The sequence below is a fragment of the Streptomyces sp. NBC_00390 genome (genome assembly GCF_036057275.1).
Classification (GTDB): Bacteria; Actinomycetota; Actinomycetes; order Streptomycetales; family Streptomycetaceae; genus Streptomyces.
Genome location: NZ_CP107945.1, coordinates 7,722,848 through 7,951,996, shown reverse-complemented (window position 1 = coordinate 7,951,996; position 229,149 = coordinate 7,722,848). Strand labels below are relative to the sequence as shown.

Here is a 229,149-nt window from a genome sequence, read left to right as displayed (position 1 = left end):
GATGGCGGTGACGCTGCAGCGCAGCCTGCTGCCGCGCGGTCTGCCGCAGCAGGACGCCCTGGACGTCGCCTCCCGCTACCGGCCGGCGCTGGCCGGCCTCGGCGGCCTCGGCGGTGTGGGCGGGGACTGGTTCGACATCATCCCGCTGCCGGGCGCCCGGGTGGCGCTCGTGGTCGGCGACGTCGTGGGCCATGGGCTGCATGCCGCGGCCACGATGGGACGGCTGCGCACAGCGGTTCACAACTTCTCCAGTCTGGACCTGCCGCCGGACGAACTGCTCGGGCATCTCGACGAGTTGGTGGCACGGATCGACCAGGACGAGACCGGGGAGGGCGCGGAGGCCGGTGTCACCGGCGCGACCTGTATCTATGTCATCTACGACCCGGTCACCGGGCACTGCAGCATGGCGCGGGCCGGCCATCATCAGCCGGTGATCGTCCGTCCGGACGGCACGGCCGAGTTCGCCGATGTGCCCGGCGCCCCGCCGCTGGGTCTGGGGAGCCTGCCGTTCGAAACTCTGGAGGTGCAGCTGCCCGAGGGCAGCCGACTGGTGCTGTACACGGACGGGCTGGTCGAGGACCGGGACCGTGAGATCGACGAGGGCCTCGAGCTGCTGCGCCGTACGCTGGCCGAGAACGCGCACCGCTCACCCGATCAGACCTGCGAGGCGGTGCTGCGCGCGCTGCTGCCCGAATCTCCGCGCGACGACATCGCTCTGCTGGTGGGCAGTACGCGCATCCTGGACGCGCGACGGGTCGCCGAGTGGGAGGTGCCGTCCGACCCGGCGGCCGTGGCGCGGGTGCGTGCGGCGGTGACCCGCACGCTGGACGAGTGGGGTGTGGGCGAGGAGGCGTTCACCACCGAGCTGATTCTCAGCGAGCTGGTCACCAACGCCATCCGGTACGCCAACGGGCCGATCGGCGTACGGCTCGTCCGTGGACGTGCACTGATCTGCGAGGTCTCGGACCACAGCAGTACCTCGCCCCACCTGCGGCAGGCGGCCATCACGGACGAGGGGGGCCGCGGCCTTTTCCTGGTGGCGCAGTTCGCGGATCGCTGGGGGACGAGGTACACGGCCGACGGCAAGGTGATCTGGACCGAGCAGCCGCTGCCCGCCGAGAGCCGGCCTCGGCCTGCGGACCTCACCGGCGGCTGAGCCGCACACCGCCGGCCCCACCGGTGCCGGAGGGGCAGCGGCTCATCTTCCGGAGCGGAAGCGGCGGTGGAGCTCGTGCACCTCCTCGGCGAGCTCCGGCACGGGCCCCTGCACGTCGAGGCCGGGGACGACCTCCCCGATGGAGAGGGTGCGTACGGGAGCGTCGGGGACGCCCAGCTCCGTGAGCCAGCCTGCGAGTTGCCGCGAGGAGACCGCGTACACGATGCGGCCGAGGCCGACCCAGCCGTGGGCCGCCGCGCACATCGGGCAGTGCTCGCCGGAGGTGAAGACCGTGGCCGCCCGGCGTTCCTGGGCCGTCAGATGCTCGGCGGCCCATCGGGCGAGGGCGAACTCGGGGTGCCGGGTCTGGTCGCCGAGGGAGCGTTCCCTGTTGCGGTCCTCGGCCAGGACGGTTCCGTCGCCCGCGACGAGCACGGACCCGAACGGCTCGTCACCGGCGTCCACGGCTTCGGCCGCCAGTTCCACACAGCGCCGCAGGTGGCGCAGATCGGTCTCGTCGGACATCGGACTCCCAGGTGCGCGGTGTTCGGTTCGTCGTATGCATACAGTGCCGCTTCCCGCCCGGATATTCCCCTCGGGCCGGTGCGACGGGATCCCGGCAGCCGGCGGCGGGGGCGGCGGCGCGCCGGAGGCCACATGGCACACGTACCCCCTGCGACCCGCTACCGGGGAGGCATGCGTCCGCTCGTAGGCTGATCCGCATGCAAAGACATGTCGAGTTCGAACGCCTGCACAACTTTCGGGACTTGGGCGGCTATCGCGCGTCGGACGGCCGTGCCGTCCGGTGGGGCAGGCTCTACAGGTCCGATTCCCTGGCAAAACTTCAGGGCTCCGACTGGGACCGGTTCCTCGGGCTCGGCGTGCGCACCGTGATCGATCTCCGCTATCCGTGGGAGATAGCGGCGAAGGGCCGGGTGCCCGAGAGCGATTCGTTCGACTACGTCAACCTCAGTGTGGAGCACAGGCCTTACGACCAGGCGGAGATACCGCCCGATCTCGACCCTTGGCGCTATCTCGCCGACCGCTACGCCGAAGTCGCCCTCGACGGGGCGAAGGAGCTGCGTCAGGCCCTTGAACTGGTCGCGGCCGACAGCGGACCGCTGGTGTTCCACTGCGCTTCGGGCAAGGACCGGACCGGACTGCTCGCCGCACTGGTACTCGGACTCGCCGGTGTCCCGGACGACGACATCGCCGCCGACTTCGCGCTGACCGAGCTGGCCACCGAGCGGCTGATCGCCGACTGGCGGGAGGCCAACCCCGGCCGGATTCTGACGTGGCCCGGCTACGGCCGGGCGCCCGAGGAGATCATGCGGCTGTTCCTGGCCGATCTGACCATGACGTACGGATCTCTGCACGCATACGCCACCGGACATCTCGGCATCGACGACGAGCTGATCCGCCGGCTGCGGGCACGGCTTCTGGACTGAACCGCCGTCGGCTCATCCGATCGGGATCACCAACTCCGGACGGTCCCACGGCACCGCGGGCGGACGGGCCGGAACCGTGCCCGTCCGCCGCGCGCCCACGCTGGTGTAGAAGCCTTCGGCGGGCGGATGCGCGACGACGCGGACGGTGCCGAGGCCGGCGGCACCCGCGCGGGTGATCATGTGCTCGACCAGGAGACGGCCGATGCCGAGGCCCTGTGCCCCGTCGGCGACGAACATCAGGTCCAGCTCCGGCGGGGAGAGCACCAGTGCGTAGAAACCGAGCAGCCGGCCGTCCTGTCCGGCGGCCAGGAACACCTCGTGGATCTCGATGTAGTCCGGGCCCACCCGGTATCCGGCGACCATCGACTCATAGGGGCCCTCGTAGGCACGTGACGCGCGCACCAGGCGGGTGAGACGCCTGGCGTCCCGGGCGGTGGCACGCCTGATCTGCGGCGTCTCATGGCGCGCGCCCTTGTCCGGCCCTGCCGCGTACGGGGTCATGGAGCGATTATGCCCCTTACCGAATGCGGCCCGTCACCGATCCGGACCAGCGTGCCCACGCCTGCGCGGGTACGACGGCGGTTACGGACATGGGACGTGCGTGGCGCGTGTTGCGGTCTGGCGCGGGCCGCGGTGACGCGATGGAATGTGCGCGCGCGTCCTGCGTGATCGTCACTTCCCCGGTTTCTGGAGGCTCGATGGCGTCACCCCTTTTCTTACCGGCGGCACGGAGGGTGGGCGTCGCCGCGTTCGCCGTCGCGTCCCTGCTGGCTGCGCTGCCCACGCCCGCCGCGCCGGCGGAGCGCCCGTCGCTGAAGATCGTCGACAACCGGACGCAGCCCGCGTTCTCCCGCGCCGATGCCGTTGCGCAGCAGGTGGACGTCGAGACGGAGACGGACAGCGACGGCGACGGCCGCCGCGACACCGTGCGGATGCGGATCCTGCGCCCGAAGGAGACCGACGCCGGGCTGAAGGTCGCCACCGTCATCGAGGCGAGTCCCTACTGGGGCGGCGGGAACGATGTGCCCTTCCACGAGGTCGATCTCGACGCGGACGGCCTGCCGGTGGGCAGGCGGATGTCCGGCGCGAAGCGGCTGCCCGGGGCGATCGGGCCGTCCGTGCCGTTCCCGGGGTACACGGACAACTACTTCCTGCCGCGCGGCTACGCTGTCGCGCAGGTGGACAGTCTCGGCACCGGGGACTCGACGGGCTGTCCGACCTCGGGCGGCCACAACGAGACGCTCGGCGCCAAGGCGGCCGTCGCCTGGCTGGGCGGCCGGGCCCGCGGGTGGGACCTGGACGGCAGGCCCGTGAGCGCGTCCTGGTCCACCGGCAATTCGGCGATGATGGGGATCTCGTACAACGGGACGCTGCCGACCGCGGTCGCCGCGACCGGGGTGAAGGGGCTCAAGGCGATCGTGCCGATCTCCGGGATCTCCTCCTGGTACGACTACTACCGCGCGAACGGCGGGGTAGTGGCGCCGGGCGGCTATCAGGGCGAGGACACCGACATCCTCGCCAAGGGCGTGTACAGCCGGGCCGACCGGGAGATCTGCGGGCCGGTGCTGGACGGCCTGACGGCCGATCAGGACCGGGTGAGCGGCGACTGGAGCCCGTTCTGGGCGGAGCGCAACTATCTGCCCGGTGTGCGCAACATCCGGGCCGGGGTCTTCCTCGTCCACGGTGGCAACGACTGGAACGTCAAGACCCAGCACTTCGGGCAGCTGTGGGACGCACTGAAGAAGCACGACGTACCGCGCAAGCTGTGGCTGCACCAGGCGGGGCACACCAATCCGATGCCACTGCGGATGGAGGAGTGGCTGGCGCAGCTCCACCAGTGGTTCGACTACTGGCTGTACGACCTGGACAACGGCGCCCTGGACGCACCCCCGGTCGATGTGGAGCAGGCGGACTTCACCTGGCGCACGCAGTCCGACTGGCCCGCGCGGGGCACGCGTGACGTGACGCTGTGGCTGGACGAGGACGGGCTGGCACCGCTGCCGGCACGGCCGGCGAAGCAGTCACTGACCGATGCGGGGCGCACCGTCAGGGCGGAGAAGCTGGTGGCCGCTCCCGATGTCGAGCATGCGAACCGGCTCGCGTACACGACCGGTCCGCTGGCGAAGGAGGTGCGGGTGAACGGTGTGCCCATCGTCTCGGTGCGGGCCTCGCTGGAGGGGACGTCCCCGTATGTGACGGCGCTGCTGGTCGACTACGGCAGCGACACCCGTGCGAGTGCCGGCACGATCGCGGACACCTCGCGGCTGATCTGCTACGGCGAGGGGATCCCGGGTGACACCGGCTGCACCTACCGGACGCGGCACCGCACCGAGAGCGCCGACTTCAAGATCGTGTCGCGTGGCTGGCTGGACGCCCGCAACCGTCACTCCCCCGCCCGGCAGGACAAGGTCGTGGAGGGAAGGGAGTACCGGTTGAAGTGGGACATGCAGCCGCAGGACTACGTCTTCAAGAAGGGGCACCGGCTCGGTGTGGTACTGATCTCGACGGACTACGACCACACGCTGCGCTATCCGGCGGGCACGAGGATGAGCGTGCGGACCGGCATCAGCAGCGTGACTTTGCCGGTCATCCGCTGAGCGCGCGGTCGTCGGCGGTCCGTGCCTCGCCGCACGGCCCGCCGACGGCGGTCATCGCACGGGGTACGAGGCCTGGAACGCCAGCCGCGCATCCGCCCCTTCGCCGATGGCGGTGAGCAGTTCGTCGAGTTCGAGGAACTCCTCCCAGGCCGCCCGGCCACCGGCGGCAGCGAGCCGCGCCACGAACAGGTCCTCGAGGTCGGGCACTCGCTTGTTCTTCCACACCTTGTCCGCCAGGCTCACGAGCAGGTCCTCGATGCCGGCGGCGCCGCCGGCCACCTTGTCCGCCCAGCTCGCGTGGGTGGCGGCGAACCGGGCCAGACGCGGACCGATGCCGTGCTCCAGCAGGAGTTCACGGCCCGCCTCCTCATGGAGGCTGCCGGCGCCGGTCAGTTCGCCGGTGTGCAGGACCTTCCCCACATCGTGGGTGGCGGCACCGAAGAGCGCCGCTTCGCGGTCGAACGGCAGGTCGGGATGGCGCCGGGCGAGCCAGTCCGCGAGCTGGTGCGCCACATCGTGCACGGCACGCAGATGCGCCGCTAGACGGGGCGGTGCCGCCAGTCGGCACAGCAACTCGGCCGCCTCGCCCGGCAGGGGGCGCAGGGGCGGATCCGTGGCATCGTGCAGGGCGCGCAGCAGCAGGCCGGTTCCGGTCATGACACCAGGCTATGCATCCTGTCCACCACTCCGGTCGGACGATCGGACAGGGCGCCAGTAACCCAGGGCATTCACCCGGTCCTTGGGCAGCTCCAGCTCCTTGCGGACGTACGAGGCGAGGGTCCGGGTGGTCGTCGTGTCACAGGCGATCCACATGTACGCACCGGCCCGGTCGTCGAGCAGTCCCGGCAGCTGCGACGTCACCGCGTTCACCAGATCGGCGCCGCCGTCACGGCGGGGGATGCGGCGCACTTCGTGGCGCGCGGGGTCCACTCGCAGCGGCAGGTCGGGGTCCGAGTCATGCGTGGTCTCGAACCAGATCGTGGCGGGCACCCGGGGCATGGCGTCGAGCAGAGTGTTGATCGCGGGCAGCGAGGCGGGGTCGCCGACGACGAACAGATGTGAGGGTTCGGGGGCGGGGGCGGTGAAGCCGCTGCCCTGGAGCGTTGCTTCGACGGTGTCGCCGGGCTGCGCCTTGCGGGCCCACTCGCTGGCGCAGCCGTCGTGAAGGGCGAACTCGAGGCTGAACGAACCGGCGGCCGGATCCGCGTCGACCACCGTGTAGGCGCGCTGATGCGGCTTACCGGCGTTGCTGAACCAGATGCGCACCCACATGGTGGGGTGGACACCCGTTTGCGCGAGCATCCCGCCGTCCGTGAAGTGCACCCGCCGGAAGTGATCAGTGACATCCTCCGCGCCGGTCACGGTGAACTCGAAGTCCTTGCCGCGCAGCAGCTTCAGGACGACGCCTTCCCAGCCATGTCCCACCGAGGTCCCCTCCCCTGAGCCCGGGATCACCTCCCGAACACATGCGCTCCAAGTTAGGTCACCCTAACCTAATTCACGTGTTCGTGCGTGAGGTGCGGGGGCCGGCCGCCACCGCCCCGCCCGCGATCAGGCCTGTGTGTCGAGGAAGTCCGCGACCATGGCGGCGAACTCGTCCGGAGCGGCGATGCGGGTACCCAGCTCGTCGGCCTTGGCCCGCTTGGATCCGGCGCCCTCCCCGGCGACCAGGAGCGAGGTGCGCTTGGAGACGCTGGAGGACGACTTGCCGCCGGCCCGCTCGATGAGTTCGTTCATCTGGTTGCGGGACAGCTTCTCCAGCGCTCCGGTCATGGCGCCGGTCACAACGACCGTCATGCCGTCGAGCGGTCCGGTGGTTCGTGACTGCTCGACGCCTTGGCCGGTGCCCTCCTTCCCGTCCTCGCCGTCGGCGGCCGGTCCGGCTACGGGCGGGGTCGCGCCCGGTTCGCTCATGTTGACCCCTGCGGCGGTGAGCCGGTCGATGAGCGGGGCAAGCTCGGCGAGCTCGGCGACGACCGTCCTCGCCTTTTCCGCACCGATGCCGTCGACCTGCTGCAGCGCCTCGACGTCGGCCGCGCGGACGTGTTCCATCGTCGCGAAGTGACGGGCGATGCGACGGGACATGGAGCGGCCCGTGCCGCGTACACCGAGGGCGCAGAACACCCTCGACAGCGGCCGCGTGCGCGCCGTCTCGATGGCCGCCAGCAGATTGTCGGTGCTCGTTGCGCCCATCCGGTCCAGCTCCAGCAGCTGCTCGCGGGTGAGAGTGAACAGATCGGCGATGTCGCCGACCAGGCCGGCGTCTACGAGCTGGACGACGCGGGTCGCGCCGAGCCCTTCGATGTCGAGCTGGTCGCGCCCGGCGGCGTAGGAGACGGACGCCACCAGATGGCAGTTGCGCCCGCGCACGCACCGCCAGCGCTGCTCGGAGGTGTCTATGTCGGAGCCGCACTGCGGGCAGGCGTCGGGGAAGGCGATCGGCTTCTCGTCACCGGTGCGCAGATGTGCGACGGGAGCTTCGATGCGCGGGATGATGTCGCCCGCCTTGTACACCATCACCCGGTCCCCGAGCCGCAGATCGCGGCGGGTGATGTCGGAGGGGTTGTGCAAGGTCGCGTAGGTGACGGTCGACCCGTCGATCTCGACGGGTTCCAGCACGGCGCGGGGCGCGATGATGCCCGTCCGGCCCACGTTCCACTCCACGTCGAGCAGCGTGGTGACCTTTTCCACGGCCGGGAGCTTGTACGCGATGGCCCACCGCGGGGCCCGTGAGCCCGAACCGGCCGCGGCCTGGTCGGCGGCGGCGTCCGCCTTCACCACGATGCCGTCGATTCCGAACGGCAGTTCCGGCCGGGCGGCACCGATCTCGTCGATCCTCGCCTGGATCTCGTCGACCGTCGTCAGGGTGCGGGGCGCGACGGCGGTGCTGTCCGCCGTGTGCACGCCGAGGTCCGCCACGTACCGCATGACCTGGCTGTGCGGCCACTCACCGAGCCGCTGGGCGAGATCCGCCTCCGAGTCGGGCAGCGCCAGCGCGCCGTACCCGAAGAAGGTCATCTGCACCGTGTACGCACGGTCCTTGGCGCGCAGCGTGCCCGCCGCGCCGTTGCGCGGGTTGGCGAAGGGGGCGCCGCCGTGTCCGGTGCGCACGGTGTTCGCAGCCTCGAACTGCTCGTTCGTCATGAGCACTTCGCCGCGCACCTCGAGCGTCACCGGCTCGGTGAGCTCGTCCGGCAGACCGACGACGGTGCCTATGGCATGGGAGACGTCCTCGCCGGCGCTGCCGTCACCACGGGTGACGAGACGGGTCAGCCGCCCCTTCTCATAGCGTGCCGCTATCGCGAGGCCGTCGAGCTTCGGCTCGACGCTCCACACCTCGACCGGCCGGCCGATGCGCCGCTCCACCGATGCGGCCCATGCGGCGAGTTGCTCGGCGGAGAAGACATTGTCGAGCGACAGCATCGGGATCGTGTGCGGCACATCGCCGACCGCGGCACCGCCGGCGACCTTGCCGGTCGGCGAGTCGGCGGAGATCTCATCGGGATGCGCCTGCTCGTACGCCGCGATCCCGCGCACCAGCCGGTCATAGGTGTCGTCGTCGAGGGTGCTCTCGCCCGTCGCGTAGTACGCGGCGGCGGCCTGCGCCGCGGTCTGGACGGCCTCGGCGTAGGCGGTGGCGTCGGTGACGGCAGCCGCGGGAGCAGCAGCGGCGGAAACGGCGGGTGAAGTCGTCATGTCCCCATACTGCCGTCCACCACTGACAATGGCCCTGACCTGCTGTTCTCCTGGGCCCGGCGGATGTGCAGATGGCCGTCGTTCGGGAAGGGCGGACGGGCCGGAAGGGTTGTCTCGTAGCGGAACCCGCACTTCTGGGCGACACGGCAGGAGGCGGTGTTGTCCACCTGGTGCAGAAGTTCGAGGTGGCGCAGGCCGTCGTCGGCGAAGCTCTCGAAGGCCCATGCGGTGAGCGTGTCCAGTGCGCGCGGGGCGACGCCCGTGCCCCGGGCGCCGGCGACGGTCCAGTAGCCGACCTCCGCGCCCGGTGCGCCCGGATCGGGCCGCTTGAGGACGACATTGGCGACCAGCCGGCCCTCCGTGCCGTCCTCGGGCTCCTCGAACCCGGCGAAGGCGAGGTAGGTTCCCGTCAGCCGGCCCTGGTGCCGGATGTCCAGCCAACGCAGCGCGTCGTCCTGGTTGTCCACGGGCGTCCTGGTGAAGCGGCGAAGGTCCGGATCGCGGTAGGCGGCGATGAGGGCGGGCAGGTCCCTCTCGTGCCATGGGCGCAGCAGCAGAGCCGGCGACAAAGTCGTGGCCGGCGCCCGAAGTTGGCTGGTCATAGCTACTCCCCCGTATACCCGCGCGTAACTCCTGTTCCCCCGCAGATTACCCGGAGAGCCTATGGCATATGACAAAGGCACCACCGGATCGAGTGTTGCCAAATGCCTTACGGGCCATCGCTCCCTGTGCAACAGTCGTAACCGGTCCCCCCTGTCGGGACCTTGGCCGTGGCCGCGCCTGTATCGGAGTACGACATGCCGCCCCATGTGTTCGCGGACCTTCCCGCCCAGCCGCCGGAGCACGAGACCGTTGATGCGCTGATCTCCCAGACGCGTCAGTTGCGCGGAGGCATCGACGCCGTACGTCGGGACGCCGCAGTGGCCGAGGACGACCCGCAGGGCAGATGGCAGCGGGCGCTGTGCGACCTGGCGGTCCATCATCTCGAGGATCTCGGCGCACATCTCGGGCAGCTCAAGGAGGGTCTGCCGCAGGAGGGCGCCGACGCCGTCGACAGCGAGCTCGCCGAGTACGAGGCGGACGGCGCGGCGGCCACCGGCTCGCTGCTCAGCCGGGTCGGCAGCGCGGAGTGGAATCTGCTCACCGACGAGGTCAGCTGGTCGGACGAGCTGTACCAGATCCTCGGGCGCGATCCGGCCGGCGGCCCCATGTCCCTGGACGAACTGCCGTCCATGGTGTTCGCGGAGGACCAGTCGCTGCTCACCGCGCTGGTGACCGACTGCCTGGTCGACGGACGACCCATCGACGGCGAGTTCCGGATGGTCCGCGCCGACGGATGCGTGCGCACGGTGCACATGATGGGCGAGCCCGTCCTCGACGCGGACGGTTGCACCGCATCGATGTGGGCGGTCCTGCGGGACGTGAGCGAGTTGCGCCGCAGTCAGCGCGCCGTGCGTGAGACCCGTGACTCGCTGCGCCGCAGGCAGCACATCGAGGAGACCGAGCGCCGGCTCGCGGTCGAGATGCAGGAGGCGGTCCTGCCCCCGTGGCGCGGGTCGCTGCAGTTCCCCCTGGACGGCCCCGCCGCGCTGGACGTCGCCGCGCACTATCTGCCGTCGGCGAGCGGTGCACTGATCGGTGGCAATTGGCACGACGCGCTGCAACTGCCCGGTGGTGACTCACTGTTGAGCGTGGGCGACCTCACCGGACATGGGGTCGCCGCGACCTCGGGAATGGCCACGGTCCTGGGTGCGCTGCGCGGCATGGCCGTGGCGGGCATCCACCCGGGGCAGCTGATGGAGCATCTCAACCAGCTGCTGGACACCTCGTCACAGCCCGCCCTGGGAAGCGCGGTGTGCTGCCGCTACGACCCGGTGGCCCGCACCCTCTCCTGGGCGCAGGCAGGGCACCCCGCCCCGGTGCTGTTCCGCAACGGGACGGGACGCGCGCTCGCCACACCCGGCGGTGTGCTGCTGGGAGCAACCCCCGGCGCGACATACGAGCAGGCGGAACTGGCCCTCCTGCCCGGTGATCTGCTGGTCCTGCACACCGACGGGCTGACGCACAGGGACGTGGCCGGCGAGTGCGACACGGGCCGGCTCACGGCTCTGGCGCCGCGCTTCGCCAAGGCCCGTGACGCGCAGGAGTGCGTGCGTGTGGTCGTCGAGGAGTTCGGTGAGAACGACCGCGAGGTCGACGCCTGTGTGATGGTGGCAAGGATCAGCTCGTAGCGGGCGGGCGAGACTCTGCTACGAGGGCAGTGATGTACGGGAGTTGAGTGACGGGGTCGCCTGTGCGGTAGGGCGCGTGCGGGCGCGAGCGGCTTTGCTCACCTGGTACCGACCCGTCCGGCGGACGGATCCGGAGAACGGTCCGGAGCGTCTAGATCTCGGTGCTCCTCAGCTTCTTCGAGGGGCTGTTGGGCAGTGCGATCTGAATCTCCTCACGCAGATCCTCGATCCTCGCGTATCCGGCGTACTGACCCGTGAGCCGGTACATCTCCCGCAGCCTGTCCCAGGTGCGGTGCGAGGAGGTCTCCCCCATCGACACCAGCGCCAGCCTGGCGTAGCGGTCGGCCTGTTCAGGGTCGTCGGCGATGAAGCAGGCCGAGGCCAGCGAGATGTAGTCAAAGATCTTCGAGCGCTGCCGCCCGCCCTCGCGCAGCTCCAGTGCCCGCTTTGCGTGCCGCTGTGCGGTGCTCGCCGCGCCGGGTTCGTGGTCCGCCAGGGTGCGATAGGCCAGCGCCTGCATGCCGTGCATGTCCGCCTCGTCGAACAGCTGCATCCAACTGGGCGGCGGGACATCACTCCTGTCGGACACGAAGAGCTCCTCCGCCTCGCCGAGGGTACGGCGCATGGCCTGCCCCTGGCCCATGGATGCCTGCGCCCAGGCCTCGATGGTGTGCAGCATCGCCCGGGTGCGCGGGAGGGTCTGTTCCCCGGAACCGGACTTGGCGAGCTTCATCAGGTCCAGCGCGTCGTCCGGACGTCCGAGATGGACCATCTGGCGGGCCGCTCGGGACAGGGCTTCGCCGGCGCGCGGCCGGTCGCCGCCCTCGCGTGCCGCATGCGCGGCGATGACGAAGTACTTCTGGGCGGTGGGTTCGAGGCCGACGTCGTGGGACATCCAGCCGGCGAGAACGGCGAGATTGGCGGCGACGCCCCACAGACGCCGCTGGAGGTGATCGGGGTGGCGGTAGGCGAGCATGCCGCCCACTTCGTTGAGCTGCCCCACGACGGCCTTGCGCTGAAGCCCGCCACCGCGGGAGGCGTCCCAGGCGCGGAACACCTCGACGGAGCGCTCCAGCGCGTCGATCTCCTGCGACCCGATGGGGGCGGCCTCGTAGCGGTCGAACCCAGCGGAGTCGGCGTGCAGGGGGTCGGTGAATCGAGGAGCGTCCCGGGAGATTGCCGGATCTGTCTTGAGCCAGTCGTGCATGGCACTGCTGAGTGCTGAGCCCGCGGCGAGCGCCGCGCCCGCGCCCACCAGGCCGCGTCGGTTGAGCATGAGGTCCATTCCCGTGAATTCGGTGAGGACCGCTGCCGTCCGGTCGGGCGCCCACGGCAGACCGTCAGGGTTGCCTGCTCCCTGCACGTCCCGCCGCTTACCCGTGCGCCCGCTGCGTACGAACCCGAGGTCCTCGATGGTCACGACACGACCGAGTCGCTCGGTGAACAGGGCTGCCAGCACTCTGGGGACGGGATCGCGCGGGGTCTCCCCCATGTCGATCCAACGCCGCACCCGCGAGGTGTCGGTCGCCAGCTGCGGGTGGCCCATGGCCGCCGCCTGCCGGTTCACGAGTCTTGCGAGTTCGCCCTTGGACCAGCCGGCCAGGCCGAACAGGTCGTTCAGGCGGGTGTTGGGTTCTCCGCTCACGTCAAGCCCCCAGGTTCTCGGCTGAGTTGACAGTAGCCCGGTGGCAGTTGCGTTGCGACTATTCGCCACGGTTCGCCAGGGTGCGCCAGATGGTGTGCCACCCGCGGCCGGGTGTCAGGTAGGAACGCGCCACCTCGCCCCGGCAGCCGGTCGCATTCCCCAGGGTGTTTCCGGTTGTCGGGGCGGGGCAGCGCACGCAACTCGTCGGCACACGAAGGGATCTGTCTCTCCCATGTACACAGCATCGTCCTCCGTGTCCGCCCCGCCCCGGCCGCAGCGCACCGCCGTCGCGGCCGGCACCGGACCGTATCTCGACCCCACCCACACCGGCCGTGCACGCAGGCCTGCTGGGACGGTCGCCCAGCCCCTCAGCGGGAGAATCGACTTGTCCGGTCCTCAGGGCGCTCAGCTGCGCAAAGCTGTCGCGTCGGTGCACCGGATCTGCCCGGAGTTCAACCCCGTGCAGGTGCTGCGCCGCAGCGGACGATCCGTTCTGATCGTCGGAACCACGGGGCGTACCACTGCCGTTGCCAAGTGCTTACTCGACCACTCCCCCGTCTGGGTCGAGCACTTCAGGCACGAAATAACGTCTTACCGCGCGTTCGTGCGACACCGCCCTCCGGTGCGGGTGCCTCGCCTGATCGCCGCGGACCCGGAGAACTGCACGCTGGTCATCGAGCGGATGCCGGGCCGTGCGGCGGCGCTGGCCCGGCATCCTGTCGAGGCTCCGTCGCGCGCGGATGTACGGACCGCGCTCGGCGCGATCGCCCGGCTCAACAGCTGGCGGCCGCCGGCCGGCATGTTCGACGCTCCGCTCGACTACGGCTCGCGGATCTCGCGCTACCACGAGCTGGGGCTGTTCACCGATCGCGACCTCGGCGACCTGCAGAAACTGCTGCACGGTCTGACGTACGCGGGCGGCCGGCAGGGCGTCGGTCAGTTCTGCCACGGCGACGCACTGCTCTCCAACATCCTTCTGTCGCCGACCGGCCCGGTGCTGGTCGACTGGGAGCACGCGGGCTGGTATCTGCCCGGCTACGACCTGGCGACGTTGTGGGCGGTGCTCGGTGACGCACCGGCGGCGCGCCGTCAGATCAGCCAACTGGCGCAGCAGGCGGGGACGGCGGCACGGGACGCGTTCCTGGTGAATCTGATGATCGTGCTGACCAGGGAGATCCGTACGTACGAGACGGCCGTGCAGCGCGCGATGCGTGACGCCTCGCCCGCGGGTGCGTCGCAGACGCATCCTGGCGGTGTACCGGCCGGCGAAGAACAACGTCTGCTGCTGCGAAGGCTGCACGACGACTGCGCGATGGCCCGCCGGGCCGTACGCGCGGCGGTCGGCACTCGCTGATCGACCGCCCACCGAGGGGGAAGCGCGCTGCGCGTCCGGTGCCGACACACTGGGCGCGCAGCGCGCTGTGCGTGTGCGGCCCGGGGGCCGCCCGCCCGGGCACATACGCCGCACCGGCACACACGTCCGCGCGTCCGCCCCCGGAACTCCGGCCGAGCTGTTCGGCCGACGGTTCGACAGTCAGAGGGCGATTGTTGCGCCGCGACGCCGGGCGGGGCGACCCGCCCCTAACGGGGGACATTGGTTCATGCCACTGACGCGCCGCAGGCCCGTGCGCCGTCTTCGCGAAACTCCGCGACACGTCCGCTGACGTGCATATTCCTTGCCGCGTTGCATGATTGACGGATCGTCCGGGACCCGATACCCCTGTTCGTTGTCCGTCCCCCGCAAGCCCTTCGCGCACCCCTCGTCACTGGAGGCCGCATTGCCAGGATCAGACCTTGCACCGCGAGCGAGCGCCCGTCGCCGGCTGACAGCCGCGAGCGCGGTGGCGTGCGCCGCACTGTTGCTGCCGCTGGTCTCGGCCGGGCCGTCCGCCACCGCGCCGCGGCCCCCTGCCGGGGCGCTGCAGGACACCTTCGCCGACGCAGCCGCCGAGTACGACGTGCCGCCGGGCCTTCTGCTCGCCGTGTCCTATCTGCAGTCCCGCTGGGACACGCACGGCGGTGCGGCGAGTGTGACCGGCGGCTACGGGCCGATGCATCTGACGGATGCAAGGACCGCTCTGGCCGACGCACCCCATCATTCGCACGGCGCCGAGAACGCCCGCGGCGACGACGCGCGCGCTCCGCGCACGGTGTCCAGGGCCGCCCTGGCCAAGGTGGCCGAAGGCGTCGAACTGCCGCCACGGCTGCGGACCCTGGACCGGGCGGCCGGGCTGTCCGGGATCTCCGCGGCTGAATTGAGAGACAGTCCTGCCGCCAATGTGCGCGGCGGCGCGGCGCTGCTCGCCGCGGCGCAGAAGGAGCTGGGGAGGCCGCTGAGCGACGACCCGGCCGACTGGTACGGGGCGGTGGCACGCTACTCCGGCGCCGACGACACGGCGACCGCCGCGACGTACGCCGACGATGTCTTCGATGTACTGCGCACGGGCGAGTCTCGCACGACGGACAGCGGTCAGCGGATCGTGCTCACCGCCGACCCGGGCATGGCTCCCGACCGCACCCAGCTCGCGCGCCTCGGACTGCGGACCGCCGATACGTCGGGGACCCAGTGCCCTGTCACCGTGGCCTGCGAGTGGATCCCCGCGCCGTACGAGGAGTTCGGCGAGGGTGACTACGGAAATCACGACAAGGCGAACCGCCCCGACTCGCAGTCGGTGGACTACATCGTCATTCATGACACCGAGGCCTCCTGGGAGACCACGCTCAAACTGGTTCAGGACCCGACCTATGTGTCCTGGCAGTACTCCCTGCGCTCCTCGGACGGGCATGTCGCCCAACATGTGCCGCTGAAGGATGTGGCCTGGCACGCCGGGAACTGGTTCGTGAACGCCAAGTCGGTGGGCCTGGAGCACGAGGGTTTCCTGGTGTCGCCGGACGCCTGGTACACGGAGGCGATGTACCGCTCGTCTGCCCGGCTGGTGCGGTATCTCGCCAACCGTTACGGCATCCCGATGGACCGTCAGCACATTCTCGGCCACGACAACGTGCCGGGCACGACGGCGGCGACGATCCGCGGGATGCACACCGATCCGGGGCCGTACTGGGACTGGGCGCACTACTTCCGGCTGCTCGGCAGGCCGTTCACGCCCGCCGTGGGTACGGACGCCCCGGCGGTGACCATCCGCCCCGACTACACACGCCACCAGCCCCTGTACACAGGCTGTGTGACAGCAGGTCAGGCATGTGCGCCGCACGGTTCGGGCGCGGTACGGCTGCACACGGCGCCGAGCGTGAGCGCCCCACTCGTCAAGGACATCGGTCTGCGCCCGGGCGGCGAGGACTCGACGACCGGTGTCAACGACACAGGGGCGCGCGCCTCGACGGGCCAGCAGTTCGCTGTGGCCGGACGGCAGGGCGAGTGGACGGCGATCTGGTACCTGGGCCAGAAGGCCTGGTTCCACAATCCGCCTACGCAGCCGACAGCGGTGGGCGCACGGACGCAGGTGCTCACACCGAAGGAGGGCGTCGCGGAGGTGGCGGTGTACGGGCGGGCCTATCCGGAGGCTTCGGCCTATCCGGCGGGCGTGCCGGTGCAGCCACTCTCGCCGCTGCCGTACAAGCTGCTCGCGGGCCAGCGGTACGTGGTCGGCGGCCTTGTGCCGGGCGAGTACCTGTACGCGACGACTTTCGACACGGCGGGGCACCAGGTGATCCGCGGCAAGGAGATGTACTACGAGGTCCAGTTCGGGCACCGCGTGGCTTTCGTGAAGGCGTCGGACGTGCGCGCGCTGCGCTAGAGGCCACGGGAGCCGCCGGCCATGAGGGCTGGCGGCTCCGTCATTCATTTGTCCGCTTGTGCGACTGATCGGCCGGATGCGTGCACGCTCCGGGCGACGGGTAGGCCTCGCCCGTCCTGACCCGGTCCGCGCCCAGGTGCGCGGATGCACACCGAAAGGCCCAAACGCACATGGCACAGCCCTTCGTACTGCCGGATTTCTATGTTCCGCATCCGGCGCGGCTCAATCCCCATGCCGATGAGGCGCGTCGGCACACCAGACGCTGGGCACGCGGAATGGGAATGCTGGAGGGGTCCGGCATCTGGGAGGAGAGCGACCTCGAGGCGCACGACTACGCCCTGCTGTGCGCGTACACCCACCCCGACTGTGATGCGGAGGCCCTCAGCCTGGTCACCGACTGGTATGTGTGGGTCTTCTTCTTCGACGACCACTTCCTGGAGATCTTCAAACGCACGCAGGACCGTGCGGGCGGCAAGGCCTATCTGGACCGGCTGTCCGCGTTCATGCCGCTGGATCGCTCCCAGGGAACGCCCGAGCCGACCAATCCGGTCGAGGCGGGGCTCGCCGATCTGTGGGCGCGGACCGTGCCGAGCATGTCGTCCGCCTGGCGGGCGAGGTTCGCGGAAGCCACCGAGAACCTCCTGAACGGGTCGATGTGGGAGCTGTCCAACATCAACGAGGGCCGGATCGCCAACCCGGTCGAGTACATCGAGATGCGCCGCAAGGTCGGCGGCGCCCCCTGGTCCGCCGGACTGGTGGAGTACGCGGCGGGGGTCGAGGTGCCGGAGTCGGTCGCCGGCTCCCGGCCGTTGAGGGTCCTGCGCGACGCGTTCTCCGACGGCGTGCATCTGCGCAACGACCTCTTCTCCTACCAGCGTGAGGTCGAGGACGAAGGCGAGCTCAGCAACGGTGTGCTGGTGCTGGAGACGTTCCTCGGCTGTTCGACCCAGGAGGCCGCGGAAGCCGTCAACGACCTGCTGACCTCGCGGGTCCAGCAGTTCGAGAACACGGCGCTCACCGAAGTGCCCGCCCTGTGCGCGGAGAAGGGGCTGAGCCCGGCCGAGTGCGCGGCGATCGCCGCCTACACGAAGGGACTTCAGGACTGGCAGTCGGGCGGCCATGAGTGGCACATGCGTTCCAGCCGCTACATGAACGAGGGCGTGGACCTCAACGGCTCGCCGGCCGCCGGTGTGCTGGGCACGTCGGCGCTCGACATCAGGACGCTCTTCGGCCGTCCGGCCGCCGCCCGGCTGCGCAGCCTCACGCATCTGCCGTGCAAGGTGGGCCCGTCGTGGCTGCCGGACTTCGACCTGCCGTTCGCCCTGTCGCTCAGCCCGCATCTGGAGAACGCCCGCAGACGGTCCATCGCGTGGGCCGGCCGCATGGGTCTGCTCAACGACATCTGGGACGAAGCAAAACTCGCCGGGTTCGACTTCGCGCTCTGCTCGGCCGGGATCGACCCGGACGCCACACCCGAGGAGCTGGAGCTCAGTGCCGAGTGGCTGACCTGGGGGACCTACGCAGACGACTACTACCCGTCGGCTTTCGGCAGGTCACGTGATCTGGCCGGCGCCAAACTCTGCAACGAACGGCTGCGGGCCTGTATGCCCGTCGACGCGCCCGAAACCGGTGCGGCCGTCGCGGTCGCTCCCCTGGAGCGGGGGCTCGCCGATCTGTGGGCACGAACGGCCGGGCCGATGTCCCCCGGCGCCCGCGGGGCCCTGCGCACTGCAGTCGACGTCATGCTGGAGAGCTGGCTGTGGGAGCTGCACAACCAGGCCCAGCACCGCGTTCCCGACCCGGTCGACTACATCGAGATGCGGCGGCACACCTTCGGCTCCGAGCTCACCATGAGCCTTGCCCGGCTGCGGCGGGAGGGGCAGCTCTCACCCGAGATCTACGCCGGCGGCCCCGTGCGCAGCCTGGAGAACGCCGCCATGGACTACGCCTGCCTCGTGAACGACTTCTTCTCGTACCAGAAGGAGATCGAGTTCGAGGGCGAGGTGCACAACGCTGTGCTGGTGGTGCGGACCTTCTTCGACTGCGACCACTCGACGGCCGCCGCGATCGCCGACGATCTGATGCGGTCCCGGCTGCGCCAGTTCCTTCACGTGAAGGAGCACGAACTCCCTCTGGTGCACGAGGACTTCGGGATGGACGAGGAGAGCAGGACGGCCCTGGACGCGTACGTCGGTGAGCTGGAGGACTGGCTCACAGGCATCCTGAACTGGCACCGGAAGGTCCGCCGATACCGCGAGGAGGATCTGCGCTCCGGAGCGGCTGCGCGGCTGCTCGGCGCCCCCACGGGCCTCGGCACATCGGCTGCCCGCCTGGCATCGCTGCTGCCCGCTCAGCGTGCGGCGGTGGTCGTGTAGCCGTCCGCAGTCCGCCGGGCCGCACAACAGAACTGCCCGGGCACCGGCCTGGGCAGTGGTGGCGGGATGCGGTGGCGCCCCCGGGGAATTCAGCCCTGCTGGAACAGTTCCGCGGGCAGCGGCTTGAGCAGCGCGTACAGATCGTCGGTGATCGGGCGGTCCCAGCTGGCGATCGTGACGAGCACATTGTCGCTGCGGTCGAACTGGACGCAGGAGATACGGCTTTCGGAGAGCTTGACGCGGCGCACGATCAACAGGTTGTCGCCCTGCATCACCGGTGTGTCCTCGGTGCCGACCACCTGCACGGACTCGTCGTTCTCGAGCGCGATCAGCAGCTGGGCGACCTCGAAGGGAACCTCTCCGTCCGCCACCTCACGGGCGGGCGAGCCCTCGGGCAGATTGCCGATGATCATCGCCGGGCCACGGCCGCCGAACAGGTCGTAGCGCAGGAAAACACCCTGGCAGCTGCCGTCGGGAGCGGGCAGCAGACCGGCGCCGAGATTGCCGGGCCAGTCGCCCGGGTCCATGGCCAGGACATCGAAGTCCGGACCCGCGGGTGTGGCGGCGCTGCGGCGGCGGAGGAACGACATACGGCCATGGTACGTGCCCGGGCGGAGTCGGCCGAGCCGGGTGAGCGGCTCCGGGACGTTTGAACGCGACGGCGGCGGTCTCCGTATCTGTGGAGGTACCGGCACGAGCGAGAACCGGGCGGGAGGACATGAGCGAGGAGCAGCGTCCGCCGCGAGTATTTCCGTACCGACACGTGAGGAACAGCCCATGAATGACCCCATCAGTCCTGCCCTGCAAGCGCTCCCGGACGGTGAGGCGGAGCTCCGTCTGGTGGTCCGTCTGCAGTGGGAGGACGTCGCCGCGCTGGGACAGGAGGCCGGGCGGCTGGCCGCCCAGATGCAGCGCCCCGTGGGCCTCGACGAGGCCGCCCAGCACCGGTTGCGCAGCCGGTCGGCCGGCCATGCGAAGCCTGCGCCGGAGCGCGGTCAGCAGCTGCCGCCGGCGTCGGCGTCGATGTCCGCGCCCACGACGTCGACGGTGTCGTCGCTCACCGCCCGTAGCCCCGGTGAGCATGCCCGCCAGGCGATAGAGAAGATCAACGGGTCAGTGGGCCTGGGACACCCGCCGAGCCAGACGTCCGCCTGACCCCCGTCGTCCGCCTGACGCCTCCGGTCCGTCCCCGACCCCCACCTTCGCCGATGGGAGAGGACACCGGGACGGACCGCCGGGCGGACCGGCGGGGCGGCGGCCCCTGCCAGGTACGCGCCGCCCACCGGGACAGGGCGACAGGCGAGGGCCGGGCGTGCATCGGTCCGGTATGCGCCCGGCACGGGTGCTCGCCGGACACCGTCCCTGCCGACGGCGATTGTCGACAGGCCGGTGGTCCTGCGCGGGCGAACGGCACTGCCGATGGGCGCTCGTCCCGGGCGTGGCGCCCGACCCGCCGGCGGTTGCGCGTGAGTGAGTGTGCGCGCATTCCGCGCCTGCCGCTGCGCCTGCGGTGCAGACCGTGGACCTCGCCGCCTCCGGGCCGGCATCTGCACGGGATCACAAGATCCACGGCCTGCGCCGCAGGCGGTGCAAAGTCCCCGGACGAGCGGCCGGCGGTGCCGCTCACCGCGCCGACCAGGCGCAAACGCCGTTCGCATCTCCGCCCGGCCGGGCCCCGGTCGTCCCGGTTCTGCCGCGCTGCCGTGGCTGCGAGCCGAGGAGCTCGCGGCCGGTGGCCACGCTCATGCCTTCGGCACGGCCATCGACGTCACGCTCGCGGAGCTGCGCTCAAGGTATTCCTCCGGGCGGTCGGGCATCGATCCCGGCGGACGACGTGCCCGCATCCTGCCCGGCCGACCACGCGGGGCTCGCGGCGCTGACCTGCCTCCGTGCACTGTCCCGGCCCGTCAGCGCCGCGGTCCTGCGGCTGTCCCGTCCCGTGGGAGACGGCCGGGGCGTCAGGTGAGGTCGAACTCCCCGTCGCGTGCGTTCAGGACGAAGGCTCGCCACTCGGCCGGCGTGAAGATCAGCGACGGGTTCTCCGGCCGCCTGCCGTTGCGCATGGCGATGAAACCTTCGACGAAGGCGATCTGAACGTCTCCCATTCCCTGGCTGCTCGACTGCCAGTCGGCACGGCTGAGGTCCAGCTCCGGCTTGTCCCAGCCCGACAACAACTGCGTGGTAGTGGTGGTGGTGCTCTCGGCCACGTCCCTGCTCCTCCCGCATCGTCTCCGGGCCAGCCTAGCGATCGTCCCGGGTCACGGACAGGTCGCGGGCCGGCCCCGGCATGGCGCACCGTCAGATCGCGGGCGACTCGGCGCCGACCAGCCACATGGAGAAGAACTGCGACCCTCCGCCGTACGCGTGGCCGAGCGCTCTGCGGGCCCCTTCGACCTGGTGCTCGCCGGCCTGTCCGCGAACCTGGAGGGCCGCCTCGGCGAAGCGGATCATGCCGGACGCCCCGATCGGGTTGGTGGACAGCACCCCGCCCGAGGGGTTGACGGGCAGATCGCCGTCGAGTTCGGTCACGCCTGATTCGGTGAGCTTCCAGCCCTCGCCCTCCGCGGAGAAGCCCAGGTTCTCCAGCCACATCGGCTCGTACCACGAGAACGGCACGTACATCTCCACCGCGTCGATCTCGCGGCGCGGATCCGTGATGCCCGCCTGGCGGTAGACGTCCGCCGCGCAGTCCTTGCCGGCCTGCGGGGAGACGAAGTCCTTGCCGGCGAACAGGGTGGGCTCGCTGCGCATGGCGCCACCGTGCACCCAGGCGGGCGGGTGCGGTGAACGCGCCGCGCCCGCACGGTCGGTGAGGACCATCGCACAGGCGCCGTCGGAGGAGGGGCAGGTCTCGGAGTAGCGGATCGGGTCCCACAGCATGGGCGAGGCCTGGACCTTCTCCAGCGTGATGCCGTGCTCGTGCAGATGGGCGTACGGGTTCTTCAGCGCGTTGCGCCGGTCCTTGTAGGCGACGAGCGAACCGACGGTGTCGGGCGCCCCGGTGCGCCGCATGTAGGCGCGTATGTGGGGGGCGAAGAATCCGCCCGCGCCCGCCAGCAGCGGCTGCTGGAAGGGGATGGGCAGGGACAGGCCCCACATCGCGTTCGACTCCGACTGCTTCTCGAAGGCGAGGGTGAGGACCGTGCCGTGCACGCGGGAGGCCACCAGGTTGGCGGCCACGAGTGCGGTGGACCCGCCGACCGAGCCCGCGGTGTGGACGCGCAGCATGGGTTTGCCGACCGCGCCGAGTGCGTCGGCGAGATAGAGCTCGGGCATCATCAGCCCCTCGAAGAAGTCGGGGGCCTTGCCGATGACGACCGCGTCGATGTCCGCCCAGGAGAGCTCGGCGTCGTCCAGGGCACGACGGGCGGCCTCGCGGACCAGGCCCGCGATGGACACGTCCCGGCGGGCGGCGACGTGCTTGGTCTGGCCGATGCCGATGACGGCCACGGGCTCTTTACGCATGCGCCTCTCCTTCGAGAACGGCGACGAGGTTCTGCTGCAGACAGGGGCCGGATGTGGCGTGGGCGAGCGCGCGGTCGGACTCGCCGCGGCAGATGCGGGCGGCGGCCTCGCCGATGCGGATGAGGCCGGTGGCCATCACCGGGTTGGCGGCAAGGGCTCCGCCGGACGGGTTGACCCTCACTGTCTCGTCGAGGTTGAGGGCCCTGCGCAGCACGACTTCCTGGGAGCTGAAGGGGGCGTGGAGTTCGGCGGTGTCGACGCGCCGCTCGAAGGCCCCGGCACGCTCGGCGGCGAGGCGGGTGGACGGTGAGTCGGTCAGGTCGCGTACGCCGAGGCTGTGCGGCTCGATCCGGTGATCCATGCCGCGGATCCAGGCGGGACGATCACACAGGTCACGCGCCCTGTCGCCGGCGGCGAGGATGACGGCGGCGGCGCCGTCGCCGATCGGTGGGCAGTCGGCGGTGCGCAGCGGGTGGACGACGTGGTCACCCCGCGGCACCTCCCCCTTCAGCTGAGCGTGCGGATTGGCCGTGGCGTCCGCGCGGCTGCGGGCGGCGGCTTCGGCCAGCGCGGGCTCGTCGGTGGCGCCCGCGTCGATCAGGGCTTGGGCCTGGAGGGCGGCGAGGGAGACGGAGTCGGGCCAGAGCGGGGCGACGTAGTAGGGGTCGAGCTGGCGGGTCAGCACATCGCGCACCTCGCCGGACGACGACTTGCCGTAGGCGTAGACCAGCGCGGTGTCGGCCTCACCGGTCAGCAGTTTCACCCAGGCCTCGTACAGCGCCCATGCGCCGTCCATCTCCACATGGGACTCGGAGATCGGCGGCCAGGCGCCGACACCGTCGAGCGCCATGGTGAAGGAGAACGCCCGCCCGGCGAGGTAGTCGCTGGACCCTGAGCAGGTGAAGCCGATGTCCGCGGTCTGCAGTCCGGTCCGGGTGAGGACCTGGTGCAGGACCGGCATCAGCATCTCGACCTCGGAGAGTTCGTCGCTACGGCGCCTGTGGTCGGTCTGCGCGAAGGCGACGATCGCCACGTCTCGCATCACAGCAGCTCCTTGTAGGTGTCGTAGCCGGCGTCGGGCTCGCCGGTGGGCCGGTAGTGGTCGGGGTGGCGGGCGCCCTCGGTCCACACCGGTTCGACACGCAGGCCCATGCGCACCTGGTCGTACGGGATGCCGCCGATGCGTGCGTGCAGGGCGAGATCGGCGCCGTCGAGGGCGATGTGGGCGTAGACGTACGGAACCTCGATGTCCAGATTCTTCGCCTTGATGTTGACGATGCAGAACGTGGTCACCGTGCCACGAGGGCCGGCCTCGACCTGGTCGGTGGTGGCGACGCCGCAGGTGGGGCAGGCGCCGCGGGGCGGGACGTACACCTTGTGGCAGGACGGACAGCGCTCGCCCACGATCCGGCGCTCGGCGAGTGCCTCGAGGTAGGCGCTCGTGGCGCGGCCGGGTGAGTAGGTGTAGTCGAGCCGGGCCGGGGCGACGATGCCGGTCACCGGGTCGGCGAACGTCCCGCTGTGGGGGCTCGCGGGGGCGGAGGATTCCCCGGCGTACGCCTCGAAGCAGGCGATGTCCGTGATGGCGCCGCTGCGCTCCGCGGCCCAGCGGACGCGGACCCGCATGCCGGTGCGCACCGCCTCGGGGCCGGGTGCGTCCAGGGCATGGAGGAGGGCCGTGTCGGCTCCGTCGAGCCGCACGAGGACCCAGGCGAACGGGGTGGCGAGCGGCTGGCCGCGGCGCGGTTGCGGGTTCCAGGCCCATGTGGTGACGGTGCCGGTCGCGGCGACCTCGACCAGGTCCCGCAGTTCCTCGGCAGTGGCGGGGTCGTACTCGACGGGAGGGACGAGCACATTGCCGTCGCCGGTGCGCACCCCGAGCACGGTCCGCTCGCGCAGGCCGGTGAGGAAGGCGCTCTGCACCGGGCCGAGCGAGCGCGTGAAGGGGAATTCGACGACGAGCGGTGCACGGAGGACTTCGGGCATCGGGCGGACTCTCCTTGTCAGGCGCGCCGGTAGACGGGGGGCCGTTTCTCGGCGAAGGCGAGGGCGCCTTCCTTGGCGTCGGCCGTGTCGAAGACCGGCCAGCCGCGCACGAGTTCGGCGGCGAGACCCTCGGTCTCGGTCATCTCCGCGGCCTCGTACACCGACGCCTTGACGGCCTCGACGGCGAGCGGGCCGCAGGCGTTGATCTGTTCGGCGATCGTGAGCGCCTTGTCCAGGGCGGTGCCGTCGGGGACGACATGGCCGACGAGTCCGATGCGCTGTGCCTCGTCGGCGCTGTAGGGGCGGCCGGTGAGCAGCATCTCGAGGGCGTGGGTGCGCGGGATCTGGCGGGGCAGCCGTACGGTCGAGCCGCCGATCGGGAAGAGTCCGCGCCGCACCTCGAACAGTCCGAAGGTGGCGCTCTGCCCGGCGACACGGATGTCGGTGCCCTGCAGGATCTCGGTTCCGCCGGCGACGCAGTGGCCCTCGACGGCGGCGATCACCGGTTTGCGGGGCCGGTGGTGGCGCAGCATCGCCTTCCAGTGCAGATCGGGGTCCGCCTTCATCCGGTCGCGGTACTGCTGCCCTTCCATGTCCTTGCCCGCGAGGGCTTTCAGGTCCATGCCGGCACAGAAGGAGCTGCCGGCCCCGGTCAGCACGATGGAGCGGACGCTGTCGTCCTCGTCGGCCGCGAGCCAGCCGTCGTGGAGCCCGACGAGCATGGCGATGGAGAGTGCGTTCCTGGCCTCGGGCCTGTTGAGGGTGAGCACCAGCGTCGCGCCTTCGCGCTGCACGGTGAGGTGTTCGGTACCACCATCTCGTCCCATGTGCGGATCTCCCCTGCGTGGACGTGCCCCTCCGGTGACCTAGAACAGGTTGCAGTAGGCGGGGGTCCAGTTCAATAGTTTTCTGACACTCAGTCAGATTTCTTGGCGCGAGACCTTCCCTGTTGTTCACAGCGGCGCTCTAATGACCGCCGAGCCGAAGTTCGCCGGGGGTCAGGAGGAGCGGTGGAGTACAACCTTGCGGACCTGTTCGAATCGGTCGTCGATGTGGTCCCGGAGCGCGAGGCGCTCCTGTACATCGACCATCCCGGCACCGGCGCCGAGCGGCGGCTCACCTACGCGGAACTGGACGCCGCGGCCAACCGCATCGCTCATCACCTCCTCGACGCGGGTCTGCGGCCTGGCGAGCACGTCGGCCTGCATCTGTACAACGGCATCGAGTATCTGCAGACCGTGCTCGGCGCACTCAAGGCCCGCCTCGTGCCGGTGAACGTCAACTACCGTTACGTGGAAGAGGAGCTGGTCCATCTCTACCGGGACGCCGATCTCGCCGCCCTCCTCTTCGACGCCGAGTTCACCGGGCGGGTCGCGGCCGCGCTGCGTCGCACGGACAAGCTGCGCCACCTCGTGCGGGTCGGCACCCCGGCCGAGTCGGCGCCGGACCTGGACACGGTCTCCTTCACCGCCGCCGAGTCCGCTGCCTCGCCGGACCGGGGATTCACGCCGCGCTCCGCCGACGACCAGTTCATCATCTACACCGGCGGCACCACGGGCATGCCCAAGGGTGTGATGTGGCGTCAGGAGGACCTGTTCTTCTCGGGACTGGGCGGCGGCGCACCGACCGGCGAACCCGTCTCCTCCCCCGAGGAACTGGCCCAGCGCGTGGCCGCGGGCGGCGACGGCATCACCTTCTTCCCCACTCCCCCGCTGATGCACGGCACCTCGACACTGACGGCGTTCATCGGTTTCAACTTCGGGCAACGGATCGTCGTCCACCGCAAGTTCGTGCCGCACGAGGTGCTGCGGACGATCGAGAAGGAGAAGGTCACCAGCGTGTCGCTGGTCGGCGACGCGATGCTGCGCCCGCTGATCGACGCACTGAACGGTCCGCTCAAGGGCTGCGACCTCTCGTCGGTGTTCAGCGTCTCGAGCTCGGGAGCGATCATGTCGGAGACGGTGCGCGCGCAGTTCAGCGCCCTGGCTCCGCATGTGATGCTGCTGAACAACTTCGGCTCGTCCGAGTCCGGCTTCAACGGCACCGCGACCGAGGACTCGGGACCGGACAGCGGGTTCCGGCTGCGGGTCAACTCCCGTACGACAGTGGTGGACCCGGTGACGCACGAGCCGGTGAAGCCGGGTGAGCCCGGCCGCATCGCGCAGCGCGGCCATGTCCCGCTCGGCTACTACAACGACCCGGTGAAGACGGCCGAGACCTTCTTCCAGCGCCAGGGTGAGCGGTGGGTGCTGCTCGGCGACATGGCCACCGTGGACGAGGACGGCATCGTCACCGTCCTCGGACGCGGCTCGCAGTGCATCAACACCGGTGGCGAGAAGGTGTACCCGGAGGAGGTCGAGCAGGCGCTCAAGGCCCATCCGGATGTGTACGACGTGCTGGTGGCGGGGGTGCCCGATGCGACATGGGGCAACCATGTGGCGGCCGTCGTGCAGATACGGGAGGGAGCGCCCGCGCCGACGCTGGACGACATCCGGTCCCACTGCCGCAGCCGTCTCGCCGGCTACAAGATCCCGCGGCAGCTGGTGATCGCGGCGGAGATTCAGCGCTCGCCGAGCGGCAAGGCGGACTACCGGTGGGCGCGGTCGGTCGCGGTGGAGGCCGCGGAGATCGCCTGAGGCGCGTACATGCCGGGGCCGGCAGCGCCGCCGCCGGGGTCGCGGGCCGGCCGTTCCGCCGGCCGCCGAAGCCCCGTCCGACGAGCGGCCCGGGAAACGGCACGGCTGTGCGCATCCCCTCCCTCCTCTTCCTACCGCGGAACGGCACGGAAGGAAGAGGAGCGACCCCAGGTGCCGAGGCTCAGTCGTCGTCCGCCGGCAGGACCTGCTCGCCGTTGAACATGCCGAGCCGCTCCCGGTAGAGCTCCAGCGGTACGCCGTTGGGGTCACGGAAGTAGAGGCTGTCCTCCACCCCCCGGTCCGGGCCGATGTACGCGATGCCCGCCTTGTCGAACGACGTGCGTGCCGCGTCGAACTCCCTGGCCTCCACCGACAGCGCGACGTGCTGCACTCCGCCGACCGTCTCCGTGGCGGGCGGATGCTCATGACCGGGGAAGTCGAAGAAGCCGAGCAGATTGCCGTTGCCGATGTCGAAGAAGAAGTGGGTGGAGCCCCGGTAGTCGCGGTTCTCCACGATCTCGACCAGCGGGAAGCCCAAGAACTCCTGGTAGAAGCGGATGGTCTCCTCGACATCACGGCAGATGAAGGCCACGTGGTGGATGCCGCGCGTCGTGGTCCGGGGCCGGTCCTCGTGATCCTGCAGATAGCGCCGCTTCAGCTCCTCCCTGCGGGCGCGGACGGCCTCGAGCTCGGTTCCCTCGGGCTGGGGCATCGCGGTCTCCTTCACGGCGGTTGTTTGCGTGATTCAACTACTATCTCGCATCTTCCCCCGATCACGCCCGCTCACAAGGGCAGGAACCGGGCAACCGTCCGTACGTACCACTGAGGATCGTCCAGCCAGGGGAAGTGACCCCCGCCGGACTGCACGACGCATTCGCCGGCCGGGAACAGCGCAGCCGGCCCACCGGCCCGGTCGGGTCGCGGAGCGCCGTCCAGCTCACCGGCCAGCACCAGCACCGGCGCCTCCAGGGCCCTCAGCGCGGCCCGGGCGGCCGGCGGGTCATAGGCACCGGGGCCGCCGAAGCGGGCGGCTGCCTCGCGGTTGACCTGCTCCAGGTCCGTCGCGGCATGCGCCTCGGCCGCCGCGTCCCAGCTCCCGTAGAAGAACGGCGCGAACGAGTCCTTCGGCTCCTGACCGCTCAGCGCCGCCTCGAAGGCGGTGTACGCGGCCTCGAACCAGGGCTCGCCGCTGCGCAGCCGGGCCGCGGCCAGGCGTTCCTCCGCGGTGGCCTGCATCTCCAGGGCCCAGGCGTTGGGCGTGATCAGGGCGAGCCGCCGTATGCGCTCCGGGTGCCGGGCGGCGTACAGCAGGGCCAGGTTGCCGCCCGCCGAATGGGCCAGCAGGTTGACCTGTTCCAGGCCGATATGTGCGCGCAGCGCCTCGACGTCGCCGACCTGCCGGTCGCACCGGTACGACTCCGGGTCGGCCGGCACCGCCGACGCCCCCGTGCCGCGTAGATCCAGCAGCACCAGCTGTCGGTGCCCGCTGAGCCCACCCAGATCCCCGTAGTAGGCGGAAGCGCGCATCGGACCGCCCGGCAGACAGATCAGCGGCTCCCCCTCCCCCATGAGGTGGTACGCGAGCTCGGTCCCGTCATGCGCTCTGAACGTCCCCATGCGGTGATCTTCACCAGCCGCGCGCCGTCGTGGCAATGGGCTTGCGCCCACAGCGCAGCCGGACGACCGGTCGGCCACGAGCGTTGCACCGAAGCGCGGTCAGTGGTCCCGTCCCGGCCTGCCGCACCCACAGCCGAGCCGGAGCAGGGACTGCACCAGGCCGTCGGTCACGACCCCTCCCGCCCCTCCACCGCGTAGTAGTGGGCGCGCACACGCCGCAGCCACGCTTCGGCGGGCGCCTCGTCGGCCTGCTCGGGCAGGGCGCTGCGCGTCTCGTCGAAGGCCTGTTCGTAGTGCTGCAGCAGCGGCAGCGCGGCCATCGCGTCCGCCGCGACCTGTTCACCGAACCGGTAGTACTCGTCGGGGTCGTCGACGCGGATGCTCAGGTGTCCGGTGGCGTAGAGCTCGTAGCCCTGCCCGCAGAGGCGCTTGAGGTGGCGGGCGTGCTTGGCGGTGCGCTTGCGGGTGTCGGCGCAGAGCGCGCCGTCGCCCCGGTCGTAGAGCCGTTTGAACTGCTGGGTGGCGTATCCGAGATAGGCGTCGCGGACCCGCTTGGCGGACAGCAGCGACGCCCGGAGACCGATCAGCTCGTCACCGAGCGGCGTGCGCACCTCGTACAGCTCATCGGGGAGCCAGACGAGTTCGTTGACGGTGGGGTTGCCGCGCAGGGCAAGCCGGCACCATTTGGCGACCTCGTGGAGGGTGCTGTCCGGCGCGGTCGTGACGTGCGACTCCTTCGGGGGGTGGAGGCCGTGGAGGTCCTCGGTCGGGGCGGCGAACACGCCGAGGCGGTCCACGTCCGATCCTTCGCGGGCAAGGCCGTACGCGGTGGAGCCGACTATGCCGGACAGCAGGATGTTCTTGGAGGTCACAGCTGCCTCTCTCTTGTGTGGTGTATGGCGGGCGGGAGCACCGGCTGCTCGTCCGCCGGCGCGGCGCCGACGCGGCACGGTCCCGCGTCGGCGCCCCTTCAGCTCTGCCGGCGGGCGTCGGACCCTGTGCTCGGCCCCTGCTGCTCCCACGGCCAGGAGGCGTCGCGACCGGCGTCCAGGAGCGGGATCATGCGGAACGCCGCGTCGGTCAGGCCGCCCAGCGCGTGCCGGTTGCCGCCGCCGGAGGCCGTCGCGGCCTCCCGGTAGCCGGCCATGTTCCACATGTACACCGGCACCGTCCCCGGGATGAGGTCGTCGATCTGCGTCTCGCGCATCCCCCCGTATCCGGAGCAGTTCGACGGCAGCCAGCCGGGCCGGGTCTGCTCGTCGGTGACGATGACGACGCGGTCGTGCCCGTCGAAGTGCTTCTTCACCGCCGAGGGGATGTCAGTGCCACCGATCTGCCCGAACGCCTCGACCAGGCGCAGGACGCTCCCGCCGTTCGGGACGCTCATGACGTTCGAGGTCTGGCCGAACTCGACCAGGGTCGGGCGCTCGGCGCGCATCGCAAGGGCTGACCCGAACACGGCGGCCTGCTCCGCAAGTGAGATGTCCGACCGGTTCGGAGTCGAGTAGCCGTATCCCGGGAACATCGACGGCGACCGGTCCACCAGGATCAGCGTCCGGCCGTGCAGCGCGGGCACGTTGGCGAGCGAGTGCCCGATCGCCTGCTCGAGTGCGTGCGCCCAGCGCAGTGACGGCGCTGCCTTGTACGCGGCCCACCAGCGGAACGGGAACATGCGCGAGCGGCGCACCTGGCCGGCATCGGCGAACCGCGACGCGACGGTGGCGGCGACGGCGTCACAGACACCGGCCTGGTCGAAGTTGCGCAGGTTCCGGGCGAGCGCCATCAGCCCCATCGACGGGATGACCGCCTCCCACGCCGCGGCGTCCAGGGGACCCTGCACCCAGCCCGCCAGCGCCTCCCAGGTCATGCCGGCGTCGTCGAGCAGCGTCCGGTCCCACGGGTCCCGGAGCAGCGCGCGCCGGTCGGGCACGGGCATCGACATGAGCTTCGCGCGCCGGCGCAGCATCGCAAGCTGCTCCGGGATGCTCTCGTCGCGTCCGTGGCGGCGGTCCAGGGCGTGCTTGAACAGCGGCCCCTGCCAGGCCCGGTCAGGGCTCGGTGCGGCGTGGACGAGCTCGAGGACGTCGCCGAAGCGGAAGCCCTTGGAGTCGGTGTCGTACTTCAGCAGCGACCGCTCGTCGTAGAGGCGCTGGAGGGCGTCGGCGACACCGCGCTTGACGGGCTTCGGCAGCCGGCGGCCGTGGCGGGACGTCCAGTAGCCGAGCATCTCGCCCGGCTCGTCGGCACGCTGGAGCACGGACGCGATGACGGCGCGGTTCGAGTACGGCAGGGCTCCCTCGGCGGCAGTCTGCCCAGGGGCGGCGGCACGGTCCGCCTCGAGCCGGGCATGGACGAACTCGGCGGCGCCGACGAGCGCCGCGGTGCGCATGTTGCCCTCGCCGCGGAGCCAGCCGAGCAGGCCGGCGGTCCAGGCGGGGTCGTCGGCGGCGAGCTGCCGTACGAGGGCGGTGAACCGGTCGTCGCGCCGGCCGCCGGTCTCGTAGAAGGTGTCCTGCGAGACGAAGTTGGAGACCGCAAGCAGGAAGAGTTCGCTCTTGGCGTCGCGGAGGTGGGCGGTCGCTCCCTCGTGGGTGACGGTCCGCTCCCCGGTCGTGGTCACGGGCGAGCTTGCGGCCGGGCGGGCGCCGCGGGTGTTGAAGCGGGACATGAGAAACCCCTCGCTCGGAGGGGAAGCTCAGCAGTGGGTGCCCGAGATCAAGGTCGGTGGAGGAGACAAGGTGCTCTGACCGCTGAGCTACAGGGGCCGGGACCCCCGGCGGGATTCGAACCCGCGACCACCCCATTGACAGTGGAAGTATCCCCCGCCTGCGCACCGGGCACCCGATGCTGTGCCTCCCGAGATCAATGACGGCTGCGGTGCTTTCATCTCAAAGAAGTAACCGCGGCCTGCGCACCGGGAGGTGCAGATGAACCTGTGGGTCGACCGTAGCCCAGCCCGCACACGTCGCCCACCGAGTTTTCGCCCGCCTCCCTGGACACCGACCGAACGGAAGGCCCAGCACGCCGGTTTCGGGGACGTGTCCGGTGTCAGGGTCGGTAGCGCAGCGGGTGGTGTTCCGGCACTTCGACCAAGGCGATCCGTACTCCGTCCGGGTCTGCGATCCACATCTCGACCAGTCCCCACGGCTCCTCCTGCGGTGGACGCAGCACGTCCACACCTTTGCCGCGCAACTCCTCATGGGCTGCGTGCACATCAGCCACCTGCAGCCACATCCGCAGGGCCGGTGACGGCGGTACGTCCGAGCGGCCGGAGACCTCGAGGAAGCCGCCGCCGAGGAAGTACACCGTGCCGCGCTCGGGTCCGGTGCCGAATTCGCGGGCGATCGCCAGCCCGAGGGCACGGCCGTAGAAGTCGCGCGACCGCTGAGGGTCGGTGGGATGCAGCAGGATCCTGCTGCCCAGTACATGCACCATGCCCGGAGCGTACGGTGACGAGCCCGTGGCCCATGCCTTGACTCCGGGCGGGTGGGCTGGATAACTGGTCCGGAGCAGCACGACCGAATGATCGGTCGCCCGGTTCGGGATGGGAGTTTCCGCGATGACGGACCTGCTGGACGCGGCGGAGCGGCTCGGTCGCGAGGAGCTCGGAGCCCTGCAGCTCGAGCGGCTTCAGCAGACCCTGCACCACGTGTACGAGAACGTCGCCTTCTACCGGGACGCATTCGACAAGGCAGGACTGCGGCCCGAGGACTGCCGCACCCTCGCCGATCTCGCGCGCTTCCCCTTCACCACCAAGGCCGACCTGCGGGACAACTACCCCTTCGGCATGTTCGCCGTCGAACAGTCCCAGGTGCGGCGCATCCATGCCTCCAGCGGCACGACGGGCCGGCCCACCGTGGTCGGCTACACCGAGCGCGACCTGGACACCTGGGCGGATGTGGTGGCCCGCTCGATCCGCGCGGCCGGCGGCCGGCCGGGCCACAAGGTCCATGTGGCGTACGGATACGGACTGTTCACGGGCGGCCTCGGCGCGCACTACGGCGCGGAGCGCCTCGGCTGCACGGTCATCCCCGCATCCGGCGGTATGACGGCACGCCAGGTGCAGCTGATCCAGGACTTCCGGCCCGAGATCATCATGGTCACCCCGTCGTACATGCTGACACTGCTCGACGAGTTCGAGCGGCAGGGCATCGACCCGCGGGCGACCTCTCTCAAGGTCGGCATATTCGGCGCCGAGCCGTGGACGGAGGAGATGCGCCGCGAGATCGAAGAGCGGTTCGCCATCGACGCCGTGGACATCTACGGGCTGTCGGAGGTGATGGGACCGGGCGTCGCCCAGGAGTGCGTGGAGACCAAGGAAGGACTGCACATCTGGGAGGACCACTTCTACCCAGAGGTCGTCGATCCGCTCACCGGCGAGGTGCTGCCGGACGGCGAGAGCGGTGAGCTCGTCTTCACCTCGCTCACCAAGGAGGCCATGCCGGTGATCCGATACCGGACACGGGACCTCACCAGGCTGCTGCCGGGCACGGCACGGCAGTTCCGCCGGATGGAGAAGGTGACCGGGCGCAGCGACGACATGGTGATCCTGCGCGGCGTGAATCTCTTCCCCACCCAGATCGAGGAGATCGTGCTGCGCACGACCCATGTGGCCCCGCACTTCCAGCTGCGCCTGACCCGCGAGGGACGGCTCGACGCGCTCACGGTGCACGCCGAGGCACGCGCGGAGGCGAGTGCCGAGCAGCGCGCGGCAGCCGAGCGGGCGATCGCCGCGGCCGTCAAGCACGGGATCGGGGTGTCCGTCACGGTGGAAGTGGTCGACCCCGAGACACTCGAGCGCTCGGTGGGCAAGATCAAACGGATCGTGGACCTCCGGGAGCTCCGCGAAAACTGACGCCACCACGGATACCGGACGGGATGTTGACACCGGTCCGCCCGAGTGACTGCATGGTCCAACCTGCTCACCACGCAGTCACTTCGGGGAGGCACGTTGCCTACGGCTCGCTGCTTCTGACCTCCGGCGCACGGGAGATGACCGTTCCGGAGCTCACCGACACAGGTTTCGCCTCGGGACCCCCACCCCGACGTGCTTCAGGCAGCAGTCGGCCTGCGCACCAACTGGTGCGCAGGCCGACTGCTGTCCGTTCCAGACGGTCAGCGGTGGGCGCGGATGAGGAGGGTACCGATGTGGCCGGGCTCAGGCGCGTCGAGTACGGACGCTTCCACGTCTCGGAAGCCGGCCTTCTCGAGCATCTGGGTCCAGCGCTCGGGCGTGTAGCTGTAGCGGTAGGTGTACATGGCCTTCCCGGTGAACCCTCCCTTGTACATGCCCTGCGGTCCGTAGGCGCCCGGGATGGCCGGCGGGTGGGAGAACGCCAGGACGCCGCCGGGGTTGAGCCGCTCGATGACAAGGGGGAAGAGCTTGGTGGGGTCGGTGAACCACACGGCACCGAAGATCGAGTAGATGGCGTCGTAGGTCTGCGTTCTGTCGCGCAGGTGCTCGAGCACTTCGGCACAGACGAATGCGGCGCCCTTGGGCCCCCATCGTTCGGCCGTCTTCTTCACCATGACGGGTGAGAGGTCCACCCCCGTGGCCTTGATGCCGCTCTGTGCCAGGTAAGCCACGGCCCGGCCGGTGCCGCAGCCGATCTCCAGGACGGTGCTCGGGTCGTCGAGGAGCTCGGGGCCCGGACCGTGGCCCGCGTACTGGGTCCAGTGGAAGACGGGCTCCATGTCGTCTTTGAAGGCACTGCTGGCGTACGTGTCCCAGAGCTCGGTCTCAGCAGCAATGTCGTGTTGTGCGGGCACAGAACTCCCTTTCGTGGGCGGGAACGGGCAAGGCCCCTGCCCCTCCGAGGGGAGGAGGGCAGGGGCCAGCGTAGAACGGTCAGTGGCTGTCAGGGACCTTGTTGTCGCAGGGCGAGCACTCCGCTCCGTCGTTGGCCCACAGCTCCTCGTCGATCTCGAAGCCGTTCGATCGCAGGAAGTCCGCGGTGCGCAGGCACAGGCCGTCGCTGCGGCGCTGGATGAACGGCGAGTGGTGCTTGTACCGGCCGCCGTTGTAGACGTCGCAGAGGGCGAAGTAGACGGGGGTGTCGAGGATGAGCTGATGGACGCCGATGTCCACGATCTTCCCAACGCCGAGGTGGACCTCGGGGTGCTCCATGGCCGTGATGGTGTACATGACGGCGTTCGCGAGGATGCGCTCGGCCATGTTGCGGACCATGGTGTTGTCGCGGAGCAGGAGCGCGATCTCGCGCTCCCAAATGGTGCCGCCGTCAGCCACGTTGCCGGTGAGACGGCGGATGTGAGGCTGGACGCCGTTGAGGATGACCTGCGGGTCGCGAGTGCGCGTCCCGGCCTCGACGAGGGTGCTCATCTGGCAATTCCTCCTGCACGGTGATGGGTGCGTGGAACTTGCTGTAAGGCCGCCGCGGACACCGTCCTGCCGGGATTCGGCCCGGGGCTGGGGGCTTGCGGACCCGCCCCGCTGGGTCTTCCGGGACACCGACGGGACGGGCGTTCATCGAAGTGCGACCCTTAACCCGGTTCGGTCGCCATGGGTGTGGTGCCGGGGATCGTTGGGGGGTGCAGGTTCTCGTAGTGGTCGCAAAGGGACCTGACGGAACGGGCGAGGCGCTCGGCCTGCCGGTAGGCGGCATCGGGGCCGAAGCCCGTGGTCGTGTGCAGCCGCCGCCACGCCTCGTCGACTCCGATGCGCGCCACGCACGCCGCCGGGTCCATTGCGGGCAGTTGGTTGACCCTGTTTCGGATCTCGGGCACCAGCACGTTCAGGTGGCCGCGGAGGGTGTCGGCCAGCTGGTCCAGGTCCTCCCGCAGCGGAGGTGCCTCACCAAGGGCGAGCACGCGCTGGGCGGTGCCCCTCATCGTGGCGATGTCGACCGGTCTCGGGTCGTGGCCCTCGGCTGCGGCCGAAGTCTGTGGCGCTGTACCTTGCTTCATGTCGACGCTCCTCGTAAGCGTGGGCCGCGCCCCGGGACCGTGTCAGCGGTCGCCGGGGTTACGTGGCGAACCAGAGCACGCGCCCGGTCCGTGTCCGCACAGCAGGCGTCGTAGCGCGGGCCGGCCCGAGTGGGCGCCCCGGCACTGGAGGTGGCGATGGCCACGCGTCGCTGATCGGGCATGGGACCAGCGTCGTGGCAGAGGAAGACGTCAACGCTCACAAAACTGTGAGCGCCGTGAGCGCTACCTACAGGCCGACCCAGGCGGCCATGCGGTTGAGGGTATCGGGCGTACGGCGCGCCATGTGCACGAGCCCGGTGATGGTCTCCCGAGCACCTGGGTGGTACCGGGTCTGCTCAGGGGCGGCCTGCCGAGCCTGCACCAGGGACTTGAGCGCGGCCTCGGTGTGGCCGGTCTCCATCTCGGACCGGGCCCGGTCGATGAGGAAGTGCGCCCGGCGGGAGACGGCGACGGACGTCGGCAGTCTGATGTCGCGGGCCTGGCACAGTGCGTCGTCGTAGAGGTGCATCTCGACCGCAGCAGATACCTGATGCAATGCGACGTTCGCCGGCCCGAAGGACAGCCAGTGCACGTCCGAGGCGTCCCCGATACGGCTGGCGATCTCCCCGGCCTGCTCGATGTGTGAGGTGAGCACGGTCTTCTCACGGGCCCGTGCGGCGATGACGGAAGCTCCGAGGTGGAGTTGTCCGGTGACGGCCTGCGCCTCCCGGGTGTCGTCAGCCTGGCCGACGATGCCGTGTCCAGCAGTGATGAGCCGTTGTCCGATGCGCAGCTCGCCCTCGCGGAAGTAGACCAGAGCCCGCATGTACTGGCGCACGGCGGCGAGGCAGGGGTCCGAGGCGCGCTGGGCGGCCCACTCCATGCGGTCGAGTGCGACCGTGCTCAAGTCGTAGTAGCCCAGCTTGACGCTCACATCGTGCGCTGTGCGGTACGTGGAGGCCAGGGCCTGCCACGCCTCGGTGCTGGGTTCGGCCCAGGCTCCACTGGTGAGTTCGGCGATGACGCCGGGCAGCGCGGTGGCGGCCTTGCGCAGGTGGGTGGCACGCACAAGCTGGCACAAGTCGTCGGCCGCGGTAACCAGGGCGTTGGTCGGCCGTACGACGAGCTCAGGATCCGCGCCAAGGTCGTACAGGTCGAGCGCCTCGCGGATGGGACGCACCAGGGCGGCCAGGCGGTCCTGTTGGAGCTCGGTCACGTAGGGCTGGCCCGTAAGCGCGGTGACGTCTATCCGCAGGGCGTGCGCAACTGCGGCCACGAAGTCCGCCGTCGCGGGGCGGGCGCCGCACTCCACTTGGTTGAGCAGGCTGTACGAGTAGGGGATCCGCGCGGATAGTTGCTTCTGCGTGAGCCTGGCCAGTTTCCGCTGTTCTTTGATGCGGGTACCCGTGTGGTTGTCGTCCAGTCTCGGCATGCTGGTCTCCGCTCCTTGCAGCCACTTGAAACGGTACTCACGCCTATCATGTGAGTGCACACTTCCGCCCCGAATCCTCCTCGGATCGGGGCGGAGTCGTGTGATCGGATAGGGCCCATGATCCGGACTCTGTATCTCTTCGCCTCAGCTGCTCCGCCTGTGTTCGACATCGCGAAGGTGATCGAAGACGCGCAGACCCGCAGCTGGGACGTCTGCCTCGGCCTGACGCCAACTGCGGCCCGCTGGCTCGAGAACAGCCTCGACGGTCTGGCCGCACTCACCGGTCACCCGATCCGATCCGAGTACAAACTGCCTGGCCAGCCAGACGTTTGGCCGCCCGCTGACATCATCCTGGTCGCTCCCGCGACGTTCAACACCATGAATGAGTGGGCGCTCGGGCTCACAAGCAAGTTCGTCGTCGGAGTGATGGCCGAAGGGATCGGCAAGGGGATCCCGACGGTGACGATGCCGTGCGTGAACGCGGCCTACGTGCAGCACCCGCAGTTCGAACGGTCGGTGGAGACCCTGCGGGGCGCGGGGGTCACAGTTCTGTACGGAGAAGGCGGCTTCGTGCCCAACCGGCCAGGACAAGGTCGGCCCGAAGGCTACCCTTGGCACCTGGCCCTCGACGCAGCTGAGGCAGTTGGCCCACGCTGAAAGCAGCGTGCCCCGCTCCGGGGCATCACTCCCGAAGCGGGGCCAGAAGCAACCACCGCAATGCTTGGTGGATGATGAGCCCACTGTACGACCGGGCTCTGACAGTCATGCGGACGCACAAAGTTGCCTGCCTCCTCCTGCCCGAAGGCAGGAGGGGGAAAAGCTGACCGGTGCCCACAGAACCCGGGATGGGGCGCCGTCATGGTCCTCAGGGATACCACGGAGGCGGTCCAGGGCTACTCGGCCGGTAGCTCCGCCAGTGGGCCCGGTGGCGGCGCTGGTTGTTCTTCGACGACGCCCATTTCGACGAGCGTCTCAACGTCGGCCCCCGCCGGGACAGCAGCGCGGGGGTGGGCACCACCGGTCTCGGGGCCGGTGTGGTGCATTGGTTGTCGGTGTGGGTGCATACGGTGCCGACCATGAACCTTGATGATGTTCATTGGCAGATGACGCACTACTGCGGGGTGTCGCCGAGACTGGCGATCCTTCTCGTGGAGCAGGGTCATCTCGAGACCGCGGTGCGGGCGGCGGCTGAGCGTGGAGAGTGGTACTGCGCGCAGGAGGCTGTACGGGCGCTGTGCGCCCGGGGGGAGTTCGAGCGGGCCCGGTCGGTGATCGAGCCGTTCGTCGCGATCGGCTTGATGGCCGCCAAGGTTCTGGCGGCTGAGGTACTGATCGAGTGGGGGCGTATTGATGAGGGTCTGAAGCTGGTAGGCCCGGAAGATCTGGATCGGGTATCGGGCCGGGGCTGCCGGGACTTCGCGGAGCTGCTGGTGAAGGCCGGGCGGGTTGACGAGGCCATCGATGTCCTGACGCCCCATGTTCGCGAGGGCGGGATCGCCGCGTTGCTGGTGGAGATGACCGACGGGCAGGGCCGCGACGACCGCGTACTGGATCTGCTGGAGACTCTTGCGGCCAAGGGCCTGCAGGCTGCGGCCGATCAGGCCTGGAACTGGGATTTGTCGTCCTTGCAGGAACTCCGCGCCACCGTCTTGGAACGTGCCGGCCGCGTTGACGAGGCGATCCGCGTATTCGGCACCCATGTCACCGACCGCCGCGTCCGGAACGAGAACACCCTTACCCGCTACGCCCGCCTGCTCGCCCGCCATGACCGACTCGATGCCCTGCAGGACCTGGCCACCGGCCGCGACACCGACGGGTCGTCGTGATGGATCACCTGGCCGAGCGGCAAGAGCGCATTCTGCGGTGCATCCGCGGGGAGATCGTCGCCACCGGAGAAGGGCCCAGCATTCGCAGGATCGGGCAGTTCGTCGGCCTGTCCTCATCCTCGTCGGTCACCTACCATTTCGGGCGCCTCCAGGGTCGGGGCGTGGCGACGAGCAGCATGGCTACGGTGACGGTGCGGCGCATGGTCCCTCAGGGGCAGAGCAGGCATGGGTTGATTGAATCGATCGGTTGGCCTTGGCCTCGGGTCGCCAGCCGCCGCGAGGCGCGGGCGGCTGGCGGCCGCTGGCTAGCTGCGGCGCTTGAGCGGCTCGCACCCGCTAATGGTGACGACGCCGTCGGCTTCCGTGAGCGTGATGATGATGCGTTCGTCCGCGTTGGCTGACTTCAGCTTGGGGAACTTGCTGTCATCGGTGGGGTCGGTCGTGATCGAGCAGAACTCGAATGCGCCCTTCTGGGCACCGGCCGAGGTGTAGGTGCCGGGCGGGATGTCCTCGCCGACGATGTAGTCGCCGTCGCTGAACTCGCCCTCCTTCGCCGCCTCCTTGGCGCGGTTCTTCTTGCGCTCCTCGAGGTTCTTCTTGTTCTGCTCCTCGAGGTCCGCATACTCCTCTTCGAGGCTCTTCTCCTTGGGTGAGGCCGTCTTCTTGCTCGCGCCGCTGCTGGTCGTCCTGCTGCCGTCGTCGAGGGCGACACCGATGATCCCGAGGAAGAGGACGAAGCCGAAGATGCTGCCGAGGACGATGCCTACGATCGCGCCGGTACTCATGCCCTTCTTCGGGGGCGGGGGCGGCTGGTAAGGCGCAGGGCCACCGGCATAGTTGGAGCCGGGGTACTGCTGCCCCGCGTGGGGCTGCTGGTTGTAGGGCTGGTGCGGGCCCGGGTGCTGGTAGGTCACTGGGTCTTTCCCCTCGGGACTGTGGCGGCGGCGTGGGGGGATGATGCATGTATAAGCGTTCCTGATGGTTTTTATGGGCTGTTTGCCAAGGTCGTCGGATTGGGGCAGGGGGTCACCCCTGTCGCTGCAATCTGGGCAGTGGGGGATGGCGGCAGCCGGGAGCCGGGCTCGGTGGTGAAGTGCGGTGCGCCGGAGGACTCCCACCAGGAGCGGATGGCGTTGACCGTGCACAGCTGGGTCATGCGCTTTCATGCCGGTGTACGTCGTCTCGCGGGGGTCGACCTTGCGGGCGCTTACCCGTCCGCGCTTGCAGCCGGCGGAGCAGTCGCTCCGGTTGACGCCCTTCTCGGACCACAGGAGCTCCTGCATGCGTTCGGTGGACATGCCGTGGAGTCGCCGGTGGGAGAAGTGGGCCTGGGCGGCCATGGAGATGGAGTTGCGTACGGCGTCACGCTGGCGCCAAACGAAGTAGTTCGCCACCTCGACCGAGACGGACAGGGTGAACAGCCGGGCAGCGAACAGAGCTCGGGAGCTGGGCCGGCACTCGTTGAGCACCGCGGTGGCGAGCGCTGCGGATATCGACAGCTGCTTGGCCACCACTCCCCCGAACCACGGCTCAGTGCTGGACGAGCCGAAGTCCGTGACGAGCACGCTGGTCTCGTCGGATTGGATGTATGCGAACACTGCCCCCTGATCTCCTTGCAGAGCGCCTCCGCGACGGAGTTCATGTCGGCCAAGAAGCCCTCGTCGAACGGGCGCTCAGCGCCGGGCAGGTAGCTGTGGAATGCCCGGCCGTCGACGCGGATCACCGCGTAGGTGCGTCGGGGGGCGAGTGCCGAGCAGCGCGCGGCGGCCGAGCGGGCGATCGCCGCGGCCGTCAAGGACGGGATCGGGGTGTCCGTCACGGTGGAAGTGGTCGACCCCGAGACACTCGAGCGCTCGGTGGGCAAGATCAAACGGATCGTGGACCTCCGGGAGCTCCGCGAAAACTGACGCCACCACGGATACCGGACGGGATGTTGACACCGCTCCGCCCGGGTGACTGCATGGTCCAACCTGCTCACCACGCAGTCACTTTGGGGAGGCACGTTGCTCTTGCGCACCCGCCTTGGCCGACTCGCACTCATCGGCATCACTCTGCTGACCGCGACGGCGACCGTGCCGCCCGGCGCGGCCGCCGATCCGCGTGAGCGGCATCCGTCCGGCGGCGGACTGTCCGCCGTCATCCGCTACACGGAGTACGGAATCCCCCACATCGTGGGGAAGGACTACGCGAACCTGGGCTTCGGCACCGGATGGGCCCAGGCGGCCGACCAGGTGTGCGTACTCGCGGACGGCTTCGTCACGGTACGCGGCGAGCGCTCGCGGTTCTTCGGGCCCGACGCCGCGCCGGACGGCTCGCTGTCGTCGGCGGCCAGGAACCTGTCCAGCGATCTGTACTTCCGCGGTGTACGTGACGCCGGTACCGTCGAGAAACTGCTGGCCACGCCCGCGCCCGCCGGCCCCGGCCGGGATGTGAAGGAGCTGATGCGCGGCTGGGCGGCGGGCTACAACGCATGGCTGCGGCAGAACCGGATCACCGACCCGGCATGCCGGGACTCCGACTGGGTGCGGCCGGTGACGACCCTGGACGTCGCCCGCCGAGGCTTCGCCGTCTCGGTGCTCGGCGGCCAGGGACGAGGCATCGACGGCATCACCGCGGCTCAGCCACCCGGCACGGCCGGCGTACCGGCTCCGGTCGCGGGGCGCGATGCAGCCTCGACCGCGACGGCGGCACGGGAACTGTTCGCGGCCCGCAGCGGCGACATGGGGTCCAACGCCGTTGCGTTCAGCGGGGGGACGACGGCGAACGGACGGGGCCTGCTCCTAGGCAACCCTCACTACCCCTGGCACGGCGGCCGCCGCTTCTGGCAGTCGCAGCAGACCATACCCGGGAAGCTGAACGTCTCCGGTTCCTCGCTGCTGGGCACCGCCGTGGTCAACATCGGCTTCAACGACAAGGTGGCGTGGAGCCACACGGTCGCGACCGGAGTCACCCTCAATCTGCACCAGCTGACGCTGGATCCGGCCGATCCGACCGTCTATCTCGTCGACGGCAGGCGGGAGCCGATGACACGCCGCACCGTCACCGTGCCGGTCAAGGACGGCACATCCCTCACCCGCACGCAGTACTGGACCCGATACGGGCCGGTTGTCACCTCCCTCGGCGCGTCGCTACCGCTGCCCTGGTCGGCGACCACCACGTACGCCCTGAACGATCCCAACGCCCTCAACCTGCGTGGCTCCGACACCGCACTCGCCCTCGGCAGGGCACGCTCGACGGCGGGCATCGAGGAGGCGCTGCGGCGCACCCAGGGCCTGCCCTGGGTGAACACGATCGCCGCCGACTCCCGGGGGCACTCGCTGTTCACCCAGTCCCAGGTGCTGCCCCGGATCACGGACGAGCTCGCCCAGCGCTGTTCCACGCCGCTGGGCAAGGTGACGTATCCGGCGTCCGGAGTGGCCGTGCTGGACGGTTCGCGCGGTGACTGCGCGCCCGGCTCCGACCAGGACGCGGTGCAGCCGGGGATCTTCGGACCGTCGCGGATGCCGGTCCTCAGGGACGCGCCGTACGCGGAGAACTCCAACGACAGCGCCTGGCTCGCCAACGCCGACCGGCCGCTGACCGGTTACGAGCGGGTGTTCGGCACCATCGGCACTGCGCGTTCGCTGCGCACCCGCGGCGCGGTCGAGGATGTCGCGGCCATGGCCGGGCGCGGCAGGCTCACGGTGGGCGATCTCCAGCATCAGCAGTTCGCCAACCGGGTCCCTGCGGCGGACCTGGCGGTCGCGGACGTGGTCAAGGGCTGCGCGGCCCTCGCGCCGGAGATGGTCCGGGCGTGCGGTGTGCTGGAGCGGTGGGACCGGACCATGGACACCGGCAGCCGGGGGGCGCTCCTCTTCGACCGGTTCTGGCGGGCGCTGACCGCGTCGGTGCCCGCGGCCCAGCTGTGGAAGGTGCCGTTCTCACCCGCCGATCCGGTGGGCACACCCCACACGCTCAACACGGATTCGCCGGCCTTCGCCAAGGCGCTTGTGGACGCGGTGGCCGCCCTGGACAAGGCCGGTGTCCCGCTGGACGCGCCGCTCGGCGAGCACCAGTTCGTCGTCCGGGGCGGCAAGCGCATCCCCGTGCACGGCGGCACGGAGTCGCTGGGCGTGTGGAACAAGATCGAGCCGGTGTGGAACCCCGCGGGCGGCGGCTACACGGAGGTCGCGCACGGTTCCAGTCATGTCCAGGCGGTGGGGTGGGACGGCAGCCGCTGCCCGGTGGCGCGCACCCTGCTGACGTACTCGCAGTCCTCGAGCACCGCGTCGGAGCACCACCGCGACCAGACCGCGCTCTTCTCGGGCGAGCGCTGGGTGACCTCGCGCTTCTGCGAACGTGACATCCTGCGGTCGCCCGCGCTGGAGGTGGTGCGCGTACGCGAGCGGCGGTGACGGATCGGCCGTGACGGCCCCGGGCTCACCTGCTCCCCGTTCCGGAGCCGGTGGCCCAACGGGCTTGCCGGCTCACAGGCGCACTTGCCGGCTCACGGGCTCAGGGGCCTGCATGCCTCATGGGCTCATGGGCTCATGGCGAGGAAGACGAAGGCGGCGAAGATCGAGAGATGTACGCCGCCCTGGAGCAGTGTGGCCCGGCCGGGCACCACGGTGAGCGCGCCGACGACAACAGTGAGCGCGAGCAGCACCATGTGCGTCGCGCCCAGTCCGAGGACCAGCGGTCCCTCCAGCCAGATGGTGGCCAGCGCGATGGCGGGGATCGTCAGCCCGATGCTCGCCATCGCCGAACCGAGCGCCAGGTTGAGGCTCGTCTGGACGCGCTCGCGCCGGGCCGCGCGCACCGCGGCGAGGGTCTCGGGCAGCAGCACCAGCAGTGCGATGACCACCCCGACGACGGCCTGCGGCAGACCTGCCGACTCCACGCCGGACTCGATGGCGGGCGACACCGCCTTGGCGTCGCCCACCACCGCCACCAGGGCCACGATCAGCAGAGTGAGGCTGAGCAGGGCCGCGGAACGGGGTGGCGGCGGCGCATGGTCGGAGTCGTCACGGATGGTCGCGCCTTCGCGGGTGACGGGCAGGAAGTACTCACGATGCCGGACCGTCTGCACGGCGACGAACAGGCCGTACAGGGCCAGCGAGGCGATGGCCGCGAACGTCAGCTGCGCCGTGGAGAACTCGGGCCCCGGTTTGCTCGTGGTGAACGTCGGCAGCACAAGGCTGAGAGTGGCCAGCGTCGCCACGGTGGCGAGCGCGCCCCCGGAGCCCTCGGCGTGGAAGACGGCCACCCTGGTGTGAAGGGCGGCGACGAGCAGGCACAGCCCGATGATCCCGTTGCATGTGATCATGACGGCGGCGAAGACGGTGTCCCGCGCCAGCGCAGCGGTCTTGGGGCCGCCGTCGGCCATCAGGGTGACGATCAGAGCGACCTCGATGACCGTCACCGCAACCGCCAGCACCAGTGACCCGAACGGCTCCCCCACCCGGTACGCCACCACTTCGGCGTGATGGACTGCTGCGAGGACCGCCCCGGCGAGGCAGAGCGCGACAAGGGCGACCGCCGCCGGCGGCAGACTGCGCCCCCAGCTCAGCACCAGGGCGACGATCGCGAGGAGGGGGACCCAGACCGTCCACCGGGCCAACACGGACAAGCTCTTCACCGCGCTCATGCGTGCCAGGCTGCCAGCGACCGGCCCCGGCCGCGCGACGGACCGCCCGCTCGGCGGCCGGTCCGTCGGGGGTGGCGGGACGTCACACGGCGCGGTCGTGCCCCTCCCAGTACGGCGCGCGCAGGCGCCGCTTGTAGAGCTTCCCGTTCGGGTCGCGCGGCATCGATTCGATGAAGTCCACCGTCCGTGGGCGCTTGTAGCCGGCCAGCTGCCGCTCACAGTGCGCGAGGATCGCCGCGGCGAGCTCGTCGTCCGCCGTATGACCGTCCGCCGGCTCGACAACGGCCTTGACCTCCTCGCCCCAGTCGGTGTGGGGGATGCCGAAGGCGGCGGCGTCGGCGACGGCCGGGTGGGCCAGCAGGGCGGCCTCGATCTCGGCCGGATAGATGTTCACCCCGCCGGAGATGATCATGTCGATCTTGCGGTCGCGCAGGTAGAGATAGCCGTCCTCGTCGAGAAAGCCGAGGTCGCCCACGGTGAAGAAGTCGCCGATGCGGTTGTTCCTGGTCTTGGTGTCGTCCTTGTGGTAGCGGAAGCCTCCGGTCGACATCTTCATGTAGACGGTCCCGACTTCGCCGGCCGGGAGCCGGTTGCCGTCGTCGTCGAAGATCGCGAGTTCGCTGATGGGCCAGGCCCTGCCCACCGTGCCGGGCTTCCTGAGCCAGTCGTCGGCCGTCGCGAAGGCGCCACCGCCCTCACTGGCCGCGTAGTACTCCTCGACGCAGTTCCCCCACCACTCGATCATCGCCCGCTTGACATGGTCGGGGCAGGGGGCCGCACCGTGGATGGCATGCCGCATGGATGAGACGTCGTAGCGCTTCTTCACCTCGTCGGGGAGTGCGAGCAGCCGGTGGAACTGGGTCGGCACCATATGGGTGTGGGTGCACCGGTAGGTGTCGATCAGACGCAGCATCTCCTTGGGCGTCCATTTGTCCATCAGGACCAGCGGATGGCCGATGTGCAGCGCCGCGGCCGCGAACTGGAGCACCGCGGTGTGGTAGAGCGGCGAGCAGACGAGATGGACGTTGTCGTCGAAGGGCTTGATGCCGAAGATGCCGAGGAAACCGCCGAGGTGGGTCTCCTCGGGGAGCTTTCCGGGCAGCGGGCGGCGGATACCGCGCGGGCGGCCCGTGGTGCCCGAGGTGTAGTTCATGACCCAGCCCAGCGTGCGCCCGTCGGGTACGGACCGTGGCCGGCCGTCCAGCAGTTCGGCGTACCGGCGGAAGCCCACGACCGTACCGACGGCGTATCGGTGGCTCTCGGGCATCTTCGCCTCGTCGGCCGCGGCCTGCGCGGCGGCCGCGAACCGCTCGTGCGCGATGAGCACTTTGGCACCGGAGTCGGCGACGATCCAGGCGATCTCGGGACCGACGAGATGGTGGTTGACGGGCACCAGATAGAAGCCGGCCTGGGTGGCGGCGAGGTGCGCGGTGAGCAGTTCGACCCCGTTGGGCAACACGACGGCGAAGGCGTCTCCGCGTTCCAGGCCCGCGGCGCGCAGGCCGTGCACGAGCTGGTTGGCGGCGCCGTGGAGGCGCCCCGCGGGCCAGTGTTCGCCGTCCGGGGTGATCAGGACGGTGCGCTGCGGGTCGGCGGTCGCCTGGGACCAGAAGCCTCCCGGGGACGGCGTCCGGGGGGACCCCAACGGCCGTTCGGTCATGGTGCGCTCCTTCCGGCGATGCGGTTGACACGGTCCACGGCCCGCTCGAAGCCGCGGGTGAGGTCGTCGAAGACCTGCTGGACGCTGCGCTCGGAGTTCATCCGGCCGACGATCTGGCCGACCGGGGTGCCGAGCAGCGGTCCGACCTCGAACCTCTGGATGCGTGAGACGGCTTCGGCGACCAGCAGCCCCTGCAACGGCATGGGCAGCGTCCCGGGGCCCGCCGGATCGTCCCAGGCATCCGTCCACTCGGTGCGCAGCTGCCGGGCCGGTTTTCCGGTGAGGGCACGGGAGCGGACGGTGTCGCCGGACGAGGCGGCGAGCAGTTTGGCGGTGAGGGCACGCGAGCCGAGCGTGGCTTCGGTGGTGGTGAGCCAGAGCGAGCCGAGCCAGACTCCCTGCGCGCCGAGTGCGAGCCCCGCGGCGATCTGTTCGCCGCTGCCGATGCCTCCGGCGGCGAGTACGGGCAAGGGTCCGACGGCGTCCACGACCTCGGGGGTCAGCACCATGGAGGCGATCTCGCCGGTGTGGCCGCCGGCCTCGTACCCCTGGGCAACGACGATGTCGATGCCCGCTTCGGCGTGGCGCTGTGCGTGCCGGGCGCTGCCGGCCAGCGCGGCGACCGGCATGCCGTGGCGGTGGGCGCGTTCGACGACATCGGCGGGTGGGGAGCCGAGGGCGTTGGCGAGCAGGGCGATCGGGTGCTCGAAGGCGACGTCGAGCTGGTTGCGGGCGACCTGTTCCATCCAGCCGGTGATGCGCCAGCCCGATGTCTCGCCTTCGGCGAGTTCAGGGACGCCGTGTTTGGCCAGGGTGTCGCGGACGAACTGCCGGTGCCCTTCGGGGATCATCGCCTCGACATCGGCCTCGGTCACGCCCTCGACCTTCCTGGCGGGCATCACGACATCGAGGCCGTAGGGCTTGTCGCCGATGTGTGCTTCGATCCAGTCCAGGTCGCGTGCGAGGTCGTCGGGGGCGGTGTAGCGGACCGCGCCGAGTACGCCGAGGCCGCCGGCGCGGCTGATGGCCGCGGCCACCGCCGGGAACGGCGTGAAGCCGAAGATGGCGTGCTCGATGCCCAGTCGTCTGCTCAGCTCCGTCTCCATGGGCCGCAGGATGCCGCAGGGTGCCGGACGAGGGAAGAGATTTTCTGATGCAGTGTCAGATTCTTTGGGTCCGCCGGCAGTGCAGGACGGTTGACAGCACATCAGTGCGGTAAGAAAGTTTCACGTGGGCCAGGAGATCCCGAAAGATACTTTCAGGAAAGGGTTGGGGATGACCGAGGACGCAGCGGGCCGAGGGATCAGCCGGCGCCGGATGGGGAGCGGGATGCTGGCACTGGGCGGAGCGTTCGCGCTGGCGCCGATCCCCTTCACGGCGGCGTCGGCAGCGGAAGGACCGTCGGACAGGGGCGCCGGGCCGGGGTCGGGGTCGGGGTCCGGTCACCGCTCGACACTGCGGCGCGGCTCACCCGAGCGGGCCGGGCTGCTGCGCCTCCCGCTGGAGCAACTGGTCACCGACGCCGAGCAGTTCCTCGGCCCGTCCCCCAAGTACCCCTGGTACGCGGGCGCGGTGCTGCTGGCCGGGCGCGGCGACACCGTGGCGCTCCACCGGCCCATCGGCAAAGCGCTGCGCTACTCGTCGTACGACGTCACGACGGACACCGGCGTGGAGCTCCCCGCCGAGGAGCAGATCCCGATGGCCGAGGACACGATCTTCGATCTGGCGTCCGTCTCCAAACTGTTCACCTCGATCCTCGCCGTCCAGCAGATCGAGCGTGGTGCTCTTCAGCTCGAGGCCACGGTCGCCTCCTACGTCCCCGAGTTCGCGGGCGCCGGCAAACAGGACATCACGGTGCGCCAGTTGCTCACCCACACCTCGGGCTTCCGGGCCTGGATCCCGCTGTACAAGGAGCCGACCCAGCAGGGCCGGCTCCGGCTGCTGTGGAACGAGCCCCCGGCGAGCACTCCCGGCACCAGGTATCTCTACTCCGACCTCAACCTGATCTCGCTCCAGCTGGTCCTGGAGAAGATCACCGGGCGCACTCTGGATGTCCTGCTCCACGACGAGATCACTGCTCCACTCGGGATGCACCGCACACGGTTCAACCCGCCGGCCTCCTGGAAGCCGAAGACCGCCGCCACCGAGTACGCCCGGCTCCCCTGGTCCGGTCTGGACCGCGGCCTGGTCTGGGGCGAGGTCCATGACGAGAACGCGTACGCCTTCGGCGGCGTGGCCGGTCACGCCGGAGTCTTCTGCTGCGCCTGGGACCTCGCGGTCCTCGCCCGCACCCTGCTGAACGGGGGAACCTACGGGCACGCCCGGGTTCTGCGCCGCTCGTCGGTGGAGCTGATGTTCACCGACTTCAACACGGCCTTCCCCGGCGACGAGCACGGACTCGGCTTCGAGCTCTACCAGCACTGGTACATGGGCGCGATGGCCACCCCGCACACCGCAGGACACACGGGATTCACCGGCACCAGCCTGGTACTCGACCCGACCACGGACTCGTTCCTGATCGTCCTGGGCAACTCCGTCCATCCCGTCCGCAGTTGGCGCTCGGGCAGCGCACCGCGCGTCGCCGCGGCCAACAACATGGCCCGGGCGGTCGCCGTCCGCCCCGCGCACGGCCGCAGCGCCTGGTTCTCCGGTACGGCCGGATCCACGACGGCCACCCTCGCCCTGCCGCCGCTCGCCCTGTCGTCCGGCCGGGCCCGGCTGACCTGCTCGCTGTGGTGGGACACCGAGCCCGGCGCGGACGGACTGTACCTGGAGGCGTCGGCGGACGATGGCGTGAGCTGGCAGCCGGTGCCGTTCACCACCACCGCCAAGGGTGCCGGGGGCGTGTCCCACCCGGCGGGCTCGGTCACCGGCTGGTCCGGGCGCGTCTGGCACCGCCTGGACGCCGACCTCGCGGCGTGGTGCGGCCAGGAGGTACGGCTGCGCTGGCGGTACGCGACCGACCGGCTCTATGCCGGTCGTGGCGCGTACGTGGACGCGCTGCGGGTCGAGGACGCCGGGCGCACGGTCTTCGACGAGGTGAGGCCCGCGGACGCCGCCCTGATCGAGGCGAACGGCTGGACCGCGTCGCGGGACTGATCGTACGTCAGGGACGGAGCGGTCAGGCCGGCTTGCGGGCCGGCACGAACGCCTGCGGCGTCTTTCTCCGTGAAATCGCCGGTGTCATCGGGCTCGCGCTCCATCCGGGCGCGTACGACCATCCCGGCACCGCGCAGCAGCTCGGCGACCTGTTCCGGCCGGCGCCAGGGCACCGGATATCTGCCGCCCGCGGCGAACCCCCGCGGGCGGCAGGCGTGTTCACCGGCCCAGCGCCGCCATCGCCGCGTTGTGGCCCGGCACACCGCTCACCCCGCCGCCGCGGACGGCACCCGCACCGCACAGCAGCACATTGGCGTGTGTCGTCTCCACACCCCAGCGTCCCGTCGTCTCGCCCGCGTACGGGAAGGACAGGTCCCGGTGGAAGATGTGACCGCCGGGCAGCCGCAGTTCCCTCTCCAGGTCGAGGGGGGTCTTGGCCTCGATGCAGGGGTCGCCGTTCTCGTCCAGGGCCAGGCATTCGGCGATCGGCTCGTCCAGGTGGGCCTCGAGTTCGGCCAGTGTCGCGGCCAGCAGGTCGGCGCGCACTTGGTCGTTGTCGTCGGCGAACAGGCGGGCCGGGGTGTGCAGGCCGAACAGCGTCAGGGTCTGGTAGCCCTGCGCCACGAGCTCGGGTGCGAGGATCGACGGGTCCGTCAGTGAGTGGCAGTAGATCTCGGACGGCGGTGCACTGGGCAGTCGGCCGGACGCCGCCTCCTGGTATGCCGTCGCCAACTGCCCGTATCCCTCGGAGACATGGAAGGTTCCGGAGAAGGCTTCGTGCGGGTCGACGGAGCGGTCACGCAGCCTCGGCAGCCGACGCAGCAGCATGTTCACCTTGAGCTGGGCGCCTTCGGCCGGCTCGGGCGCCTGCTCGGCGAGGAGGGCGGCGAGCGCCTGCGGTGAGGCGTTGACCAGGACATGGCGTGCGGCAACGGTACCCTCGCCGTCGGGCGTGCGGAAGGTGACCTCGGCGCGCTCGCCGTCGGTCTCGATACGGGTCGCCTCGTGCAACAGCCCGATCTCTGCCCCCGCTCCGAGCGCGGCGGCGGCCAGTGCGTCGGTGAACGCGCCCATGCCGCCCACCGGCACGTCCCAGTCGCCCGTGCCACCGCCGATGACGTGGTAAAGGAAACAGCGGTTCTGCAGCAGGCTCGGGTCATGGGCATCGGCGAACGTCCCGATGAGCGCGTCGGTGAGCACCACTCCCCGTACGAGATCGTCGGCGAACCGCTTCTCGATCGCGACGCCGATCGGCTCCTCGAACAGCATCCGCCAGGCCGCCTCGTCGTCGACGACCCCGCGGAGCTGCTCCCGGGTCGGCAGAGGTTCGGTCAGCGTCGGGAAGACCCGTTGGGCGACCGTGTGGGTGATTCCGTAGAACTCCTCCCAGGCCGCGTACTCCCGCTCGCCGCCGGTCAGCCCGGCGAACGACTCGCGGGTGCGGCCGGCGCCCACGAGCAGGCCGCCGTCCCCCTTGGGCGTGTAGGAGGAGACGGTGCGCTTGCGTACCGCGAAGTCGAGTTCCAGGTCGCGCACGATCTTGTCGGGCAGCAGGGAGACCAGATAAGAGAACTGCGACAGGCGGGCGTCGACCCCCGGGAAGGGGCGGGTGGACACGGCCGCTCCGCCGGTGATCGGGCGCCGCTCCAGAACCAGGACGGAGCGCCCTGCGCGGGCGAGATAGGCGGCGGCGACCAGACCGTTGTGGCCACCACCCACGATCACTGCGTCGTACGAGGTGTGTGCGGGCATGGCCGGACCCTAACCGCTGCGCGGCCGCACGTAACCCCCTGCTCAGCTGCCCTGCGTGCGGTTTGCATGCTGGAGCGCCGCGACGCGCCGGTAGAGCTCCACGGCCTCGGTGTGCCGGCCGAGCTGTTCCAGGCAGTGCGCCTCGTCGTTGCGGCTGGACAGCGTGTCGGGGTGGCCACCGCCCAGGACCCGCTCGCGCGCGGCGGCGACACGCACATAGACGTTCAGGGCCTCCACCCAGCGGCCGAGCCGGCCCAGGCCCACGGCCGCCTCCCGGTGGCTGACGAGCGTGTCGGGGTGATCGGGGCCGAGCACCCGCTCGCGCAGCGCGCACACGTCGCGCGACTCGGCCAGTGCTTCCTCCCAGCGGGCCAGCCGGCCGAGGTTCACGCCGAGCCCGTGCCTGGCCCGGAGCGTTTCGGGGTCGGCCGGTCCCTGCACCCGTGTGCGGTCGGCGGCAAGGGTGCGGTAGAGGTCGACGGCTTCCGCGATGCGCCCGAGCCGGCCGAGGCACACGCCGGCCTCGTAGCGGGCGGCGAAGGTGTCGGGGTGGTCCGGACCGAGGACCTGGGTGCGCGCGGCCGTCACCTCCTGGTAGGTGTGCAGTGCCTCGGCCCAGCGTTCCAGCCGGCCGAGTGCGTAGGCGACCTCGTAACGGGTGACCAGGGTGTCGGGATGGTGTGCGCCGAGCACCCGGCTGCGGGCGTCGGCCACGTCCTGGGCGAGCCTGTGGGATTCCTCCAGGCGTCCCAGCCGGCTGAGGTTGTACGCGAGGTTGTGACGACAGCGCAGCGTGTCGGGGTGGTCGGCGCCCATCGTGCCTTCACGCGAGGCGAGCACGGCCACGTAGACGTGGTGGGCCTCGCCGTGCCGCCCCAGCTGGTCCAGTACGTACGCCGTCTCCTGGCGGGCGGCGAGGGTGTCGGGGTGATCGGCGCCCAGGGCACGCTCACGGCCCTCGGCGACATGCCCGAACTCCCGCAGCGCATCGCCCGCGCGGCCGGTACGGCCGAGCGTGAAGGCGACCTCGTAGCGGCTGGCCAGGGTGTCGGGGTGATCGGGGCCGAGGGCGCTCTCCCGGTCCACGGCGACGGCGCGGTGCACCTCGCCCGCCTCCTCCCAGCGGCCCAGCCGGCCAAGACTCAGACCGGCGCTGTGCCGGCTGGCGAGAACGGCGAGCAGTTCGGGCGGCGGCGTGGGGCGCTCAGATGCGGGGCGTGCGGAGATCTGGATGGTCCGGGCCGGTGCCGGCGCGGCATGGTGCGAGGTCCAGGCGCCGGTCAGCGCGGCCGTGTGGTCCGGGAGCGGCGGTGGCAGTGCCGTGGTGCTGCCCGCCTTGAGGCCACCGGTCATACCGCGCGTCCAGGCCGGCAGGCCGGGCCCGGCCGGGTCCGGTGCCACGGGCGGCTGCGGCGGGCGCGCCCCATGGTGACCGGTCTGCGCGGAGGCGGCGGCCGCCCGGATCCGGCGGCGCAGATCGCCTGCGTCGGCCGGGCGCTGCTCGGGGGTCTTGGCGAGCAGGTCGAGCACGACCCGGTCGAAGAAGTCCGGCACCTCACCCCGGCGGTCACGCAACGGCTGCGGCGCGGTGTCGCGGTGGCCGACCAGGATCGCCCAGGTGTCGTCGTCGTCGAAGGGCGGCGCGCCGGTGGCGAGCTCGTACAGCACACAGCCGAGCGAGTACAGGTCGCTGCGGTGGTCGATCTGCCCGCCGCTGATCTGTTCCGGTGACATGTAGTGCGGGGTGCCCATGGCGATGCCGGTGCCGGTGAGCTTGGCGGTGAACCCGATGTCCTCGCCGAGGCGGGCGATGCCGAAGTCGCAGATCTTCACGGCCCCGTCCGTGAGCCGCATGATGTTGGCCGGCTTGAGGTCCCGGTGCACGATGCCCTGCTCATGGGTGTACGCGAGCGCGTCGGCGACCTGGTCGGCGATGTCGACGACATCGGCGACCGGCAGCGGCCGCTGCTTGTTGTCCTCCAGCAGCTGGCTGAGGTTGCGGCCCTCCAGCAGCTCCATCACCAGATAGAGCACACCCTCGTGCTCGCCGAAGTCGTGGACGACGGTCACGCCCCGGTGCTGGAGCGCGGCGGCCACCCGCGCCTCACGGCGGAACCGCTCCCTGAGGACCTTGGTGAAGTGGCGGTCGTGCTGGGAGCCCAGCGGCTTGAGGCACTTGACGGCGACCAGCCGCCCGAGCGATTCGTCGCGGGCCTGCCACACCTCGCCCATCCCACCGCGCCCGATGAGTTCGAGCAGCCGGTACCGGCCTTGGATCAGCCTGGTTTCCGCCATCGCGTGCTGTCGCCCCCGTTGCTCTCCCGCGCCCTCCCCGGCCGGTCCAGTATGGCGGCCTGCCTGCGGAGTTTGTACGGCGAGGGGCGGGCTTCGGGGCCGAGCCGCGCCATCGCCTTCAGAATGTGACCTGGCGGGAGCTGCCAGCGCGCCCGGGCGGGGATGCTGCGCAGCAGCCTGCCGGCAGCCGTCAGCCGGCGGGTGACACGCTCGGGGGCGGGGGCGCTCCTGCCGTAGAGCTCGTGGGCATAGGGAGGCAGTGCGCTGTACGCAAGGGCCGCCACGCGTCCCCACAGCAGTTCCCGCGCGGGGACCAGCAGGGCGCCGACCGGGGGGCGGCGCAGGAAGTCGTCGACGTCGTGCGCCTCGGGACCGGCGGCCAGTTCGTGCCGTACCTCCTCGAAGTAGGCGGCGAGCTGACGGGTGTCCGCGGGCACCGCTCCCGGGTCGAGCCCGACCAGGCGGGCGCTCTCGCGCTGCTCGTCGAGATAGCGGTCCGCCTGTGCGCCGGTCAGCGGAAAGCCGGAGCGGCGTGCGACGTCGAGGTAGGAGCCGACCTCGGCGCAGTGCACCCACAGCAGCAGCTCCGGCTCGTCGACGCCGTACGTCTCGCCGGTGCCGGGGTCGGTGGCAGCCAGGCGGGTGTGGATGCGCCGTACGCGGGCGCCGGCGCGCTCCGCGGCCTCGGTGGTGCCGTAGCTGATGGTGCCGACGAAGTTCGCGGTGCGCAGCAGCCGGCCCCAGGCGTCGTTCCTGAAGTCGCTGTTCTGCATCACGCCGCGTACCGCGCGGGGGTGCAGTGCCTGCAGGTACAGCGCCCGCACCCCGGCGATCCACATCATCGGGTCGCCGTGCATCTGCCAGGTGACGGAGTCGGGTCCGAACAGCCCCGGGTCGGCCGCGTGCGGGTCGGTCCGGCTCATGGTGACCACGCTTTCCACTGGGCACCAGGTGGTGACTTCGACGTGCGGTCATGTCAAGTCTCCCTCACCACCTGCGACCGTGAACAGGTGGGCCCGACCCGACCGCACGTTCTTCATGGCGGCCGAGGTACCCGCATCCACACCGAGTGGTCTCGTCAGGTTGGACGGCGACAGGAGCGGAACCCTCATCGCCGCCAAGTACCTGCACGGCCCTGGCACTTCATCAATGACGCCACGGACAAGCTCCGCTTTCCCACGTAGGAGATCACTACGATGAGAAGCAGGGAGAGCGCAACGTCAGGGAGATCCAGATCGTGTTCAGGCCTGTCCCCATCGTGGGATGAACTCCGACCGCCCCCGCACCGACGTCCACCCCCGAGTCCACACCCAGGTCCGCGCCCGCTCCCGCCGCCCCCGCGGTTCCTCAGGTGCCGCCGCCCGCCCCCATGCCCCCGGGGCAGCCGCCGACGGTCGGCTCCGCGCCACCCCCGCCGGCGGCCAGCCCCCCGCTACCGCCCAGGGGCGGTACCCCCTCCTAGAGCGGCACCCCGGCTCAGGGCGCAGCTGCGAGTGACGGAGCGGTCAGCGTCGCGCCTGGTCAGGGCCGGCCGGCGCGGCGGGCCGGCGGGCGGGCGGGCGGGCTGGAACAGCTCGACGAGGTTGCCCGCCGGGTCGGACAGCAGGATCTGGCGTCCTCCGGGACCGGCGACGACCTCACTACGGAAGGAGACACCGGCGCTGCGCAGCCGAGCGATCTCGGCATCAAGGTCGTCGTAGGTGAGGTGGATGCGATTGCCGCCCGCGACGGCAGCCTCCTTCGGGGTGGCCCGGGCGCCCGAGCTCGCCGGGCCCGACAGCAACAGCCGCAGCCTGCCACGGACCACGTCGGCGAAGGCAGGGACGGCGCTGGAGTGCAGCGTGAAACCGAGGTGGGTGGTGTAGAAGTCGATGGTGGCCTGCACGTCGTCGACCAGGTAGCGGACGCTGACGTATTCGTCGTGAGTGGTCATGGCTCGGACCTCGCAACGGTCTAGGGGGTGTTCAGGACCGGCATCAGATGCTTGATACGGGCGTCTATGTCTGCCGCCGCGTGCTGAAAGGCCGCATAGCCAACCTTGCCGGTGTCACCGGCCGCCCCCGGGTCGGCCATGCTCCAGTGGACCCGCCGCGAGCCGAACTCCGGGCAGACCTCGCGAGCCTTGTCGCACAAGGTGATCACGTGGTCGAAGCGGCGGCCGAGCAGGTCGTCCACGTGCTGGGTACGCCGACCGGAAAGGTCGATGCCGAACGACTCGCGCAGCACCCGGACAGCGTGCGGGTGCACCTGCGGCTTGGGACTGGTGCCGGCACTGGCCGCAGTTACGCGGCCGGCGGTGTGGTGGCGCAGCAGGGCTTCAGCGATCGGCGAGCGGGCGCTGTTGCCTGTGCACACGAAGAGCACCGAAACAAGGCGGGCTCGCCCCCGGACGACCGGACGACGCGGCGGTGAGGGGGCCTGGCACAACGCCGGGTGCAGGGCGGCGCCGCTGGCCGCCAGCGCCTCAGCGCAACGCTCCAGGTCCAGGCGGTAGTAGCTGTCCCGGCCATCGCAGTTGCTGCGCCTGGCCGTGACCAGACCACCATCGCGCAGGAGCCGCAGGTGATACGAGACCAGGTTCTGCGGCTCCCCGACGCGTTCCACCAGTTCACGGACCCGATAGTCGCTGTCTGCGAGTTCCGTCAGCAGCCGCCAGCGCACCGGATGCGCAGCCAGGCGGACGAACTCGGGCGGCGTGACGGTCACGCCCCAGGGGCGGTATCCCACATGTCGAAGATACATCAAGTCAGATTGATACATCAACCCCAATTGATCGGATGCCAGCGTGCGCGGCGGCATCGTCCCCGGGCCATGAAATCAACTTGCGGCTCCCCCACGCGGAACCCCGCCTCACCCGGACCGCAGCTGGCGAACCCGGGCGCCGAACACGCGCCAGCGCCGCTCGTTGTCGTGTACGAGCATTGCCGATTCCGCGAGGAGGTCCGCCGCCCGGTCGAGCAGCTCGGACGCCGAGAAGAGGTAGGCAGGAGCGTTCCGCTCGGAACCGAGGTCGGCCCGCAGCGCCGCGGGAGAGAACGTGACTCGGCCCAGCAAGTCAAGGGCGCGGCGCAGCAGCCTGGCGACCAGGGCCAGCAGGCCCGCCGACTGCCAGTCGTTGGCGATGATGCGGTGGCGCTCCCCGAGCAGGTCGGCAAGCGCCGGATAGGCGGCCAGTAGGCCGGCAGCCTCCCACGCCTGCTCCATCGCCTGCGCCAGCCAGATTCCGGCCTGCTCGCTGTCCTGCGCAATCGCCCCGACATCCCGCTTCAGCCTCTGGAGCTCAACGGGCTCGTCCTCCCCTTCCATGAAGAGGATCCCCGACTCCGCGACGAGCCCGGGGGCATTGAGATCCTCCGCGCCGACGAACGGATTCCCTGCCGACCGCTCACCGGCATCGGTCACGCTCCACCGGCCGGCCAGTGACTTCAATGCCCGGGACTGCGCCTGAAGCTCTCCGGCCTGCCGCAGCGGCGCCTGCGAGTAGAACTGCTCATGTTCTCGATGGAACTGAGCAAGGTTGGAGATCGCCTGCAACAGCGGTTCGGGAGGGGTGCGCTGCGCCTCGTCCTCGGGCATGCGAGAAGTGTGCACCCGTCTCACACCCGAGGAAATGAGGGCACGCCCGTCGGTCGGAGACGAATGCCCCGCTCGGGGGGAGGCCGCCACTGGCACCGCCGCCCCCACCGCGTCGGGGAGACACTCCAAGAGCGAGCCACGACCCCGGAGATCATCTACGGGACCCTTGGGTATCTCAGAACCGCCCGGAGTAGTGCTGGCGAAAAACGGAACTGAGCGACCGCCAGCAGTTCGCAACGAACCGCCCCAGAGGATGCAGTGCCATCAGCCCAGCTACGCCCCTGGGGTTACTAAGGGCCAAGACTTCGACGGAGGCGCACCGACAGGGAGGGGGCTCAGTCGGGTTCCATGTACGGGCGTCGGAACACCCCTGTCCGCTCGATGTCGTCAGGGTGCAGTACAGCCATCGCACGTTCTGTCGCGGCTCCCAGCGCTCCACTGGTGTCGATGATGACGGCCTCCGGCCACGGTTCTGTCCTCGCAGCCATGGCCGCGAGGACATCGCTGTCGGCGTCGGACGGGCCGGGGGCCCGGTGGCGCAACCGGTCGTCCGCCACACCGCGCGGGATCTGGCACTTCAGAGAAACCAGATCGGCGCTGCACAGCCTCGCTGCCTCGCTGCCGGCGTCGCGCCACTCCTGGGAACTCCACGTCGCGTCGATCACCACCGACTCACCGACCGAGAGGAGCCTGCGGGCCCGATTGATGAGTTCGCCGTAGGTGCGGGTGGTCCACTCGGACGTGTAGATGCCTGTCTCGAACGGTGCAGCCGCCGATCTCTCCGGCTGAATGCCGGCCAGTTCCTTGCGTGTGCGGTCACTGCTGAGAAGGGTGAGCCCCAGCCGATCGGCGAGCGCTGCCGCAAGGGTGGACTTGCCGCTGAGCGGCAGGCCACCGACAAGGATCAACCGCACTGCCGAGTTGCGCAGGTGGCGCAGCGTCATGTCGGCCAGGCGGTCCGCTGCCTGCCTCGCGCGCGCGCCCTGCTGGGCCTGGAACAGGGACACTTTGGCCCGGACGAAGGCCCTGTACGCGACGAAATGATGCCGCAGAGAGGGGGGCGCGGGATCACCGGAGTATTCGCTGTACCGGGCGAGAAAGAACTTCCCCGCACCGGGCGCACCGAGTTGCTCGAGGTCCATGGCGAGGAATGCCGCGTCGTCAAGGCCGTCCACGTAACGCAACTTGTCGTCGAACTCGAGACAGTCGAGCACACGCGGTCCGTCGTCAAGGCAGAAGATGTCCTGAGCCAGCAGATCGCCATGCCCGTCGACGACTCTTTCCTCGCGAATGCGCAGATCGAAAAGGGCCTGCCGCCCTTCAAGATAGCGACGCACCTCGCGATCGATATCGGCGATTCCCCTCAAGCCCTGCTGATCAGCCGTGCGCTCGGCCGACTGCAGGTTGGTCTGCCATCTGCCGAGCAGCGCGTCACGGGTGCCCTGCGCGGAGATCTCAGCGCCTCGGGGCGACTTGGCGTGGGCGGTCGCCAGCAGCCGCGCAACCTGCCGCAGCGCGTCGTCGACCGGGACGCCTACGCTCACCAGGTGCGCCAACCGGCGGTCACTCGGCATTCGGCGCATGACGACCACCGGTTCCGGCGGGCCGCTCCAGGGAGCGTGCAACTCGGCCACTCCCTCGTACACGTCGGGAGCGAACCGGCGATTGAGCGCGACTTCCTGCTCGCACGCCGTTCGTCGTGCACCGGGTGTGCTGAAGTCGAGGAAACCCAGGTCGACGCACTTCTTCACCTTGTAGGCACGGTCACCGATGAGGACAACAGTGGCGGCGTGCGTCTCGTGCACCTCGGCGCGGGACGCGGAGGGATCCCCGTGGGGGCTACCGATCGTGGACATGGCGGCTCCCTGGATTCACTCGTGACCCGGGACAGCCTCGCATCGGGCGGCAGTCCCCTCCTCTCACTGTGCTCCACGTCCCCGACCGGCGCAGCCTGGCGAAGCTCGTGCGGCGATGCCCTGGGGCCGGCGAGTGCGATACCGGAAAGGGAAGGAGGGGCCGTTCGGCCCTGGCCGTTGCCCGTGCAGCACTGTGCCCCGCTCACCCTCACGCTCGACGCTGAAGACATCGCGCGCCGCTCGCGCCGCGCGCGGATCCCGCGGAAGGAGGCCGGACGATGAAGCACGACAAAGTCGGCACAGTGATGACCAGCGAGGTTGTCCGGGCCGTCGACACCACCCCCTTCAAGGAGGTCGCCCGGCTTCTGGCTCAGCACCGGATCAGCGGTCTTCCCGTGGTCGACGACGACGACAAGGTGATCGGAGTGATCTCAGAGACCGACCTCATGGCACACCGGTCGAAGGCGGGCGAGGTCGCAGTCACCCCGCGGCGCTTCCGGTGGTCCTCGATCACAGGCAGGGGGCACACGCAGGAGACCAAGGTGCACGCCCGCGATGCCGGGGAGCTGATGACACACCCCGCCATCACCGTTCACGCCGACCAGTCCATCGCCGAGGCGGCCCGCACCATGTGCGGGGACCGGGTCGAACGTCTTCCCGTGGTGGACGAGGAAGACCGCCTTGTCGGCATCGTCACCCGTCGTGACCTGCTCGAGGTCTTCCTGCGTCCGGACGCGGAGATCCGCCGTGAGGTGATCGACGAGGTGCTGGTCCGCTCGCTGGGTCAGCCACCTGAGGCCGTCCGGGTCGACGTGAAGGACGGTGTGGTGACCGTGGTCGGGCAACTGGAACGGCGCAGCGAGGTCCCCGTCGCCCTGCGGATGGTCGGGCAGGTGGATGGGGTGATCTCCGTCGACGGTCAGCTGGGCTACCGCTTCGACGACTCCGACGCCGAGCGCTCGGCACGCGGCACGCTCGGCCCCACCGATGACCGCATTCGAGGCGTCGGGCGCTGATCGTCGGGCCTGCCCGCATCAGCTGCCCGACGCGTCCCATTCCCAAGGTGAGCGAGGCCGAGGTGCAACTCCCCCCGCCGGGCGGTCAGGCTGGAGTGGCGCCGCGGACCACGGACCGCGGAGAACCCCGGGGGAGAAGGAGCGAGACATGCGACACCGCAAAGTCAGGGAGCTCATGACACGCGACGTCGTCCGCGTGCGCCAGGACGCACCCTTCAAGGAGATCGTGCGACTTCTCACCGAGCACCAGGTCACCGCCCTCCCCGTGGTGGACGATCAGGACCGTCCACTCGGCGTGGTCTCCGAGAAGGACCTGCTGCGGAAGTCCACCGACCAGTCCGGATCCGCCGACCTGCTCCCGCTGCCGGACCCGGAGGCCTGGGAACGGGCGAAGGCCGAAGGCACGAAGGCCGAAGAGCTGATGTCCGCTCCCGCTGTGTGCGCCCGCCCCGAGTGGTCAGTGGTCGAAGCGGCGCGCCTGATGGAGGTGCAGAACGTCAAGCGGCTGCCGGTGGTCGACGAGTCGGACAAGCTCATCGGCATCGTCAGCCGGCGCGATCTGCTGGGTGTCTTCTTGCGCGACGACGAGGCCATCCGCCTCGAAATCGTCCAGGACGTACTCGCCCGCACCCTCAGGCGGGATCCTTCCTCGATCACCGTTGAAGTACGGGAAGGACAGGTCGTACTGACCGGATCTGTGCCGTTCAAAGGCATGCTTGCGGCCGTCGACCGCATGTGCATGAGCGTCGACGGAGTGGTCTCGGTCTCGGACCACCTGTCCTTCGATGTGGACGACACCGCGTGAGACCCGGCCACCCGGCCGAAGCCGCTCACAGAGCGCCACGCACGAGCCGCTCCCATCAGCCCGCCATCTGCGGCGAACAACGGCGACCGGCTCGGCGGCCGGCTCAGTGCAAGCTGCTCCGCAGCGTCATTGAGGTTTCTGCTCCACCGCAGGTGTGGCGCCACCCAGTTGCGCACCGTGCGGCACTACTGCGACGGGACACTCCACGTGGTGGATCGCTGAATGCGTCACGGGCCCAAGCGGTGGCCCGCCGTGTCGCGACGGCCGACGACGAGGAGACTCGCCCCATCGGCAGCGGCGCGCAGGTGGTGGGCGGCGCTGCCTTCGAGCAGATGAACACGGGTGTGTGTGCCGGGGTACCGCGTCCACGCTCTCGGGTGAACCGTCGACCCCGACAGTGATGGTCTCGTGCATGATGCACCTCTGCACTTGCCGGTACGTTCAGTCGTGCGGTAGCAGCGCGACCAGGAGTCTGCAGGCCTCGCCCACCGCCGGATCCAGGGAGCCGTGACCGACCCCAAGCCGTCGCAGACGATCAGCGGGCACGTGTCCACGGTCCCACCGCCTTCACGTCCCTGCCGATCACAGAGTTTCCTTTCAACGCTCCCACGGGGCGTGTCCCTGGGCGAGACACCGGGTGTCCCCGGGCATGGGCCATTCGGCCCATGCCACAGGACACTCGCCGCGCGCGGAGCGAAATCATGGCTGCAGGGAAGGAGCCGCGATGACAACGACCAGCAGGCGAATCGCTCTCATCGGCGTCGGTAACGATTTCAGGCACGACGACGCGATCGGCTGGGTCGTTGTGGAGCGGCTGCGCACTCGGACGCTGCCGCCGGGCACCCGGCTCCTGACGTGTGATGCGGACCCGGGCCGACTGATCGGATGCTGGGAGGACGCGGACCTGGCCGTCGTCGTCGACGCGGCACACGCACACCCCGGTCACCCGGGCCGAGTGCACCGGCTGGAACTCGGTGCCCACGAGGTGGCCCACGCTCCCGCCGCAAGCTCACACGGACTCGGGCTCGGCGAGGCCGTCGAGCTCGCACGGGTACTCGGCCGCCTCCCGGGAAGGCTCGTGATCTATGCCGTCGAGGGCGCGGACTCCTCCCTGGGCCGTGGGCTCTCGCCCGCTGTCGCCGGCGTGGTCGAATCACTGGCGCGGAGGGTCGAGGACGAGATCACCCGTCACTGCGAGGCCACGGCAAGCGGTTGAAGGAACCCGACGGCACGAGGACAGCTGCGACTGTGACAGCAGAGGCTGGCTGCCCGCCTGCCCGGTGGCGCCCGCCCGAGTCGTTCGCAAGACTGCTGGATAGGGCCTTTCGGCCCCCCAGCCGACCCGGTAGGCCCTGTGCCCCTGGCGTTTTCGCACCAACTCTGGAGATGCGACGCGGCAGGGAGTGATCGTCATGACCGAGACAGTGAACGCATCTCAGCAGGTCCACGCGCTGCTCACCGACGGAAGCACGGTGCGCATCCGTCCGGTCCTGCCCGGAGACCATGAGCGCGTTCTGCGGCTGTACGACGGGGTGTCCACGGAGAACCTGCGGCTGCGCTTCTTCACCGCGAACCGGAACTCCGCACGCCAGTCCGCCGACCGGCTCTGCGCTCCTGCCACTCCCGGCCGCCGGGCCCTGCTCGCCGAGTCAGGCGACGAGCTCGTGGGAGTCGCCGAGTACGACACGCTGCCGGGCACCGGAACCGAGGCAGAGGTAGGGCTCGCCGTCTCCGATCACTGGCACCACCGGAGAGCCGGCACGCTGCTGCTGGAGCACCTTGTCTCCCTGGCCAGGGCAGACGGAATCATCCAGTTCTGTGCCGAGGCCCTGGCGGAGAACCACGCGATGCTCAAGGTCTTCGCCGACCTGGGGCTTCAGACGACCAGGCATTTCGACGGACCCGAGGTGCACTGCACGGTGCGCCTCGCCGAGGACGAGACGTATCTCTCCGCCGTCGACCTGCGCGGCAGGACGGCCGACGTCGCCAGTCTCCGTCCGCTGCTGCGGCCTCGCTCGGTCGCAGTGATCGGTCCCGGGCGCCACCCCGGATCGGTCGGCCGAGCTGTCCTGCGGAAACTGCGCCACGGCGGATTCACCGGCCGGCTCTTCGCGGTACATCCGCATGCGCCCGTCGTCCTGGGCACCCCCACCTACCCGAACGTCCAGGCTCTTCCTCTCACCCCCGATCTGGCCGTCCTTGCCGTGCGCGCCTCGGCCGTGCCCCTCGCCGCCGAAGAATGCGGCAAGCGTGGGGTGCGGGGCCTGCTCGTGGTGTCCTCGGGCCTCGATGCGCGGCAGGCCGGGGCACTGCGGTCTGCCTGTCGCTGGTACGGAATGCGACTGGTCGGCCCCAACTGCCTGGGGATCGCCAACACGGACCGAAGCGTCGGTCTCGACGCGACGTTCGCGGCCGATCCCCCGGAGCCCGGCTCGGCCGGCGTCGCCGTGCAGTCGGGCGGTGTCGGCATCGCTCTGCTCGGCGGCCTGTCCCGTCTCGGTATCGGCGTGTCCACGTTCGTCTCCCTCGGAGACAAGTACGACGTGAGCGGCAACGACCTGCTCCAGTGGTGGGAGTGCGACGACCGCACCGATCTGGCGCTGCTCCACCTCGAGTCCTTCGGCAATCCACGGACGTTCTCACGGACCGCCCGCCGGGTGACCCGGCGGATGCCCGTGCTGACCGTCGACGCCGGCCGCACGGACGCGGGCCGACGCGCGGCGGCGTCGCACACGGCCGCCGCAGCAACTTCGACGATGACCCGTCAGGCACTGTTCACCCAGGCAGGCATCACCGCCACGCGCAGCATCGCCGAACTGCTCGAGACCGCGGCACTTCTGCACGCCCAACCTCTGCCGGGCGGACGCCGGATCGCGGTGGTCAGCAATGCCGGCGGCACGGGTGTGCTCGCCGCCGACGCCTGTGCGGAGGCGGGTCTCACCGTGCCTCCGCTGCCGTCGGCAGTGACCGCCGCGCTCCTCACAGAGCTCCCCCACGGCGCGGTCGCCGACAACCCGATCGATACGACGGCCGCCGTCTCCGAGGACCAGCTGCGGGCCTGCCTCTCCGTACTGTCCGCGGCTGAAGAGGTCGACGCGGTGCTCGTGTCGCTCGTGCCGACCGCAGTGGCCGCGGCGACCGGCGACCGTCTCCCGCGGGCGGTCACCTGCCTGCCACGCGACCTCGCGTGCCCGATCGTCGCCGTACTGCCGGACCAGGAAGCGTCCGTACGGCTCCTTCCCGCCGAGAGCGGCTCGATTCCCGCCTACGCGGACCCGCAGGCCGCCGCCCATGCGCTCGCGCACGCGGTCTCCCGTGCCAAGTGGCTGAGCCGGGACGCCGGACGCATCCCCCCGCTCGAAGGAATCCACAGCGCACGTGCTGCAGGAATCGCAGCGGCGTATCTCAGTGCCCATCCAGAAGGCGGCTGGCTCGAACCACGAGACGGCGCCGCGCTGCTGGACTGCTACGGGATACCCCGGCTCCCCTGGGGGTGGGCCGAGAACGAGGACGAGGCCGTCCGGGAAGCAGAGCGTCTTTCGGGACCGGACGGGCCGGTGGTCCTCAAGGCGTACGTGCCCGGAATGATCCACAAGACCGAACAGCATGCGGTACGCCTCGACCTGCGCGGGGACGCACAGATCCGGGCAGCGCACCGCGACTTCGTCACCCGGTTCCACGGTCGACTGGCAGGTGTCCTCGTCCAGCCGCTGGCAGAAGGGGGGCTTGAGCTGCTGGCCGGTGTGGTCCAGGACGACGTCTTCGGCCCGCTGGTCCTGTTCGGGCTGGGCGGTACGGCCACCGAGGTGCTCGCCGATCACGCCGCGCGGCTGGCACCCCTCACCGACCAGGATGTCCACGACCTGATCAGCGCACCGCGCTGTGCCCCACTGCTGCTCGGCCACCGGGGCGCCAAGCCAGTGGATGTCGGCTGCCTTGAGCAACTTCTGCTGCGCCTGTCGCGGCTCGCCGGCGACCTGCCGGAGCTGGCCGAGGCCGACTTCAATCCCGTGATCGCCGGGCCTGACGGCGCTGCCGTCGCCGATGTCCGCATCCGGCTGACGCCCTCGCGGACCTACGACGCCTATCTGCGCCGACTCCGCTGAAAGAGGCAGCCATGATGAAGCACGACATGGTCGGCACCGTGATGACGAGCGACGTCGTGCGGGCCACCGCAGACACCACATTCAGGGAGATCGTCCACCTGCTCGACGACCATCGGATCAGCGGGCTCCCTGTCGTCGACGGCAGCCAAAGGGTGATCGGCGTGATCTCCGAGAGTGGCCTACTCGCTCACGCCGCGGCGGCCGAGGACAGGCAGGGCGCACACCACGCCCGCTGGTCCTCCCTCATCAGGAAAGGCCAGGACACGGACCCCGGCGTAATGACGCTCACCGCGTGCCGGCTGATGACCCGTCCCGCCGTCTACGCCTACGCCCACGAGTCCATCGCGGAAGCGGCCCGCATCATGGCGCGGCACGGCATCGAGCGGCTTCCGGTGGTGGACGAGGAGAACCGCCTCGTCGGCATCGTCACCCGCCGCGACCTGCTGAAGGTGTTCCTGCGACCGGACGCCGAGATCCGGCGCGTCGTCGTGGAGGACGTCCTGGACCGCACCTGCTGGATCCCGCCCGCCACAATCGACGTCGAGGTGCGCGACGGCGTGGTCACGGTGAGCGGGCAGCTCGGACAGCGGAGCGAGATTCCCCCGGTCCTGCGGCTGATCCAGCAGGTCGACGGCGTGGTCTCCGTCGTCGACCGGCTCACCTGCCGCTACGAGAACCACCGTGATGACCGCTCGAAGGAGCCGCCACCGAACCTTGCGCCCGATCGACTGCGTGGCGAAGAGCGACGAGGAGTGCGATCACAATGAGGCCTTCGGCACTCGTCGCCTACGGCAGCAAGAACGGCTCGACAGCCGAAATCGCGCGATGGATCGCCTCCGTCCTCCGCGACAACGGTATCGACGCAGACGCCCGGTCCGCCCACGAGATCCAGGACGTCGGCCCGTACGACGCCGTCGTGCTCGGTGGTGCGCTGTACGCGGGTCGCTGGCACCGGGACGCCCGGCGCTTCGCGCGCCGCCACCACCGAGAACTGGCCGCACGCCCGGTATGGCTCTTCAGCAGCGGTCCTCTCGACCCCTCGGCATCGGAGCGCGACATTCCCCCGGTGGCGGGGGCCCGTCGGGCGGCCCACAGGCTGGATGCGGAGGAACATGTCACGTTCGGCGGGCGGCTCGAGGAAGGAGCGAGCGGCTGGGTCGCCCGGATGATCCTTCAACAAGGACGTGGCGGGGACTTTCGCGACGTCGCGCGGATCAGCCGCTGGGCCGAGACCATCGCTGCCGATCTGGTGGCAGGACGGACGTGACGCCATGGCTTTCGACACCCTCCGCGCGCGGCGCCGGCACAACCCGTTGCTCCGGCGGTCCGATGTGGTCGGCTCCTGGACGGCGCTGTTGCTCAGCGCGGGCCTTGTGCTCGGAGCTCCCGCCGCAGGCACGGCCTCAGGGTGGTCGGCATTCGCGCAGGGCCGGGCAGCGGCAGCGGAGCGGGCGGCGTCGCTGCACCAGGTACGGGCGGAACTCCTGAGAGACACCCCGGAATCCATCCCTTCCTCCGACGGCAGCGTGACGCAGGCGAAGTACCGGGTGCCGGTGCGCTGGGCCACCCCGGGCGGAGGTGTCTCACAGGGCGTGGCGCTGGTTCCGGAGGGCATGGAGCGCGGCGACCGCACGGACATCTGGGTGGACAGCCGGGGCAAGGTCACAGCGCCCCCCAAGGACGACGGCGACGTCCTGCTGGAGGCCTTCGCAGTCGGCGCCGGCGTCACGGCCGGGAGCGCGGCGGCCGTCCTTGTGGTCCGTCTTGCCGTGCGACGAACCGCCGACCGGCACAGGATGGCGGAGTGGGAACGCGAGTGGATCAGCGTGGAACCGAAGTGGAGCGGACGACGGCGGGCCTGACGGACCTGCAGTGGGGCCCGTTCGACCCTCCCCGGCGGGCAGCACCTCGGCCGACTCTGAGAGAGCAGACAGCGGCTGCTGGAGAGGAGAACCGGTCATGACCGTCACCACCCAGACCGCAATCATCGACCGGGCGGGGCTCGACGCTCTGATCAAGGCCCTGATCGCCCAGGGGCGCGCGGTGATCGGTCCTGCCGTGCGTGATGGCGCGATCGTCCTCACCCACATCACAGCAGACGACGATCTGCCTTACGGGTGGGGTACCGAGCTCGAAGCAGGGCACTACCGGCTGCGCCGCCGCGACGACGGAGCAGCCTTCGCCCACAGCGCCGGGCCGCAGTCCTGGAAGAACTTCCTGCACCCACCACGGCAGAAGCTGTGGAGCGCCGAACGCGGACCGGACGGATCGCTCAACATGGTCGAGGAGCGCCCTGAGCAGCCCTCCTACGCCTTCCTGGGGGTACGCCCCTGTGACCTGCGGGCCATCGCGATCCAGGACCGCGTACTGACCGGCGGCCGCTTCACGGACAACGGATACCGGGAGCGCCGCAACGGCGCGCTCCTCATCGCCGCCGAGTGCACAGAGCCCGGCGCAACGTGCTTCTGCTCCTCCATGGGAACAGGGCCGGCCGCCGACAGCGGCTTCGACCTGGCACTCACCGAGATGATCGATGCGGACGGCCATCGCTTCGTCGTGCGCGTCGGCAGCGACGAGGGCGCCTCACTCCTCACCGAAATCCCCCACCGACCCGCTCCCGAGCGAGCCGTCTCGGCTGCCCGGACCGCAGTGAACGAAGCCGCGGACCGGATGGGTCGCTCCATGCCGCCGGTCAGCCTGCAGGAGCTCATGGGCGCGACCTTGGACGCCGAGCGCTGGAACGACGTGGCCGAGCGGTGTCTGACCTGCGGCAACTGCACCATGGTGTGCCCGACGTGTTTCTGCACCACCACCGAGGAGGTCACCGACCTCACCGGTGACCACGCCGAGCGGTGGCAGCGCTGGGACTCCTGCTTCGACCTCGACTTCTCGGCCCTGCACGGCGGCCCGGTCCGCTCCTCCGGGCACAGTCGCTACCGGCAGTGGCTCACGCACAAACTCGGCACCTGGTACGACCAGTTCGGCAGTTCCGGCTGCGTCGGCTGCGGCCGGTGCATCGTCTGGTGCCCGGTCGGTATCGACATCACCGAAGAAGCAGCAGCACTCGATGCGGAGGCCCGGCAGTGAACACCCCTTCTCCCACCCGTATGACGCGTGTTCTGTCAGCCGAGCACCACGCCCGTCTGATGGAGGTGTCCCGCGAGGTCAACATCCCCGAAGGAAACAGGCTGTTCGAGGAGGGACAGCCTGCTGACCGTTTCTGGATCGTTCATTCCGGCACGGTGACGCTCGACATCCAGGTGCCCGGGCAGCGCCCCGTGGTTCTCGAGAGTCTCGGTTTCGGGGAGCTCGTCGGCTGGTCCTGGCTGTTCCCGCCCTATGTGTGGCAGCTCGGTGCCGAGGCCATGACACCAGTGCGCGCCGAGGAGTTCGATGCGAGAACCGTGCGGATGATGATGGACGCGGACCCGGCCCTCGGCTCCGCGATCGGCCAGTGGGTCGGCAGGGTCATCGCCCACCGCCTGCACGCCGCCCGCATCCGGCTGCTGGACCTGTACGCCCCGCACGGCAGCGGCAGCACGACATGACCGGCGCCCCGGTGCCGTACAGCGTGGTCGCCCGACGACAGGAGACGGACGACACCGCCACGCTGCGGCTGCGACCTGTCGCCGAGCAGCTTCCCGCGTTCGCGCCGGGCCAGTTCGCCATGGTGTACGCCTTCGGACGGGGCGAGATCCCGCTGTCGGTGAGCGAGATCCCCCCGGACGGCGGGCTCTGCCACACCGTTCGCGAGGTGGGCGCGGTCTCCGAAGCGCTGAGCAGAGCCCGCGAAGGCGAGGTCATCGGGCTGCGCGGACCGTTCGGCACGACGTGGGACCTCGAGACGGCCGTCGGCCGGGACATCGTGGTGATCGCAGGCGGCATCGGCCTGGCGCCCCTGCGGCCGCTCGTCCACGCGGTGACGGCCGACCGCGACAGGTTCGGCCGACTGAACGTGCTGATCGGCGCCCGGACGCCCGCGGATCTGATCCACGCGGCGGAGATCGAGACGTGGCCCACCACCTTCACCGGGGTGACGGTGGACCGGCCGGACGACCGGTGGCGAGGTCACGTGGGCCTGGTGACGCAGCTGCTCGACAGCACCCACTTCGACCCCGGGACCAGCACGGCGTTCCTCTGCGGACCCGAACCAATGATCCGTTCCGCCGCCCGTAACCTGTCGCACCGCGGGATCCCGGAGCAGCACATCCAGGTGTCCCTCGAACGGAACATGCGCTGCGGGACGGGACACTGCGGACACTGTCAACTCGGCCCGGTGCTCCTGTGCCGCGACGGACCCGTGCTGAGCTGGGACCGTGCCGCTCCGCTGCTCGGCGTCAGGGAGCTGTGACATGGACGTTCCCACGCTGGCCGTGTTCAAGCTCGCTTCCTGCGACGGCTGCCAGCTGACCCTGCTGGACTGCGAGGACGAGCTCCTGGCCCTCGCGGGCCGGGTGGAGATCACCCATTTCCTGGAGGCCTCCAGTGCGGTTCAGCCCGGTCCGTACGACCTCGCCCTGGTCGAGGGGTCGGTCAGCACGCCCGCAGACGCGGAGCGGGTCCGCGCGATCCGCGCGGCGGCACACCGGCTGGTGACGATCGGAGCCTGCGCCACGGCGGGCGGCATTCAGGCACTGCGCAACTTCGCGGACGTCGATGAGTTCCGCCGCACCGTCTACGCCCGCCCCGAGTACATCGAGACACTGTCCACGTCCACCCCCGTCTCGGACCATGTCGACGTCGACTTCGAACTGCGTGGTTGCCCCATCGACCGCCGCCAACTCCTCGAAGTCATCACGGCTTTCCTGTTCGGCCGCAAGCCGGATGTGCCGAACCACAGCGTGTGCTTCGAGTGCAAGCGCCGCGGGACGGTCTGTGTCACGGTCGCGCACGGCACGCCCTGCCTGGGTCCCGTCACGCACGCCGGATGCGGAGCCATCTGCCCCGCCTACGGACGTGGTTGCTACGGCTGCTTCGGACCCTCCGGATCCACCAACCTCCCGGCGCTCATCCCCTTCCTGCACCGGGACGGCATGGACGACCGCGACACCGAGCGCATCCTGCGCACCTTCAACGCCACCGCCTTCGCCCAAGAAGAGGACAGCCGGCCATGACCCACCGCGGATCCCGTGTCCTGCACATCGGCTCGCTCTCCCGGGTCGAAGGCGAAGGCTCGCTTCACCTTCGACTGGACGACGGCGAGATCACCGAGGCACGCCTGGACATCTACGAACCTCCACGCTTCTTCGAGGCGTTCCTCAGGGGCCGCGGACACACCGAGCCCCCGGACATCACCTCCCGCGTGTGCGGGATCTGCCCGGTTGCCTACCAGATGAGTGCGTGCGCCGCCATCGAGGACGCCTGTGGCGTCACGGTCGACCCTGGCGTCGCACAGCTGCGCCGACTGCTCTACTGCGGCGAGTGGATCGAGAGTCAGACGCTGCATGTCTATCTCCTGCACGCCCCTGACTTTCTCGGATACGACAGCGCCATCGAGCTGGCACGCACCCAACGCGCCCACGTGGAGCGGGGACTGCGGCTGAAGCGGGCGGGCAACGCCGTGATGGAACTGCTCGGCGGCCGGGCGATCCATCCGGTCAACGTCCGGATCGGCGGCTTCTACCGGGTGCCGTCCGTAGCTGAACTGCACCCGCTGGCCCAGCAATTGCGGCAGGCGCAGGACGACGCCTGGGAGACCGTGCGCTGGGTCGCCGGCTTCGACTTCCCGGAAGCCGAGACCGACGCCGACTTTCTGGCACTGGCCGAGCCCGGGACGTACGCCATCGAATCGGGCACCCCGACGGTACTGCGTCCCGACGGGACGTCTTATGCGTTCCCCCTGGACGACTTTCCCGTACGAGTGCGCGAGGTGCAGGTACCGCATTCCACGGCGCTGCACTCACGTCTGGACGGGCGGCGTCATCTCACCGGCTCCCTCGCACGGTTCGCGATCAGCGGCCGGAGACTGTCGCACACGGCGAGGCAGGCGGCACGGGAGGCAGGGCTCGGCGATCCCGCGGACGGTGCGGTGTGCCGCAACCCCTACCGGTCGATCCTGGTCCGCGCGGTCGAGGTCGTGTACGCGGTGGAGGAAGCGCTGCGGATCATCGAGTCCTATGTTCCCCCGCCACGTCCGTACACCGATGTGCCCCCTGTGGCGGGCACCGGGCACGGCGCGACGGAGGCGCCCCGCGGGCTGCTGTACCACCGGTACGTGCTCGATGCCGACGGCACAGTCACGGATGCCCAACTGGTCCCGCCCACCGCCCAGAACCAGGGCGCGATCGAGGACGACCTCGTCCGCGCCGCCCGCAGCGCCGTGGCGCAGCACGATGCGGACGACGCAGTGCTGACCGCGCTGTGCGAGCGGGTGATCCGCAATCACGACCCGTGCATCTCCTGTTCCACCCACTTCCTCGACCTCACCGTCGAGCGCCGCCCGAAGGCAAGGGAGAGCCGCCATGCCTGATTCACCGCACACGGTGAGCGACGTGATGACCCACACCGCTGTCGCCGTAGGGCGTCACGCCACCTACAAGGAGATCGTCGAGCTGATGCAGCAGTGGAAGGTCAACGCGCTGCCGGTACTGGAGGGTGAGGGGCGGGTCATCGGCGTGGTGTCGGAAGCGGACCTGCTGCCCAAGGAGGAGGCGCGCGACGGTGATTCCGAGCAGTGGGGAAGGCCGCCGACCCAGGCCGCCAAGGCGGGAGCGGTGTCGGCGGAGGAACTGATGTCCAGCCCGGCCGTCACCGTCCACGCGGGCGCCACGCTGGCCGAGGCTGCCCGGATCATGGCGCGGCGGCGCGTGAAGCGGCTGCCCGTGGTCGATGAGGTCGGAATGCTGGAGGGTGTGGTCAGCCGCAGTGACCTGCTGAAGGTGTTCCTCCGGCCGGACGAGGACATCGCCGGCGAGATCCGAAGCACGATCGTCCACCGCCTGCCTGCCACCGCGCAGTTGGAGGTCTCGGTCACGGAGGGCATCGTGACCCTGGAGGGCAGTTTGCGGGACCGGGCGCTGGTACCGCTGCTGGCCCGGGCCGTCAGCGCCGTCGAGGGCGTGGTGGACGTCCGACTGGACCTGGACGAAGCCCAGGGCGTCTCGCCTTGAAGGCGCCGCGCGCACGAACAGCGGAACGAGCCGTGGCCCGGCCTCTCGGTGCGTCACGATGTCCACCCGGCGAACGCGCCACCTCCCCACTCGCCACAGTCCTCCCGACCGTGGGCCCGCCGGCAACACATCTCAGGTACCGTGCGCCGCGCGCACACTTCGACTCATGGCCTCGGTGTGCCCCTGCCCGTGTGGTGCCCATGGTCCGTGAGGTGCTTGATACGGGCGTCCGGCCCCGGGAAGAACACGGTGACACGCCCGGTGTCCGACCAGCGCACGTCATAGGGCGGAGTCCCGTCCGGGTGGTGCAGGCCGACGATCTCTCCGTCGCGGCCCGAATCTCCCACGGTGGGACCTCCCACAACGATCTGATCGCCCACGCCGGCCCACATGCCGCTGCCCCTCTTCGGTTCGTACGCCCACTCTTGACGATTGAACGACCTGATGTCCCTGCTCCTCGCAGCGTCCTGTTGACGAGATCAGAGTCACACGCCCACGACGCGCCGCCACAGGGGCGGGCCGTCCCTTTCCGGGACCATTCGGCTCTGTCTTCCCGGGGAGCGAGGCCAGAGAGTTGCAGTACGGGTGCGGAGCCGCCACAGGCTCCCAGGGCCGGCATGGTCAGCAGGTGCGACCTGCTTCGCCCCTTCCTGCGCCGCGACGAAGCCATCAGCGACGAAATCCACCAGGACGTGCTCAGCGAAACCCTCGGACCCGTCCCTGGCAGCGTCAACGCCACCGTATGCGAGGGCGTAGTGACCCTGACCGGACGGGTCGCCGAAAGGGCCGACATGCCGATCGTCGAGCGGCTGTGCCGCTCCGTGGACGGGGTGGTCGCCGTCCACGGAGCCTCGGCTACGAGATCGACGACCAGGACCTGGACTCGAGCGCCCCCACGGACACCACTCGGCCTGACCGGTGAGCGTCCTGGGGTCAGAATGGTGAGACGAGCACAGGCCTCGCGACCGACGGCCACGGCAGCAGAAGCGGCGCGCCGCCCTCATCCGGACAGCATGAGACGGAAAGGGTCACCCGCTTCTCGCGGATCCTGATTGCGCGGTGCACGTCGGCCGGTTCTCCGCGCCTCCTCGTGGCCCTTTCCGTCAGTTCCATGACATCACCGGGCCAGAGTGGTCATCGGGGGTCGGGCGGCCCTCGGAGGGGCCCGCTCGGCCCCTGCCCTCACCACTTCCCGGACGGCACCATCGGAGTTACGGCAGGTATGCACACGACAGGGAGGAACGGTCATGAAGCACGTACGAACCGTCGCTGATGTGATGACCCACGCCGTGATCTCGGTGAACAGCGACGCACCGTTCAAGGAGATCGTGGAGGCCATGCAGCAGTGGCACGTCAGCGCCCTGCCCGTCCTCTCGGCCGAGGGACACGTCACCGGGGTCGTCTCCGAGGGAGACCTGATCATCAAGGCCCAGGGGGAGGACGCTTCGCGCGCGGTGACCGCGGGCCGGCTCATGACGACCCCCGCCGTCACCGTGCAACCGGACACCACGATCGCGGGCGCCGCACGGTTGATGGCCCGCAGACACCTCAAGCGTCTGCCCGTGGTGGATGCCGAGGGACACCTGCTCGGTGTGGTCAGCCGGGGAGACCTCCTGAAGATCTATCTCCGCTCGGACGCCGACATCGCCGAGGAAGTGCGCCACGAACTGATCGCGCATCTGATCCCTGCCAAGGCGTCGGAACTCGACGTCCACGTGAAGGACGGTGCCGTCACGCTGACCGGCGCTGTGCCTGTCAGCACGCTGATCGACGTGCTCGTCCGGCTGGCGCGGGCTGTTCCCGGAGTCGTGGACGTCAACGCCCAGATCGACGTCCGTCACCCCGTGTTCTGACGTCCTGCGGCTCGTCATCCCTTCACGACAAGCTTCCTCACCCATCTCTGGCCGCTCATCCTTGCCGCGACGAACCCGGCCACGCCTGCGCAGGCCGCGATGCCGACCTCCTCTGCACCCAGCGGCTCCGTCTCCAGCACCGCGCCCAGGAAAGGCAAGTAGAGGGCGGCAGCCGCCAGCCCGGCCGAGGCCAGAACGGACAGCGGGAGAAACAGGTTCTCGCGGGTCAGGAGGCGAGTGCGCAGGCCAAGGACGATCCCGAGCTGCGCGGCCAGCAAGGAGAGGAACAGAACACTCTGCCACGGCGCTCCCGCAGCCCGGGCCCACAGTCCCGCCGCCAGACTGGCCACAGTCACCACAGCCGCAAGGAAGAGCACTCTCTGCCACAGACCGTGCCCCAGAACATGCTGGTGCGGCGGGCGCGGTGGCCGTCGCATGGCGTGAGGTGACACAGGCTCCGCTCCCATTGCCACCCCCGTCAGGCCGTGGGTCAGCAGGTTGATCCACAGGATCTGGCCGGCCCGCAGCGGCAGGGCAAGCCCGAAGGCGGGTCCGACGAGCATGACGAGAATCTCCGCCGCGCCGCCTGCCAGCCCGTAGACCAGAAACCGGCGGATGTTGTCGTAGACGCGGCGTCCCTCCTCGACCGCTGCGACCACCGTGGACAACTCGTCGTCGGTGAGCACCAGATCGGCCGACTGTCGCGCGACCTCGGTGCCCCGCCGCCCCATGGCCACCCCGATGTCCGCCTGGTGCAGCGCAGGTCCGTCGTTGACGCCGTCGCCGGTCATCGCCGTCACGTCGCCCCGTCTCTGCCATGCCCGGACGATGTCCAGCTTCTGCTGCGGGTCCGTGCGGGCGAAGACGCGCACCTCGGTCACTTCGCCGACTGCTCCGGATGCCAGGGCAGGGCCCGTGACGACGTCGCGGGCCTCGGAGCCGGCGTCGATCAGTCCCACTCGCGCAGCGATCGCCCGTGCGGTGGCGGGATGGTCACCGGTGATGAGTACCGGAGTGATGCCCGCAGCCCGGCAGGCAGCCAGCGTTGCGGTCGCAGCGGTCTTCGGAGGATCGTTCAGCGCGACAAGGCCGAGCAGGCGCAGTTGCGTCTCGGCATCGGCGACGTGCACCGGCGGGACGTCGCGCAGCGCCGAAGCAACAGCAAGCACTCGGTACCCCTGCGCGGCCAGCCGTGCCGCTTCCTGCCGGGCACGGCCGAGCCGGTCTGCGCTCTCGTCGAGCACAGCCTCGTGGACGACGGCCTCCGGGGCCCCCTTCAAGCACACCATCACCTGGCCGGACGGAGTCATGTGCAGCGTCGTCATGCGCTTGCGCATGCTGTCGAACGGCTCCTCGGCCGTGCGCGGATACCGCTGCCGCAGCACGTGATGGTCGGCGCAGCCGGCCTTGGCCGCCGCAGTGAGCAGTGCGGCTTCCATGGGATCTCCTGAGGCCGTCCATCGTTCGTCGTCGACATGCTCCGCTTCTGACTGCGGCGGACGCAGGGTGGCATCGCTGCACAGCGCGGCGACGGTCAGCAGTTCTTGCACGGGGACGAGTTCGGCAGCACTTGCGGCCTTTCCGCCGACGCGCGTCTCGCCCCTCGGCTCGTAGCCGACGCCTGTGAACTCCACCGTGCCTTCAGGTGTCCAGACGTGTTCGACCACCATGCGGCCTTCGGTGAGGGTGCCCGTCTTGTCGGTCCCGAGCACAGTCACCGAGCCGAGCGTCTCCACCGCCGGCAGCCGCCTCACCACGGCATGCCGAGCTGCCATCCGGCGGGCACCCAAGGCCAGCGCCAGGGTGACGACGGCAGGCAGGGACTCGGGAACAGCGGCCACCGCCAGGCTGATCGCCGTCACCGCCATCGTCCCGAGTCCCTGACCGCGGAGAAGGCCAAGCCCGAACACGAGCACACACAAGGCAAGCGTGACGACAGCAAGTACGCGGCCCAGGGACGCCAGCCGCCGCTGCAGCGGTGTCGGCTCCAACCGGCCCACGAGCAGTGCGGCAATGCGGCCGAGGGCACTCGCCGACCCCGTGGCCGTCACCTCTGCCACCCCCCTCCCCCGTACGACGACGGTGCCGGCGCTCAGTGTCGCCGCCTCGGGCCGCGGGGAGCGGAGGTCCTTGTCGACCGGAACGGACTCACCCGTCAGCATCGACTCGTCGACGAGCAGCGCCGATGCCTCCATGAGGCGGGCGTCTGCGGGCACGATGTCGCCTTCGCCCAGCAGCAGCACGTCTCCCGGCACGACCTCCGTGGCAGGCACCTCCCGGTCCGCGTCGTCGCGCAGTACTCGCGCGCTGGGCGCGGACATGGCGGAGAGGGCAGCCACCGCGTTGTCGGCCCTGATCTCCTGGACCACGCCCACCGTGGTGTTCACGACGATCACCAGGGCGATGACCACGGAATCAGCATGATCACCAATGGCGACGGTCAGGGCCACGGCACCCAGGAGAACCATGATCAGCGGATCTCGGAGCTGGGCCAGCACGCGCGCGTGCAGCCGTACCGGACGCCGTGCGGCTACCTCGTTGCGGCCGTACTCGATGAGACGGCGCGCTGCCTCTTGCTCCGTGAGCCCCGTACTCCCCCCGGCAGCAGTGGGTGGCATCTGCACGGGACGAGGGGTCACGAGCGCCACTCCGTTCGCCGGTGCCTACTCGCCATGGAATGGGAACCCGCATTGAGCAGGCAGGCACGTTCTGAACATCCTATTCACCACTCAGACCCATTGGTCCGGAAACATGCCCCTGAGGCCCTATGCGAGGTGTGGTCCTCGTTCCACGCTGGTGATCGAGGCCGACAGGTCCGGCTCGTCCGGAAGGAACTGATCAGCGATGAGGCACCGCAGCGTTGCCGACTTGATGACGTCCAATGCCGTCAGCGTGCAGCGGGGCACGGCATTCAAAGAGATCGTCCGCCTGCTCGACGAGTACGGCATCACGGCGGTACCAGTGATCGACGCCGGTGATCGCCCCGTCGGTGTGGTGTCCGAGGCCGATCTGCTGCGCAGTCGGCCGCCGGGGAGCCGCGCGAGCACGGCCGAGGCGCTCATGTCCAGCCCAGCAGTGATCGCCCACCCCGAATGGAGCGCCGTCAAAGCGGCCAGGGTGATGGAAGGACACCGCATCAAACGACTGCCGGTGGTCGACGACTCGGGTCGCCTGGTGGGCGTGATCAGCCGCAGTGACCTGCTGAAATTGTTCCTGCGGGGAGACCGGGCCATCCAGGAGGAGATCCTGGAGGACGTCCTGACCCGCACCCTCGCCCTGTCACCCTCCGCAGTCACGGTCGGGGTGGACGACGGCAGGGTCACGCTGAGCGGCACCGTGCCGCGCCAGAGCCTCATACCGATCACTGTGCGGCTGTGCGAGACCGTGGACGGCGTCGTGGACGTGACCGCCCGTCTCGCCTGCAAACGCGACGACGCGCCTGGCGGCCTGGCGCGGAGCGGGGGCAGCCATGTCTGAGGTCACCACCACCGATCTCTACCAGGTCACGATGGCCCTGTCCTACCTCCGGGAGGGTATGTACGCCCCGGCGACCTTCAGCCTCTTCGTACGTGATGTGCCGACCGGCCGTGGCTTCCTGGTCGCAGCGGGGCTGGAGCCCTCCCTCGACCACCTGTCCCGCTTCCACGAGCCGGGCCGCCGCGGCGTGGACGGCCATGGTCGAAAGCATCGGATCGACGTGCCGCGCTGAGGCCGGCAGATTCAGTCATGCGGTACGACGGCGACGGGAGTCGGCGAGTGGTGCAGAACCGCATGGGTGACGGCGCCGATGTGGGTGCCGATCCGTGAGCGGCGGTTTCTGCGGCCCACGACGACCAGCCGGGCACGGGGCGCGGCGTCGATCAGGTCCTGTGCCGGACGCCCTTGTTGGCACTGGCGGACGACGGGCACGGCGGGGTACTTCTTCGTCCAGGGTGTGAGCGCCGCGTCGAGGGCTTGGCCCCACTCGTTGTCGAGTTCGGCCGCCAGCAGCGGCAAGGCGCCGGCCATGTCGGGGCCGTGCAACAGCGGCATCGCCCAGCTGTAGAGCACCCGCACTCCGCAGCTGTACCGGTCTGCGGTGTCGAAGGTGAAGGCGAGCATCTCGTCGCTGGGCCGGGATGCGTCCAGTCCGAGCAGGATGTCGCCGGCCGGGTCGTGTTCCTGGGGCACGGGGGCGGTCTGGGGGCGGACGAGGACGGCGGGGCGCCGGATGCGGGCCAGTACTGCGAGTGATACGGATCCGGCCAGGAAGCCGGCTATACCGCTCAGGCCGCGAGAACCCAGCACGAGCAGCTCCGCCTCGTTCCCCGCGGTGCTCAGTGTGTCGACCGGGTCCCCGGGGATCCACGTCGTTTCCACGTGCAGCCCGGGGTGCCTGCGTTGCAGACGGTGCTGTGTGATGTGGAGGGACCTCTCGCCCCATCCACGTGCTGTGTCCAGGCCGATGCGGCGGGAGCGGTTGTCGTGGTCGCTGTCCCACGCCGCCAGCAGCCGCAGCGGCAGGCCGCGGCTGAGCGCCTCGCGGGCGGCCCAGTTCGCGGCGGCCAGGCTTTCTCGGGATCCGTCGAGACCTACGGTGACAGTGCTGGACATGCTTCGCTCCTGACGGGGTGTGGGTGGGCCGACACCTCTCAGACTGGTCGGCTCGCCCTGTATCCGAGAGGGGCCACAGGGCCCCTGCTCGGGGACGGTCGGCCCTCGGGATCGCCGTTGATGCAGCTGTGTCCTGGAGGTGTGGTGGCCGAAGGGGGTACGCATGTCGGGCCGAGTGGCCCTCCTCGTGCAGCTCCGGCTCCCTCATGCTGGAAGGAGCGGGGCCGGCTGAGTGGCCGTGCCCGTCGGAACCCGTATGGAGGAAGCCCCATGAGGCGAGCCATCGTTGCAGGAGTGGACGGATCCCCGGAGAGCCTGGCCGCAGCCGACTGGGCAGCCCGTGAAGCCGCGCTCCGCGGCGTGCCCCTGCGCATCGTGCACGCCTGGCTGTGGCAGCCGCTGGACGTACCGATCGTCCAGGACAGGGAAGTGCAGACCCAGTCGGCCAACGCCGTGCTGCGTGAGGCCGAGACACGCGTGTCCGACCGGTATCCCAACCTGTCGGTCACAGCCGAAGTGGTGCCGGATACAGCGGTTTCCGCCCTGCTCGCCGAGGCCGACCGGGCGGGCATGCTGGCCCTCGGATCACGCGGGCACGGGGCTATCGCCGGTTTCCTGCTCGGATCGTACGGTCAGCAGGTCATCGCGGCCGCGACGTGCCCTGTGGTCTCGGTCCGAGCCCCCGGCGCGAGCGCGCGCGAGGCAGAGGATGGCGGCGAGGTCGTGGTGGGCCAGCAGGGCGGGGCGCAGGACAGTGACGCCGTGCTCGGTTTCGCCTTCGAGGCGGCTGCCGCACGGGGCGCGACCGTACGAGCGGTGCGGGCCTGGAGCCTGCCGCCCATCTTTGCCTACAGCCCGGGTTCGATGCGCCTTGCCGACGAGGCGGGAGGGCTGGAACCGTTCGAGAGGAAGGCTTTGGAGCAGGCGCTCGCTCCCTGGCGGGAGAAGTTCCCCGCCGTGCCGGTGATCGAGCACGTGGAAATCGGAAGCGCGGGGCAGGTGTTGCTGTCGGCCGCCGCCCGGGCCCAGCTGCTCGTGCTGGGCCGCCGGGTACGCCGCTCCCCCATCGGCACCCGCATCGGATCGGTGGCCCATGCCGCTCTGCACCATGCCGCCTGCCCCGTCGCCGTGGTGCCGCACGCCTGAGAATCCGGTCCGCCCGCGCCGGGACGGGACCTCCCGGGAGGTCCTGCGAAATCCTCCCGGGCCTGGCCGTCTGACGCCGGCCGCCCCCTGCGTCAGCAGGCTGACACCCCGGTGCCGAGAGGAACCGGGGTGTCAGCTACTTGCGCGGGACGCGGTCCGGGCACGTCACTTCCGGTGCGCGGCACCTCAGTTCCGTGAGCGGGCCTCATACGCCGGGGAGGCTGGGCCGCCTGCCTGGCCGCCATTGCCGCCCAGTGCCTGCGTGGCGATGACGGCGGCCTGAACCCGCCGCTCCACGCCCAGCTTGGCCAGCAGCCGGGAGATGTTGTTCTTGACCGTCTTCTCCGCCAGGTAGAGCCGATTGCCGATCTCCCGGTTGGTCAGCCCCTCACCCACGAGCGCCAGGATCTCCCGCTCCCGGTCGGTCAGCGCGGGCAGCCCCCGCTGCTGCTGTTCGTCCTGCGGCGCGCCGCCTCGCAGACGTGCCATCACACGGGCCGTGGCGCCGGGATCCAGCATGGACTGGCCAGCGGCCACTGTCCGTACCGCGGTGACGAGGTCGGTGCCGGTGATCTGCTTGAGGACATAGCCGGACGCCCCGGCCATGATCGCGTCCAGCAGTGCCTCCTCGTCATCGAACGAAGTGAGCATCAGACAGGCCAGATCGGGCATCTGGGAACGCAGCTCGCGGCATACGCTCACACCGTCCCCGTCCGGAAGCCTCACGTCCAGTACGGCGACCTGCGGGCGCAGCGCCGGCACCCGCACCAGCGCCTGTTCGGCGGTGGCCGCTTCGCCGACCACGGTCAGGTCGGGCTCGGCGTCCAGCAGATCGTGCACACCACGTCGCACCACCTCGTGGTCGTCGAGGAGGAACACCCTGACCGGGTCCTTGTCGTTGAGGCCGCCACTGCTGTCCGTCATCACACACTCCGTATCCGCTGAAGTCTTCGTCCGCCGGGGCGGACCTCTGAATGGTGACCTCGAAAGGGCCGAACGGCCAGGGCCGAACGTCCCCGATGGCCCGGCCAGGGCTGTGATGCTGGTGCCCATCACCGTAGTCCGTGCCGTCGCAGAAGAGGGGTGCCCAGCTTCGGCACCGCTCATGGGCGGGGCCACTCCCTCAGCGGTGGAGCTGTTGTTGACGTCCTGTCACTAACCAGAAGGGACCTTCGGCCCTGCACGACGGGCTGGTGGATCTGCGACGGCTGGTCACCTGATGTGCCGTCGGGCGCCGCGCCGTGCCACTGGCCACCATCCTTGCGGAGGGTTGCTCCCCTGCTCATGATTCCGTTCACCTTGACCGCAGGTGCACTGGACGACAGCGTCATGGCCGTCTACCTGTCCGGTGAGCGCGACATCGCCACGCGAAATCAATTAGAGCCGGTCTTCTCGCATTGGCCGCCGGCAGGGTACGCGAACTGCGCCTCGATCCGTCAGGCGTCACCTTCCATGGCAGCTCCCCCGAGGCAACCTGTTCATCCACCTGCGTCACAGCGCCACATGTGCGTGGTGACGGGCGTGCCGACACCGAGCCTCCGGCAAACCGCGCCCCGGAGAGGTCCGTTCGGCCCTGTCGCCGCCCAGGCCCCTCGGGGACGCTGGCTGGCAGGGCAGCGGGCTGCTTCGAGGCACGATGCAAGAGCAGAGGGTGGGTATGATGAACGACGAAGCCACGCCACGGACGGGGACCAGCCGCGCCGTCACGGTGGCACCCCGGCGTATGACGCGGCTCGACCGTGCCGAGGCTCTGCACCTGCTCGGCACCGTCTCGCTGGGACGCATCGTCTTCACCGAACAGGCCCTGCCCGCTGTCCGCCCCGTCAACCACCTCATGGACGGCGAGGACATCATCGTCCAGCTTCACGAAGGCGCGACGCTCACCTCGATCGTGGCGCCCACCGACGAGGCAGGTGTCGTGGTCGCCTACGAAGCCGATGCCATCAACCCTGAAACACATCTGGGTTGGAGCGTCGTCGTCACCGGCTACGCCCGCCGGGTCACCGACGAGGCGGAACTCACCCGATACGCAGCCACGCTTCGCCCGTGGATGGAGCACTCTGCCCTGCCTGCCGCTCTGCGCATCCGGCCGGATCTCGTGACGGGATCACGGCTCAGCGTCTGACCGTTCAGCGTGGCTCCCCGTTCACCGCCCCACTGGGGACGCTACCCGGTCACGCCCGCGGCTCGGCTGCGAGAGGCGCCCGCCAGATGAGTCGGCTGCCGCCCTCGGCCGGCGTGTGGATGTCCAGGGTGCCGCCCACACTGCGCGCGCGTTCGGCGAGGTTGCGCAGGCCGCTGCGCCTGCCATCGGCCGGGATGCCCCTGCCGTTGTCCGTCACAGTAAGGATGACCTCGTCCGCGGTGGCCTGGAGGGACACTTCCACCCGCGTCGCGCGCGCGTGCCGGGCCGCGTTGCTCAGCGTTTCACCGAGGGCTGCCATGGCGTGGTCGGCCACCGCCGGTGCTACGTCCGTGTCCAGCAGTCCTTCCATGCTCAGGCGCGGCGGGAAGCCCAGCGTCGTACCCGCTTCGCCGACGGCGCGGGCGACGCGGGCGCGCAGACTCGGTCCTGTTTCGTCTTCCCGGGCGCGCAGTCCGAAGATCGTAGAGCGGATGATCTTGATGGTTTCGTCCAGGTCGCCCACGGCCCGCTGGACGCGTTCCGCGGCGCCGGCGTGCTCGACGAGGCGTGCGGCACTTTGCAGGGTCATACCGGTGGCGAACAGCCGTTGGATGGCCAGGTCGTGCAGATCGCGGGCGATGCGGTCGCGGTCCTCCAGCAGGGCGAGCTGCTCGGCGTCGTTGCGGCGCTCGGCCAGTTCCAGGGCGAGCGCGGCCTGTCCGGCGAAGGCGAGCAGCGGCTGCAGTTCCTCGTCGGTGAAGACCGGGGCTCCAGCAGGGCGTGCCAGCAGCAGGACGCCTCGGGTGTCCTTGGCCGCGGTGCCCAGGGGTACGGCGACTGCCGGCCCGAGGCCTTCGGGGCGCGGCGGCCCTGCTGGGTAGCGGTCATCGTCGGCCAGGTCTGCCGTGCTCACCGGCGTACCCGCGTGGTAGGCGGCTCCCGACAGGGTGCCTTCGGCCGGTATCACCAGCCCCCGGCGTATGCCGTCGTCCGCGCCGATGGCCAGCTCGACGACCAGGTCATCGGTACTGGACAGGGGCACGGAAACATCAGCGACCAGCGCGTCGGTTATCTCCCGGGCGCGTCGGGCGATCAACTCCAGGACTTCCAGCCGGGGTTTGCCGGAGAGCAGGCCGTGGGTGATTTCCGCGTTCGCCTGCAGCCACCGATGCTGGCGCTGCGATGCCTCGTACAGCCGGGCGTTGTCGATGGCCACGCCGGCGGCCACGGACAGGGTGGATATCACCGACTCGTCCTCGGCGTCGAAGTCGTGGCCGCCGCGTTTGTCGGTGAGGTAGAGGTTGCCGAAGACCTGGTCGCGCACCCGGATCGGTACGCCGAGGAATGTGCGCATCGGCGGATGATGGGCGGGAAAGCCGTACGACGCCGTGTGTGCGCCCAGATCGGTGAGACGCAGCGGCTCGGGGTTGCGGATCAGCTCACCCAGTAGGCCGTGCCCGGCGGGCAACGGGCCGATCTTCGCGATCTCCTCCTCGGTCAGCCCGACCGTCAGGAACTGCGACAGTGTCCGGCCGTCCGGCCCGATGACGCCCAGCGCCGCGTACTGTGCGTCGACCAGCAGCGCCGCAGCCTCCATGATGCGCCGCAGAACCTGCGCGAGGTCCAGCTCGCGGCCCACCGACACCACCGCCTCCAGAAGGCTGTGGACCCGGTCCCGCGTTCCACGGGCCGCATTGATGCGGGCTTGCAGCTCCTCCAGCAGCTCATCCAGCCGCATCTGAGGCATCCGCGACAACGGCTCCTCCACGCCCACCGGCCCCCTCCTCCGTCGATCACACGTACGGACCAGCCTATCGGCGTACGCAGCGGCCCGACGGCCCCCAAAGGGCCACGGTCCGACGCGGCAGCCCCGTCCGCAATGACAAATCGCACCGCAACTTCATTTAAGCGGCTGGAAACTGAACCCGAAGCAGGCCGAGAACGTCTTGTTGCGACGGAGCCTGTAATGGGAGGCGGTCTGGAGCCCTATGTGGCTCTGGTGAGGCTCTTCGTTTCCGGTCGTTTCCGGTCGTTTCCGGGGAGATCGACGCACGCGAGTTCGAGTCCAGGTTCCGGGACCTCTTCCAGAACCTGCGGGACATTTCCGAAGAGGACTTCGCGGTGGTGAACGAACTCTTGTACGAGGTCGAGGACTACGTGTCCGACGAGACCGCGCGGGATCCCGGTGACGTGACGGAGGCCCAGCTGCTCGAGGGCGCTCGGGCCTCCTCACAGCGTGCCGTAAGTAGCGAGGGCGCCCGGACGTGGCCCGCACGAGCGATGGTGCTTTCCAGTGGTCGCCGCAACACGTGGTCGGTTGTCCGGGCCGCGAGCAGCTTGAGCAAGCGCTCGGCCGGGGTTTCCCGGCCGAGCGTTTGCGTGGGCGGCTGTTGAGTTCGGGGAAGACTTCCTGGAGGGGACTCGTCGGCCCCACCTTCGCGGCACCGTGACCGCTCGGGTACCCGAACGGCCCTGCAGTCAGTGCCGTCCGGCCTTCGTCGTGCGGCCCAACGACCCCAGCGGCTGCACCGCGGTGCCGGGACAGTGAGAGGCGTCAAGCACCGCCCCGACGTCCCCACCCTTGAAGGGATCACCAGCATGGCCGTGCACGAGCACCCTCAGGTTCCCCGTCGCCCGGGACTCCGCGTCCCGTCCCTGCGCGGGAACAGGACCGCAACCGCGTCCGCTTCCTTAGCGTCCGCCGATACGAAGGCCCCGCATACCTACGCCTTCGCGTCCCTGCGCCTGCTGACCGGGTTCGTCTTCCTGTGGGCGTTCCTCGACAAGACCTTCGGCTTCGGGTACTCCACCCCGTCCGGCAAGGGCTGGGTCGACGGCGGTTCCCCTGCCGAGGGCTTCCTCGGTCACGTCGCCGCCGGGCCGATGGAGTCCACCTTCCACTCCTGGGCGGGTGGCACCTGGGCGGACTGGCTTTTCATGCTCGGGCTCCTCGGCATCGGTCTTGCCCTTGTCGCAGGTATCGCGCTGCGCCTCGCCGCGGCGGCCGGCACCGTGATGATGGCTCTGATGTGGGTTGCGCAGTGGCCGCCGGCCCGGTACCTGTCCGACGGCTCCCCGAGCATGTCCACCAACCCGGTCGTGGAGTACCACGTCATCTACGCGGCCGTGCTGATCGCCCTCGCACTGGCCTCGGCCGGGGACACCTGGGGCATCGGCCGGATCTGGGCGAAGTTGCCGGTCGTACGCCGCAACGGCTGGCTGCGCTGACCCCGGCGCGGGCGGAGCAACGCAGGAAGGGCGGTCCACCGGTCCCACACCCGGACCGGCGACCGCCTCCCGCCGCCAATCGCGCCCCCGGTCCCGCCCCCATGCACCACGCCGCAGCCCCTGTCGCCGTCGTCCCGCACGACTGACCGGCTCCGGCGGGAGAGACGATCGCGCAGGCCCCAAGCCGCCCGTGTCGTCGGCATCATGCCGGGTCGTCGTACGCAGCGGGCGTGATCGGCAGGCCTCGCTCACAGGCTCGCCGCGTGGTCGGGGACATAGGTCTGCAGGTCACGCGGCGGGCGTACATAGCCGGTGGAGGGCGGCCTGGGCGGCAGTTCGAGGGTCGGCGGGGACACATCGGCGTAGGGGACGGAGGCGAGCAGATGAGCGATCATGTTGATCCGCGCCCTGCGCTTGTCGTCGCTCTCGACGACGTACCACGGCACCTCCGCGATGTCGGTGTGGACCAGCATCTCGTCCTTCGCCCGGGAGTACGCCTCCCAACGGGTGAGGGATTGGAGATCCATCGGGGAGAGCTTCCACCGCCGTACCGGGTCCTCCAGCCGCCGGCGGAACCGCTGCTCCTGCACGGCGTCGCTCACCGAGAACCAGTACTTGCGCAGCAGGATCCCGTCCTCGACCAGCATCCGCTCGAAGATCGGGCACTGGTGGAGGAACCGCTGGTGCTCCTCCATGGTGCAGAAGCCCATCACGTGCTCGACACCGGCCCGGTTGTACCAGCTCCGGTCGAACAGCGCGATTTCGCCTGCAGCGGGAAGATGTGCGATGTAACGCTGGAAGTACCACTGGGTGCGCTCGCGCTCGGTGGGCTTGGGCAGGGCCACGATCCGAGCGACCCGGGGGTTGAGATGCTCCGCGACCCGTTTGATGGTGCCGCCCTTGCCCGCCGCGTCCCTGCCCTCGAACACCACGACGAGCCGGGCGCCCTCGGCCTTGACCCACTCCTGGAGCTTCACCAGCTCCGTCTGCAGCCGCAGCAGCTCCTGCTCGTACTGCGCCCGCGGCAGCCTCTCGCGTTCCGACATGCCGCCTCCACGGTTCGACAACGATGCCCATCGACGACGTTACGGAGTCACCCATGCTCAAGGGCAAGCGCCAGAACAGCACCGTACTGAGCGACCAGGAGCTGCGCACCCTGGACGCCCACTGGCGGGCCGCCAACTATCTGGCGGCGGGCCAGATCTATCTGATGGCCAACCCAATGCTGACCGAGCCCCTGCGCCCCGAGCACATCAAGCCCCGGCTGCTCGGACACTGGGGCACCTCGCCGGGGCTCAACCTCGTCCACACCCACCTCAACCGCGTCATCAAGGCACGCGGCCAGGACGCCCTGTGCATCTGGGGTCCAGGGCACGGCGGACCGTCCGTGCTCGCCAATTCCTGGCTGGAGGGCAGCTACACCGCGACGTACCCCGACATCACCCGTGACAAGGCGGGCATGGAGCGTCTCTTCCGCCAGTTCTCGTTCCCCGGCGGAGTGCCCAGCCATGTCGCGCCGGAGACCCCGGGCTCCATCCACGAGGGCGGCGAGCTCGGCTACTGTCTCGCCCACGCGTACGGCGCCGCGTACGACAACCCTGACCTGCTGGTCGCCTGTGTCATCGGCGACGGAGAGGCCGAGACCGGGCCGCTCGCCGCCTCCTGGCACTCCAACAAGTTCCTCGACCCGGTGCACGACGGAGCGGTGCTGCCCATCCTGCACCTCAACGGCTACAAGATCGCCAACCCTACCGTTCTGTCCCGGCTGCCCGAGTCCGAACTCGACGAACTGCTGCGCGGCTACGGCCACGAGCCGATCCATGTCACCGGCGACGACCCGCTCCAGGTCCACCGGGCCATGGCCGAGGCGCTCGACCGGGCGCTGGACCGCATCGGGCAGGTCCAGCGCGCCGCCCGCGAGGACGGCGTGAGCGAGCGCCCGCACTGGCCTGTCATCGTGCTCCGTACGCCGAAGGGCTGGACCGGACCCGCCGAAGTCGACGGCCAACCGGTGGAAGGAACCTGGCGCGCGCACCAGGTGCCGCTGTCCGGCGTGCGCGAGAACCCCGAGCATCTGCGGCAGTTGGAGGCATGGCTGCGCTCGTACCGGCCCCAGGAGCTGTTCGACACCGACGGCCGGCCCCGCGAGCAGGTACTCGCGTGCGTGCCCGAGGGCGACCGGCGGCTCGGCGCCACTCCGCATGCCAACGGCGGCCTGCTGGTGCGGGAACTGCCGATCCCGTCCCTCGACCGCTTTGCCGTACCCGTCGACAAGCCGGGCGCCACGATGCACGAACCCACCCGGGTCCTGGGCTCGCTCCTCGAACAGATCATGGAGGCCACGCAGACCCGCCGCGACTTCAGGGTGGTCGGCCCCGACGAGACCGACTCCAACCGGCTGGGGGCCGTCTTCGGCGCCACCGGCAAGGCATGGCAGGCCGAGGTCCTGCCGACGGACCTGCATCTGTCCCGGCACGGCCGGGTCATGGAGATCCTCTCCGAACACCTCTGCCAGGGCTGGCTGGAGGGCTATCTCCTCACTGGACGCCACGGACTGTTCTCCTGCTACGAGGCCTTCGTCCACATCGTCGACTCCATGGTCAACCAGCACATCAAGTGGCTCAAGACCTCCCGGGCCCTGACGTGGCGCGCCCCCATCGCCTCCCTCAACTACCTGCTCACCTCACACGTCTGGCGCCAGGACCACAACGGCTTCTCGCATCAGGACCCCGGCTTCGTCGACCACGTGCTCAACAAGAGCCCCGAGGTCGTACGGGTCTACCTCCCGCCGGACGCCAACACCCTCCTGGCCGTCGCCGACCACGTCCTGCGCAGCCGCGACTACGTCAACGTGATCGTCGCGGGAAAGCAGCCCTGCTTCGACTGGCTGACCCTGGACGAGGCCCGGGTGCACTGCGCACGCGGCGCCGGGATCTGGGACTGGGCCGGCACGGAGAACGGAGGCCAACCGGACGTGGTCCTCGCCTGCGCCGGAGATGTGCCCACCCAGGAGGTGCTGGCCGCGGCCCAGCTGCTCCGCCGTCATCTGCCGGACCTGGCCGTCCGGGTCGTCAACGTCGTCGACATCGCCCGGCTGATGCCGCGCGAGGAACACCCGCACGGGATGAGCGACTTCGAGTACGACGGACTGTTCACCCGCGACAAGCCCGTCATCTTCGCCTACCACGGCTACCCGTGGCTGATCCACCGTCTCGCCTACCGCCGCACCGGCCACGTCAACCTCCATGTCCGCGGCTACAAGGAGAGGGGTACCACCACGACCCCCTTCGACATGGTCGTCAGCAACGACATGGACCGCTACCGCCTGGTCATGGACGTCATCGACCGCGTCCCCGGCCTCGCCGTCCGCGCCGCCGCCGTCCGCCAGCGCATGGCCGACACCCGCACCCGACACCACGCGTGGATCCGCGAACACGGCACCGACCTGCCCGAGGTCGCCGACTGGACCTGGACCGACTGAAACCCACCACCTCGACTCATCAGCCGGGAAAGGGCAGCCACAGTGAAGTCCCGCAGAGGCAGCACCGCCTGCACACCCACCATCGTGGAGTCGGGCCCTGAAGCAGTGCACGCTTCAGGGCCCGGCGGGCACGCGCCGCCGGGGACGGTGGCAAACGCGCGCCGCCAGGATGAACGACCCACCGGGCAGATGGTCACCCGCCCGCTCCCTGACAGACGGGCGAGCCATCACCGCCCACGGATGATGGCCCGCTCCGAGGTCACCGCCCTGCCACGGCGGCATTGCCGTGAAGGCCCACAGGCCGAGAATGACCCCGCCGGCTGCGTCCTGGACGAGCGCTGCCGGCCGGCGGCAGGAGACTGCTACTCCATGGGGTCCATGCTCTGGCCACCCCTACGGCTCTCCTGCTCCATCTGCTCCTGCGGTCTGCTTGTGGGTGCACACACGCTCCAGCAGGGCCTTTCGTCGCCGTGACCACCGACGCAGGTCCTGCGTGGGCGCGGGCGGCTGCCGCAGTAGGCGGGTTACCGTCCGAGGGTTTCGAGCGTGGCGTTGAGGTCGGTGGTGCGGGGCTGGTTGTGGGGCAGTTTGGCCAGCAGGGCGGCCATGCCGCAGGTGTTGGTGGCGGCGGAGAAGACCAGGCCGCCTCCGATGGCGGCGGACAGCCAGCGGGCGGGCCGGTAGCGGGTACCGAGCGCGAGGCCGGCCATGACGAGGGCTCCGGCGGCGAGGCGAACCTGGCGTTCCATGGGCCAGGCGGCCTTGGCCGTCTCGTCACGCTGGACGGGGTGGCCCTGGCCGGTCCAGGCGGTGGTGCCACCGGTGAGAGTGGTGGCGGGAATGTCGGCGGCGGCGAGCTGTTCGCAGGCGGTGGCGGAGCGGTTGCCGGAAGCGCAGACCATCAGCAGCTCACCGCGGGCGGCTGCTGCCTCGAGGGCGGGCAGGGCGGCGTGGAGGTGGCCGAGAGGGATGTTGTGGGCGCCGGGAATGTGGCCTGCGGCGTATTCGCCGGGGGTACGCACGTCGACGATGGTGTAGCGCGGCAGGCGCTCGGCAGCCTGGGCGGGGTGGATGGCGGCGGGGGTGCTCATGCGGATGGGGTTCCCTTTCGCTTTCTTCGTCCGGGGCTGGGCGTCCCGAATGGACTAGAATACCCTAGGGGGTATCTATGGAGGAGGAAGCGTGGAGCTCGACATGGCGGCCGATGAGCTGAAAGGCGTGCTCAACCGATTGCGGCGGGCGCAGGGGCAGATCGCCGGAATCATCAGGATGATCGAGGACGGCCGGGACTGCGAGGAAGTGATCACGCAGCTCGCGGCGGTCTCCCGGGCGCTGGACCGGGCCGGGTTCGCGATCATCGCGACGGGGTTGCAGCACTGCATGGCTGACGGGGAGCAGGCGGCCGGGGACCGGGAGCAGATGCGGGCGAGGCTGGAGAAGCTGTTCCTGTCGCTGGCCTGAGCTGCAGATCATCTGACGGCGTCGGCGAGCATGAAGGCGGCCACGGCCAGCAGTACAAGGGCAAACAGGCGTTGCAGGCGGGGGCCGGATACCTTTGCGGTGAGGCGTTTGCCGTCCCAGGCGCCCAGGATCGCGGTTGCGGTGAACGGCCCGATGACCGCCCAGTCCAGGGAGACGGCGGCGCCGGAGCGGGTGGCCGGCGAAGCCAGGGAGTGGGCGGAGACGACCAGAAGGCTGGTGCCGACGGCGGCCTGCATCTCGAAGGCCAGGACGGTGACCAGGGCGGGGACGGCGAGGAAGCCTCCTCCCACTCCTAGCAGCCCGGTCAGTGCACCCAGCCCCGCTCCGGTCCCCGCCGCCTTCCCCGGCCGCACCGCGCGGCCATCGGCCATTGCTGTGGCGGGGGCAGGTCGAAGCATCCGGGTCGCAGCCAAGGCGGCAGTGGCGGCGAACGCGATGGTGAGGACGGCCTGGGGCAGCCGGGCGGCGGCGGCTCCGGCCAGGGCCGTGGGCAGGATGCCGGCGGCGGCGAATGCCGCTCCCGCTTTCCAGCGCACGTGTTTGGCCCGCGTGTGCGTACAGGGCGGTCAGGGAGGTGGCGGTGACGATGAGCAGGCTTGCGGTGGTGGCCGCGGCGGGGGTGAAGCCGAGCAGGTAGATCAGCGCCGGCACCGCCAGGACACTTCCGCCTCCGCCGAGCGCGCCGAGCGCCCTCTGGAAGCCGACCGCTCCATCGGCCTGCTCCTGCCCTGCAACGTCGTCGTCCGCCGCGAGAGCGATCATGTCCCCGTCCAGGCTCTGGACCCCGACACCGTGGTCGCCCTCACCGGCCTCGACGCCATGAAGCCTGTAGCCGCGGAAGCCACCGCCCGCCTCGATGCCGCCCTGAGCGCCCTGGCCCCGGCCGCAGGAGGGCGCTGACAGCCCGTCGGCGCCCGGGTCACGGCCGCCCCGGCATCAGACAACGCCGGGCCGCACTCCGGCCCGGTCACCTACGACTGGGAGATCTGGCAGCCCCCTGCCAAGTGACACCTGGACGCTCCCCCTGGTCTTCAGCTACACGCCCTCGATCGACCCCGACCTCGAGCTGGAGGTGGGCAGGGAATCGAGCCGGATCCTCGGCGATCTGCTGCTGCCATGGCGACACAAGTGTCCCGGGGTGACAGTGGTGGAGAAGTCCGTCATCGGTCCGGCGGCGACACAGCTGCTGCATGAGCCGGCAGCGGTTGACGCAGGTCTGGTGGTCGTCGCGAGACACATCGGGAAGTCGCACCTGGGCCCGCGCATCGGTGACCATCACCCACGCGGTGATGCACCACTCCACCACGCCGGTGGCCGTGGTCGTCGCCCACCACTGACCTGTTTCTGCAGGAGGTTCCCGTGTCTTCACGCCCGCCTGACACGGCAACGGTGGCGGAAGTGGTGGAGGACGCCACGACCGCTCCGTCGATGCACAACGCACAGCCGTGGAGTTTCCGCTTCCTACGCGACAGCGGAGTCCTGCAGCTGCGCGGCGATCCCTCGCGCACCATGCCAGTGGAGGACCCCACGAATCGTGCGCTTCACCTCGGATGCGGCGCCGCCCTGCTCAATCTGCGCGTGGCGGCGACGCATGCCGGCTGGTCGGCGGTCACCAGCCTGCTCCCCGATCCGGCAGACCCCTGGCTGTTCGCCTCGGTGGACCTCTCCGGGCCCCCTGGAGCCGACGAGGAGCTGGCTCTCCTCCACCCCGCCGTCCGCCGCCGCCACACCAGCCGCTTCCCGTTCACCGATGAGGAGATCCCGGAAGCCCTCATGGACGGGCTGCGGGGTGCCGCTCTGCTGGAAGGGGCGAGATTGACCTTCCCCCACGCCTGGCACGTGAAGTCGTTGCTCGATCTGGTGCACGACGCCGAAGGACGTGAGGCGCTCACCCCCGAGGTCCGCGAGGAAGTGGCCCGCTGGACGCAGACCGCCGAGGGAAGTGACGCTACGCGGCCGGAGGGAATTCCTGCCGAGGCGTTCGGTCCCCGTCAGTGGGGCGCGAACGCGCCGGTACGGGATTTCGCAGGACGCCGAGCTGTACCCGGGCGCGAAACTGCCAAGTTCGAGAAGTGGCCCCGTCTCGCGCTGCTGGGCACGTCCACCGACCATCCGATGGACTGGCTCCGGGCAGGTCAGGCCATGGAACGCGTCCTGCTCCAGGCAACCCAGGACGGATTGGTCGCGTCCCTGACCTCCCAGGCACTGGAGTGGCCCGAACTCCGCTGGGCCGTCAGGGACCCGAGCTCGGCGGTGGGCTACGTGCACATGGTGATCCGCCTGGGATACGGGCCTGTCGGTCCGGCCACTCCCCGCCGGCCGGTGGGTGAGGTTCTCGACGTCGTATGACGCCGACCGCCTACGTTGCGGCTTCCGGCGAGCCGTACGGCGGCCCGGAGCGGGTCGTTGATCTGGTCGTGGCAAGTCGGAAGCAGCCAGTCCTGAACGAGGCCGGCAAGACAACCGCGTCCGCGGGCCATGCGGATCTACGGGACGGACTGCGTCGTGCACCGGCGCGCAGCGAGGCCGCGTTCGCGCGCCGTCTGGGCGTTGTGGCTGCGCGCGGCCAGCGTGACGAGGTTCTTGTCTCACCGATGAGGGCAGACGCACACAACGGGGACATTGTCGCAGTGGTTGATTCGGCACGGTGAACCGCGATGATTCCGGCACCGGTCGGCAAAGCCGCCGACTGAATGGACGACCTCCGCTATGAGCGGACGGACTACCGAGGTGCGCGGGTCGGCGATCCCGTGACGCCTCCCACGGCGCTCCTCGCATGAGACCAGCCCGGCAAAAGCCCTGGCGATCCCACCGCGACCGCCGACCTGCCTTCATGGCTGCCGCGTCAACCCGCGTCGGCCGGATGATCCGGAGGGCTCGCCGACCATGCAACGGCATCTTCGAGTTCGTCGTAACCGAACCGCCGCACTTCGGCCTGCACGAAGTGGTTCGCAACGTGAGGCATCAGGCCGGCGAGCTTGCTGTCGGCCGCCAGCGCGACCTTCCTGACCTTCCGGTGGTGGTCGCGGACGAAACTCAGATGCCGGAGCAGGCTCCCGACGTTCTCCCAGCCGGGAAACTCTCGAGCACGGACCACGACGCCGGCCAACTCTTCGTGTGTTTCGAGCCAGCTGTCCGCGGTCAGCGAAAGGACATCGAAGTCCTGGGCGTGCAAGGGCTGTTCGACCTCGACCACGACGACATGGGACTCGGGCAGGAGTCGGTGGGAAATTCCGGGACCTTCGGGCAGCGAACTCAACCAGCAGAGGGCCTCGTCGCGTTCCTGGTTGCCGAAGACGCGTACCGGGCAGGGCATCAGAAAGCTCGTGAGCCGAGTCGACTGACGGATCCAGTCGATGTCGCTGACGACCGCGCAGCCTTCGAACAGCCGCAGGGAGGCAATCCCGATCTTGAGGTCTTCCCAACGGCCCCGGGTGTGAACGACCGGAACTCCGGGCCGAACTCGTACAGGAACCGGATACGGCGACAGAAAGGACCGGCCGGCGCGGCCTTGATCCGCACGCGTCCACACCGGCGCGGAACTGGTCGTTACGCCGAGGCCGTCGCCGCCAAGCGGACCAAGCTCACTGGCCGCTCTCCCGAAGCCGGGGGCAGCCGCGTGAGCGGAGCCCTCATCGCTCGACAGCGAAGGTCTCGCAAGAGCCGTGCCGCGAAACTGAGAGGAAGCACCTGGCGCGCGCCGGCGCAGGGCCCATCAGCCCCCTGGTCGGGCCCGGTCGGCCCTGTCCGCGGCGGCCCTCGAATGCCACGCTCGGAGTCACCAAGCATCTACAGCGGGAAGGAACGGTCAGACGCACCGGGCCGTTGGTGGCGAGGTAGTCCACGCGGCGGCCGTCATGAGACGCGACACCCCAGGCCGCCGAGCGTCGGACTCGAGGTGCGCTGACGCCCGCAGGACGAGGCAAGAACCAACGAGTCCGGATGGTGGCAGTCGTGTCCGAGAAGCAGTCGGTTACGCAGGCGGAAACAGTGCACACAGGCTGTGGCCGAACGATCAGCGTCTCCAGGTTCGTGTCCGAGGGGCTCCCTGCCGAGATGGGGCGCGTGGTCCTCGATACCGTGCGCGAGCCGTATGACAGCAGTGAGGTCTGGGCTTCCCTGACGCCTGAAGAGGCCAGACGGATAGCCGGACTTCTGCTGTTCCAGGCCGAAGCGGTCGATCCCCCGCCAGCGGGCAGGGCGGGACACGCGGAGGTCACCCCGATCTCCGGCGATGCCTATGAAGTCACGATGCGAGGCCACGTACTGACGGTTGACCAGCCTGTCCCGGACGGTGGTCATGACACGGCGCCGACGCCGGTGGAACTGTTCGTGGCGGCTGTGACGTCGTGCGTCGCGCACTACGCCGGGCGGTTCCTCGACCGCCACGGCATTGCGCGCAAGGGGCTCCGTGTCGCCTGCGACTACACGATGGCTTCAGAACCCCCGCCGCGCGTCGCTTCGCTGAACATCTGTGTCGACGTCCCCGAGTTGCCACCGTCCCGTGCCGCGGCCATGCAAGCGGTGATCTCACACTGCACCGTCAAGAACACGCTCGAGGCCCCGCCCGAGATCACCATCACGCTGAGCGGGCACCGGGACCCCGAGTCTGCCGCACGGGAGTCGGGGGTCGGCCTCACGCGGTGACACTCACGCACCGCTCAGGTGGTCGATCACTGCGGTCACGTCGTCGAGAGCCTTGATCTGCGCAAGGCGCCGTGGCACATCGGCCTCCGCCATGTGGCCACTGAGGTCGACCACGCCGTTTCGTACGGTGACCTCCACGGCGCTCGGGGCGGCGGCCGGGAAGTGTTCGGCGAGGATCCTGGACTCGATCTCCTCTCGGATTTCGGCGTCATCACGTATCAGGGCGTTGAGCAGGGCGTTCCTGTGCACTACACCGAGGAGGCGCCCGTCGTGGTCCGTCACCGCCAAACGCTTGAGACGGGACAGGGACACCAACCAGGCCGCTTCGGCGACCGTTTGGCCGGGGTACACAGTGACGGCCGGCGTGGTCATCAGCGTCTCGGCGGTCTCGCCGCGTGCCTTGTCGTGCAGCCGCCGTTCCCTCAACCGTCCGAGCGCGCTCGGACGGTGCTCCGACGCCTCGACGGCGGCTTTGGCCAGCAGATCGGACTCCGACACCACACCCAGCACATGTCGCTCGGCGTCGACCACCGGAAGGCACCCGACGTGTTCACGGGTCAGGTGCCGGGCCACGTCCACGAACGGCACGTCTCCGCGCACCGATGCGCCCGGTACGTCCATGACCTCACGGACCAGCAGGGGCGGGGGTTCAGCGCCGGCTGCGTGTGCCGAGGCCTTGCGCGCCAGCTCGGCGGGCGCCGTCCCTGAGGCCGTGGGGCGCGGCGCCGCAACCTGTTTCGCGGAAACCGAGGCTACCGCGCCGAGGTAGCGCAGCAGCAGTTCCTCGCGCCGGGGCTCGTCAGCCCTCAGCCCCTTGCCCGGTACCGCGCGGCGGGCTTCGGCTCCTGCCGCGAAGTTCTCGCGCTCAGTCACGATGGGCTCCTCACTCCGGCCGAGTGGGCTTACTCTCCTGGTCTCCCGCTGCCAGTTCTCAGCGGTCCTCGTAGGCCGATGGGGGCACGGTGGCCACCGGGCAGACGGCCCTGTGCAGCAGACCGTGCGGAACGGAGCCGAGCCACATGCCGGTGAAGCCCTCCCGGCCACGGCGGCCGACGACCACGGCGAGGGCATGCTCGGCGGCCTTCGCCAGCGCCTCGACCGGGTGCCCCCGCAGCACCGTATGGCTCAGCGGCACGTCCCGGTAGGCAGCGGATCGCCCCGCGGTTGCTTCGTGCAGCTGCCGGTGGCACGACTCGAGCGCGGCCTGCTCGTCGAGGAATCCCAGCAGCGGGCGTTGCCACGCCCACACCGCGCGTACCGAGGCACCGCGCGAGGCGGCGGCTTCCAGGGCATGGTCCAGGGCAGCGTCGGCCGACGGGCTCCCGTCCACCCCGACCACGAGGTACGGCGGCTCCTCCACCGTGCGCTCGGTGTCCGGCACCACGACCACCGGACAGGCGGCGTTCGCACTCACCGGTACGGCCGTTGAGGCGGCGCTGAGCACCTCCGCCAGCCGGCCCAGCCGACGCGAGCCGAGAACCACCAGCCCCGCGTGCGCGGACTGTCGCACCAGCGCCTGCGCCGGATTGGCGTCCGTGATGAACGTCGTCACCTCAAGATCAGGCTGCCGTTCATGGGAGCGAGCCATGGCCTTGTCGAGTGCCTCGTCACCCAGCTGCCGCAAGGCCTTGTGATGGGCGGTCTCCTCGACGCCGCGCACGTGATGGGTCACCGGCAGCACCGCGTGGACCAACTGCAGTGGCACCCCGCGGCGGGCGGCCTCGTCGATCGCCCAGTCCAGGGCGGCATTCCGGTTTACGGCGTCGACGCCGAAGACGATCGGGAGTACACGGGTAGGTGCCATAGCTCCTCCGCCGGTCTGCATCCCAGGTGGCGGCAGCCATCGGCTGCGGCCGGCTCATATCAACACGCTACGCCGGGGAGTTCAGCGCGGCAGGGCCGAGTGGTCCCCTCTTCGCGGAGCCGTTCGCCCGTGAATCGGCGAGCCTGGGGACCTTCGGCCCCCGATGCTGCCCGTTCGACCCCTGCGATCTTGAACCTGGTGCGGTGGACTGGACATGCAGTAACCGCGATACCGAGGAGCCTGGTCATGGCTGTACTCGCACGCAAGCAGAAATTCCCGTTTCCCGACCTGCCCGACTGGTTCGAGGCTTTCCCCGCTCGATTCACCATGCCGGCCATGGCGGACCTGTACACGATGAGGCTCGAGGAATACACCGAGGGAAGCCGGTACATCGTCCGTGCCGAACTCCCCGGCATCGACGTCAAGGATCTCGACGTAACCGTCGAGGACGGCGTCCTCACCATCAAGGCCGAGCGCACCGAGCGCGACGTCGACAAGCACCGCAGCGAGATCCGCTACGGATCGATCACCCGCAGTCTCACCCTGCCCAAGAGCACGGACGAGAACGACGTCCGCGCCGAGTACGCCGACGGCATGCTCACCGTCAGCGTCGGCCTCGGCGAAGAGAAGCCGGAACCGAAGCACATCGAAATCACGCACACCACATGACGCGCATCCCTGGACGCCTGGGCGGACTGCGGCACAGCCCGCCCAGGCGCCTCGTGCAGGGAGCTACCTCCTCGTGATCGTGAGCAGGATCGTTCGGCCCCCGCGGGCGACTCTCGGCCTCTGCTGTCACCGCGCGCTGCTGGTGGCGCTGGGAGGGAAGCCGCACACATGGCCCCGAAGGAGATCAGCACCATGACCCGTCATCTGACCGCCGGCGTGGACGGCTCGCCCCAAAGCCGCTGGGCGGCGGCGTGGGCCGCGGACGAAGCCGCGCTGCGCAGCCTGCCGCTGCGCCTCGTCTACGCCGAGGACTGGCCCGCATCGATCACCATGCCGGTGACCGGCCCCGAGAAGCAGCAGCGTTGGTCCGACGACATGCTGACCGAGGTCGCGAACGACCTGCGGAAGCGCCAACCCGGGCTGGAGATCACCACCCGGAGGCTCTCCGCACGGCCCCCGGCGGCCCTGTCCGTCGAGGCGGGCGAGGCGGACCTGTTGGTGCTCGGTTCGCGTGGGCTCAGCCGCATCACGGGGTTCCTCATCGGCTCGGTCGGCATGCCCACGATCAGCGCCACCGAGCGGCCGGTCGTTCTCGTACGAGCGGCCACGCGGGCGGAGGACGTGCCGCCGCCCGCCCGTACCGGCCCCTACCGCGACCTGGTCGTCGGTGTGGACGTCCACCAGCCCTGCGACGCGCTCCTGGCCTTCGCCTTCGACGAAGCCGCACGGCGCGACTGCACGCTGCGCGCCGTGTACGGCTGGTCGCTCCCCCTGGTCGTCGCCCAGGATCCCCTGCTCGATCATGGAGTCCGCCGGGAGGCAGCCGCGGAAGTCGACCGCGCGCTCGCCGACCTGCTGATGCCCTGGCGGCAGAAGTTCCCGTCGGTGGACGTCGTCGAGCAGGCCCTTGTGGGCTCTGCTGGAGAACAGCTGATCCACTGCGCCACCGACGCAGATCTCGTGGTCGTCGGCCGGCACATCCGCAAGTCCCCTCTGGGAGCTCACATCGGCCCGATCACCCACGCGGTGACCCACCACTCGCCGGCGCCCGTCGCCATCGTCGCCCACTCCTGATCGCCGTGCCCGACAAGAGGGTTTCCTGCGCACGGCACTCGGCACGATCGCCGTGGAATCCGCGGAATCCCTCGTGGAGGACACGACACGGCGCGCACAACACGGCATGCCCCGCCCTGCTACGGACCAAGGCCGCATGGGCACACAGCGGGGACCTCCTGGCCCAAGTACGCGGCATTCCGCTGACGCAGCCTGGAGGCGTGGACTGCGACCGCGAGCAGGGCAGGCGGTCCCCCTGGGGATCATCCGGCCCGGGCGGAGGTGGGCACGCCGTTGGAAGTGGGAACCGTTCCTCATTTTCGAGGAGGCTGCTCCCATGGAGGAAACGGCTGCGAACAACACCACAGCACGCCGCGACCGGCGGTCCAGACCGGCGCTCCTGACCTTCCTCGGCGGCGTGGGCACCGTCACCGGAAGCAAGTTCCTCGTCGAGAGCGACCACGCCCGCGTCCTCGTCGACTGCGGGCTCTTCCAGGGCCTTGCCGACCTGCGGCGCCGCAACTGGCGACCGCTGCCCTGCGACGCCGGGGACATCCACGCCGTGGTCGTCACCCACGCCCATCTCGACCACTGCGGTTACCTGCCCCGGCTCGTCCGCCATGGCTTCCGCGGCCCGATCCTGACCAGTGCGTACACGGCCCGGCTCGCGGAGATCGTGCTGTGGGACAGCGCGCGCCTCCAGATGGAGCAGGCCCAGCACGCCAATGAACGGGGCTGGTCCAAGCACCGGCCCGCCAAGCCGCTGTACGACGACGATGACGTCGACACCACGCTGAAGTACTTCGACCCGGTGCCGATCGACACCGAGATCGAGATCATGGCCGGGACCCGGCTGACACTGCGCGGTGCCGGCCACATCCTCGGATCGGCCTGGGCCCACCTCACCCTGGAGGACGGGCACACCCTGGCCGTCAGCGGCGACCTCGGCCGCCCCGGGCACCCGCTGCTCCGCCCGGCCGAGCCCTTCTCCGGCGCGGACATGCTGCTCATGGAATCGACGTACGGCAACCGCCGGCACGACGACGAAGCGGGACGCGCCGGTTTCACCGCCGTACTGACCCGTGCGCTCAACCGCGGCGGCACTGTGATCATCTCCGCCTTCGCCCTCGACCGCACCGAGGTCGTCCTCCACGAGCTCGCCGGACTGCGCCGGGCGGGAGTTCTGCCCGCGTCGGTGCCCGTGTACGTGGACAGCCCCATGGCCTTGGCCGCCCTGGACGTCTATCGTGACGCGATCCGGGCGCAGGCACGAGAGCTGCGTCCCGATGTCGCCGCGCACGGCACGGCCGTCCTCAGCCCCGAACCCTTCCTCGCCACCCGCACGGTCCAGGAGTCCATCGAGATCAACCACGCCCAGGGTCCGGCCGTGATCGTCTCCGCGGCCGGCATGGCGACCGGCGGACGCGTGCTGCACCATCTGCGGCGTCTGCTGCCCGATTCCCGCAACGCCGTGGTGATCGTGGGATTCGCTGCCGAGGGCACACGGGCCCGGGATCTGGTGGACGGCGCACGCACGCTCAAGATGTTCGGCGAGTACGTGCCCGTGCGCGCCGAGATCGCGAACGTCCCGCACTTCTCGGCGCACGCCGACGCCGACCAGCTCCTCGACTGGCTTCGCGGGGCTCCCGCACCGCACACGACGTACCTGGTGCACGGCGAGCCTGACGCCGCCGCAACGCTGCGCGGGCGCATTGACCGGGAGCTGGGCTGGACCGCGGTCGTACCCCGCTCCGGTGAGGCGGTCCTCGTCCGCTGAGACGTGCCGCCCGGGAGTGAACACGGTGCAGTCACCAGCGCGCGTGACCGCTTTCCCCAGGGCCGGAATGCATCAGCCACGCCACGGTGCGGCTGATGTCCGACGCGGAGAGGATGCCGACGAGCCGGGTGCCATCCAGCACCAGAACTCGGTGCGCGGCACCCGGCTGCATGCGTGGCAGAAGATCCGTGAGCGCATCGTCCGGCCGTGCCACGGCGACCTGGGACAGGGGCAGCATCACGTCGCCCACCGTCACGACGCTCTGCCGCTCCCCCTGCACCGCTCTGGCAGCGTCCAGTGTCACCAGGCCGACCGGGGCTCCGCCGTCCCCGGTCACCGGAAACGCCGAATGCCTGAACCGGTACAGCGGGTCGGCCAGGAACCTGTCGACGGGGAGACCGGCCGGTACCGAGACCGGATCCGGGGTCATGGCCTGACGCACCGGGACGCCGGCGAGGGTGGCGCGCAGCGCTGCCTGCCTCCCCTCCAAGGTGGCCGCCGCGATGAGGAACCAGCCGATCACGGCCAGCCACAGCCCGCCGAAGGAACCCGTCCTCATCAGGAGAAGCAGTCCCAGCACCGCAAGGAACCAGCCGAAGATCCGACCCGCCGTCGCCGCCCCCGCCGTCGCCCGCAGCCGGTCCCCCGTCCGCCACCACAGGAAGGCCCGCAGCAGCCGCCCTCCGTCGAGCGGCGCTGCGGGAACGGCGTTGAACACGGCGAGCAGCAAATTGATGCCGGCCAGCCACACCATGCCCTCCACGGCAAGACCTGGCGCGGATACCCGGGCGAGCAGCCACGCCCCTGCCGCGAAGAGGCCGCCGAGCACGAGGCTCACGAGGGGGCCGACACCCGCGATGCGCACCTCGGCGGCAGGGCTGGACGCCTCCGACTTGAGCCGGGCCGCTCCGCCGAGAAGCCACAGCACGATGTCGTCGACTTCGACGCCGTTGCGGCGAGCCACAACGGCGTGGGCGAGTTCGTGGGCGAGCAATGAGGCGAAAAAGACCACGGCCGTTGCCAGCCCGGTCAGCCAGTACACGACCGGGGCGTGTCCGGGGTGCGTCTCCGGCAGCCGGCCCTGTGCGAGACCGAGCGCGATGATGGCGAAGACGAGGAGCACGCTCCAGTGCACTCCGATCCGGACGCCGGCAATGCGTCCCAGCGGAAACGTCGCGCGCACTGTGTACTCCCAGCTCAACCGTGTCGGCACAGAAACGGCGGGGAGGACCATCCACTTCTCGTGGATCCTGATTGCACGGTGCGCGGTCTCGCTCCGCTGCTCCGTGGCCTCGTCCTGTCCTCCTCGTCAATTCCAGTGAAGCGCCACCGGGCTGTGCGGCACAGGCCCACAAGGGGCACATCACAGGGACCATTCGGCCCTTCCTGGTGAGGCCGCGCCCATCCTGGGCCCCAAGGCCTGGCCGCATATGAGGCGAACGAGGTCGAGCACCGATGTCCCGCCGTGTGACAGCCGGCCGGGCACCGCCGGAACTGCCGAACCCCCCACGGCCGACGGCAGGACCGCCAGGAACGCGGCCACGCCCCCTGCCGCGCAGGCTCCCAGCGTGTCACGCTGCGAGCAGCTACCGCGATCGCGAGCATCTGTCGGCCCGCGTCCGCCCTTCGGAAGTTGCTCGTTCTGGCGGGCCGCGGCGGGGAGGTCTCGGCTCACTGCGAACGCCGCCGTCCCCAGCCGGATGGCCCGACGCGCTCGCACGCCGATGCCGGGATGCGGCCCCGGGTGCCTGCCTCCACGATGAGGTCATGGTTCCCGTGGGTCCTGCGGACCGTTTCGATGCGTTTCGGGCCTCTGCCGACCAGCGTGGGCGGCCGGGAGACCGGCTGATCGGGTCACTGGCCGAGACCAGGGCGGGAACGGGACCGGCGGGCAGCCCCGAGGTACAGGCTCCGGCGGTCGCCGTCAGGTTCGGCCTGCCTGCTGCCGCCGCCCCCGGGCCGGCCGCCTACGACGCGGACCTCACCGCCCCACACGGGCGCTGTCGCGTACGGGGGCGGGCCCGGCTCATTGCCCGCATCGGCGAACAGACAGTCCCCGGCCGCTCTTCTGCTCCGTTCCACTTCCCCGCAAGCGGAGTGAACCGCCTCACGTCCGACCCCGCGGACACCGTCACGTCCTGCCCCGGGTACAAAGTCACGGCCGTACGGGCCGCCGCGCCGTGACCGCGTCACTCCAAGGTGGCCTATGGGTACCAGAACCCACTCACTGACGTCCGGTGACGGGGGCCGCGGGCCGGTCCCGAGCGGGGCTCATGGGCCCGCAGCACAGAGCCTGGCAACCCGAGACGTCTTCGCCGCCCTGGACACCTCACCGCGAGGATTGACGGCAGCGGAAGTGGCGGCGCGACGGGACCGGTTCGGGTCCAACGAGCTGCCCCACGCGGGGCGGAGGGGGCTGTGGCGAGACCTCGTCGGACAGTTCGCCGACCTCTTCGCCGTGGTGCTGCTCGTCGCGTCGGCGATCACGTTCCTGGCGTACTGGCTTCAGGAGCCGCCCGACCAGGGCACCTTGCAGCTGGCCGTGGCGATTCTGGCCGTGGTGGTGCTGAACGCGGCCATCGGCTTCGCACAGGAGTACTCGGCCGAGCGGACCGCGGAGTCGCTGCAGGCGATGGTGCCGCATACCTGCCGGGTGCTGCGCGACGGGCAGCGGCAAGAGCTGCCCGCGCGTGACCTGGTGCCCGGAGACGTCGTCGTCCTGGAAGCCGGGGACGCGGTGTCGGCGGACTGCCGACTGGTCGAGGCGCACGAGGTCTCGGTGAACAACGCGGCCCTGACAGGGGAAAGCGACGCCGTCAGGCTGACCGGAGAACCGGTGGCCGGCGGCCCGGTGCTTCAGGCCCGCAACTGCGTCTTCATGGGCACCGATGTCGTCGCGGGCTCCGCGAAGGCCGTGGTGTTCGCCACCGGGGCGGCAACGGAGTTCGGACGCATCTTCCGGCTCGCCGCAGCAGCGCCGCGGCAGAAGACCCCGTTGCAGCGCCAGGTCGCCTCGATGGCCCGCCGCGTGGCGGGAGCGGCGCTGGCGATCGGGGCGGCCCTGTTCGCGGTGCGCGTGCCCACCGGGCAGCCGCTCGTGGAGACCTTCGTGTTCGCGCTCGGAGTGATGGTCGCGCTCGTACCCGAAGGGCTGCCCGCAACGCTGTCGGTGTCGCTGGCGATCGGCGTTCGGCGCATGGCCCGTCGGCACGCGCTGATCAAGCAGCTGCTGGCGGTGGAGGCACTGGGGTCCACCACCGTGGTGTGCACGGACAAGACCGGGACACTCACCCAGGCCGAGATGACCGTCGTCCAGGTGTGGGCCGGCGGCGTGCCCCATGCCGTGTCCGGGGTGGGGTACGCGCCGGCCGGCGAAGTGGCCGATCCCGGGCCGGTGCGCGAACTGCTCCGGGCGGCGGGGCTGTGCTCCAACGCCCGGCTGGTCCCTCCCCCACCTGACGCTGGGAAGTACCCCCAGTCGGACCGCGAGGGCTGGCGGGTGCTCGGTGACACCACTGAGGGGGCATTGCTCGTCGCCGCCACCAAGGCCGGTCTGGACATGGCCGCCGAGGAAGCCGCCACGCCCCGTGTGACGGAGTACCCGTTCGACTCGGCCCGCAAGCTGATGAGCACCGTGCACAAGACCCCCGACAAGTACGGCGCCTACGTCAAAGGCGCGCCTCAGGAGCTTCTCGCCCGCTGCACCGCCGTCGACTGGAGAGGTGAGCGGCGGCCGCTCACCGATGAGCTTCGCGCGGCGGTGACCGCCGCCAGTGACCATCTGGCCGCCCAAGGGCTGCGCGTGCTGGCGGCGGCATCACGGGCCCTGGCCGACGCCCACCCCGTCCAGGACGACGTCGAATCGAAGCTCACACTTCTGGGCATGGTCGGCATGCTCGACCCGCCACGGCCGGAAGTGAGCGCCGCCGTCGACGCCTGCCGTCGGGCCGGGATCCGCATCGTCATGGTCACCGGGGACCACCCGCTGACTGCGGAGGCGGTCGCCCGGCGCGTCGGGATCGTGCGGCAGCCCACGCCCGCTGTCGTCACCGGCACCCGGCTGGACGCGCTCGACGACGACGGCCTGGATGCCCTGCTCTGCGACTCGGGCGAGCTGCTGCTGTGCCGTGTCAGCCCCGAACACAAGATGCGGGTGGTCACCGCTCTGCAGCGGCGCGGCGAGGTCGTCGCGGTCACCGGCGACGGCGCCAACGACGCCCCGGCCCTCAAGCACGCGGACATCGGCGTCGCAATGGGCGCCTCCGGCACCGACGTCGCCCGGGAAGCCGCGGTCATGGTGCTGCTGGACGACTCGTTCGCCTCCATCACCACGGCGGTGAGACTTGGCCGGTCGGTCTACTTGAACATCCGCAAGTTCCTTATCTACCTCTTCAGCCACAACATCGCCGAGCTCGTTCCCATCCTCGCCGCGACCTTCGCCGGGTTTCCCCTGGTGCCGATCACCGCCGTCCAGATCCTCGCGATCGACCTCGGCTCCGATGTTCTGCCCGCTCTGGCGCTCGGCGCCGAGCCACCAGAACCTGATGTCATGGACCGGCCGCCGCGCTCCCGACGTGAACGGCTTTTCTCAAGGGCCGTGATGGGACGCATCCTGTTCCTGGGCGGCATCCAGGCCCTCGGCGTGACCGTCGTGTTCTTCTGGCACATCCACGCCTCCGGAATCCCGTACTCCGACTTCACCGAGGACGACACCGTCTACCGGGAGGCGATCACCATGGTCCAGGCCGGGATCGTGGTCAGCCAGTTCTTCAACGCGCTCGCGGTACGCACCGACCGGCAGAGCGTGTTCCGGATCGGGCTGCTGTCCAACCCGTGGCTGATCGCCGCGGGCTGCTTCGGCATCACCCTGATGGCAGCCATCAGCTACCTGCCCCCGCTGCAGGCCATCTTCAACACCGCGCCGCTGGACGCCGCCGACTGGGCTGTCCTCGCCGGCTTCGGAGCACTACTGCTGGCCGCCGAAGAGACCCGCAAGTGGTGGTTGCGCCGACACCTGGGGCTGCCGAGCACGAAGGGAGGAACGGCATGAGAGTGATCATCGCGGGCTGCGGGCGGGCGGGCTCCACACTCGCAGTCCAGCTCGGAACCGAAGGCCACGACGTACGGCTCATCGACCGCCTGCCCAAGACCCGCAAGCTACTGCCGGCCGGCTTCCCCGGCCAGTTCCACGAAGGCAACGCGTACAGCCGCGCGGTGCTCGAGGCCGCCGGAATCGAACACGCAGACGCATTCGTTGCCGTGACCTCGGGCGACAACAGCAATATCGTCAGCGCACGGACGGCCAAGGAGACCTACCGTGTCCCCATCGTCCTCGCCCGCATCTACGACCCCCGCCGCGCAGACATCTACCGCGAACTCGGCATCCCCACCATCGCCAGCGTCCACTGGACGGTGCACCAGATCCAGCAGATGCTGCTGCACCGCCACCTCACGCCCGAACTCACCTTCGGCAACGGAGAAACCCTCCTGATCCGCTCCGAGCTGCCCGCCTACCTCACCGGCCGGCGACTGACCCAGTTCGACGTCGACGGCGAGATCCGTGTGGTGGAGGTCACCCGCGCCGGGCGCTCTCTCGTGCCCGCCCACAGCACCCCCGCCGAACCCGGCGACCTGGTCACCTTCGCCGTCGCCGCCACCGCACTCGGCCGCCTGCGCGGATTCCTGGACAAGGAGCTGGGGACATGAAGGCCCTCATCGCCGGCGCCGGGCGCCTGGGCACCCAGATCGCCCAGGTCCTCGCCGCCGCCCGCAACGACGTCACCCTCGTCGACATCGACGAGGACCGCATCGCCGAGCTCGAAGGCCGCCTTCCCGTACGCCTCGTCGCCGGGGACGCCTGCGAACCCAGCTTCCTCGAACACGCGGGCGCACACACCGCCGACCTCATCATCGCCGCCACCGGCAACGACGAGGACAACCTCGTCATCAGCCTCCTCGCCAAGCGGCAGTTCGCCGTCCCCCGCGTCGCGGCACGCGTCAACGACGCGGAGAACACCTGGCTCTTCGACCAGAACTGGGGCGTCGACACCGCAGTCCCCGCCGCCACGCCCCTCATCTCCCTCATCGAGGAAGCCACCGGCGCCACGGACACCGTGGCCCTCCTGCGCCTGAGCAAAGCGGGCGTCGACGTGATCGAAACCGCCATCACACCGCAGTCCCGCGCCGCAGGCCGCGCACTCGGCGAGATCACCCTCCCCGCAGGCACCGTCATCGCCACCATCATCCGCGAAGGCCAACCCACCGTCCCCACCCCCGAGATGCGGCTCCAGCCCGGCGACGAACTCCTCATCGTCTCCCACGCCGCCACCGAACAGGAGATCCATGCCGCCTTCCAGTGACGGGCAGCCGCTCGGCCTCGTACTGGCGCCCGACCGACGGGTCCAGTGCTGCGATGGTGTGACGTTCGCCCTCGTGGTTGGCGGTGATCTGGTCGAGGGCGGCCTGCCATTCACCGCGGTCGCGTGTCGCGGTGTCGCTCATCGTCGGCCCTTCCCGGGGGCTCTTCCGGTGGATCATTCCAAGGTCGCCGTCGCAGGTGCCAGCGGCCATGGCCTGGCAGCCCAAAAGAGAGCTGCAGTGCTGCGCGCCGCACGCGCATGCCGGGACGACAACATCGCATTGAGGAGGCGGCAGCGCCGGCACGCCGAGCGGGCCGGTCGCCTTTGGGGGTGTACTGGGAGACGAGGACAGCCACTGATGAGGGGAGCGGTCCGTGCCGCAGTCCGATGCCGTACGCCACCCCCGGCCGGACGGGATGTTCGACCGCGCGGCCGAGTGGGAGGCACTTGTGGCCTTCGCGTGCGCACCTGAAGAGGGTCCCTCCCTCGGCATCGTGTCGGGACGGCGCAGACAGGGCAAGACGTACCTCCTGAAGGCGCTGACCAGGGCCACGGGAGGCTTCTACTTCGGGGCGCAGGAAGTCACAGAGGCGGAATCACTCCACCAGCTCGCCGACCAGCTCGCCCTGCACACCGGCGCATCACCTGCTCCCGGTCCGCACGGCTGGGTGGACGCTGTCGACGCCCTGCTCGCGCTCGGGGACCCAGGACCGTTCCCCGTGGTCATCGACGAGTTCCCCGACCTCGTCCGGCAGAGCCCCGCCCTCCCCTCCATCCTCCATGGTGCCTTCCACCGCCTGCAGGCCCGGAGTCGGCCGGGTCGCCCCCGGCTGCTTCTGTCCGGCAGTACCGTGCCTGTCATGCACAGGCTCTTCAGTGCGTCTTCCCCGTTGCGGGGACTGGCCACGTTGGCGCTCGCGGTCCGCCCGCTGGACTTTCGGCAGGCGGCCGGACTCTGGGGCATCGACGATTCCCGGCTTGCGCTGCTCGTGCACGCTGTCGTGGGAGGAGCCCCCGCATACCGGTACGAGTTCGTCTCCGACGACACCCCGACAGATCCGGACGACTTCGACCGCTGGGTGTGCAGGACCGTGCTCAATCCCCGAAGGCCCTTGTTCTGGGAGGCACGCCATCTGCTCGATCAGGGCGCGGACCACTGGGACCGGGCTCTGTGCCACTCGGTACTGACCGCCATCGTTTCGGGGAACTCGACCCGCGGGGCGGTCACCGAGTCTGTGGCCTGTCCGCTTCCCCAAGTGTCCCGGGCCCTGGGAGTGCTGCAGGACTGCGGTCTGCTGCAGAGCGAGTCCGACGCCTTCCGTCCGGGCCTGACGTGGTACCGCATCGCCGAGCCGTTCCTGGCCTTCGACCACGCGATCGTGTGGCCGCACCGCTCGGCGCTGGAACAATCGGACGCCGCACAAGTCTGGCAACGGGCCCGCTCCGTCTTCGACGCATTGGTGGTAGCACCGGACTTCGCCCAGGTGTGCCGGGACTGGGCTGCGGAATTCGCCGCACCGGACACTTTCGGGGCACCTGCCGGAACCGTGTCCCACGGTTCCATTCCGGGTCCGCAGGGTTCCACGGCATTCGACATCGAGGTGGTCGTGCGCGGTGCGTCGGACCACCAGCAGGGCGCCCTGCTGTCGGTCGGACAAGCGCACTGGAACGAGATCATGGATCTCGACAACCTGCGACGCCTGCGCCACGTGTTGGCACTACTCGCCGACAGCGGCGAAGACGTCGGCCGGGCAATGCCTGCGTGCTACAGCGGTGCCGGCTTCAGCCCTGAACTACGCGCGGCGGAGGCTCGCGGTGAGGTGCTCCTCGTCGGCCTCGATCGCCTTTACCACGGTGCGTAGCCGTAGCGAGCCATCACGCCTTCGACGGGCCGTGTCACGCGGGAATGCGTGCTCAGGAGCCGTGTTGCGCTCCTGGCGGCCTCGCCGTTGGCACCCGGGCCCGATCGAACCGCCTGAGATCACCGCCGTCACAGCGCCGATCGTCCCCGGCAGGCAGCAACGAGGGCTCGGCGCGCCGCCCGGCAGCGGCCCCCAGCCAGTGACCGACATGTCTGCGGACCGAAGACGGGTCGGACCCGGGCTTGAAGCACCGCCCTGATTGCCCTGCACTGCCGAGTTCCCGGCGGCGTATCGGCGCACCCCCCGAGCACCCGCGCACCCGCGCACCCGGGGAGCCGACGTCGACCTCGTCGGGCCCTGATTCGCGACGACGCGGACATCCGTGCGGAGGCCGAGTCGGTGCTCCGGCGGCAACTGCCGACTCCCGGCGCCGCCGAGGTGACGGTCGAGAACGGCGTGCTGACCGTGGCAGGGAGACTGGACACAACACTCGTCCCGCAACTCCTCGAATCGCTGCGGCACATCGAGGACGTGGTCGATGTCGTCGACCACATCGACGCGGCCTGACCTCCGATCCCGCAGGGCCGCCCGGTCGGTGGCAGCACATCGCCAGGGTGAGGCTTGGGGTGAGGGCGTGCGAGTGAGGGAGGTGCGGTGAGCGGTCTGGTGGTCGTGGGAGTGGATGGCTCGGCGTCAAGTCTTGCCGTGGTGGAGGCGGCGGCCCGGGAGGCGCGGGGCGGGACTGTGGTGCGGGGGTCCGGCGAGGGACGATGACGGCCCCCGATCGAGGCGAAGCGGGAAGGGCCGGCCGATGCCGACGGGGGCGCGCTGCCGGTGTGCAGGTCCTCTCCGGGCAGCGGGCCTGAGTCTCACCTGCTCCGGTCCGCCGGACGGATCAACTTGTCGGCAGCACAAGCGTGCACGTCTCTCCCGGTGCGATGGTGACGGCCCGGTCGGCCAGTACCACCCGGATCGGAGATTCCTCCGAGTCGGGCACACCGATCTGCAGCTGCCCGCTCCGCAGCCGTACACCGACACCCCAGTGACCGCGATAGCGCAGCGAGAATCCGTACTCGGACAGTGCCGGGAGCGGCACCGGGTCCAGCCACAGGGCGTCTTCGCGGGTCTCCAGGCCGGTCAGGCCGCGCTGAACCAGGTCGAGAGTCCCTGCCATGGCGCCGAGATGGATGCCTTCACCGGTCGTGCCGCCCTGGAGATCGGCGATGTCCGCTTCCAAAGCTTCCTGGCAGTACTTCCATGCTTCGGCCCGTCTGACGCGGGCGAGGACCCAGCCGTGGACGAGACCGCTGAGGGTGGAGCCGTGGCTGGTGCGCCGAAGGTAGTAGTCGACGGTCCTGCGCCAGACCTCGTCGTCCAGGCCGTATCCGAGGCGGCGGAACAGGTGCTGCAGCTCGGCGGGCGAGAAGAGGTAGCCCAGCATGAGGACGTCGGCCTGTTTGGAGGCTTGGTAGCGGTTGACGGTGTCGCCCTCGGCCTCGAGGATCCGGTCGAGGCGCCGGATGCTGTCGTACCGCGCGCGGTAGGCGTCCCAGTCCAGCTCGGCGAGGTCGCCGTAACCGTCGAACTGGCTGATGACGCCCTGGTGGTAGGGGACCCGCAGCCGCCGGGACACCTCCTCCCATTTCGGGAGTTCGTCGCCGCCCAGCTTCACGCGCTCGATCAGTTCCTGTCGACGCCATGCGGGGAGGCGCTGCAGGAGCTCCAAGGCGCGGCTGAGGACCCAGGCTGCGGTGACGTTGGTGTACGTGTTGTCGTCCAAGCCGGGCCGGGCGGCGCCCGGGTATCTGTCGTGGTACTCGTCCGGGCCGACCACGCCACGGATTCGGTAACGACCCGACTCGGGGTCGAAGACGGCGGTGTCCGCCCAGAAGCGGGCGATCTGCAGCAGCATCTCCGCACCCTTCGTGTGCAGGAACTCGGTGTCGCCGGTGGCCTCGCAGTACTGCCACACGTTGTAGGCGATGGCCGAGCCGACGTGGTGCTGGAGCCGGGAGTGGTCCGGCAGCCAGCGGCCCGAGCGGGGGTTGAGATGGAGCTGCTGGGTCTCCTCGCGGCCGTCGCTGCCGCTCTGCCATGGGTACATCGCCCCCGCCCTGCCCACCTCGCCGGCCGCCCGGCAAGCCTGCGGGAGGCGCCGGTGGCGGTAGTTCAGCAGTGCCCGGGAGACCTCCGGGAGGTGCAGGTTCAGATACGGCAGCACGAACAGCTCGTCCCAGAAGACATGGCCCCGGTACGCCTCACCGTGCAGCCCTCGGGCCGGCACGCCCACATCCAGGTCCGCGGTGTGCGGTGACAGCGTCTGCAGGACATGGAACAGGTGCAGGCGCAGAACGCGACCGGCCTCCCCGGGCACCTGGATGTCCGCGCGCCGCCACAGCTGCGCCCACGCGGCGACATGGGATCCCAGCAGTGCTGAGAAGTCCGCGGCTGCGGACACCCTCTCGACCGCTGCCCCGAGCGGGTTGCTGATCGCCGCATCGCGTGAGGTGTGCAGCGCCACGGTCTTGTCCACGACGACGGGTCGGCCTGGAACGATCGGGATCACCAGGCGGTGGGCGGCTCGATGTCGAGCGGGATGAAGCTCCGATGAGACCGGAGGCTGCCCGGTGACGATTGTCCGGGCCGCCATGGCGATGCTCATGTCGGAGGTGCTGGTGCGGCAGCGCAGCCACACCGTGTCGGTCCCGGCTGCCCCGGTCCGGACATGGGCCAGGTGGCTGCGGTTGAGGGAGCGGTAACGGTGCACGTTGCTGTTGATCACGTCGCCGTCGATGGAGCACTCGACTTCGATCTCTCCCGACCAGTCCTCGGCTGTGAAGACGGTCCGCAGTACGGCCAGGTGGGGGTCCGCCATGTGCACCAAGCGGATCTGTTCCACGCTCAGCACACCGGCCTCGTCGTCCCGGTACCGGAACGTGCGGGTGAGCGTGGCGCGCCGCAGATCCAGCCTGTGCCGGTGGTCGAGGAGGACGCGGGTGTCCGGGGAGAACCACCGGCCCGCCGATCCGTCGGCGGGCCGGAGACGGAACCGCAGGAGCAGCCAGTTCGGGAGATTGACCAGGTCCTCGTTCTCCACCTGTCGCCCTGCCACGGTCGACTCCAGGCGGTTGTAGCACCCGGCAGCGTAGGTCCCGGGGCAGTGCACCAGGCCCGCCCTGCTCTCGGGTACCGCCCCACGGGTGGCGAAGTAGCCGTTGCCGAGCGTGCACAGCGATTCGCGCAACCGCTCGGCAGCAGGGTCATAGCCCTCGTACTCCCAGGTCCACTCCGACATCCGCCGCCCTCCCCTCTGCCTTCAGGTGATCCACTGGAGCGCGGCCCGCATGCCGGATTTCAGGCTCGCTGTGGGATGACGGCAACCGGGCATTCGGAGTGATGCAGCAGGACGTGGGCGACCCTGCCGAACTGCAGACCGAAGTGGCCGTGCCGCCGAAGGGCGCCGACGACCAGCAGGTCGGCATCGGACGACGCATCCAGGAGGACCGTGTGGGCGGGGCCTTCGACCGGCCGGCGGTGTACATCGACCCGGGGGCGATCCCGCACGGCCTCACGCAGCGCGTCGGCGAGGAGGTTTGAGGCCCGTTCCCCGTGTACACGGGCGGCATCGTCCACGAGGTGGGGATCCCCGGCGGGACGCTCGGTGCCGAAGGACGGGTGGCCTGCGTCGTAACGCTCCCACAAGGAGCCATGGAGCAGGCGCAATGGCAGCCGGTGGCGTGCCGCTTCGTCCACCGCCCGGTCCACCGCCTGCAGGCTGGAGTCCGATCCGTCGACGCCCACCACCAAGGGGAGCTCCATCGTCCCCACCGCCTTCCTCTCCGGCCATTGCGAGCAGCCCTGTGAATACCGTCGCACTGCCCTGGATCCACCGCGACATGCGGACCGGCCCTCGGACCGGGACGTTCGGCCGGGTTGCACCGCGCCGGTTTGCGAGAAGGTGGAGTCATACGGCCGGTCGGCCCACCTCCGTGCCCCTTCAGGCCCTGGGCCCGGGCGCCTTTTTGCCGGAGGCTGGAGCTGAGAGCAGGAGAAGTGGCCTGAGATGGCCCCACCTGCGAGAGGGAGCCAGTGATGAAGCACAGCAAGATCGGCAACCTGATGGTGAACGAAGTCGTCTCGGTGACTCCGCAGACCCCGTTCAAAGAGGTCGCGAAGCTACTCGCGGTGCACCGGATCAGCGGTCTGCCAGTGGTCGATACCGATGACAAGGTGCTCGGCGTGATCTCCGAGAGCGACCTCATACTCCGGCAAGCGGGTGTTCCGCCCGAGCCGGGACCCATCCGCAGCGCACGGCTGGCCTGGCGGTCGCCGCCGGCCGGCGGCACCGAGGCCGGACACAACGCTGACACCAAGGCGCACGCGATGAGCGCCCGAGAGCTGATGTCGCAGCCGGCGATCACCGTCCAGGCCAACGACACCATCGCCGTGGCCGCCCGCACCATGGCGCAGCACCGCATCGAGCGGCTGCCCGTGGTCGATGAGGGCAGCCGCCTGGTGGGTATCGTGACCCGTCGCGACCTGCTTCAGGTCTTCCTGCGATCGGACCCTGACATCCGCCGGGAGATCGACGACGAGGTCCTGGACCAGACGTTGGGGCTGTTCCCGGGCGCGGTCCAGGTGCATGTGACCAACGGTGTGGTCACCCTCGAAGGTCAGCTGGAGCGGTTCAGCGAGATCCCGGTCGCTGTCCGGCTGGCGCAGCAGGTGGACGGTGTGGTCACCGTCATCGACAAGCTGACCTACCTCTACGACGACTCCGGTTCTCGGCCGGCGCAGCAGACGCCACTCCCTGCCGCCGACGAAACCGAGGACAGCGGCGTCCATTGGGAGCGGTCACCGTGATCGCGGGGAGCGGTTTCTTCAACTCCATGCCCGAAGACCGGCGCGATCGGCTCATGTCGCTGGCCCGTGAGGTGTCGTTCGCGCCAGGCGAGCGTGTCTTCAACGAGGGCGGCAAGGCCGACCGCTTCTGGATCATCCACACCGGTACGGTCGTTCTCGATCTTCATGTGCCGGACTGGCGCGCAGGGGTCGTCGAGACCCTCCTCGACGCCGGAGAACTGCTGGGCGCCGCCGGACCGGAGAGCGCGTAGTGGCAGGTCGTCGGCGCGCAGTGGGCGGACGACGGGTGCTCGTCGGCCGTGGAGACCGGCTGCACCTCCCGGGCGGTCAGGGCTCACTGATCGGCCGGACTGATGCGGCGGCCGGTGAGGCGCGTGGGCTGGATCAGCACCCACATATCGCGTTCACCCCCCGCCCACGGCCTGGTGTGAGCACGATCGTCGAGCCGCCGCACGGCGTCGGGCTCCGTGACAACCCGGGCAGGGCCGACGACGAGCACGCTCCAGCCCTGGCTTGTCGCCTCGTCCACATGGTCGACCTCGAAGGCGACGTCCGTTCCCACCGCCGCGGCAGGCACTGAGTCGGGCGCGGTCCGAAAGGCGATCGTGTCGTCGATGACCTCGTAGTTCACCGGCACGACCGCCGGGCCATCGGATGTCGAAACCGCCACGCGGCCCAAGCCGTGCGTGGAAAGCCGGGCGCGGCATTCATCAGGGCCGAGGTCCCGCAGTTGAGGGTGGAGGAGCGCCTGGCCTTGGCCGGGCGGCAGATCGATGCCGCCGCCCCGCAGGGCTGCGACGCTGGTGCTCAGCGCGTCGGCCAGTCTGATGAGAGTTCCCAGGCTCGGGTCGGCCTGCCGTTCTTCGAGGTACGCCAGGTAGTCCGGCGCCATTCTGGCGCGCAGGGCTGTTTCCGCCCGGGTCAGCCCCTGTCGCTTGCGCTCGCCGGCCACCCGCCGGCCGATGTCACCAGGATTGGGTGGCCCCTGCAGCGGGGTCGTGTCGGACACGGCACCCGCCTCGTCCCTGCCCGGCCGGGACTCGCGGGTCCCCGGCTCGTGCTCGACGCGCCGGATATGTGCGTCAGGCCCGGGGAACACCAGCGTCACCTCGTCCGTATCCGACCAGCGCACGTCGTAGGGAGGTGTTCCATCCGCATGGTGGAGTCCGACAATCTCGCCGTCGCGCCTGGTAGCGCCGGTCGCCGGGCTTTCGATGACGAGTTGATCGCCGAGGTGAGCTCGCATGATCGCCGCCATTTCCTCACAATGATGCTCTACCCAACGTGCCACGCGCGGCGTGCCGCTGCATGGGAGAGAGACCCTGATCAAGAGGGCGATCGAGCCGGTTCCGGGACCACTGGCCCCGGAACAGGCCCGCAGCTCACCCGTGTGACGGATCCCTGACCCGCTGGACGGGTGACGACGACTGGCTGTCACGCCCCGGAAGGGAGAGGCGACATGCACCACCGAACCGTCGCAGAACTCATGACCCGAGAGGTCGTCCGGGCACGGCGTGACCTGCCGTTCAAGGAGATCGTCAAGCTGTTGGCGGACAACGACGTCACCGCTGTGCCCGTGGTGGATGATCTGGAACGCCCGATGGGTGTGGTGTCCGAGGCGGATCTGCTGCGCAAGTCCGCAGACCAGGCCGACCCGTCCGGTCGGACACCGGTTCCGCATCTGGAGGCGTGGGAGCGGGCCAAGGCCGAGGGGGCCAGGGCCGAGGAACTGATGTCGGCTCCAGCGGTGTGCGCGCGTCCGGAGTGGAGTGTGGTCGAGGCAGCCCGTCTGATGGAGGTCCACGGTGTCAAGCGACTGCCCGTGGTGGACGAGACGGACAGGCTCCAGGGCATCGTCAGCCGCAGCGACCTGCTACGGATCTTCCTGCGCCGTGACGACGCCATCCGCGACGAGATCCACCGGGATCTGCTGCAGCAGACAATGGGCCTCGTTCCCTCAGAGGTGACGGTCGAGGTACGCGAGGGGCAGGTCGCCCTCGGCGGATCCGTCGAGTTCAAGAGCCTGATCCCCATCATTGAGCGGCTGTGCCGGAGCGTTGACGGCGTGGTCTCGGTCTCGGAGCACATCGCGTACCGGACCGACGACGCCCGGAGTTCCGCCACCGGCTCGTGAGTCATCCAGGACCGACGTGGGGAACACGGGCCGACGGCGGGACCCGTCGGTCCTTCGCGGACTTCTGCAGTCCGGCACCCTGCCCATGCTCCGGCCTCCGGCTGTTGCTGGTCGGTCCCCACCACGACCGGACGGCAGCAGACGCGGTCCAGGCCCGAAGGTCCCTGGTGGGCGGCCACCCGGCTCTGACGGCCGGCGGGTCCCATCCCCAGCCGATGGCGGTCATACCTGCGGAACGACCGCGATCGGACATGGCGCGTGATGCAGCAGCGCGTGATTGACCAGGCCCAGTTGCAGACCGAGGTGCCCGCGTCGCCTGCGGGCTCCGACGACGAGCAGGTCGGAGCCCGACGCGGCCTCCAGGAGCGCCTGTCGTGCCGTCCCCTTGATCACCAAGCGGCTGACCGTGGCGTCCGGGTACCGCTCTGCCTGGCCACGCAACACGTCGTCGAGCACCTGCATCGGCGGGCGCCGATGGGCCTCCGGTGCGAACCCGGACGGGGGCGGAGGCTCGGAGAGAGCGAACGGGGCGCTCCAGGCGTGCACCGCCACCAGCCGACAGCGCCGCACATGGGCCTCACGGGAGGCGAACCGCACTGCCGTGCCGCTCCCCTCGCCGTCCTCGACGCCGACGACGACCCTTCCGAACCGGGCATCCCGGTACTCCGCCCCGCCTCGTACCACGACGACCGGGCAATCGGCGCGGGCTGCCACGGCCAAGCTGACCGATCCCAGGAGCATCCCGGCGAGATCTCCGAGCCCTCTTGACCCAAGGACCAGCGCGAAGGCATTGCGCCCTTCGCTGACCAGAGCGGACGCCGCGTCCGCATGCAGCACCTCGCTCGACAGCCGCACCGTCGGAACGGCCTTCCAGGCCCGTTCCGAGGCAACAGCGATCAGGTCGGCCGCCTCGTGGTCCGGCACGGCCGCATGCACGAGGTGGAGCGGCACTTCGTGCCGGACTGCCTCCTCGGCGGCCCAGTCCACCGCCTCCAGACTCGCCTCGGATCCGTCGATGCCGACCACCAGGGGAATCGTCACGACTGCGACCTCTTCCTCGTGCTGGGATCCGCACCGCTCCGAGCCCTGCCACATGGGCTCCACATGCGCCGCAGCAAGCCCTGCGGTACTCCTCGAATGAGAAGAGGCCGTGCTTGGCGTGCCGCCACGCTGGGACAGGCGGACTCGTTCACCGTCCTTCTTCCAGCTTGTTACGAGACGGAGGCAGCCGCCATGGAGCCAGTCGTCACCGTGGGCCTCGACGGCTCACGCGAGAGCGTTGCCGCCGCCCATTGAGCTGCCGACGAAGCCGAGCGGCGCAAGCTCACGCTGCGCCTGCTGCACGCATGGCCCCTGCTGGTGCCGGAACCGACCCACAGCCCCTCGGAGATGGATCAGAACTACTGGGCCAAGCGGATCGTGCACAACGCTCGGGCGGAGCTCCAAGCACGCCACCCGGGCCTCGCCGTCGTCGGCAACCTGGTCGCCGACGACGCCCAGGACGCGCTGCTGCAAGCGGCATCGGAGTCCGAGATGCTCGTACTCGGTTCTCGAGGGCTGCCGGCGGTCGAGAGCTACTTCATGGGCGACGTCAGCATGCCCGTCGTGGCACGGGCCGAGCGGCCGGTGGTCCTGGTATGCGCCGCAGCGCACGAAGAAAGGCGACGGGCTGCTCGAATTCTCCTTCAGCACCGCCGCGGCCCGGGGCGTGCCTCTTCGGGCCGTCCATGGCCGAAGCGTGCCGGTCCACGCACACGTTCCCTGGGGCATCGACCACGACGTGACCGAGGAGATCACACAGGACGCTCAGAAGCAGCTGAGCCAGGTGCTCCGCCCGTGGAGTGAGAAGTTGCCCGGCGTGCAGACGGTCGACGTGGTCCGGCTCGACAGCCCCGCCGACGCCGTCGTGCAGGACGCCGAGAACGCCGGGCGGAATGCCTGCACCGTGCTGCGGCTCGTCCGATCAGGCCGAGTCAACAGCCCGAGGACCCACCACGGGACCAACCCTGAGGACCGACGTGCCGCACTGAGGCCGGTGGACGGTTGCTGCGGCCCGTCTCGAGTCCCGTGCGAGGCCGGTCGCAATGCGGCCCTGGCCTGGCTCGGCGACTCTGGAGGCAGAGGCAGGCGTCGAGAGGAGCGCCCATGGGCTGGGAGACGGTCCACAAGGACACCGCACCGGGCGTCGCACCGAATCTCGCCGACTACGACCGGACACGTTCCGATTTCACCTGGTCGCAGGCGCGCACCGCGTTGGCCGGGCTGCCCGGCGGCGGGCTGAACATCGCGCACGAGGCGGTCGACCGGCATGCGGGCCCGGGTGAGGGGCACAACATCGCGCTGCGGTGCATCGCCCGTGACAACGCCGTCTCCACTGTCACCTACGCCGAGCTGGCCAGCCGTACGGCTCGCTTCGCGAACGTCCTGCAGTCACTCGGCGTCGGCCGTGAGGACCGGGTGTTCACCCTGCTCGGCCGGTGTCCCGAGCTCTACACGGCGGTGCTGGGCACACTGAAGAACACCAGCGTGCTGTGTCCGCTCTTCTCCGCGTTCGGGCCCGACCCGGTCGAGCAGCGGCTGCGTCTCGGCGACGCCCGGGTCCTGGTCACCACCGCGGCCCTGTACCGGCGGAAGGTGGCCGAGCGCCGGGCGGCGCTGCCCGGGCTCGAGCACGTTCTCATCGTCGGGCCCGGCGCCGATCAGCTGCCCGGCACGGTCTCCTTCGATCAGCTGACGTCCGAGGCCCCGGACACTTTCGTCATCCCGCCGACCTCGCCCGAGGACATGGCCCTGCTGCACTTCACGAGCGGAACCACCGGGACTCCCAAAGGTGCGATCCACGTCCACGAGGCGGTGGTCGCCCACTTCGCCACAGCCGCGTACGCACTCGATCTGCACCCCGAGGACGTGTACTGGTGCACCGCCGACCCCGGCTGGGTCACCGGCATGTCGTACGGCATCATCGCCCCGCTCGTCCACGGCGTGACCGTCGTCGTCGACGAAGGCGACTACGACGCCCGGCGCTGGTACCGGATCCTCGGCGAACAGCGGGTCAGCGTCTGGTACACCGCGCCCACGGCCCTGCGGATGCTGATGCGCGCCACCCCCCGCCAAGGCGCGTACGATCTGCCGCGTTCGTACGACCTGTCGGCCCTGCGCTTCATCGCCTCCGTCGGCGAGCCCCTCAACCCCGAGGCGGTGGTGTGGGGCAAGGACGTGCTGGGCCTGCCGGTGCACGACAACTGGTGGCAGACCGAGACCGGCTGCATCATGATCGCGAACTTCGCGGCATGCGACATCCGGCCCGGTTCGATGGGACGTCCGCTGCCCGGTGTCGAGGCGGCCGTACTGGAGCGGGGTGAGGACGGCCGGACTCTGGTCCTCGACGGCCGGGTCACGGAGGTGGAGAGCCCCGACGTGGAGGGGGAATTGGCGCTGCGGCCGGGCTGGCCGTCGATGTTCCGCGGCTATCTGCACGACAAGGAGCGTTACGAGGCCGCGTTCGCCGATGGCTGGTATCTGACCGGCGATCTGGTCAGGCGGGACGCGGACGGCTGGTACTGGTTCGTGGGGCGCGCCGACGACGTCATCAAGTCGGCGGGGCATCTGATCGGCCCGTTCGAGGTGGAGAGCGCCCTGATGGAGCACTCGGCGGTCGCGGAGGCCGGGGTGATCGGCCGGCCGGACCCTGTCGCCGGGAACATCGTCAAGGCGTTCGTGTCGCTGCGCCCCGGCATCGAGCCGACCCCGGAACTGGAACGGGAACTGCTGGGCTTCTCCCGGCGCAGACTGGGCCCGGCTGTCGCGCCCCGGGAGATCGCCTTCGACCAGAACCTGCCGAAGACCCGGAGTGGCAAGGTCATGCGCCGACTGCTGCGTGCACGTGAACTCGGTCTTCCCACTGGCGACTTGTCGACCTTGGAGGGATCCGCGTGACCCCCGCCCGCGGCGCCCGTACCCGGAAGACCTCCCCGACGACGAAGCCCGCGGAGCAGGCCGCGTCGGAAAAGCAGAGCGCGAAGACCAAGCTTGCCACCACCCGGGCCACCGAGCACAGGGTGGACCTGCTGGAGGCGATGCTGCGCATCCGGCGCTTCGAGGAACGATGCGTCGAGCTGTACAGCGCCGCCAAGATCCGCGGCTTCGTCCACCTCTACATCGGCGAGGAGGCAGTCGCCGTCGGCGTCAGCGAGGCGCTGAGCCCTGAGGACGCGGTCGTCTCCACCTACCGTGAGCACGGCCACGCGCTCGCCCGCGGTATCCCCGCCGAGGCCGTCATGGCCGAGATGTACGGCAGGACGACCGGCTGCAGCGGAGGCCGCGGCGGGTCCATGCACCTGTTCGACGCAAGCCGCCGCTTCTACGGCGGCAACGCGATCGTCGCCGGCGGTCTCCCGCTGGCTGCCGGCCTCGCCCTCGCCGACCGCATGCGTGACGAGCGCCGCGTCACCTGCTGCTTCTTCGGCGACGGTGCCTTCGCCGAGGGCGAGTTCCACGAGACGGCGAACCTCGCCGCCCTGTGGGATCTGCCGCTGCTGCTCGTCTGCGAGAACAACCTCTACGCCATGGGCACAGCCATCGAGCGGCATGAGGCACAGACCGACCTGGCCATGCGCGCCGCCTCCTACGGCATGGTCGCCTGGGCCGTGGACGGCATGGACGTCGAAGCCGTCGAGCGGGCCGCCCGCCGGGCCGCCGAAGCCATCCGGGCAGGCGCCGGACCGCACTTCCTGGAGCTGCGCACCTACCGCTTCCGCGCCCACTCCATGTACGACCCGGACCGCTACAGGGACAAAGCGGAGATCGAGCGGTGGAAGGGCCGGGACCCGATCACCCGCCTCATGGACCGTATGCGCGAGCACGACGAGCTGGGCAACAAGGAACTCGCCGCGGTCGAACTCCGGCTCACGGACGAGATCGACCACGCCGTCGTAACCGCCGAAGAGGCGCCCGAAGAGCAGGTCGAAAATCTGCTGCGCCATGTGACGAGTGCTTCGGCGGAGGTGAGCTGACCATGGGCACCGGACAGCCGCAGGAGCAGAAGACGACCTACCGAGAGGCTATGCGGGAGGCTCTTCGGGATGCCCTGCGGTCCGACGACCGAGTCTTCCTGATGGGAGAGGACGTCGGCCGGTACGGCGGATGCTTCGGCGTCAGCCTCGGCCTGCTGGAGGAGTTCGGGCCGGAACGGGTCCGCGACACCCCGCTGTCGGAGTCCGGGTTCGTGGGCGCCGGCATCGGTTCTGCTCTGGCCGGGATGCGGCCGATCGTCGAGATCATGACCGTCAACTTCAGCCTGCTCGCGCTCGACCAGATCCTCAACAACGCCGCCACCCTGCTGCACATGTCGGGCGGCCAGCTGCCCGTACCCCTGGTGATCCGCATGACCACGGGCGCGGGCCGACAGCTCGCCGCACAGCACTCGCACAGCCTGGAGGGGTGGTACGCCCATATACCCGGCATCCGTGTCCTCGCCCCGGCCACCGTCGAAGACGCCCGCCACATGCTGGCCCCGGCGCTGGCCGATCCCGACCCGGTGCTGATCTTCGAGCACGGAAGCCTCTACAACGCCTCCGGTGAACTCGCCTCGCCCACCGCCCCCGTGGACCTGGACCACGCCGCGATCCGCAGGCCCGGCACCGACATCTCCCTGATCACGTACGGCGGTTCGCTGCCAAAGGCGCTGGCTGCAGCGGACGAGCTGGCCGCCGACGGTATCGACGCCGAGGTGATCGACCTGCGCACGCTCCGGCCACTCGACGACGCGGCCATCGCCGCCTCCGTGGCCCGTACCCACCGCGTAGTGGTCATCGACGAGGCATGGCGCACCGGCAGTCTCGCCGCAGAGGTGTCCGCCCGCATCGCCGAGGGATCGTTCTACGAACTGGATGCCCCCGTGGAGCGGGTGTGCAGCGCGGAGGTGCCCATTCCGTACGCCCGGCGGCTCGAGGAGGCGGCCCTGCCGCAGACTGCCGACATCGTGGCGGCAGCGCACCGGGCGGTGGACTGACCATGGGCGAGTTCACCATGCCGTCCCTGGGCGCCGACATGGATGAAGGCACGCTCCAGGAGTGGCTGGTAGGGCCCGGTGACCCGGTCCGGAAAGGCGATCCCGTCGCGGTCGTCGAAACCGCGAAGTCCACGATCGAGGTGGAGTGCTTCGAGACCGGGATGGTGGGGAAGCTGCTCGTCGAGCCGGGCACGACGGTGCCGGTCGGCACGGCGCTCGCGCTGATCGAGCAGACCGCAGAAGGACAAGAGAAGCGCGAGAAGCGTCGTGAGCCCGAGAAGGCCGAGGCGAAGCGACCGGTCCGGCCATCGCCCCCGACACCCCCCGCCCAGCCCGAACCCGCACCGGTGGGAGTTCCCGCGCCGCCCGCTGCCCACGGGCACGGGCACGGGCACGCCGAAACAGGCCCCCTGCTCCGGCACCTCGCGGAGCGCAGCGGCGTCGACCTCGAGACCCTTCACGGATCCGGGCCCGGGGGGCATGTCACCCGAACCGACGTCGAACGAGCAGCCGCAGCCGCCAGAGGGGTCACTTCGCCGTTGCGGGTACGGGCCACCCCACTCGCCCGACGGCTCGCCGCCGAACTGGACGTCGACCTGGCCGCGGTGACGGGGACGGGCAAGGACGGCGCCGTTCGCGCCGCCGACGTGCGCGACGCAGCCCCTGGACCGGGAAACGCAGCCCCATCCGCGCGCGACATCGCCGCCCCTGAACGTCCTTCCGAGGACCGCGCAGCCGGGATGCGCCGGGCGATCTCCGGACTGATGACCCGCGCCAACCGGGACATCCCGCACTACTACCTGTCCACGACCATCGACTTGACCACCGCCATCGACTGGCTGCACGAGCACAACCGGCGCAGCCCGGTCGGCGAGCGGCTGCTTCCTGCGGCTCTGCTGCTCAAGGCCGCGGCCCGCGCGGCCCGACACGTGCCCGAGCTCAACGGCTTCTGGACCGACGACCACTTCACGGCCGGCGACGGCGTACACCTCGGCGTGGCGATCTCCCTGCGCGGCGGCGGGCTCGTCGCCCCCGCCCTGCACGACGCCGACGCACTCGAACTCCCACAGCTGATGGCCGCCCTGAAGGACCTGGTCGCCCGCGCGCGCACGGGGCGGCTGCGCGGATCCGAAGTATCCGACTCCACCATCACGGTCACCAGCCTCGGCGATCAGGGTGTGGAAACCGTCTTCGGCGTGATCTACCCGCCACAAGTGGCACTGGTCGGCTTCGGACGGGTCGCCGACCGTCCGTGGGCTGTCGACGGCCTGCTGGGCGTACGGCCCGTTGTCACAGCCACTCTGTCCGCAGACCACCGAGCGACAGACGGCGCGGTCGGCGCTCGCTACCTGACAGCAGTCAACCGCCTCTTGCAGAACCCGGAGCAGCTGTGAACCGAACCGAAGCACTGAACCTGGTCAAGGAATCGATCGCCCGTATCATCCCCGACGCCGACTTCACCGCTCTCGGGCCCGACGACAAGTTCCGCGACGCACTCGAAATGGACTCACTGGACTTCCTGAGCTTCATCGAGACCCTCAGCGAACGCGCTGGTATTCACATCGACGACGAGGACACGCCGAGGTTCACCACGCTGTCGGACAGCGCGGACTTCCTCGTCGCCCACACAGAGCAGAGAGGCTCATGATGACCGAGAACATCGTCCCGAACGTGTACGAACGAGTAAGCATCCTGGAGTCCCAGGTGCAGGTCCTGGCCCAGGCTGTCAAGGCACTGGCCGAAGGTCTCGAGAAGATCCCCTCACAGGACACCGAGATGGAGGAGCAGGCAGCCCGAGGTGCCCGGCTGGCACACGAGCTCCTGCTGTCTCAAGGACTGTGAACGGGGGGCGGCCGATGAAGATCTCCGATGCGATGAGCTCTCCGGCGCTGGCCGTTCCGACGCAGACGCCGCTGCCCGGCCCGACCTGAAGATCTGCGTCTGCGGCGAACACGGAGGCGACCCCGACTCGGTCCATTTCTTCCACGCCTCCGCTCTCGACCATGTTTCGTGCTCACCGTTCCGCGTCCCGGTCGCCCGCCTCGAAGCCGGACGGGCCGCTCTCCCCCAGACCGAAGCGGGCGAAAGCAGGTGACGGCAGTCGCCACGACGACCCAGCGGCTCAGGCCGAGGCCACGCCGGGCGGGCGGGACGGCGCGGACCGTGCACGCTTCCCTGTGACGCCACGAGCAACGGTTCTTTGGTCATGACCACGCCGTCCGCTGGTGGCGGCTGACCGCGTGTGCGACGCTCGAAAGAGAGCCGCCACGTCCTGACGGCCTGACGGCCGGCCCGCTGCGCGTCAGTCTTGTGAATGAGGGCACCTGTCATGGCTCCTGCTCCGTACACCGTGAACGATGTGATGACCGAGACCGTCGTGGCAGTGGGGCCTGATGCCGAGTTCAAGGAGATCGTCGCCGCCATGGCGCAGTGGAAGGTCACAGCTGTGCCGGTCGTGGAGGGTGAGGGCCGCGTGGTGGGCGTGGTCTCCGAGGCAGACCTTCTGGCCAAGGAGGAGTTTCACGACTCCGACCCCAGCCTCATCGAGCAGATGCAGCAACTCGATGAGATGGCGAAGGCAGGTGCGGTGTGTGCGAGGGACCTCATGACGACACCGGCAATCACCGTGCGCGCGGATGCCTCAGTGTCGCAGGCCGCCCGGCGCATGGCCCGACAGAAGGTCAAGCGCCTACCGGTCGTGGACGACAGCGGCGTGCTGCAGGGCATCGTCAGCCGGTTCGACCTCTTGAAGGTCTTCCTGCGCCCGGACGACGACATCGCCGCCGAAGTGCGCCGTGAGGTCGTCGACCGTCTGTTCCGGGTTTCCCACAGCGGTATTGGTGTCGACGTCACGGACGGCATGGTGACACTCACCGGCACGGTCCGCGACAGCCACCTCATCCCCGTCGCCGAACGCCTTGCTTTCGGTGTCGAAGGGGTGGTCGATGTGGCCTGTGACCTCACCGGCCCACCGCAGGTCTCCGGCGAGGACCGAGGCTGAGCCCGTCCCGAGCGCCGCTCCCGCCGGCGTCCCAGGGAGCCTGTGCTCCTGACCGGCGTTCACATCTGGCTTCTGTCGTGATCCTCCGCGTAGGCGCGGTAGATGTCCTGCACTGTGCCACCAGTGTGCAGGAAACGCTCGTCGAGGATGTCGGCGAGATCCGCCAGCGCTGTCGTGAGCAGAGAGGCAGCGAGCCGTACCTCGGCGTGCCGGGCACTGCCGCCGCGGGCGGCGAGTTCCGCTGCGTATCGGACTCTCGTGGCCAGCGACGTGTGGTCCGCGCCGTCGTGAAAGTAGTAGGACTCGGCGTACTGGAGGAAGTCGACGCAGATGCGTGCCACTTCAGCGGCGAGGCCGTCCAGAATCGCGGCCCCTGCGGACGAGTCGAGCTCCAGCAGCGACGGGTCGTTGCGCTGCAGCTGCGACAGGCGCAGAGCCAGAGCCCGTCTGCGGGTGAGTGCCGGATAGATCTCCAGAACCCAGGAGACGGTGGCCGTCAGCAGTACGAAGCCGACGAGGGCTTCGGCGGGGGTTACGATGCGCAGCCATGGCTCAGCTGGGGCGATGTCGCCGAGACCGAGCGTCGCCACTGTGACCAGCGAGATGTACAGCGCATCCACCAGCCCGCCGTGCTCGGCGGGCTTCAGGTCGGCGGCGAACAAAAAGGCGTCCGGCAGATGGGGCCAGTAGATCAGCGCCCAGCCCAGGGTGACGGTGCCCGCCCACATGGCCACCACCGTCACCATGGCGAAAGGGCCGGCGAGTCCGGCGGCCCCTTTGCGTAGAGGGAACTGCTGGGACAGTTTCCACAGCACCGACATGACGTGCCGGCTGAGCCCTCCGCGTCGTGTGGGGTGCCACAGGGTGTGGAAGAGATCTCTCAGGGCGACCATGACCAGCGCCGCTCCGATCAATGAGACCAGCCATTTCATACGCGTCTCCCGAGGCCTGGCGTAGGCGCCAGCATGCATGGCTGTCCACGCGGCCCTGTGCAGGCCACGCGTGGAGCGGGGGGAGAACTGACCAGGGTCATCAAGCGTGAATGCGTCCTTGCCCCCATCGACGAGGTCCGGCCCTGACCGTGTGCGCCGCAGGACGCCTACGCCGGGGCGAACGGGGCCTCCCCCTGAGTGGGGGACACGCTGATACTGGATCTGCTTGATCCGGAGGAAGCGAGAAGACCGCCGATGGCGATGAAGGACTACTCGGACGAGTTCAAGGCCGATGCCGTGGGCCTGTACGCGTCCACACCCGGGGCGACCTACAAGAGCATCGCCGCCGACCTGGGCGTCAACCGGGCCACCCTGCGCGAGTGGGTGCTGCGGGACCGCGAACGCCGTGGCATCACCGCCGCTGCTGCGAAGCCGGACGCCCAACCTCGGGAGGCGGCGCCATCCGCCGATCCGAACGAGCGGGTCCGGCAGCTGGAGGCGCGGGTGGCAGAACTCGAGGCGAGTGAGCGCAAGCTCGCCACCGAGCGGGACATCCTCCGCAAGGCGGCCAAGTATTTCGCCGGAGAGACGAACTGGTGAGGGGCCGCTTCCAGTTCGTTGACGACCACCGGGACATCTACGAGGTGAAGCGGCTCTGCCACGTCCTGGACGTGAACCGATCCAGCTACTACAAGTGGCTCGCCGGCGCCGAGGCCCGGGCCGCCCGGCAGCACAAGGACCGGATCCTGGCCGAGGAGATCCGCGAGGTCCACGGCGAGTCCGGCGGCGCCTACGGCTCCCCGCGAGTGACCGCCGAGCTCCGCGAGAAAGGGCGGCGGGTCAACGAAAAGCGGGTCGCCCGGATCATGCGGACGTTCTCCATCACCGGCATCCGCCTGCGCAGACGCGTGCGCACCACCGTCCCGGACCCGGCAGCCTCACCGGTTCCAGATCTGTTCCAGCGGGACTTCACCGCCACCGAGCCGGGGCGGAAGTACATGGGCGACATCACGTATCTCGCGCTCGCAGGCGGGGAGTTCCTCTACCTTGCGACCGTGCTGGACTGCTTCAGCCGCAAGGTCGTCGGCTGGTCCATCGCCGACCACATGCGCACCGACCTGGTCGCCGACGCACTGCGGATGGCAGCCTCGACCCGAGGCGGCCTGGACGGCGCCGTGTTCCACTCCGACCACGGGGCCCAATACGGATCCCGGGCCTTCGCAGGCCTCTGCGACCACCTCGGGGTCACCCGGTCGATGGGCGCAGTCGGCACCAGCGCCGACAACGCGGCCTGCGAAAGCTTCCACGCGTCCCTGAAACGCGAGACCCTCCAGGGCACCCACGACTACGGCGACGCCGACACCTGCCGCAGGACCGTCTTCGCCTGGCTAACCCGCTACAACACCCGCCGCCGACACTCCGCCAACGGCCACCTCAGCCCCAACGAATACGAACACTGACACCACACCGCTACACTCACGCTCGCTGCGTGATCAATAACCGCGTGCCCACCTTCACGGGGGAAGGCCCAACTGCCGTAGGCATGGTTTCACCGGGCAGTGTGCGGTCCGGTGCGACCTCACCGGTGGTTTGCGCCCCGGCGTCGGTTGGGGCGACGGGCGTGGTGGTGGCGCGGGCCCTCGCGGCGGTGCAACAGTCGGTGGGATTCTGAACCGCGGGAGAGGAGCCTCATGTCGCAGCAGGCCGGAGCCCGCCACTCGGGATGGCATCGTTTCGTGCCCGGTCTACCCGGAATCGCTGCGCTCGCCGGCTACGAGCGCTCCTGGCTGCGCGGCGATCTGCTGGCCGGTGTGACCGTGGCGGCGTATCTCGTGCCGCAGGTCATGGCGTATGCGACCGTGGCGGGGCTGCCGCCCGTCGCCGGGCTGTGGGCGATCCTGCCCGCCCTGGTGCTGTACGCGCTGCTCGGTTCGTCCCGGCTGTTGTCGGTCGGTCCGGAGTCGACGACCGCGCTGATGACCGCCACCGTGGTCGGGCCGCTCGCCGCCGGGGATCCGGGCCGGTATGCCGTGCTGGCGGCCGCGTTGGCCGTTGCGGTCGGGCTGCTGTGCCTGGTGGCGTGGGCGGCGAGGCTCGGCTTCGTCGCCGATCTCCTCTCGCGGCCGGTCCTGGTCGGCTATTTGGCGGGTGTGGCGCTGATCATGATCGTGGACCAGCTGCCCAAGATCACGGGCGTGGAGACCACTGGTTCCGGTTTCTTTCCGCAGCTGCTGTCCTTTGCTCAGAACCTGACCGAGGCTCAGTCGGCCACGGTGGCCGTCGCCGTCGGCGCCCTGGCTGTCCTCTTCGCTGCTCCGCGCTTCCTGCACGTCGTACCCGGCCCGCTGCTGGTGGTCGTGCTCAGCACCGCCGCAGTTGCGGCGTTCGGCCTGGACGAGCACGGCATCGCGGTGATCGGAGAGGTCCCGGCGGGGCTGCCCCATCCGGCACTGCCGAGCCTCGACGAACTGCCTCACCTGATGCTGCCGGCGCTCGGCCTCCTCCTCGTCGGCTACACGGATGTGATCCTGACCGCGCGCGCGTTCGCCAAAGGCGGCGAGAGCGGGCGGCTCGACGCCAACCAGGAGTTGCTGGCCCTGGGCGCGGCAAACCTCGGCGCGGGTGCGCTGCACGGCTTTCCCGTGAGCAGCAGTGCCAGCCGCACTGCGCTGGCCGATTCCGCGGGCGCGCGTACCCAGGTGTACTCGCTCACTGCCGGCGCGGCCGTGCTCGCCGTTCTGCTGGTGCTCAGCCCGCTGCTGAGCGCGACTCCCGTGGCCGTGCTGGGGGCTCTCGTCGTCTATGCGGCCGTCCGGATGATCGACCTGGCGGGCTTCCGGCGGCTGGCTTCTTTCCGGCGCCGGGAACTCCTGCTGGCGCTGGGGTGCCTGTGCGGTGTGCTGGCCCTGGACATTCTGTACGGGGTGCTCGTCGCCGTCGGCCTTTCGGTGACCGAGTTGCTGTCGAGGGTGGCCCGCCCGCACGACGCCGTCCTGGGCCTGGTGCCCGGCGTGGCCGGCATGCACGACGTGGACGACTACCCGCAGGCGCGCACCATTCCCGGGCTGCTCGTCTACCGCTACGACTCTCCGCTGTTCTTCGCCAACGCCGAGGACTTCCGGCGCCGTGCACTCGCCGCCGTCGCCGAGCAGAGCTCGCCCGTCAGATGGTTTGTGCTCAACACCGAGGCCAATGTGGAGGTGGACATCACCGCGCTGGACTCCGTCGATGCGCTGCGTCGCGAACTGACGGGACGCGGCATTGTGTTCGCGATGGCGCGTGTGAAGCAGGACCTGCTCGACGACCTGGACGCCTACGGGCTGACGGAGTCCGTCGGCCGCGATCTGGTCTTTCCCACATTGCCCACGGCGGTGGCCGCGTACCGGGACTGGCGTCAGGCCCGTGGCGATGGTTCGGCTGAGTAGGGACGCCGCCGCTCGCTCGTGCATCGCTTGCGACGGTGCGTGCAGATGTGCGCCGAAGTGCCAGACGGCTTCACTCTCACCTTGGTCGGCCGGGAGCGCGGGGCACGAGGGCCTTCTGTCGCCGGGCTGAGACGTCGCAATCCACACCGAGCCAGAAGGGCCCCACCCGTTTCACGATCACTCAACCGTGAACCCCTTCACGCCCCCTGTGGTCTGAACACCTATGGCGTCGCCGCGCCTGGTCCCCCGGGTGCTCGGCAACCGGTGACAGGCACCGTCGCGGACCCGTCCGCTGAGGGTGACGGCACCCTTCACCGCTTCGACTTGAATGGCGCTGCGGGAGGCGGGAAAGAAGCGGTCGACAACCACATGGTGCACCTCCGCAGCGATGTCCTCGTCCGGGCGCAGGAGGACAGGAAGACGTTCAGCAGATCCCGCGGCTCACGATGCCCCTGAGCACGCCGGCTTCGTCGACGAAAGGAGGGCGCTTGACGTGCGGGCGCGCGCCAAAAGTCGGGCCGCGTGGGGCGAGGTCGCGGTGGCCTTGACCGTTGCGGCGGGGCTGGACATGAGGTCCCTCGCACTCACGGCGCCTGCCTTGGCGTAGTCGGTCAGCCGACGCTGCGGATCCATCAACGGTGGCGGGCACCGAGCAGCTCAGCCCCCGCCCACACCGTTACGCACTCTTCGGAACGACGGCCACCGGACATGCGGCGTGGTGCAGCACGGTGTGCCCGACCCTGCCCAGCTGCAGGCCGAACTGGCCCTCGCGCCGTCGCGCGCCGACAACCAGCAGGTCAGCGGCAGCGGAGAGGTCGACCAGAGCCTTGCGCGCAGATCCTTCGGCCGTGGTGGCCTGAAGGAGGACGTCCGGGTTGTCGCGTGCGGCCGCAGCCAATGCCTCGTCCAGCACTGTCTCGGCTCGCACCTCGTAGTAGCGCGCCGGGTCCCCTTCCGGCAGGAAATGGTCCGCGCTCTCGTGCGAGGGCCGGCGCCAGGCACGGACGACGGACAGTGTGCAGCCGCGCGCCTTTGCCTCGCGGAACGCGAAGCGCACCGCTGCCGAATCCACGTCGGCGTCGCCGACGCCGAGCAGCACACGACCGTGTGAGCCTGCCAGAGCGGCATCGTCTCCGCGCACGACGATCACGGGGCAGTGGGCGCGGGCTGCCAGTGCCAGGCTCACAGAGCCCAGCAGCAGGCCCGTGATCTCGCCCCGTCCTCGCGAACCGGTGATCAGAGCGGTCGCCCGCCTGCTCTCGCGCAGCAGGGCCTTCACGGTGTCCTCCGGCAGCACATCGGTCGTCACTTTGACGTCCGGCGCACGCAACTGCGCTCGTTCTCCCGCCATTCCGATGATGTTCTCCCCCAGTACACGCGTGTCGGAACGGCCAAGGCTGGCGGCCAGCGCGGCCCCCTCGTACAGCTCCCACCTCGTCGCGTAGATCAGCCGGAGCGGCAGACCGTGACGCGCGGCCTCGTCCGCGGCCCAGTCCGTGGCTCGAAGGCTGGACTCGGAACCGTCGACGCCTACCACCAAGGGTGACTGCATCATCCTTCCCACCGCCTTTCACCGCCCTGTGAACGGGCTCGCTTCCACCGTCGCACCGGCGCAAGTGGCCCGATAGGGCCGGTCGGACTCCGGCTGTTCCAAAGGGCCCGCTCAGGCCTCCACCTCGACGGTCGGGCGGACGATGACAACAGGGCACGTGGCGTGCAGCGCGCACTGCTGACTCACGGAACCGAGCAGCGTACGGCGGAAGCCGCCCAGTCCTCTGTTGCCCAGCACGAGCGCCGCGGCCCCTTCGGCCTCACTCAGCAGCACCTCGACGGTGTCGCCCCGCACGAGACGCTTTCGCACATGGGCCGCGCCCGACTCACCGAGAACCGTGCGCACCTCGTCGACGAGACCCTGCTCGGCGATCTCCTCGTCGAAATCGGCATCCACCGCGGGAGCGGACCATCCGTGCGCACCCGGGAGGTCCCAGGCCGCCACCGCCACCACATCGGCCCCGATCAGTTTCGCGTGGCTGACCGCCCAGCGAAGCGCTGCATGCGACGAAGTCGAGCCGTCGATACCCACCACGACATGCAAGGCCGAATCCTGGCTCTCCATGGCGTTCACCCTTCTCTTCATCTGCATCCACGCTGCGTGACCTGGGGGCTACCCGCCATATGAGAGCCGCCGACAGATACAACGCCACCCACTTGGGCCCGTGGCTTGGTGGCGAAACGCTCGCTTTGTGGTCGCAGTCCTGAGCAACTGGCTCGACGGCATCGCTCGACCGGTCCCGGCTGGGCGCCGATCCGGTCATGGCTCGTTCTATACGCCTTCCGACCAAGGGCCTCGTTCTTGTGTTGATCGAGTCGCCTCACCGGCAGGCCACAAGGCGGGAACAGGACGCGCGGCCGCAGCCCGGGTGAGGGGCGGGCCGGACCACTCCGGAGATCCGGCGGTGATCGCGTTCAGCAGAACCTCGACCGGGTTGCCCCGCACGGGGTTCATCGTCCCAGCTCAAGGCACTTTCGCGTGTCGGCCAGCATCCCGACCAGCCCCAACCGAAACGGCGACGTCAGGGCTTCAAGATCACCCCATGGCCTCTTTTGGCTGCCAGTTTCGCACCCCTTGACCGCCCGGTGATCCGAACGGAACGGCCTAGCCGCGTACGTTCACGGTGGCCATCATGCCCAGGTCCTCGTGGTCGAGGATGTGGCAGTGAAATACGGTGCGGCCGGGGAAGTCGCTGAACGGGATCCGAAGACGCACCCACCCCCGCGCGGGGACGAGCACGACGTCCTGCAACACGCCGGCTGGCGGCATACCGGCGCTGCCCGCCAGCACGTGGAAGGGCCAGGCGTGCAGGTGGAACGGGTGATCCATGGGGCTGGTGTTGACCACGGTCCACTCCTCGGCGGTGCCAAAGGCGACGCTCTGGTCGTCACGGTTCGGGTCGTAGGTACGCCCGTCGATGGTGAAACTCATCCCACCCATGCCCCTCCGGGCCATGCCCATGGCGAAGGTGAGTCGGCGTTGCCCGGTCACCGGGCCTTGCGGGACGGCCGGGGCCGGCAGCGTCGCGGGTACCGATCGCGGCGTTGTGGCCGGGCCGGCGGCCAGGGTGACCAGGGTGACCGGACCACCAGCGGACGGGCCACCGTCCATCATGCCGAGACCGCCCCGGTCGTAGGGGTCGCTGACCAAGGCGTACCGGCCGCTGCCGGTGGGGCGCACGAGCAGGTCGGCGCGGTTGCCGGGGGCGAGCACCACCTGGTCCCGGTCGACCGGTGCGGGCAGGAACACCCCGTCCAGGGCGACCTGGGTGAGCCGGTGGCCTTCCAGCCGTAGCGGCAGGACTCGGGAGACGCAGCCGTTGATGACCCGCCACCGCTGCACTGACCCGGCTGCGACGGTGATGACGGGCTGGTGCTGGCCGTTGACCAACACCAGCTCGCCCTCGCGGCCCGTCATCCTGGCCATCGTGGTCGGCGAGGCGACCCGGCCGGCCCCGTCCAGGGTGGTGTCGGTGACCAGCAGCAGCCGGTCGCCGCTGACCGGCACGTCCGCCTCACCCCCGACACCCTCGACCAGCAGCGCCCCGACCAGGCCGGCGAAGATTTGATCCGCGACGGTGCCGTGGTGGTGCGGGTGGTACCAGAACGTGCCCGCCGGATGCCGGGCGGGAATCCGTATGGCGTAGTCGTAGCTGTCACCGGGCTCGATGGTGATGAACGGGTTGTCGCTGTTGCCTGACGGGGATACGTGCAGGCCGTGGGTGTGCAGGTTGGTCGGCTGGTCGATGTGGTTGACCAGCCGCAGCTGCATCAGATCCCCGGGCCGCACCCGCAACGTCGGTCCCGGCGAGGTGCCGTTGAACCCCCACCCCGTGGTGTCCCGCCCTGCCAGCCGCACACCCGGGGCGGCGACAAGCCGCACGTTCAGCAGCCCGTCGCGGCTGGCGAGAACCTGCGGCTCGGCCAGCTCCTGGCCCTGGACGGCCGGCTGAAGCCGGCTGTTGGGCGGGGCGCCAAGGCCGGTGGCCCAGCCCGCCGCGCCGGCCGTACCCAACCCGAGCAGGCCCAGCGCCCGGCGGCGGCTGATCGGTTCCCCGCTCATGGCAGCATGCTCCTGCGCTGCCGGCACTCCTGCTCGTTGAGCTCCCCGCGTGCATAGCGCTCATCGCGGATCCGCCGGGCCGCCGACCCGGCCCCGGCCCCGATCTGGGAAGACTTCCGGCCGCCACGCACCAGGTTCATCGTGGCGTAGCCGATGATCAGCAGACCAACCACGACCAGTGCCGACCACACCCACATCCAGCCGATCGCCTGACCGCCCATCAACGCGATCACGCCCCTCGGGCAGTTCCTTCGTCTCAGCGCCAGCCTAGCTCTGGCTCACGCGACGGGCAGCCGGGGAGGACTGGCATCCGCCCGCAGGCGCACGGCGGGCAGCTCAGGGTTCATCGACGACATGGCCGCGTACGCCCGCAGCCTGCGGCCCAAAGGTGTCCCCGTCCGCGAGATCGCGCGCAAGCTCGTCATACCCTCGGGCAAGAACAAGGGCCAGCGCCCTCGGTCGCCACCGTCCACCACATCCTCGCCAAGGACAACCAGGCCGACGGCGCGTGCTCCTCCGGGGTGTTCTCCCCGCCGTGAAGCCCCAACGCGGCCATCGCCGCGGCAACCTGCTCGACCGTGGCCGGAGCCTCGCCCCCATCTACTCGCCCATCCCGGCAGGCCATCGACGCCGCCCACCCCTCGTACGGCGAAGCCGGAGAACCCTCCCCGCACCGCGTACGGCACCTCTCCGCCCCTTCAGAGCTTCAAGATCATCCCAAAGCCCCTTTGGCGCGTATCCGGGTCACACCCCCCACGGGACGCTTTCGCGCCTGGCTCTGCATTCGGCCGTGGACGTTCCTCAGACCCCTGACCGCCTGGGACGCACGCTTGCCGGTGCTCGAAGCGAGGGCCGTTCGGCCCTCGCTTCGAGCACACCCGCAGGCAGATCGTGGACTTAGATGGAGTCGTGGACATGGCTCGGGGCGAGCGGCGACGCGGCGGGCCCTCGGGACGGGAAGAACCTGGTTGCGGTTCCGGCAGGAGGTACCGATATGAGGACCATGACGGTAGGTGGCGTGATGGTCGGCGAGGTCGTCTCGGTCACGCCGCTCACTCCGTTCAAGGAGCTCGCCAAGTTGCTCGCCGAGCACAACGTCAGCGGGCTTCCGGTTGTCGACGACGACAACCGGGTACTCGGGGTCATCTCCCAGAGCGACCTTCTCGTACGGCAGGCCTCGGAATCAGCCGCCGACAGGACAGCCCAGGAACCCCAGCACGCCAGGACGGCGGGTCGAGCCACGGACAAGCAGACCGGCCTCACTGCCGAGCAGCTGATGTCCACCCCCGCCGTCACCGTCCACGCCGACGACAAGATCGCCAAGGCGGCGCGGACGATGCTTCGCCACAGCGTCGAACGACTGCCTGTGGTCGATGCGGAGGACCGCTTGGTCGGCATCGTCACCCGTCGCGATCTGCTCCAGGTGTTCCTGCGCCCCGACCCCGAGATCCGCCGCCATGTGATCGAGGACGTTCTGCTGAACACGCTCCGGCTGACTCCGGATGTCGTCGATGTGCACGTCGTCGACGGAGTGGTCACGTTGGAAGGGCAGCTCGAGCGACGCAGCCAGATCGACGTGATGCTACGACTCACCCAGCAGGTGGACGGCGTGGTGAGCGTGGTGGACCGCCTCTCGTACCGGCTCGACGACGTTGTGATTCCGTCCGAGGACTCGACGTACGGATGGCCCTGGTGAATGCTGCGCACTTCGGCACGTTGCTGCGGCTGTGACCTCGGCTACGCGTGGGGTGCTGGGGGCCGATCCGTCGTACGTCGATCCCGGTCCGCCCGTCGTACGTCGATCCCGGTCCGCGACCCAGGGCGCTGCTTCCGGGCTGACCGTGCGTGCAGCAAGCTCAATGCTCGTCGTGCGGCCGGACTGCCGAGGTCCCGCCGGACGCCACCGCCTCGACGGGTCTGGTCTCCTGCACCGAAGTACAGGGGCAACCCATGCGGCCCGAATCAAGGCCTTGGAGGGCCGGTGTGCAGGGCGTCCAGGCGACGCCGGTACTCCTCCTCGTCGATCTCCCCGCGGGCGAACCGGTCGCCGAGAATCTGCTCGGGTGTGGGCACTGCGGGGGCGTGGGTGTGCTCGTGAGGGCGGTTCAGCGCGCGGAAGAGCAAGACAGCCGCAGTGATGATCAGCGCCCAGAAAAGGATCATGCTGGCTGACATCGCGAACCAGCCCCACCCGCTGACGTTGTGGTCGTACCAGAACATCATCGCCACTCACCTGCTTCGGCTGTTTCAGCGGTCGGGGTGCGAATGTGGAAGGCCCCGCACCCGCAAGAGCTCTTGTCCTACTTGCATGATCCCTCTCATGCCTGTGGCGCGCTGGGGCCGAATGGCCCCGAGGTGGGTGGGCCAACTGGGCCCTACCTGGTCGGAATACCTGGCTGGAGGCTGAAGGCTGGAAGGGCGAGCTGCATGGGGCCCTGACCCCGGATTCTGGACACCGGAGAGACTTGGATCTTGATGGTCCAGGAGAACGGAGTCCCTGTGGGGATGAAGCACTACCCCGCCGAGTTCAAGGCGGACGCAGTCGCGTTGTACCGGTCCCGTCCAGGAGCGACGATCAAGTCGGTCGCCGCCGACCTCGGAGTGAACACCGAGACGCTGCGCTACTGGATCCGGGCCGCCGATGGACGCTGCTCCGGTGCCCACTCCGCAACTGCGGCGGCGCCGCAACCTGGAGGTGACGCGGTTCAGGCGGAGCTGGCCGCCGCACGCAAGAGGATCCGTGAGCTGGAGGAGGAGCGGGACATTCTCCGCAAGGCGGCCCGGTATTTCGCAGGGGAGACGCGCTGGTGAACCGCTGCCAGTTCGTTGACGATCACCAGCGCCGGTTCGGCGTCACGCGGTTGTGCTCGTTGCTGGGGATCGCCCGCTCGAGCTTCTACTACTGGCGCCGCAGCTCGGTCGCACGGACGGCCCGGCAGGCCGCCGAGGCCGAACTCGCGGCCCGGATACGCAAGGTTCACCAGGACTCCGACGGCACCTACGGTGCTCCGAGGATCACCGCGGAGCTCCGCGAGGACGGCGGCCTGGTGGTCAATCACAAGCGTGTCGCGAGGATCATGCGGAGCATCGGCCTTGAAGGCGTCCGCCTGCGGCGCCGGCACCGCACCACCGTCGCGGACCCGGCCGCGGCGAAGGCGCCGGACCTGATCGGCCGCGACTTCACCGCCACCGCGGTGAACGCGAAGTACGTCGGCGACATCACGTACTTGCCGGTCAGCGGCGCGAAGCCGCTCCATCTCGCGACCGTGATCGACCTGTGTTCACGCCGTCTGGCCGGGTGGGCGATCGCCGATCACATGCGCACCGAGCTCGTCATCGATGCCCTCCAGGCCGCCGAGCGGACCCGCGGAAGCGTGGCCGGGGCGGTGATGCACACCGATCACGGCTCTCAATATACGAGTCGAATCTTCACCGAAGTCTGCAGGTCAGCAGGGGTGCGGCAGAGTATGAGCGCGGTCGGGTCCAGCGCGGACAACGCCGCCGCCGAATCGTTCAACGCCAGTTTCAAAAGAGAGACGTTGAAAGGCCGAAAGGGCTGGTCGAGCGAGCGCGCGGCCCGACCTGACGCCTTCCGCTGGCTGACCAGATACAACGCCCGACGTCGGCACTCCCGCCTCGGACAGCGATCACCGATCGCTTACGAGAACACCTTCCAAACAACATCAACTACCCTGGCCCGAGCCGCAAAGACGTGTTCAAGATCTGGGGTCAAGGCCCCCTCGCTCACAGCCCTTTGAGTGAATCATCCGTGTCGTCCGCCATCGACTCCATGACCGTCCGTTAAGCTCGTGGCGCCACACAAGGTTCCGATCTCCACGGAGGGCAGGACGGCGAGGATCAATCGCGAGCGTCTCGTCAGAACGCTGACGTTCTGGCTGCGTCCCGCCTTTGCGTTGAGAGTCATCAACCGGTTTCAGAAGATCGCTGGTTTCGACCGCTCGATGGCCCTGGCGTCCAGCGCTCTCACCGCGCTGGTTCCGCTCACAATCCTCTGCAGCGCCGTCCTGAGCGACTTCGTCCGCTACGACTCCGCGGAGCGGATCATCCAGCGCTACAGCCTCACCGGAGCGGGCGCCGAGGCAGTCAACTCCCTCTTCTCCCCTGTCGAGAGCACAAACGTGAGCGTGGGCATCTTCGGGGTGGTGCTCCTGACGATCTCGGTGCTGAGCTTCGCGCGAGCGTCGCAGCGGCTCTTCGAACAGACATGGGAACTCAAGCCCCTCAGCGTGCGCAACACACGAAACGGCCTGTGGTGGATCCTCACTCTTGGTGGCTACGCAGTGGTCATCGGGTGGCTCTCCGCAGTCGTCGGCGGGAGCGGACGAGGTCTGGTGACCGCGGCCGGTGAGGCATCGGTTACCGCCGTTTTCCTTGTCTGGAGCGGCTGGATCCTGTCAGCGAAGCGGATCACCTGGCCCTACCTGATCCCCTTCGGCGTCACCGCAGCCGTTCTGACAGCGGTCTATTCCGTTGGCGCAACCCTCTACCTGCCGCGTCTCTTCAACGCCTCTGTCTCCCGCTACGGGGTGGTCGGTGCCGTCTTCGCGATGATCTCGGCCCTCTTCGCAGCCATGCTCGTCCTCGTCGCATCGGCTGCACTCGGACGAGAAGTACAAGACGAGCTCAGTCGGATCAGTCAGGGCCGGCGCCCTTCCGACCATGAGGTCCGCCAGCAGTGGGACAGCGTGGTCGAGCAGACACGGTCACGTTGGCGCACGGCACGGGAACACGTCTCTCATCGTCGGATCAACGGCGCGGACCACTGATAGGCGGAGCGCCGGTGCTATGGCTCAGGCCCGCAGGCGGGTCGGGGCTGTGCCGCTGCGCCGCTTGTTCGACCTGCTGCGCGGGCCGGCCGCCGGGGTCCGCACCGTGGGGGCACGGTGGCGGGGTCTTCTCGTTTGCGCTGTCGACGGCACGCTGGTGGCGGTGCCCGACAGTCCGGCGAACCAGGGCGAGTTCGTCAGGCATCGCTGCAACAACGGCGGGGCGGGGTATCCCTCGCTCCGTCTGCTGGTTCTGGTGTCCTGCGGCACCCGTACCGTTCTGGACGCGGTGTTCGGGCCGACCGCGAACGGGGAGACGTTCTATGCCCCGAGCCTGGTCCGCAGCCTGCGCGAGGGCATGATCGTCCTGCTGGACCGGAACTTCGCCGTCCAGGCACTGGTCGAGACGATCACCGGCACGGGCGCGCATGTCCTGGTCCGTGTGAAGGAGCACCGCAGGCTGCCGGTCCTGGGACGTTTCCCCGACGGTTCCTACCTGTCCAGGCTCGGAGCCGTTCCGGTCCGGGTCATCGACTGCGAGATCACCCTCAACACTTCCCAGGGGCGCCGCACCTGCGCCTACCGCCTCGTCACGACCCTGACCGACCCCCACGCGCACCCCGCCGCCGAGCTGATCAGGCTTTACCACGAACGCTGGGAGGTCGAGACCTCCTACCTGGAGATCAAGTCCACCATTCTGGGCGGACGGGTCCTTCATGCCCGGACTCCTGCCGGCGTTGCCCAGGAAGTCTTCGCTCTGCTGGTCACCTACCAGGTCCTGCGACTGGCCATGGCGGATGCCACCGGCATCCGCCCGGACACCGACCCCGACCGGGCCAGTTTCTCCATCGCGCTGAACACCGCCCGCGACCTGCTCGTCCAGGCCGCGGGCGTCTTCAACGGCACGGCCGTCGATCTCGTCGGCACCATTGGCCGCCGGGTCCTGGCCGGCCTCATGCCTGACCGGCGCATCCGCACCCGGCCACGCGTCGTCAAACGCGCCATCTCGAAGTACAACGCCAGAGGCACCGTCGACAGAACCAGCTACAAGGCCACCATCAGCATCGACATTCTGACCACCCGCACCCCTTGACGTCGGACGCTCAACGCTAACTACACGGCATTGGTGCTAGTAGTCCTTTTCGTCGACCGCGTACCAGCAGGTCGACCGGCTGCTCAGTGATCGTTCTCTCCGGGGACGGCAGATCGTCACGCCCCGGTCCCGCCTGTCTCCGACATCTCTGGGTACCGTCGCTCTGACGTCTGCTGTCGGCGCTGGCTGCCTCGAGGGTCCGGATACCGGGTTGGCGGTAACAGGAGGGAGTGGGTGCAGGCCTGCCGTCTGGTGCTGATCGAGGTACGCGCGGGGGGCACGTCGGCCGGCGCTGCGAAGGTTCTGACCGCATCGTGCCGACAGGCTGGCCTCGACGGTGACGGCGCTTCTCTGATCCGCCTGGGCGAGAACGCCCTGTTCCGTCTCGCGGCACATCCGGTGGTGGTGCGCATCGCGCGGTCGACGGAATACCTGGAGTCGTCGCGGCGTGAGGTACGGGTATCACGCTGGCTCTCGGCTGAGGGCTTCCCTGTGACTCGCGTGGTCGACGACCCGGAACAACTCTTGGTCGTCGGCGGTCACCCGGTGACGTTCTGGCATCTGATCAAGGAGTGCGACCGGAAGGCGACGTACGGCGAGCTGGGCGCGGTCCTCCGGGATCTGCACTCATTCAGCCTGCCGGACACACTGGCGCTGCCCCCTATCCGGTTCGGGGCCTCTCAGTGGGCACGGCGCCCAGATGTGTCCTGAGGCTCCCATTGGCTGCTCGGCTGTCCCGGACCTCCTTGCCCTTCCTTCCTTGCCTTCCCACGACGCTGCCCAGCCAGCCGAACAGGAAGCCGGCGGGAATCGACACGAGGACGACCGTCTGCAGCGGGAACCAGTCGATGTGCCACTCCGGGAAGAGCGCCAAGGGGGTGCCGGAGAAGACGGGGCTGATGATCTGCAGTCCGACGCTGCAGACCAGGCCCCCGTACAGCGTCCAGAGGAGCCCGGCCCGGGTGTAGCCGCTCCAGAAGAGGGAGTACACCACCGCCGGAAGCAGGCAGGAGGCCGCCACCGCAAGGCCCGTCTGCGTCAGGAACAGGATGTTCCATCCCTGCACCCAGACCGCCAGCACGATGCTCAGGATTCCGACCCCGGCGGACGCCATGCGGGCGGCGGCCACCTCCCGGCCCTCGGTCGTGCGCCCACGGCGCAGCACCTTCGTGTACAGGTCGTGGGCGATCGATCCCGCGGCGGCCAGGGTGATGCTCGCCACGGCGGTCAGCGTGGTGAGGAACACCGCGGAGGAAACCAGGACGACGAAGAGTGCCCCCTTCGCGTCGGTGGACGAGCCGCCCGCCAGTTCGCCGGTGAGCAGCAGCAGGGCGCTGTTGCCGGCAGGATCGGCGGCCACGATCGCCTGTGCGCCGATCAACGCGGCGCCCGCGAGGCCCATCAGAGCCGTCGTCAGGCAGAACGCGCCGACGATGGTGATGGTGTGGCGCACCGTACGGCGCGCGGTGGCGACGTCGGGTGCGGTGCTCAATTGCATGGCGACGGGTGGCAGGCACGCCACTCCCAGCACGATGGTGATCACCACGCCGATGAAGTCGAGCGTGCCCTCCCATTCGCTGCTGTCGGCGTAGAGGCCGGGACTCATATAGCCGGCGGGCCGGCCGCTGCCCTGTGCGGCGGCGTCGATCAGGGCATCGGCGCTCCAGTGGAAACGATGGAGCAGCACCGCTGCCACCGCCAGGGCCGCGCCGAGCAGCACCACCATTTTGATCACCTGGATCACGATCATGCCGCGCATGCCGCCGAACACCGTGGCGCAGACGACCAGTGCGCCGATCATGACGATGGCTGTCTTCTCGGCGCCGGACCCGGTCATTCCCAGCAGCGCCGTGGTGGTCACGCCCGCGCCGGAGAGTTGCACGACCAGAAAGGGGACGCACACGCTCAAGGTCACGACGGCGGTCGCGATCCTCGCCCCCGGCCCTGGAGCCCGTAAGGCGAACGTGTCGCCCAGGGTGTAACCGGCGTGCTCGCGCAGGGGGCGCGCCAGCAGGAGGAGCACGCCGAGTGACAGCACGGTGCACAAGGCCATGAACAGACCGTCGTAGCCGAAGACCGCGACAATTCCCGTGTTGCCGAGCACCGCGCCCGTGGGCAGGCAGACGCCGGACAGGACGAGGGCCCCGCGCAGGGGCTTGAGCCTGCGGCCCGCTGCGTAGAAGTCGTTGACCCGGTCCCTCCCGGGGCCGCTCAGGACGCAGATGAACAGGATGGGGACGATGAGCGTCAGAAAGGCCACCAGGACGAAGGCCTGCGTGTCGCTGTCCAGGGCGCCGGGCGCGGCGAGCAGGATCCGCTGACTCATCTGTTCTCCTCCCCGTCCTCCTGAGGAGCCGGGCGTCCGTCCGCGCGGCGGTCGAACCGCGCCGCCGTCCACACCAGCAGGAAGCCCTGGAAGAGCAGGGCCAGCACGCCGAAGCTGATCTCTCCCCAGACACGGGTGGCCATCAACCCGGCTGCGGAGCAGGCGAGCAGCACGTGCACGGCGAAGGCCGATCCGTTGACCAGGGCGAAGGACACACCCGGGCGGTGAGGCTGCGGACGATGATGAAGGCGGGAGGCGTGCGGGTGGGCGTGCGGGTAAGTCATGGCAGCTCCGTACGTTGTTGGGCGGCCCAGCGAGGGTCGGGTACTTCGGCCACCGCTTGCAGGCCAGGTAGAGCCCAGGCTGGATCCCGATGTTGCGCCGGCGGGCGAGCCAGAACACCCACGACGTGGGCAGGAACCGGTCGCCACGTGCTCGGCTCGGCCTGCCATCGAAGGCACCACGGTGACCGCGGTGGCGCCGCTGTCGATGACCACGACCTTCTTGCCGTCTAGTCGAGGTCCTCGGGCCAGTGCTGCGGGTGGACGCACTGACCGCCGAAGCGGTCCACGCCCAGAACTCGGGGAGGTAACCCGGGGTTGTAGTTGTAGTAGCCGGTGCAGTTGATGAGGAAGCCGCAGGTGTGGGTGCGCTGCTCACCAGTCGCCTCGTACAGGGCGGTGACAGGCCGGCGACCCTCAGCGGGGAACTCACCGGTGATCTGGCAGGCGGTGCCGATGCCCGAGAGCCCAGCGCCGACGATCAGGGCGTCGAAATGGGTGTCACTCATGGCTTCTCGCGCTCCTTGGTTGCTGCTTGCCAGAGCATCCATTCCGGAGGGAACCGGGGTATTGACAATGTGCGACACACTTTTGTCATTTCCCGACACGTGCGAGGAGCGGATGGGCAGCCTGATCCGGGCCACCACCTTGTGGGGGTACGTCGACCTGGTGCGCGAACTGGGTGGCGACCCGAAGTCGATGCTGGCCCGTTTCGAGATCCCGGGCGGCGTCGACCAGCAGGACGACTCCTTCGTCCGTCTCGACTCCTTCCTTCAGATGCTGGAGGCCAGCGCCGAGGAGCTCGACTGCTCCGACTTCGGACTGCGTCTCTCCCGTTGGCAGGGGCTTGCGATCCTCGGGCCCATCGCCGTGATCGCCCGCAACTCACAGACGTTGCAGGAGGGTTTCGAAGCGATCGCGCGGTACTTCTACGTCCACTCCCCGGCGCTTCACCTGGAGGTGGCGCCGATCACTGACAAGACCGTCAGATTCGACTACCGAGTGTCCGAGCTACCCCTGGCTCGGCTGCGACAGGGCTATGAGCTGAGCTTGGCCAACGGTGCTCGGATCATCCGACTCCTCGGAGGTCCGGAAGCCCGGCCGACCCGCGCGTCGTTCCTGCACGACCAGCTAGGGCCGGACACCTCCTACGCCGAGGCCCTGGGGTGTCCCGTGGTCTTCGAACAGGCATGGTGCGGCTTCGACCTGCCCGCCGACACAGCCGGAGGGCTGATCGACAACGCGGACCCCGAGACCCGCCGCATCGCCACCAAGTACCTCGAGACACAGACCCTCCCGAGCAGCACGTCGCTGGCCGACCGTGTCGCCGAGCTGACCCGACGGCTGCTCCCGACCGGTCACTGCACCGCCGGCACCATCGCCGACGAGGTCGGCATGCACCCCCGGACGCTGCAAAGACGGCTCGTCGCCGAGGGGATCCAGTTCCAGGACATCCTCGACCGCGAACGCCGCGACCTCGCAGCGCACTACCTCGCCGACCCGATGCTGCAGTTGAGCCAGATCGCAAGCCTGCTCGGCTACGCCGAACAGGCTTCCCTCAACCGCTCGTTCCGGCGCTGGTTCGGCACGACACCGGCCCGCTACCGTGCCGCACTCCGGAACACGACGACGAGAAGTTGATCACGCAGCCAACACAGGTGGACGCCACCCGGGCCCTTCGAGATCTCGGCGTCGCCGAGCTGGACGAGACTTCGCGGGAGCGGGCCGAGGGCATCGTCCGCAGCTACCTCGAGCCCACCTTCGGCGACCTGAAGGCCGGCAAGCCGACCGCCGGGAGTTGTACCGGAGAGTCGCCGTCCAGGCTGATCGGCGTGGCTGCCCGGCTCCTGGTGTCGGCAGTCGAGGAGGGCAGGCTGCAACCGGACCGCACAGCAGTCGCAGGCCAGGACGCCGGGACACCGGGACACCGGGACACCGGGACACCGGGACACCGGATGCACGGTGACTGCTGACCCGTGTCCGAAGTTGTTCACCGACTGACATCAGTGGCTGACTGTGAGGATGCCGGTGGTGCCGCCCTGGGGCGGCGAGCTGCCGGTGTCACGTGGGGAGCCCTTCGCGACGGCGCTGAGCCGCCGAAAGGACTTCTCCGGCACCGGTCGGGAACCTCGTAAGACTCGCCGATGTCAGGAGGCAGAGGGACATTGGTGAGGAGGAGTACCAGCAGGCGAAGGCCGAGGTGGTTGTGACCAAGACAGCCGGCCCAAGGGGCGCCGGGCCGTCACGTCGGTCGGCAGCTGACACGCAGAATCGAGGCGGTCATGCGTGCGGTGACGGTACCAGCGTCGGCTCGCTGACGGGCCGGGCCCGCAGGCCGCAGGCCGCATCGAGATCGGGCTCGCCACGTCGGCCGTTCTGCGGAACCTCGCGGTCTTCGGCTCCGTCAACGCCGACCGCCGGCACTACTACCCGGCCGCCAGGGAGTTCGCCCGAGCCGACCGGGGCCGGCTGGAGGGACTTGTGACACGGCGAATCGCCCCCCGCGACATCGAGCAGGCACGAGACCCGGACCAGACCGGCATCACGGTGATGGTGGACTTCACGTCCTGAGGGAGTTGAACGACATGGCCGAGACCGACTATCCGCCGATATCCGACTACGCCTTCCTCAGCGACTGCCACTCCGTGGCGCTGGTGAGCCGGGACGCGTCGGTGGAATGGGCCTGCTTTCACCGCTTCGACGGGCGATCGGTCTTCGCCCGCATACTGGACCGGGACCGTGGGGGCTACTTCCGCATCGCCCCGGTGGGACAGTTCACCACAACCCGTCGCTACCTGCCGGACACGAACGTGCTGGAGACCCGCTTCGACACGGACACTGGATCCGTCACGGTGACGGACTGCCTGCCGGTGCGCGAGGACCTCACCCACCCCGGCCGGGTAGAACGGCGGCCCCCGGACGGACTGCTGCTGCGCACCGTGCGCAGCGAGTCGGGCACAGTCGAGATGGAGCTGGAGTTCGCCCCCAGGTTCGAGTACGGGATGACCGTCCCGTACATGGAACTCACCGACGAGGACCTGGTCGTGGTCACCGGCGGCCCGGACTCCCTGCTTCTGCAGAGCGGGCTGGCACCGCTCGAGGTCGACGACCTCGGCAACTGCACCGCGCGGACGTCCCTGACAGAGGGGCAGGTTGCCCATGTGGCTCTCACCTACGCGCAGGCCGGGGCACTGACCATCGAGCGTCACTCCCCTGTCGACCTGCACGGCAGGCTGGCGGAAACCGTGGCGTTCTGGACCAACTGGGCCGCGCGATGCACCTACCAGGGCCCCCACCGTGACGCCGTGGTGCGTAGCGCGCTCGTGCTCAAGGGACTCATCTACGACGACACCGGCGCTCTGGCCGCGGCCCCCACCACCTCGCTCCCCGAGGAGATCAGTGGAGAGCGCAACTGGGACTACCGCTACACCTGGCTGCGCGACTCCGCGGCCATGCTGGGCGCTCTGGGCGCCCTCGGGTATCTGGAGGAAGCGGAGCGGTTCGGTGACTGGCTGCTGCGCACGACCGCGGGCCGGGCCGAGGACCTGCAGATCATGTACGGCATCGGCGGTGAACGGCTGCTGCACGAGGTCGATCTGGACCATCTGGAGGGCTACCGTGCCTCTCGCCCGGTCCGGGTGGGAAACGGCGCGTGGGACCAGTTCCAGCTGGACACGTACGGCGAACTGCTGGAAGCGACGATGCTCATCCTGAAGCTGCGCGGCCAGCAGATCATCGCCCCGCACGGCGCGCGGTTCCTGCGCGATGTGGTTGACCTCAACATCAAGCGCTGGCAAGAGCCCGACGAGGGCATCTGGGAGATCCGCGGCGGGCGGCGGCATTTCGTCTTCTCCAAACTGATGGCATGGGCCGCCGTCGACTGCGGCATCCGCCTCCTCGACATGGCCCCCGAGCTGGCTCAGGAGCCGGGGTTGCGGGAGCGTTGGGAGCAAGCCCGCCAGGAGATTCGGACGACCTTGGAGACCAAGGGAGTTGACCCCGAGACCGGTGCGTTCCTCCAGGCGTTCGACCACGACGAACTCGACGCATCCTCGCTGCAGGTGAGCCTGCGGGGCTTCCTGCCTCCGAACGACCCCAGGATCCTTGCCACGATCGACCGGACGGAAGCCGAGTTGACCCGCAACGGCCACGTCTACCGCTACCTTGCGGCGGACGGCCTGTCGGGCGAAGAGGGCTCGTTCGTCTTCTGCACCCTGTGGCTTGCGGCCGCCCTGGCACGTGCCGGCCGCACCGAAAAAGCAGAGAAGTACCTCACCGGCGTCCTGGACTGCGCAAACGACCTCGGCCTGCTGGCGGAGGAGATCGACCCCGACACCGGGGAGCAACTCGGCAACTTCCCCCAGGGATTCAGCCATCTCGGCGTCATCTCGGCCGCACTGAACCTCGCCTACGCGCGATCCGGAGCCGACGCCCCCTGGCCTCCCCGGCGGTGGGGCGCAGACGAGGACTGAGCCGCCCGGCGGCTCCAGCCCCTGCGGGTGGGAAGGACAAGGCCATGAGCACGCGCGCCGGGGAGCCCGGCAGGAACACCATGGGGACCCGTGAAACCGTAGTACAGAGCTCAGCGGCCGGCCCTCACGGCGCGGGCTTTCGCAGGGTTCGACGACCGCGCAGCAGTTCCGCGCACACGAAGGACACCACCGAGGCAACGACGAGGACGGGCATCTGCGCCACTGCATCAGGCCCCAGGAGCAGTGTCGCCAGGACCATCCCGGCGATCGGGAGGCGCAGTACCGCCGCGCCGGCTGCTGCCAGTCCCACAGCCAGCCCGGGTGCCAAGCCGAAGCCGGGCAACGGCGAGCAGAGCACGGCCGCCGCCGCACCGATCAACAGTGCCGGAAAGACCGGTCCACCGCGCAGGGCCGCCAACGAGAACGTCCAAGCCAGCCCCTTGAACACCAGCAGCAGAATCAGCGCTGAAACGGGCCAGGCATGTGGTGCAGCCGCCAAGTCGGCCAGCGTCGCCTGGCCCGACAACGCCGCCTCCGCCGGCGAGCGGCCAGTACTCAGCCCGTACCCGGCGGCGAACACCCCGACCGCGACGGCGCAGGCCACCGTCCGCGACGCCGGACGCTTCGCCGTCCACTCGGAAGTCTTCCTGGCGAACGTCATCGCCACCACCGAGCCGACCGCAATGGCCGCAGCAAGTGGGATCCCCCACAGGAAGTCGCCGAGGCTCAGAGCCTCACTGGGAGGCAGTACCGGAAGGGAGAGTGCGCCGGTGCCCAGGCCGGTCCATCGCCCGAAACCCGTGAACACCAGGGCGCCGACCCCGCTCGCGAGCATGCACGGCAGGATCAAGGCAATCAGTTGGGCGCCGCCGATCCCCGCCGCCTCGATGATGAGCACGAAGGCCACCAGCGGGTTTCCGAAGACTGCCGCAATCGCGGCGGTCGCCCCGGCCGTCCCCAGGACTGCCGTCAGCTGTGGCGCCTGCGCGCGGCGGGCCGCCCGAACGGCGAGCAGCGCCAGCCCGCTGCCCAGTGCCATCAGCGGCGCCTCGGGGCCGAGTACCGCGCCCAGCGACAGGCTCGCCAACGCGGCCACCACCACACCGGGCACCGCGGACGGAAGGACCGGGCCCCCGCCCACCCCATCCACAGGGAGGTGACCGCCGTGCCCCGGGAACACGGAGACGACCCAGGCCACGATCAGGCCCGCAACAGTCAGCAACGGAAGGGGCCACCACCATGGAACCGCGGAGTAGCCGAGAGCGTGCGGCAAATCGTCCCAGAGCCAGTGCTGCGCGGCGTGCTCCAGCACGAGGAACCCGAAAGCAGCCAGGGAAACCGGGACACCGACCAATGCGGACAACGCCAGCAGCTTGAGGTAGCCAGGATCGCTCAGCACCTTGTCGAGCTCGCGGGTCTCCTGGGGTTCCGTCGCCCGTTCCTCTGACACAACCGCCTCCTCCGGAGAGGGCCCATCCGCGACTCCCCTGGCCAGGCTGTGTGACACCACAGCACCAGCGCACCCGCAGGCCCCGCGAACTAGGCCGAACGGCGCGTCTGTCCAGCCATCGGCCCTGCTGACGGCCGCCGTTGGATGCGGATCCGATCCACATTTCGGATACTGCCGGTGATCTTCGCTCGGTGGGGTGACGTTCTGCTGGTGCACACCCGACCGGGCCTGGAGAGTGCGCTCGGGACGCGCGGGGCGACGGCGGTCGAGGCAGCCCCGCATGGACATGGCTTCGGTTTCGGGTCGGGTGATTCCGTCAGCTGACGGTTCGGACGGCGCGGGCGAGCCATCCGCAGGGCACGGCAACGAGGGGGTGCGCGACTGGCTGGAAAGGCTCCGACTCCTCGTCCGGCCGTCGAAGCTGTTGCCACTCCCGCCGGCAAGTACGTCGGCGAGGAAAAAGCACTCTCGCGACCCGGCCGCAGCCCGCCAAGCCCCACATACGCCCGGGCGCCGAGCAGTGCATGTCGCCCTGACCTGCTCGCGCCGCGACCCGATCGCTCGGCCGCGCCAGGCGGCCACGCTGTATCGGGTTCCTCTCAGGACGGGCTGCCCAACTGATCAGGCCGAACGGCCTGAGTGAGAACGCGCTGGTCTGACGCGGTGTTCTCGGTCAGAGGGACGGGAGCTGAACCTCGCGAACACATCCGCTGTTGCAGCCCCCGCACCGCAGGGAGACGCTCGATACACGGGTGGCGGCTCCACCGATTCCTGGGAGTGATGGAGATGACGACGCTGAGTGGTCGCGGTGCGGAGGCGATTCCCGCGCCCGCCGGGCTTCCGCTGATCGGGAATCTCCGGGACATCGCGCACCGGGACTTCGTCGAGCACGCGATCCGGCTGGCTCGTCAGTACGGGCCGATCTACCGGCTGGACACGCCGCTCGGTGAGCGGATCTTCGTCTCCGGGACCGATCTCGTCGACGAGATCTGCGACGACGCGCGCTTCGACAAGCTGGTGACCGGCGGGCTGACGCGGCTGCAGAACTCCGCCATCGGCAACGGGCTGTTCACCGCGGACACCGCCGACCCGATGTGGCAGCGGGCGCACAACATCCTGATGCCACCGTTCGGCCTGAAGGCGATGCGCGACTACATGCCGATGATGCTGGACCTGGCCGGGCAGCTGCTCGACAAGTGGGCCCGGCTCAACCCGGACGACGAGGTCGACGTGTCGGACGACATGACCCGCCTCACCCTGGACACCGTCGCGCTGTGTGGATTCGGCTATCGCCTCAACTCCTTCTACCGGGAAACTCCGCACCCGTTCGTCCAGGCCATGACGCGGGTCCTGCTGGAGGCCCAGAACCAGGCCCGGCTGCCCGCCGCCGTCAACCGCGTCCGCAAGCGCGCCCAGCGCCGGTACGAGCGGGACAACGCGTTCATGAACGAGATCGTCGATCAGCTCATCCGGCGGCGGCGGGCGGCCGGGGACAGCGAGACCAAGGACCTGCTCGGCTGCATGCTGGCCGGTGTGGACCGGCAGTCGGGCGAGCGGCTTCCGGACGAGAACATCCGGGCCCAGTGCATCACCTTTCTCATCGCCGGTCACGAGACGACCAGCGGTCTGCTCTCCTTCGCCACGCACTTCCTGCTCAAGCACCCCGAGGTGGTCGAGCGCGCGCGTGCCGAGGCCGACGAGGTCCTGGGCACGGACATGGGAGTCGCGCCGACGTACGAGCAGGTGCACCGGCTCACCTACATCGCGCAGGTGCTGGACGAGTCGTTGCGGCTGTGGCCGACCGCGCCCGCCTTCACCCGCACCCCGTACGAGGAGACGACCATCGGCGGCCGCTACCGGATCTCCCCCGGCACCCCGCTGACCGTCCTCCCCGCCGCACTCCACCGGGACCGCGACATCTGGGGCCCGAACGCCGAGGACTTCGACCCCGAGCACTTCAGCCCGGAGCGCCGGGCGCAGCTCCCGCCGAACGCGTTCAAACCCTTCGGCACCGGACAACGGGCCTGCATCGGAAGGCAGTTCGCGATGCAGGAGGCGCAGCTGGTGCTCGGCATGCTGCTGCAGCGCTTCGACCTGATCGACCACCTCGGCTACCAGCTGAAGATCAAACAGACCCTCACCATCAAGCCGGACGGGCTCAAGGTGCAGCTCAGGCCACTGGCTGGACGGACGGCCGCCGCGCCTTTGCCGCGCGCCGTGGAGGCGGAACCGGAGAAGGCGCCGAAGCCCGAGGCCGCCGTGCCCGCCGTGGAGGTGCACGGTACACCGCTGGCGGTGCTGTTCGGCTCCAACCTGGGCACCGCCGAAGGGATCGCGGGACAGCTCGCACGGGAGGGGACGGAACGCGGCTTCGACGTCACGCTCGGCCCGCTCGACGACCACCTCGGCGATCTGCCCCGCGAGGGTGCGACCATCGTCGTCACCGCCTCGTACAACGGCACAGCGCCGGACAATGCCGCCCGGTTCTGCGGCTGGCTGCAGGACCCGGCGACCCCGGCGGACGCCTGCTCCGCCCTGCGGTACACCGTCTTCGGCTGCGGACACACCGACTGGGCGGCGACTTACCAGACCGTCCCCAAGCTGGTCGACACCGAGCTGGAGGCACACGGCGCCACCCGCGTCCACCCGCGCGGCGAGGGAGACGCCAAGAGCGACTTCGACGGGCAGTACCGGGCCTGGCACGCAGGGCTGTGGCCGGACCTCGCCGAGGCGCTGTCGCTGCCGGCCGCGGTCGGTCAGGCCGCCGCTCCCAGGCCCCGGCTGGCGATCTCGATGGCCAACAGGCGCGAGACCAACCCGGTCGTCACCTCCTACCGTGCCCGTCCCACTTTCGTACGGGTCAACCGCGAGCTGCAGCACCACGACGGCGGGCGGCCGGAACGTTCCACCCGCCACATGGAGATCGCCCTGCCCGAAGGGACGACCTACGAGGCGGGCGACCACCTCGGCGTGCTGCCGCGCAACTCCGTCGACGCGGTATGGCGCGTGTGCCGGCACTTCAAGCTGGACCTGGGCAACTACATCACGATCGCACCCGGCCCCGGGGTGCCCAGCCACCTGCCGACGGGCCAGGCCGTGCCGTTGATCGGCGTACTCGCCAGCTGCGTCGAGCTGCAGGACGTGGCCACCCGCTCCGACCTGGAGGCCATGGCCGCCCACACCGTCGACCCCAAGCAACGTGACGAACTGCTCACCCTCGCCGCCGACGACCCCGAAAGCCGCGAGCACTACCAGGAGCGGGTCTTCGCCCCGCGCCAGTCGGTGCTCGACCTGCTCGGTGAATTCCCGGACTGCCATCTGCCGTTCGACACCTTCCTGGAACTGCTGCCGCCACTGCGCCCGCGCTACTACTCGATCTCCTCCTCGCCCTTGGTCTCCCCGGACGTCTGCAGCATCACCACCGGCGTGCTGGAGGCCCCGGCCCGATCCGGCCACGGACTCTTCCACGGCGTGTGCTCCAACCACCTGGCCCACAGCGACCCCGACAGCACAGTCTTCGCCTTCGTCCGCAAGCCCACGATCCCGTTCCGGCCGCCGGACAACCCCCATCTTCCGATGATCATGATCGGCGCCGGCACCGGCCTCGCGCCCTTCCGCGGATTCCTGCAGGAGCGGGCCGCACAGAAGGAACAGGGCGCGCCAGTCGCCCAGTCGCTGCTCTTCTTCGGCTGCCGCACCCCCGAACGGGACTTCCTCTACGAGGAGGAGCTGCGGCACTTCGAGCAGCTGGGGATCGTACGGCTGCACCCGGCGTTCTCGCGGGTGCCGGGCAGGCCCAAGACGTACGTCCAGCACATGATCACGGAACACGCCGACGAGGTCTGGCAGTTGCTGCAGGAGGAGGCCGTGGTCTTCCTCTGCGGCGACGCCACCAGGATGGCGCCCGATGTACGGCGCGCCCTCACCGACATCTTCGCCAGCCGCACCGGCACATCGGCCGGCGATGCAGATGCCTGGTTCACCGGACTGCGCCAGGCGAACCGCTTCTTGGAGGACATCTGGGGCGCGGACTGACCAGCCCACGGCAACAGGGAGTGCCGCCGTTCAATTGCTTGGGCTGTGCGCAATGACACTTTGGCCGACGACAGCAGGATCCCGGGTGCGTCCTGGTCTCCCGTGGCCGGCTGGACGGAACTCGCGGGTGATCAAGTAGGCTCGGCCTCATTGTGATCGGCCAGGGGGAGGGCCTGCTCGGCCCAGATCGTCTTGCCCCGTGCGGCGTATCGGGTGCCCCAGCGGCGAGTGAGCTGGGCAATGAGGAAGAGTCCCCGGCCGCCCTCGTCGGTCTCGTACGCATGGCGCAGATGCGGGGCGGTGCTGCTGCCGTCGGTGACCTCGCAGATGAGGGTGAGGTCGCGGACAAGGCGCAGATGGATGGGGCCAGTGGCGTAGCGGATGGCGTTGGTGACCAGCTCGCTGACGATCAGTTCGGTGGTGGGCTCCAACTCTTCCAGGCTCCAGTTGGCTAGTTGCCGACGGGCCAGCGTGCGGGCGGTCGTAACGACCGCCGGGTCGTTCGGCAGGGTCCAGGCCGCCACCTGGTCCTCGCCGAGACCTTTGGTGCGTGCCAGCAGCAACGTGATGCTGTCCTGGTGTGCGCGGACCACGGCGTCACAGGTGTCTTCCATGGGCCGGTGGGGGTTGGCCAGGATCTGCCGCAGGCCGCCCGGCACCGTCTGCGGGTCCCCGCCTCGGACGAGGCTGCTGGTGGACAGGACGATGGCGCTTCCCACCGGTAGTTCCACTTCGACGGTCTCGTAGGGCGGACGACCGCTGCCCAGCGGTGGGCCGAACGGGACGTCGGGCAATTCCACCGCGCCTTCGGGCTTGATGATCACAGGTGCCAAGGCGCCGGCTCGGGCGAAGGTGCAGCGTCGGGAGATGGGGTCGTAGACCGCGTACACACAGGTGGCCCCTGTCAGAGGCGTCCCTGCCGAGGTGCCGTCGGGAGGGTGGGCATCGGCCTGGCCGGTCACCAGGTCGTTCAGCTGGGAGAGCAGTTCCTCGGGGGCCAGGTCCTGTGCGGCAAGGGTGTTGATGGCGCTGCGCAGCCGGCCCATTTCCGCCGCTGCCTGCATGCTCTGCCCGACCAGCTGCCCCACCACGAGAGCCACCCGCGCGCCGGAGAGCGGGATGACATCGAACCAGTCCCCGACGTTACTGGAGGGCTCGTGGCGCCAGGCCACCTCCACCGCGTTCTGGGCCGGGACGCGCTGCGGCAGCAGGCTGCGCTGCAGGGTGAGGGCGGCGCTGTGCTCGCGCGTGTACTGCCGCGCATTGTCGATGCACACGGCCGCCCGGGCGGCGAGTTCGGTGGCGAGGGCGAGATCGTCCTCCTCGAACGGATCGGTGGTCCTCGTCCGGTAGAAGCTGGCGATGCCGAGCATCACACCGCGGGCGGTGAGTGGTACGACCATCATGGAGTGCGTGCCGGCCCTGCGTACGAGTTCGGTTCGGTGAGGCTCAAGGGTGGACCACTCGCGGTCAGCCTGCAGGTCACGCAGCAGGCGGGGCTGCAGGTCTGCCAAGCACGCGGTGAAGAACGGCGGGTAGGTCGGGACCAGTTCGTCCGGAGCGTACGCCGGCTGAACGTCCAGCCCTTCGGCGGCGTGGAATGCGGCGCGCCGCACGAGCGCCTCGTCGCTCACCGGCCCGGGCGGGGACGCCTCACCCTGGAACACATCGTCCAGGACATCCACCACCACGACGTCGGCAAGGGCAGGCACCGAGACCAGAGCCAGCTCCTCGGCCGTTGTCGTCACGTCCAGCGTCGTACCGATCCGGGTGCCCGCCTCCACCAGCAGGGCCAGGCGCATCTGTGCCCGGTGCCGCTCGGACACGTCCTCCGAAGTAATACACACCCCGAGGACGCTTCCGTTCTCATCCTTCAGCGGCAGGAGTGTCACCGAGTACATGTGATCGTGATCAGGGTCGGCCGGGGGGCGGCCCATGTGTTCGTAGTCGGTCACCGGCTCACCGGTCTCCAGCACCGATCGGATGATGTGCTCCGCAGCGTCGTCCACCACGCCCGGTGCCACCTCACGAGCGAGGCGCCCGATGGCCTCCTCACCCACCGCCCCCTGTGCTCCCGGCGCGGCAAGGTTCAGCCGGACGACCCGGAGCTCGGGGTCGAGGACCTGCACACCGAGTGGAGATTCGGTCAGCAGTGCCCTCAGCAGCGCCGTATCGAGCTCCTGCTCATCGGTGCCGTCCGCGGCTTTCAGGACCAATGCCCAGCGCACGGTGCCGTCCTGCACGACGAGGCGCACCTGTGCGCGGACATCGAGGAGGTGCCCGTTCCGATGCCGGGCGGTCAACCGTTCACCAGGGCTCGGCGTCTCCTCCGCGGGGCCTGCGGAGGCCGACCGCTCCCCGGCGGACAGCAGGGCCGTCACAGGGCGGCCCAGGGCCTCATCCGCCGGATAGCCGAGCAGTTCCTGGGCCTCCGTACTCCACTCGGCGACGGCACCCTGCTCGTCCAGCACCACCCGGGCACCAAGTGCCGCGGACCGCCGTCGGGGCTCAGAGGTGCCCGGTCGCGCGTTCATCGTCGACTCCTAAGGGCCGCTTCCCCTCGCCGTCCGAGGCGGCAAGGTCAACAGGCCCATTTCACCGCAGACGGCGATCAGGCGCCGCTCAGGACAGCCGATCATGCCCACTGGCCGGTGCCGGCAGACTGCGGCCTCACGCACCTCGGCGAGTACGCCCGCATCCGTGGACGGACGACCTGGCCGCTTTGCCGCCGTCGCGAGCACCTGTTCAGCGGCCAGACGGACAGTCTGCGCTGCCCTCACCGGCCGCGCTCCTAGCTGTCCTCCGAGGGCTCCGCCCGTGGACCAGCGCCCTGCGTCTTCCGTGCCCCGGCCTGGTCGCGGACAGCGTCGAACATGGGGGGGAGGGTGGGGCCGGACGCCAACTCGTTCATCATCCGATGCAACGCCTTACGGTCGGCGGCACCGAGGTCGGCCAGGACGTCCGCATCGAGACTGTTGAGCCTTCGGTTGGCACCGGCAAGGATCTCGCGGCCGGCGTCCGTGACCCTCACCACGTAGCGGCGCCGGTCGCGGGCATCCCTCTCCCGTACGGCGTATCCAGCCCGCTCCAGGTCGTCCAGACTGGTGACCATGGTGGCCGGGTCGATGCGCAGGAACGTGCCGAGTGCCAGCTGTGACATGGGGCCGTTGTCGGCCAACGCCTGCAACACGCTGTAGTGGCGCACCCGTAGCCCGAGATCGCCGAGGCCGTCCTCGGCAATCCGGAATGCCACCTGCCCGATCTTGGTCAACAGGCAGATCGTGTGCTCGGCCACAGTCCCGGGGACCAGCGGCGCCTCGGACATCGTTCACCCCACCCATAATTAGCTGTGCATACGATGTGGTCCATCGTACGGGGAACGCATCTCCGTCCGGTGGTGCGCCCGGCCGGCGAGCGGGTGTGCAGCGATGTCCGGGGGCGACCAGACCGTGACGCCGGCAGGACATACGCGGTCTGACCGGCCCGTAGGAACCACTTCGTTCACCAGTGACGTGCCATAGCGATGCTGCGGGCTGTTCAGCCGATGACGTCGCGGCCGAAGATTTGGCGGGCGATGACCCACTTCTGGATTTCGTTGGTCCCTTCGTAGATCTCACCGATCTTGCTGTCCCGGTAGATCGCCTCGACGGGACCGGGGCTGCCGTCGGCGCCCAGTTCGCGCGCGAAGCCGAGACCGCCGAAAGCCTGGACGGCGTCGCGCGCCATGTCCACCGACAGCTTGGTGGCGTAGTACTTCGCCATCGCGGCCTCGGGCTCCGGAGACGGGTTGCCGGCATCCAGGCGCAGGGCGGCCTTGGTGTAGAGGGTGCGGGCGTTCTCGATCTCGGTGGCCCGTTCGGCAAGCAGGAACTGCCAGTGCTGGTTGGCGGCCACCGGCTTGCCGAAGGCGTGTCGCGTCGACAGGTGGGCCACGGTGAGGTCGAAGGCGACCTGTGCCATGCCGACTCCGGCGGCCGCGATGCCGATCCTTCCGTAGGTCAGAGTGGACAGCGCGTGGCGCAGTCCGTGTCCCTCGGCGCCACCGAGGAGATCGTCGTCGGACAGGTGCACATTCGTGAAGCGGATGTCCGCGGTGAGCTGGCCGCGGTTGCCCATCTTGCGGTCGGCGAGGCCGACTTCCACGCCCGGAAGTGCCGTGTCGACGATGAACATGCTCAGCCGCGTGCCGGTCCGGGCGAGAACCACCACGAACCCGGCGACCGGAGCGTTGGAGATCCACCGCTTGTGGCCGTTCAGCACCCAGCCGGCCTCGGTACGTATGGCCTCGGTCTGAACCGCCTGCGGAGACAGGTCGCTGGAAGCATCCGGCTCGGTGGTGGCGAACGCGCCGACCAGCGAGCCGTCGACCACCTTGGGCAGCCAGCGCTTGCGCTGTGCTTCGGTGCCCTGGTTGAGCGCGTTGCCCGCCAGGATGCAGTGCACGTCGAAGACGGCCGCGACGCTGCTGGAGTAGTAGGCCAGTTCTTCGATGGCCACAGCGGTGGCGGTCGCCGGATGGATCAGCCCGTCGCCGCCGACCTCGCCGGGGAAGGGGATCCGGAAGACCCCTGCCGATGCAAGCGCGTCGAACACCTGCCGGGGGAAACCGTCCGTGCGCTCGTCGCCTCCCGCGATCGCCGCGGCGTGCGGAGCCACTTCGTGCTCCGCGATCCGGCGCACGGCGGTACGAACGGACTGCGTCTCTTCGGGGGCGAGGAGCTCGTGGTAGAGCCGGTCGCTCTGGCGTGTGGGAGTGGAAGTCATACCTGGACCGTATCATTAGCACCGCACATCATTAGCTCTGCCAATTGATTTTGGAGGTTCGACCATGACACAGACGCTGGTCGGCAGGACCATCGTGATGTCGGGAGGCAGCCGCGGCATCGGACTCGCCATCGCCCTGCGTGCGGCCCGCGACGGTGCGAACGTGGTGATGCTCGCCAAGACCGCGGAGCCGCACCCGAAGCTCGAAGGCACGGTGTACACGGCGGTCGAAGAGGTTGAGCGCGCGGGCGGCAAGGGACTGGCCGTCGTCGGCGACGTCCGCAACGAGGAGGATGTGCGCACCGCCGTCGACGGGGCGGTCAGGGCCTTCGGCGGCATCGACATCGTGGTGAACAACGCCAGCGCGATCGACCTGTCGCCGTCGGAGCAGCTGGAGATGAAGCGGTACGACCTGATGCAGGACATCAACACGCGTGGCACGTTCCTGCTGAGCAAGACCGCGATCCCGCACCTGCGCGAGGCGGACAACCCACACATCCTCACGCTCTCCCCGCCGTTGAACCTCGCGCCGTACTGGGTGGGGAAACATCTCGGTTACACCCTGGCCAAGTACGGGATGAGCCTGTGCACCATCGGGCTCGCCGAGGAGCTGGCAGCCGATGGGATCGCCGCCAACTCCCTGTGGCCGCGGACCCTGATCGACACGGCCGCCGTACGCAACGTGGTCGGGGGTGCCCGAAATGCCAGGGCCCCCCAGATCATGGCCGATGCCGCGTACGCCATCCTCACCCGCAACGCCCGGGAGTGCACCGGCAACCTGTACATCGACGACGAGGTGCTGGGCGCCGAGGGTGTCACCGACCTGTCCGTCTACACCCCCGCCGACTTCAGCGGCGAGCTCGCACTCGACATCTTTCTCGACTCGGCCTGATCTCCGGTCAGCTCGGTGGGGCGTTCCGTCATGCGGCGAACAGGACGGTCCCATCTGCCCACAGCATGGGCCGGCGCACCCAGCGGTGTGCCGGCCCATGCTGCTGGACCGACTGGGCGTCGGATGTGATGGCCCGCCCGGGCGCCGAATCGCCCCGCAGACCACGTCGCGCGGAGGCTCGCCGTCCAGGTATGCCGTGGTGTTCTCCATCGCGGCCCTGACGATCCGGGGCACGGTGTTGCGAGTGACTCCCGCGATGTGCGGGGTGAGCACCACGTTGGGCGCGCGCAGCGGCCGAAGCTCCGGTCCCGGGGGCTCGGGGGCGAAGACATCGAGGCCGGCCCCCGCGATCCGGCCGGCCTCAAGCGCGTCCGCGAGGGCCTCCTGGTCGACAAGGGCGCCCCGGGCCGTGTTGATCAGAAACGCGGTGGGCTTCACCAGTGACAGCCGGACGGCGTCCAGCAACTGCCGGGTCTCCTCGGGGTAGGGGGAAGAGGTTCTGGCCCCCGCGCGCCGTCGCGGTGCAAGGCGTCGATGGTCCACGTGCGCACGCGCCCGGCGGTTCACGCAGCCGGGCGGACGATGCAGCGGAAGCCCAGGTGGCAGGTCGATGTGTCGATCGGCTGGGGCAGCCGTGCGGCGGGGCGGTAGCGGCGGCAGTAGTTCGACGCGCACAGATGCGAGCCGCCCTTCATCACCTTGCGGGGGATGCGCTGGTGTTGACCGGGTTCGGCGCTGTCCACTTCCTGCCCGCCGGCCGGGTTGACGCGCGGCCGTGGTGCGCCGCAGCAGGTCGGGGTGCTGGTCGCGAGGCGCCGGTGGTCGGCGTACCAGTCCGACGTCCACTCCCACACGTTGCCGATCATGTCGTACAGGCCGTAGCCGTTGGCCGGGAAGGCCCCGACCGGCGAGGTGCCGGCATAGCCGTCCAACTGCAGGTTCTCGTGCGGGAACTCGCCCTGCCAGGTGTTGGCCATGTACCGGCCGCCCGGGTTGAGCTCGTCGCCCCAGGCGAACTCGCTGTCGGGCAGGCCGCCGCGCGCGGCGTACTCCCATTCGGCCTCGGTGGGGATCTGCTTGCCGGCCCACTCCGCGTAGACAAGGGCATCCGGCCACGCCACATGAGTCACCGGGTGATCGGGCCGATCGCGCAGCGACGTGCCCGGACCGCCCGGGTGCCGCCAGTCCGCACCGGGCACGTACGACCACCACTGGTACGGGTAACTCAGGTCCACCGGGTGCGAAGGCGGCGTGAACAACGCCGATGCCGGGGCGAGCATGGCCGGGTCGATACCTGGATACATGGACGGGTCCGCGGGGCGCTCGGCGATCGTCCGGTAGCCGGTGGCTTCGACGAAGGCTTGGAACTGGGCATTGGTGACCGGATGCGGGTCGATCCAGAAACCATCGACGCCCACGGGATGGGCCGGAGCCTCCTCGGGGTAATAGCGGTTCGACCCCATGACGAACCGGCCGCCGGGAATCCACACCATGCCGTCGGGTTGGTGCCGGGGGGTGGGTCGCACGGGCTGGGGGGTGGCCATGGTGTCGTTCACCTTCATTGGGTTGAGCAGGACGAGCTGCGGTACCGGTCCGACTGCGGCGCAAGCCGAAGGCGGACCCGGGACCTGTGTGGATCTCCGTTGAGTGGCTGCCGCGGGCGTCGGCCACCCGCGCAGGGCGGAGGCGAAAATGCCGGGCACGGCTCACCAGCGGGGCCGGGCGGCGAATGCGGTCAGCCGCCGCCCGGTCGTCGCCGCGGTCCGGTTGGTGACGAAACACGGCGGCTTCGGGGTGAGGCTGAACTCGCCGGTCAGGGCCACTCGCCGTCGCGCAGCGCGGCGATCATCTGGTCGAGCTGTGCGACAGCGGCGGTGAAACTCATCGGGCGACGTCCTCGTCGGAGGAGTCGTCCGTAGCGATGCCGGCCTCGACCCGGCGCAGGTCGCGGTCGTAGTGGCGGGAGGCGAACCAGAAGAAGGCCGCGGCGAACCCGCAGAACAGCGGGATCACCGCAAGTGCGGCCCGCAGACCGTAGGTGTCGGACACCGCGCCGACCACGAGCGGGCCGACGGCAAAGCCGAACAGGTTCTGCGCCACTGCCGCCATGGACATGGCAGTGGCCCGCAGCGCGGGGTGCACCACGTCCACGGACACCGAGGCGACCACGCCGAACGGGGCGGTGATGGTGAATGCCGCAACCAGGATGACGAGCAACTGCGGATTGCCCGGCGGCATCGCGGCGAAAGCGGCCGTCAGCAGAACGAGGCTCACCAGCGACAGCACGGCGGGCAGCTGCAGCCGATGGCGCCGGTCACGGCGGGCGAGGCGGTCGGCGGCGAACGACAGCACGATCTGCCCGAAGAAACCGGCGACGACGACCAGTGCCGTCCTGGCCGCGGCCTGGTCGGCCGGCAGTCCCAGGTAGCGGCTGAAGTAGCTGGGCAGCCAGGCGTACAGCGCCGACATGACCACGATCTGGGTTGCCCCGCCGAGGTACGCCCCGACGGCGGAACGCGGCCGCAGCAGCTCGGCCAGCAGCTTGCGCAGGCCGGGCTTCGGCCTGGCCGTCGTGCCGGCGGGCAGCCGGACGGTGGTGTAGTCGCGTACCAGCAGGAACAGCAGCGCCAGGACCAGGCCGGGTATGCCCACGATGACGAACGCGGCCCGCCAGCCCCACCGGTCGGCGAAGACACCGCCGAGCACAACACCCAGCACCGCGCCCAGCGACCCGGCGGAGAGGAGCGCGCCGAAGACGGTGGCCCGCAGACGCTCCGGGAACAGTCGGCTCAGCAGCGCGCCGGCGGCGGGTCCGTACCCCGCCTCGCCAAGGCCGACTGCGGCGCGGGCCGCGAACAGCTGCCCGTAGTTGTGGGTGAAGGCCGCGCTGAGGGTGGCCAGGCTCCAGATACTGCCCATCAGCGCGATGCTCTTGACCCGGCTCCACCGGTCGACCAGCAGCGCGATCGGGAAGGTGCCCAGCGCGATGGTCACCGAGACGACGGAGACCAGACCGCCGAGCTGTGCGTCGGACAGTCCCCACTCCTCTTTGAGGTGCGGGAACATCGACACGATCAGCTGCCGGGCGAGGTAGTCGGACATCATGAGCGCGAACGCCATCGCGAACACGACCCAGGCGTATCTGCGGGTCACGCCCGGTTCTCCGGCTGTCCCGGCGTTGGGCTGCCCCGCAGGGGGCGGTCCGGCCACAGTGGACGCTTCATTCATTCGATGTCGCCTCCTACTCTCGTTGTCGGGGCGCCGGCTGCCGGCGCAGGAGCCGGTACCGGGCTACGGGTCGGTGATAACGGGAAGACCTGGCCCGCCTTCTGCCGTTGCTGCCGACGGCAGAAGGCGGGCTCCAGGGGGGCTCAGCCCGCGGTGTGCGCGTCCGTCACGCTCGCCGGCACCTCGACGCTGCGCCTGAGGATCTTGCCGGTGGAGGTCTTCGGCAGCTCCGCGACGATCCACACGTGCCGCGGGTACTTGTACGCCGCCGCCTGCGCCTTGATGTGCTCGCGCAGTTCCTCGGGGGTGGCGGTGGCGCCGTCCTTGAGCGCGACGGCGGCGCAGACCTCCTCGCCGAGCGCGTGGTGCGGGATGCCAACGACGGCTGCCTCGCGCACCGCCGGGTGGGTGTACAGCAGCTCCTCGATCTCGCGCGGGTAGACGTTGTAGCCGCCGCGGATGATCAGATCCTTCTTGCGGTCGACGATGAAGTAGTAGCCGTCCTCGTCCACCCGTGCCAGATCACCGGAGCGGAACCAGCCGTCGGCGTCGATCGCTTCGGCGGTGGCCTCCGGCCGTCCCCAGTAGCCCTTCATGATGTTGTGGCCGCGGATGGCGATCTCGCCAACACCGTCCGAGACGTCCAGCAGCGTCATCTCCACCCCGTCGACCGACTGGCCGATCGACCCGGGCTTGCGCACCCGGCCGGGGTGGTTGAACGAGGCCACCGGCGAGGTCTCGGACAGCCCGTAGCCCTCCACGATGATGCAGCCGAACTCGGCCTCGAAGGCGCGCAGCACCTCCACCGGCATCGCGGAGCCGCCCGACACGCACAGCCGCAGGCTGTCCATATCGAACTTCGCCCGCTCCGGGTGGCTCAGCAGCCCGACGTACATCGTGGGCACGCCCTGGAAGATGCTGACCCGCTGGCTCTGGATGGTCTCCAGCACCGCGTGCGCGTCGAAGCGCGGCACCAGCGCCAGGCAGGCACCGGCGGCGATCGAGGCGTTGAGACCGCAGGTCTGGCCGAAGACGTGGAACAGCGGCAGCGCGCCGAGCACCACGTCACCGGCGGTGAGCGAGAACAGGTCGATGGAGACGTGGGTGTTGCTGGTCAGGTTGGCGTGGGTCAGCTCGGCGCCCTTGGGCGTGCCGGTGGTGCCCGAGGTGTAGAGGATGACGGCGGTGTCCGCCGGGTCGCGCTCGACGATCGCGGTCTGCGGGGCGGTGGCCGCGAGCAGCGTCTCGAACTCTCCCGGTGTCACCAGCAGGCACTCGGTGTCCGCAGCCGCTGCGCCGGCCACGGCCTCCTCGGCGAACCCGTGCCAGGCCAGCACCAGCTTCGCCTGAGAGTCACCCAGGTAGAATTCCACCTCACGCGCCTTGAACAGCACGTTCATCGGCACCACCACGGCGCCGGCGCGCAGGATGCCGTAGTACACCGCGGCGAACTGCGGCACGTTGGGCAGCATGCAGCCGACCCGGTCGCCGGGCTGCACGCCCCGGTCGCTCAGCAGCCCCGCCACGCGGGCACTGGCTTCGTCGAGCTCCGCATAAGTCAGCACTGTGTCGCCGAGGCGGATAGCGGGGGCGTAGCCGTCGCGTGTCGCCGAGGCGACCAAGCTGTCTGCAAGGTTGGTCATGACCAGGTCTCTCTGCGTGATGTGGTGGATGAGATGTGGGGGCTCAGTTCGCCGTGGGCGCGACGGCGGCGGCGGTGCGCAGCTCGTACGGGGCGGGATCGAAGCGACGGGTCGCGCGGCGGTACTTCCAGGTCGCGTCAGGCCAGTTCCCCGAGGCCAGCCCGTCGGCGTCCTGGTAGAAGCTGTTGCAGCCACCGACCGACCAGACCGTGCTCGCCAGCCGCGCCAGGTGCTGCTCGATGTAGGCGCGCTGCTCCTCGGCGCGGACCTCGACGCTGGTGATGCCGCGGGAGCGCATCAGGCGCAGCGCGTCCATCGCGTACGCCACCTGGCACTCCTCCTGGAACACATGGGAGTTGTGGCCGGTCGCGCTGCCCGGGCCGCCGAGGCGGAACAGGTTGGGGAAGTTGGTCACGGTGACGCCGAGGTAGGTGTGCGGGCTGCCGTTCCAGCACTCGGCCAGAGTCCGCCCGTCGCGTCCGCGCAGGTGCTCCGCGAGCGGCGGGTCGGTGACATGGAACCCGGTGCCGAAGATGATCACGTCGGCGGGGTGCTCGCGGCCGTCGGTGGTGACCACCGAGTGCGCCCGCACCTCGCGGACGCCGGCGCTGACCACCTCGACATTGGGCGCCGACAGGGCCGGATACCAGTCGTTGGAGATCAGGATGCGCTTGCAGCCCAGCTCCCAGTTCGGGGTCAGCCGCTCGCGCAACGCCGGGTCGGTCACCTGCCGGCGCATGTGCCACAGCGCGGCCTTGGTCGCGATCCGCCGCACCCGCGGCGACACCATGATCTTCCACGTCACCAGCTCACGCATCCAGTACTGCCGTCGTCGTATCAGCCGCTGCAGCCACGGCGCGGTTGCGTACAGCCGCCGCTCGAGGCGGGTCGTCGCACGGTCCATTCGCGGGGTGACCCACGGCGCCGTCCGCTGAACCACGGTCATCCGCTCGACGATCGGCTGGGTCGCGGGCACGAACTGGATCGCCGACGCACCGGTGCCGATGACCGCCACCTTGCGGCCGGTCAGATCGAGGTCGTGGTTCCAGCGGGCCGAGTGGAACACCTCACCGGCGAAGCCGTCCAGGCCCGGCAGTTGCGGGGTCGAGGGTTCGGCGATGGGGCCACTGCCGTCGATGAGCACGTCGGCGGTGAGCGATCCGGCGCTGGTCTCGATCCGCCAGCGCTGCGCGGTGTCGTCCCAGGCCGCCTCGAGCAGGCTGCAGCCGAAGCGGATGTAGGGCAGCAGCCCGTGTTCGCGGGCGACCCGGCGCAGGTAGTCGCGGATCTCGGACTGCTGGGAGAAGGCGCGGGTCCAGTGGGGGTTGGGCGCGAAGGACAGCGAGTACAGATGCGACGGGATGTCGCAGGCGCAGCCCGGGTAGCTGTTGTCCCGCCAGACGCCGCCCACCTCCTGCTCGCGTTCCAGCACGGCGAACTCCTCGCCCTGGCCTTTGAGCGCGTGGGCCGCGGCCAGCCCCCCGAACCCGGCCCCGACAACAACGACGCGGAGGTGTTGTGGCTCGAACTCAGCGTTCATGTGTGGAGCTCCTCTAGAAAAGCTAACGTGAGTCGCGTTACGCTCCCACCCATGTCAGGAGTCGTCAAGAGTCCAGAACCCGAGGAATCGCCCCGTGCCGGGCGGGACCCGGACCAGCCCGTTCGCAGCCGCCGTCGACAGCCGGTCCAGGCCCGTAGCCGCGAGACCGTCGAACGGATCCTCGACGCCGCAGCCGTCCTCCTCGAGGACGGCGGCGTCGAGGCCGTCACCACCCGTGCCATCGCCGAGCGCGCCGGCATCACCGCGCCCTCGCTCTACCGCTTCTTCGCCGACCGTGAGCAGATCCTCGACGCGCTGATGGAACAGCACCTGGAACGGCTCAGAGCCTCCCTCTCCGAGGACGAGGCGGGCTGGTCTCCCGCGTCGCTGGCGGAGCTCGTCGGGCGCGAACTCGACTCCTTCGTCGCCTACTTCCAGGCCCACCCCAACGCCGCCCGGCTGTGGCTGGACGGGCGGGTCTCGCCCACGGTGCGGGCCGAGGTGCTGCGCAGCCAGCGCCTCACTGCCGAGCGCCTGCACGACCTGGCCGTCGCGGCCGGCCTGGCCGACCCGCAGACCGATCCGCTCGTCTTCGTAATGGCGGTCGAGCTGGGCGACCGGATCCTGGACCTGGCCTTCCGGGAGCGCCGCGACCCCGACCCCGACGTGATCCGCCACGGCCGGATCGCACTCGCCGCCTACCTGGAGGCCGCGCTGCGGCCGTAGGCCCACCCCCGCCCGATGCCGCGATGCCGGGCGGGGGGGCACCGCACCATCGGCACCCACCAGACTCCGGCGGCGCCGGTCACCGGACACGCGTGGCCTGCGGCGCCAGGCTGTCACCGATCCCAGACAGGAGGGGCCCCATGCCCTTGCATGACGATCTCCCCCGCACCGCCCTGCCCATGCCCGACCGGCCCCGGCCCGGGCTGACCACGTACGACGCCCGGGACCCGGAGACGTCGTTCGAGGCGATCACGCCGCTGCGGCCGCCGGCGGGCGCGCCGAACGTCCTGGTGATCCTGCTCGACGACGTCGGCTTCGGCGCCTCCAGCGTGTTCGGCGGCCCGATCGACACCCCGGTGGCGCAGCGGCTGGCCGACGGCGGGCTGCGCTACTCCCGGTTCCACACCACCGCGTTGTGCTCGCCGACCCGGCAGGCGCTGCTGACCGGCCGCAACCACCACTCGGTCGGCATGGGCGCCATCACCGAACTGGCCACCTCCGCCCCCGGATACAACACGATCCGCCCCAACTCCAAGGCGCCGCTGCCCGAGACGCTGCGGCTCAACGGCTACGCCACCGCGCAGTTCGGCAAGTGCCACGAGGTGCCGGTGTGGGAGACCAGTCCGGCCGGTCCGTTCGACCGCTGGCCGACGGGCAGCGGCTTCGACTACTTCTACGGCTTCGTCGGCGGGGAGACCAACCAGTACTACCCCGCGCTGTACGAGGGCACCACCCCGGTGGACCCCGCTCGCACCCCGGAAGAGGGCTACCACCTGACCGAGGACCTCGCCGACCGCAGCGTGGACTGGATCCGCCGCCAGCACGCGCTCCAGCCAGACCGCCCGTTCTTCCTCTACTTCGCGCCCGGCGCGACCCACGCCCCGCACCACGCCCCCAAGGAGTGGTGCGACCGGTACGCGGGCCGCTTCGACGCCGGCTGGGACGCGCTGCGCGAGGAGATCTTCGAGCGGCAGAAGCAGCTCGGTGTGATACCGGCCGACGCCGAGCTGACCGCGTTCAACCCGGAGATCCCGCACTGGGACGAGATGCCCGACGAACTCAAGCCGGTGCTGACCCGTCAGATGGAGGTCTACGCCGGCTTCCTGGCCCACACGGACGCCCAGATCGGGCGTATGGTGCAGACCCTGGACGACCTGGAACTGCTCGACAACACGCTGATCTACTACATCATCGGCGACAACGGCGCCTCGGCCGAGGGCACCCATCACGGCAGCTTCAACGAGGCGATCAACTTCAACGGCCTCAGTGCGCTGGAGTCGACGGACTTCCTGCGGGCCAAGATGGACGAGTTCGGCTCGCCGACTGCGTACAACCACTACGCGGTGGGCTGGGCGCACGCGATGTGCACGCCGTACCAGTGGACCAAGCAGGCGGCCTCGCACTGGGGCGGCACCCGCAACGGCACCGTCGTGCACTGGCCCGCCGGCATCACCGCTCGGGGCGAGGTCCGCGAGCAGTTCTCCCACGTCATCGACGTCGCGCCGACAGTCCTGGAGGCCGCCGGGCTGCCCGAGCCCACCACGGTGCACGGGGTCACCCAGGCCCCCATCGAAGGCGTGAGCATGGGCTATTCCTTCGGCGACGCCTCCGCGCCCGAGCGGCACCAGACGCAGTACTTCGAGATCGGCGGCAACCGGGGTATCTACCACCGTGGCTGGACCGCGGTCACCAAACACCGCTCACCCTGGGAGCTGGTGGGAGCGAAGCTGGTGGCCTTCGACGACGACGTGTGGGAGCTGTACGGCCCCGACGACTGGACCCAGACCCGCAATCTGGCAGCCGAGCAGCCCGAGACGCTCCACAAGCTGCAGCGGCTGTGGCTGATCGAGGCGACCAAGCACGGAGTGCTGCCGCTGGACGACCGGGCGGCCGAGCGTTTCAACCCCGACCTGGCCGGCCGTCCGCAGCTCATCCGCGGGAACACCCAGGTGCTCTTCCCGGGCATGGGGCACCTCAACGAGAGCTCGGTCATCAACATCAAGAACAAGAGCCACGCCGTCACCGCGCAGGTAGTGGTCCCGGAGCACGGCGCCGAGGGCGTCATCCTCTCCCAGGGCGGCATGTCGGGCGGCTGGAGCCTCTATGCCCTCGACGGCCGACTGCGCTACTGCTACAACCTGGTGGGCCTGCGGCACTTCTACGTCTGCTCGGACGACAAGCTCCCGGCCGGCGAGCACCAGGTGCGGATGGAGTTCGACTACGACGGCCCCGGCCTGGCCAAGGGCGGCACCGTCACGCTCTACCTCGACGGTACCGAGGTGGGCCGCGGGCAGCTGCCGGTGACCCAGGCCATCGTGTTCTCCGGCGACGAGACGACCGACGTGGGGCACCAGTCAGGCTCGCCCGTCACGCCCGACCAGCCGGCGCGCGGCAACGACTTCACCGGCCAGATCCGGTGGGTGCAGATCGATGTGGACGCCGCCGCGGCCAACCAGGAGCACCTGATCCCGATCGAGGAGCGCTGGCGGATCGCCATGTCCCGGCAGTAACCAACCGGTCATTGACGAAGGAGGCGGGCTGCCCGTCCGGCGAGCAGCCCGCCTCCGCACTCCAGGACCCGACCTGACATCGGCTCAGGCGCTCGACCGATAAGGTCCGCACCGCCGCCCATCCCAGCGCCAGGCCCGTCCACTCCGCGCAGACGAGACGGTCGGGCCCGCAACCTGGGTGTGCCACGGCACACCCCAGAAGCCCAAGCGTGTGTGTTCGGCGATGGCACGCGGCGCACCTCCGCCACACGTTGATCCCCCACCGCCAAAGCGGAACGGCAGACACAGCGTGCGCCACGACCGCGGCCCCCGAACTCCCCCGCCCCCACCGCAAACCGACCAGGAGCCCCCACCATGAACGAGATCACCTTCACCAGCGGCAACGACCAGTGCTCCGCCTGGCATCTCCCGGCGACCAGCGACGCGTTCGCAGCCGCGGGCGGACGGCCGTGCGTCGTCATGGCGCCGGGCTTCGGCGGCACCCGTGGCGACGGCCTGCTGGGCTATGCCAAGGGCTTCGCCGCCGCCGGAATCGACGCCCTGCTCTTCGACTACCGCGGGTTCGGCACCTCCGGCGGATCGCCCCGCCAGCTGGTGTCCGTCCGGCGCCAGCGCCAGGACTACCACGCCGCGCTCGCAGCCGCCCGCCGGCTGCCGGGCGTCGACCCCGAGCGCATCGTGCTCTGGGGTGTTTCCTACGCCGGCGGCCACGTGCTCGCGGTCACCGCCCAGGACAAGCGCGTCGCGGCGACGATCTCCCTGACGCCGGCGGTGGACGGCATCGCGGTGCTGGCGCAGCTCGCCCGCAACGGCGGCCTGGGCTACCTGGTCCGCGCGACCGTACACGGACTGCGCGACGCGTCCAGGGCGCTCACCGGCCGCAGACCGCACCTCGTTCCGATGATCGGCGAGCCGGGCTCGAACGCGATCATCCCCCGCGAGGGCGGACTGGAGGCGTACCGCGCCCTCGCAGGCCCGACGTGGCGCAACGAGATCTGTGCGCGCGCGGCGCTCGAGGCGGGGTTCAACCGGCCGATCAGCTCCGCCTCACGGGTCACCTGTCCGTGGCTCGTTCAGGTCGGGATCAGCGACACCATCGCCCCGCCCCACACCGGCCGCCGCGCTGCCGCCAAGGCGGGCGCCCGGGCCGAGCTGCGGGAATATCCCTGGGACCACCTGGACGTCTATGTCGGCCCCGGCCAGGAGAAGGCCCTGGCCGACCAGCTCGACTTCCTGCGCCGCGCCGCCCTCTGAGGGGCGCCGAAGAGACCAGCGAGTCCGCGGCTCCAAGCCGTACCACGCCACCACTGAACCCGGCCGCCGTCGACATACGGCAGGAGGAGACCGCCGAGTCTCCATACGCAAGCAGCGCCCTCGTGCACGGCCGACGCGGACACGGACGAACAGACGAGTTGCAGCCGAGCAGCCTGGCATCCCCACCCGGCCTGTCACCCGGCGCGTCCCACCGGACCGCGTTCCTCACCGGAAACCGGAGTCATCCATGAACGTCAAAGACCTGGACAACCGTGTCGTCCTCATCACCGGCGCCGGCAGCGGCATCGGCCGCACCACGGCGCTGCTCAGCGCACGGCGCGGCGCCACACTCGTCCTCTGCGACCGCAACGAAGCCGGCCTGAACGAGACCGCGGTGGCTGCCCGGGCCCTCGGCAGCAAGGTGTTCGCGCAGACCGTCGATGTCACCGACCCCGCGGCGATGGACGCCTTCGCCGACGCCGTGCACGCCCAGTACGACGCGGTCGACCTGCTCATCAACAACGCGGGTATCGGCGTCCTGGCCGGGTTCATGGAAACCACGCCCGAGGACTGGGACCGGCAGATGGCGGTCAACATCAAGGGAGTCGTGCACGGCTGCGAGCGCTTCATCCCGCGCATGATCGAGCGCGGCACCGGCGGGCAGGTCGTCAACGTGGCGTCGGCCGCCGGGTACAGCGCAACCCCGGTCATGTCCGCGTACTCCGCCACGAAGTTCGCGGCGTTGGGCCTCACCCTGAACCTGCGCCTCGAGCTGCGCCCGCACAAGATCGGAGTAACCGCCATCTGCCCTGGTCTCATCAACACCGCGATCACGCGTACCAGCATCGTCCGCGGGGCCGACGCCGACGCGCATGCCGCCCGGGTTCAGAGCATGTACGAACGTCGCGGCTATTCGCCCGAGCGCGCAGCGGTGGCCATCCTGCGTGCGGCGGGACGCAACCGCGCGATCGCGCCGATCGGGCCCGACGCCCGCGCCCTGTACGTGATCAACCGCCTCTCGCCTGCTGCTGGCCGCTGGGTCGCGACCCGCACGACCAGCCTGTTCGACTGATCATGACGAATGCGACGCCGAATTTCGACGATCTTCAGCTCGAGATCTCGCGACCGCGCGCGCTGCGGCGAAATCGGGCGCGCCGATGGCCGCCTCGACACTCTCGGTCGACCCGCTAGAGGCCGTCGCCGCACAACTCGGTGACACTCCCGGGTTCTTCCAGCTCTACACCCCCAAGGACCGCGAGCTCGCAGAATCCTTCGTCTCGCGCGCCGAGGCGGCCGGCTTCAAGGGCATCGTCGTCACCCTCGACACCTGGCAGCTGGGCCGGCGCCCACGCGACCTGACGCTCGGCAACTTCCCGCAGCTGCAAGGCCACTGCCTGGCCAACTACTTCTCCGATCCGGTGTTCCGGGCCAAGCTCGCCAAGCCCCCGGAGGAGGACATGCCGGGCGCGGCACTCGTATGGGCCTCGGAGTTCGCCGACCCGACGCTCAACTGGGACGACCTGGCATGGCTGCGGTCGATGACCAAGCTGCCGCCGCTGCTCAAGGGCATCTGCCACCCCGACGACGCACGGCGCGCGATCGACGGCGGCGTCGACGGCATCTACGTCTCCAACCACGGCGGCCGCCAGGCGAACGGCGGCATCCCCGCGATCGAGCTGCTCCCCGCAGTGGCGGAGGCCGCAGGCAGCACCCCGGTCATCTTCGACTCCGGTGTCCGCGGCGGGGAACGTCGGTGGCCATCCTGAAGCGAGCGGTAGGGCAGCGGGCTTCAGATACAGGTCACGCTCGGGATCCCCTTGCACGCGGGCCGGGGCCCGCTTCAGCTGGCGCTTCCCGGTGGCGCGGTCGGCGTGCAGCCCGTGCTCGTAGTGGGCCAGTCAGGCATACGCCAGCGCCCACTCGAAGCCTTCGGGGGCGATCTCGAAGGCGAGGACGGCTTCTTGGCCTTCCCTTGGTCCCCCACCCGCAGCGGCACGTCATCCAGAGGAACGATGGCCTGATACATGTCGAGCAGTGTTCACAGTCCCTTTTGACTCTGCCATCCACAGTCGGCGTAACGGCATCGCAATGCGCTGGTCAGGGGCGGTGTGAAGACAGGTACCGCCACCAGCCCAGCCCTCCCCTCAGCAACGATCTCAGGCCGACGCAGCCGACGACATCAAGTCCTCCAGCTTGTTGAGGCTCTGAGTCCAGCCTTCCTCGTGAAGAGCTTGGCGCCGCTCCGTGGCGAATTCGCCATGGGTGAGGTCCAGCTCGGACGATGTACCGCCCAGGTCCCGAAGCGACAGCGCCACCACGGTCTCGCGGTCCTCGGGATCGGGGTCCTCCCACTGAAAGGTGTAGGACAGGAGCTCCGGAGGGGCCACCTCGAGAAATTCGCCCACCAAGTAGAACGGATCACCTTCCGGAGGCTGCATCACAATCCGATAACCACCTCCCGCCCGAAGGTCGCTTTCCACACTCGGGATGGTGAACCCGTCAGGGCCCCACCACATGGCCAGCTCCTGCGGCTCGGTCAAGGCTCGGAACACGACCGAGCGCGGTGCGCCGAGGACACGCTGCATATGCAACTTCAGTCCGCCATCGCGCGTCATCACGAACCTCCTCCAGCCGAAGGCATCGAGATTGACCAACGCCCCTATCGTATTGCTCCAGCAGTAGGGGCGTATTTGGTTGTGCTCAAGGGGTGATCCAGGTGAGGTCACCCGTGATCATCGCGTCGCCCAGACTGCCGCTGGCCATGTCGCCCGCAGTGCAGCCCTAGCTACTCACCAGTCACATGACCTGCGGGGACGGCCCGAGCAGGCGTTGCCACCCTCCGTGCCTTGCTGACCGGATACCGCCGCCTCAGCCCCCGCTACGAACGGCACCCCGCAACTACCTGGCCCTTCTTGGCCTTGCGGCAGCCCTGTGCTGCTACAAGCGACTCGTCCGCCTCACCACATAGGACACCGTCTTGGTCATGCGAAGAGGAACAGGCTGATGGTCGCTGCGCAAACTGCGGCGCACCAAGCCTCAAACAGGGCGCGAAGTACAGTCGGAGCGCGTCGTAGGTCCATGAAATGGAGACCGACGAGCCTGGCCTTGAAAAGCGCGACGACGAGAATGACGACGCTCGCGCGTCGATGGCCGCCAGCACCAAATCCGTGCGTCGTACCCAGCATCCAGGACAGCGTCGTGAGCGCGACCAGGATTGCCCAGACGGCGGTGGCTTTCGTCCGCAGCAGCACGATTGTCACTCACCTCACCAGGAATACGAGCGGGAAGATGATGAGCCAGAGCAGGTCGAGCATGTGCCAAAAGCATGCGCCGCCTTCGAAAATCTTGTATTGACCGGTGGTGAGCTCGCGCTTTCTCGACAGTGTCAGCAGCACCGCGAGCACGATCAGCCCCGCGCACAAGTGCGCGAGATGCAGGCCGGTCAGCGTGAAGTAGTACACGAAGAAGGAGTTCATGTGCGACGTGATGCCGGCAGCGAACAGGTGGTGATACTCGATCGCCTTGATTCCGACAAAGGCCAGTCCGAGCCCGATCGCACCGGCGAGGAGCCGGGGTGCGTAGTGACGCTGTGGGGTGCGCACGACACGCGTAGCAAGGACGACGAGGACGGAGCTGGACAGCAGCACAAGGGTGTTGACCGTGGCGAGATTGCCATTGAGGGTGCTCTGCGAGGCTGCGAACAGAGCAGGCTGCCGGCCGCGCTGCTGCAGGTACACGAGGAACAAGACCGCGAAGACTGTCATGTCGCCGAGCAGCATGATCCAGAGACCGGTCTCGCCGGGAATGCGCCGTGCGGACGAGGCCCGCGGTGGCGGCTCGGCGGGAACGTCTGTCGTGGTCGCCATCTGTGCCCGCACGGTCAGGCCGTTGCGGCGAGGATCGGCGGGGTCGTGGTCGCCTCGTCGTCGTCTTCCTGATGCTTGATCGCGTTGAACAGCAGGAAGACCATGACTGAAAACCACGTGACGATGAGAGCGAGCGGTGCCCAGAAGACCAACAGGCCGTCCCACGCGAATGGCCCGGTTCTGGTCAGGAAGGCGATCGGGCCGGCCTCGAACATCACGGCTACCCAAGCGGTGAAATAGCCGAACCAGCGAGGGAATGGGGAGTGTGGCATCGTCGGTGTGCGGAGGCAGAACACGACGACCGCAACGAACATGAAGATGAAGTACTGGACCGTCGTCGCCAGGGTCAGCATGCCCAGTTCGTGCATCAGGGCGGTGGCCTGTGGATCGCGCGACGGCGTGTACGCGGCGACTCCCCAGAAGATGGGCGGCAGCACCATGAAGATCGAGGACATGACGCCGCTGGCGCCCGCCGCTATCGACCATACCCGGCGACCGCCCTCGAGCCGGCCGAGCTGCACCGCGATCACCACCGACAGCGGCAGCAGGAACGCGCTGGTCCAGGAGGCGATCACAGCGCCCAGGCGGATACGGGTGTGCCGGTGTGCGTACCAGTCCGAGATCTGCTCAATCGACAGCGTGGCCCGCGGCGGCGGGATCATGTTGAACAGGAGCCCGAGGTTCAGGGCGTAGATGAGCAGGAGGGTCACGGCCCACCAGATCAGGATTCGCTGCGCTCGCTTCGACAAGGTACTCACTCCGCTTCCGTTACCGGGACGTTGGTTGAAATGGGGCGCGACGTGGCGCAGTTCGGTGTCCATCGGCTGCCTGATGGCGTCTGTGCGCTGGGGCGGACGCGGACCCGTCAGAGAACGCGGCGCAGGAAATCGAGCTGATCGGCGACTATCTGCTCTTGCGCGGTGCCGAGGTAGACATCCATATGGTCGAGCGGGTACTCCCGCAGCTCGGCGTGTGCACCCGCCTTCGCGGCCGCACGGCGGGCCGTGGCGGCCGGGGCGATGGTGTCGCACGTGGCGACCTGGACGAGCAGCGGGCAGGCAAGGCGCGACGCGAACCTGATCGGCCGGTTGAACCCCGCTTGGAGCGCCACACGCGCGCATACCTCGTTGCGCCAGCTCGGCCCCGCGATCGCGCTGTACAGGTGCTCGCCGCCCTCCCTCGCGAAGATCGCACGCGAGCCCGGTTCGCCCACCACTGCCACGAAGTACGGCGGGCGGCCGGTCAGTGCCCGTAGCCCGTCGCGCAGTCCGTGTGCCGACGAACGAGCGATATGACGCAAGCCGGCGGTGCGGGCGAGCTGCAGCAGCACCGGGATGCCGTCCATCGCGGGTGTCACCGAGATCGTCGCCGCGACGCGTCGGTCCTGGGCGGCCACCGCTACCACGTGCCCGCCCGAGTATGAGAATCCCGATGGCACGATCCGCTCGGCATCGACGCCTGGCAGCCGGCGAGCCGCTGCGATCGCAGCGTGCAAGTCCTCCCGCTGGCGCCGCACCGACACGAGCTGACGGGGGCGCCCACCGGACTCGCCGAACCCGCGGTAGTCGAAGAGCAGGACGTCGATGCCGGCCGCTGCGAACTCCTCGGCATAGCCGAGCAAGCTGTTGTCACGGGTTGCCGCGAAGCCCGGCGCGATAACGACACACGGACGTCCGCCCGGCCCCTCGAAGGCGTCGCTTTTGGCGGGGAGGTGCCAGGCGGAGCAGCGATCGCTGCCGCTGGCGAAAGTGATCTCGTGCATGGTTGGCTTCCTGCTCGATGTGGGCAGACGTCGATGCGTGCGACGCCGGGCCGTGCGCGGGAATGTGGGGCTATTGCGGCAGCGTGGCGTCGAGGTAGGCGATCAGCGCGACTCGGCCGTAGGCGATCACGTCGGAGTCAGGGTCGCTGCGCTCTCGGAACGCGAGTTCGAGAGTCCGGTCCGCGAGTTCGACCGCCACCACGAATACGAGCAGGTCGGTCTGCGGCGTGACCAGTCCGGCTGCGACGGCCAAGCCGTGCAAGCGCTCGGCGGTGCTGCGGTGGTAGCGCAGTACCTCGGCGCGCACGGTCGGCGACACTCTTCCGTCCAGCCACAGCCGGGCGGCATTGGGGTGGTCGCGGTAGTAGCCGGCGTAGGAGTCGAGTTCGCGCTCGACGAATTCCGCGACTGACGTCGGCGCCCAGTCCGCCTCAACCGCGGCCACGTGGGCCGTGAGCCGTTCCAGGTGGCGCTCGACCAGCGCGTCGAGGATCTGCTCACGGTCGGCGAAGAAGCGGTAGAGCGACGCTGCGGTGATGCCGGCGTGATCGGCGATGACACGGGTGGTCACGGCATCGACGCCGCCCTCGTCGATGAGCCCGGCCGCCGCGTCCAGGATGCGCTTGACGGTCTCGCGGCTGCGGGTCTGCACGGGCTCCCGTCGCCGCGGTCGATCGGACCTGGCCTCGTCCACTCCCGGTCGGGGCGAACCGGCGCCCTGACTGCTCTTGACGGATGCTGTCATGGCTGAAAATCTAACGCAACTCGCGTTCGCTTTTCAAGGGGTGCCAGACGTGCCAGCCGGTTCGAGCCGCCGCATCTCGGCGTCGTGGTTGTCGGGGCCGGCTTCGTTGGCCCCGCCGCGGCCCACGCGCTCAAGGGCCGGAAAGAGCCCCTCCTCGTCCTCGAGCGTGAGCAGGAGGTGGGCGGCGTCTGGTGCAACACACCTGTCCCGCCTGCGCGTGCGACATCCCGTCGAACCTCTATTCACTGCCCTTCGCGACCTCAGCAGGGAGAGCAGCATGTCGACCACACTTCCGACCTCGTACCGTCCCACCTCCGAACACCCATCGCTGTGTCAGGTGGCCTTCTCCGTCATAGACCTCGCGCGCACCGAGCGGTGGTTTCGCGAAGGGCTCGGCTTCTGGCCGGCAGGTGGGGCGCGAGCGTTGATGCGCGGTCCGCTCGCGTCGGCGGTGCAGGGCCTGCCGCGCGTGGCCTCGACCTGCCGGTGGCTGGTTGACCGCAACGAGTGGTTTCAGCTTGAGATGTTCCAGTTCGAGCGCCCGCTGGCGCGGCTGATGCCGCCCGACCGGACGCCGAGCGACATCGGGTACTCGCGCATCGGTGTCTGGGTCGCCGACTTCGACGAGACCCTGATTCGGCTGGCGCGGCTCGCCTCACCGCCGCTCACCGCTCCGGTGGGCCCACCCGGTGCGCGGCGAGCCTGCGTGCGCAATCCCGACGGCGTTTTCGTCGAGATCATGGAGGACGACCCGCTGGACGGTGCCGCACGGAGTGTTGCCCGGGCGACATGTTCGGTCGCGCTGCGGTCGGTCACCCTGTCGGTGCCGGATCTCGCCCGCTCGGCCGCGTTCTTCGACGGACTTGGCCTCGCCCGCTCGGCCGCCGCGCTGCGCATACCCGAGCACGAGGCGTTGTGGGGCCTGCCAGGGGCGCAGACCCGCAGTGCCGTGTACCTCGCCGGCGACGTCCTGGTGGAGGTCGTCCAGTACCTCGATCCGGTCGGGCGGGACCGCCCGGCGGACCACCGGATCTCTGATCAAGGCATACTCAACATCGCCTTCGGCGCGCGCTCGCGACGCGACCACGACGACCTGTACCAACGGGCACGCCGTGCCGGAGCGGTGCCGAACACCAAGCCGCGTCACCTGCCCGGCGCCGGCGTCGTCTACGTCAATGATCCTCAGCAGTTCTCCGTCGAGCTGCTGTGGATGTCGGCGAAGTCCGACAAGCACTGGGGATTCACCGCGAAGTCGGCCGACCGGCGACCGAAGGCCGACACCCACGCCGTCGAGCAGACGGTGCGCATCGCCGCACCCGTCCAGGCCACCTGGGACGTCATCACCGACCACGACAACATGGCCAGCTGGCTCGGCATCGGCTCGGCGCGACGCATCGTCGACGGCACGCCCGAACGAGACGGCCGCGGATCGCAACGGCTGCTGAAGCTGCCCGGGACAACAGCGACAGAACAGGTCCTGACGTTCGAGCCACCGACCACATATCGGTACCGCGTGATCAATGGATCGCCGTTCGTCTGCCACCAGGGCGAGATCTCGCTTCGCGCCGATGGAGACGAGACTGACCTCACCTGGACGATCCGCTTCCGGCCAAAGGTGGTTGGCAGCGGACGCCTGCTGCGCATCGCACTGTCGGTTGCGCTCAGCCGCGTGCTGCGCTCCGGTCTGAAGCCGCACGTCGAAATCGGTCACGCAACGCATGCCGGGCACACGACTTCGCCTGAGGACGGACCGTCAGCGCCGACACGATGACCGCAGCGGCCTGCTCCGATGGCTGCTCGACCTTTGCCCCGCCCGCTGGCTGCGGGCGGGCGGGACTCCGGCCCGGCCGACCGCCCAGATGTTTCGGAGGGCCTGTCGGGCCTGGTCATGTGCTGTTTGGCGCGCCTGGGTGTCGAGCGTCGGGGTTGGAGGTTCGGTGGTACGGGCCCAGGAGCAGCGCCGCGTCGTCTTCGCTGGCTGCGACCTCGGCGAATGCGTCAGCTGCTGTCAGCCGGATGACGGTAGGTCGGTCGCCGAGCCGTTTGACCTCATTGTCACGGGCCGGTCGTTGCTGATTCAGCGCGTCGGCGGGGATGAGTACGTTGCGGAACAGGAACGGGGCCTTGGTCCAGACGAGGATGTCGCGAACCCAGCGTCCATACCCCCGGCTCCACTTGGGCCGGAGGCCGTCGACCGCTCCGCTCTCGACCCGGATGGCGCCGCGGAATGCGCCGGGTTGCCGTTTCACCCAGCGCTTGCGGCCGTACACGACCACGGCGACAAAGACGACGACGGCGAGGTCGACACCGAGCACGGCGAGTAGTGCGATCAGCATGTGGGCCTCCAGGGTTCTGCTCGAGTCGTTGCGGGGACGCGCTGAGTGGGTGAATCATCGGCCGTCAGCGAGCAGGCGAAGCGCTCGCAGGCCAGGCAAGAAGGCGTACATCGCCAGCCGCACGGCGACCCTCCCCCGACGCCTACATCAGGTACATGGCGTCCCCGTCGACGTCGAGACCACGCTGCCGAAGTTCGGAACCCAGCTGCCGCACAGAGCGAAACGGTAGACCAGATACTCAACGGTCATTTCGGGACTGAAGATTTCCATGTAACGCCCCGCCATCTCCAGGTAGCGGCGACAGTCACCCCACATTCGTCACATTAGCACCGAATCGGACCGGGGTAGATGCCGGTCCGATTGGCGCAGCACCATCACGTGGTGACGTGTTGTGTATGGCGGCGACGGTGCCCATGCTGGTGCCTGGGCCGACGCCGATGTCAACCAGCCTTCTCTTGTGTCAACTATGATTCTTCGTCACATCAAGTCACCGTCGTACCCGCGGCATCCCCAGTCCGATCCAGGAAATGATCTCGCGCTGGATCTCGTTGTTGCCGCCGCCGAAGGTGAAGATCACGGCGGAGCGGTATCCGCGTTCGAGTTCGCCGTGCAGTACGGCCCCTGCCGAGCCCTCCTTGAGGGGGCCGGCCGAGCCGACGACCTCCATCAGCCAGGCGTAGGCGTCGCGACGGGCCTCGGAGCCGTAGACCTTGACCGCGGAGGCGTCCTGCGGGGTGAGTGTGCCCTGCTGGACGGCGTTCACCATCTGCCAGTTGAGCAGCTTCATCGCGTCCAGCCTGGTGTGGGTCCTGGCGAGGCGGCCGCGTACCCAGCCGAGATCGATGACCCGGCGGCCGTCGGCGAGCTTGGTGTCGGCGGCCCAGCGCTGGACATCGCGCAGCGCGCGAATGGCCATGGTGCCGTGGGCGGCCAGGGTGACGCGCTCGTGGTTGAGCTGGTTGGTGATCAGCCGCCAGCCCTTGTTCTCCTCGCCGACGCGGCGGGACGCGGGAACGCGGATGTTCTCGTAGTAGCTGGCGGTGGTGTCGTGCGAGGCAAGGGTGTTGATCAGGGTGCAGGAGTAGCCCGGGTCGGAGGTCGGCACGAGCAGCATGGTGATGCCCTTGTGCGGCGGGGCGTCCGGGTCGGTGCGGACGGCCAGCCACACCCAGTCGGCGGTGTCTCCGTTGGTGGTCCAGATCTTCTGGCCGTCGACCGTGTACCAGCCGGTGGTCTCATCGCCCTCGCGGACGGCGCGGGTCCTGAGAGCCGCGAGGTCGGTGCCGGCGTCGGGCTCGCTGTAGCCGATCGCGAAGTCGATCTCACCGGCGAGGATCTTGGGCAGGAAGTAGGCCTTCTGCTCCTCGGTGCCGAACTGCATGATCGTCGGTCCGACGGTGTTCAGAGCCATCAGCGGCAGCGGCACCCCGGCCTGGGCGGCCTCGTCGAAGAAGATGAACTGCTCCATGGGGCTCAGGCCGCGGCCGCCGTACTGCTGCGGCCAGCCCACGCCGAGCCAGCCGTCAGAGCCGAGCCGGCGGATCGTCTCGCGGTAGAAGCGCTTCTGGGCGCTCGGCTCGGCGTAGCGGGCGTAGGCGTGGTCGGGGACCAGTTCGGTGAAGTAGGTACGCAGCTGGGAACGCAACTGCTGCTGCTCCGGGGTGTATTGAAGGTGCACGGCCCCTCCAGATGTCTCACGGTCCGTCAGTCCGCGGCGCGGCGCACACAGTAGAACGTGTTGCAAGAATCCGGAAGGGCGGTGACCGGCCGGGCGCCCCGGACTACAGGGCGCGGTACACGGCGTCGATCAGTGCCATCTTGCGCGGGTCGTCGGCGATGTGCGGGCCCATGCGGTTCATGACGTAGCCGAGGCTGACACCCGCTTCCGGGTCCGCCAGACCGCAGGAGCCACCGAAGCCGTCGTGGCCCAGCGCACGCGGGTTGGGGCCGTACGATCCGTTCTCGCCGCTCAGCCACAGACCGAGAGCGACCTCCGTGTCATGCGTGAACCCCATGCCCAGCACCAGGTCACGGCAGCTGCCCTGACCCTCGCGCACGCGTTCGGCGGCTTCGGGGGTGAGCACCCGCTTCTCGCCCAGCTTTCCGCGCCCGGCGAGGATGCCGTACAGGGAGGCGACCGCGCGAGCGGTGCCGTGGCCGTTGGCGGCGGGAATGTGGGCGGCACGCCAGGCAGCCGAGTTGGCGGCGTCCACGCCGGTCATCGGGTTGATCAGGGCGGCCAGGGCGACGGGCTCCAACTGGGCGAAGACCGCGGCCTGTTCACTTCTCGCCTCGGCCGGAGGGTGCACGAGCTCGGCCACGCGCCCGGCCTCCTTCTGCGGCAGTCCGATGGTGAAATCGATGCCGAGCGGCCCGGCGATCTCCTGCTCCAGGAAGTCGCCCGGCATCAGACCGGTGATCCGCCGCACGACCTCGCCGACGAGGAAGCCGTAGGTCATGGCGTGGTATCCGGAGACGGTACCGGGCTCCCACCACGGCTCGGTGGCCGCGAGCCGGGCACAGGTCAGCTCCCAGTCGTAGAGCTCGTCGAGCGAGTGCGGCTCGCGCAGTCCCGCGAGGCCCGCGCGGTGCGAGAGCAGGTGGCGTACGAGGACGCCCTCCTTGCCGGCCGCCGCGAACTCGGGCCAGTACGTGGCGACCGTCGCGTCCAGATCGAGCAGCCCGCGGTCGGCGAGCAGATGGGCGCACAGTGCGGTCGGGCCCTTGGTCGTGGACCACACGTTCACGAGTGTGTCGCTCTGCCACGGCCGGCTCCGCGCGGGATCCGCCCAGCCGCCCCACAGATCGACCACGGCCCGGCCGTCGAGCATGACCGTGACCGCAGCGCCAAGTTCACCCCGCTCGCGGAAGTTCTGCTCGAACGCGGCGCGCACGGCGTCGAAGCGTTCGTCGCAATGGCCTTCGATGCGGATGGGGCGCTCGGTCATGGGTTCCTCCGTCGGCTCGACCTGCCGAGAACATACCGACTGGTCGGACAGCCGGGAAGACGGCGTACCGCAGCGGCGTCGGGACGGGTCTGCCCCCGCCGCGGTCCTCAGCCGACGCTCGCCGCACGACCGCCTGCCAGCGGTGTTCCCCGGTCGGGAGAACGGGCGCTCGGAGATCACCCCGGCGGCTCGTCTCCGTCCCGGCCAGAGCCGTTCTCGCCCAAAAACGCTTTGCCCACGCCGCGGAGAGGTCGCTACCGTCGCGCCGACGCGAGAGGCGCGTGATCACGTGCAGGGGGAGGTTGATGAATATGGCCGCCGTCGGCCTGCATCTGCATGCCCATGACCGGTCCGCGCGACAGCAGAGCGTGGTCCGGGTCGTTCCGACGACCAGGAGTGACACGTGTCTTCCTACCCGACAGCCCACGCCGACCTGACGACCGACCGCCTCGTTCTCCGGCCCTGGACCATGGCCGAGGCCGCTGCCACCCTCGGCAACACCAGGTCGGTTCACTGGGCGGACGACTTTCCCGCCGAAGGCGATCGCGTTGTCGCGGCCCTCTTCGACCAGCACCCCGCCTGGCTCGGCGAACATGGCCACCGCCTGATCATCGAGCGTGACAGTACCTTGGTGGTCGGCTCGATCGGCCTGTTCTGGCCGCCGTCCGAGGGCACCCTCGAAATCGGGTACGGCGTCGTGGCTTCCCGCCGCAGCCGGGGCTACGCCTCCGAGGCCGCCCGAGCCCTGGCGGAGTTCGCCTTCACCGCACCAGATGTCCACACCGTGTTCGCCACCGTGGAGCCGTCGAACCCGGCCTCTGTCCGTGTTCTGGAGAAGGCGGGCTTCCACCGATGGGCCACCGAGGAGAACGTGGCCCGGTTCAGGATCACGAGACCGCACCCCCAGGAGGCGTGATCCGGTGAGGCCGGCGGCATACCGTCGGCCCCACCGCGGCCGCGGGGCTGGTCGCGGGCGCAGGTCCTGCCCCGGGACATACACCGGGAAGCCCAGTCCCGCTCGCGCGCCGCCCATGCCCGGGGAACACTGATCCGCGTGACACAGCCCGAGCCGAACGACACCCAGCCCGGCCCTGTGCGAGTGCTCGTCTTCGGCGCCGCACTACGCACCGAGTCCACCAATGCCCGCCTCGCCTCCCTCGCCGCGCGCCTGATCGCCGATGCGGGAGCCACCGTCGACCTCGCCGCCATGCATGACTTCGCCATGCCCTCGTACGACGGCGACGCGGAGGCCGCCGAAGGGCTGCCGGACGGCGCGCTCGCTCTCCGCGACCGGCTCGAGGCGTGCGACGCCTTCGCCATCGCCTCCCCGGAGTACAACGCCTCGCTGCCCGGAGTCCTGAAGAACGCAATCGACTGGGTCTCACGCGTGCGGCCCCAGCCGTTCAAGGACAAACACGCGCTGCTGCTCTCCGCCTCCCCGTCCATGGTCGGCGGCAACCGAGGGCTGTGGACGCTGCGGATCCCCCTGGAACACCTCGGCACGCGCGTCTATCCGGACATGTTCAGCCTCGCGCGGGCCCATCAGGGTTTCACGGACGACGGTCTGCTCGCCGACCCCGGCCTCCAGCAGCGTCTCGCCGACACCGTCACCGCCTTCCTTCACCTCGTCGAGGCCGACGTGCGATACGTATGCCTGCAGCGCCGGTGGTACGAGTTCCTGGGCGACCGGACCGAGGCGCCCATCACCCAACGGGCGGAGGATTAGGACCTGTTGGGAAAGTTGATGGCCGGGCTTCTGGATGGAGTGGGAATGCCCGGGCACATGCGGAAGTTGGGCACGACATGACTCAAGGTCCCGGACCCCGTTCCCTGTCCGACGATGCCCTCTCCGAGCTGCTGAGCACTCAGCAGTTCGGCACCCTCGCCACCAACAAGAGCAGTGGCCATCCACATCTCACCACCATGCTCTACAACTGGGACGCCGAAGCGCGCATCGTGCGGTTCTCCACCACTGCCGACCGCATCAAGGTCAAGCAACTCCGGCGTGACCCACGCGCGGCCGTACATGTTCCGGGCGGCGACGTGTGGTCGTTCGCCGTGGCCGAGGGTGAGGCCGAGGTCTCCGAGATCACGACCACGCCGGGGGATGCGATCGGGCGAGAGCTGCTCGCGATGGTCCCAGAGGCCGCGAAGCCGCAGGATGAGGATGCGTTCTTGGAGCAGTTGGTCGCCGAGCACCGTGTGGTCGTCCGGCTGAAGGTGTCCCGGCTGTACGGGACGGCACTCGACATCAACGGCTGACACTGGTCAGAGCCGCTTGCTGACAGCTGCGACCAGCACGGTCGCCTCATAGGTGGCGAGGAGGCCGAGCAGTGACCCGAGGAGGACCCCGCCACCGAGCAACAGCAGCAGCGGGCTTCCCGAGCCACCGTCAGTTCCCGACTGCGACCTTCAGGGCACGAGGCAGGACAGTGGCGCCGCGTCTGCGTGCGTGACACCCTGGTGACCGTGATCATCAGGGTGAGTGAGGCACGCGTACGTCCTGACCGTTTCGAGGCATTCCGCGACATGATCGTCTCTGCGGTACGCGAGTTTCCCAGCCGCTACCCAGGGCTGGTGGACCACGAGGTACTGCTCGCGCCGCCTGATTCGCTGCTGTACGTCAGTCGCTGGCGCAGCGAGCAGGATTTGGTCGGCTACGCCGGCGAGCACTGGCGTGACCAGCCCGTGGTTCTGCCGGGCGAGGACGAGTACCTCGTTGCACCACTTCAGGTACGGCACTTCACGCTCGCTTCCCTGAAGCTAGGCCGTGTTTGAAATGTGCTTACAACGCCTGGCGTATCAAGGTGAGTTGAACGGTAGCTTCGTAGCGGACGGCGAGTTTTTCCTAGCGCGTCGCGACCCCTTTCGCCTGCTTGAGGAGCCCAATCCGGCATTCGACTTTGTGCCTGGCCTTGTATCGCTCACGGCCACGAGCCATTCCAAGATCGTTTCAGATCTTGATCAACACCTTGGTCACGCGTCCTAGCTCTGCGTCGGGTTGCTGTGCAGCTTGCGCCGTTCCCGGCGGTTGGGGTGGCGGATGACCACTCCTCCCGAGCCGCCGGACCCAGTGAGCCGGATCAGCGGAGTTCCCGGGAGCCGGTCGGGAGTGGTCTTGTCCGTCAGGCCGCCGACGCCGGGATCCATGCCGCCGGTGTCTGCGGCCCAGGCATCGGGGATGACGATCGTGACGCCAGATGTCTCCCCGTACGCCTCCACTGCGACCTCCGTGAGGCGGCACTGGACCCGAGTGAAGTCAACCTTCACACCCCCCACGCCGCCGTGAGCGATCACATGCCCGGGAACCTCCCAGCGCCCGGGGCCTTGAGACGCGCCATACATACCGCCCTTGAGTACCAGCGGCGGCCGGCTCTCAGAGGAATCCAGCCTCGGCAAGTCGGCGGTCAGGACGGCCAACTCGGCGTGAGTCTTGGACTTCAGAGCCTGCTCCAGGCGTGAATCCAGCTCATCGAGATCGATTCGCCCCTCGGCTGCCGCATCGCGCAGCTGCTCCACCACTGCTTCCCGGTCGTCGTGAGAGGCGCGGAGCTCTCCGGATGGAGCAGGGCGCGGAGAGGGATCCGGAGGCTGGACAGTCATGGCCACAAGGATAAGCCCCATCCCGATCACACCGTCCAGGCCTGGGAGTTGCACCGCTACCTGTGCCGGCGCAACGCCAACGCACAGCACCCCTACGCCCTGGCCGCCCAGCGACGCGAACGCGCCCGAATCCGCAGCGAGAAGGGCGTCCGCCGGGGCGGACGGCCCGTCTCCCACGACACCGGGCTCTACGGCGACTGACACGGTTGAACGCCGCATCAACAAGTTCAAGGAATGGCGCGGACTGGCCACCCGCTACGGCTCTAAGCAGGCGCCCCGTCGGCCCGGCGGGCAGCCGCGGCACGCGCCGGGACGTAGGCCCACAGCGCGATTCCGATGAAGATCACCTGCTCGGGAATCCTGAACCACAGCGGCGTCGCCGGCTCCCCGTTGAACGGTATCTGCTCGACGGCCGCGTGGATGTTGGCCGGGAGCATCGGGACGAACAGCGCGGCGAGGCCGAGCCCGGCCGCCGGCCGGGTGGCCTCCCGGACGAGTCCGGCGGCGCCAAGGAGTTCCAGGACGCCCGTCGCGTAGACCGCGAGGCGGGGGAACGGCACGAACGGCGGAACCATCGCGACCATGTCGTGGTGGCCGGGCATAGGGCCGAGGGCGGACGGGACGAAGTGCGCGCTCGCCGTGAACACCAGCATGACCGCGAGGCCGTGCAGGACGGAGACCCGCCAGGTCGCGAACCGTCCGACGCCGAACGCGCCGAGCAGCCGGAACAGCACGGTAGGAACGGCGATGAGCATGAGGGTGCCGAACATGAGAGGAGAATCCTTTCGGTAGGTCGGTCGTGTTCAGGCCGCGGTGACGAACAGGCCCGCGCCGTACGCCCGGCGGGCGGACAAGACGAGGCCGTCAGGGTCGGCCGGGCCGCCGTCCTCGACGACCTGCCGCGCGCGGGGACTGGTGAGACCCGGGCTGATGTTGTGCGCCGCCGGCGATGATCCCCCGGCTAAAGAGCGGACCCTGGTGACGTCCAACCTGGGAGCGGCGTTCGGGCGCGGCCGTGCCGGCCACTCGGAGACCTTCGGGGGCGTGGGCAGCGCGACGTCGAGCGTCAGACGGGTCTGCCGCCCGTGTCGCCGGCGTCGGCCTGCGTCTTCTCGGCGAGGCTGCGTTTGGCTTCGTCCCAGGTGATCGGCAGGTGCTCGGCGTAGGTTTCCCAGAAGGCGAAGGTCGATTGCCGCATCTTGGGTCGCATGGAACGCATGGCACAGCCGTGCGGGTCGGTGTCGGCGTACGTGGAAAGCGCGCCGCGGTCCTGCCAGGCGGAGAAGTAGAAGATCCGTCGCAGGGGTTGCGCGTCAGCGAGGCGCCCGGTGCGGTCTTCACCTGGCGCCAGGAGGACATGGAGAGCATCAGAAAGCGGGGGCGTCCGTGAGGGACCGCAGTTCAAAACGGGACGCCATGACGAGTATCCGGGCCTGTGACGGCTCGGAGTTCGGGGTGATCCGTCCTAATGTGGGCACGGCGACGGGCCTCTTTCGGAAGGTTGAGCGGATGGACAGTGCAGCAGAATGGATAATAGCGCTATCCATTATCTGTTGCCGAGGAAGTGAGTAGATGAAGGTCTCCGAGCTCAGTCGACGCACCGGCGTACAAGTGCCGCTGATCAAGTACTACCTGCGCGAAGGGCTGCTGCCTCCGGGGCGCCCCACCGCGTCCAACCAGGCTGACTACGGCGAAGACCACGTGCACCGGCTCCGGTTCATCCGCACCCTGATCGGGACACGCGGCCTGTCGACCAGCGCGACGAAAGAGATCCTGGACGCGATCACCGCCGAACAAGAGGATCTGCACCAGGTCTTCGGGATAGCGCTGGGCGTACGTCCTACCAAGAAGGAGGAGGACACCGGCACGGAACGGCCCTCGAAGGAGCCGGAGCCGGCGGGCCTGGCCGACGCACGCAAGCTGATCGCCGAGATGGAGTGGGAAGTCTCCCAGGGCAACCCGGCCGCGCACACCCTTGCAGAGGTCCTGGCCGCACTCGCCGACCTGGGCGCGGACATCGACTGGCGCGGCCTGCTGCCCTACGCCCGACTCGCCGACAGCATCGCCGACGTGGACGTGCAGCAGATGCGCGGCGAGCGCGACCTGCTGGCCCAAGCCGAGCGGGCCGTTCTGGTCTCGATCCTCCTCGAACCCGCCCTGTTGGCTCTCCGCCGACTGGCCCAGGAAGCCAAGTCGGCCCGACACTTCGGCGGCAGCCGGCCCGGCGAGGCGAACTCAACCTGAACGTAGGGGGGCTGGTGCCAGGAAATGTGCCGACCCACTCGTGTACTTCACCCGGTCGTCCCGCGAGCCCGCTGCCAGATCGTCCCGGGCCCGCCAACAGGCCGGCTACGTATATGGGCGACAGCGCCTGTCCCGTCGGCGATTGTCAGCGAGACCACGGATTTGCTGATTCGCTGCTGAAGATTCACCTTCACTGCTGACGAAGCCGCGGATCCTGGAGCCACTGTAGGTTCTGCTGCTTCATGAGCACTGGCTCCTGCGAAAACGCCAGAATCCGCGCACCGTGAGCAGCGACCGTGTCGGTGGATACTGAGCAATCGGTGGCTCTCCACAATCGGGGCCGGTGACAGCGAGTGAGGTATCCATAGTCGTGCCGAACCTCAGTGTCGGTAACCGGACTTCACCGGCTACGTGAGAGTCGCTGGCTCGACGAGCTGCTGCGGCTGGCCCGCGGCGCAGGCTCCTGCCGGGTGTGAATACTCGTTGCCATGGTTGTCGGGAGCACGATCGCCGTCGTCGGGCGGATCTCCGGCCGAGACCAGTTGCGGCATCCCGGCCGGGCCGCCGGTGATGTGTGCGGAGGCGCTGTCGGCCCCGGCGGCGTGGGTGTAGAAGAGGCCGAGAAGCAGGGCGGCCAGCTACAGCAGTCGCAAAGGGGCCGCCATGAAGCGACTCCGTGCTCGCGAGGCCACCGGCCAAGGTGACGATCGTGAGGGCGCGGATGCGGTCGGTGCCCCACCAGCGGGTGATGGCAGCGAACGCGGGTTGGTAGAACGTGGCGGCCATGACGATGCCGGCTGCCATCCAGGCGGCGAAGAAGACCGCCAGGTTCGGGGAAGCGGCGATGGCGACCAGGGAGAGGACCGCGAGGACGGAGCCGGTGGTCATGACAGCGTGCGGGCCGCGCCGGTCCAGGATGCGGCCGACCGGGATCCCGGTGGCCGCCGAGGTCAGAAGCGCCACGGAGAAGCACCGGTGGTCGCTCCTGCGGACCGGCCGGTGTCGGCGGTGATGCGCGACAGCAGTACCGGAAAGGCGTAGTGGACGATTCCCCAACTGGTGATCTGCGTGGCGCACAGGGCGGGGAGGACGGCGTGAGGCCGCGACCAGTCCCCTGTTCCGGTCGCGGCCTCTTGGGTGTGTAGGTCGGTCATCGAGGTCAGCAGCAGCCGCCGGCGGTGACCGGTTCGCGTGCGTCGGTGTCGGCGGTGGCCGGGCCGGCGCAGCAGGTGCTGCCCTGCTGCTTGGCCAGGGTGTCGGCGTCGGCCTTGACGACGTACACCTCCCAGGGTTCCTGGCCGGGGCCGTGGACCCAGACCTTGTCCTGAAGGGCGTAGCAACAGCTGGTGTCGGTCTCCTCCGCGGTGGCCAGGCCCGCCTCGCTCAGGCGGGTGGTGGCCGAGTGGACGGCCTCGGTGCTGTCGACTTCGACTCCGAGGTGATCCATGCGGGTGTCCTCTCCCGCTGTGCCCTCGATGAGGACGAGCTTGAGCGGGGGCTCGGCGATGGCGAAGTTTGCATAGCCATCACGGAGTTTGGCCGGCTCGCTGCCGAAGAGCTTGGTGTAGAAGGCGACGGACGCGGCGAGGTCGGGTACGCGCAGGGCGAGTTGTATGCGGGACATGGAGAGCCTCCTCGGGATGGGTGTGCGTCAGCAGCCGCCGGAAGTGGCCGGACCGCCGACGCCGATCTGGATGGTGGCCGGGGCCGCGCAGCAGCCGCCGCCGTCGCCGGCCTGCGCGCCCTCGGGCTCGTCGAACAGCCCTGCCCCGCCGCACACGCCCGTTTCGGGGAGCGTCAACTCCACGCGTTCGGCGGCTTCCTGGTCGCCTGCGAGTGCGGCGGCGATGGACCTGACCTGCTCGTAGCCGGTCATGGCGAGGAAGGTGGGGGCGCGACCGTAGGACTTCATGCCGACCAGGTACACGTCCTTCTCCGGATGGGACAGCTCGTTGACGCCGTGCGGGTAGACGGTGCCGCAGGAGTGGACATTCGGGTCGATCAGCGGGGCCAGGTCGGCCGGCGCCTGGAGGCGCTCGTCCAGGCCGAGTCGCAGCTCCGCGAGGAACGAGAGGTCGGGGCGCAAGCCGGTCAGGACGATGACCTCGTCGACCGGGTCGAGGCGCCGGCCGTCCTCCGCCGTCAGGACGAGCCGACCGTCGGCATGGTCGACAGCCGCAGTGCGGAAGCCGGTGACGGCATCGGCGTATCCGTCGTCCACCGCGGCCTTGGCCGCGAGGCCGAGTGCACCGCGGGCGGGGAGCTGGTCGGCTTCGCCGCCGCCGAAGGTGGATCCGCCGATGCCCCGGCGCAGGATCCATACGGCGTGGGTGCCGGGGGCGTCCTTGGCGAGGTCGGCGAGGTAGGCCAGGGCAGTGAACGCGGAGGCGCCGGAGCCGATGACGGCGGTGCGCTTGCCCTCGTAGCGGGCGCGTACGGCTGGGTCCTTGAGGTCGGGGACGCGGTAGGAGATGCGGTCGGCTGCGGTGCGTTCGCCGAGCGCGGGCAGGCCGTCGCCGCCGATCGGACTCGGAGTGGACCAGGTGCCGGAGGCGTCGATGACGGCGCGGGCGGTGATCCGCTCCTCGGTGCCGTCGGCGCCCTGGATGTGCAGGGTGAAGGGCTGCTGATGGCGGTCGGCGTCCACGACCCGGTCGCGGCCGAGCCGGGAGACACCGGCGACGCGGGCGCCGAAGCGGACCCTGTCGCCCAGAACGTCGGCAAGCGGGCGGAGGTACTGCTCGGCCCAGTCGCCGCCGGTGGGGTACGTGGCGCCGTCCGGCTTCACCCAGCCGGTGGGGGCCAGGAGCTTCTCGGCGGCCGGGTCGACGAGCTCGGCCCAGGTGGAGAACAGCCGCACATGGCTCCACTCGCGCACGGCACTGCCTGCACCGTCTCCGGCCTCCAGGACCAGGGGCTCGAGGCCGCGTTCGACGAGGTGTGAGGCGGCGGCCAGGCCGATCGGGCCGGCTCCGATCACCACGATGGGCAACGCGGCGGTGGGCACCTCGGTAATCGGCACAGTCACGATGACTCCCCATTCTGTTTCGACATCCGTCGATGGCTTGCGTTGTCAGCATGGCACCTGCTTCGATGAACGTCAACATAGACATGCATCAAAACAGGTGGTGTGAGTGATGAAGCCTCTCGACGTCGTCGTCATCGGTGGTGGACAGTCCGGCCTCGCCGCGGCATACGCCCTGCGCGGCCAGGGCCGGACTCCGGTAGTGCTGGAGGCCTCGGAGAAGGCGGCGGGTTCCTGGCCGCACTACTACGACAGCCTCACCCTCTTCTCTCCGGCGAGGTACAGCTCCCTGCCTGGCCTGCCCTTCGGCGGTGACCCGGACCGCTATCCGCACCGGGATGAGGTGGTCGCCTATCTGCTGCGATACGCGGGCCGGCTGGACGCCGAGATCCGTACCGGCCACCGTGTGAGCGAAGTCAACACCCAGGCAGGCGGGTTCCTGCTGACCCTCGACGACGGAAGCGAGCTGACCGCACGCGCCGTGGTGGCCGCCACCGGCGGCTTCGGCAGCCCCAACCGCCCCGCCCTGCCCGGCCTGGACTCCTTCACCGGCGCCGTCTTGCATGTCACGGACTACCGGGCACCCGGGCCGTTCACCGGACAGCGGGTGGTTGTCGTCGGCGCGGGTAATTCCGCCGTTCAGGTCGCGGCCGAGCTTGCCGCCCATGCACGCGTCAGCCTCACCAGCCGGGCACCCGTGGAGTGGTTCAAGCAGAGTCCGCTGGGCGGCAAGGACCTGCACTTCTGGCTCAAGATCACCGGCCTGGACATCGCCCCGCTCGGTCGCTTCCAGCGCACTCCGGCGACCATGGCCGTCATCGACGACGGCCGCTACAAAGCTGCTGTCGTCGCCGGTATCCCCGATCGCCGCCCGATGTTCACCGGCATCGACGGCTCGAAAGTGACCTGGCAGGACGGGACGGTCGAGCACGTCGACACGATCGTGCTGGCCACCGGCTACCGGCCCGACCTCGGCTACCTCGCACCCCTCGGCGCACTCGACGATCAGGAAAGGCCGCGCCACCGCGACGGAATCTCGCTCACTCACCCCGGCCTGGCCTTTGTAGGCCTGGAGTGGCAGCGCAGCCTGTCCTCGGCATCCCTGCGCGGCGTCGGCCGCGACGCCCGGCGCATCGCATGCCGCCTGGCCGCGGATCTCTCCCGGCGGTAGGAGTGCTGCGGCTGACCCTGGGCGGTTGGTTCGATGTATGTCAACATAGACGTATGTCGAATGCGAAGGTGCTGCCGCTGCTCGAACCCGCCGCCGGGAAGGTCGTTGCGCCGTGCTGCCCGCCGCTGACCGAGCGGCCCATGTCTGCAGAGGAGGCCGAGACCGCCGCGAAGATGTTCAAGGCGCTCGGCGACCCGGTGCGCCTCCGGCTCTTCTCCGCTGTCGCCTCGCACGAGGGCGGAGAGGCGTGCGTGTGCGACATCTCCGATGTGGGCGTTTCCCAGCCCACGGTCTCCCATCACCTGAAGAAGCTCAAAGAAGCCGGGCTGCTCACCTCCGAACGGCGCGGCACCTGGGTCTATTACCGGGTCGAGCCCTCTGTGCTCGCCGCCATGGGGAAACTCCTCACCACCGCCGTAGCGGCCTGACCATCTTCAGCAGCGGGGATACCACCATCGTGCCCTGCCACACCGGCCGATCGTCCATGGTGATCGCGTCCCTGACCGCCGAGCACGCCGATCAGGTTCTGGCCATCTACAAGGCAGGCATCGACGAAGGAAAGGGTTCCGGGTGATCGGCACCCGCGAGCGCATCGGGCGTCACCACGGAGTGTGGCGTGACGTCGTGCTGCTGGAGTGCCGCAGCCCGGCGATCAGCTGAACCTCGCGCCGGTCCGGGGTGGGCGGCCAAGATCAGCGACCGTTCGCGAGGGTGAGCTGTCGGTAGTGGAAGTCGAAGTGCTGGGTCGGATACCGGTAGATGTCCGCGAGCGTCATGAAGTCGCGGAAGAACGGGTCCCACCGGACGGGGTAGTGCATGCCACGCGCAAGGCCGGCCTCGGACTCTGCGGCGAGCCGCCGGAGCAGGGAGGCGATGACGCGGTCGAACGTGGCGGCCATGCGGCGCGGCCCAAAGATCTTCACCGCTCCGACGGGGCCGACATAGTTGACGAAGTCGAACGGGACCGTCGCCGCATTCAGCAGTCGAGCGAACGTCCTGCCGACACCGCGGGGCAACCGCCCGAAGAGGCGTCCCAGGACCAGCAGTGGCCGGAGCAGCATGTAGCCGAAGAGCATGTGCCACAGCAGCTGCTCGTTGGTCCATCGGGTGCCGCAGGTGGGGCGGGCCAAGTCGGCTTCAGAGGCGGTCTCCAGCAGACGGTGGAAGGTCTGCCGAGCGCGCTCGTAATCGTCGTACACGGCCTGCCGGTCCATCGGATACGCGTTCGCCATTGCCTGCTGCTCTCGGTCGACAATCCGGCAGTGATGATGCCCGGTTACGAGGCTGGGCGGCACCCCTCCGGCGCGGGGGGCTCCCCGGCCACATAAGAGCCGGGCAGTCGGATGTTCAGGCGCACTCTGCGCTGCGAGTGTCCAATGGGACCGGTGATTACGACACCCAGTGTTCGCCTGGGCTTCGCCCGACGACTCCGAATATCGCTGACCATCTATTCAACTGGCGAAGAGGCGTCGGCGTGCCTCTCGGGCCGACGCCTCGGCGTCGGCGGTTCGCACGCCATCAGGAGACTGGGGGAGCACGGTGGAGCATCGGCGCAAGGACCGCAGACGATTCCTGCCCATGGGGGCAGCCGTAGCTGCTGTGACGGCGTGCGCGGTGGCGGGTGCGGTCGTAGTGGCGTTGGGCGACTTCGGCGATGCCACCGACAAGGACGACCGCGCCACCCTGCCACCCCCGGCTCGGATCGCATGTGCCAAGGACGGGAAGCTGCCTGGTTCGGGGTCGACGGCACAGGACAACGCGATGGACCGTTGGATCCAGGAGTACCAGCGTGCCTGTCCCTCGGTGCAGATCGCGTACAGACCCGTGGGTTCCGGAGCCGGTGTGGCTCAGTTTCTGCGGCAGGCTACGGCTTTCGGCGGAACCGACAGCGCGCTGAAGCCCGACGACGTCGAGAATTCGAGGCAGGTCTGCCCGGGCGGCAGGGCGATCGACCTGCCGATGGTCGGCGGGCCCATAGCCATCGGCTACAACCTCACCGGCGTGGACCAGCTCGTGCTCGACGCCGAGACGCTTGCGAAGATCTTCGATTCCGAGATCACGAACTGGGCGGATCCGGCAATCAGGGAGCTGAATCCAGGGGTCAAGCTGCCTGACTTGAAGATTCAGGCAGTTCATCGGTCCGACGACTCCGGCACCACACAGAACCTCAATGCCTACTTCTCCGGCGCTGCCTCGCAGGAGTGGCCGTATGCGAAGGAGAAGGCGTGGCAGGCCAAGGGCGGCCACTCAGCGGCCGGCTCCGACGGCGTGGCAACCACGGTGGCCGACACCAACGGCGCGATCGGCTACTTCGAGCTCTCCTTCGCCGCCCGTCTGAATATCCCTACTGTCAAGATCGACACAGGTGCCTCGCAGCCTGTCGGGCCCAGTCCGCAATCGGCGTCGGCCGGCATCGCCAGCGCGGAAGTGACAGGCAAGGACGATGACATGGCGCTCAAGTTCGACTACGCCACCAAGGCCGAAGGTGCCTACCCCATCGTCCTGGTCACCTACGAAATCGTCTGCAATACCGGCAACCGGGCCGAGACGCTTCCTGCCCTGAAGTCCTTCCTCACCTACACGGCCGGCGAGGAAGGCCAAAGGATTCTTCCCAGCATCCACTACGCGCCGCTGCCCGAGAAGGTCGCTGTTCGGGTGCGGCAGGTGATCCGCACGCTGTCCTGACTGTCTTCCACGCGGGCGCCTTAGGCCGATCGCTCTTCAGCGGCGGAGAAGTTGGTCGATCTCGCGGGCGGCGTCGCGTGCGGGGCCGCCGACACCGATCAAGGTTGCCGATGCGGGGCCGGTCCAGTCGCCGTAGCCGAGCAGATGGACGCGGGGTTCGCTGGTGGCGCGTGTGCCGCTGGTGGGGACGTGGCCGCGTGCTCCCCGCAGACCGAGCGGGGCGAGGTGTGACAGGGCTGGGCGGAAGCCTGTGCACCAGATGACCGTGTCCGCGTCCGTGCGGGTGCCGTCAGCCCACTCCACGCCGTGCCGGGTGAGGCGGGTGAACATCGGTGCCGCCCTGAGGAGTCCGGCGTCGCGTGCCTTGCGGACGGGTTCCACGGCCACGATGTCCCCCAGGGACGCCACTCCGCCGGTGTCAGCCCGGCCTTCGTCCAGAGCGCGGCGACGAACGGTGGCCGTGTCGAACAGCGCGCGGCCGTCGATGTCGTCGGGGAGGAAACGCGGGGGGCGCTGCGTGGCCCACATCAGGTCGGTGTGCGGAGCGAGGTCCGCGGCGATCTGTGCCCCGGAGTTGCCGCCGCCGACCACGATCACACTCCCCCAGCCCTCGGCCGGGGGGACCCCCAGCCCGGCGAGGTCCTGTGGATTGCGGTACTCGAGCGTGTGGAGCCGAGTTCCCCCCGAAGACGGCACGGCCCGGAACGGCGGGGACGAATGGGCGTGACCAGCTTCCCGTCGCGCTGATGACGGCGCGGGTGCGCCGGCTTCCGGTGTCGGCCGCGATCCGCAAGTACGGGCCGTCGCGGCGGACGCCGTGAACCTCGACGCCATGCTGCACGGGAAGTCCGTACCGCTTCTCGTAGTCGGCGAGGTAGTCGACGACGTGCTGTAGGTCGGGGTAGGTCTCACCCTCCTGCGGTGGCATGAGCCGGCCCGGCAGTGACGAATAGGCCGCAGGGGAGAACAGGCGCAGGGAGTCCCATGTGTGCTGCCAGGCGCCGCCCGGTGTGACGTCCGCGTCGAGGACGACGAAGTCCAGGCCGAGGAGGCGCAGGTGATAGCCGGCGGCGAGCCCTGCCTGGACGCCGCCGACCACCACTACCTGAGTTGTGTCGGTCATGCCCCGGTCTGCGGGACGGTCTTGCCCCGCATGAAGATGACTGCCACCAGAGCCAGGCCGACGACGGCGCCGGTGAGCTGGGCTCCGATGAACGCCGGGACCGAGCCGGGGGCGATGCCGGCGAAGGTGTCGGTGAAGGCGCGGCCGATCGTCACCGCCGGGTTGGCGAAGGACGTGGACGAGGTGAACCAGTAGGCCGCGCCGATGTACGACGCGACGGCCACGGGTGCGAAGCGGAGTCGGTCGGTACGCGCCAGGCCGAAGATCAGAAGGATCAGCCCGGCAGTGGCGACGACCTCGCCGAGCAGCAGGTTGCCGGCGGAACGCTCGTGCGTGGACCACTTCACCAGCGGCTCGCCGAACATCGCGTCGGCCAGCACGGCTCCGGCGATCGCACCGATCACCTGGGCGGGGACGTACACGGCCGTCTCGCGGGCGGAGACTCCCGGGCCGCCGCGGCGGGCGGTCCACCACTCGGCGAGTGTGACGGCCGGGTTGAAGTGCGCACCGGAGACCGGGCCGAGCAGGGCGATCAGCACGCCCAGACCGAAGACCGTGGCGATCGAATTCGCGAGCAGTTGCAGGGCGACGTCATCGGTCAGCTGGGTGGCTTGGATGCCGGAGCCGACCACGACCGCGACCAGGGCGGCGGTCCCGACCAGTTCGGCGGCGGCCTTGGCGACCAGCGGTGTGCGGGGCGGTGTCGCGCCCGGGGCGGGCTGGGGCTCGGCGGACGGCGTGCCGGACTCCGCAGGGGTCTCACGTGTGGCCTCGGCGGTGCTCAACGGGTCTCCTCGGTAAGGGGGCGGCGGGGCGCGTGATCAGGGACAGGCGCGCTTGACGTCGGCTTCGGCGGTGGCGCGGGCGGTGGCTGCGAGTTCGGCGAAGGATCCGGCCAGGGTTTCGATGACGTCCGGTCGCACCTTGTAGTACGTGAAGCGGCCGCAGGGCTCCGTCTCCACGACGCCTGCCTCGCGCAGCACTCTCAGGTGGTTCGAGAGGTTCGTCTGCCGGGCGCCCGTCTCCTCGACGAGGTGCGTGGTGCACAGCGTCTCGCGGGCGAGGAGGGTGACGATCTGGAGCCTGAGCGGGTCTGCCAGTACTCGGATTAGTTCAGTGTCGACTGACGTCATCATGGGCTGATACTGTCACATCAGTGGTGGATGACACCACCGGGTGCTGATGTCATGCGTGCCTGATTTTCTCCATTGAGACAAGAGAGACCCCTGATGGCCGAGAAGCCCTCCGTCCTTTTCGTCTGTGTCCACAACGCCGGCCGTTCGCAGATGGCCGCCGCATGGCTGACCCACCTGGCCGGGGACCGCGTCGAGGTCCGCTCCGCCGGCTCCGCGCCGGCCGACCAGGTCAACCCCGCGGCCGTCGAGGCGATGCGCGAGGTCGGGATCGACATCACCGCCGAGACGCCGAAGATTCTGACTGTGGACGCGGTCAAGGCGTCGGACGTGTGCATCACCATGGGCTGCGGTGACACCTGCCCGGTCTTCCCCGGCAAGCGGTACCTGGACTGGACCCTGGAGGACCCGGCGGGCCAGGGCGTCGAGTCCGTACGGCCCATCCGGGACGAGATCAAGAAGCTTGTCGAGGGTCTGATCGAGGAGATCGCCCCGGAGAAGACCGCATGAGCGCAGGGGCCGACATACGCGAGGTCATCGTCATCGGCTCCGGCCCCGCCGGATACACCGCCGCCCTCTACACCGCCCGGGCGCAGCTGAAGCCCCTCGTCTTCGGCGGGGCGGTCTTCGTCGGCGGTTCGCTGACCACGACCACCGAAGTCGAGAACTTCCCCGGCTTTCCCGACGGCGTCGACGGACCGGTCCTCATGGAGAACATGCGGGCCCAGGCCGAGAGGTTCGGCGCGGAGATCGTCGAGGACGACGTCGTCTCCGTCGACCTGACCGGCGGGATCAAGGAAGTCACCGACTCCGCCGGTACGGTCCACCGGGCCAAGGCCGTCGTCGTGGCCACGGGCTCCGGCTACCGCAAGCTCGGCCTGCCGCTCGAGGAAGAGCTGTCGGGCCGCGGGGTCTCCTGGTGCGCGACCTGTGACGGGTTCTTCTTCCGTGACCGCGACATCGTGGTGGTCGGTGGCGGGGACACCGCGATGGAAGAGGCCACCTTCCTCACCCGTTTCGCCAAGTCGGTCACCGTCGTCCACCGCCGCAGCGCGCTGCGCGCCTCGCAGGTGATGCAGAACCGCGCCTTCGCCGACGACAAGATCTCCTTCGCCTTCGACAGCGAGATCGCTGAGATCAAGGAGGAGGGCGGGATGCTCTCCGGTCTGGTCCTGCGCGACACGTTCACCGGCAGGACCCGGGACCTGAATGCGACCGGCCTGTTCATCGCCATCGGCCACGATCCGCGCACCGAACTGTTCAAGGGCCAGCTGGAGCTGGACGCCGAGGGCTACCTGAAGGTCGAAGCGCCCTCCACCCGAACGAACATCCCGGGCGTCTTCGCCGCCGGCGACGTCGTCGACCACACCTACCGGCAGGCCATCACCGCCGCCGGCAGTGGCTGCGCCGCGGCCCTGGACGCCGAGCGGTACCTTGCCGCACTCGCGCACGACAGGCCCGGGCAGCCGGAAATGGCCTCGGCCACCGTCTGACCACCTGAAGGAGGAGGCAATCATGGCCCTCAAGAGCGTGACGGACGACTCCTTCGAGTCGGACGTCCTCACCAGCGACAAGCCGGTACTCGTCGACTTCTGGGCAGCCTGGTGCGGCCCGTGCCGACAGCTCGCACCGTCACTGGTGAAGATCGCCGAGGAGCACGGCGACAAGATCGAGATCGTCAAGCTCAACATCGACGAGAACCCGGAGACCGCCGCCAAGTACGGCGTGATGTCCATTCCGACGATGAACCTCTACGTCGGCGGCGAGGTCACCAAGAGCATCGTCGGCGCCAAGCCGAAGGCAGCCATCGAGCGCGAACTCGACGGCATTCTGGGCTGACAGTCCACTGCGGCGGGGCTGCCGATGCCGCAGTCCCGCTGAAGAACGGACCGCCTGCGGTGATGCATGACGGTGCCACCGCACGGCACAGGCCCGCCCCCTCTCTTCCAGAGGGGGCGGGCCCGGTTACCGCAACGGTCAGCCGCTTGTGGGGTCGAGTATGTCCCGGACCCTGCGAAGCCCCTCGACGTTCACGGAGTACCAGACCCAGGTCCCGCGGCGCTCGCGGTCGAGCAGTCCTGCCTCGGTCATGAGCTTGAGATGGTGACTGACGGTCGGCTGCCGAAGGCCGAGGCAGTCGGTGAGGTCGCACACGCATGCCTCACCGGCCGGTGCCCGCTCGATGAGCCTGAGCAACTGCAACCGCGTGGGGTCGGCGATGGCCTTCAGCATGACGGCGAGCCGCTCGGCCTCCTCGCGGTCGATGAGCAGGCAGGAGAGCCCCGGAGTGCACGTCTCGGTCGCTTCCACCGCCGTCTCCGCCGCGCCGTATGTAGTGATAGCCATCTATTCACCATAACGGCGCTACAGGCATGCACCTGGTGTTCGAGGAGGCGAGCGGCCTGTTGTTCACCAAGGGTTCACTCTTCTTTGAGCCTAGGCAGAAAATAGATGAATGCCTATGATTCGAGGTGGGGGCGGTGAGAAACTCGGCCATCGAAAGGGCGCCTCATGGACGAGCACGGTGCACTGGGTCCGGCAACGCCGCCACTGCGAGACACCAGCGCGGTGGTCGAGCGCATCACCGCGCGCCTGTGCGCACGGTACGGGCACGCGTTCTCCCGGCAGACCGTCGAGGAATATGTGGACGACTGCATGCTGCTGCTGAGATGCCGCTCGCGGGTGGGTATGCACGTCCCCGTTCTGATCGAACGCTTCGCCGACCAGAGGCTGGGAGCTCTGGCCAAGGCATCCGGGCTGAGCGCGAAGCCCGTCCCGGAGGTGCTGTTCGTCTGCACCGAGAACGCCGGCCGGTCTCAGCTCGCCGCGGCCCTGATGCGCCGACGGGCAGCAACTGCGGTGTCGGTGCGCTCAGCGGGATCCGCGCCCGGAGTCGGCATCTCACCCATCGTGCGGACCCTGCTGTCCGAGCAAGGACTGGATGTGGGGGCCGAGTTCCCGAAGCCCATCACTCCCGAAGTCGTGGCGGCCGCCGACGTCGTCGTCACACTCGGCTGCGGTGACGCCTGTCCAGTGCTGCCCGGCCGCCGGTATCTGAACTGGGAAATACCGGATCTGTCCGGCCTGGATCTGGAGAGTGCTCGCGCGGTTCGCGACACGTTGGCCGGACGTATCAGTGACCTGGTGCAGGAATTGGTCGAGGAGCGGTCGGCTGCCTGAGGCGGGTCAGGCAGCAATCAACGCGGCGGCCTCACGGCTCGGTGCACGGACCGAGGATCACAGGGGAGCCGGGTCGACGGGCAGATCCCTGCACGGTCGCGGCTTGCATTCCAGGCGGTACCCCATGCCACGGATCGCGTCGATGGTGCAGCAGCTGCTCGGTACTTCCCGAAGCTTGTTGCGGATCCGACGCACGTGGACGGTGAGGGTGTTGCTGTCCAGGCGCTCGGTCCCCCAGAGGGCCTGGGTGAGTTCGCTTCGGGAGACAACCCGGTTGGCGTGCTCCATGAGGTACCGGAGCAGCATGAATTCACGCACCGGCAATTGCACGGGGCGTCCGCGTACGTAGACATGAAGACCGGCCGGATCGAGCTCGATGTCACCGACCACGAGTGGGTCGGCCGGCCCTTCGCCCGCAGGGCGGCCGACTGTGAGAATCGGCAGGATTTCCTCGGCCCGGTACGGACGTGCCACGAATGCCACGGCTCCCGCTTCGATGGCCGCGGTCGCCTCGGCCGCCCCGTCACTGCCGGCGCCCACGATCACCGGCACGGGATGCAGTTTGGCGATCAGCGCGGTGACCTGGGCGGCACCGACCACCGGAAGGGGCGCGCCCAGAAGGACCACTCGGGGGTGATGGGCCCCGACCTGCAGCAGGGCTTCCGCACCGTCGTGGCAGACGATTGCGGTCACGCCCGCAGCAGAGCAGCGCGCGACCAGATGCTTGGCCAGCGTGCTGTCGGGTTCGGCCAGCAGCAGGTCAGGCGCGTGGATCACTTCTGGCTCGCCGGCGCTGTGCTGGACTGCACTCGACGGCGGGCGGCGTGCCTCGGGTGTCACCCGGTGTACTCCCCTACGTGAAGGCGCAAAGGGCGGCGGTCGTCGGACGGTTCCGGTCAGCCGAAGCGACCGGAGATGTAGTCCTCGGTGCGCTGGTCCGAGGGGTTGCTGAAGATGAGTGAGGTCTCGTCGTACTCGACGAGGCGGCCGTGCCGTTCGCCCTTGTCGTCGACATCGGCGGTGAAGAAGGCGGTGCGGTGGGACACGCGGGCTGCCTGCTGCATGTTGTGCGTGACGACGATGATCGTGAACTCCTGGGACAGGTGCTCCATCAGGTCCTCGATCTTCGCGGTGGCGATCGGGTCCAGGGCCGAGCAAGGCTCGTCCATGAGGATCACCTCGGGCTTGACCGCGATGGTGCGGGCGATGCACAGGCGCTGCTGCTGACCACCCGACAGCGCGAGCGCGGAGGTCTTGAGCTTGTCCTTCACCTCGTCCCACAGGGCCGCGTGCGTCAGCGTTTCCTCGACGAGGTCGTCCAGGTTGCCCTTGAAGCCACCAACTCGGGGGCCGTACGCGATGTTGTCGTAGATCGACTTCGGGAACGGGTTGGGCTTCTGGAAGACCATGCCGATGCGGCGCCGGACCTCGATCGGGTCGACCTCGCGGCCGTAGAGGTCTTCGTTGTGGTAGCGGACCTTGCCCACGACGCGGGCAGTGGGCACCAGGTCGTTCATGCGGTTGAAGCAGCGCAGCACGGTGGACTTGCCGCAGCCTGACGGCCCGATCATCGCGGTGATCTGGCGGTGGCCGATGTTCATGTTGACGTCGCGTACGGCCTCGTGGTCGCCGTAGAAGACCGACAGACCACCGATCTCGAAGACCGGGGATGCCAGCGGAGGGGCGGCACGGAAGGAGACGTCGGGAGTCCTCGTTCCGCCGGCGGCGTCGGAGGGAGGGGTCATGGCGGTCTCCTGCACAGAGTCAGCGGTCGGTTCGGAGGGTTCGGTCTTGGGGGTCACTGCGTTCACCAGCGACGGGAGAAGTGGTTGCGCAGCCAGATCGCGAGCGAGTTCATCGCCAGCAGGATCACGAGCAGGATCACGATCGCGGCGGAGGCCAGGGCGGTGAATTCTGCGCGTGACTGGCTGATCCAGTTGAAGATCTGGATCGGCAGAACGGTGAACTGACTCTGGACCCCGGTCGGGTTGAACGTGATGAAGGTCAGCCCGCCGAGCAGCAGCAGCGGCGCGGCCTCACCGATCGCTCGCGACAGAGCAAGGATCGATCCGGTCGCCATGCCGGGCACGGCTGCCGGGAGCACCTGGCGCCAGATGGTCTGCCACTGAGTGGCGCCCAGCGCCAGCGATGCCTGCCGAATCGACTGCGGTACGGCACGGATGGCCTCCCGGGACGAGATGATCACCACGGGCAGCACGAGTAGCGACAGTGTCAGAGAGGCGGTCAGCACCGTCTGGCCGAAGCCCAGACCGCGTGAGATCACCCCCAGGCCCAGGATGCCGTAGACGATCGAGGGGACCGCCGCCAGGTTCTGGATGTTGATCTCGATCGCGCGGTTCCACCACCTGTTCGGGTCGGCGTACTCCTCGAGGTAGATCGCGGTGAGGACGCCGGTGGGCAGGCAGTAGAGAGCGGTGAAGGTGATGACCCAGATCGTGCCCATGATTGCCGACTGGGCGCCGGCGTTCGAGGGGTCGATGATGTCGGGGAAGTTGGTCCAGATCCGCGGATCCAGGCGGGGCCATCCCTCGACGATGACGTAGATGAGCAGGCCGGCGAGGAACACTACGCCGATGGCCAGGGACGCCCAGAGGCTGAGCTGGAAGAACCGCTCGCGCAGCGGGGTGCCGCGTCCCTTGAGCCGCGGCAGCTCGGGGGCGTCCATCGGGCTGAGGGTGTCGGTGCTCATTCGTACACCTCGCGGTACTTGCGCACCAGGCGGATGCTGATCAGGTTCATCACCAGGGTGAGGACGAAGAGCAGCAGGCCGACGGCGAAGATCGTCTGGTAGCCGGTGGAGCCGGTGGGCAGGTCGCCGATACCGGCTGCCGCGATGAACGCGGTCATGGTCTGCATGCCTTCGAGCGGGTTGAAGGACAGGTTGGGTCGACCGCCGGCGGCGATGGCGACGATCATGGTCTCGCCCAGCGCGCGGGAGATGCCGAGCACGATGGCGGCGACGATGCCGGACAGGGCAGCAGGGAACACGACTCTGGTCGAGACCTGCATGCGCGAAGAGCCGAGAGCGAACGCGCCGTCGCGCAGGGCTCGCGGCACGGCGTTCATCGAGTCCTCGGCGAGCGAGGCGATCGTCGGGATGATCATGATGCCCATGACGAAGCCCGCGGACAGCGCGTTGAAGACCTGCGGTCCGTCACCAGCCGGCCAGATGTCCTGCAGCAGCGGAGTGATGGCCTTCAGTGCGAAGAAGCCGTAGACCACGGTGGGAATGCCCGCGAGGACTTCGAGTATCGGCTTGAAGAAGCTGCGTACGCGGTGGTTGGCGTACTCGCTCAGATAGATGGCCGCGCCGAGGCCGAGCGGGACGGCGACGAGCAGGGCGATGAGCGTGACCATCAGGGTGCCCGTGACCAGCGGAATGACACCGAAGTGGGGCGGCTTGAACAGCGGCGCCCAGTTGGTGCCGGTGATGAAGTCGCCGAAGCTCACCTTGGAGAAGAACTCGCCGGCCGGAGGGATCAGGGCGACCACGATGCCGACGGTGGTCAGCACCGAGACGAGGGAAGCGGCCACCAGGAGCACCTTGATGAGCTTCTCGCCATAGCGCGGCTGGGACCGCTTCAGGAAGCCGGGGCTTCCCGAAGCGGCCCGCCGCCCGGATGCACGGGAGGTCATGACTTGTGCTGCTCCCGCAGCGTCTCGAGGTCCTTCTTCAGCTCGGTCTCCTGCTGGGGGTTGAGCGGAACGAAGAGGGACTTCTTGGCGATGTCGGCGTTGTTCTCGACGTAGTACTCGACGAACGCCTCGACTTCCTTCTTCTCCAGCGAGGTGGCCTTGGGGTAGATGAACAGCGGGCGGGACAGCGGCTTGTAGGAGCCGTTCTGGACGGTCTGCTGGGTGGGCTCGACGCAGCCGTCGCCGCCGTCGACCTTGAGGACCTTGAGCTTGTCCTTGTTCTCCTCGTAGTACGAGAGACCGAAGTAGCCCATGCCTCCCTTGGAGCCGGAGACGCCCTGGACGGTGACGTTGTCGTCCTCGCTGGGCGAGTAGTCGGTGCGGGAGGCGCCCTCTTCACCGTTGATGGCGTCAGTGAAGTAGTCGAACGTGCCCGAGTCGGTGCCCGCGCCGAAGAGCTCCAGCTTCACGTCCGGGAACTTGGGGTCGACCTGCTTCCAGCTGGTGACCTTGGAGTCGGGCTCCCAGATCTTCTTCAGCTGCTCGACCGTGAGGCACTCGGCGAAGTCGTTGTCCTTGCTCACCACGACGGACAGACCGTCGTTGGCGACCTGGAACTCCTCGTACTTGATGCCCTTCTTCTCGCAGGCAGCCTTCTCCTCGTCCTTGATCGGACGCGATGCGTCGGAGATGTCGGTCTCGCCGTTGCAGAACTTCTCGAAGCCACCCCCGGTACCGGAGGTTCCGACCGTCACCTTGACGTCGGCGTTCTGCTGCTGGAAGAGCTGGGCGGCCGCCGTCGACAGCGGCGCCACCGTGCTGGAGCCGTCGACCTTGATCGTGCCGGACAGCTTGTCACCACCGCCACCCTGCGAGCCTGCGTCGGCGCCGCCGCATGCGCTGGCAGCGAGCATCACCGCGGCCGTCAGGGCCACGGGAGCCGTGACCCGGCGCAACGAAGTGGGAATGTTCACGTGACTCTCGTTCCTCGTGAAGTGCCGGATTCCCGGCCGTCTGGATGAAGGCGCAACGCGCTCCGTCGGACCCTTGGATCGAAGCTCGCCTATGTGAACACGCGGTGCACGAAGGACTGCTCGCCAATGAACTATAGGCATTCATCTATATAGGAGGATCTTGTTTCAAGATGTCCAGGAAGACGCCTGAGCTGCAGAAACGCTCGGGCGTCAACACCAGTGTCGGCCGATGCCGACTCTGCGGCGACACGGAAGGCGGGAAGCGGGCGGGCGAGTCGCTGCGGCAGATGCCGGGCACTGTTCGATCGGAGTTCACCGTTCGGCCGCCTGTGAATGGGCGGAAGCCCCATACCGTCACGCATCGACGGTTGCCTATGTATCGGTGACCGGAATCCGACATCCCCCGAATGCGTGGAGACGAACGTGCCTGATCAGCCCGGTGACCTTGGCCGACCTGCCGACCTCCCCCTCCTCCCGAGCCACAACACCGCACGTTCGGCACTCACGTGCCGTTACCGATGCGGCGACGCGTGCTCGCACGCAGCGCCCAACCGCTCGCTCAACACGTACTTCGGCGACGTCGTCCATCAGGCACTTTCCCGAAGAGGCACGCTCAAGGGTGCGGCCGTCATCGCCCTTGCCACCGGCACCGCCGCCGCTCCGCCCGTGGCTGTCGCCGTCCCCACCGCCGGTTCACGCGCCGCGTCGTCGCCCTGCCCGCCCCGCGGCCTGGACTTCGAGACGGTCGCTGCGAACACCGCCGATACCGTCACCGTGCCCGAAGGCTTCGCCCAGCAGGTCGTGATCCGCTGGGGCGACCCGCTGCTGGCCGGCGCACCCCGCTTCGACGCCCGCCGCCAGAGCGCCGCCGCACAGGCCAAGCAGTTCGGTTACAACTGCAACTACATGGCGCTTCTCGATCTGCACGGCCGGGACCGGCAGCTCCTGGTGGTCAACCACGAGTACACCAACGAAGAGATCATGTTCTACGGGTACGACCCGGCGAACCCCACCCGTGAGCAGGTCGAGATCGCCTGGGCCGCCCATGGCCTCACGGTCGTTGCCGTCCGCACCGACCGTCGCTCGGGGCGGCTGTGGCCGGTCGTCGGCGACGTCCGCAACCGCCGGATCACCGCCACCACGCCGATCGCGTTCACCGGTCCGGCGGCGGGCAGCGACCTGCTCAAGACGAGCGCCGACCCGGACGGACGCACCGTCCTCGGCACGCTCAACAACTGCGGTGGCGGCGTGACCCCGTGGGGCACCCGTGCTGTCAGGCGAAGAGAACTTCAACCAGTACTTCGCCAATGCCGCCGCCGTCACCGACCCGGTCGGGAAGCAGCGCCTCGCGCGGTACGGCATGCCCCCCGGCGCGAGCCAGCGCAAGTGGGAACGCTTCGATTCCCGCTTCGATGTGGGCAAGGAGCCGAACGAGCCCAACCGCCACGGCTGGATCGTGGAGCTCGACCCGTACGACCCCGACTCCACCCCGCGCAAGCGCACTGCGCTCGGCCGCTTCAAGCACGAGGCCGCCGAGCCTCGCCTGACGCGTGACGGCCGGGTCGCCCTCTACATGGGCGACGACGAGCGATTCGACTACCTCTACAAGTACGTCTCCACCCAGGCCTACAGGAAAGGCAGGAGCCTCTCGGCACGGGAGCACAACATGCGTCTCCTCGACGAGGGAACGCTGTACGTCGCCAGGTTCAGCGGCGACAGCCCGGCCGCCGAGATCGACGGCACCGGCACTCTGCCCGCCGACGGCGCCTTCGACGGCAGTGGCGAATGGATACCGCTGGCCACCGGCAAGAAGTCCCACGTCCCCGGCATGAGTGCAGAGGAGGTCTACGTCTTCACCCGCCTGGCCGCCGACAAGGTCGGCGCCACCAAGATGGACCGCCCCGAAGACGTCGAGCCCCACCCGCACACCGGTCGCCTCTACGTCGCGCTCACCAACAACAAGGACCGCGGTGCAGCCGGCAAGGCCGGCCCCGACGAGGCCAACCCGCGCACCGGCAACAAGCACGGCCACATCCTGGAGCTTGACGAGCACCGCTCGGACGCCGCGGCCGCCTCCTTCAACTGGCGCCTGATGCTTATCTGCGGCGACCCGGAAGACCCCTCGACGTACTTCGCCGGGTACGACAAGCAGGACGTGAGCGCCATCTCCTGCCCTGACAACATCGCCTTCGACGAGCACGGCAACCTCTGGCTCGCCACCGACGGAAACGCCCTCGGCTCCAACGACGGCCTCTTCGTCGTCCCGGTCAAAGGCCCCCACCGCGGTCACGTCAAGCAGTTCCTGACCGTGCCCAAGGCCGCCGAGACCTGTGGCCCGATCATCACCGACGACCGCATCCTCATCGCCGCCCAGCACCCGGGCGAGGCCGACGGAGCCACCGCCGACAACCCGGCCTCCGTCTGGCCCGACGGACCGGGCCATCTGCCGCGCCCGTCGGTCGTCAGCGTCTGGGCCGAGAAGCACCACCGTCACTGATCGGCTCGGTGCGTCAGCCACCTGATGACGTACGCCGCGTCCCTGCCCACACCTGCAGGAGCGCGGAAGCGTTGTTGTGCCGGGTCGCGCCGCCGGGAGGTCATGACTTGAGCTGGAGCTTGAGGTTCTCGAAGTCCTTCTTCAGCTCGGCTTCCTGCAGGTTGTTGAGCGGAACGAAGAGGGCCTTCCTGGCGATGTCGACGTGGCTCACGACGTAGAACTCGACGAACGCCTTGACCTCCTTCTTCTCCAGCGAGGCCGCCTTGGGATAGATGAACAGCGGGCGGGACAGCGGCTTGTACGTGCCGTCCTGGACCGTGGCCTGGGTGGGCTCGACGCAGCCGTCGCCGCCGTCGATCTTCAGGAGCCTCAGGTTGTCCTTGTTCTCCTCGTAGTACGACAGGCCGAGGTAGCCCATGCCTTCCTTGGAGCCGGAGACGCCCTGGACGGTGACGTTGTCGTCTTCGCTGGGCGAGTAGTCGGTGCGGGAGGCGCCCTCTTCACCGTTGATCGCCTGGGTGAAGTAGTCGAAGGTGCCCGAGTCGGTGCCCGCGCCGAAGAGGTCCAGCTTCAGGTCCGGGAACTTGGGGTCGACCTGCTTCCAGTTGGTGACCTTGGATCCCGGCTCCCAGATCTTCTTCAGCTGCTCGACCGTGAGGCACTCGGCGAAGTCGTTGTCCTTGCTCACCACGACCGACAGACCGTCGTTGGCGACCTGGAACTCCTCGAAGGCGACGCCGTTCCTCTCGCAGGCGGCCTTCTCCTCGTCCTTGATCGGACGCGATGCGTCGGAGATGTCGGTCTCGCCGTTGCAGAACTTCTCGAAGCCACCCCCGGTACCGGAGGTGCCCACCGTGGCCTTCACTCCGGGGTTCCGCTGCTCGAAGAGCTGCGCCGCGACCGTGGAGAGCGGCGCCACCGTGCTGGAGCCGTCGACCTTGATCGTGCCGGACAGCTTGTCGCCGCTGTTCACGTTCGAGCCCGCGTCGGTGCCGCATGCACTAACTGGCAGCAGCGCAGCCGCTGCCAGGGCCAGCAGAGCCTTGGCCCGTCGCAAGGAAGGGAGGCCCACGTGATCCTCGATCCTGGTGTGCGCTGGCGTACCAGCGCTGCGGAAGTGGTGCGCCGGGCGGGATGTACGTAGCGTTGGCCTATATAGATAAGCCCCGTTTCAAGACCAGCATGCCGGAAGGCGGTGGATGCCGCGAAAGTTCGAGCGGTGGTCCGCTGTGCTTGAAGCGGGAATCCCTGGCCAGCAGCTGGCCGTCCCAGCAACCACCTGCTGGGAGGCTGGGCACAAGGGCGACGCGACGATGGCGGCCGGCCCAGAGCTCACCCAGATCAGCAATGTCTGAACGATGGTCGCGATAACGCGGAGCAGCTCGGAGGGTGTTCGTGCTCAGCTGCCGGCCCTTACATAACTGCGATGCGCGGGGGCGCGCCGGGCGCTCGGAGTCACAGTTCTCGGAAAAGCCGTTCGACCCGGGCGAGAAGTTTCTGTCCAGGGCCTGTTGTGGTGAGCGGGCGGGTGCGTTCGATGATCGTGAAGCCGACCATGCGCTCGATCCTGCTGAGGTTGCGCCCGAGGTGCCGCGCCAGGAGGGCTCGTTCAGCCGCCGCCAGGCTGGGCATGCCCAGAAGCGCGGGGATCAAGCGGAGCGCGTCCATCCGCTTTTCGCTACCAGGATGCGGTGGAGGTCGGGAGGCAGCGGTTGGGGAAGTGAGGCGACCTCAGGCGGAAGGGGCCGGTGAAGTCCGTCCAAGCGGGGATAGCCCATAGACCACATGCCCGCCCGTCGTCGCGGACGCGTACTTGCCCGAGTGATGGGTCATCCCGTGCACCGACCGGACATCTCGCCACGGCTTCGACTCCGTGAAGTCCGCCAACCGCAGCTGCCGGACCGGCACTTCACGTACCGAAGCGTTCTCGTACCGGATCGACGCCGTGGGTCTCTTGCCTGTACGGCGCGCGCTGCCCGCGCTCTGTACTGCCACGCCGTCAACCGTGCGAGGAACGAGCAACGCATCCTTAGCGGAGATCGAAAAAGCCTCGAAGGGGATCGCTACTGAACGTAGTCATTGTCAACGAGATCACGGACTTACTAATTCGCTGCTAATGATTCGCCTTCATTGCTAACGAAGTCTCGGATCCTAGAGCCACGGGGCCTCTGCGTGCCGCCTCGGGCGGGTGAGCGAGGATGGGGCCGCAGGTCCACCAGCCAGGAGGAAGACACCATGGCCCCCGACGACTCCGTACTGCTGCGCACCGAGGGCCGGGCCGGGTACATCACGCTCAACCGGCCGCGGGCGCTGAACGCGCTCACCCATGACATGGTCCGGGCCCTCCACACGGCGCTTGCCGCGTGGGAGCGGGACGACGCGATCGGTGTCGTGGTGATCTCGGGGGCCGGCGAACGCGGGCTGTGCGCGGGCGGGGACATCCGCGCGATCCATGACGACGCACGCTCCCAAGGGCGTGAGTCCGTCGCGTTCTGGCGGGACGAGTACCGGCTCAACGCCCGTATCGCGCGCTTTCCGAAACCGTATGTGGCCTTCATGGACGGCATCGTGATGGGCGGCGGCGTGGGCGTCTCCGCGCACGGGAGCGTGCGTGTGGTCACCGAGCGGTCCCGGATCGCCATGCCGGAGACCGCCATCGGGTTGGTCCCGGACGTCGGTGGCACGCATCTGCTGGCGCGGGCCCCCGGCGGGCTGGGCACGCATCTGGCGCTCACCGGCAACGCGGTCGGTGCGGGTGACGCCCTGCTGCTGGGGCTCGCGGACCACTGTGTGCCCTCGGGCCGGCTGCCGGGACTGGCCGTGTCACTCGCGTCCGGGGACGTGACGGCGGCGGTACGGGATGCGGCGGTTCCCGCCCTGGAGGGTGAACTGGCGGCCCATCGCGAGTGGATCGACCACTGCTACGCGGCCGACTCCGTGGAGGAGATCCTCGAACGGCTGATGGCCTGCGGCGAGAGGGCGGCGAAGGAGACCGCGGAGACGATCCTGACCCGGTCGCCCACCGCGCTGAAGGTCACCCTCGCCGCGATGCGCCGGGCCCGGTCCCTGGGCTCCCTCGAAGCTGTCCTGGACCAGGAGTTCCGTGTGTCGTGTGCGGGCCTGTCCGCCCCGGACCTGGTGGAGGGCATCCGCGCCCAGGTCATCGACAAGGACCGTGAGCCGCGCTGGTCGCCCGCGGAGCTCTCACAGGTGTCCGCGGCGGACGTGGCGGCGCACTTCGCACCGCTGGGGAACGAGGAACTGGGCCTGGCGGACTGAGTGCGGGCCCGCTGCCGCGGGCGGGACGACGCAGGGACCGGCCGCGCCCGAGCCGGGAGTGTTCCCGGTGCCGCTGCGGAGCGGGCGGACACCGGCGTCGCCCCGCCTCCGTTCGGCTCCGGCTCCCGTCCAGGGCTGCGAGGCGACCCCCATCAGCGCCGGGCGCGCAGCAGCAGCAGCGCCGTGTCGTCGCTGCGGTCGGACGAACGCGCGCTGTCGCCGAGCAGGCAGTCCGCCAGGTCCTCGATCGGACGGTCCGCCTCCAGGGCGAGGCGCCCCGCCAGTTCCGCGAGCGCGTCCTCGATGTCGACGCCCGGCCTCTCGATCAGGCCGTCCGTGTACAGGACGAGTACGGAGCCGGGGCCCAAAGGCACCGCCGTCGTGGGGTAGACCGCCGACGGATCGATGCCGAGCAGCGGGCCGCCGGCGAGGTCGAGGATGTGGACACCGCCCCCAGGGTCACGCAGCAGCGGCTGCGGGTGTCCGGCCCGGGCCAGCAGCACACGGTGGTCCTCCAGGTCCAGGTGCAGGTAGACGCAGCTGGCCAGCAGGTCCGCGTCCAGGTCGATCAGCAGCCGGTTGGTGCTCGACATGACCTTGCCCGGCGGCTGACCGACGGCCGTGTAGGCGCGCACCGCTGTGCGCACCTGTCCCATGAGCCCGGCGGCGGCGACATTGTGCCCCTGTACGTCTCCGATGACGGCGGCGGCGTCGGTGTGCACCACCCCGCCCAGCACGTCTCCGTTCGCCGTGGTCCGTATGACGTCGTAGAAGTCGCCGCCGATGTCCATGCCCTGGGTTCCGGGCAGGTAGCGGGCGGCGACCTCCAGTCCGGACAGCCGCGGCAGGCTGTGCGGCAGCAGCGCGGACTGCAGGCCGTGGGCCAGCTTGTACTTGGCGTCGTACAGTCGCGCCCGTTCCAGCGCCTGGGCGATCAGGCCGCCGACGCCGGTCAGCACCGCGCGCTCGTCGGGAGCGAACGGGTGCAGTTGGGCGTAGCCGAGTACGCAGGTGCCGACGGGCCGTCCGGAGGCGATCAGCGGCAGATACGCCCACGCCGCCATGCCGTCCGGGGTCGCGGACCGGGTGGGAAAGAGGCGCTCCAGTTGTTCGCGGGACTCGAAGAACGACGGCACGCCGGTCACCAGGGTCCGCGCTCCGGGCGTCGGGGCGTCCAGGGACATGCCGTCGAAACGGTTGACGATCGCGGGGTCGTCGTACCCGCGGTGCCCCAGCACCCGCAGCCGTCCGCCGTCGGGGGCCAGCAGGACCAGGGCCTGGCTGCCGACGGCGGGCATGATCTCGTCCGCGACATGCTCGATCACATCCGACACCCCGACGGCCTCGGTCAGCGCGCTGGCCAGGTTGAGCAGGTGGGAGATGGCCACGAGCCGGGTGGGGCGGTTCATGGCGCCGTCGGCCGGGACCTCCTGGATCGTGCCGGAAGCGGGCGTGATCTGGACGCTGATGCCGCTGCGGCTGGGGTGGAAGCGGAACATCAGCCATTCCTGGGGCGGGCGCACGGCCACGAACGACGTGGCTTCCTGGCTGAGCAGGGCCGCGCGATAGCGGTCCTCGTAGACGGGGTCGTTCAGCCAGGGCAGGCTGTTCCACAGCTGTGCGCCGAGCAGGTCGGCGACGGACACGCCGAGCAGGCCGGCCGCGGCGGTGTTGGCGAAGGTCACCCGCCCGTTCACGTCGAGCGCGCACATGCCGTCGGGCAGCCGCGCGACCATCTGCACGGCTTCGGCGGCGCCGCTCGTGCCGGTCACCGGCGCCGTGCCGACGAAGTCGACCTCGGGGAGGACCGGACGCCCTTTCTCCGCGGCCCGCTCCAGCCTCAGTGCGAGCCGGTCGCAGGCCGCCTTGAGACGGGCGCGGTCGGCAGCCGAGATGTCCGGTGCGTGCGAGCCCGGCCAGGTGACGAAGACGGCTCCGTACACCGTGTCCGGCGTCGCCACAGGGACCGCGGCCAGCGCGAAGGGATAGGGCAGGACGACGGCGATCCGGGGGTAGCGGCTCGCCATGTCCTCCTCGCCGGAGATCCAGATCAGCCGCCGTTCGCGCACGGCGTCGGCGACCGGGAGCGGCGAGGTGAGCGAGACCCGTTCCCAGGGCGCCGCGAAGGTACGCGGCAGCCCGGCCATGACGGCCATCTCGAGCGTCTGCTCGTCCTCGGACAGCAGATAGACGGCGCCCGAGTGGGCCCGGACGTCATCCATCATCGAGGCCAGGGCCAGGGACAGCACGGGGTGGGCGTCCTCGCCTCCCTGCTCGGGCGGTGCGGTGCCGGAGGCGAGCCGATCGGACACGGGGACCACCTCCTGCGCAATGCTCACGCTCCAGGCTGCCCGCTGGCACGGTTTCGCGCACGGCGAGGCTGCGGGAAGGCGGTCCGCGGGGGGCTGCGTGCCGGACGGGCCGGTACGCAGCGCCCCGGACCGGCTACGCCACCCGGCCGGCGGCGACGGCCACGACGGGGACCTCGGTGCGCCGGGTGATCCCGGCCACCGTGACCGCGAGGGTGATCCGGCCCTCCCGCAGGGCGGTGAGGCGGCCGGTCACCGGGTCGAACGTGGCCGCGTGCCGGGGGCGGGCGTCCTTCGCACGGCCGATGTGGAGATTCGGGGACCCGGTCCAGTCGACACTCATCGGGAAGGCGGCCGGGACCCGGCGCGGTCCCTGCTGCACCGTCGCCCGCACATCGTCCGCGTCACCCGGCCGCAGCAGCGCGGGGGCCGCCAGGTCGAGGGCGTCGGTGTGGGCGCGGGTCTGGACGGACAGCCAGTCGGGCCGCCCGGTCCACGGCGGGAGGCGGGCCGCCGCCTGCTCGGCCCGCGAGAGCGTGTCGACGCCGACGAGTGACCAGCCGGTGAAGCCGCCCTGGTCCGCCGGGCCCGCGGGGGTCTTCCCGGTGTTGCCGTTGATCAGGTACGGCACCCCTTCCACGTGCGCGGCGTGGAAGACGCCGACATGGCTGCCGATGAGCCCTGCGCCCTTGCCCGTCGTACGACGGAACCGGGCAAGCCAGTCCTCCACGAGCGCGGCCTCCTTCCGGTCGCTGAGCTGACTGCCCTTCTGCACGGTCGGGTCGCGTGGCGGCACGTGCTCGATGACCATCACCGAACCGACGGCGGGATCCTTCGCCGCCGCGTCCAACTGCGCCCGCAGGGCCCTGATCTGGGCGAAGCCGCCGCCGCGCAGACTCAGGCTGGAGGTGTCGAGGGTGATGAAACGGGTGCCGCGGTGGTCGAAGACCCGGTGTGCGGGGCCGAATTCGGCGATGAAATGGTCGATCTTCCCGCCCATCACCTCGTGGTTGCCCGGCACGTAGTACCAGGGCAGTTCGTCGACGAGCTCCTCGGTGAGGATGCGGCGGGCAAAGGCGAGGTCGGCCGGGGAGCCCTCGTCGACGAGGTCGCCGTTGATGACGAGGAAGTCGGGCCGCGCCGCCTTGATCTCGCGCAGGGTCCGGCGGGTCTGCTGGACGAGGGGACTGCCCGGATCTCGGGCGACGAACTGCGCGTCGGACATCACCGCGAACCGCCAGTCGCGGCCTTGGGTGACCGCGGCGGGGTCGATCAGCGGATCGGTGACGCGCGGCGGGTCGGGCAGGTCGACCGGGGGCGGCACCTGCGCGCTCAGGCGGTCGATCACGATGCGGCCGGTGTACTGCCGGGCCGGACCGGTCTCGGCGAGATAGAACCGGTGGACGCTGAGCGGGGTCGCGGCCGCCGGCGGTACGGCGAAGGTGATCTGCCGCCAGCCGGTCCAGGTGACGTACGGTCCGCGCAGCAACTGGTCGGAGCCGGCGGCGTCCTTGAGGTGCAAGGTGGGCCAGGCACCCTTGCCGTCGCCGTTGATCCAGAGCGTGAAGGACTGCGGCCGGCCGGGTACGGCGATGGCCTGCGGCGGGTTGAGATAGGCGGCCCGGGTCGCGGTGGACTGTGTGAAGTCGTAGGTGAGTTCCAGGCCGGTGCCGCTGTGTCCGAGCGGGGTGGGCAAGGCGCTGCCGCTCGCGCGGGCCTGGCTGAATGTCCAGGCCGCGGCGTCGTCGAAGTCGGTGACGCTCTGTTCGGCGAGGCCGGTGCTGACGGCGAGCGCGGTGGTGACGCCGGCGACGGTGGCGGTGATCCTTCCGGCGCCGCTGCCGGTGCGCGAGCTGACGGCGAAGGAGCCTCGGCCGTCGTCGTGGACGTCGAAGAGGGTGCGGTCGTAGTCGAGTCGTACGTCGCGGGGCTCCACCGGGGCGCTGTTGCCCTGTGCGTCGAGTCCGAGGACGCCGAACGTACCGGTGGACGAGGCGTCGGCGAGGCCCACGCGCAGGGTGGTCGGCTCGATCCGGGCGAGCCTGCCGAGCACGGTCAGGCCGATGTCGCCGTGCACGCCGGCGTGTTCGGCCCGTACGGAGGCCGTGCCGCTGCGCAGTGCGCGGAAGACGCCTGTGCTGTCGACGCGTCCGGTGTCGGGCCGCAGGGAGCGCCAGCGCGGCGTGCCGGCCGCGGGGCCGTAGGTCTCGTCGTATCCGGCGGCCGTCAGGGTGCGGGTCAGTCCTGGGAACACCCGCTCGGGGTGGCCGCCGCGGACCGGGTCGGCGGTGGGTGCGGTGGCGGCGGGGACGGCCGCCTGCACCCAGTAGCCGCGCAGCTGTCCGCTGCCGTCGGGGGCGGTCAGGGCGAGGCCGTTGGGGACGGTGCGTTCGCTGCCGTCGGAGGGGCTGTTCTCCACCTGGAGGGTGTCGGTGCCCGGCCCGCGGGCGACGAGGGTGGACGATCCGCCGCCGTCGAGGTTGAGCGCGCTGTGTGCGCCGGTGTCCTTCATCATCCGGCCGAGCTGGGTCAGGGTGACGCCGCCGCTGTCGGCCTGGCGGCCGTCTATCGTGATCAGCTGCATCGCGCGGCCGTCCTTGGAGAAGCCGACGGCGGTGCGCGGGGCGGGGGTGTTGTTGCCCGCACCGTCGTGGTTCTGTGCCACTCCGTCGACGACGAGGAGTTCCCGGCCGCCGACGGCGGTCCGTGGGACGGGTCCGCTGCCGGTACGGGGCCGGTACGCCAGTTGCACCGGGTCGCCGGGCCGCAGTGCCGTCAGCAGGGACGCCCCGGCCTCACGGCCGACCAGCACGGTGGTGCCGGCGGGGATCGGTCCGCTGCCCGGACGGTCCCTGACCTCGGCCACCTTCCCGTCGCGTACGACCGCCTCCGCGACCGGGGCCGCGGCGTCCACCGTCAGAGCGCGGTCGGCCTCGCCCCAGGCGGCGGTGTATGCGCCGACCGATCCGGCCGGAACGTTCGCGGCGTTGTACGCGGCGAGCCCGTGCTCGCCGGAGGGCAGCGTCAGCGTGCCCTCGAAGTAGAGCTCCAGGATGCGTCCCACGCCGCCGGGACCGATGCCGACGGCCCGGTGGGCGCCCGGCGCGGGCGAGTGGGTGACCTGGCCGTCCCTGATACCGGTCCCCAGGGGTGCGCCGGTCTCGTTGATGTCGAAGAAGTCCGCGTTGACGGCGGCGACGGTGCGCCGGCCCGGGCCCGGCTCGTGCCGGGCGGCGAGTTCGGAGACGCTGCGCCGGTCGGCGACCTTCCCGGAGGAGAGGTAGTCGGCCTGGATGCCGCTGCTCTCGCCGAGGTCGACGGAGAGGGCGTCGACGCGCAGCCACTTGTCGGCCTCGAGCCGGTCGTAGGAGGTGAGTTCGACACCGGGGGCGATCGGCCGGGTGCTGCGAGCGGTCTCGATGCCGCTCTCGTCGGCGACGGCGGTGTCTGCGCCTGCTGCCGAGTGCGCGGGCGGCGGTGCCACGGGACGCAGCATCTCGGCGGTGGGGCGGGGCGGGGGGACGGGGACGGCGGGGGTGGCGGCGCCCGCCACCAGTGCGGACAGGGTCGCGCCCAGCACGACGAGGTGTCTTGCTCTGCTGCCAGGGCCCACAACTTCTCCAGGAGCAAGGATGGTTGAGCATGCAGTAAGCGCTGTCGGCGCTCAGCATCGCGGGGCCGGGACATACGCACCAGAGGGCAAAGGGTCACAGTGGGGGAATGCTCGGACATCTTCGCGTGACCGGACGTACCGACGCGACGTCACCACGCCTGCCTGCGCGAGGTGTCGGGGGCCGGCGGCATCGCGGTGGGCGCGTGCCGGTGCGTTCACGACACCGCACCAAGCACAGGTTCTCCGCCCGCGGGGCACGGGAGCGGGCGGCGAAAGAAATCTGTAACAATTCACGATGCGAGACGATTTCACGTGGACATTGACGTGGCCGGATATCGCTGACATTCTCAGCGGTGTGAGTCAAGCTGACATTCTCGTATCGCGCCTGCACGTCGATCTCCGACGGCTCGCCAGCGCACTGTGTGCCGCCGGCCGCTGAAACACGCGCAGCTGAACTCCCTTTCCCTGTCCGGAACCAGGTCCTCTCCCGCCTCCCGGCCCCTGCGCCGGGGGCAACAGCCGGTCTGAGACCTGCCGCCAGGGGCCACTGCCCCAAGGCCGCGGCCACGGTTCGCGACCGCGGACCCACGGCGGGATTCCCGGAGCATCACCCCGGCTGATTCCTCATGCCACGGGCATGCATCTCATTTCAGCTGTTCCGCATTTCTCATTTCCTCTTTCGCCGACCCATTTCCCTGGACGGGCCTTCTTTTCCTGACACCGTCCCAGGCACCTTCGCGTACCCCGAAACGGAATGACTGATGACCTCCATCCTGGCTCTCTCCGGAAGCCCGTCCGTGAACTCGCGCACCGAACTGCTGGTCGAGCAGGCCCTGGGGCGGCTGGCCGTCACCGGCTTCGACGCCGGCCATTTTCGAGTGCGTGAACTGCCCGCCGCAGAGCTGCTGTCCGGCCGGACCGACCACCCAGCTCTGCGCTCGGCCGCCGAGCAGGTGGCCGCCGCGGACGCTCTGATCGTGGCGACGCCCGTCTACAAGGCCTCGTACACCGGGCTGCTGAAGGCCTTCCTCGATCTGCTGCCGCAGTCCGGCCTGGCCGGAAAGACCGTGCTGCCGCTGGTCACCGGCGGCAGCCTCGCCCATGTCCTCACCATCGACTACGCCCTGCGTCCCGTGCTGTCGGCCCTCGGCGCCCGGCATGTCGTGGCCGGGTCCTTCTTCCTCGACAGCCATGTCGAACGGCTCACGGACGGCGGAGCGCAGCTGCGCCCGGAGGCCGCCCTGCGCCTGTTCGACGTCGTCGACGAGTTCATCCACGCCCTGCCCGTCCCGTCCGCCGGTGCGGCGACGTCCGCCTCCCGTGCCCTGTGAAGGAATCCCCCGTGCACACCACATCCCGACGTACCTTCCTCGCCCTGACCGGACTCTCCGCCCTGGCGGTCGCCGGCTGCGGCACGGCGAGCGGCAGCGGCGTACGCAACACCAGAACGCTGCGCTACCAAGGCTCGGCCGGAGCGGTCAGCCCCGCCGAACTCGCCGCGGCCCTCGGCCATCTGGAGGACCTGGAACTCAAGTGGGTCGGCAACACGATCAGCGGCCCGCAGGACATCCAGTCCGCGGCCTCCGGTCAGACCGACTTCGGCGGCGCGTTCAACGGCGCCGTCGTCAAACTCGCTGCCGGCAAGGCCCCCATCAAGGCGGTGGTCAGCTACTACGGCGCCGACAAGCACGCCTTCAACGGCTTCTACGTCACCGAGGACAGCCCCATACGCTCCCCGCGCGACCTGCTCGGCAAAAAGGTCGGTATGAACACCCTCGGCGCGCACCACGAGGCGATGCTCGACATCTATCTGAAAAACCACGGCCTGAGCCGGGCCGAGTCCGGACGCGTCGAGCGGATCGTCGTCCCGCCCGTCAACACCGAACAGTCGCTGCGCCGCGGCCAGATCGAGGTGGGCGTCCTCGGCGGCATCCTGCGCGACAAGGCTCTGGAGACCGGCGGCCTGCGCAAGCTGTTCAGCGACTACGACCTGCGGGGAGCCTTCAGCGCCGGCAGCTATGTGTTCACCAAGCGCTTCATCGAGCAGAACCCCGAGACCGTCGGCATCTTCGTGACAGGCGTCGGCAAGGCCCTGGACTGGTCACGCACCACCCCGCGCGACGAGGTCGTGGCCAAGTTGACCGAGATCGTCGGCAAGCGCGGCCGAAACGAGAGCGCAGAGCCGCTCAAGTACTGGCGCTCCTACGGCGTCTCGGCTCCCGGCGGCCGTATCGCCGCGCAGGAACTGACCGTCTGGAACGACTGGCTGTCCGACCGTGGGGACATCAAGGCCGGACAGGTCGACGTCGACCAGCTCTACACCAACGAGTTCAACGCCGCCGCCACGAAGGGGCGGTGACACATGACCGCGAAAATCAGCTTCCGGGGCATCTCGAAGGCCTTCCCCGTCAAGGGCGGGCACCCGGACGTCACGGCGCTGGACGGCATCGATCTCGACATCGCCGCCGGGGAGTTCACCGTGATCGTCGGTCCGAGCGGCTGCGGCAAATCGACGCTGCTCGATCTGCTCGGCGGTCTGTCCCGGCCCACCAGCGGCGAGATCCTGCTGGACGGCGAGCCGGTGACCGGTCCGGGTCTGGACCGGGGCATCGTCTTCCAGCAGTACGCGCTCCTGCCGTGGCGCACGGCCCTGGGAAATGTGGAGTTCGGCCTGGAGGCCACCGGTGTGCCGCGCCGCGAACGGGCCGGCCGTGCCAGGGACTATCTGGCGCTGGTGGGGCTGAGCGGCTTCGAGGACCGTCATCCGCATGAGCTGTCCGGCGGGATGCGCCAGCGGGTAGCGATCGCCCGCAGCCTCGCCTACGACCCCGATGTCCTGCTGATGGACGAGCCGTTCGCGGCGCTGGACGCCCAGACCCGCGAGTCGTTGCAGGACGAGCTGCTGCGGATCTGGCAGCGCACCGGCAAGACGATCGTCTTCATCACGCACGGCATCGACGAGGCGGTACGGCTCGGTCAGCGGGTCGCCGTGCTCACCTCGCGGCCCGGCCGCATCAAGGAGATCGTGCCGATCGGTCTCGGTGCCCGTGCGGCCGACGACGATCCGCGCTCCAGCCCCGAGTTCGCGCACCACCGCCGTCAGATCTGGAGCCTGTTGCGCGACGAGGTCACCCGCGCGCAGCAACAGGAGAGGGAGGCCGCAGCGCCATGAGCATCATCACCGAGAAGACGGCCCGGCCGGCCGTCGGTGCGATCGGCGCGGACCCCGGCACCGACGCCGTGCCGGCCGTGCCCGCCGCCCCCGCCCAAGTGCCCAGGGCGCCGTCCCTCCTGCGCCGCGCCGGCCGGGCCATGGTGGGCGTCTTCACCCGCACCGTGGCGGTCCTGACGCTGATCGCCGTGTGGGAGGCGGCGCCACGGCTCGGTCTGGTCGACCGGACCTTCCTGCCGCCCTTCTCCGAAGTGGCCGTCGCCTGGTGGCAGTTGTTGCGGGACGGGCAGCTCGGCGAGCACACCTGGGCCAGTCTGGGCCGCTCGTTCACGGGATTCGGACTGGCCGTCGCCTTCGCGGTGCCGCTGGGCCTGCTGATCGGCTGGTACCGGCCGCTCGCGGACTTCCTCGAGCCGCTGCTGGAGGTCTTCCGCAACACGGCGGCGCTCGCGCTGCTGCCGGTGTTCGTCCTGCTGCTGGGCATCGGCGAGACCTCGAAGGTCTCCATCGTGCTGTACGCCTGCACCTGGCCGATCCTGCTGAACACCATCAGCGCCGTGCGCACGGTCGATCCGACGCTGCTCCGGCTCGCCCGGTCGATGGATCTACCGGCCCCGAGGATCTTCCAGAAGGTGATCCTGCCCGCGTCCGTGCCGACCGTGTTCACCGGCATCCGGCTGGCCGGCGCCGGGGCGATCCTGGTGCTGGTCGCCGCCGAGATGGTCGGCGCGAAGGCCGGGCTCGGCTATCTGGTCAACGCCTCGCAGTTCAATTTCGCGATCCCCGAGATGTACGCCGGGATCATCACCATCTCCGCCATCGGCGTCGCCTTCAACCAGCTGCTCGTGGCGATCGAGCGCCGTTTCACGTCCTGGCGCACCCCTACCGGAAACTGAGGACCAGCCCATGTCCGCCGATACCCCACGGCAGTTCCATCTCAACGCGTTCCTGATGAACGCGGGCCACCACGACGCCGCCTGGCGCCACCCGCTCACCCAGCCCGAGCGGATCACCGATCTGTCGTACTTCCAGGAGCTCGCCCGTACCGCGGAGCGCGGCAAGCTGGACTCGCTGTTCCTCGCGGACGGCGTCGCCCTGTGGGGCAATGCCCGCTACAACGCGGTCGGCGGATTCGAGCCGCTGACCCTGCTGTCCGCGCTGGCCGTGGCGACCGAGCACATCGGTCTGATCGCTACGGTCTCCACCACGTTCAACGAACCCTTCCATGTGGCCCGGAAGTTCGCCTCGCTCGACCATCTCAGCGGCGGCCGCGCCGGCTGGAACATCGTCACCTCGGGCAATGTGGCCGAGGCGCGCAACTTCGGCAGCGAGGAGCACCTGGAGCACTCGCTGCGCTACGAGCGGGCCGCCGAGTTCCTCGACGTGACGCGCGCCCTGTGGGACAGCTGGCGGGACGACGCGGCCGTCATCGACCGCGAGCGCGGTGTCTACGCCGAGGAGGGCGCGGTCCGTGCGATCGACCACCGCGGCGACCACTTCCGGGTCGACGGTCCGCTCAATGTGCCGCGTTCACCGCAGGGCCATCCACTGCTGGTGCAGGCCGGATCGTCGGAGGACGGGAAGGAGTTCGCTGCGCGGTACGCGGAGGCGGTGTTCACCGCCCAGCAGACGCTCGCCGACGGGCAGACGTTCTACAAGGACCTGAAGTCGCGCCTGGCGAAGTACGGCCGCACGGCGGACCAGTTGAAGATCCTGCCGGGGATCTGCCCGGTCATCGGAGGCACCGAGGCCGAGGCCCGGGCGCTCGAGGACGAGCTGACCGATCTGCAGGTCCCCGCGTACGGTCTGCAGCAGCTCTCCGGGATGCTCGGCACCGATCTGACCGGTCTGCCGCTGGACGGGCCGCTGCCCGAGCTCCCCGAGGAGCGCGACATCAACGGCAACAAGTCCCGGTTCACGCTCGTGGCTGAGCTGGCCCGGCGCGAGAGCCTGACCATCCGCGAGCTGATCGCCCGGCTCGGCGGCGGCCGCGGGCACCGGGTGTTCGCGGGTACGCCGGAGCAGATCGCCGACCAGCTCGAGGAGTGGTTCACCCAGGGAGCGGCGGACGGCTTCAACATCATGCCGCCGTATCTGCCCGGCGGCCTCGACGACTTCGTCGACCATGTCGTGCCACTGCTGCAGCGGCGGGGGCTGTTCCGCACCGAGTACGCGGGGCGCACGCTGCGCGACCGCTACGGCCTCGAGCGGCCCGCCGGCCGCGCGGCCGCCTGATTCCGCCCGACCTTCCCGTCCACCGGTTCCATCCGTAGAGAGGCAGCATTCCCATGACCAGTACCGGTTTCGTCGTGTAGGCGTACGGAACCGGCTGCTGGGGGGTGCTTGACCTGCAAGTTTCTCTGATTCACGACGAGTTGTTCTCCCAGCGTGGGAGCACGGTGGGAGCACTACTCTTTCTTGTTCACCGTAGGTTGGGGGTCATGGCGAACATTGTGGAACGTGCGTGCAAGGACGGAACCGTGACCTTTCAGGTCCGCTGGCGAGAAGGTGGGCGCGGGGGCCGCCAGCAGAACGAGAAGTTCGGCAGCCGGCCGTCGGCAGAACAATTCAAGAAGCTGGTCGATGCCCACGGTCAGCAGTGGCCTCGGGGCTGGGTCCGCGGCCATGGATTCGCAGAACCGGAGACCTATCCGGATGACGTTCCACTGGTTGAATGGGCCTACCGGTGTGTCGATCGGCTCACCGGAGTGGACGAACTCACTCGCGAGGACTATCGGCGGGAGATACGCCTCCACATCTCGCTGGCTCGCCACACTCTGCCGACTGGTGCGTTAGTTCCCGCGACAATCTGCAACCTGACGGCTGACGACGTTCGTGACTGGATACGGCTGGAAGAATCCGGTCTCAGAGACCCGCAGGACCCCCAGCGATGGGTGAGAAAGCCTGCGCATCCCAAGTCGCTTGCTAAGCGACACGGACTTTTGCACTGCTTCGTGCAAGCAGCAGTCGAAGCTGAGCCGCAGCTGCGTACCAAGAACTGTTGCCAGAACACTCGGCTCCCTCGCGTGGACCACCTGATCGAGGAGGAGATGACATACCTTGAACGCGGCGAGTACCTGCGCGTTGCAAGCGAGATCTGGGACCCTCACGCACGGGATCTCACCGACTGGCTTGTAGGTACCGGGATGCGGTGGGGTGAGGCCACTGCGCTGCAGGTCCGGGATCTGAATCTGAACGCTGCCGTCCCGACTGCCAGTGTGCAGCGTGCTTGGAAGCGGGCTGCGACGGGGAGCGGGCGGTCGTTCTTCCTCGGCCCTCCTAAGACGAGGAAGGCGCGGCGGGTGATTGCGCTGTCGCCCTCGCTGGCAGAGATTGCGCGGCGCAGGGTGGTCGGGCAGTCGGCCGAGGCGTTCGTGTTCCGAACCGATCTTGGTAGGCCCTGGTTGCACGCGAACTTCTACCAACGCCGGTGGCAGCCGGCTGTCGAGGCAGCTGTTCAGAAGGGCTTGCAGAAGCAGCCTCGCATCCATGACTTGCGGCATACGCATGTTGCGTGGCTGATCGCAGCGAAGATCCCGTCCCCGGCGATTCAGGCGAGGCTTGGGCACGAGTCGATCACCACGACGATCGATCGCTACGGGCATCTCCTGAGGGAGTTGGACGGTGAGATCAGTGAGGCGGTGGAGGCTGCGATGGCGTCGGCGAGTCCGGAGACGGGGTTGCGTTTGTTGGCCTCTGGCTGAGGAGGGCTTCTGGAAGGCGTGTCGTCAGGAACAGGCGGGCGTCCTCTGATGATCTCGGTGGAACCCGACGCTTCAAGCGCAGCGGCTCGTCCCTTTCGTTCAACTCGCTAGGCTGGGGCTTGGCGCGGGGGCGCTGTCAGGAGAGTCGGGAGAGTCCTGCGTGCCCTGCGCCATCCCTAGCTGTTGCATCGTTTTGCCGTCGGTCTGCTCTCATCGCGGCTGCGTCCACGTGGTTGCCTGCCCTGGGCAGGCGGCACGATGACGATCCTTACCTACGCTCAGGCTGCGGAACGGTTACGCGTCCCGGAGCGATGGTTGCGCCGCAATATCAGCCGGCTGCCCCACAGTAAGAAAGGGCGGGTGGTGACGTTCACTGAGGACGATCTGTCTGCCATCGAATCGATGCATCACGTCGAGCCGCCGCCTTCGGCCGTCGTCGCGGGTTCCGATCTTTCCGCACTGCGACCCCTGCCGGCGCGGAGGTCCGTGGTCCGCACAGGATCCTCATAGTGTCTGAGGGAAGAGGCTGATAGTCGCTGCGGCTCTTCCAGCAGGAAGAGTCGCGCGCAGACGCCATCGAGGTTCCCTGTGTCGCTTGTTTTGGGGTCGTTGGCCAGGACATCGTCGCGCCGGTCTCTACGTCCTCGATCGCCCGTCGAACGCCCCTTTCCGCTGCCGGTTGTAGGGCCCTTCCACGAACCGAAGCGGCGGGCAGATCCATACACGGCGAGCCCGTGCGGTACTTCCAGGCGATGGCACCGATCAACCAGGTCGCTCTCGGCGCTCTGCGGACTCGAGTTGCGTACGCAGATGCGTAGCTCAGGTTGCCTGCTGACGGCGGAGAGCCCGGTACGGCGGTACCGGGCCCTTCGCTGTGCCTCTCCGGCCGCTGCTCCTGTGGCTGATGCGGGTGGCCTCTGGCCTCGTCGTCGCTGGGTGACGAGGCCAGAGTTGGTTGTGCCGTTCAGTGGAAGCTGACGTAGCCGTTGCCGTCGCGGTCGTTTCCACTCTTGGTGTAGGAGTGGACGTCGGCGCGGCTGCCGGTGGGCTTGTAGAGGTAGATGGTGTCGCGGTCGTTGTTCCACATGAAGTTGCAGTTGTCGCGGTAGACGACGTTGCTGCTGTCGGAGTCGGTGCCGTTGCCGCCGCGGAGTTTCACGTAGTCGCCGGGCTGCAGGTAGTGGTTGGCGGTGAAGGTGAAGCGGTTGCCCGCGGCGTCCTTGACGACGTATCCGCGGAGGTTGACGGTCGCCGAGGACGAGTAGTTCTTGATGGTCAGGTACTCGTCGCGGGTGTTGCCGGTGGAGCAGCTGTTGGAGTCCCTGCCGGGTGCGTCGTACTGGATGCCGCGGATCTTGAGTGCGGAGGAGTATTCGGCGGCCTGGGCCGGGCTCGCGGTCAGTGCGGCGAACGTTCCGGCCACGACGGCGGCGGTGATGACGGCATGGGTACGCAAGGGTGAGGTCCCCCCTCATTAGTGCTGATGAGCGGCAGAAGCCTACATACAAGACTGTTGTGGTTTCAATCATCCCTGACGGCTCCGGGTCACGGTGCCTCGCAGCCGGACGGGACCGGTTGCCGGGGGCCGGGGCAGTGGAACGGGCGTGCCGGGCAGGTCAGGCTGCCCGGCACACAGTTCAGGGTCCGCCGGCGAGGGGGTGCGTCTGCTGTCCAGGTGCAGACGGCCCGGCCACCGGCCGGTTCGGCTAACGGCGGTGGGACTGGCGGCCCCACGCTTCGGTGTCGACGGTGCGGCGGTGGTCGTCGCGCAGGGTCGCCTTGTCGGAGCGGTTGTCCCACACGTAGTGCCGGAGGTCCTGGTAGAGGTCAGTACGGGTGTCGCGTCCGAAGCCGGTGTGGATGCGGACGGTTGCGCGGCCAGCGAGACGGTAGTCGTCGAAGCGGTAGCGGTTGCCGTCGCGGTCGCGCAGCGTCCAGCCGTCCAGGTCGACCGAGCGGCGGGACTTGTTGGTGATCTCGACCCACTCGGCATTCAGGGAGCGGTTGGAGCCGTTGTCGCGTCCGGGGCTGTCGGCCTGCACGGCGCTGATCTCGACCCGCGGGTGCCGTTGGCGGTCGCCGTCGTGGGCGGAGGCCGGCAGGGCGACGGCGGATACGACGGCGCCGGCCGCGAGGATGGTCGCCGCGAAACGGCGGGCGGTCGAAGAAGCAGACATAGCTGATGTCCCCTCAAGAAACAGGCCTCACCAGCCGATACAGGCTGGAGGTGGCGATGCGGGTTCCCGGCCCGGTGCAGGCCGAGGACCCAAACTGTGGAGCTTCGGTGGAGCCTGCGACAGGCCGACCGGAGCCGGTTACCGTATGCGGACATTTCCGTAACCATCACCTGCATGAGGCACGCATCTGCGGCGGGCGTGGCCCTGACATTCACTGACCGCTACACCCACCCGTTGAATGATCAACAGCAACCGCTTGCACGCTCCGGCGCACGACCGGTTGCGCCGCCCGGCGCATCATCCGAACAGCGGACGCGATCTTGGTAACAGCCGTTCTGCACGTTTCTTCGCACACCCAAGCCGGCTTCGCACGCCAGGGCGGGCACCACAGGGGGCTCCTGCCGCGACGAGGGAACCCGACAGGAGCCGTCACCGGACCGCCTGCCCCGGCCTCAGCCGTCAACACCCGCATCCGAGAAGGCTTCAGGTGTCGCCCATCCCGGCGAACCGCGCCCCTCGGCCGAACCCGGGCCCAGGCGTCGGCGTCACGCCGGACGTGGAAGCGCCCGGGCCGCGAAGCCGAAGGACAAACCACGGGTCGAGCGGCCGATGCCCCATGTCCGCGACTCGTTCTGGCGGGGCACTGGAGGCGGCCGAACTGCCGCCCTTGCCGACGACTCCGTTCGTGCTGGCTCGCTGGTCGACGGCCACGGTTGGCCCGGACATCCACATCAAGGTCGGCCGCACCCTCTACTCCGCGCCCTGGAAGCTAATCGGCCGCAAGGTCGACGTCCGTTCCACTGCCACCATGGTCCAGGTCTTCCACGACGGCCAGCTCGTCAAGACCCACACCGCCCTCGACCAGGGCAAACGCACCGACAAGAGCGACTACCCGCCCGCCGTCGTCGGCAAAACCACCACGATCGCTGACGGCGGCTATCCCGGCACCGGACTCGTCATGCCTTACCGCCACGGCAAGGGCGAGGACCTGCCCGACAACACATCCCACAAGCAGGTCCGCGCGCCCGCGGCGAGCACGTCTTTGCCTGCATGAAGACCTGGAAGATCCTCCGCGACTGCCGCCTCAAAGGCGACGGCGTCCACCACCCCATGCTCGGGATCGCCCGCCTGCACAACCTCGCTCGCCGCATGGCGATGATCAGCTCAGACCCACACTTGGAAGGTAGGACAAGCTCAGTGCGGCGGCTCATCCGCCGCCCCACGATCGACGATCAACTCGAACGCCACCACCAATGCCTCCGGCGCCACAAGAGCCATCGCTCCCAAACACTCCACCCATCGCGCCACCGTCAGCGCCTCAATAAGAAACCCGTGGCCCCGGGATGATGCCCCGTAGCACTCCGCCAACCGAGAAAGGGCGCGGACCTGGTGCTCGGGGTCAGTGAGGGTGCGGGCAATCTCAACAGCGGTCCGATGGTGGCCGGTTCTGGCCGCGGCCTGCGCGGCGGCGGTCAAGGCCTGGGTCCGCTGCTCGGGGTCGGTGAGGGTGCGGGCAATCTCGGCGGCCTCGCGCGCAATCCCGGCGGCGCTCTCATGGTCTCCGGCTCTGCCTGCTGCCTCGGCGGCAGCGGTCAGGGCATGGGCCTGCTGCCAGGGGGGCGTAAGGGTACGGGCAAGGTCAGCAACTTCGCGCGCAATCCCGGCGGCAGTCCTGCGGTCTCCAGCTCTGGCCGCGGCATCGGCAGCGGCGGTCAGGGCATGAGTCCGCTGTCCGGGATGGGTGAGGGCGCGGGCAATCTCGGCGGCGCTCTGATGGTGGCCGGTTCTGGCCGCGGCCTGCGCGGCGGCGGTCAGGGCCTGGGCCCTCTGCCCGGGGTCGGAGAGGGTGCAGGCAAGGTCAGCAACTTCGCGCGCAATCCCGGCGGCGCTCTCATGGTCTCCGGCTCTGCCTGCTGCCTCGGCGGCAGCGGTCAGGGCATGGGCCTGCTGCCAGGGGGGCGTGAGGGTACGGGCAAGGTCAGCAACTTCGCGCGCGATCTCGGCGGCGGTCCGGCGGTGGCTGGCTTTGGCCGCGGCCTGGGCGGCCGCGCTAAGAATGCGGGACTGCTGCCCGGGGTCGGTGAGGGTGCGGGCAATTTCGGCGGCCTCACGCGCAAGGTCGACGGCGCTCTCACGGTCTCCGGCTCGGACCGCCGCCTCAGCGGCAGCGGTCAAGGCCCGGGCCTGCCGCAAGGGGTCGGCGAGGGTGCGGGCAACCTCGGCGGCCTCACGCGCAAGGTCGACGGCGCTCTCACGGTCTCCGGCTCGGACCGCCGCCTCAGCGGCAGCGGTCAAGGCCCGGGCCTGCCGCAAGGAGCGGTCGAGGGTGCGGCCAATCTCGTCAACGGTCGGGGTGCCAGCAAGATCGGCGACGGTCCGATAATGGCCGGCTCGGGCCGCGGCCTCGGCAACGGCACCCCGGACCCGTGACTGCTGCCCGGGGTCGGTGAGGGTGCGGGCAATTTCGGCGGCCTCACGCGCAAGGTCGACGGCGCTCTCACGGTCTCCGGCTCGGACCGCCGCCTCAGCGGCAGCGGTCAAGGCCCGGGCCCGCTGCCCGGGGTCGGCGAGAGTACGGACAATATCCGCGGCCTCACGCGCAAGGTCGACGGCGCTCTCACGGTCTCCGGCTCGGACCGCCACATCGGCAACACCAATCAGGGCCTCGGCCCGCTGCTCGGGGTCGGTGTCGGCGAGAGTACGGACGATATCTGCGGCGCCCTCATGGTCTCCGGCTTCGCCCACAGCCTGGGCGGCAGCAATCAGGGCGTAGGCCCGCCGCGCGGGGTCGGCGAGGGTGCGGGCAACCTCGGCGGCCTCGCGGGCAATGTCGACGGCGCTCTCACGGTCTCCGGCTCTGCCCGCCGCCTCAGCGGCAGCAATCAGGCCATGGGTCCGCTGCTCGGGGTCGGCGAGAGTACGGACAATATCCGCGCCGCTCTCATGGTCTCCGGCTTCACCCACAGCCTGGGCCGCAGCAATCAGGCCATGGGTCCGCTGCTCGGGGTCGGCGAGAGTACGGACAATCTCGGCGGCCTCGCGCGCAAGGTCGACGGCGCTCTCACGGTCTCCGGCTCGGGCCGCGGCCGCAGCAACAGCAATCAGGGCCTGGGCCCGCTGCTCGGGGTCGGCGAGAGTACGGACAATATCCGCGCCGCTCTCACGGTCTCCGGCTCCGGCCGCCGCCTCAGCAACAGCAATCAGGGCCTCGGCCCGCTGCTCGGGGTCGGCGAGGGTACGGACAATATCCGCGGCGCTCTCATGGTCTCCGGCTTCACCCACAGCCTGGGCGGCAGCAATCAGGGCGTAGGCCCGCCGCGCGGGGTCGGCGAGAGTACGGACAATATCCGCGGCCTCGCGCGCAAGGTCGACGGCGCTCTCACGGTCTCCGGCCCGGCCCGCCGCCTCAGCGGCACCAATCAGGGCCTGGGCCCGCCGCGCGGGGTCGGCGAGAGTACGGACAATATCCGCGGCCTCGCGCGCAAGGTCGACGGCGCTCTCACGGTCTCCGGCTCTGCCTGCTGCCTCAGCGGCAGCGGTCAGGGCATGGGCCTGCTGCCAGGAGGGCGTGAGGGTGCGGGCGAGGTCAGCAACTTCGCGCGCGATCTCGGCGGCGGTCCGGCGGTCTTCGGCTCTGGCCGCGGCATCGGCCACACCAATCAGGGCCTGGGCCCGCCGCGCGGGGTCGGCGAGAGTACGGACAATATCCGCGGCCTCGCGCGCAAGGTCGACGGCACTCTCACGGTCTCCGGCCCGGCCCGCCGCCTGAGCAACAGCAACAGCAACCAGGGCCTGGGCCCGCTGCTCGGGGTCGGCGAGAGTACGGACAATATCCGCGCCGCTCTCACGGTCTCCGGCTCGGGCCGCGGCCGCAGCAACAGCAACCAGGGCACGGGCCCGCTGCTCGGGGTCGGCGAGAGTACGGACAATATCCGCGGCCTCGCGCGCAAGGTCGACGGCGCTCTCACGGTCTCCGGCCCGGGCCGCGGCCGCAGCAACAGCAACCAGGGCACGGGCCCATTGCTCGGGGTCGGCGAGAGTACGGACAATATCCGCGGCCTCGCGCGCAAGGTCGACGGCACTCTCACGGTCTCCGGCTCGGACCGCCGCCTCAGCAACAGCAATCAGGGCACGGGCCCGCTGCTCGGGGCCGGCGAGAGTACGGACAATATCCGCGGCGCTCTCATGGTCTCCGGCTGCCGCCAACGTCTGGGCTACTGCTGCGATCCGATTGGCTCGCGTGCTGCTGACCGGATGGGCGCGAGCGAGCGCGGCAGCCCGGTCGGCGTGTCCGAGTCTGGCCCACAGAATCACCAGTTCCTGTGGGACGTTGCCAGTGTGGTCATGGAGCCTGTCGCGGTGGATGGCCAGGCGCAGTGCTGTGGCGACGTCGGCCGCAGTGGCGTCGGTGGTGGCGTGTAGGAGGTCGAGGGCAGCCTGAATTTCGGTAAGGGCGTCGAGGTCGGCGCCTGTGGTGAGCCAGAGACGTTCGTGGCGTGCGGGGTCGGTGGCGAGGGCGGCGAGGCGGGGCCCGTCGCGCCCGGTGCGTAGGAGTTGGGTGTAGCCGCGGAGGAGGTATTCAGGGGTGTCGGGGGGCCAGCCCGCGCGGTGGTAGTGGTCGGCCCATGTGTGCAGGCGCTGGCGGTAATGGTCGAGTTCGGTGTCGGTGATCAGGTCCAGGGCAGACTTCTGAATCTGTTCGTGGCCGAGGAGGTAGACCTGTTCGGCGCTATGGACTGCGGAGCGTGTGCGAAAGACGCGTCCGTCCACGGCTCTGAGTTCGCGTTCTACCCGTACGGGTCGGGTACCGGCGAGGTGGGCGAGGTCGGCGCCGGTGAGTCCGCCGGCGGCGGAAACCAAACCGACCAAGTCGCGGCCCAGGCCACCGTTGTCCAGCAACCGCAGGAGACCGTCTTCGGCCTCGCGGCGGACGGCTTCCGCGTGCGGGGACCTCTGTAGTTCCCGGTTGATGTCTGTGCTGCGCAGGGGATGGCCTGTCGGAACATCGTCGGGGACGGGCGGGTTGGGGCGTCCGGCGAGCAGGACACGCATGCCCGGGGGTGGGTTGCGGGGCAGAAGGGCAGCGATGCTGTGGCTGTCGGGGCCAGTGGTGACGCCGCGGTCCTCGTCGAGGCCGTCGAGGACCAGGATCAGCCGACGCCCATGCTGTCCGCAGTGGGCTGCGCTGCGTTCGAGTGCGTGTAGGAGTTGCGCGTCGCGGGTGTGTTCGGTGATGGGGGGTTGCTGTTCGCCGAGAAGTTCGTACAGCTGACGCGAGAGGACCTCGCAGAAAGCGGTGCGGTCGTTCTGCCGGGCGAGGCGGGCAGTGATGAAGAATGACACCACTGCGACCCCTTGGGGAGGATTAAGGACGAAGTGGGCCATCAGCGCGGTCTTGCCGGCCCACGGCGGCGCGAGCCACCGCCAGTACGGATGTTTGGCAGCGTCCTCGGGGCCGGACGGGTCGGGCTCAGTACAGAACGCGGCCATCGCCGCCAGTTCTGCTTCACGGCCTTGGAACTCGGATGCAGCCAGCTGCGCGACCTGGTGGCGGTATCCGGAGGGCACCACCTGCACGGGCGGAGCATGTTGGACCAGTTCGATGTTGGTGCGGGAGATGGTGTTGTGGTTCCCGGTCACCACGGTGTCGGCGTCGCCGCCGACAGCGACTGAGTGCTTCCCTTCGGCCCGGGCTGGCCCTCCAGCCGGGCCTGGGGCGGGCTCCGGGCTGTCGCCTCTGCGCTCCCCGGGTGTGGGAGTCACGGCTGGTTGCCGTCTCCGGTGACGGCGTCCGCGATGTCGCCGCCGGCTGCGACGCTTCTGTCGCCCACGGCGCGCACCGTCGGGCCGGAGGGGCTGCCTGGTGCGGCCCCTGCCGCCCGTTCTGTGAGTGTGGGCGCGGGGCCGAGGTGGTTGTTGTCGCCAGTGACCGCGCGTGCCACTCCTCCGCCGACGGCTATCGACCGCGCTCCCCAAGCCCCCACCTCGGATCCCGTGCCGTCATTGCGTATTAGGGAGAACACCGACACGGCAAGTCCCACTATCCCGGCAACTGCTCCGAACACGCTTGCCATCTGGTCCGCCGTATCCAGATCCCCCCACGCGGCGAGCGCACCCAGACCGACTGCCGCACCCCCGCCGACCGCGATCCCCACCCATACCGCGACATGTCGCCACCTTCTCATGTCACCCATGGTCTAATCTCAACCATGATCACTTCAGCCGGAACCCGGAATCGAAATCCCTTCCACTGAAGTGGTGTCAACGCGCCGCTGTCGTAAACCCAATGACTGATAGCACGGCGCCGAGCCTTGAGCTCGAGGAGTCTGTTGATGCCCTGTAGGGGCGCAGGGTTCCTGCGCCCCTACGGCCGTCAAGACTTGCGCTTAGCGGTTGCGGCGCGGCGCCTTTGGGTGGTGCAGGGCTTGGGCTGCAGGTCGGACGGCTCGCTGATGGTGGCGTCCTCGGGGTAGCTCGGGTTCTGTGGGCTGGGCTCTTCGCTGGCGTCCGCGTCCGCGTCGACCACGCTGTCGTGATCGAAACCGCCTGGTGCGCCGTCGGGGTCGGTATCGGGCGCGTGGTCGGCTCGGTCGGGGTCTCCGGCCGGGTCGGCGGGCTGGGTCTCCTGCTCAGCGGCTATGTCGGCCATGGCCCCCTCGAAGGTGGCGATCCAGGGCCGGTGTCCGACATAGAAGGGC

194 protein-coding genes and 18 pseudogenes (2 of these 212 only partly in view) are annotated in these 229,149 nt (G+C 69.5%); 108 read left to right on the top strand and 104 right to left on the bottom strand.

Going from position 1 to position 229,149, the window contains the following annotated elements:
• Positions 1-1,156: the 3' end of a SpoIIE family protein phosphatase gene (locus OHS70_RS35365; protein ID WP_328404420.1), read on the top strand. Its footprint begins 1,553 nt before the window's first position; only the last 1,156 of its 2,709 coding nucleotides appear in the window; its start codon lies beyond the left edge, outside the window; its stop codon occupies positions 1,154-1,156.
• 42 nt (positions 1,157-1,198) lie between these two features.
• On the opposite strand, the gene OHS70_RS35360 is transcribed toward OHS70_RS35365, so the two are convergent.
• Positions 1,199-1,681, bottom strand: coding sequence for a nucleoside deaminase (locus tag OHS70_RS35360; RefSeq protein WP_328404418.1), 483 nt, complete (start codon positions 1,679-1,681; stop codon positions 1,199-1,201).
• A gap of 197 nt (positions 1,682-1,878) precedes the next feature.
• On the opposite strand from OHS70_RS35360, the gene OHS70_RS35355 reads away from it, so the two are divergent.
• On the top strand, positions 1,879-2,604 hold the full coding sequence (locus OHS70_RS35355) for a tyrosine-protein phosphatase (protein WP_328404416.1): 726 nt from the start codon (positions 1,879-1,881) through the stop codon (positions 2,602-2,604).
• A gap of 12 nt (positions 2,605-2,616) precedes the next feature.
• On the opposite strand, the gene OHS70_RS35350 is transcribed toward OHS70_RS35355, so the two are convergent.
• Positions 2,617-3,105 (bottom strand): GNAT family N-acetyltransferase, encoded by a 489-nt coding sequence (locus OHS70_RS35350; protein ID WP_328404414.1) that lies wholly within the window; start codon positions 3,103-3,105, stop codon positions 2,617-2,619.
• Between the two features lie 197 nt (positions 3,106-3,302).
• Here OHS70_RS35350 and OHS70_RS35345 point away from each other — a divergent pair, with 197 nt between their 5' ends.
• Complete coding sequence (locus OHS70_RS35345) at positions 3,303-5,201, top strand: Xaa-Pro dipeptidyl-peptidase (protein WP_328404411.1); 1,899 nt, start codon at positions 3,303-3,305, stop codon at positions 5,199-5,201.
• A 51-nt stretch (positions 5,202-5,252) separates the two neighbouring features.
• Here the strand turns inward: OHS70_RS35345 and OHS70_RS35340 are convergent, their stop codons facing one another.
• The 4 genes from OHS70_RS35340 to OHS70_RS35325 all read right to left on the bottom strand — a co-directional run bounded on the left by OHS70_RS35340 (position 5,253) and on the right by OHS70_RS35325 (position 9,499).
• On the bottom strand, positions 5,253-5,858 hold the full coding sequence (locus tag OHS70_RS35340) for an HD domain-containing protein (protein WP_328404409.1): 606 nt from the start codon (positions 5,856-5,858) through the stop codon (positions 5,253-5,255).
• Between the two features lie 9 nt (positions 5,859-5,867).
• On the bottom strand, positions 5,868-6,626 hold the full coding sequence (locus tag OHS70_RS35335; RefSeq protein ID WP_328404407.1) for a siderophore-interacting protein: 759 nt from the start codon (positions 6,624-6,626) through the stop codon (positions 5,868-5,870).
• A 126-nt stretch (positions 6,627-6,752) separates the two neighbouring features.
• Positions 6,753-8,897 (bottom strand): NAD-dependent DNA ligase LigA, encoded by a 2,145-nt coding sequence (ligA, locus tag OHS70_RS35330; RefSeq protein WP_328404405.1) that lies wholly within the window; start codon positions 8,895-8,897, stop codon positions 6,753-6,755.
• Positions 8,894-9,499, bottom strand: a complete 606-nt coding sequence (locus OHS70_RS35325) for a GNAT family N-acetyltransferase (RefSeq protein ID WP_328404403.1) — start codon at positions 9,497-9,499, stop codon at positions 8,894-8,896. Before OHS70_RS35325 ends, ligA begins: the two co-directional genes overlap by 4 nt.
• Before the next feature lie 195 nt (positions 9,500-9,694).
• Between OHS70_RS35325 and OHS70_RS35320 the strand changes: the two genes are divergently transcribed.
• The gene (locus tag OHS70_RS35320; RefSeq protein WP_328406127.1) at positions 9,695-11,128 is read left to right on the top strand and encodes a PP2C family protein-serine/threonine phosphatase; all 1,434 of its coding nucleotides are present in this window, start codon (positions 9,695-9,697) and stop codon (positions 11,126-11,128) included.
• 151 nt (positions 11,129-11,279) lie between these two features.
• On the opposite strand, the gene OHS70_RS35315 is transcribed toward OHS70_RS35320, so the two are convergent.
• Positions 11,280-12,773, bottom strand: a complete 1,494-nt coding sequence (locus tag OHS70_RS35315) for a DNA-binding protein NsdB (RefSeq protein ID WP_328404401.1) — start codon at positions 12,771-12,773, stop codon at positions 11,280-11,282.
• Between the two features lie 232 nt (positions 12,774-13,005).
• On the opposite strand from OHS70_RS35315, the gene OHS70_RS35310 reads away from it, so the two are divergent.
• The 3 genes from OHS70_RS35310 to OHS70_RS35300 all read left to right on the top strand — a co-directional run bounded on the left by OHS70_RS35310 (position 13,006) and on the right by OHS70_RS35300 (position 18,903).
• Positions 13,006-14,127, top strand: a complete 1,122-nt coding sequence (locus OHS70_RS35310; protein WP_328404399.1) for an aminoglycoside phosphotransferase family protein — start codon at positions 13,006-13,008, stop codon at positions 14,125-14,127.
• A 424-nt stretch (positions 14,128-14,551) separates the two neighbouring features.
• Positions 14,552-16,528: an N-acetylmuramoyl-L-alanine amidase gene (locus tag OHS70_RS35305; RefSeq protein ID WP_443062700.1), complete on the top strand. Its 1,977-nt coding sequence runs from the start codon at positions 14,552-14,554 to the stop codon at positions 16,526-16,528.
• Between the two features lie 170 nt (positions 16,529-16,698).
• Positions 16,699-18,903 (top strand): terpene synthase family protein, encoded by a 2,205-nt coding sequence (locus OHS70_RS35300; RefSeq protein WP_328404397.1) that lies wholly within the window; start codon positions 16,699-16,701, stop codon positions 18,901-18,903.
• An 89-nt stretch (positions 18,904-18,992) separates the two neighbouring features.
• Here OHS70_RS35300 and OHS70_RS35295 read toward each other — a convergent pair whose 3' ends face one another.
• A complete protein-coding gene (locus tag OHS70_RS35295; RefSeq protein ID WP_328404395.1) occupies positions 18,993-19,493 on the bottom strand; it encodes a hypothetical protein in 501 nt (166 codons plus the stop codon).
• Positions 19,494-19,680: 187 nt separating this feature from the next.
• Here OHS70_RS35295 and OHS70_RS35290 point away from each other — a divergent pair, with 187 nt between their 5' ends.
• A complete protein-coding gene (locus OHS70_RS35290) occupies positions 19,681-20,058 on the top strand; it encodes a hypothetical protein (RefSeq protein WP_328404393.1) in 378 nt (125 codons plus the stop codon).
• A gap of 803 nt (positions 20,059-20,861) precedes the next feature.
• Here OHS70_RS35290 and OHS70_RS35285 read toward each other — a convergent pair.
• The 5 genes from OHS70_RS35285 to OHS70_RS35265 form a co-directional block, all read right to left on the bottom strand.
• Entirely contained in the window at positions 20,862-21,110 is a 249-nt protein-coding gene (locus OHS70_RS35285; protein ID WP_328404391.1) for a DUF397 domain-containing protein, read from the bottom strand.
• Between the two features lie 91 nt (positions 21,111-21,201).
• A complete protein-coding gene (locus OHS70_RS35280) occupies positions 21,202-22,368 on the bottom strand; it encodes a thiolase domain-containing protein (protein ID WP_328404389.1) in 1,167 nt (388 codons plus the stop codon).
• Entirely contained in the window at positions 22,361-23,410 is a 1,050-nt protein-coding gene (locus OHS70_RS35275) for a thiolase domain-containing protein (protein ID WP_328404387.1), read from the bottom strand. The genes OHS70_RS35280 and OHS70_RS35275 overlap by 8 nt, the downstream gene beginning before the upstream one ends.
• Positions 23,410-24,354 (bottom strand): Zn-ribbon domain-containing OB-fold protein, encoded by a 945-nt coding sequence (locus OHS70_RS35270; RefSeq protein WP_328404385.1) that lies wholly within the window; start codon positions 24,352-24,354, stop codon positions 23,410-23,412. Before OHS70_RS35270 ends, OHS70_RS35275 begins: the two co-directional genes overlap by 1 nt.
• A gap of 17 nt (positions 24,355-24,371) precedes the next feature.
• Complete coding sequence (locus tag OHS70_RS35265; protein ID WP_328404383.1) at positions 24,372-25,181, bottom strand: crotonase/enoyl-CoA hydratase family protein; 810 nt, start codon at positions 25,179-25,181, stop codon at positions 24,372-24,374.
• Between the two features lie 183 nt (positions 25,182-25,364).
• Here OHS70_RS35265 and OHS70_RS35260 point away from each other — a divergent pair, with 183 nt between their 5' ends.
• Positions 25,365-26,990, top strand: a complete 1,626-nt coding sequence (locus OHS70_RS35260; protein ID WP_328404381.1) for an acyl-CoA synthetase — start codon at positions 25,365-25,367, stop codon at positions 26,988-26,990.
• A 181-nt stretch (positions 26,991-27,171) separates the two neighbouring features.
• On the opposite strand, the gene OHS70_RS35255 is transcribed toward OHS70_RS35260, so the two are convergent.
• From OHS70_RS35255 to OHS70_RS35235, 5 genes are all read right to left on the bottom strand, one after another.
• The gene (locus tag OHS70_RS35255; RefSeq protein ID WP_328404379.1) at positions 27,172-27,702 is read right to left on the bottom strand and encodes a VOC family protein; all 531 of its coding nucleotides are present in this window, start codon (positions 27,700-27,702) and stop codon (positions 27,172-27,174) included.
• Between the two features lie 71 nt (positions 27,703-27,773).
• A complete protein-coding gene (locus OHS70_RS35250; RefSeq protein WP_328404377.1) occupies positions 27,774-28,607 on the bottom strand; it encodes an alpha/beta fold hydrolase in 834 nt (277 codons plus the stop codon).
• A gap of 167 nt (positions 28,608-28,774) precedes the next feature.
• Positions 28,775-29,479, bottom strand: coding sequence for a nucleotidyltransferase domain-containing protein (locus OHS70_RS35245; protein ID WP_328404375.1), 705 nt, complete (start codon positions 29,477-29,479; stop codon positions 28,775-28,777).
• A gap of 98 nt (positions 29,480-29,577) precedes the next feature.
• A complete protein-coding gene (locus OHS70_RS35240) occupies positions 29,578-31,275 on the bottom strand; it encodes a TROVE domain-containing protein (RefSeq protein ID WP_328404373.1) in 1,698 nt (565 codons plus the stop codon).
• Between the two features lie 380 nt (positions 31,276-31,655).
• Complete coding sequence (locus OHS70_RS35235; protein ID WP_328404371.1) at positions 31,656-32,042, bottom strand: VOC family protein; 387 nt, start codon at positions 32,040-32,042, stop codon at positions 31,656-31,658.
• Positions 32,043-32,166: 124 nt separating this feature from the next.
• Between OHS70_RS35235 and paaK the strand changes: the two genes are divergently transcribed.
• Complete coding sequence (gene paaK, locus OHS70_RS35230; protein ID WP_328404369.1) at positions 32,167-33,462, top strand: phenylacetate--CoA ligase PaaK; 1,296 nt, start codon at positions 32,167-32,169, stop codon at positions 33,460-33,462.
• A 260-nt stretch (positions 33,463-33,722) separates the two neighbouring features.
• Here the strand turns inward: paaK and OHS70_RS35225 are convergent, their stop codons facing one another.
• The 4 genes from OHS70_RS35225 to OHS70_RS35210 form a co-directional block, all read right to left on the bottom strand.
• Complete coding sequence (locus OHS70_RS35225; protein ID WP_328404367.1) at positions 33,723-34,376, bottom strand: class I SAM-dependent DNA methyltransferase; 654 nt, start codon at positions 34,374-34,376, stop codon at positions 33,723-33,725.
• A gap of 79 nt (positions 34,377-34,455) precedes the next feature.
• Positions 34,456-34,947 carry a hypothetical protein gene (locus tag OHS70_RS35220; protein ID WP_328404365.1) on the bottom strand — a complete coding sequence of 164 codons (492 nt, stop codon included), beginning with the start codon at positions 34,945-34,947 and terminating at the stop codon, positions 34,456-34,458.
• 161 nt (positions 34,948-35,108) lie between these two features.
• Positions 35,109-35,531, bottom strand: coding sequence for a DUF6415 family natural product biosynthesis protein (locus OHS70_RS35215; protein WP_328404363.1), 423 nt, complete (start codon positions 35,529-35,531; stop codon positions 35,109-35,111).
• Between the two features lie 247 nt (positions 35,532-35,778).
• Positions 35,779-36,963: a helix-turn-helix domain-containing protein gene (locus OHS70_RS35210; protein WP_328404361.1), complete on the bottom strand. Its 1,185-nt coding sequence runs from the start codon at positions 36,961-36,963 to the stop codon at positions 35,779-35,781.
• A 117-nt stretch (positions 36,964-37,080) separates the two neighbouring features.
• On the opposite strand from OHS70_RS35210, the gene OHS70_RS35205 reads away from it, so the two are divergent.
• The 3 genes from OHS70_RS35205 (at position 37,081) to OHS70_RS35195 (ending at position 39,190) form a co-directional block, all read left to right on the top strand.
• Positions 37,081-37,620 carry a flavoprotein gene (locus OHS70_RS35205; protein WP_328404359.1) on the top strand — a complete coding sequence of 180 codons (540 nt, stop codon included), beginning with the start codon at positions 37,081-37,083 and terminating at the stop codon, positions 37,618-37,620.
• A gap of 281 nt (positions 37,621-37,901) precedes the next feature.
• On the top strand, positions 37,902-38,789 hold the full coding sequence (locus OHS70_RS35200; RefSeq protein ID WP_328404357.1) for a hypothetical protein: 888 nt from the start codon (positions 37,902-37,904) through the stop codon (positions 38,787-38,789).
• Positions 38,789-39,190, top strand: coding sequence for a hypothetical protein (locus OHS70_RS35195; RefSeq protein ID WP_328404355.1), 402 nt, complete (start codon positions 38,789-38,791; stop codon positions 39,188-39,190). The genes OHS70_RS35200 and OHS70_RS35195 overlap by 1 nt, the downstream gene beginning before the upstream one ends.
• Here OHS70_RS35195 and OHS70_RS35190 read toward each other — a convergent pair.
• Together OHS70_RS35190 and OHS70_RS39210 are read right to left on the bottom strand one after the other, a co-directional pair.
• Positions 39,095-40,387, bottom strand: coding sequence for a hypothetical protein (locus tag OHS70_RS35190; RefSeq protein WP_328404353.1), 1,293 nt, complete (start codon positions 40,385-40,387; stop codon positions 39,095-39,097). The genes OHS70_RS35195 and OHS70_RS35190 overlap by 96 nt on opposite strands.
• A gap of 65 nt (positions 40,388-40,452) precedes the next feature.
• Positions 40,453-40,512 (bottom strand): annotated as a pseudogene (locus tag OHS70_RS39210) (hypothetical protein); the annotation flags it as partial.
• Between the two features lie 10 nt (positions 40,513-40,522).
• Between OHS70_RS39210 and OHS70_RS35185 the strand changes: the two are divergent.
• Together OHS70_RS35185 and OHS70_RS35180 are read left to right on the top strand one after the other, a co-directional pair.
• Positions 40,523-40,696: pseudogene (locus OHS70_RS35185) on the top strand (phenylacetate--CoA ligase); the annotation flags it as partial.
• 96 nt (positions 40,697-40,792) lie between these two features.
• A complete protein-coding gene (locus tag OHS70_RS35180) occupies positions 40,793-43,183 on the top strand; it encodes a penicillin acylase family protein (protein WP_328404351.1) in 2,391 nt (796 codons plus the stop codon).
• Between the two features lie 125 nt (positions 43,184-43,308).
• Here OHS70_RS35180 and OHS70_RS35175 read toward each other — a convergent pair whose 3' ends face one another.
• From OHS70_RS35175 to OHS70_RS35165, 3 genes are all read right to left on the bottom strand, one after another.
• Positions 43,309-44,415 carry a calcium:proton antiporter gene (locus OHS70_RS35175; RefSeq protein ID WP_328404349.1) on the bottom strand — a complete coding sequence of 369 codons (1,107 nt, stop codon included), beginning with the start codon at positions 44,413-44,415 and terminating at the stop codon, positions 43,309-43,311.
• A gap of 82 nt (positions 44,416-44,497) precedes the next feature.
• Entirely contained in the window at positions 44,498-46,075 is a 1,578-nt protein-coding gene (locus tag OHS70_RS35170; protein ID WP_328404347.1) for an acyl-CoA synthetase, read from the bottom strand.
• Positions 46,072-47,181: an NAD(P)H-dependent flavin oxidoreductase gene (locus tag OHS70_RS35165; RefSeq protein WP_328404345.1), complete on the bottom strand. Its 1,110-nt coding sequence runs from the start codon at positions 47,179-47,181 to the stop codon at positions 46,072-46,074. Before OHS70_RS35165 ends, OHS70_RS35170 begins: the two co-directional genes overlap by 4 nt.
• 169 nt (positions 47,182-47,350) lie before the next feature.
• Here OHS70_RS35165 and OHS70_RS35160 point away from each other — a divergent pair, with 169 nt between their 5' ends.
• Positions 47,351-49,174 (top strand): serine hydrolase, encoded by a 1,824-nt coding sequence (locus OHS70_RS35160; protein WP_328404343.1) that lies wholly within the window; start codon positions 47,351-47,353, stop codon positions 49,172-49,174.
• 219 nt (positions 49,175-49,393) lie between these two features.
• On the opposite strand, the gene OHS70_RS35155 is transcribed toward OHS70_RS35160, so the two are convergent.
• From OHS70_RS35155 to OHS70_RS35125, 7 genes are all read right to left on the bottom strand, one after another.
• Positions 49,394-50,926, bottom strand: a complete 1,533-nt coding sequence (locus OHS70_RS35155) for a phytoene desaturase family protein (RefSeq protein ID WP_328404341.1) — start codon at positions 50,924-50,926, stop codon at positions 49,394-49,396.
• A gap of 42 nt (positions 50,927-50,968) precedes the next feature.
• Positions 50,969-53,221 (bottom strand): serine/threonine-protein kinase, encoded by a 2,253-nt coding sequence (locus OHS70_RS35150; protein WP_328404339.1) that lies wholly within the window; start codon positions 53,219-53,221, stop codon positions 50,969-50,971.
• A complete protein-coding gene (locus tag OHS70_RS35145) occupies positions 53,203-54,144 on the bottom strand; it encodes an oxygenase MpaB family protein (RefSeq protein WP_328404337.1) in 942 nt (313 codons plus the stop codon). Before OHS70_RS35145 ends, OHS70_RS35150 begins: the two co-directional genes overlap by 19 nt.
• A gap of 509 nt (positions 54,145-54,653) precedes the next feature.
• A complete protein-coding gene (locus OHS70_RS35140) occupies positions 54,654-55,154 on the bottom strand; it encodes a VOC family protein (protein ID WP_328404335.1) in 501 nt (166 codons plus the stop codon).
• A 20-nt stretch (positions 55,155-55,174) separates the two neighbouring features.
• Positions 55,175-56,020, bottom strand: coding sequence for an arsenate reductase/protein-tyrosine-phosphatase family protein (locus OHS70_RS35135; RefSeq protein ID WP_328404333.1), 846 nt, complete (start codon positions 56,018-56,020; stop codon positions 55,175-55,177).
• A 51-nt stretch (positions 56,021-56,071) separates the two neighbouring features.
• Positions 56,072-56,797 carry a hypothetical protein gene (locus OHS70_RS35130; protein ID WP_328404331.1) on the bottom strand — a complete coding sequence of 242 codons (726 nt, stop codon included), beginning with the start codon at positions 56,795-56,797 and terminating at the stop codon, positions 56,072-56,074.
• 335 nt (positions 56,798-57,132) lie between these two features.
• On the bottom strand, positions 57,133-58,653 hold the full coding sequence (locus tag OHS70_RS35125; protein WP_328404329.1) for a bifunctional aminoglycoside phosphotransferase/ATP-binding protein: 1,521 nt from the start codon (positions 58,651-58,653) through the stop codon (positions 57,133-57,135).
• A 278-nt stretch (positions 58,654-58,931) separates the two neighbouring features.
• Between OHS70_RS35125 and OHS70_RS35120 the strand changes: the two genes are divergently transcribed.
• The 13 genes from OHS70_RS35120 to OHS70_RS35055 all read left to right on the top strand — a co-directional run bounded on the left by OHS70_RS35120 (position 58,932) and on the right by OHS70_RS35055 (position 71,689).
• The gene (locus OHS70_RS35120; protein WP_328404327.1) at positions 58,932-59,669 is read left to right on the top strand and encodes a CBS domain-containing protein; all 738 of its coding nucleotides are present in this window, start codon (positions 58,932-58,934) and stop codon (positions 59,667-59,669) included.
• A 148-nt stretch (positions 59,670-59,817) separates the two neighbouring features.
• Complete coding sequence (locus OHS70_RS35115; protein ID WP_328404325.1) at positions 59,818-60,474, top strand: CBS domain-containing protein; 657 nt, start codon at positions 59,818-59,820, stop codon at positions 60,472-60,474.
• A gap of 724 nt (positions 60,475-61,198) precedes the next feature.
• A complete protein-coding gene (locus OHS70_RS35105) occupies positions 61,199-61,690 on the top strand; it encodes a hydrogenase maturation protease (protein ID WP_328404323.1) in 492 nt (163 codons plus the stop codon).
• A 196-nt stretch (positions 61,691-61,886) separates the two neighbouring features.
• On the top strand, positions 61,887-64,580 hold the full coding sequence (locus OHS70_RS35100) for a bifunctional acetate--CoA ligase family protein/GNAT family N-acetyltransferase (RefSeq protein ID WP_328404321.1): 2,694 nt from the start codon (positions 61,887-61,889) through the stop codon (positions 64,578-64,580).
• Positions 64,581-64,591: 11 nt separating this feature from the next.
• Positions 64,592-65,347, top strand: coding sequence for a CBS domain-containing protein (locus OHS70_RS35095; RefSeq protein WP_328404319.1), 756 nt, complete (start codon positions 64,592-64,594; stop codon positions 65,345-65,347).
• A complete protein-coding gene (locus OHS70_RS35090; RefSeq protein WP_328404317.1) occupies positions 65,344-65,847 on the top strand; it encodes a flavodoxin domain-containing protein in 504 nt (167 codons plus the stop codon). Before OHS70_RS35095 ends, OHS70_RS35090 begins: the two co-directional genes overlap by 4 nt.
• A gap of 4 nt (positions 65,848-65,851) precedes the next feature.
• Positions 65,852-66,442, top strand: coding sequence for an Rv1733c family protein (locus tag OHS70_RS35085; protein WP_328404315.1), 591 nt, complete (start codon positions 65,852-65,854; stop codon positions 66,440-66,442).
• Between the two features lie 97 nt (positions 66,443-66,539).
• Entirely contained in the window at positions 66,540-67,667 is a 1,128-nt protein-coding gene (locus OHS70_RS35080) for a 4Fe-4S dicluster domain-containing protein (protein ID WP_328404313.1), read from the top strand.
• 20 nt (positions 67,668-67,687) lie between these two features.
• On the top strand, positions 67,688-68,128 hold the full coding sequence (locus tag OHS70_RS35075) for a Crp/Fnr family transcriptional regulator (RefSeq protein ID WP_328404311.1): 441 nt from the start codon (positions 67,688-67,690) through the stop codon (positions 68,126-68,128).
• Positions 68,125-68,931 (top strand): FAD/NAD(P)-binding protein, encoded by an 807-nt coding sequence (locus OHS70_RS35070; protein WP_328404309.1) that lies wholly within the window; start codon positions 68,125-68,127, stop codon positions 68,929-68,931. The genes OHS70_RS35075 and OHS70_RS35070 overlap by 4 nt, the downstream gene beginning before the upstream one ends.
• A gap of 1 nt (position 68,932) precedes the next feature.
• On the top strand, positions 68,933-69,694 hold the full coding sequence (locus OHS70_RS35065; protein WP_328404307.1) for an oxidoreductase: 762 nt from the start codon (positions 68,933-68,935) through the stop codon (positions 69,692-69,694).
• Entirely contained in the window at positions 69,691-71,049 is a 1,359-nt protein-coding gene (locus tag OHS70_RS35060; protein ID WP_328404305.1) for a Ni/Fe hydrogenase subunit alpha, read from the top strand. Before OHS70_RS35065 ends, OHS70_RS35060 begins: the two co-directional genes overlap by 4 nt.
• Complete coding sequence (locus tag OHS70_RS35055) at positions 71,042-71,689, top strand: CBS domain-containing protein (protein WP_328404303.1); 648 nt, start codon at positions 71,042-71,044, stop codon at positions 71,687-71,689. Before OHS70_RS35060 ends, OHS70_RS35055 begins: the two co-directional genes overlap by 8 nt.
• A gap of 209 nt (positions 71,690-71,898) precedes the next feature.
• Here the strand turns inward: OHS70_RS35055 and OHS70_RS35050 are convergent.
• Positions 71,899-72,081: pseudogene (locus OHS70_RS35050) on the bottom strand (DUF1918 domain-containing protein); the annotation flags it as partial.
• Positions 72,082-72,306: 225 nt separating this feature from the next.
• Here OHS70_RS35050 and OHS70_RS35045 point away from each other — a divergent pair.
• Together OHS70_RS35045 and OHS70_RS35040 are read left to right on the top strand one after the other, a co-directional pair.
• Entirely contained in the window at positions 72,307-72,741 is a 435-nt protein-coding gene (locus tag OHS70_RS35045) for a BON domain-containing protein (RefSeq protein WP_328404299.1), read from the top strand.
• Between the two features lie 195 nt (positions 72,742-72,936).
• The gene (locus OHS70_RS35040; RefSeq protein ID WP_328404297.1) at positions 72,937-73,542 is read left to right on the top strand and encodes a CBS domain-containing protein; all 606 of its coding nucleotides are present in this window, start codon (positions 72,937-72,939) and stop codon (positions 73,540-73,542) included.
• A gap of 14 nt (positions 73,543-73,556) precedes the next feature.
• On the opposite strand, the gene OHS70_RS35035 is transcribed toward OHS70_RS35040, so the two are convergent.
• Positions 73,557-76,181, bottom strand: a complete 2,625-nt coding sequence (locus tag OHS70_RS35035) for a cation-translocating P-type ATPase (protein WP_328404295.1) — start codon at positions 76,179-76,181, stop codon at positions 73,557-73,559.
• Between the two features lie 205 nt (positions 76,182-76,386).
• On the opposite strand from OHS70_RS35035, the gene OHS70_RS35030 reads away from it, so the two are divergent.
• Together OHS70_RS35030 and OHS70_RS35025 are read left to right on the top strand one after the other, a co-directional pair.
• Complete coding sequence (locus OHS70_RS35030; RefSeq protein WP_328404293.1) at positions 76,387-77,019, top strand: CBS domain-containing protein; 633 nt, start codon at positions 76,387-76,389, stop codon at positions 77,017-77,019.
• Positions 77,012-77,185 (top strand): annotated as a pseudogene (locus OHS70_RS35025) (nicotinate phosphoribosyltransferase); the annotation flags it as partial. The gene OHS70_RS35030 and the pseudogene OHS70_RS35025, both read left to right, overlap by 8 nt.
• Before the next feature lie 77 nt (positions 77,186-77,262).
• Here OHS70_RS35025 and OHS70_RS35020 read toward each other — a convergent pair.
• Positions 77,263-78,135: a universal stress protein gene (locus tag OHS70_RS35020; protein WP_328404291.1), complete on the bottom strand. Its 873-nt coding sequence runs from the start codon at positions 78,133-78,135 to the stop codon at positions 77,263-77,265.
• 270 nt (positions 78,136-78,405) lie between these two features.
• Between OHS70_RS35020 and OHS70_RS35015 the strand changes: the two genes are divergently transcribed.
• A complete protein-coding gene (locus OHS70_RS35015) occupies positions 78,406-79,281 on the top strand; it encodes a universal stress protein (protein WP_328404289.1) in 876 nt (291 codons plus the stop codon).
• A 186-nt stretch (positions 79,282-79,467) separates the two neighbouring features.
• Here OHS70_RS35015 and OHS70_RS35010 read toward each other — a convergent pair whose 3' ends face one another.
• Positions 79,468-80,205, bottom strand: a complete 738-nt coding sequence (locus OHS70_RS35010; protein WP_328404287.1) for a response regulator transcription factor — start codon at positions 80,203-80,205, stop codon at positions 79,468-79,470.
• A gap of 736 nt (positions 80,206-80,941) precedes the next feature.
• Here OHS70_RS35010 and OHS70_RS35005 point away from each other — a divergent pair.
• Positions 80,942-81,406 (top strand): pyridoxamine 5'-phosphate oxidase family protein, encoded by a 465-nt coding sequence (locus OHS70_RS35005; protein ID WP_443062778.1) that lies wholly within the window; start codon positions 80,942-80,944, stop codon positions 81,404-81,406.
• Between the two features lie 49 nt (positions 81,407-81,455).
• Here the strand turns inward: OHS70_RS35005 and OHS70_RS35000 are convergent, their stop codons facing one another.
• A complete protein-coding gene (locus OHS70_RS35000) occupies positions 81,456-83,153 on the bottom strand; it encodes a GAF domain-containing protein (RefSeq protein WP_443062699.1) in 1,698 nt (565 codons plus the stop codon).
• Between the two features lie 296 nt (positions 83,154-83,449).
• On the opposite strand from OHS70_RS35000, the gene OHS70_RS39205 reads away from it, so the two are divergent.
• Together OHS70_RS39205 and OHS70_RS34995 are read left to right on the top strand one after the other, a co-directional pair.
• Positions 83,450-83,800 (top strand): hypothetical protein, encoded by a 351-nt coding sequence (locus OHS70_RS39205; RefSeq protein WP_443062777.1) that lies wholly within the window; start codon positions 83,450-83,452, stop codon positions 83,798-83,800.
• A gap of 204 nt (positions 83,801-84,004) precedes the next feature.
• Positions 84,005-84,634, top strand: a complete 630-nt coding sequence (locus tag OHS70_RS34995; RefSeq protein ID WP_328404283.1) for a hypothetical protein — start codon at positions 84,005-84,007, stop codon at positions 84,632-84,634.
• A gap of 248 nt (positions 84,635-84,882) precedes the next feature.
• Here OHS70_RS34995 and ppk2 read toward each other — a convergent pair whose 3' ends face one another.
• Complete coding sequence (gene ppk2, locus OHS70_RS34990; protein ID WP_328404281.1) at positions 84,883-85,680, bottom strand: polyphosphate kinase 2; 798 nt, start codon at positions 85,678-85,680, stop codon at positions 84,883-84,885.
• A gap of 53 nt (positions 85,681-85,733) precedes the next feature.
• Here ppk2 and OHS70_RS34985 point away from each other — a divergent pair, with 53 nt between their 5' ends.
• The gene (locus tag OHS70_RS34985; RefSeq protein WP_328404279.1) at positions 85,734-88,115 is read left to right on the top strand and encodes a phosphoketolase family protein; all 2,382 of its coding nucleotides are present in this window, start codon (positions 85,734-85,736) and stop codon (positions 88,113-88,115) included.
• A gap of 524 nt (positions 88,116-88,639) precedes the next feature.
• Here the strand turns inward: OHS70_RS34985 and OHS70_RS34980 are convergent.
• Positions 88,640-89,206 (bottom strand): rhodanese-like domain-containing protein, encoded by a 567-nt coding sequence (locus tag OHS70_RS34980; RefSeq protein ID WP_328404277.1) that lies wholly within the window; start codon positions 89,204-89,206, stop codon positions 88,640-88,642.
• Between the two features lie 91 nt (positions 89,207-89,297).
• Here OHS70_RS34980 and OHS70_RS34975 point away from each other — a divergent pair, with 91 nt between their 5' ends.
• Positions 89,298-89,576, top strand: a complete 279-nt coding sequence (locus OHS70_RS34975) for a metal-sensitive transcriptional regulator (RefSeq protein ID WP_328404275.1) — start codon at positions 89,298-89,300, stop codon at positions 89,574-89,576.
• 8 nt (positions 89,577-89,584) lie between these two features.
• Here the strand turns inward: OHS70_RS34975 and OHS70_RS34970 are convergent, their stop codons facing one another.
• Positions 89,585-90,133: a sulfite exporter TauE/SafE family protein gene (locus tag OHS70_RS34970; protein WP_328404273.1), complete on the bottom strand. Its 549-nt coding sequence runs from the start codon at positions 90,131-90,133 to the stop codon at positions 89,585-89,587.
• Between the two features lie 13 nt (positions 90,134-90,146).
• On the opposite strand from OHS70_RS34970, the gene OHS70_RS34965 reads away from it, so the two are divergent.
• The 3 genes from OHS70_RS34965 to OHS70_RS34955 all read left to right on the top strand — a co-directional run bounded on the left by OHS70_RS34965 (position 90,147) and on the right by OHS70_RS34955 (position 91,946).
• Positions 90,147-90,497, top strand: a complete 351-nt coding sequence (locus OHS70_RS34965) for a DUF302 domain-containing protein (RefSeq protein ID WP_328404271.1) — start codon at positions 90,147-90,149, stop codon at positions 90,495-90,497.
• Between the two features lie 290 nt (positions 90,498-90,787).
• Positions 90,788-90,934 (top strand): hypothetical protein, encoded by a 147-nt coding sequence (locus OHS70_RS34960; RefSeq protein ID WP_328404269.1) that lies wholly within the window; start codon positions 90,788-90,790, stop codon positions 90,932-90,934.
• A gap of 22 nt (positions 90,935-90,956) precedes the next feature.
• The gene (locus OHS70_RS34955) at positions 90,957-91,946 is read left to right on the top strand and encodes an Acg family FMN-binding oxidoreductase (protein WP_328404267.1); all 990 of its coding nucleotides are present in this window, start codon (positions 90,957-90,959) and stop codon (positions 91,944-91,946) included.
• Between the two features lie 496 nt (positions 91,947-92,442).
• On the opposite strand, the gene OHS70_RS34950 is transcribed toward OHS70_RS34955, so the two are convergent.
• A complete protein-coding gene (locus OHS70_RS34950; protein ID WP_328404265.1) occupies positions 92,443-93,129 on the bottom strand; it encodes an STAS/SEC14 domain-containing protein in 687 nt (228 codons plus the stop codon).
• Between the two features lie 422 nt (positions 93,130-93,551).
• Between OHS70_RS34950 and OHS70_RS34945 the strand changes: the two genes are divergently transcribed.
• A complete protein-coding gene (locus tag OHS70_RS34945) occupies positions 93,552-94,244 on the top strand; it encodes an OsmC family protein (RefSeq protein WP_328404263.1) in 693 nt (230 codons plus the stop codon).
• A 3-nt stretch (positions 94,245-94,247) separates the two neighbouring features.
• Here OHS70_RS34945 and OHS70_RS34940 read toward each other — a convergent pair whose 3' ends face one another.
• Both OHS70_RS34940 and OHS70_RS34935 read right to left on the bottom strand, forming a co-directional pair.
• The gene (locus tag OHS70_RS34940; protein WP_328404261.1) at positions 94,248-95,117 is read right to left on the bottom strand and encodes a CBS domain-containing protein; all 870 of its coding nucleotides are present in this window, start codon (positions 95,115-95,117) and stop codon (positions 94,248-94,250) included.
• 58 nt (positions 95,118-95,175) lie between these two features.
• Positions 95,176-96,048 (bottom strand): universal stress protein, encoded by an 873-nt coding sequence (locus OHS70_RS34935; protein ID WP_328404259.1) that lies wholly within the window; start codon positions 96,046-96,048, stop codon positions 95,176-95,178.
• 246 nt (positions 96,049-96,294) lie between these two features.
• Between OHS70_RS34935 and OHS70_RS34930 the strand changes: the two genes are divergently transcribed.
• The 3 genes from OHS70_RS34930 (at position 96,295) to OHS70_RS34920 (ending at position 99,547) form a co-directional block, all read left to right on the top strand.
• On the top strand, positions 96,295-96,717 hold the full coding sequence (locus OHS70_RS34930; RefSeq protein ID WP_328404257.1) for an Hsp20/alpha crystallin family protein: 423 nt from the start codon (positions 96,295-96,297) through the stop codon (positions 96,715-96,717).
• A gap of 192 nt (positions 96,718-96,909) precedes the next feature.
• The gene (locus OHS70_RS34925) at positions 96,910-97,791 is read left to right on the top strand and encodes a universal stress protein (protein WP_328404255.1); all 882 of its coding nucleotides are present in this window, start codon (positions 96,910-96,912) and stop codon (positions 97,789-97,791) included.
• A 316-nt stretch (positions 97,792-98,107) separates the two neighbouring features.
• A complete protein-coding gene (locus tag OHS70_RS34920) occupies positions 98,108-99,547 on the top strand; it encodes an MBL fold metallo-hydrolase (RefSeq protein ID WP_328404253.1) in 1,440 nt (479 codons plus the stop codon).
• 31 nt (positions 99,548-99,578) lie between these two features.
• On the opposite strand, the gene OHS70_RS34915 is transcribed toward OHS70_RS34920, so the two are convergent.
• Positions 99,579-100,730 carry a site-2 protease family protein gene (locus tag OHS70_RS34915; RefSeq protein ID WP_328404251.1) on the bottom strand — a complete coding sequence of 384 codons (1,152 nt, stop codon included), beginning with the start codon at positions 100,728-100,730 and terminating at the stop codon, positions 99,579-99,581.
• A gap of 1,023 nt (positions 100,731-101,753) precedes the next feature.
• On the opposite strand from OHS70_RS34915, the gene OHS70_RS34910 reads away from it, so the two are divergent.
• From OHS70_RS34910 to OHS70_RS34890, 5 genes are all read left to right on the top strand, one after another.
• On the top strand, positions 101,754-104,597 hold the full coding sequence (locus tag OHS70_RS34910; RefSeq protein WP_443062698.1) for a cation-translocating P-type ATPase: 2,844 nt from the start codon (positions 101,754-101,756) through the stop codon (positions 104,595-104,597).
• A complete protein-coding gene (locus OHS70_RS34905) occupies positions 104,594-105,253 on the top strand; it encodes a potassium channel family protein (protein ID WP_328404248.1) in 660 nt (219 codons plus the stop codon). The genes OHS70_RS34910 and OHS70_RS34905 overlap by 4 nt, the downstream gene beginning before the upstream one ends.
• Complete coding sequence (locus tag OHS70_RS34900; RefSeq protein ID WP_328404246.1) at positions 105,250-105,906, top strand: potassium channel family protein; 657 nt, start codon at positions 105,250-105,252, stop codon at positions 105,904-105,906. Before OHS70_RS34905 ends, OHS70_RS34900 begins: the two co-directional genes overlap by 4 nt.
• A gap of 374 nt (positions 105,907-106,280) precedes the next feature.
• Complete coding sequence (locus OHS70_RS34895) at positions 106,281-107,768, top strand: AAA family ATPase (protein WP_328404244.1); 1,488 nt, start codon at positions 106,281-106,283, stop codon at positions 107,766-107,768.
• 399 nt (positions 107,769-108,167) lie between these two features.
• Positions 108,168-108,335 carry a hypothetical protein gene (locus tag OHS70_RS34890; RefSeq protein WP_328404242.1) on the top strand — a complete coding sequence of 56 codons (168 nt, stop codon included), beginning with the start codon at positions 108,168-108,170 and terminating at the stop codon, positions 108,333-108,335.
• A 328-nt stretch (positions 108,336-108,663) separates the two neighbouring features.
• Here OHS70_RS34890 and OHS70_RS34885 read toward each other — a convergent pair whose 3' ends face one another.
• Positions 108,664-111,063 carry a glycoside hydrolase family 65 protein gene (locus OHS70_RS34885; RefSeq protein ID WP_328404240.1) on the bottom strand — a complete coding sequence of 800 codons (2,400 nt, stop codon included), beginning with the start codon at positions 111,061-111,063 and terminating at the stop codon, positions 108,664-108,666.
• A gap of 59 nt (positions 111,064-111,122) precedes the next feature.
• Entirely contained in the window at positions 111,123-111,587 is a 465-nt protein-coding gene (locus tag OHS70_RS34880) for a universal stress protein (protein ID WP_328404238.1), read from the bottom strand.
• A 273-nt stretch (positions 111,588-111,860) separates the two neighbouring features.
• Here OHS70_RS34880 and OHS70_RS34875 point away from each other — a divergent pair, with 273 nt between their 5' ends.
• Together OHS70_RS34875 and OHS70_RS34870 are read left to right on the top strand one after the other, a co-directional pair.
• The gene (locus tag OHS70_RS34875; RefSeq protein ID WP_328404236.1) at positions 111,861-112,631 is read left to right on the top strand and encodes a CBS domain-containing protein; all 771 of its coding nucleotides are present in this window, start codon (positions 111,861-111,863) and stop codon (positions 112,629-112,631) included.
• Positions 112,632-112,657: 26 nt separating this feature from the next.
• A pseudogene (locus tag OHS70_RS34870) lies at positions 112,658-112,858 on the top strand (cyclic nucleotide-binding domain-containing protein); the annotation flags it as partial.
• Positions 112,859-112,965: 107 nt separating this feature from the next.
• On the opposite strand, the gene OHS70_RS34865 reads toward OHS70_RS34870, so the two are convergent.
• Positions 112,966-113,877, bottom strand: a complete 912-nt coding sequence (locus OHS70_RS34865; protein ID WP_328406119.1) for a pyridoxamine 5'-phosphate oxidase family protein — start codon at positions 113,875-113,877, stop codon at positions 112,966-112,968.
• Positions 113,878-114,090: 213 nt separating this feature from the next.
• Here OHS70_RS34865 and OHS70_RS34860 point away from each other — a divergent pair, with 213 nt between their 5' ends.
• A complete protein-coding gene (locus tag OHS70_RS34860) occupies positions 114,091-114,765 on the top strand; it encodes a CBS domain-containing protein (protein WP_328404232.1) in 675 nt (224 codons plus the stop codon).
• Positions 114,766-114,987: 222 nt separating this feature from the next.
• Here OHS70_RS34860 and OHS70_RS34855 read toward each other — a convergent pair whose 3' ends face one another.
• On the bottom strand, positions 114,988-115,806 hold the full coding sequence (locus OHS70_RS34855; RefSeq protein ID WP_328404230.1) for a universal stress protein: 819 nt from the start codon (positions 115,804-115,806) through the stop codon (positions 114,988-114,990).
• A 192-nt stretch (positions 115,807-115,998) separates the two neighbouring features.
• Here OHS70_RS34855 and OHS70_RS34850 point away from each other — a divergent pair.
• The 9 genes and pseudogenes from OHS70_RS34850 to OHS70_RS34810 form a co-directional block, all read left to right on the top strand.
• Positions 115,999-116,773, top strand: a pseudogene (locus tag OHS70_RS34850) (universal stress protein); the annotation flags it as partial.
• A gap of 137 nt (positions 116,774-116,910) precedes the next feature.
• Complete coding sequence (gene acsA / locus OHS70_RS34845; protein ID WP_328404228.1) at positions 116,911-118,701, top strand: acetate--CoA ligase; 1,791 nt, start codon at positions 116,911-116,913, stop codon at positions 118,699-118,701.
• Entirely contained in the window at positions 118,698-119,777 is a 1,080-nt protein-coding gene (pdhA, locus tag OHS70_RS34840) for a pyruvate dehydrogenase (acetyl-transferring) E1 component subunit alpha (RefSeq protein WP_328404226.1), read from the top strand. Before acsA ends, pdhA begins: the two co-directional genes overlap by 4 nt.
• Before the next feature lie 2 nt (positions 119,778-119,779).
• Complete coding sequence (locus tag OHS70_RS34835; RefSeq protein WP_328404224.1) at positions 119,780-120,775, top strand: alpha-ketoacid dehydrogenase subunit beta; 996 nt, start codon at positions 119,780-119,782, stop codon at positions 120,773-120,775.
• Between the two features lie 2 nt (positions 120,776-120,777).
• Positions 120,778-122,169, top strand: a complete 1,392-nt coding sequence (locus OHS70_RS34830) for a 2-oxo acid dehydrogenase subunit E2 (protein ID WP_328404222.1) — start codon at positions 120,778-120,780, stop codon at positions 122,167-122,169.
• Entirely contained in the window at positions 122,166-122,423 is a 258-nt protein-coding gene (locus tag OHS70_RS34825; protein WP_328404220.1) for an acyl carrier protein, read from the top strand. The genes OHS70_RS34830 and OHS70_RS34825 overlap by 4 nt, the downstream gene beginning before the upstream one ends.
• Positions 122,420-122,617, top strand: a complete 198-nt coding sequence (locus OHS70_RS34820; protein WP_328404218.1) for a hypothetical protein — start codon at positions 122,420-122,422, stop codon at positions 122,615-122,617. Before OHS70_RS34825 ends, OHS70_RS34820 begins: the two co-directional genes overlap by 4 nt.
• 70 nt (positions 122,618-122,687) lie before the next feature.
• A pseudogene (locus tag OHS70_RS34815) lies at positions 122,688-122,870 on the top strand (putative PEP-binding protein); the annotation flags it as partial.
• Positions 122,871-123,104: 234 nt separating this feature from the next.
• The gene (locus OHS70_RS34810) at positions 123,105-123,776 is read left to right on the top strand and encodes a CBS domain-containing protein (protein WP_328404216.1); all 672 of its coding nucleotides are present in this window, start codon (positions 123,105-123,107) and stop codon (positions 123,774-123,776) included.
• A gap of 59 nt (positions 123,777-123,835) precedes the next feature.
• Here OHS70_RS34810 and OHS70_RS34805 read toward each other — a convergent pair whose 3' ends face one another.
• A complete protein-coding gene (locus OHS70_RS34805) occupies positions 123,836-124,708 on the bottom strand; it encodes a potassium channel family protein (RefSeq protein WP_328404214.1) in 873 nt (290 codons plus the stop codon).
• A 255-nt stretch (positions 124,709-124,963) separates the two neighbouring features.
• Between OHS70_RS34805 and OHS70_RS34800 the strand changes: the two genes are divergently transcribed.
• Positions 124,964-126,168, top strand: a protein-coding gene (locus OHS70_RS34800) for an IS3 family transposase (RefSeq protein WP_328404212.1) whose coding sequence is annotated in 2 segments (ribosomal slippage) — positions 124,964-125,287 and positions 125,290-126,168 — 1,203 coding nt in all. Because the reading frame shifts where the segments join, the coding sequence is not laid out codon by codon here.
• Positions 126,169-126,399: 231 nt separating this feature from the next.
• The gene (locus tag OHS70_RS34795) at positions 126,400-128,133 is read left to right on the top strand and encodes a SulP family inorganic anion transporter (protein ID WP_328404210.1); all 1,734 of its coding nucleotides are present in this window, start codon (positions 126,400-126,402) and stop codon (positions 128,131-128,133) included.
• A 676-nt stretch (positions 128,134-128,809) separates the two neighbouring features.
• Here the strand turns inward: OHS70_RS34795 and OHS70_RS34790 are convergent.
• The 5 genes from OHS70_RS34790 to OHS70_RS34770 form a co-directional block, all read right to left on the bottom strand.
• The gene (locus OHS70_RS34790) at positions 128,810-129,688 is read right to left on the bottom strand and encodes a universal stress protein (RefSeq protein ID WP_328404208.1); all 879 of its coding nucleotides are present in this window, start codon (positions 129,686-129,688) and stop codon (positions 128,810-128,812) included.
• 108 nt (positions 129,689-129,796) lie between these two features.
• Positions 129,797-130,249 (bottom strand): universal stress protein, encoded by a 453-nt coding sequence (locus OHS70_RS34785; protein ID WP_328404206.1) that lies wholly within the window; start codon positions 130,247-130,249, stop codon positions 129,797-129,799.
• 540 nt (positions 130,250-130,789) lie between these two features.
• On the bottom strand, positions 130,790-132,247 hold the full coding sequence (locus tag OHS70_RS34780) for a multicopper oxidase family protein (RefSeq protein ID WP_328404204.1): 1,458 nt from the start codon (positions 132,245-132,247) through the stop codon (positions 130,790-130,792).
• Positions 132,244-132,480: a hypothetical protein gene (locus tag OHS70_RS34775; RefSeq protein WP_328404202.1), complete on the bottom strand. Its 237-nt coding sequence runs from the start codon at positions 132,478-132,480 to the stop codon at positions 132,244-132,246. The genes OHS70_RS34780 and OHS70_RS34775 overlap by 4 nt, the downstream gene beginning before the upstream one ends.
• A gap of 45 nt (positions 132,481-132,525) precedes the next feature.
• Entirely contained in the window at positions 132,526-132,672 is a 147-nt protein-coding gene (locus tag OHS70_RS34770; RefSeq protein WP_328404199.1) for a hypothetical protein, read from the bottom strand.
• A 569-nt stretch (positions 132,673-133,241) separates the two neighbouring features.
• On the opposite strand from OHS70_RS34770, the gene OHS70_RS34765 reads away from it, so the two are divergent.
• Positions 133,242-133,943: a CBS domain-containing protein gene (locus OHS70_RS34765; RefSeq protein WP_328404197.1), complete on the top strand. Its 702-nt coding sequence runs from the start codon at positions 133,242-133,244 to the stop codon at positions 133,941-133,943.
• A 266-nt stretch (positions 133,944-134,209) separates the two neighbouring features.
• Here the strand turns inward: OHS70_RS34765 and OHS70_RS34760 are convergent, their stop codons facing one another.
• Positions 134,210-134,470 (bottom strand): SHOCT domain-containing protein, encoded by a 261-nt coding sequence (locus tag OHS70_RS34760; protein ID WP_328404195.1) that lies wholly within the window; start codon positions 134,468-134,470, stop codon positions 134,210-134,212.
• 276 nt (positions 134,471-134,746) lie between these two features.
• On the opposite strand from OHS70_RS34760, the gene OHS70_RS34755 reads away from it, so the two are divergent.
• From OHS70_RS34755 to OHS70_RS34740, 4 genes are all read left to right on the top strand, one after another.
• A protein-coding gene (locus OHS70_RS34755; protein ID WP_443062697.1) for an IS3 family transposase occupies positions 134,747-136,005 on the top strand; the annotation gives its coding sequence in 2 pieces (ribosomal slippage) (positions 134,747-135,044 and positions 135,044-136,005; 1,260 coding nt in all).
• Between the two features lie 51 nt (positions 136,006-136,056).
• Complete coding sequence (locus OHS70_RS34750; RefSeq protein ID WP_328404193.1) at positions 136,057-137,034, top strand: hypothetical protein; 978 nt, start codon at positions 136,057-136,059, stop codon at positions 137,032-137,034.
• Between the two features lie 19 nt (positions 137,035-137,053).
• Positions 137,054-138,127 (top strand): IS4 family transposase, encoded by a 1,074-nt coding sequence (locus OHS70_RS34745; protein WP_328404191.1) that lies wholly within the window; start codon positions 137,054-137,056, stop codon positions 138,125-138,127.
• Positions 138,128-138,361: 234 nt separating this feature from the next.
• Positions 138,362-138,838, top strand: coding sequence for a phosphotransferase (locus OHS70_RS34740; protein ID WP_328404189.1), 477 nt, complete (start codon positions 138,362-138,364; stop codon positions 138,836-138,838).
• On the opposite strand, the gene OHS70_RS34735 is transcribed toward OHS70_RS34740, so the two are convergent.
• From OHS70_RS34735 to OHS70_RS34725, 3 genes are all read right to left on the bottom strand, one after another.
• Positions 138,789-140,453, bottom strand: a complete 1,665-nt coding sequence (locus OHS70_RS34735) for a sodium/solute symporter (RefSeq protein WP_328404187.1) — start codon at positions 140,451-140,453, stop codon at positions 138,789-138,791. The two genes, OHS70_RS34740 and OHS70_RS34735, sit on opposite strands and share 50 nt — an antisense overlap.
• Complete coding sequence (locus OHS70_RS34730) at positions 140,450-140,737, bottom strand: hypothetical protein (protein WP_328404185.1); 288 nt, start codon at positions 140,735-140,737, stop codon at positions 140,450-140,452. Before OHS70_RS34730 ends, OHS70_RS34735 begins: the two co-directional genes overlap by 4 nt.
• A 227-nt stretch (positions 140,738-140,964) precedes the next feature.
• Positions 140,965-141,243, bottom strand: a complete 279-nt coding sequence (locus tag OHS70_RS34725) for a hypothetical protein (protein ID WP_328404183.1) — start codon at positions 141,241-141,243, stop codon at positions 140,965-140,967.
• Between the two features lie 112 nt (positions 141,244-141,355).
• On the opposite strand from OHS70_RS34725, the gene OHS70_RS34720 reads away from it, so the two are divergent.
• The 4 genes from OHS70_RS34720 (at position 141,356) to OHS70_RS34705 (ending at position 145,206) form a co-directional block, all read left to right on the top strand.
• A complete protein-coding gene (locus tag OHS70_RS34720; protein WP_328404181.1) occupies positions 141,356-142,375 on the top strand; it encodes an AraC family transcriptional regulator in 1,020 nt (339 codons plus the stop codon).
• 17 nt (positions 142,376-142,392) lie between these two features.
• On the top strand, positions 142,393-142,707 hold the full coding sequence (locus tag OHS70_RS34715) for a hypothetical protein (RefSeq protein WP_328404179.1): 315 nt from the start codon (positions 142,393-142,395) through the stop codon (positions 142,705-142,707).
• A gap of 373 nt (positions 142,708-143,080) precedes the next feature.
• Positions 143,081-143,305, top strand: a complete 225-nt coding sequence (locus OHS70_RS34710) for a hypothetical protein (RefSeq protein ID WP_328406118.1) — start codon at positions 143,081-143,083, stop codon at positions 143,303-143,305.
• Between the two features lie 14 nt (positions 143,306-143,319).
• Positions 143,320-145,206 carry a glycoside hydrolase family 15 protein gene (locus OHS70_RS34705; RefSeq protein WP_328404177.1) on the top strand — a complete coding sequence of 629 codons (1,887 nt, stop codon included), beginning with the start codon at positions 143,320-143,322 and terminating at the stop codon, positions 145,204-145,206.
• Positions 145,207-145,330: 124 nt separating this feature from the next.
• On the opposite strand, the gene OHS70_RS34700 is transcribed toward OHS70_RS34705, so the two are convergent.
• A complete protein-coding gene (locus tag OHS70_RS34700; protein WP_328404175.1) occupies positions 145,331-146,872 on the bottom strand; it encodes a chloride channel protein in 1,542 nt (513 codons plus the stop codon).
• 570 nt (positions 146,873-147,442) lie between these two features.
• Between OHS70_RS34700 and OHS70_RS34695 the strand changes: the two genes are divergently transcribed.
• Entirely contained in the window at positions 147,443-150,691 is a 3,249-nt protein-coding gene (locus OHS70_RS34695) for a bifunctional cytochrome P450/NADPH--P450 reductase (protein WP_328404173.1), read from the top strand.
• A gap of 131 nt (positions 150,692-150,822) precedes the next feature.
• Here the strand turns inward: OHS70_RS34695 and OHS70_RS34690 are convergent, their stop codons facing one another.
• The 3 genes from OHS70_RS34690 to OHS70_RS34680 form a co-directional block, all read right to left on the bottom strand.
• Positions 150,823-153,225: a SpoIIE family protein phosphatase gene (locus OHS70_RS34690; RefSeq protein ID WP_328404171.1), complete on the bottom strand. Its 2,403-nt coding sequence runs from the start codon at positions 153,223-153,225 to the stop codon at positions 150,823-150,825.
• A gap of 257 nt (positions 153,226-153,482) precedes the next feature.
• Positions 153,483-154,016: a MarR family winged helix-turn-helix transcriptional regulator gene (locus tag OHS70_RS34685; protein WP_328404169.1), complete on the bottom strand. Its 534-nt coding sequence runs from the start codon at positions 154,014-154,016 to the stop codon at positions 153,483-153,485.
• Positions 154,017-154,228: 212 nt separating this feature from the next.
• Positions 154,229-155,455 carry an acyl-CoA dehydrogenase family protein gene (locus tag OHS70_RS34680; RefSeq protein ID WP_328404167.1) on the bottom strand — a complete coding sequence of 409 codons (1,227 nt, stop codon included), beginning with the start codon at positions 155,453-155,455 and terminating at the stop codon, positions 154,229-154,231.
• A 64-nt stretch (positions 155,456-155,519) separates the two neighbouring features.
• Here OHS70_RS34680 and OHS70_RS34675 point away from each other — a divergent pair, with 64 nt between their 5' ends.
• Positions 155,520-156,347 (top strand): SDR family oxidoreductase, encoded by an 828-nt coding sequence (locus tag OHS70_RS34675; protein ID WP_328404165.1) that lies wholly within the window; start codon positions 155,520-155,522, stop codon positions 156,345-156,347.
• Positions 156,348-156,506: 159 nt separating this feature from the next.
• On the opposite strand, the pseudogene OHS70_RS34670 reads toward OHS70_RS34675, so the two are convergent.
• The 5 genes and pseudogenes from OHS70_RS34670 to OHS70_RS34650 all read right to left on the bottom strand — a co-directional run.
• Positions 156,507-156,836: pseudogene (locus OHS70_RS34670) on the bottom strand (2-hydroxyacid dehydrogenase); the annotation flags it as partial.
• Between the two features lie 74 nt (positions 156,837-156,910).
• On the bottom strand, positions 156,911-157,891 hold the full coding sequence (locus OHS70_RS34665) for a formylglycine-generating enzyme family protein (RefSeq protein WP_328404163.1): 981 nt from the start codon (positions 157,889-157,891) through the stop codon (positions 156,911-156,913).
• Between the two features lie 337 nt (positions 157,892-158,228).
• Complete coding sequence (locus tag OHS70_RS34660; RefSeq protein WP_328404162.1) at positions 158,229-159,500, bottom strand: MFS transporter; 1,272 nt, start codon at positions 159,498-159,500, stop codon at positions 158,229-158,231.
• Between the two features lie 218 nt (positions 159,501-159,718).
• The gene (locus OHS70_RS34655) at positions 159,719-161,218 is read right to left on the bottom strand and encodes a long-chain-fatty-acid--CoA ligase (protein WP_328404161.1); all 1,500 of its coding nucleotides are present in this window, start codon (positions 161,216-161,218) and stop codon (positions 159,719-159,721) included.
• A 43-nt stretch (positions 161,219-161,261) separates the two neighbouring features.
• Positions 161,262-162,758: a flavin-containing monooxygenase gene (locus tag OHS70_RS34650; protein WP_328404159.1), complete on the bottom strand. Its 1,497-nt coding sequence runs from the start codon at positions 162,756-162,758 to the stop codon at positions 161,262-161,264.
• A gap of 51 nt (positions 162,759-162,809) precedes the next feature.
• On the opposite strand from OHS70_RS34650, the gene OHS70_RS34645 reads away from it, so the two are divergent.
• The 5 genes and pseudogenes from OHS70_RS34645 to OHS70_RS34625 form a co-directional block, all read left to right on the top strand.
• Entirely contained in the window at positions 162,810-163,484 is a 675-nt protein-coding gene (locus OHS70_RS34645) for a TetR/AcrR family transcriptional regulator (protein WP_328404157.1), read from the top strand.
• 140 nt (positions 163,485-163,624) lie between these two features.
• Positions 163,625-165,994: an arylsulfatase gene (locus OHS70_RS34640; protein ID WP_328404154.1), complete on the top strand. Its 2,370-nt coding sequence runs from the start codon at positions 163,625-163,627 to the stop codon at positions 165,992-165,994.
• Between the two features lie 354 nt (positions 165,995-166,348).
• Entirely contained in the window at positions 166,349-167,248 is a 900-nt protein-coding gene (locus OHS70_RS34635; RefSeq protein WP_328404152.1) for an alpha/beta hydrolase, read from the top strand.
• A 247-nt stretch (positions 167,249-167,495) separates the two neighbouring features.
• Positions 167,496-168,320, top strand: coding sequence for an SDR family NAD(P)-dependent oxidoreductase (locus OHS70_RS34630; RefSeq protein ID WP_328404150.1), 825 nt, complete (start codon positions 167,496-167,498; stop codon positions 168,318-168,320).
• A gap of 43 nt (positions 168,321-168,363) precedes the next feature.
• Positions 168,364-168,993, top strand: a pseudogene (locus tag OHS70_RS34625) (alpha-hydroxy-acid oxidizing protein); the annotation flags it as partial.
• A gap of 11 nt (positions 168,994-169,004) precedes the next feature.
• On the opposite strand, the pseudogene OHS70_RS34620 reads toward OHS70_RS34625, so the two are convergent.
• Positions 169,005-169,315, bottom strand: a pseudogene (locus tag OHS70_RS34620) (DUF4291 family protein); the annotation flags it as partial.
• Positions 169,316-169,404: 89 nt separating this feature from the next.
• Positions 169,405-169,902, bottom strand: coding sequence for an SRPBCC family protein (locus OHS70_RS34615; RefSeq protein WP_328404148.1), 498 nt, complete (start codon positions 169,900-169,902; stop codon positions 169,405-169,407).
• Between the two features lie 195 nt (positions 169,903-170,097).
• On the opposite strand from OHS70_RS34615, the pseudogene OHS70_RS34610 reads away from it, so the two are divergent.
• A pseudogene (locus OHS70_RS34610) lies at positions 170,098-170,216 on the top strand (IS5/IS1182 family transposase); the annotation flags it as partial.
• Between the two features lie 13 nt (positions 170,217-170,229).
• Here the strand turns inward: OHS70_RS34610 and OHS70_RS34605 are convergent.
• The 5 genes from OHS70_RS34605 to OHS70_RS34585 all read right to left on the bottom strand — a co-directional run bounded on the left by OHS70_RS34605 (position 170,230) and on the right by OHS70_RS34585 (position 173,621).
• On the bottom strand, positions 170,230-170,508 hold the full coding sequence (locus OHS70_RS34605) for a cytochrome C oxidase subunit IV family protein (RefSeq protein ID WP_328404146.1): 279 nt from the start codon (positions 170,506-170,508) through the stop codon (positions 170,230-170,232).
• A complete protein-coding gene (locus OHS70_RS34600) occupies positions 170,509-171,114 on the bottom strand; it encodes a cytochrome c oxidase subunit 3 (protein ID WP_328404144.1) in 606 nt (201 codons plus the stop codon).
• A gap of 14 nt (positions 171,115-171,128) precedes the next feature.
• Entirely contained in the window at positions 171,129-171,935 is an 807-nt protein-coding gene (locus tag OHS70_RS34595; protein WP_328404142.1) for a hypothetical protein, read from the bottom strand.
• Between the two features lie 44 nt (positions 171,936-171,979).
• Entirely contained in the window at positions 171,980-172,876 is an 897-nt protein-coding gene (locus OHS70_RS34590) for an alpha/beta hydrolase (protein WP_328404140.1), read from the bottom strand.
• Positions 172,877-172,946: 70 nt separating this feature from the next.
• Positions 172,947-173,621: a TetR/AcrR family transcriptional regulator gene (locus OHS70_RS34585; RefSeq protein WP_328404138.1), complete on the bottom strand. Its 675-nt coding sequence runs from the start codon at positions 173,619-173,621 to the stop codon at positions 172,947-172,949.
• Between the two features lie 84 nt (positions 173,622-173,705).
• Between OHS70_RS34585 and OHS70_RS39200 the strand changes: the two are divergent.
• Positions 173,706-173,807 (top strand): annotated as a pseudogene (locus OHS70_RS39200) (NAD(P)-binding protein); the annotation flags it as partial.
• A 151-nt stretch (positions 173,808-173,958) separates the two neighbouring features.
• The gene (locus OHS70_RS34580) at positions 173,959-175,392 is read left to right on the top strand and encodes an SRPBCC family protein (RefSeq protein WP_328404136.1); all 1,434 of its coding nucleotides are present in this window, start codon (positions 173,959-173,961) and stop codon (positions 175,390-175,392) included.
• Positions 175,393-175,507: 115 nt separating this feature from the next.
• Here the strand turns inward: OHS70_RS34580 and OHS70_RS34575 are convergent, their stop codons facing one another.
• The 3 genes from OHS70_RS34575 to OHS70_RS34565 all read right to left on the bottom strand — a co-directional run bounded on the left by OHS70_RS34575 (position 175,508) and on the right by OHS70_RS34565 (position 178,905).
• Positions 175,508-175,957: a hypothetical protein gene (locus OHS70_RS34575; RefSeq protein WP_328404134.1), complete on the bottom strand. Its 450-nt coding sequence runs from the start codon at positions 175,955-175,957 to the stop codon at positions 175,508-175,510.
• A 487-nt stretch (positions 175,958-176,444) separates the two neighbouring features.
• Complete coding sequence (locus OHS70_RS34570; RefSeq protein ID WP_328404132.1) at positions 176,445-177,635, bottom strand: acyl-CoA dehydrogenase family protein; 1,191 nt, start codon at positions 177,633-177,635, stop codon at positions 176,445-176,447.
• Between the two features lie 103 nt (positions 177,636-177,738).
• On the bottom strand, positions 177,739-178,905 hold the full coding sequence (locus tag OHS70_RS34565) for a serine hydrolase domain-containing protein (protein WP_328404129.1): 1,167 nt from the start codon (positions 178,903-178,905) through the stop codon (positions 177,739-177,741).
• A 403-nt stretch (positions 178,906-179,308) separates the two neighbouring features.
• Between OHS70_RS34565 and OHS70_RS34560 the strand changes: the two genes are divergently transcribed.
• The 4 genes from OHS70_RS34560 to OHS70_RS34545 all read left to right on the top strand — a co-directional run bounded on the left by OHS70_RS34560 (position 179,309) and on the right by OHS70_RS34545 (position 181,683).
• Entirely contained in the window at positions 179,309-179,821 is a 513-nt protein-coding gene (locus OHS70_RS34560; protein ID WP_328404127.1) for a GNAT family N-acetyltransferase, read from the top strand.
• A 138-nt stretch (positions 179,822-179,959) separates the two neighbouring features.
• On the top strand, positions 179,960-180,631 hold the full coding sequence (locus tag OHS70_RS34555; protein ID WP_328404125.1) for an NADPH-dependent FMN reductase: 672 nt from the start codon (positions 179,960-179,962) through the stop codon (positions 180,629-180,631).
• A 77-nt stretch (positions 180,632-180,708) separates the two neighbouring features.
• Entirely contained in the window at positions 180,709-181,167 is a 459-nt protein-coding gene (locus OHS70_RS34550; RefSeq protein WP_328404123.1) for a PPOX class F420-dependent oxidoreductase, read from the top strand.
• A gap of 207 nt (positions 181,168-181,374) precedes the next feature.
• Positions 181,375-181,683 carry an antibiotic biosynthesis monooxygenase family protein gene (locus OHS70_RS34545; RefSeq protein ID WP_328404121.1) on the top strand — a complete coding sequence of 103 codons (309 nt, stop codon included), beginning with the start codon at positions 181,375-181,377 and terminating at the stop codon, positions 181,681-181,683.
• Positions 181,684-181,890: 207 nt separating this feature from the next.
• On the opposite strand, the gene OHS70_RS34540 is transcribed toward OHS70_RS34545, so the two are convergent.
• Positions 181,891-182,508 carry a DUF1707 SHOCT-like domain-containing protein gene (locus OHS70_RS34540; RefSeq protein ID WP_328404119.1) on the bottom strand — a complete coding sequence of 206 codons (618 nt, stop codon included), beginning with the start codon at positions 182,506-182,508 and terminating at the stop codon, positions 181,891-181,893.
• Positions 182,509-182,526: 18 nt separating this feature from the next.
• Between OHS70_RS34540 and OHS70_RS34535 the strand changes: the two are divergent.
• Positions 182,527-182,709: pseudogene (locus OHS70_RS34535) on the top strand (integrase); the annotation flags it as partial.
• A 62-nt stretch (positions 182,710-182,771) separates the two neighbouring features.
• Here OHS70_RS34535 and OHS70_RS34530 read toward each other — a convergent pair.
• Complete coding sequence (locus OHS70_RS34530) at positions 182,772-183,278, bottom strand: DoxX family protein (protein WP_328404117.1); 507 nt, start codon at positions 183,276-183,278, stop codon at positions 182,772-182,774.
• Between the two features lie 296 nt (positions 183,279-183,574).
• Entirely contained in the window at positions 183,575-183,718 is a 144-nt protein-coding gene (locus OHS70_RS34525) for a hypothetical protein (RefSeq protein WP_328404115.1), read from the bottom strand.
• A gap of 362 nt (positions 183,719-184,080) precedes the next feature.
• Here OHS70_RS34525 and OHS70_RS34520 point away from each other — a divergent pair, with 362 nt between their 5' ends.
• On the top strand, positions 184,081-184,752 hold the full coding sequence (locus tag OHS70_RS34520) for a MerR family transcriptional regulator (protein ID WP_328404113.1): 672 nt from the start codon (positions 184,081-184,083) through the stop codon (positions 184,750-184,752).
• Between the two features lie 675 nt (positions 184,753-185,427).
• Here OHS70_RS34520 and OHS70_RS34515 read toward each other — a convergent pair.
• The 3 genes and pseudogenes from OHS70_RS34515 to OHS70_RS34505 form a co-directional block, all read right to left on the bottom strand.
• Positions 185,428-185,906 (bottom strand): annotated as a pseudogene (locus tag OHS70_RS34515) (MFS transporter); the annotation flags it as partial.
• Between the two features lie 5 nt (positions 185,907-185,911).
• A complete protein-coding gene (locus OHS70_RS34510) occupies positions 185,912-186,376 on the bottom strand; it encodes an ArsI/CadI family heavy metal resistance metalloenzyme (RefSeq protein WP_328404111.1) in 465 nt (154 codons plus the stop codon).
• 27 nt (positions 186,377-186,403) lie between these two features.
• A complete protein-coding gene (locus OHS70_RS34505; protein WP_328404109.1) occupies positions 186,404-187,780 on the bottom strand; it encodes an NAD(P)-binding domain-containing protein in 1,377 nt (458 codons plus the stop codon).
• A gap of 109 nt (positions 187,781-187,889) precedes the next feature.
• Between OHS70_RS34505 and OHS70_RS34500 the strand changes: the two genes are divergently transcribed.
• From OHS70_RS34500 to OHS70_RS34490, 3 genes and pseudogenes are all read left to right on the top strand, one after another.
• Positions 187,890-188,948: a flavin-containing monooxygenase gene (locus OHS70_RS34500; RefSeq protein WP_328404107.1), complete on the top strand. Its 1,059-nt coding sequence runs from the start codon at positions 187,890-187,892 to the stop codon at positions 188,946-188,948.
• 53 nt (positions 188,949-189,001) lie between these two features.
• Positions 189,002-189,376 (top strand): ArsR/SmtB family transcription factor, encoded by a 375-nt coding sequence (locus tag OHS70_RS34495; RefSeq protein WP_328404106.1) that lies wholly within the window; start codon positions 189,002-189,004, stop codon positions 189,374-189,376.
• A 124-nt stretch (positions 189,377-189,500) separates the two neighbouring features.
• Positions 189,501-189,608: pseudogene (locus OHS70_RS34490) on the top strand (GNAT family N-acetyltransferase); the annotation flags it as partial.
• Between the two features lie 32 nt (positions 189,609-189,640).
• Here the strand turns inward: OHS70_RS34490 and OHS70_RS34485 are convergent.
• Positions 189,641-190,180 (bottom strand): DinB family protein, encoded by a 540-nt coding sequence (locus OHS70_RS34485; protein WP_328404104.1) that lies wholly within the window; start codon positions 190,178-190,180, stop codon positions 189,641-189,643.
• 307 nt (positions 190,181-190,487) lie between these two features.
• Between OHS70_RS34485 and pstS the strand changes: the two genes are divergently transcribed.
• Positions 190,488-191,633 (top strand): phosphate ABC transporter substrate-binding protein PstS, encoded by a 1,146-nt coding sequence (gene pstS / locus OHS70_RS34480; RefSeq protein WP_328404102.1) that lies wholly within the window; start codon positions 190,488-190,490, stop codon positions 191,631-191,633.
• 36 nt (positions 191,634-191,669) lie between these two features.
• Here the strand turns inward: pstS and OHS70_RS34475 are convergent.
• The 3 genes and pseudogenes from OHS70_RS34475 to OHS70_RS34465 form a co-directional block, all read right to left on the bottom strand.
• Positions 191,670-192,756 (bottom strand): annotated as a pseudogene (locus OHS70_RS34475) (ArsO family NAD(P)H-dependent flavin-containing monooxygenase).
• A complete protein-coding gene (locus OHS70_RS34470) occupies positions 192,753-193,541 on the bottom strand; it encodes an MIP/aquaporin family protein (RefSeq protein ID WP_328404100.1) in 789 nt (262 codons plus the stop codon). Before OHS70_RS34470 ends, OHS70_RS34475 begins: the two are co-directional and overlap by 4 nt.
• 36 nt (positions 193,542-193,577) lie before the next feature.
• Entirely contained in the window at positions 193,578-193,892 is a 315-nt protein-coding gene (locus OHS70_RS34465) for an ArsR/SmtB family transcription factor (protein WP_328404099.1), read from the bottom strand.
• Positions 193,893-193,985: 93 nt separating this feature from the next.
• Between OHS70_RS34465 and OHS70_RS34460 the strand changes: the two genes are divergently transcribed.
• From OHS70_RS34460 to trxA, 3 genes are read left to right on the top strand one after another with little or no spacing between them, the layout of a single operon-like run.
• Positions 193,986-194,399 (top strand): arsenate reductase ArsC, encoded by a 414-nt coding sequence (locus OHS70_RS34460; RefSeq protein WP_328404097.1) that lies wholly within the window; start codon positions 193,986-193,988, stop codon positions 194,397-194,399.
• Positions 194,396-195,382 (top strand): thioredoxin-disulfide reductase, encoded by a 987-nt coding sequence (trxB, locus tag OHS70_RS34455; protein ID WP_328404095.1) that lies wholly within the window; start codon positions 194,396-194,398, stop codon positions 195,380-195,382. The genes OHS70_RS34460 and trxB overlap by 4 nt, the downstream gene beginning before the upstream one ends.
• A 22-nt stretch (positions 195,383-195,404) precedes the next feature.
• Positions 195,405-195,728 carry a thioredoxin gene (trxA, locus tag OHS70_RS34450; RefSeq protein ID WP_328404093.1) on the top strand — a complete coding sequence of 108 codons (324 nt, stop codon included), beginning with the start codon at positions 195,405-195,407 and terminating at the stop codon, positions 195,726-195,728.
• Between the two features lie 138 nt (positions 195,729-195,866).
• Here trxA and OHS70_RS34445 read toward each other — a convergent pair whose 3' ends face one another.
• The gene (locus OHS70_RS34445) at positions 195,867-196,235 is read right to left on the bottom strand and encodes an ArsR/SmtB family transcription factor (RefSeq protein ID WP_328404091.1); all 369 of its coding nucleotides are present in this window, start codon (positions 196,233-196,235) and stop codon (positions 195,867-195,869) included.
• Positions 196,236-196,400: 165 nt separating this feature from the next.
• Here OHS70_RS34445 and OHS70_RS34440 point away from each other — a divergent pair, with 165 nt between their 5' ends.
• A complete protein-coding gene (locus OHS70_RS34440; protein ID WP_328404089.1) occupies positions 196,401-197,069 on the top strand; it encodes an arsenate-mycothiol transferase ArsC in 669 nt (222 codons plus the stop codon).
• 57 nt (positions 197,070-197,126) lie between these two features.
• On the opposite strand, the gene OHS70_RS34435 is transcribed toward OHS70_RS34440, so the two are convergent.
• The 5 genes from OHS70_RS34435 to OHS70_RS34415 form a co-directional block, all read right to left on the bottom strand.
• Positions 197,127-197,846 carry a response regulator transcription factor gene (locus OHS70_RS34435; protein ID WP_328404087.1) on the bottom strand — a complete coding sequence of 240 codons (720 nt, stop codon included), beginning with the start codon at positions 197,844-197,846 and terminating at the stop codon, positions 197,127-197,129.
• 119 nt (positions 197,847-197,965) lie between these two features.
• Positions 197,966-198,814 (bottom strand): phosphate ABC transporter ATP-binding protein PstB, encoded by an 849-nt coding sequence (gene pstB, locus OHS70_RS34430; protein ID WP_328404086.1) that lies wholly within the window; start codon positions 198,812-198,814, stop codon positions 197,966-197,968.
• Positions 198,815-198,876: 62 nt separating this feature from the next.
• Entirely contained in the window at positions 198,877-199,779 is a 903-nt protein-coding gene (gene pstA, locus OHS70_RS34425; protein ID WP_328404084.1) for a phosphate ABC transporter permease PstA, read from the bottom strand.
• Positions 199,776-200,726, bottom strand: a complete 951-nt coding sequence (pstC, locus tag OHS70_RS34420; RefSeq protein ID WP_328404082.1) for a phosphate ABC transporter permease subunit PstC — start codon at positions 200,724-200,726, stop codon at positions 199,776-199,778. Before pstC ends, pstA begins: the two co-directional genes overlap by 4 nt.
• Positions 200,723-201,700, bottom strand: coding sequence for a PstS family phosphate ABC transporter substrate-binding protein (locus OHS70_RS34415; RefSeq protein WP_328404080.1), 978 nt, complete (start codon positions 201,698-201,700; stop codon positions 200,723-200,725). Before OHS70_RS34415 ends, pstC begins: the two co-directional genes overlap by 4 nt.
• Positions 201,701-202,123: 423 nt before the next feature.
• On the opposite strand from OHS70_RS34415, the pseudogene OHS70_RS34410 reads away from it, so the two are divergent.
• A pseudogene (locus OHS70_RS34410) lies at positions 202,124-204,197 on the top strand (PhoX family protein).
• A gap of 100 nt (positions 204,198-204,297) precedes the next feature.
• Here OHS70_RS34410 and OHS70_RS34405 read toward each other — a convergent pair.
• Together OHS70_RS34405 and OHS70_RS34400 are read right to left on the bottom strand one after the other, a co-directional pair.
• Entirely contained in the window at positions 204,298-205,269 is a 972-nt protein-coding gene (locus OHS70_RS34405; RefSeq protein WP_328404078.1) for a PstS family phosphate ABC transporter substrate-binding protein, read from the bottom strand.
• 383 nt (positions 205,270-205,652) lie between these two features.
• Positions 205,653-205,865, bottom strand: coding sequence for a hypothetical protein (locus OHS70_RS34400; RefSeq protein ID WP_328404076.1), 213 nt, complete (start codon positions 205,863-205,865; stop codon positions 205,653-205,655).
• Positions 205,866-206,432: 567 nt separating this feature from the next.
• Between OHS70_RS34400 and OHS70_RS34395 the strand changes: the two genes are divergently transcribed.
• Positions 206,433-207,476, top strand: coding sequence for an enoyl-CoA hydratase/isomerase family protein (locus OHS70_RS34395; RefSeq protein ID WP_328404074.1), 1,044 nt, complete (start codon positions 206,433-206,435; stop codon positions 207,474-207,476).
• Positions 207,477-207,628: 152 nt separating this feature from the next.
• Here the strand turns inward: OHS70_RS34395 and OHS70_RS34390 are convergent, their stop codons facing one another.
• Both OHS70_RS34390 and OHS70_RS34385 read right to left on the bottom strand, forming a co-directional pair.
• Complete coding sequence (locus OHS70_RS34390; RefSeq protein WP_443062776.1) at positions 207,629-209,797, bottom strand: SpoIIE family protein phosphatase; 2,169 nt, start codon at positions 209,795-209,797, stop codon at positions 207,629-207,631.
• Positions 209,798-209,921: 124 nt separating this feature from the next.
• Positions 209,922-213,362, bottom strand: coding sequence for a phosphodiester glycosidase family protein (locus OHS70_RS34385; RefSeq protein WP_443062775.1), 3,441 nt, complete (start codon positions 213,360-213,362; stop codon positions 209,922-209,924).
• 331 nt (positions 213,363-213,693) lie between these two features.
• On the opposite strand from OHS70_RS34385, the gene OHS70_RS39195 reads away from it, so the two are divergent.
• From OHS70_RS39195 to OHS70_RS34355, 7 genes are all read left to right on the top strand, one after another.
• Entirely contained in the window at positions 213,694-213,837 is a 144-nt protein-coding gene (locus OHS70_RS39195) for a putative leader peptide (protein ID WP_356911217.1), read from the top strand.
• Positions 213,838-214,159: 322 nt separating this feature from the next.
• Entirely contained in the window at positions 214,160-214,729 is a 570-nt protein-coding gene (gene ssuE, locus OHS70_RS34380) for an NADPH-dependent FMN reductase (protein WP_328404072.1), read from the top strand.
• Between the two features lie 11 nt (positions 214,730-214,740).
• Positions 214,741-215,757 (top strand): ABC transporter substrate-binding protein, encoded by a 1,017-nt coding sequence (locus OHS70_RS34375; protein WP_328404070.1) that lies wholly within the window; start codon positions 214,741-214,743, stop codon positions 215,755-215,757.
• Between the two features lie 3 nt (positions 215,758-215,760).
• The gene (locus OHS70_RS34370; protein WP_328404068.1) at positions 215,761-216,570 is read left to right on the top strand and encodes an ABC transporter ATP-binding protein; all 810 of its coding nucleotides are present in this window, start codon (positions 215,761-215,763) and stop codon (positions 216,568-216,570) included.
• A complete protein-coding gene (locus OHS70_RS34365) occupies positions 216,567-217,466 on the top strand; it encodes an ABC transporter permease (RefSeq protein WP_328404066.1) in 900 nt (299 codons plus the stop codon). The genes OHS70_RS34370 and OHS70_RS34365 overlap by 4 nt, the downstream gene beginning before the upstream one ends.
• Before the next feature lie 10 nt (positions 217,467-217,476).
• Positions 217,477-218,805: an LLM class flavin-dependent oxidoreductase gene (locus OHS70_RS34360; protein WP_328404064.1), complete on the top strand. Its 1,329-nt coding sequence runs from the start codon at positions 217,477-217,479 to the stop codon at positions 218,803-218,805.
• A 206-nt stretch (positions 218,806-219,011) separates the two neighbouring features.
• On the top strand, positions 219,012-220,274 hold the full coding sequence (locus OHS70_RS34355) for a tyrosine-type recombinase/integrase (RefSeq protein ID WP_328404062.1): 1,263 nt from the start codon (positions 219,012-219,014) through the stop codon (positions 220,272-220,274).
• A gap of 964 nt (positions 220,275-221,238) precedes the next feature.
• On the opposite strand, the gene OHS70_RS34350 is transcribed toward OHS70_RS34355, so the two are convergent.
• Together OHS70_RS34350 and OHS70_RS34345 are read right to left on the bottom strand one after the other, a co-directional pair.
• Positions 221,239-221,730: a lamin tail domain-containing protein gene (locus tag OHS70_RS34350; protein ID WP_328404060.1), complete on the bottom strand. Its 492-nt coding sequence runs from the start codon at positions 221,728-221,730 to the stop codon at positions 221,239-221,241.
• Positions 221,731-221,980: 250 nt separating this feature from the next.
• The gene (locus OHS70_RS34345; protein WP_328404057.1) at positions 221,981-222,451 is read right to left on the bottom strand and encodes a lamin tail domain-containing protein; all 471 of its coding nucleotides are present in this window, start codon (positions 222,449-222,451) and stop codon (positions 221,981-221,983) included.
• 238 nt (positions 222,452-222,689) lie between these two features.
• Here OHS70_RS34345 and OHS70_RS39190 point away from each other — a divergent pair.
• A pseudogene (locus OHS70_RS39190) lies at positions 222,690-223,594 on the top strand (Mu transposase domain-containing protein); the annotation flags it as partial.
• Between the two features lie 51 nt (positions 223,595-223,645).
• On the opposite strand, the gene OHS70_RS34335 reads toward OHS70_RS39190, so the two are convergent.
• The 3 genes from OHS70_RS34335 to OHS70_RS34325 all read right to left on the bottom strand — a co-directional run.
• Positions 223,646-228,094: an NACHT domain-containing protein gene (locus OHS70_RS34335; protein WP_328404055.1), complete on the bottom strand. Its 4,449-nt coding sequence runs from the start codon at positions 228,092-228,094 to the stop codon at positions 223,646-223,648.
• Between the two features lie 116 nt (positions 228,095-228,210).
• Complete coding sequence (locus tag OHS70_RS34330; RefSeq protein WP_328404053.1) at positions 228,211-228,636, bottom strand: hypothetical protein; 426 nt, start codon at positions 228,634-228,636, stop codon at positions 228,211-228,213.
• A gap of 188 nt (positions 228,637-228,824) precedes the next feature.
• On the bottom strand, positions 228,825-229,149 hold the 3' portion of the coding sequence (locus OHS70_RS34325) for a hypothetical protein (protein ID WP_328404051.1). 392 nt of this gene lie beyond the right edge of the window; only the last 325 of its 717 coding nucleotides appear in the window; its start codon lies off the right edge, out of view; its stop codon occupies positions 228,825-228,827.

What these genes read in the sequence shown, in the direction of transcription:
- OHS70_RS34995 (WP_328404283.1), top strand. Translation starts at nt 84,005, where the DNA reads ATGGCCGTGCACGAGCACCCTCAGGTTCCCCGTCGCCCGGGACTCCGC.
- OHS70_RS34330 (WP_328404053.1), bottom strand. Translation starts at nt 228,636, where the DNA reads ATGAGAAGGTGGCGACATGTCGCGGTATGGGTGGGGATCGCGGTCGGC.
- OHS70_RS35340 (WP_328404409.1), bottom strand. Translation starts at nt 5,858, where the DNA reads ATGACCGGAACCGGCCTGCTGCTGCGCGCCCTGCACGATGCCACGGAT.
- OHS70_RS35345 (WP_328404411.1), top strand. Translation starts at nt 3,303, where the DNA reads ATGGCGTCACCCCTTTTCTTACCGGCGGCACGGAGGGTGGGCGTCGCC.
- OHS70_RS35275 (WP_328404387.1), bottom strand. Translation starts at nt 23,410, where the DNA reads ATGCGAGACGTGGCGATCGTCGCCTTCGCGCAGACCGACCACAGGCGC.
- pstC (WP_328404082.1), bottom strand. Translation starts at nt 200,726, where the DNA reads ATGACCTCCCGTGCATCCGGGCGGCGGGCCGCTTCGGGAAGCCCCGGC.
- OHS70_RS34695 (WP_328404173.1), top strand. Translation starts at nt 147,443, where the DNA reads ATGACGACGCTGAGTGGTCGCGGTGCGGAGGCGATTCCCGCGCCCGCC.
- OHS70_RS35055 (WP_328404303.1), top strand. Translation starts at nt 71,042, where the DNA reads ATGCCTGATTCACCGCACACGGTGAGCGACGTGATGACCCACACCGCT.
- acsA (WP_328404228.1), top strand. Translation starts at nt 116,911, where the DNA reads ATGGGCTGGGAGACGGTCCACAAGGACACCGCACCGGGCGTCGCACCG.
- OHS70_RS34630 (WP_328404150.1), top strand. Translation starts at nt 167,496, where the DNA reads ATGAACGTCAAAGACCTGGACAACCGTGTCGTCCTCATCACCGGCGCC.
- OHS70_RS34635 (WP_328404152.1), top strand. Translation starts at nt 166,349, where the DNA reads ATGAACGAGATCACCTTCACCAGCGGCAACGACCAGTGCTCCGCCTGG.
- OHS70_RS34575 (WP_328404134.1), bottom strand. Translation starts at nt 175,957, where the DNA reads ATGCTGATCGCACTACTCGCCGTGCTCGGTGTCGACCTCGCCGTCGTC.
- OHS70_RS34355 (WP_328404062.1), top strand. Translation starts at nt 219,012, where the DNA reads ATGGCGAACATTGTGGAACGTGCGTGCAAGGACGGAACCGTGACCTTT.
- OHS70_RS35205 (WP_328404359.1), top strand. Translation starts at nt 37,081, where the DNA reads ATGATCCGGACTCTGTATCTCTTCGCCTCAGCTGCTCCGCCTGTGTTC.
- OHS70_RS34885 (WP_328404240.1), bottom strand. Translation starts at nt 111,063, where the DNA reads ATGTCGGAGTGGACCTGGGAGTACGAGGGCTATGACCCTGCTGCCGAG.
- OHS70_RS35040 (WP_328404297.1), top strand. Translation starts at nt 72,937, where the DNA reads ATGAAGCACGTACGAACCGTCGCTGATGTGATGACCCACGCCGTGATC.
- OHS70_RS35145 (WP_328404337.1), bottom strand. Translation starts at nt 54,144, where the DNA reads ATGAGCCGGACCGACCCGCACGCGGCCGACCCGGGGCTGTTCGGACCC.
- OHS70_RS34400 (WP_328404076.1), bottom strand. Translation starts at nt 205,865, where the DNA reads ATGGACGCGCTCCGCTTGATCCCCGCGCTTCTGGGCATGCCCAGCCTG.
- OHS70_RS35045 (WP_328404299.1), top strand. Translation starts at nt 72,307, where the DNA reads ATGGTCAGCAGGTGCGACCTGCTTCGCCCCTTCCTGCGCCGCGACGAA.
- OHS70_RS35155 (WP_328404341.1), bottom strand. Translation starts at nt 50,926, where the DNA reads ATGCCCGCACACACCTCGTACGACGCAGTGATCGTGGGTGGTGGCCAC.
- OHS70_RS35125 (WP_328404329.1), bottom strand. Translation starts at nt 58,653, where the DNA reads ATGTCCACGATCGGTAGCCCCCACGGGGATCCCTCCGCGTCCCGCGCC.
- OHS70_RS34910 (WP_443062698.1), top strand. Translation starts at nt 101,754, where the DNA reads ATGGGTACCAGAACCCACTCACTGACGTCCGGTGACGGGGGCCGCGGG.
- OHS70_RS34985 (WP_328404279.1), top strand. Translation starts at nt 85,734, where the DNA reads ATGCTCAAGGGCAAGCGCCAGAACAGCACCGTACTGAGCGACCAGGAG.
- OHS70_RS35030 (WP_328404293.1), top strand. Translation starts at nt 76,387, where the DNA reads ATGAGGCACCGCAGCGTTGCCGACTTGATGACGTCCAATGCCGTCAGC.
- OHS70_RS34765 (WP_328404197.1), top strand. Translation starts at nt 133,242, where the DNA reads ATGAGGACCATGACGGTAGGTGGCGTGATGGTCGGCGAGGTCGTCTCG.
- OHS70_RS35080 (WP_328404313.1), top strand. Translation starts at nt 66,540, where the DNA reads ATGACCGTCACCACCCAGACCGCAATCATCGACCGGGCGGGGCTCGAC.
- OHS70_RS35290 (WP_328404393.1), top strand. Translation starts at nt 19,681, where the DNA reads ATGAATGACCCCATCAGTCCTGCCCTGCAAGCGCTCCCGGACGGTGAG.
- ligA (WP_328404405.1), bottom strand. Translation starts at nt 8,897, where the DNA reads ATGACGACTTCACCCGCCGTTTCCGCCGCTGCTGCTCCCGCGGCTGCC.
- OHS70_RS35270 (WP_328404385.1), bottom strand. Translation starts at nt 24,354, where the DNA reads ATGCCCGAAGTCCTCCGTGCACCGCTCGTCGTCGAATTCCCCTTCACG.
- OHS70_RS35195 (WP_328404355.1), top strand. Translation starts at nt 38,789, where the DNA reads ATGGATCACCTGGCCGAGCGGCAAGAGCGCATTCTGCGGTGCATCCGC.
- OHS70_RS35300 (WP_328404397.1), top strand. Translation starts at nt 16,699, where the DNA reads ATGGCACAGCCCTTCGTACTGCCGGATTTCTATGTTCCGCATCCGGCG.
- OHS70_RS34595 (WP_328404142.1), bottom strand. Translation starts at nt 171,935, where the DNA reads ATGGACACCGAACTGCGCCACGTCGCGCCCCATTTCAACCAACGTCCC.
- OHS70_RS35120 (WP_328404327.1), top strand. Translation starts at nt 58,932, where the DNA reads ATGAAGCACGACAAAGTCGGCACAGTGATGACCAGCGAGGTTGTCCGG.
- OHS70_RS34725 (WP_328404183.1), bottom strand. Translation starts at nt 141,243, where the DNA reads ATGAGTGACACCCATTTCGACGCCCTGATCGTCGGCGCTGGGCTCTCG.
- OHS70_RS35095 (WP_328404319.1), top strand. Translation starts at nt 64,592, where the DNA reads ATGATGAAGCACGACATGGTCGGCACCGTGATGACGAGCGACGTCGTG.
- OHS70_RS35220 (WP_328404365.1), bottom strand. Translation starts at nt 34,947, where the DNA reads ATGAGCACCCTCGTCGAGGCCGGGACGCGCACTCGCGACCCGCAGGTC.
- OHS70_RS34935 (WP_328404259.1), bottom strand. Translation starts at nt 96,048, where the DNA reads ATGGCACCTACCCGTGTACTCCCGATCGTCTTCGGCGTCGACGCCGTA.
- OHS70_RS35325 (WP_328404403.1), bottom strand. Translation starts at nt 9,499, where the DNA reads ATGACCAGCCAACTTCGGGCGCCGGCCACGACTTTGTCGCCGGCTCTG.
- OHS70_RS34675 (WP_328404165.1), top strand. Translation starts at nt 155,520, where the DNA reads ATGACACAGACGCTGGTCGGCAGGACCATCGTGATGTCGGGAGGCAGC.
- OHS70_RS34900 (WP_328404246.1), top strand. Translation starts at nt 105,250, where the DNA reads ATGAAGGCCCTCATCGCCGGCGCCGGGCGCCTGGGCACCCAGATCGCC.
- OHS70_RS34585 (WP_328404138.1), bottom strand. Translation starts at nt 173,621, where the DNA reads ATGACAGCATCCGTCAAGAGCAGTCAGGGCGCCGGTTCGCCCCGACCG.
- OHS70_RS34960 (WP_328404269.1), top strand. Translation starts at nt 90,788, where the DNA reads ATGAGCCGGCAGCGGTTGACGCAGGTCTGGTGGTCGTCGCGAGACACA.
- OHS70_RS34735 (WP_328404187.1), bottom strand. Translation starts at nt 140,453, where the DNA reads ATGAGTCAGCGGATCCTGCTCGCCGCGCCCGGCGCCCTGGACAGCGAC.
- OHS70_RS35085 (WP_328404315.1), top strand. Translation starts at nt 65,852, where the DNA reads ATGGCTTTCGACACCCTCCGCGCGCGGCGCCGGCACAACCCGTTGCTC.
- OHS70_RS34680 (WP_328404167.1), bottom strand. Translation starts at nt 155,455, where the DNA reads ATGACTTCCACTCCCACACGCCAGAGCGACCGGCTCTACCACGAGCTC.
- OHS70_RS34980 (WP_328404277.1), bottom strand. Translation starts at nt 89,206, where the DNA reads ATGAGCACCCCCGCCGCCATCCACCCCGCCCAGGCTGCCGAGCGCCTG.
- OHS70_RS34465 (WP_328404099.1), bottom strand. Translation starts at nt 193,892, where the DNA reads ATGATGACGTCAGTCGACACTGAACTAATCCGAGTACTGGCAGACCCG.
- OHS70_RS34820 (WP_328404218.1), top strand. Translation starts at nt 122,420, where the DNA reads ATGATGACCGAGAACATCGTCCCGAACGTGTACGAACGAGTAAGCATC.
- OHS70_RS34600 (WP_328404144.1), bottom strand. Translation starts at nt 171,114, where the DNA reads ATGGCGACCACGACAGACGTTCCCGCCGAGCCGCCACCGCGGGCCTCG.
- OHS70_RS34690 (WP_328404171.1), bottom strand. Translation starts at nt 153,225, where the DNA reads ATGAACGCGCGACCGGGCACCTCTGAGCCCCGACGGCGGTCCGCGGCA.
- OHS70_RS34530 (WP_328404117.1), bottom strand. Translation starts at nt 183,278, where the DNA reads ATGTTCGGCACCCTCATGCTCATCGCCGTTCCTACCGTGCTGTTCCGG.
- ppk2 (WP_328404281.1), bottom strand. Translation starts at nt 85,680, where the DNA reads ATGTCGGAACGCGAGAGGCTGCCGCGGGCGCAGTACGAGCAGGAGCTG.
- OHS70_RS35240 (WP_328404373.1), bottom strand. Translation starts at nt 31,275, where the DNA reads ATGTCCCGCTTCAACACCCGCGGCGCCCGCCCGGCCGCAAGCTCGCCC.
- OHS70_RS35320 (WP_328406127.1), top strand. Translation starts at nt 9,695, where the DNA reads ATGCCGCCCCATGTGTTCGCGGACCTTCCCGCCCAGCCGCCGGAGCAC.
- OHS70_RS34780 (WP_328404204.1), bottom strand. Translation starts at nt 132,247, where the DNA reads ATGAGCGGGGAACCGATCAGCCGCCGCCGGGCGCTGGGCCTGCTCGGG.
- OHS70_RS34835 (WP_328404224.1), top strand. Translation starts at nt 119,780, where the DNA reads ATGGGCACCGGACAGCCGCAGGAGCAGAAGACGACCTACCGAGAGGCT.
- OHS70_RS35005 (WP_443062778.1), top strand. Translation starts at nt 80,942, where the DNA reads ATGAACGACGAAGCCACGCCACGGACGGGGACCAGCCGCGCCGTCACG.
- OHS70_RS34520 (WP_328404113.1), top strand. Translation starts at nt 184,081, where the DNA reads ATGAAGGTCTCCGAGCTCAGTCGACGCACCGGCGTACAAGTGCCGCTG.
- OHS70_RS34370 (WP_328404068.1), top strand. Translation starts at nt 215,761, where the DNA reads ATGACCGCGAAAATCAGCTTCCGGGGCATCTCGAAGGCCTTCCCCGTC.
- OHS70_RS35165 (WP_328404345.1), bottom strand. Translation starts at nt 47,181, where the DNA reads ATGGAGACGGAGCTGAGCAGACGACTGGGCATCGAGCACGCCATCTTC.
- ssuE (WP_328404072.1), top strand. Translation starts at nt 214,160, where the DNA reads ATGACCTCCATCCTGGCTCTCTCCGGAAGCCCGTCCGTGAACTCGCGC.
- OHS70_RS34590 (WP_328404140.1), bottom strand. Translation starts at nt 172,876, where the DNA reads ATGCACGAGATCACTTTCGCCAGCGGCAGCGATCGCTGCTCCGCCTGG.
- OHS70_RS34925 (WP_328404255.1), top strand. Translation starts at nt 96,910, where the DNA reads ATGACCCGTCATCTGACCGCCGGCGTGGACGGCTCGCCCCAAAGCCGC.
- OHS70_RS35115 (WP_328404325.1), top strand. Translation starts at nt 59,818, where the DNA reads ATGCGACACCGCAAAGTCAGGGAGCTCATGACACGCGACGTCGTCCGC.
- OHS70_RS34655 (WP_328404161.1), bottom strand. Translation starts at nt 161,218, where the DNA reads ATGACCAACCTTGCAGACAGCTTGGTCGCCTCGGCGACACGCGACGGC.
- OHS70_RS34500 (WP_328404107.1), top strand. Translation starts at nt 187,890, where the DNA reads ATGAAGCCTCTCGACGTCGTCGTCATCGGTGGTGGACAGTCCGGCCTC.
- OHS70_RS34440 (WP_328404089.1), top strand. Translation starts at nt 196,401, where the DNA reads ATGGACGAGCACGGTGCACTGGGTCCGGCAACGCCGCCACTGCGAGAC.
- OHS70_RS35175 (WP_328404349.1), bottom strand. Translation starts at nt 44,415, where the DNA reads ATGAGCGCGGTGAAGAGCTTGTCCGTGTTGGCCCGGTGGACGGTCTGG.
- OHS70_RS34880 (WP_328404238.1), bottom strand. Translation starts at nt 111,587, where the DNA reads ATGGAGCTCCCCTTGGTGGTGGGCGTCGACGGATCGGACTCCAGCCTG.
- OHS70_RS35160 (WP_328404343.1), top strand. Translation starts at nt 47,351, where the DNA reads ATGACCGAGGACGCAGCGGGCCGAGGGATCAGCCGGCGCCGGATGGGG.
- OHS70_RS34645 (WP_328404157.1), top strand. Translation starts at nt 162,810, where the DNA reads ATGTCAGGAGTCGTCAAGAGTCCAGAACCCGAGGAATCGCCCCGTGCC.
- OHS70_RS35000 (WP_443062699.1), bottom strand. Translation starts at nt 83,153, where the DNA reads ATGCCTCAGATGCGGCTGGATGAGCTGCTGGAGGAGCTGCAAGCCCGC.
- OHS70_RS35020 (WP_328404291.1), bottom strand. Translation starts at nt 78,135, where the DNA reads ATGTCCAGCACTGTCACCGTAGGTCTCGACGGATCCCGAGAAAGCCTG.
- OHS70_RS34650 (WP_328404159.1), bottom strand. Translation starts at nt 162,758, where the DNA reads ATGAACGCTGAGTTCGAGCCACAACACCTCCGCGTCGTTGTTGTCGGG.
- trxB (WP_328404095.1), top strand. Translation starts at nt 194,396, where the DNA reads ATGAGCGCAGGGGCCGACATACGCGAGGTCATCGTCATCGGCTCCGGC.
- OHS70_RS34720 (WP_328404181.1), top strand. Translation starts at nt 141,356, where the DNA reads ATGGGCAGCCTGATCCGGGCCACCACCTTGTGGGGGTACGTCGACCTG.
- OHS70_RS34665 (WP_328404163.1), bottom strand. Translation starts at nt 157,891, where the DNA reads ATGGCCACCCCCCAGCCCGTGCGACCCACCCCCCGGCACCAACCCGAC.
- OHS70_RS34485 (WP_328404104.1), bottom strand. Translation starts at nt 190,180, where the DNA reads ATGGCGAACGCGTATCCGATGGACCGGCAGGCCGTGTACGACGATTAC.
- OHS70_RS34345 (WP_328404057.1), bottom strand. Translation starts at nt 222,451, where the DNA reads ATGTCTGCTTCTTCGACCGCCCGCCGTTTCGCGGCGACCATCCTCGCG.
- OHS70_RS35310 (WP_328404399.1), top strand. Translation starts at nt 13,006, where the DNA reads ATGTACACAGCATCGTCCTCCGTGTCCGCCCCGCCCCGGCCGCAGCGC.
- OHS70_RS35265 (WP_328404383.1), bottom strand. Translation starts at nt 25,181, where the DNA reads ATGGGACGAGATGGTGGTACCGAACACCTCACCGTGCAGCGCGAAGGC.
- pstA (WP_328404084.1), bottom strand. Translation starts at nt 199,779, where the DNA reads ATGAGCACCGACACCCTCAGCCCGATGGACGCCCCCGAGCTGCCGCGG.
- OHS70_RS34395 (WP_328404074.1), top strand. Translation starts at nt 206,433, where the DNA reads ATGGCCCCCGACGACTCCGTACTGCTGCGCACCGAGGGCCGGGCCGGG.
- OHS70_RS35170 (WP_328404347.1), bottom strand. Translation starts at nt 46,075, where the DNA reads ATGACCGAACGGCCGTTGGGGTCCCCCCGGACGCCGTCCCCGGGAGGC.
- OHS70_RS35135 (WP_328404333.1), bottom strand. Translation starts at nt 56,020, where the DNA reads ATGCCGCCGCGCACGCTGGCATCCGATCAATTGGGGTTGATGTATCAA.
- OHS70_RS34770 (WP_328404199.1), bottom strand. Translation starts at nt 132,672, where the DNA reads ATGACGAGCTTGCGCGCGATCTCGCGGACGGGGACACCTTTGGGCCGC.
- OHS70_RS34785 (WP_328404206.1), bottom strand. Translation starts at nt 130,249, where the DNA reads ATGGAGAGCCAGGATTCGGCCTTGCATGTCGTGGTGGGTATCGACGGC.
- OHS70_RS34745 (WP_328404191.1), top strand. Translation starts at nt 137,054, where the DNA reads ATGGCTCAGGCCCGCAGGCGGGTCGGGGCTGTGCCGCTGCGCCGCTTG.
- OHS70_RS34360 (WP_328404064.1), top strand. Translation starts at nt 217,477, where the DNA reads ATGTCCGCCGATACCCCACGGCAGTTCCATCTCAACGCGTTCCTGATG.
- OHS70_RS34795 (WP_328404210.1), top strand. Translation starts at nt 126,400, where the DNA reads ATGTCGCAGCAGGCCGGAGCCCGCCACTCGGGATGGCATCGTTTCGTG.
- OHS70_RS35150 (WP_328404339.1), bottom strand. Translation starts at nt 53,221, where the DNA reads ATGGCGGAAACCAGGCTGATCCAAGGCCGGTACCGGCTGCTCGAACTC.
- OHS70_RS35280 (WP_328404389.1), bottom strand. Translation starts at nt 22,368, where the DNA reads ATGCGTAAAGAGCCCGTGGCCGTCATCGGCATCGGCCAGACCAAGCAC.
- OHS70_RS35015 (WP_328404289.1), top strand. Translation starts at nt 78,406, where the DNA reads ATGAGGCGAGCCATCGTTGCAGGAGTGGACGGATCCCCGGAGAGCCTG.
- OHS70_RS35060 (WP_328404305.1), top strand. Translation starts at nt 69,691, where the DNA reads ATGACCCACCGCGGATCCCGTGTCCTGCACATCGGCTCGCTCTCCCGG.
- OHS70_RS34510 (WP_328404111.1), bottom strand. Translation starts at nt 186,376, where the DNA reads ATGTCCCGCATACAACTCGCCCTGCGCGTACCCGACCTCGCCGCGTCC.
- OHS70_RS34920 (WP_328404253.1), top strand. Translation starts at nt 98,108, where the DNA reads ATGGAGGAAACGGCTGCGAACAACACCACAGCACGCCGCGACCGGCGG.
- OHS70_RS34810 (WP_328404216.1), top strand. Translation starts at nt 123,105, where the DNA reads ATGGCTCCTGCTCCGTACACCGTGAACGATGTGATGACCGAGACCGTC.
- OHS70_RS35075 (WP_328404311.1), top strand. Translation starts at nt 67,688, where the DNA reads ATGACGCGTGTTCTGTCAGCCGAGCACCACGCCCGTCTGATGGAGGTG.
- OHS70_RS39195 (WP_356911217.1), top strand. Translation starts at nt 213,694, where the DNA reads ATGCGAGACGATTTCACGTGGACATTGACGTGGCCGGATATCGCTGAC.
- OHS70_RS35235 (WP_328404371.1), bottom strand. Translation starts at nt 32,042, where the DNA reads ATGGTGCATGTACTGGGCAGCAGGATCCTGCTGCATCCCACCGACCCT.
- OHS70_RS34865 (WP_328406119.1), bottom strand. Translation starts at nt 113,877, where the DNA reads ATGCGAGCTCACCTCGGCGATCAACTCGTCATCGAAAGCCCGGCGACC.
- trxA (WP_328404093.1), top strand. Translation starts at nt 195,405, where the DNA reads ATGGCCCTCAAGAGCGTGACGGACGACTCCTTCGAGTCGGACGTCCTC.
- OHS70_RS35355 (WP_328404416.1), top strand. Translation starts at nt 1,879, where the DNA reads ATGCAAAGACATGTCGAGTTCGAACGCCTGCACAACTTTCGGGACTTG.
- OHS70_RS35140 (WP_328404335.1), bottom strand. Translation starts at nt 55,154, where the DNA reads ATGACCACTCACGACGAATACGTCAGCGTCCGCTACCTGGTCGACGAC.
- paaK (WP_328404369.1), top strand. Translation starts at nt 32,167, where the DNA reads ATGACGGACCTGCTGGACGCGGCGGAGCGGCTCGGTCGCGAGGAGCTC.
- OHS70_RS35350 (WP_328404414.1), bottom strand. Translation starts at nt 3,105, where the DNA reads ATGACCCCGTACGCGGCAGGGCCGGACAAGGGCGCGCGCCATGAGACG.
- OHS70_RS34730 (WP_328404185.1), bottom strand. Translation starts at nt 140,737, where the DNA reads ATGACTTACCCGCACGCCCACCCGCACGCCTCCCGCCTTCATCATCGT.
- OHS70_RS34830 (WP_328404222.1), top strand. Translation starts at nt 120,778, where the DNA reads ATGGGCGAGTTCACCATGCCGTCCCTGGGCGCCGACATGGATGAAGGC.
- OHS70_RS35070 (WP_328404309.1), top strand. Translation starts at nt 68,125, where the DNA reads ATGACCGGCGCCCCGGTGCCGTACAGCGTGGTCGCCCGACGACAGGAG.
- OHS70_RS34930 (WP_328404257.1), top strand. Translation starts at nt 96,295, where the DNA reads ATGGCTGTACTCGCACGCAAGCAGAAATTCCCGTTTCCCGACCTGCCC.
- OHS70_RS34760 (WP_328404195.1), bottom strand. Translation starts at nt 134,470, where the DNA reads ATGATGTTCTGGTACGACCACAACGTCAGCGGGTGGGGCTGGTTCGCG.
- OHS70_RS34860 (WP_328404232.1), top strand. Translation starts at nt 114,091, where the DNA reads ATGCACCACCGAACCGTCGCAGAACTCATGACCCGAGAGGTCGTCCGG.
- OHS70_RS35090 (WP_328404317.1), top strand. Translation starts at nt 65,344, where the DNA reads ATGAGGCCTTCGGCACTCGTCGCCTACGGCAGCAAGAACGGCTCGACA.
- OHS70_RS34460 (WP_328404097.1), top strand. Translation starts at nt 193,986, where the DNA reads ATGGCCGAGAAGCCCTCCGTCCTTTTCGTCTGTGTCCACAACGCCGGC.
- OHS70_RS35255 (WP_328404379.1), bottom strand. Translation starts at nt 27,702, where the DNA reads ATGCCCCAGCCCGAGGGAACCGAGCTCGAGGCCGTCCGCGCCCGCAGG.
- OHS70_RS35100 (WP_328404321.1), top strand. Translation starts at nt 61,887, where the DNA reads ATGACCGAGACAGTGAACGCATCTCAGCAGGTCCACGCGCTGCTCACC.
- OHS70_RS35130 (WP_328404331.1), bottom strand. Translation starts at nt 56,797, where the DNA reads ATGCCCGAGGACGAGGCGCAGCGCACCCCTCCCGAACCGCTGTTGCAG.
- OHS70_RS34365 (WP_328404066.1), top strand. Translation starts at nt 216,567, where the DNA reads ATGAGCATCATCACCGAGAAGACGGCCCGGCCGGCCGTCGGTGCGATC.
- OHS70_RS35250 (WP_328404377.1), bottom strand. Translation starts at nt 28,607, where the DNA reads ATGGGGACGTTCAGAGCGCATGACGGGACCGAGCTCGCGTACCACCTC.
- OHS70_RS34445 (WP_328404091.1), bottom strand. Translation starts at nt 196,235, where the DNA reads ATGGCTATCACTACATACGGCGCGGCGGAGACGGCGGTGGAAGCGACC.
- OHS70_RS34565 (WP_328404129.1), bottom strand. Translation starts at nt 178,905, where the DNA reads ATGACCGAGCGCCCCATCCGCATCGAAGGCCATTGCGACGAACGCTTC.
- OHS70_RS34495 (WP_328404106.1), top strand. Translation starts at nt 189,002, where the DNA reads ATGTCGAATGCGAAGGTGCTGCCGCTGCTCGAACCCGCCGCCGGGAAG.
- OHS70_RS35010 (WP_328404287.1), bottom strand. Translation starts at nt 80,205, where the DNA reads ATGACGGACAGCAGTGGCGGCCTCAACGACAAGGACCCGGTCAGGGTG.
- OHS70_RS34875 (WP_328404236.1), top strand. Translation starts at nt 111,861, where the DNA reads ATGAAGCACAGCAAGATCGGCAACCTGATGGTGAACGAAGTCGTCTCG.
- OHS70_RS35360 (WP_328404418.1), bottom strand. Translation starts at nt 1,681, where the DNA reads ATGTCCGACGAGACCGATCTGCGCCACCTGCGGCGCTGTGTGGAACTG.
- OHS70_RS34805 (WP_328404214.1), bottom strand. Translation starts at nt 124,708, where the DNA reads ATGAAATGGCTGGTCTCATTGATCGGAGCGGCGCTGGTCATGGTCGCC.
- OHS70_RS34705 (WP_328404177.1), top strand. Translation starts at nt 143,320, where the DNA reads ATGGCCGAGACCGACTATCCGCCGATATCCGACTACGCCTTCCTCAGC.
- OHS70_RS34640 (WP_328404154.1), top strand. Translation starts at nt 163,625, where the DNA reads ATGCCCTTGCATGACGATCTCCCCCGCACCGCCCTGCCCATGCCCGAC.
- OHS70_RS35215 (WP_328404363.1), bottom strand. Translation starts at nt 35,531, where the DNA reads ATGAAGCAAGGTACAGCGCCACAGACTTCGGCCGCAGCCGAGGGCCAC.
- OHS70_RS34540 (WP_328404119.1), bottom strand. Translation starts at nt 182,508, where the DNA reads ATGACTGTCCAGCCTCCGGATCCCTCTCCGCGCCCTGCTCCATCCGGA.
- OHS70_RS34905 (WP_328404248.1), top strand. Translation starts at nt 104,594, where the DNA reads ATGAGAGTGATCATCGCGGGCTGCGGGCGGGCGGGCTCCACACTCGCA.
- OHS70_RS35295 (WP_328404395.1), bottom strand. Translation starts at nt 19,493, where the DNA reads ATGTCGTTCCTCCGCCGCCGCAGCGCCGCCACACCCGCGGGTCCGGAC.
- OHS70_RS35210 (WP_328404361.1), bottom strand. Translation starts at nt 36,963, where the DNA reads ATGCCGAGACTGGACGACAACCACACGGGTACCCGCATCAAAGAACAG.
- OHS70_RS34685 (WP_328404169.1), bottom strand. Translation starts at nt 154,016, where the DNA reads ATGTCCGAGGCGCCGCTGGTCCCCGGGACTGTGGCCGAGCACACGATC.
- OHS70_RS35065 (WP_328404307.1), top strand. Translation starts at nt 68,933, where the DNA reads ATGGACGTTCCCACGCTGGCCGTGTTCAAGCTCGCTTCCTGCGACGGC.
- OHS70_RS34525 (WP_328404115.1), bottom strand. Translation starts at nt 183,718, where the DNA reads ATGCGACCCAAGATGCGGCAATCGACCTTCGCCTTCTGGGAAACCTAC.
- pstB (WP_328404086.1), bottom strand. Translation starts at nt 198,814, where the DNA reads ATGACCCCTCCCTCCGACGCCGCCGGCGGAACGAGGACTCCCGACGTC.
- OHS70_RS34790 (WP_328404208.1), bottom strand. Translation starts at nt 129,688, where the DNA reads ATGATGCAGTCACCCTTGGTGGTAGGCGTCGACGGTTCCGAGTCCAGC.
- OHS70_RS35105 (WP_328404323.1), top strand. Translation starts at nt 61,199, where the DNA reads ATGACAACGACCAGCAGGCGAATCGCTCTCATCGGCGTCGGTAACGAT.
- OHS70_RS34550 (WP_328404123.1), top strand. Translation starts at nt 180,709, where the DNA reads ATGACTCAAGGTCCCGGACCCCGTTCCCTGTCCGACGATGCCCTCTCC.